166 protein-coding genes, 2 tRNA genes and 5 pseudogenes (1 of these 173 only partly in view) are annotated in these 175013 nt (G+C 62.5%); 99 read left to right on the forward strand and 74 right to left on the reverse strand.

Going from position 1 to position 175013, the window contains the following annotated elements; translation table 11 throughout:
• The 7 genes from CXP40_RS07630 to CXP40_RS07660 all read left to right on the forward strand — a co-directional run.
• Nucleotides 1-357: the end of an acyltransferase gene (locus CXP40_RS07630; protein ID WP_106733292.1), read on the forward strand. 537 nt of this gene lie to the left of the window's left edge; the window shows 357 of its 894 coding nt (coding positions 538-894); its start codon lies off the left edge, out of view; its stop codon occupies nt 355-357.
• Nucleotides 358-613: 256 nt separating this feature from the next.
• Nucleotides 614-1522 (forward strand): glutamate/aspartate ABC transporter substrate-binding protein, encoded by a 909-nt coding sequence (locus CXP40_RS07635; protein ID WP_106733293.1) that lies wholly within the window; start codon nt 614-616, stop codon nt 1520-1522.
• A gap of 349 nt (nt 1523-1871) precedes the next feature.
• On the forward strand, nt 1872-2618 hold the full coding sequence (locus CXP40_RS07640) for an amino acid ABC transporter permease (RefSeq protein WP_013717486.1): 747 nt from the start codon (nt 1872-1874) through the stop codon (nt 2616-2618).
• Nucleotides 2615-3283: an amino acid ABC transporter permease gene (locus CXP40_RS07645; RefSeq protein WP_166432422.1), complete on the forward strand. Its 669-nt coding sequence runs from the start codon at nt 2615-2617 to the stop codon at nt 3281-3283. The genes CXP40_RS07640 and CXP40_RS07645 overlap by 4 nt, the downstream gene beginning before the upstream one ends.
• Complete coding sequence (locus CXP40_RS07650) at nt 3280-4014, forward strand: amino acid ABC transporter ATP-binding protein (RefSeq protein WP_079782592.1); 735 nt, start codon at nt 3280-3282, stop codon at nt 4012-4014. The genes CXP40_RS07645 and CXP40_RS07650 overlap by 4 nt, the downstream gene beginning before the upstream one ends.
• A 126-nt stretch (nt 4015-4140) precedes the next feature.
• Nucleotides 4141-6024: an ATP-binding protein gene (locus tag CXP40_RS07655; RefSeq protein ID WP_106733294.1), complete on the forward strand. Its 1884-nt coding sequence runs from the start codon at nt 4141-4143 to the stop codon at nt 6022-6024.
• A complete protein-coding gene (locus tag CXP40_RS07660) occupies nt 6021-7343 on the forward strand; it encodes a sigma-54 dependent transcriptional regulator (RefSeq protein ID WP_106733295.1) in 1323 nt (440 codons plus the stop codon). Before CXP40_RS07655 ends, CXP40_RS07660 begins: the two co-directional genes overlap by 4 nt.
• A 161-nt stretch (nt 7344-7504) precedes the next feature.
• On the opposite strand, the gene fdhA is transcribed toward CXP40_RS07660, so the two are convergent.
• The 9 genes and pseudogenes from fdhA to CXP40_RS07705 all read right to left on the reverse strand — a co-directional run bounded on the left by fdhA (nt 7505) and on the right by CXP40_RS07705 (nt 17798).
• Nucleotides 7505-8704, reverse strand: a complete 1200-nt coding sequence (gene fdhA / locus CXP40_RS07665) for a formaldehyde dehydrogenase, glutathione-independent (RefSeq protein WP_021490386.1) — start codon at nt 8702-8704, stop codon at nt 7505-7507.
• A gap of 259 nt (nt 8705-8963) precedes the next feature.
• A complete protein-coding gene (purU, locus tag CXP40_RS07670; protein ID WP_106733296.1) occupies nt 8964-9827 on the reverse strand; it encodes a formyltetrahydrofolate deformylase in 864 nt (287 codons plus the stop codon).
• Nucleotides 9828-9961: 134 nt separating this feature from the next.
• Nucleotides 9962-10591 (reverse strand): sarcosine oxidase subunit gamma, encoded by a 630-nt coding sequence (locus CXP40_RS07675; RefSeq protein WP_106733297.1) that lies wholly within the window; start codon nt 10589-10591, stop codon nt 9962-9964.
• Nucleotides 10584-13607 (reverse strand): sarcosine oxidase subunit alpha, encoded by a 3024-nt coding sequence (locus CXP40_RS07680; RefSeq protein ID WP_106733298.1) that lies wholly within the window; start codon nt 13605-13607, stop codon nt 10584-10586. The genes CXP40_RS07675 and CXP40_RS07680 overlap by 8 nt, the downstream gene beginning before the upstream one ends.
• Nucleotides 13604-13930: a sarcosine oxidase subunit delta gene (locus tag CXP40_RS07685; RefSeq protein ID WP_099525917.1), complete on the reverse strand. Its 327-nt coding sequence runs from the start codon at nt 13928-13930 to the stop codon at nt 13604-13606. Before CXP40_RS07685 ends, CXP40_RS07680 begins: the two co-directional genes overlap by 4 nt.
• Before the next feature lie 11 nt (nt 13931-13941).
• Nucleotides 13942-15192 (reverse strand): sarcosine oxidase subunit beta, encoded by a 1251-nt coding sequence (locus tag CXP40_RS07690; RefSeq protein ID WP_099525918.1) that lies wholly within the window; start codon nt 15190-15192, stop codon nt 13942-13944.
• A 66-nt stretch (nt 15193-15258) separates the two neighbouring features.
• A pseudogene (glyA, locus tag CXP40_RS07695) lies at nt 15259-16419 on the reverse strand (serine hydroxymethyltransferase); the annotation flags it as partial.
• A 1-nt stretch (nt 16420) separates the two neighbouring features.
• Nucleotides 16421-16804 (reverse strand): annotated as a pseudogene (gene glyA / locus CXP40_RS07700) (serine hydroxymethyltransferase); the annotation flags it as partial.
• Nucleotides 16805-17498: 694 nt separating this feature from the next.
• Nucleotides 17499-17798, reverse strand: coding sequence for a hypothetical protein (locus CXP40_RS07705; RefSeq protein WP_099525919.1), 300 nt, complete (start codon nt 17796-17798; stop codon nt 17499-17501).
• Between the two features lie 239 nt (nt 17799-18037).
• Here CXP40_RS07705 and CXP40_RS07710 point away from each other — a divergent pair, with 239 nt between their 5' ends.
• On the forward strand, nt 18038-19078 hold the full coding sequence (locus CXP40_RS07710) for a low specificity L-threonine aldolase (RefSeq protein WP_106733299.1): 1041 nt from the start codon (nt 18038-18040) through the stop codon (nt 19076-19078).
• A 120-nt stretch (nt 19079-19198) separates the two neighbouring features.
• Here CXP40_RS07710 and gbcB read toward each other — a convergent pair whose 3' ends face one another.
• Complete coding sequence (gene gbcB / locus CXP40_RS07715) at nt 19199-20302, reverse strand: glycine-betaine demethylase subunit GbcB (protein ID WP_106733300.1); 1104 nt, start codon at nt 20300-20302, stop codon at nt 19199-19201.
• 313 nt (nt 20303-20615) lie between these two features.
• Between gbcB and gbcA the strand changes: the two genes are divergently transcribed.
• The gene (gene gbcA / locus CXP40_RS07725) at nt 20616-21908 is read left to right on the forward strand and encodes a glycine-betaine demethylase subunit GbcA (RefSeq protein ID WP_099525922.1); all 1293 of its coding nucleotides are present in this window, start codon (nt 20616-20618) and stop codon (nt 21906-21908) included.
• 167 nt (nt 21909-22075) lie between these two features.
• On the opposite strand, the gene typA is transcribed toward gbcA, so the two are convergent.
• A complete protein-coding gene (gene typA / locus CXP40_RS07730; RefSeq protein WP_106733301.1) occupies nt 22076-23899 on the reverse strand; it encodes a translational GTPase TypA in 1824 nt (607 codons plus the stop codon).
• Between the two features lie 272 nt (nt 23900-24171).
• Nucleotides 24172-25626, reverse strand: coding sequence for a tRNA uracil 4-sulfurtransferase ThiI (gene thiI / locus CXP40_RS07740; RefSeq protein WP_106733302.1), 1455 nt, complete (start codon nt 25624-25626; stop codon nt 24172-24174).
• Nucleotides 25627-25954: 328 nt separating this feature from the next.
• Here thiI and glnA point away from each other — a divergent pair, with 328 nt between their 5' ends.
• The 5 genes from glnA to ntrC all read left to right on the forward strand — a co-directional run bounded on the left by glnA (nt 25955) and on the right by ntrC (nt 31541).
• A complete protein-coding gene (gene glnA, locus CXP40_RS07745) occupies nt 25955-27361 on the forward strand; it encodes a glutamate--ammonia ligase (RefSeq protein ID WP_106733303.1) in 1407 nt (468 codons plus the stop codon).
• A gap of 273 nt (nt 27362-27634) precedes the next feature.
• Nucleotides 27635-28210: a DUF4124 domain-containing protein gene (locus tag CXP40_RS07750; RefSeq protein WP_106733304.1), complete on the forward strand. Its 576-nt coding sequence runs from the start codon at nt 27635-27637 to the stop codon at nt 28208-28210.
• 5 nt (nt 28211-28215) lie between these two features.
• A complete protein-coding gene (locus CXP40_RS07755) occupies nt 28216-28833 on the forward strand; it encodes a DUF4124 domain-containing protein (RefSeq protein WP_106733305.1) in 618 nt (205 codons plus the stop codon).
• A 189-nt stretch (nt 28834-29022) separates the two neighbouring features.
• Nucleotides 29023-30111: a nitrogen regulation protein NR(II) gene (gene glnL / locus CXP40_RS07760; protein WP_106733306.1), complete on the forward strand. Its 1089-nt coding sequence runs from the start codon at nt 29023-29025 to the stop codon at nt 30109-30111.
• The gene (ntrC, locus tag CXP40_RS07765) at nt 30108-31541 is read left to right on the forward strand and encodes a nitrogen regulation protein NR(I) (RefSeq protein ID WP_106733307.1); all 1434 of its coding nucleotides are present in this window, start codon (nt 30108-30110) and stop codon (nt 31539-31541) included. The genes glnL and ntrC overlap by 4 nt, the downstream gene beginning before the upstream one ends.
• A gap of 221 nt (nt 31542-31762) precedes the next feature.
• Here ntrC and CXP40_RS07770 read toward each other — a convergent pair whose 3' ends face one another.
• Nucleotides 31763-32161: a TM2 domain-containing protein gene (locus CXP40_RS07770; protein WP_106733308.1), complete on the reverse strand. Its 399-nt coding sequence runs from the start codon at nt 32159-32161 to the stop codon at nt 31763-31765.
• Nucleotides 32162-32308: 147 nt separating this feature from the next.
• On the opposite strand from CXP40_RS07770, the gene CXP40_RS07775 reads away from it, so the two are divergent.
• Together CXP40_RS07775 and CXP40_RS07780 are read left to right on the forward strand one after the other, a co-directional pair.
• The gene (locus tag CXP40_RS07775) at nt 32309-33520 is read left to right on the forward strand and encodes a putative DNA modification/repair radical SAM protein (protein WP_106733309.1); all 1212 of its coding nucleotides are present in this window, start codon (nt 32309-32311) and stop codon (nt 33518-33520) included.
• Nucleotides 33520-34407 (forward strand): TIGR03915 family putative DNA repair protein, encoded by an 888-nt coding sequence (locus CXP40_RS07780; RefSeq protein WP_106733400.1) that lies wholly within the window; start codon nt 33520-33522, stop codon nt 34405-34407. Before CXP40_RS07775 ends, CXP40_RS07780 begins: the two co-directional genes overlap by 1 nt.
• Here CXP40_RS07780 and CXP40_RS07785 read toward each other — a convergent pair.
• Together CXP40_RS07785 and pilT are read right to left on the reverse strand one after the other, a co-directional pair.
• Nucleotides 34373-35518, reverse strand: coding sequence for a PilT/PilU family type 4a pilus ATPase (locus tag CXP40_RS07785; protein WP_003463934.1), 1146 nt, complete (start codon nt 35516-35518; stop codon nt 34373-34375). The genes CXP40_RS07780 and CXP40_RS07785 overlap by 35 nt on opposite strands.
• 126 nt (nt 35519-35644) lie before the next feature.
• Nucleotides 35645-36679, reverse strand: coding sequence for a type IV pilus twitching motility protein PilT (gene pilT / locus CXP40_RS07790; RefSeq protein WP_003463935.1), 1035 nt, complete (start codon nt 36677-36679; stop codon nt 35645-35647).
• Nucleotides 36680-36754: 75 nt separating this feature from the next.
• Between pilT and CXP40_RS07795 the strand changes: the two genes are divergently transcribed.
• From CXP40_RS07795 to CXP40_RS07845, 11 genes are all read left to right on the forward strand, one after another.
• The gene (locus CXP40_RS07795) at nt 36755-37447 is read left to right on the forward strand and encodes a YggS family pyridoxal phosphate-dependent enzyme (protein ID WP_106733310.1); all 693 of its coding nucleotides are present in this window, start codon (nt 36755-36757) and stop codon (nt 37445-37447) included.
• Nucleotides 37448-37464: 17 nt separating this feature from the next.
• Nucleotides 37465-38283 carry a pyrroline-5-carboxylate reductase gene (proC, locus tag CXP40_RS07800; protein WP_106733311.1) on the forward strand — a complete coding sequence of 273 codons (819 nt, stop codon included), beginning with the start codon at nt 37465-37467 and terminating at the stop codon, nt 38281-38283.
• An 11-nt stretch (nt 38284-38294) separates the two neighbouring features.
• Nucleotides 38295-38888 (forward strand): YggT family protein, encoded by a 594-nt coding sequence (locus CXP40_RS07805; protein ID WP_003463941.1) that lies wholly within the window; start codon nt 38295-38297, stop codon nt 38886-38888.
• 2 nt (nt 38889-38890) lie between these two features.
• Nucleotides 38891-39196, forward strand: coding sequence for a DUF167 domain-containing protein (locus CXP40_RS07810; protein ID WP_106733312.1), 306 nt, complete (start codon nt 38891-38893; stop codon nt 39194-39196).
• 181 nt (nt 39197-39377) lie between these two features.
• Entirely contained in the window at nt 39378-41354 is a 1977-nt protein-coding gene (locus CXP40_RS07815) for a dynamin-like GTPase family protein (protein ID WP_106733313.1), read from the forward strand.
• Nucleotides 41355-41439: 85 nt separating this feature from the next.
• On the forward strand, nt 41440-42579 hold the full coding sequence (locus CXP40_RS07820) for a homoserine O-acetyltransferase (RefSeq protein ID WP_106733314.1): 1140 nt from the start codon (nt 41440-41442) through the stop codon (nt 42577-42579).
• Nucleotides 42580-42581: 2 nt separating this feature from the next.
• A complete protein-coding gene (metW, locus tag CXP40_RS07825; protein WP_106733315.1) occupies nt 42582-43202 on the forward strand; it encodes a methionine biosynthesis protein MetW in 621 nt (206 codons plus the stop codon).
• Between the two features lie 14 nt (nt 43203-43216).
• Nucleotides 43217-43633, forward strand: a complete 417-nt coding sequence (locus CXP40_RS07830) for a DUF4426 domain-containing protein (RefSeq protein ID WP_106733316.1) — start codon at nt 43217-43219, stop codon at nt 43631-43633.
• Nucleotides 43626-44234, forward strand: coding sequence for an RdgB/HAM1 family non-canonical purine NTP pyrophosphatase (gene rdgB, locus CXP40_RS07835; protein WP_371916940.1), 609 nt, complete (start codon nt 43626-43628; stop codon nt 44232-44234). The genes CXP40_RS07830 and rdgB overlap by 8 nt, the downstream gene beginning before the upstream one ends.
• Entirely contained in the window at nt 44231-45391 is a 1161-nt protein-coding gene (hemW, locus tag CXP40_RS07840; RefSeq protein WP_106733317.1) for a radical SAM family heme chaperone HemW, read from the forward strand. The genes rdgB and hemW overlap by 4 nt, the downstream gene beginning before the upstream one ends.
• A gap of 89 nt (nt 45392-45480) precedes the next feature.
• On the forward strand, nt 45481-45804 hold the full coding sequence (locus CXP40_RS07845; RefSeq protein ID WP_099525941.1) for a DUF3392 domain-containing protein: 324 nt from the start codon (nt 45481-45483) through the stop codon (nt 45802-45804).
• Nucleotides 45805-45829: 25 nt separating this feature from the next.
• Here CXP40_RS07845 and CXP40_RS07850 read toward each other — a convergent pair whose 3' ends face one another.
• The 6 genes from CXP40_RS07850 to CXP40_RS07875 all read right to left on the reverse strand — a co-directional run bounded on the left by CXP40_RS07850 (nt 45830) and on the right by CXP40_RS07875 (nt 50248).
• Nucleotides 45830-46378 carry a hypothetical protein gene (locus CXP40_RS07850; RefSeq protein ID WP_106733318.1) on the reverse strand — a complete coding sequence of 183 codons (549 nt, stop codon included), beginning with the start codon at nt 46376-46378 and terminating at the stop codon, nt 45830-45832.
• A gap of 73 nt (nt 46379-46451) precedes the next feature.
• On the reverse strand, nt 46452-47795 hold the full coding sequence (locus tag CXP40_RS07855; RefSeq protein ID WP_106733319.1) for a DUF1329 domain-containing protein: 1344 nt from the start codon (nt 47793-47795) through the stop codon (nt 46452-46454).
• A gap of 181 nt (nt 47796-47976) precedes the next feature.
• Entirely contained in the window at nt 47977-48693 is a 717-nt protein-coding gene (gene trmB / locus CXP40_RS07860; RefSeq protein WP_106733320.1) for a tRNA (guanosine(46)-N7)-methyltransferase TrmB, read from the reverse strand.
• Nucleotides 48694-48760: 67 nt separating this feature from the next.
• Nucleotides 48761-49555, reverse strand: coding sequence for a thiazole synthase (locus CXP40_RS07865; RefSeq protein WP_017363115.1), 795 nt, complete (start codon nt 49553-49555; stop codon nt 48761-48763).
• An 18-nt stretch (nt 49556-49573) separates the two neighbouring features.
• The gene (gene thiS / locus CXP40_RS07870; RefSeq protein ID WP_061240208.1) at nt 49574-49774 is read right to left on the reverse strand and encodes a sulfur carrier protein ThiS; all 201 of its coding nucleotides are present in this window, start codon (nt 49772-49774) and stop codon (nt 49574-49576) included.
• A 102-nt stretch (nt 49775-49876) separates the two neighbouring features.
• Complete coding sequence (locus tag CXP40_RS07875) at nt 49877-50248, reverse strand: DUF423 domain-containing protein (protein ID WP_106733321.1); 372 nt, start codon at nt 50246-50248, stop codon at nt 49877-49879.
• A gap of 234 nt (nt 50249-50482) precedes the next feature.
• Here CXP40_RS07875 and mtgA point away from each other — a divergent pair, with 234 nt between their 5' ends.
• Nucleotides 50483-51211 (forward strand): monofunctional biosynthetic peptidoglycan transglycosylase, encoded by a 729-nt coding sequence (mtgA, locus tag CXP40_RS07880; RefSeq protein ID WP_106733322.1) that lies wholly within the window; start codon nt 50483-50485, stop codon nt 51209-51211.
• A 10-nt stretch (nt 51212-51221) separates the two neighbouring features.
• On the opposite strand, the gene CXP40_RS07885 is transcribed toward mtgA, so the two are convergent.
• The 5 genes from CXP40_RS07885 to ftsY form a co-directional block, all read right to left on the reverse strand.
• A complete protein-coding gene (locus tag CXP40_RS07885) occupies nt 51222-51833 on the reverse strand; it encodes a hypothetical protein (protein ID WP_106733323.1) in 612 nt (203 codons plus the stop codon).
• 62 nt (nt 51834-51895) lie between these two features.
• On the reverse strand, nt 51896-52750 hold the full coding sequence (gene rpoH, locus CXP40_RS07890) for an RNA polymerase sigma factor RpoH (RefSeq protein WP_017675856.1): 855 nt from the start codon (nt 52748-52750) through the stop codon (nt 51896-51898).
• Between the two features lie 144 nt (nt 52751-52894).
• Nucleotides 52895-53911: a permease-like cell division protein FtsX gene (gene ftsX, locus CXP40_RS07895; RefSeq protein WP_106733324.1), complete on the reverse strand. Its 1017-nt coding sequence runs from the start codon at nt 53909-53911 to the stop codon at nt 52895-52897.
• Nucleotides 53911-54579 carry a cell division ATP-binding protein FtsE gene (gene ftsE, locus CXP40_RS07900; RefSeq protein WP_099525949.1) on the reverse strand — a complete coding sequence of 223 codons (669 nt, stop codon included), beginning with the start codon at nt 54577-54579 and terminating at the stop codon, nt 53911-53913. The genes ftsX and ftsE overlap by 1 nt, the downstream gene beginning before the upstream one ends.
• Nucleotides 54576-55907: a signal recognition particle-docking protein FtsY gene (gene ftsY / locus CXP40_RS07905; RefSeq protein WP_106733325.1), complete on the reverse strand. Its 1332-nt coding sequence runs from the start codon at nt 55905-55907 to the stop codon at nt 54576-54578. The genes ftsE and ftsY overlap by 4 nt, the downstream gene beginning before the upstream one ends.
• Nucleotides 55908-56049: 142 nt before the next feature.
• On the opposite strand from ftsY, the gene CXP40_RS07910 reads away from it, so the two are divergent.
• The 5 genes from CXP40_RS07910 (at nt 56050) to CXP40_RS07930 (ending at nt 60760) form a co-directional block, all read left to right on the forward strand.
• Nucleotides 56050-57423 carry a pitrilysin family protein gene (locus CXP40_RS07910; protein WP_106733326.1) on the forward strand — a complete coding sequence of 458 codons (1374 nt, stop codon included), beginning with the start codon at nt 56050-56052 and terminating at the stop codon, nt 57421-57423.
• Nucleotides 57413-58873, forward strand: a complete 1461-nt coding sequence (locus CXP40_RS07915) for a pitrilysin family protein (RefSeq protein WP_106733327.1) — start codon at nt 57413-57415, stop codon at nt 58871-58873. The genes CXP40_RS07910 and CXP40_RS07915 overlap by 11 nt, the downstream gene beginning before the upstream one ends.
• Nucleotides 58873-59475: a 16S rRNA (guanine(966)-N(2))-methyltransferase RsmD gene (gene rsmD, locus CXP40_RS07920; RefSeq protein WP_106733328.1), complete on the forward strand. Its 603-nt coding sequence runs from the start codon at nt 58873-58875 to the stop codon at nt 59473-59475. Before CXP40_RS07915 ends, rsmD begins: the two co-directional genes overlap by 1 nt.
• Nucleotides 59472-59690, forward strand: a complete 219-nt coding sequence (locus CXP40_RS07925; RefSeq protein ID WP_099525954.1) for a hypothetical protein — start codon at nt 59472-59474, stop codon at nt 59688-59690. Before rsmD ends, CXP40_RS07925 begins: the two co-directional genes overlap by 4 nt.
• An 86-nt stretch (nt 59691-59776) precedes the next feature.
• Nucleotides 59777-60760, forward strand: coding sequence for a hydrolase (locus CXP40_RS07930; RefSeq protein ID WP_106733329.1), 984 nt, complete (start codon nt 59777-59779; stop codon nt 60758-60760).
• Between the two features lie 186 nt (nt 60761-60946).
• Here the strand turns inward: CXP40_RS07930 and CXP40_RS07935 are convergent, their stop codons facing one another.
• Entirely contained in the window at nt 60947-61606 is a 660-nt protein-coding gene (locus CXP40_RS07935) for a TetR/AcrR family transcriptional regulator (protein WP_106733330.1), read from the reverse strand.
• 399 nt (nt 61607-62005) lie between these two features.
• On the opposite strand from CXP40_RS07935, the gene CXP40_RS07940 reads away from it, so the two are divergent.
• From CXP40_RS07940 to ggt, 7 genes are all read left to right on the forward strand, one after another.
• Complete coding sequence (locus CXP40_RS07940; RefSeq protein ID WP_106733331.1) at nt 62006-63436, forward strand: coniferyl aldehyde dehydrogenase; 1431 nt, start codon at nt 62006-62008, stop codon at nt 63434-63436.
• A gap of 42 nt (nt 63437-63478) precedes the next feature.
• Entirely contained in the window at nt 63479-64024 is a 546-nt protein-coding gene (locus CXP40_RS07945) for a twin-arginine translocation pathway signal protein (protein ID WP_106733332.1), read from the forward strand.
• Nucleotides 64025-64258: 234 nt separating this feature from the next.
• A complete protein-coding gene (locus CXP40_RS07950; protein WP_106733333.1) occupies nt 64259-65851 on the forward strand; it encodes a GMC family oxidoreductase in 1593 nt (530 codons plus the stop codon).
• A gap of 1 nt (nt 65852) precedes the next feature.
• A complete protein-coding gene (locus tag CXP40_RS07955) occupies nt 65853-66224 on the forward strand; it encodes a phosphopantetheine adenylyltransferase (protein ID WP_106733334.1) in 372 nt (123 codons plus the stop codon).
• 77 nt (nt 66225-66301) lie between these two features.
• Complete coding sequence (gene coaD / locus CXP40_RS07960; RefSeq protein ID WP_106733335.1) at nt 66302-66784, forward strand: pantetheine-phosphate adenylyltransferase; 483 nt, start codon at nt 66302-66304, stop codon at nt 66782-66784.
• Between the two features lie 246 nt (nt 66785-67030).
• A complete protein-coding gene (locus CXP40_RS07965; RefSeq protein WP_004373873.1) occupies nt 67031-67282 on the forward strand; it encodes a YfhL family 4Fe-4S dicluster ferredoxin in 252 nt (83 codons plus the stop codon).
• A gap of 107 nt (nt 67283-67389) precedes the next feature.
• Entirely contained in the window at nt 67390-69072 is a 1683-nt protein-coding gene (ggt, locus tag CXP40_RS07970; RefSeq protein ID WP_106733336.1) for a gamma-glutamyltransferase, read from the forward strand.
• Between the two features lie 5 nt (nt 69073-69077).
• Here the strand turns inward: ggt and CXP40_RS07975 are convergent, their stop codons facing one another.
• From CXP40_RS07975 to CXP40_RS07995, 5 genes are all read right to left on the reverse strand, one after another.
• Nucleotides 69078-70913: a Na/Pi cotransporter family protein gene (locus tag CXP40_RS07975; RefSeq protein WP_106733337.1), complete on the reverse strand. Its 1836-nt coding sequence runs from the start codon at nt 70911-70913 to the stop codon at nt 69078-69080.
• 99 nt (nt 70914-71012) lie between these two features.
• Nucleotides 71013-71360: a multidrug transporter gene (locus CXP40_RS07980; RefSeq protein ID WP_106733338.1), complete on the reverse strand. Its 348-nt coding sequence runs from the start codon at nt 71358-71360 to the stop codon at nt 71013-71015.
• 80 nt (nt 71361-71440) lie between these two features.
• Nucleotides 71441-72019, reverse strand: coding sequence for a lysophospholipid acyltransferase family protein (locus CXP40_RS07985; protein WP_106733339.1), 579 nt, complete (start codon nt 72017-72019; stop codon nt 71441-71443).
• Nucleotides 72020-72195: 176 nt separating this feature from the next.
• Nucleotides 72196-73008 (reverse strand): bifunctional DNA-formamidopyrimidine glycosylase/DNA-(apurinic or apyrimidinic site) lyase, encoded by an 813-nt coding sequence (gene mutM, locus CXP40_RS07990; RefSeq protein WP_106733340.1) that lies wholly within the window; start codon nt 73006-73008, stop codon nt 72196-72198.
• Between the two features lie 97 nt (nt 73009-73105).
• Complete coding sequence (locus CXP40_RS07995; protein ID WP_106733341.1) at nt 73106-73972, reverse strand: HDOD domain-containing protein; 867 nt, start codon at nt 73970-73972, stop codon at nt 73106-73108.
• 138 nt (nt 73973-74110) lie between these two features.
• Between CXP40_RS07995 and CXP40_RS08000 the strand changes: the two genes are divergently transcribed.
• The 8 genes from CXP40_RS08000 to gloA all read left to right on the forward strand — a co-directional run bounded on the left by CXP40_RS08000 (nt 74111) and on the right by gloA (nt 83429).
• The gene (locus tag CXP40_RS08000; RefSeq protein ID WP_106733342.1) at nt 74111-75310 is read left to right on the forward strand and encodes a class I SAM-dependent rRNA methyltransferase; all 1200 of its coding nucleotides are present in this window, start codon (nt 74111-74113) and stop codon (nt 75308-75310) included.
• 269 nt (nt 75311-75579) lie between these two features.
• Nucleotides 75580-76698, forward strand: coding sequence for an ABC transporter ATP-binding protein (locus CXP40_RS08005; RefSeq protein WP_099525967.1), 1119 nt, complete (start codon nt 75580-75582; stop codon nt 76696-76698).
• A gap of 22 nt (nt 76699-76720) precedes the next feature.
• Nucleotides 76721-77794, forward strand: coding sequence for an ABC transporter substrate-binding protein (locus CXP40_RS08010; RefSeq protein WP_106733343.1), 1074 nt, complete (start codon nt 76721-76723; stop codon nt 77792-77794).
• A gap of 118 nt (nt 77795-77912) precedes the next feature.
• Complete coding sequence (locus CXP40_RS08015) at nt 77913-79148, forward strand: ABC transporter permease (RefSeq protein ID WP_106733344.1); 1236 nt, start codon at nt 77913-77915, stop codon at nt 79146-79148.
• Nucleotides 79149-79155: 7 nt separating this feature from the next.
• Nucleotides 79156-80010 carry an ABC transporter permease gene (locus tag CXP40_RS08020; protein WP_106733345.1) on the forward strand — a complete coding sequence of 285 codons (855 nt, stop codon included), beginning with the start codon at nt 79156-79158 and terminating at the stop codon, nt 80008-80010.
• 218 nt (nt 80011-80228) lie between these two features.
• Nucleotides 80229-82067 (forward strand): dihydroxy-acid dehydratase, encoded by a 1839-nt coding sequence (gene ilvD, locus CXP40_RS08025; protein WP_106733346.1) that lies wholly within the window; start codon nt 80229-80231, stop codon nt 82065-82067.
• A gap of 123 nt (nt 82068-82190) precedes the next feature.
• Nucleotides 82191-82649: a metallophosphoesterase family protein gene (locus CXP40_RS08030; protein WP_106733347.1), complete on the forward strand. Its 459-nt coding sequence runs from the start codon at nt 82191-82193 to the stop codon at nt 82647-82649.
• A gap of 252 nt (nt 82650-82901) precedes the next feature.
• A complete protein-coding gene (gloA, locus tag CXP40_RS08035) occupies nt 82902-83429 on the forward strand; it encodes a lactoylglutathione lyase (RefSeq protein WP_099525985.1) in 528 nt (175 codons plus the stop codon).
• A gap of 66 nt (nt 83430-83495) precedes the next feature.
• On the opposite strand, the gene CXP40_RS08040 is transcribed toward gloA, so the two are convergent.
• Together CXP40_RS08040 and CXP40_RS08045 are read right to left on the reverse strand one after the other, a co-directional pair.
• Entirely contained in the window at nt 83496-84143 is a 648-nt protein-coding gene (locus CXP40_RS08040) for a YitT family protein (RefSeq protein ID WP_099525986.1), read from the reverse strand.
• A gap of 111 nt (nt 84144-84254) precedes the next feature.
• Entirely contained in the window at nt 84255-84785 is a 531-nt protein-coding gene (locus tag CXP40_RS08045) for a dihydrofolate reductase (protein WP_092378346.1), read from the reverse strand.
• A 115-nt stretch (nt 84786-84900) separates the two neighbouring features.
• Here CXP40_RS08045 and CXP40_RS08050 point away from each other — a divergent pair, with 115 nt between their 5' ends.
• From CXP40_RS08050 to CXP40_RS08060, 3 genes are read left to right on the forward strand one after another with little or no spacing between them, the layout of a single operon-like run.
• Nucleotides 84901-86043 (forward strand): glycerophosphodiester phosphodiesterase, encoded by a 1143-nt coding sequence (locus CXP40_RS08050; RefSeq protein ID WP_371916941.1) that lies wholly within the window; start codon nt 84901-84903, stop codon nt 86041-86043.
• 45 nt (nt 86044-86088) lie between these two features.
• Nucleotides 86089-87495: a DUF2868 domain-containing protein gene (locus CXP40_RS08055; protein ID WP_177429640.1), complete on the forward strand. Its 1407-nt coding sequence runs from the start codon at nt 86089-86091 to the stop codon at nt 87493-87495.
• A complete protein-coding gene (locus CXP40_RS08060; RefSeq protein ID WP_106733350.1) occupies nt 87488-88870 on the forward strand; it encodes a GTPase/DUF3482 domain-containing protein in 1383 nt (460 codons plus the stop codon). Before CXP40_RS08055 ends, CXP40_RS08060 begins: the two co-directional genes overlap by 8 nt.
• A 27-nt stretch (nt 88871-88897) precedes the next feature.
• Here the strand turns inward: CXP40_RS08060 and CXP40_RS08065 are convergent, their stop codons facing one another.
• The 3 genes from CXP40_RS08065 to CXP40_RS08075 are packed head-to-tail and all read right to left on the reverse strand — an operon-like array spanning nt 88898 to nt 91285.
• Nucleotides 88898-89692, reverse strand: a complete 795-nt coding sequence (locus tag CXP40_RS08065) for a thymidylate synthase (protein ID WP_106733351.1) — start codon at nt 89690-89692, stop codon at nt 88898-88900.
• Nucleotides 89692-90492 carry a prolipoprotein diacylglyceryl transferase gene (gene lgt / locus CXP40_RS08070; protein ID WP_099525990.1) on the reverse strand — a complete coding sequence of 267 codons (801 nt, stop codon included), beginning with the start codon at nt 90490-90492 and terminating at the stop codon, nt 89692-89694. Before lgt ends, CXP40_RS08065 begins: the two co-directional genes overlap by 1 nt.
• Before the next feature lie 10 nt (nt 90493-90502).
• Nucleotides 90503-91285, reverse strand: a complete 783-nt coding sequence (locus tag CXP40_RS08075; protein ID WP_106733352.1) for a sulfite exporter TauE/SafE family protein — start codon at nt 91283-91285, stop codon at nt 90503-90505.
• 128 nt (nt 91286-91413) lie between these two features.
• Between CXP40_RS08075 and CXP40_RS08080 the strand changes: the two genes are divergently transcribed.
• Entirely contained in the window at nt 91414-92157 is a 744-nt protein-coding gene (locus CXP40_RS08080; RefSeq protein ID WP_106733353.1) for an NRDE family protein, read from the forward strand.
• A gap of 18 nt (nt 92158-92175) precedes the next feature.
• Here CXP40_RS08080 and ptsP read toward each other — a convergent pair whose 3' ends face one another.
• Both ptsP and CXP40_RS08090 read right to left on the reverse strand, forming a co-directional pair.
• Nucleotides 92176-94455, reverse strand: a complete 2280-nt coding sequence (gene ptsP / locus CXP40_RS08085; protein WP_106733354.1) for a phosphoenolpyruvate--protein phosphotransferase — start codon at nt 94453-94455, stop codon at nt 92176-92178.
• Nucleotides 94456-94473: 18 nt separating this feature from the next.
• Nucleotides 94474-94953, reverse strand: a complete 480-nt coding sequence (locus CXP40_RS08090) for an RNA pyrophosphohydrolase (RefSeq protein ID WP_099525994.1) — start codon at nt 94951-94953, stop codon at nt 94474-94476.
• Between the two features lie 144 nt (nt 94954-95097).
• On the opposite strand from CXP40_RS08090, the gene CXP40_RS08095 reads away from it, so the two are divergent.
• Nucleotides 95098-95751 (forward strand): HAD family phosphatase, encoded by a 654-nt coding sequence (locus CXP40_RS08095; RefSeq protein WP_106733355.1) that lies wholly within the window; start codon nt 95098-95100, stop codon nt 95749-95751.
• A 153-nt stretch (nt 95752-95904) separates the two neighbouring features.
• On the opposite strand, the gene CXP40_RS08100 is transcribed toward CXP40_RS08095, so the two are convergent.
• Together CXP40_RS08100 and ilvA are read right to left on the reverse strand one after the other, a co-directional pair.
• The gene (locus tag CXP40_RS08100) at nt 95905-96345 is read right to left on the reverse strand and encodes a DUF2269 domain-containing protein (protein WP_106733356.1); all 441 of its coding nucleotides are present in this window, start codon (nt 96343-96345) and stop codon (nt 95905-95907) included.
• An 85-nt stretch (nt 96346-96430) separates the two neighbouring features.
• Entirely contained in the window at nt 96431-97945 is a 1515-nt protein-coding gene (gene ilvA / locus CXP40_RS08105; protein WP_106733357.1) for a threonine ammonia-lyase, biosynthetic, read from the reverse strand.
• 159 nt (nt 97946-98104) lie between these two features.
• On the opposite strand from ilvA, the gene rpiA reads away from it, so the two are divergent.
• Nucleotides 98105-98776 carry a ribose-5-phosphate isomerase RpiA gene (rpiA, locus tag CXP40_RS08110; RefSeq protein WP_059392378.1) on the forward strand — a complete coding sequence of 224 codons (672 nt, stop codon included), beginning with the start codon at nt 98105-98107 and terminating at the stop codon, nt 98774-98776.
• Between the two features lie 67 nt (nt 98777-98843).
• Here rpiA and CXP40_RS08115 read toward each other — a convergent pair whose 3' ends face one another.
• Both CXP40_RS08115 and CXP40_RS08120 read right to left on the reverse strand, forming a co-directional pair.
• Nucleotides 98844-99179, reverse strand: a complete 336-nt coding sequence (locus tag CXP40_RS08115; RefSeq protein ID WP_106733358.1) for a DUF3703 domain-containing protein — start codon at nt 99177-99179, stop codon at nt 98844-98846.
• An 11-nt stretch (nt 99180-99190) separates the two neighbouring features.
• Nucleotides 99191-101410, reverse strand: a complete 2220-nt coding sequence (locus CXP40_RS08120; protein WP_106733359.1) for a heavy metal translocating P-type ATPase — start codon at nt 101408-101410, stop codon at nt 99191-99193.
• 80 nt (nt 101411-101490) lie between these two features.
• Between CXP40_RS08120 and cadR the strand changes: the two genes are divergently transcribed.
• On the forward strand, nt 101491-101943 hold the full coding sequence (cadR, locus tag CXP40_RS08125; RefSeq protein WP_106733360.1) for a Cd(II)/Pb(II)-responsive transcriptional regulator: 453 nt from the start codon (nt 101491-101493) through the stop codon (nt 101941-101943).
• A 60-nt stretch (nt 101944-102003) separates the two neighbouring features.
• On the forward strand, nt 102004-102339 hold the full coding sequence (locus CXP40_RS08130) for a YegP family protein (protein ID WP_106733361.1): 336 nt from the start codon (nt 102004-102006) through the stop codon (nt 102337-102339).
• Here the strand turns inward: CXP40_RS08130 and CXP40_RS08135 are convergent.
• The 5 genes from CXP40_RS08135 to CXP40_RS08155 form a co-directional block, all read right to left on the reverse strand.
• A complete protein-coding gene (locus tag CXP40_RS08135) occupies nt 102336-103250 on the reverse strand; it encodes an SdiA-regulated domain-containing protein (RefSeq protein WP_106733362.1) in 915 nt (304 codons plus the stop codon). The two genes, CXP40_RS08130 and CXP40_RS08135, sit on opposite strands and share 4 nt — an antisense overlap.
• A gap of 70 nt (nt 103251-103320) precedes the next feature.
• Complete coding sequence (locus tag CXP40_RS08140; RefSeq protein ID WP_021490467.1) at nt 103321-103668, reverse strand: NirD/YgiW/YdeI family stress tolerance protein; 348 nt, start codon at nt 103666-103668, stop codon at nt 103321-103323.
• Between the two features lie 102 nt (nt 103669-103770).
• Complete coding sequence (locus CXP40_RS08145) at nt 103771-104688, reverse strand: SdiA-regulated domain-containing protein (protein WP_099526003.1); 918 nt, start codon at nt 104686-104688, stop codon at nt 103771-103773.
• Nucleotides 104689-104799: 111 nt separating this feature from the next.
• The gene (locus tag CXP40_RS08150; protein ID WP_106733363.1) at nt 104800-105465 is read right to left on the reverse strand and encodes a fumarylacetoacetate hydrolase family protein; all 666 of its coding nucleotides are present in this window, start codon (nt 105463-105465) and stop codon (nt 104800-104802) included.
• Between the two features lie 113 nt (nt 105466-105578).
• Nucleotides 105579-106970 carry an FAD-binding oxidoreductase gene (locus CXP40_RS08155; RefSeq protein ID WP_106733364.1) on the reverse strand — a complete coding sequence of 464 codons (1392 nt, stop codon included), beginning with the start codon at nt 106968-106970 and terminating at the stop codon, nt 105579-105581.
• A gap of 181 nt (nt 106971-107151) precedes the next feature.
• On the opposite strand from CXP40_RS08155, the gene serA reads away from it, so the two are divergent.
• Nucleotides 107152-108381, forward strand: a complete 1230-nt coding sequence (serA, locus tag CXP40_RS08160; RefSeq protein WP_106733365.1) for a phosphoglycerate dehydrogenase — start codon at nt 107152-107154, stop codon at nt 108379-108381.
• 322 nt (nt 108382-108703) lie between these two features.
• Here serA and CXP40_RS08165 read toward each other — a convergent pair whose 3' ends face one another.
• Together CXP40_RS08165 and CXP40_RS08170 are read right to left on the reverse strand one after the other, a co-directional pair.
• Nucleotides 108704-109210, reverse strand: coding sequence for a DUF523 domain-containing protein (locus tag CXP40_RS08165; protein WP_106733366.1), 507 nt, complete (start codon nt 109208-109210; stop codon nt 108704-108706).
• Nucleotides 109211-109228: 18 nt separating this feature from the next.
• Nucleotides 109229-109852 carry a 2OG-Fe(II) oxygenase gene (locus tag CXP40_RS08170; protein ID WP_106733402.1) on the reverse strand — a complete coding sequence of 208 codons (624 nt, stop codon included), beginning with the start codon at nt 109850-109852 and terminating at the stop codon, nt 109229-109231.
• A gap of 122 nt (nt 109853-109974) precedes the next feature.
• Between CXP40_RS08170 and CXP40_RS08175 the strand changes: the two genes are divergently transcribed.
• Entirely contained in the window at nt 109975-110742 is a 768-nt protein-coding gene (locus tag CXP40_RS08175; protein ID WP_106733367.1) for a hypothetical protein, read from the forward strand.
• Here the strand turns inward: CXP40_RS08175 and CXP40_RS08180 are convergent.
• Nucleotides 110739-111680: an alpha/beta hydrolase gene (locus CXP40_RS08180; RefSeq protein WP_106733368.1), complete on the reverse strand. Its 942-nt coding sequence runs from the start codon at nt 111678-111680 to the stop codon at nt 110739-110741. The two genes, CXP40_RS08175 and CXP40_RS08180, sit on opposite strands and share 4 nt — an antisense overlap.
• A 125-nt stretch (nt 111681-111805) precedes the next feature.
• Between CXP40_RS08180 and CXP40_RS08185 the strand changes: the two genes are divergently transcribed.
• Nucleotides 111806-112387 (forward strand): DUF6436 domain-containing protein, encoded by a 582-nt coding sequence (locus tag CXP40_RS08185; protein ID WP_106733369.1) that lies wholly within the window; start codon nt 111806-111808, stop codon nt 112385-112387.
• 172 nt (nt 112388-112559) lie between these two features.
• Here the strand turns inward: CXP40_RS08185 and CXP40_RS08190 are convergent, their stop codons facing one another.
• A complete protein-coding gene (locus CXP40_RS08190) occupies nt 112560-113588 on the reverse strand; it encodes an AraC family transcriptional regulator (protein ID WP_106733370.1) in 1029 nt (342 codons plus the stop codon).
• Nucleotides 113589-113707: 119 nt separating this feature from the next.
• Between CXP40_RS08190 and CXP40_RS08195 the strand changes: the two genes are divergently transcribed.
• Nucleotides 113708-116095 carry a penicillin acylase family protein gene (locus CXP40_RS08195; RefSeq protein ID WP_177429641.1) on the forward strand — a complete coding sequence of 796 codons (2388 nt, stop codon included), beginning with the start codon at nt 113708-113710 and terminating at the stop codon, nt 116093-116095.
• A 325-nt stretch (nt 116096-116420) separates the two neighbouring features.
• Here the strand turns inward: CXP40_RS08195 and CXP40_RS08200 are convergent, their stop codons facing one another.
• Nucleotides 116421-116864 carry a hypothetical protein gene (locus tag CXP40_RS08200; RefSeq protein ID WP_106733372.1) on the reverse strand — a complete coding sequence of 148 codons (444 nt, stop codon included), beginning with the start codon at nt 116862-116864 and terminating at the stop codon, nt 116421-116423.
• Here CXP40_RS08200 and trmL point away from each other — a divergent pair.
• Entirely contained in the window at nt 116863-117327 is a 465-nt protein-coding gene (trmL, locus tag CXP40_RS08205; protein WP_106733373.1) for a tRNA (uridine(34)/cytosine(34)/5-carboxymethylaminomethyluridine(34)-2'-O)-methyltransferase TrmL, read from the forward strand. The two genes, CXP40_RS08200 and trmL, sit on opposite strands and share 2 nt — an antisense overlap.
• Before the next feature lie 61 nt (nt 117328-117388).
• Here trmL and secB read toward each other — a convergent pair whose 3' ends face one another.
• From secB to CXP40_RS08220, 3 genes are read right to left on the reverse strand one after another with little or no spacing between them, the layout of a single operon-like run.
• The gene (secB, locus tag CXP40_RS08210) at nt 117389-117880 is read right to left on the reverse strand and encodes a protein-export chaperone SecB (RefSeq protein WP_106733374.1); all 492 of its coding nucleotides are present in this window, start codon (nt 117878-117880) and stop codon (nt 117389-117391) included.
• Nucleotides 117881-117908: 28 nt separating this feature from the next.
• The gene (grxC, locus tag CXP40_RS08215; RefSeq protein ID WP_037002286.1) at nt 117909-118169 is read right to left on the reverse strand and encodes a glutaredoxin 3; all 261 of its coding nucleotides are present in this window, start codon (nt 118167-118169) and stop codon (nt 117909-117911) included.
• Nucleotide 118170: 1 nt separating this feature from the next.
• Entirely contained in the window at nt 118171-118584 is a 414-nt protein-coding gene (locus CXP40_RS08220; protein ID WP_106733375.1) for a rhodanese-like domain-containing protein, read from the reverse strand.
• Between the two features lie 147 nt (nt 118585-118731).
• Here CXP40_RS08220 and gpmI point away from each other — a divergent pair, with 147 nt between their 5' ends.
• From gpmI to CXP40_RS08235, 3 genes are all read left to right on the forward strand, one after another.
• Nucleotides 118732-120264 carry a 2,3-bisphosphoglycerate-independent phosphoglycerate mutase gene (gene gpmI / locus CXP40_RS08225; protein ID WP_106733376.1) on the forward strand — a complete coding sequence of 511 codons (1533 nt, stop codon included), beginning with the start codon at nt 118732-118734 and terminating at the stop codon, nt 120262-120264.
• Between the two features lie 107 nt (nt 120265-120371).
• Nucleotides 120372-121622, forward strand: coding sequence for a murein hydrolase activator EnvC (locus tag CXP40_RS08230; protein WP_106733377.1), 1251 nt, complete (start codon nt 120372-120374; stop codon nt 121620-121622).
• A 46-nt stretch (nt 121623-121668) separates the two neighbouring features.
• Complete coding sequence (locus CXP40_RS08235) at nt 121669-122985, forward strand: S41 family peptidase (protein ID WP_106733378.1); 1317 nt, start codon at nt 121669-121671, stop codon at nt 122983-122985.
• A 142-nt stretch (nt 122986-123127) separates the two neighbouring features.
• Here CXP40_RS08235 and CXP40_RS08240 read toward each other — a convergent pair whose 3' ends face one another.
• The 9 genes from CXP40_RS08240 to CXP40_RS08280 form a co-directional block, all read right to left on the reverse strand.
• The gene (locus CXP40_RS08240) at nt 123128-123883 is read right to left on the reverse strand and encodes an ABC transporter substrate-binding protein (protein ID WP_106733379.1); all 756 of its coding nucleotides are present in this window, start codon (nt 123881-123883) and stop codon (nt 123128-123130) included.
• A gap of 133 nt (nt 123884-124016) precedes the next feature.
• The gene (locus tag CXP40_RS08245) at nt 124017-124772 is read right to left on the reverse strand and encodes an ABC transporter substrate-binding protein (RefSeq protein ID WP_106733380.1); all 756 of its coding nucleotides are present in this window, start codon (nt 124770-124772) and stop codon (nt 124017-124019) included.
• An 84-nt stretch (nt 124773-124856) separates the two neighbouring features.
• Entirely contained in the window at nt 124857-125591 is a 735-nt protein-coding gene (locus CXP40_RS08250) for an ABC transporter substrate-binding protein (protein ID WP_106733381.1), read from the reverse strand.
• 199 nt (nt 125592-125790) lie between these two features.
• On the reverse strand, nt 125791-126561 hold the full coding sequence (gene hisF, locus CXP40_RS08255; RefSeq protein WP_106733382.1) for an imidazole glycerol phosphate synthase subunit HisF: 771 nt from the start codon (nt 126559-126561) through the stop codon (nt 125791-125793).
• 72 nt (nt 126562-126633) lie between these two features.
• Nucleotides 126634-127371 carry a 1-(5-phosphoribosyl)-5-[(5-phosphoribosylamino)methylideneamino]imidazole-4-carboxamide isomerase gene (gene hisA, locus CXP40_RS08260; protein ID WP_099526025.1) on the reverse strand — a complete coding sequence of 246 codons (738 nt, stop codon included), beginning with the start codon at nt 127369-127371 and terminating at the stop codon, nt 126634-126636.
• A gap of 37 nt (nt 127372-127408) precedes the next feature.
• On the reverse strand, nt 127409-127663 hold the full coding sequence (locus tag CXP40_RS08265) for a DUF2164 domain-containing protein (protein ID WP_106733383.1): 255 nt from the start codon (nt 127661-127663) through the stop codon (nt 127409-127411).
• Entirely contained in the window at nt 127663-128301 is a 639-nt protein-coding gene (gene hisH / locus CXP40_RS08270; RefSeq protein ID WP_099526027.1) for an imidazole glycerol phosphate synthase subunit HisH, read from the reverse strand. The genes CXP40_RS08265 and hisH overlap by 1 nt, the downstream gene beginning before the upstream one ends.
• The gene (hisB, locus tag CXP40_RS08275; RefSeq protein ID WP_106733384.1) at nt 128302-128895 is read right to left on the reverse strand and encodes an imidazoleglycerol-phosphate dehydratase HisB; all 594 of its coding nucleotides are present in this window, start codon (nt 128893-128895) and stop codon (nt 128302-128304) included.
• 146 nt (nt 128896-129041) lie between these two features.
• Nucleotides 129042-130700 carry an OFA family MFS transporter gene (locus CXP40_RS08280; RefSeq protein WP_106733385.1) on the reverse strand — a complete coding sequence of 553 codons (1659 nt, stop codon included), beginning with the start codon at nt 130698-130700 and terminating at the stop codon, nt 129042-129044.
• A 377-nt stretch (nt 130701-131077) separates the two neighbouring features.
• On the opposite strand from CXP40_RS08280, the gene CXP40_RS08285 reads away from it, so the two are divergent.
• The 11 genes from CXP40_RS08285 to CXP40_RS08335 all read left to right on the forward strand — a co-directional run bounded on the left by CXP40_RS08285 (nt 131078) and on the right by CXP40_RS08335 (nt 140552).
• Nucleotides 131078-133303: an AsmA family protein gene (locus CXP40_RS08285; RefSeq protein WP_106733386.1), complete on the forward strand. Its 2226-nt coding sequence runs from the start codon at nt 131078-131080 to the stop codon at nt 133301-133303.
• Nucleotides 133300-134367 (forward strand): A/G-specific adenine glycosylase, encoded by a 1068-nt coding sequence (gene mutY, locus CXP40_RS08290; protein WP_106733387.1) that lies wholly within the window; start codon nt 133300-133302, stop codon nt 134365-134367. The genes CXP40_RS08285 and mutY overlap by 4 nt, the downstream gene beginning before the upstream one ends.
• The gene (locus CXP40_RS08295) at nt 134364-134636 is read left to right on the forward strand and encodes an oxidative damage protection protein (protein WP_021490485.1); all 273 of its coding nucleotides are present in this window, start codon (nt 134364-134366) and stop codon (nt 134634-134636) included. Before mutY ends, CXP40_RS08295 begins: the two co-directional genes overlap by 4 nt.
• A gap of 176 nt (nt 134637-134812) precedes the next feature.
• Nucleotides 134813-134888, forward strand: a tRNA-Phe gene (locus CXP40_RS08300).
• A gap of 247 nt (nt 134889-135135) precedes the next feature.
• Nucleotides 135136-135909, forward strand: a complete 774-nt coding sequence (locus tag CXP40_RS08305) for an ABC transporter ATP-binding protein (RefSeq protein ID WP_099526038.1) — start codon at nt 135136-135138, stop codon at nt 135907-135909.
• A gap of 15 nt (nt 135910-135924) precedes the next feature.
• Nucleotides 135925-136677, forward strand: coding sequence for an ABC transporter substrate-binding protein (locus tag CXP40_RS08310; protein WP_099526039.1), 753 nt, complete (start codon nt 135925-135927; stop codon nt 136675-136677).
• A gap of 54 nt (nt 136678-136731) precedes the next feature.
• Nucleotides 136732-137427 (forward strand): ABC transporter permease, encoded by a 696-nt coding sequence (locus tag CXP40_RS08315; RefSeq protein ID WP_099526040.1) that lies wholly within the window; start codon nt 136732-136734, stop codon nt 137425-137427.
• Nucleotides 137424-138113 carry an ABC transporter permease gene (locus CXP40_RS08320; RefSeq protein ID WP_106733388.1) on the forward strand — a complete coding sequence of 230 codons (690 nt, stop codon included), beginning with the start codon at nt 137424-137426 and terminating at the stop codon, nt 138111-138113. Before CXP40_RS08315 ends, CXP40_RS08320 begins: the two co-directional genes overlap by 4 nt.
• A 57-nt stretch (nt 138114-138170) precedes the next feature.
• Nucleotides 138171-139385: a methyltransferase gene (locus tag CXP40_RS08325; RefSeq protein WP_106733389.1), complete on the forward strand. Its 1215-nt coding sequence runs from the start codon at nt 138171-138173 to the stop codon at nt 139383-139385.
• A gap of 294 nt (nt 139386-139679) precedes the next feature.
• Nucleotides 139680-139755 (forward strand) — tRNA-Thr (locus tag CXP40_RS08330).
• Between the two features lie 491 nt (nt 139756-140246).
• Nucleotides 140247-140552, forward strand: coding sequence for a hypothetical protein (locus tag CXP40_RS08335; RefSeq protein WP_038664426.1), 306 nt, complete (start codon nt 140247-140249; stop codon nt 140550-140552).
• Here CXP40_RS08335 and CXP40_RS08340 read toward each other — a convergent pair.
• A complete protein-coding gene (locus CXP40_RS08340; protein WP_003464196.1) occupies nt 140549-140803 on the reverse strand; it encodes a helix-turn-helix domain-containing protein in 255 nt (84 codons plus the stop codon). The two genes, CXP40_RS08335 and CXP40_RS08340, sit on opposite strands and share 4 nt — an antisense overlap.
• Nucleotides 140804-140899: 96 nt before the next feature.
• Here CXP40_RS08340 and CXP40_RS08345 point away from each other — a divergent pair, with 96 nt between their 5' ends.
• The 6 genes from CXP40_RS08345 (at nt 140900) to CXP40_RS08365 (ending at nt 144567) form a co-directional block, all read left to right on the forward strand.
• Nucleotides 140900-141385: a hypothetical protein gene (locus CXP40_RS08345; protein WP_003464199.1), complete on the forward strand. Its 486-nt coding sequence runs from the start codon at nt 140900-140902 to the stop codon at nt 141383-141385.
• Between the two features lie 4 nt (nt 141386-141389).
• Complete coding sequence (locus tag CXP40_RS08350; protein WP_003464201.1) at nt 141390-142115, forward strand: phage antirepressor N-terminal domain-containing protein; 726 nt, start codon at nt 141390-141392, stop codon at nt 142113-142115.
• Between the two features lie 3 nt (nt 142116-142118).
• Complete coding sequence (locus CXP40_RS08355; RefSeq protein WP_003464209.1) at nt 142119-142514, forward strand: hypothetical protein; 396 nt, start codon at nt 142119-142121, stop codon at nt 142512-142514.
• Between the two features lie 54 nt (nt 142515-142568).
• Nucleotides 142569-142895 (forward strand): hypothetical protein, encoded by a 327-nt coding sequence (locus CXP40_RS08360; protein WP_045107818.1) that lies wholly within the window; start codon nt 142569-142571, stop codon nt 142893-142895.
• A gap of 227 nt (nt 142896-143122) precedes the next feature.
• A complete protein-coding gene (locus CXP40_RS23645; RefSeq protein WP_157831682.1) occupies nt 143123-143371 on the forward strand; it encodes a hypothetical protein in 249 nt (82 codons plus the stop codon).
• A 233-nt stretch (nt 143372-143604) separates the two neighbouring features.
• Nucleotides 143605-144567, forward strand: coding sequence for a site-specific integrase (locus CXP40_RS08365; protein ID WP_003464213.1), 963 nt, complete (start codon nt 143605-143607; stop codon nt 144565-144567).
• Between the two features lie 407 nt (nt 144568-144974).
• Here the strand turns inward: CXP40_RS08365 and CXP40_RS08370 are convergent.
• A pseudogene (locus tag CXP40_RS08370) lies at nt 144975-145130 on the reverse strand (IS21 family transposase); the annotation flags it as partial.
• A gap of 164 nt (nt 145131-145294) precedes the next feature.
• Entirely contained in the window at nt 145295-145453 is a 159-nt protein-coding gene (locus CXP40_RS23650) for a hypothetical protein (RefSeq protein ID WP_153529665.1), read from the reverse strand.
• Nucleotides 145454-145542: 89 nt separating this feature from the next.
• Between CXP40_RS23650 and CXP40_RS08375 the strand changes: the two genes are divergently transcribed.
• Nucleotides 145543-147624: a S9 family peptidase gene (locus tag CXP40_RS08375; protein WP_003464215.1), complete on the forward strand. Its 2082-nt coding sequence runs from the start codon at nt 145543-145545 to the stop codon at nt 147622-147624.
• A 338-nt stretch (nt 147625-147962) separates the two neighbouring features.
• Here CXP40_RS08375 and CXP40_RS23945 read toward each other — a convergent pair.
• The 4 genes and pseudogenes from CXP40_RS23945 to CXP40_RS08390 form a co-directional block, all read right to left on the reverse strand.
• Nucleotides 147963-148364: pseudogene (locus CXP40_RS23945) on the reverse strand (very short patch repair endonuclease); the annotation flags it as partial.
• Between the two features lie 319 nt (nt 148365-148683).
• Nucleotides 148684-148848 carry a hypothetical protein gene (locus CXP40_RS23820; protein WP_010563435.1) on the reverse strand — a complete coding sequence of 55 codons (165 nt, stop codon included), beginning with the start codon at nt 148846-148848 and terminating at the stop codon, nt 148684-148686.
• Entirely contained in the window at nt 148848-149882 is a 1035-nt protein-coding gene (locus tag CXP40_RS08385) for a DUF4105 domain-containing protein (RefSeq protein ID WP_003464218.1), read from the reverse strand. Before CXP40_RS08385 ends, CXP40_RS23820 begins: the two co-directional genes overlap by 1 nt.
• Nucleotides 149879-151801, reverse strand: coding sequence for a triacylglycerol lipase (locus CXP40_RS08390; RefSeq protein WP_231998077.1), 1923 nt, complete (start codon nt 151799-151801; stop codon nt 149879-149881). The genes CXP40_RS08385 and CXP40_RS08390 overlap by 4 nt, the downstream gene beginning before the upstream one ends.
• A gap of 300 nt (nt 151802-152101) precedes the next feature.
• On the opposite strand from CXP40_RS08390, the gene phaR reads away from it, so the two are divergent.
• On the forward strand, nt 152102-152626 hold the full coding sequence (gene phaR, locus CXP40_RS08395; RefSeq protein WP_010563433.1) for a polyhydroxyalkanoate synthesis repressor PhaR: 525 nt from the start codon (nt 152102-152104) through the stop codon (nt 152624-152626).
• Nucleotides 152627-152660: 34 nt separating this feature from the next.
• Here phaR and CXP40_RS08400 read toward each other — a convergent pair whose 3' ends face one another.
• On the reverse strand, nt 152661-153227 hold the full coding sequence (locus CXP40_RS08400) for a phasin family protein (RefSeq protein WP_003464225.1): 567 nt from the start codon (nt 153225-153227) through the stop codon (nt 152661-152663).
• 58 nt (nt 153228-153285) lie between these two features.
• Here CXP40_RS08400 and CXP40_RS23655 point away from each other — a divergent pair, with 58 nt between their 5' ends.
• Genes CXP40_RS23655 through gltS form a run of 6 tightly spaced genes read left to right on the forward strand, consistent with a single transcriptional unit; the run spans nt 153286 to nt 160170 of the window.
• Nucleotides 153286-153435 carry a hypothetical protein gene (locus tag CXP40_RS23655; protein WP_153336801.1) on the forward strand — a complete coding sequence of 50 codons (150 nt, stop codon included), beginning with the start codon at nt 153286-153288 and terminating at the stop codon, nt 153433-153435.
• A gap of 39 nt (nt 153436-153474) precedes the next feature.
• Nucleotides 153475-156024, forward strand: a complete 2550-nt coding sequence (locus CXP40_RS08405) for a DUF3141 domain-containing protein (protein WP_003464227.1) — start codon at nt 153475-153477, stop codon at nt 156022-156024.
• A complete protein-coding gene (locus tag CXP40_RS08410; protein ID WP_003464230.1) occupies nt 156021-156953 on the forward strand; it encodes a phosphate acetyltransferase in 933 nt (310 codons plus the stop codon). Before CXP40_RS08405 ends, CXP40_RS08410 begins: the two co-directional genes overlap by 4 nt.
• Nucleotides 156950-158158, forward strand: a complete 1209-nt coding sequence (locus tag CXP40_RS08415; RefSeq protein ID WP_003464233.1) for an acetate/propionate family kinase — start codon at nt 156950-156952, stop codon at nt 158156-158158. Before CXP40_RS08410 ends, CXP40_RS08415 begins: the two co-directional genes overlap by 4 nt.
• The gene (gene fabI, locus CXP40_RS08420) at nt 158155-158934 is read left to right on the forward strand and encodes an enoyl-ACP reductase FabI (RefSeq protein WP_010563431.1); all 780 of its coding nucleotides are present in this window, start codon (nt 158155-158157) and stop codon (nt 158932-158934) included. The genes CXP40_RS08415 and fabI overlap by 4 nt, the downstream gene beginning before the upstream one ends.
• 15 nt (nt 158935-158949) lie before the next feature.
• On the forward strand, nt 158950-160170 hold the full coding sequence (gltS, locus tag CXP40_RS08425) for a sodium/glutamate symporter (protein ID WP_010563430.1): 1221 nt from the start codon (nt 158950-158952) through the stop codon (nt 160168-160170).
• A 51-nt stretch (nt 160171-160221) separates the two neighbouring features.
• Here the strand turns inward: gltS and CXP40_RS08430 are convergent.
• Nucleotides 160222-161202 (reverse strand): annotated as a pseudogene (locus CXP40_RS08430) (AraC family transcriptional regulator); the annotation flags it as partial.
• A gap of 241 nt (nt 161203-161443) precedes the next feature.
• Between CXP40_RS08430 and phbB the strand changes: the two are divergent.
• The 10 genes from phbB to arcA all read left to right on the forward strand — a co-directional run bounded on the left by phbB (nt 161444) and on the right by arcA (nt 174804).
• A complete protein-coding gene (phbB, locus tag CXP40_RS08435; protein ID WP_011911905.1) occupies nt 161444-162199 on the forward strand; it encodes an acetoacetyl-CoA reductase in 756 nt (251 codons plus the stop codon).
• A 36-nt stretch (nt 162200-162235) separates the two neighbouring features.
• Nucleotides 162236-163414 carry an acetyl-CoA C-acetyltransferase gene (locus CXP40_RS08440; protein WP_003464250.1) on the forward strand — a complete coding sequence of 393 codons (1179 nt, stop codon included), beginning with the start codon at nt 162236-162238 and terminating at the stop codon, nt 163412-163414.
• Nucleotides 163415-163554: 140 nt separating this feature from the next.
• A complete protein-coding gene (phaC, locus tag CXP40_RS08445; RefSeq protein WP_011911904.1) occupies nt 163555-165255 on the forward strand; it encodes a class I poly(R)-hydroxyalkanoic acid synthase in 1701 nt (566 codons plus the stop codon).
• Nucleotides 165256-165281: 26 nt separating this feature from the next.
• Nucleotides 165282-166355 carry an HlyD family secretion protein gene (locus CXP40_RS08450; RefSeq protein WP_003464255.1) on the forward strand — a complete coding sequence of 358 codons (1074 nt, stop codon included), beginning with the start codon at nt 165282-165284 and terminating at the stop codon, nt 166353-166355.
• Nucleotides 166352-169090, forward strand: coding sequence for a ribosome-associated ATPase/putative transporter RbbA (rbbA, locus tag CXP40_RS08455; protein ID WP_106733390.1), 2739 nt, complete (start codon nt 166352-166354; stop codon nt 169088-169090). The genes CXP40_RS08450 and rbbA overlap by 4 nt, the downstream gene beginning before the upstream one ends.
• Before the next feature lies 1 nt (nt 169091).
• Nucleotides 169092-170207 (forward strand): ABC transporter permease, encoded by a 1116-nt coding sequence (locus CXP40_RS08460; RefSeq protein WP_038664457.1) that lies wholly within the window; start codon nt 169092-169094, stop codon nt 170205-170207.
• 65 nt (nt 170208-170272) lie between these two features.
• Complete coding sequence (locus CXP40_RS08465) at nt 170273-171724, forward strand: TolC family outer membrane protein (protein ID WP_038664460.1); 1452 nt, start codon at nt 170273-170275, stop codon at nt 171722-171724.
• Nucleotides 171721-171936, forward strand: coding sequence for a YgdI/YgdR family lipoprotein (locus CXP40_RS08470; protein ID WP_010563423.1), 216 nt, complete (start codon nt 171721-171723; stop codon nt 171934-171936). Before CXP40_RS08465 ends, CXP40_RS08470 begins: the two co-directional genes overlap by 4 nt.
• Nucleotides 171937-172077: 141 nt before the next feature.
• A complete protein-coding gene (arcD, locus tag CXP40_RS08475) occupies nt 172078-173505 on the forward strand; it encodes an arginine-ornithine antiporter (protein WP_011911900.1) in 1428 nt (475 codons plus the stop codon).
• Between the two features lie 51 nt (nt 173506-173556).
• Nucleotides 173557-174804 carry an arginine deiminase gene (gene arcA, locus CXP40_RS08480; protein WP_106733391.1) on the forward strand — a complete coding sequence of 416 codons (1248 nt, stop codon included), beginning with the start codon at nt 173557-173559 and terminating at the stop codon, nt 174802-174804.
• Nucleotides 174805-175013: the final 209 nt, after the last annotated feature.

The raw sequence follows: 175013 nt of genomic DNA on the forward strand, positions 1-175013 counted from the left end.
ACCCGCTTCACCCCGGCCAAGCAGGCGCAGCAGCAGTCGCCCTACCGCTACCTGCTCAAGCCCAAGGCCGGCGGCGTGGCGTTCGTACTCGCCACCCTGGGTGAACAGATCGACGCCGTGCTGGACGTCACGCTGGTATATCCCGGCAAGCAGGTGCCGGGCTTCTGGGCCTTGCTCAGCGGCCAGGTGCCGAAGGTGATCATGGATATCCAGACCCTCGAACTGGACCCGGCGCTGTACCAGGGCGACTACGAGAACGACCCGGGTTTCCGCCAGCAGGTGCAGGACTGGGTATCGGACCTGTGGCTAGCCAAGGACAAACGCATCGAACAGTTGCGCAGCGAGAACCACGGCTAGCAGGAGTACAGGGCCGGAGGCCGTTCGGATTTCCGAATACAGCCGCACAGGTTTAGTCGGAAGGGCGAACGGACAAGCGTCTACGAGCATTCAGAGACAAAAATAAAACCGTTAAAAATCAACTAGATAAATAAATATCGAAACCCTCGAAAGTGCTGGCACACAACCTGCTCAAGTCACTACAGGAATGCAGTAGACCTTCCATGAGCAAAGTGGCGTACCCGCCATCACAACAACAACATCGAGGACTCGATTCATGCGTACCTTCCACCGTGTACTGAGCGTGGCCATTGCCGCCGCCTTCCTTTCCACTCCGGTGATCGCCGAGGAACTGACCGGCACCCTGAAGAAGATCAAGGAAAGCGGCACCATCACCCTGGGCCACCGTGACTCGTCCATTCCCTTCTCCTACTTCGGCGACAACTCGCGCCAGCCGATCGGTTACTCCCATGACCTGCAGTTGAAGGTAGTCGAGGCGATCAAGCAGGAACTGGGCTTGCCGGACCTCAAGGTGCGCTACAACCTGGTGACCTCGCAAACCCGTATCCCGCTGGTGCAGAACGGCACCGTCGATCTGGAGTGCGGCTCCACCACCAACAACATCGAGCGTCAGCAGCAGGTCGATTTCTCGGTTGGCATCTTCGAAGTGGGCACCCGCCTGCTGGCCAAGAAGACCAGCGGCATCAACGATTTCGACGACCTCAAAGGCAAGAACGTGGTGACCACCGCTGGTACCACCTCCGAGCGCCTGATCAAGTCGATGAACGCCGAGAAGAAGATGGGCATGAACGTGATTTCCGCCAAGGATCACGGCGAGTCCTTCCTGATGCTCGAATCCAACCGCGCCGTCGCCTTCATGATGGACGACGCCCTCCTCGCGGGCGAAATGGCCAAGGCCAAGAAGCCCGATGACTGGGCCGTGGTCGGCACCCCGCAATCCTTCGAGATCTACGGCTGCATGGTGCGCAAGGGCGACGCTGGCTTCAAGCAAGTGGTCGACAAGGCCATCAGCGCCACCTTCGCCTCCGGCGAGATCAACGATATCTACAACAAGTGGTTCCAGCAGCCCGTCCCACCGAAGGGCCTGAACCTGAATTTCCCCATGAGCGACGAGCTGAAGAAGCTGATCGCCAATCCGACCGACAAATCTGCAGAACAGATCTGACGGTGATGCGCCGCCACGCTCACAAGGCCTAACGGCGCGGGGACCCCGGGGAAGCCAATGGCTTCCCCAACCTAATTTCTGACGAAGCCGAGACCATCCGCCCAGGCGGATACGGGCAGCTCTTGCCTTCGTCAAAGTAGAAACATATCCACGATCTCGCGAGCTAGAGCTATGCAAGGCGCAACGACCAACGGGAGTAACAGCCAAAGGCTGGCCCGAAGGGCGAGCGCCAGCGAGTAAAACAGATGAGGAAGCGGAGTGTGCTGTAGCACATGAGCATTCCGAATCTGCTTTTAACGCAGCAGAGCCGACGCGCAGCAGATCGTTTCCTCACAAGAGGGAAACTGCAATGAATTACAACTGGGACTGGGGCATCTACTTCAAGTCCACCGGCATCGGCAGCGAAACCTACCTGGACTGGTTCATCACCGGCCTGGGCTGGACCATCGCCATCGCCCTGGCCGGCTGGATCATCGCCCTGGCGCTGGGCTCGCTGCTCGGCGTGATGCGGACCCTGCCGAACCGCTGGCTGTCCGGTCTGGCCACCGCCTACGTGGAAATCTTCCGCAACGTGCCGCTGCTGGTGCAGCTGTTCCTCTGGTACTTCCTGGTGCCGGACCTGCTGCCCGAGCCGCTGGAGCTGTGGTTCAAGCAGGACCTCAACCCGGCTACCTCAGCCTACCTCTCGGTAGTGGTGTGCCTTGGCCTGTTCACCGCGGCGCGAGTCTGCGAACAGGTACGCACCGGCATCGAGGCGTTGCCCAAGGGCCAGACCGCCGCGGCCTACGCCATGGGTTTCCGCCTGCCGCAGATCTACACCAACGTGCTGTTGCCGCAGGCCTACCGCATCATCATTCCGCCGCTCACCAGCGAGTTCCTCAACATTTTCAAGAACTCCTCGGTGGCGTCGCTGATCGGCCTGATGGAACTGCTGGCGCAAACCAAGCAGACCGCCGAGTTCAGCGCCAACCTGTTCGAAGCCTTCACCCTGGCCACGCTGATCTACTTCACCTTGAACATGAGCCTGATGATGATCATGCGCATGATCGAGAAGAAGGTCGCCGTGCCCGGCCTGATTTCCGTAGGGGGTAAATGATGGACTTCAGTCAGATCATCCCTGCTCTGCCGGGCCTGTGGGACGGCATGCTGGTGACCCTGCAACTGATGGTGCTCGGCGTGCTCGGCGGCGTGGTGCTGGGCACCCTGCTGGCGCTGATGCGCCTGTCGCACAGCAAGCTGCTGTCGAACATCGCCGCGACCTACGTCAACTACTTCCGCTCGATCCCGTTGCTGCTGGTGATCACCTGGTTCTACTTCGCGGTGCCGTTCATCCTGCGCTGGATCACCGGCGAGGACACCCCGGTGGGCGCGTTCAGTTCGTGCCTGGTCGCCTTCGTGATGTTCGAGGCGGCGTACTTCTGCGAGATCGTCCGCGCCGGCATCCAGGCCATCCCCAAGGGCCAGATGGGCGCCGCCTCGGCCCTGGGCATGACCTACGGGCAAAGCATGCGCCTGATCATCCTGCCGCAGGCGTTCCGCAAGATGACGCCATTGCTGCTGCAGCAGAGCATCATCCTCTTTCAGGACACCTCGCTGGTGTACACCGTGGGCCTGATGGACTTCCTCAACGCCGCTCGTTCGCGTGGCGACATCATCGGCCAGCCCCATGAATTTCTGATCTTCGCCGGCCTGGTCTACTTCACCATCAGCTTCGCCGCCTCGCGCCTGGTCAAGCTCCTGCAAAAAAGGTTAGCCGTATGATTTCCATCCAGAACGTCAACAAGTGGTACGGGGACTTCCAGGTGCTGACCAATTGCAGCACCGATGTGAAGAAAGGCGAAGTGGTCGTGGTGTGCGGGCCGTCCGGTTCGGGCAAGTCGACCCTGATCAAGTGCGTCAACGCGCTCGAGCCCTTCCAGCAGGGCGACATCAACGTCGACGGTACCTCCATCGCCGACAAGAAGACCAACCTGCCCAAACTGCGCTCGCGCGTTGGCATGGTGTTCCAGCACTTCGAGCTGTTCCCGCACCTGACCATCACTGAGAACCTGACCATCGCCCAGATCAAAGTGCTCGGTCGCAGCAAGGCCGAGGCCGAGAAGAAGGGCCTGGCCCTGCTCGACCGCGTAGGCCTGGCCGCCCATGCGCACAAGCACCCGGGTCAGCTCTCCGGTGGTCAGCAACAGCGCGTCGCCATTGCCCGTGCCCTGGCCATGGACCCGGTGGTGATGCTGTTCGATGAACCGACCTCGGCGCTCGACCCGGAAATGGTCAACGAAGTGCTCGACGTCATGGTGCAGCTGGCCCACGAAGGCATGACCATGATGTGCGTGACCCATGAGATGGGCTTCGCCCGCAAGGTCGCCGACCGGGTGATCTTCATGGACGCCGGGCAGATCGTCGAGGACTGCCCCAAGGAGGAGTTCTTCGGCGACATCAACGCCCGCTCCGAGCGCGCCCAGCAGTTCCTGGCGAAGATCCTCCAGCACTGAACGACATATGGCCCCGGATTGCATCCGGGCTTGGTAGGGTGCGCTGTGCGCACCAATGCCTCCGCACCACAAGCCGGTGCGCGCGGCGCACCCTACCTCGGGTACCTGGCCAGTCTGGGGAGGACTATGATGCAATGCCTGCCCGTCCCTCCACGCGCCGACCTGACCGTGAAACCGCGCCTGCTCCGTCACCTGTCGCTGATTCTGCTGTTCCTGCTGCTGGTGCTCGGCTGCGGCTACGCCGGCTATCACATCAGCGATCGCGCCGGCATCCGTACGCTGGCCGAGAACGGTGAGCGCCAGCTGGAGCTCAACGCCCGCGCCGTAGAAAGCGAAATCACCAAATACACCTACCTGCCCAGCCTGCTGGAGCTGGAAGGCAACGTCTCGCGCTTGTTGCTGGCGCCCACGGCCTACCGCCGTCATCACGTCAACATGTACCTGCAGGGCCTCAACGAGCGCAGCGGCAGCCTGGCCATCTACGTGCTCGACCCGGACGGCCGGGTGATCGCCACCAGCAACTGGGACGAGGCCGACAGCTACCTGGGCGAAGATCTGTCGTTCCGCGCCTATTACCAGGACGCCATCGAGGGCCGCCCGGGCCGTTTCTACGGCATCGGCAGCACCACCGGCGAACCCGGTTACTACCTGGCCCATGGCCTGCGCGACGGCGATCGCATCATCGGCGTGGCGGTGGTCAAGGTACGGCTCGACGCGCTCGAGGAGCGCTGGCAGCGTGCCCTGCTGGAAGCCTACGTCAGTGACGAGAACGGCATCATCATCCTCGCCAGCGATCCGATGGTGCGCCTCAAATCCGTGCGCCCGCTCGACGAAGCCACCAAGGAGCGCCTGGCGCGCAGCCTGCAGTACCACTGGGCGGCGCTGGAAGAGCTGCAGCTGTTCAACCGCTCGCCAGTGGACGACGGCATCGAACAGGTCAGCTTCGCCACCGCCGGCGTACCCGCCAACTACCTGTTGCAGACCCGCCGCCTGGAAGACACGCCCTGGCACCTGACCCTGCTCAGCCCGCTGCAGGAACAGCGCAGCGCCGCCATGAGCCACGGCATGCTGGCGGCCGTGGCGGCAGCCCTGCTGGCCTTTCTGCTGATCGCCTGGAACGAGCGGCGCAAGGTCATCGCCACCCGCCTGGCGGCCCGCGAGGCGCTGCAGGCGGCCAACGACGAACTGGAACGCAAGATCACCGAGCGCACCGCCGATCTGCAGGCCAGCAATGAACGCCTGCAGGCCGAGGTGCGCGAGCGCCAGCAGGCCGAAACCACCTTGCGCCAGGCTCAGGACGAACTGGTGCAAGCCGGCAAGCTGGCGGTGATCGGGCAGATGTCCACCAGCATCGCCCACGAGCTGAATCAGCCACTGGCGGCACTGCGTACGCTGTCCGGCAACACCGTGCGCTTCCTCCAGCGCGGCGCCCTGGATATCGCCAGCAGCAACCTGCAGAACATCGGCGAACTGGTCGACCGCATGGGCAAGATCACCGGCAGTCTGCGCGCCTTCGCCCGTCGTGCCGGCGATAGCGGCGAGGCCTCGCTGAGCCAGGCGGTCGACGCCGCCGTCATGCTCCTGCATCCGCGCCTGCAACGCACCAGCATGACCATTCATCGCGACTATCTAGACCCAGAGCAGGCCGACGTACGCCTGGCCATCGAACAGATTCGCCTGGAGCAGATTCTGGTCAACCTGATCAGCAACGCCCTCGACGCCATGCGCAACCAGGTCGACCGCCAGCTGTGGCTGAGCGGCACGGCGGATGCCGACGGCTACCAGCTGGAAGTGCGCGACAATGGCCCTGGCATCGCCCCGGAAACCCGCGCGCATCTGTTCGAGCCGTTCTTCACCACCAAACCCGGTGAACAGGGCCTGGGCCTCGGCCTGACCCTGTCCGCCAGCCTGGCCGCAGCAGCAGGCGGCAGCCTCACCGTTCGCCACCCGGACGAGGGCGGCACCGCCTTCATCCTCAGCCTGCCCTACCCGCGGGAGCCCAAAGCATGAGCGACAGCCTCACCGTCCTGATCGTCGAAGACGATCCCCATGTGCTGCTCGGTTGCCAGCAGGCACTGGCCCTGGAAGACATCGACAGCATCGGTGTAGGCAGCGCCGAAGAGGCCCTGCAGCGCGTCGACGAGGACTTCGCCGGCATCGTCATCAGCGACATCCGTCTGCCCGGCATCGACGGCCTGGAATTGCTTACCCGCCTCAAGCGGCGCGACCCGAGCCTGCCGGTGGTGCTGATTACCGGCCACGGCGACATCGGCATGGCAGTCAGTGCGATGCGTGACGGTGCCTACGATTTCATGGAGAAACCCTTCTCCCCCGAGCGCCTGGTCGACGTCGTGCGCCGCGCTCTGGAACAGCGCAGCCTGGCCCGCGAGGTCAGCGCCCTGCGCCGCCAACTGGCCGGCCGCCAAGCACTGGAGCAGCGCATCATCGGCCGCTCGCCGGCCATGCAGCAGCTGCGCGAACTGATCGCCAACGTCGCCGACACCAACGCCAACGTGCTGATCGAGGGCGAGACCGGCACCGGCAAGGAACTGGTCGCACGCTGCCTGCACGACTTCAGCCGGCGGCAGAGCAAGCAGTTCGTCGCACTGAACTGCGGCGGCCTGCCGGAGAGCCTGTTCGAGAGCGAAATTTTCGGCCATGAAGCCCACGCCTTCACCGGCGCTGGCAAACGGCGCATCGGCAAGATCGAACACGCCGACGGCGGCAGCCTGTTCCTCGACGAGATCGAGAGCATGCCGCTGGGACTGCAGATCAAACTGCTGCGCGTGCTGCAGGAACACAGCCTGGAACGCCTCGGCTCGAACCAGTCGATCAACGTCGACTGCCGGGTGATCGCCGCCACCAAATCCGACCTCGATGAGCTGGGCAGGCGCGGTGAGTTTCGCAGCGACCTCTACTACCGGCTCAACGTGGTGACCCTGGAACTGCCGCCGCTACGCGAACGCCGCGAGGACATCGCTCTGCTATTCGAGCACTTCCTGCAACTCGCCGCGCTGCGTTTCGACCGTGGCACACCGGAGCTGGACCGGCACACCCTGGCGGCGCTGACCGCCCACGACTGGCCGGGCAACGTGCGCGAACTGCGTAACGTCGCCGAGCGCTTCGCCCTGGGCTTGCCGGTATTCAAGAAAAGCGGCCAGGCCGACAGCAACGCGCTGGGCTTCAACGAAGCAGTGGAGGCCTTCGAGCGCAACCTGCTGGGCGCGGCCCTGGAGCGCCACGCCGGCAACCTCAGCCAGGCGGCGCAGGCACTGGGCCTGGCCAAGACCACGCTGTTCGACAAGGTGAAGAAGTACGGGCTGCAATAACCGCGGCCCCTGGCAGGAGCGGCTTCAGCCGCGAAAAAGGCAAGGCCGCAACGGCCTCGTGACAAACAAAGAGGGAGCCCGAAGGCTCCCGAAAGAAGACGCCAACAACTGCGCCTTTGCCGTGAACGTTAGCGACCTGGGACTAAACCCAGGTCACGCCGTCACGCTGCACTGAAGGTCTTGTGCGGGTCGATGACGAATTTCTTCGGCACGCCGGCATCGAATTCGCCGTAGCCACGCGGCGCGTCATCCAGGCTGATGACCTGCACACCGACCACTTCGGCGATGTTGATGCGGTCCCACATGATCGCCTGCATCAGCGCGCGGTTGTATTTCATCACCGGCGTCTGGCCGGTGTGGAAGCTGTGCGACTTGGCCCAGCCGAGGCCGAAGCGAATGCTTAAGGAGCCGATCTTCGCCGCAGCGTCCACTGCGCCCGGATCTTCGGTCACGTACAGGCCAGGAATACCGATTTTGCCGGCTACGCGCACGACGCCCATCAGCGAGTTGAGCACCGTTGCCGGCGCCTCCTGCTGGGCACCGGCATGGCCGTGACCACGGGCTTCGAAGCCCACGGCGTCGACCGCGCAATCCACTTCCGGCTCACCCAGCAGATCAGCGATCTGCTCGTGCAGCGGGGTGTCCTTGGACAGGTCGGCGATTTCGAACCCTTGAGCCTTGGCATGAGCCAGGCGCGTTGGGTTGACGTCACCGACGATCACCACCGCAGCACCCAGCAGGCGCGCCGAGGCGGCAGCGGCCAGACCGACTGGGCCCGCGCCAGCGATATACACTGTACTGCCTGGCCCAACGCCGGCAGTGACCGCGCCGTGGTAGCCGGTGGGCAGGATGTCGGACAGGCAGGTCAGATCGCGAATTTTCTCCATGGCCTTGTCGCGATCCGGCAACTTGAGTAGGTTGAAGTCGGCGTAAGGCACCAGCACGTACTCGGCCTGGCCGCCGGTCCAGTCGCCCATGTCGACGTAGCCGTAGGCGCCGCCGGCACGCGCCGGGTTGACGGTCAGGCACACTCCGGTGTGCTGCTCCTTGCACGAACGGCAGCGACCGCAGGCGACGTTGAAGGGCACCGACACCAGATCACCGATCTGCAAACGTTCGACGTCGCGGCCCTTTTCGATCACCTCACCGGTGATCTCGTGGCCCAGCACCAGGCCGACCTGCGCAGTGGTACGGCCACGCACCATGTGCTGGTCGGAGCCGCAGATATTGGTGGAAACGACTTTCAGGATGACCCCGTGCTCGATCTTCTTGCCGCGCGGGTCCTGCATTTTCGGGTAGTCGATCTTCTGTACTTCGACCTTGCCCGTACCGAGATAAACCACACCACGATTACCAGACATGCGTAACTCTCCTTTCTTGTTGTGGACACAAGACGCGACCGACTGGCCGCGCGGCCTTGCACTGGAGCTTGTTGCGTCTGTTGCCGGAAACCGCCGGTGAAACCTGGCAGGGCGATTTCCGTAGGGTGTCGCGGGGCCGCCTAGGCCATGCGCACCGATGTTCTAGCTTTGGACCCGGTGCGCACGGCGCACCCTACGAGTGAGGTCGTTACCGTAGGGTGCGCCGTGCGCACCAACCAATATTCGGTTCAGCGCTGCGTCAGGCGTTGAGCACCACCGTACGGTTGGCATTGAGGAACACGCGGCGCTCGATGTGATAACCGACCGCGCGGGCCAGGGTCAGGCATTCGATGTCGCGACCCTTGGCGATCAGGTCTTCGGGGTAGTGGGCGTGATCCACCGCCTCCACGCCCTGGGCGATGATCGGCCCCTCGTCGAGGTCGTTGTTGATGTAGTGCGCCGTGGCGCCAACCAGCTTAACGCCCTTCTGGTAGGCCTGGTGATAGGGTTTGGCGCCCTTGAAGCCGGGCAGCAGCGAGTGATGAATATTGATCGCCCAGCCGTCCAGCTTGCGGCACAGCTCGGGCGACAGCACCTGCATGTAGCGGGCGAGCACCACCAGCTCCGCACCGGTGTCCTCGATCACCTGTAGCACCTTGCGCTCCTGCGCCGGCTTGTCAGCCGGATCGAGCGGGAAATGGTGGTAGGGAATGCCGTGCCAGCGCGCCAGCGGCTCGAGGTCGGGATGGTTGGACACCACCGCCACCACGTCCATGGCCAGTTGGCCGATACGCTGGCGATACAGCAGATCGTTCAGACAATGGTCAGCCTTGGACACCATCAGCACCACCTTGGCGCGGTAGCCCGGCGGGGTCAGCTCGACCTGCATGTCGAAGGGCGCCAGACGCTCGGCCACGCCGGCGCGGAAGGCGGCCTCGTCGAAGTCCTGCGGTTGGCGGAACTCGACGCGGATGAAAAAGCGCGAGGACAGCCGATCATCGAAACTGTGGTGCTCGGTGACGTAGCAGCGCTGCTCGAAGAGAAAGCGCGTCACCGCGTCCACGGTGCCGAGCACGCTCGGACAATGGGCGGTGAGAATCCAGGTGTCGGGGGTGCGGCTCATAACAAACTCCGATGATTTTCACCCCTCTCCCGCTTGCGGGAGAGGGGCCGGGGGAGAGGGCCGCCGGTACAACGCGATCCGCCCTTCCCCTCTCCCCAACCCTCTCCCCAGAGGGGGGAGGGAGCCGTTCGATATCAGGCCTCGACCGCCAACCCATACTCGGCACTGGCATCCTGCAGCCACAGCCAGAAGTAGTCGGAGAAGCTGCGGCGGATCACCAGTTCCCAGGTCTCCTCGCCGGTGTGGCGAATCACCAGCTGCGACTTGGCGAACACGGTGCCTACCGCCTTGCCGACCGGGAAGTTGCTCGGGTGCACGTCATAGCTGCTGGACTTCATCAGCAGCTCGCGCACCTTCGGCCCGGACAGCTCCAGCAGGGTTTGCCCGCCGCTGACGTTGACCACCGAGAAATGCTGACCATCCAGCGCCGTGCGCAGCTTGCGCTCGACCTCGAACTCGCTGCCGCCAGGCACGATCAGCAGCCACTCATCCGGGCCCAGCCACTGCAACGAGGTGTCGCCATCGGCCACCAGCGTCAGCGCCACCGGCAGCTCCAGGCCCAAGGCCTTGTACACACCGCCGGAGAAACCAGCGTCCTTGGCATCACCACGAATGACCAGATGCCCGCGCAGTTTCTTCTCGCGCAGGGTGATGCCGGCGTTCTTGCGCCCCTTGCCAACCAGCTCATGCAGGCCGGCGTGATGCAGCGGCGACTGCCCGGCGATGTCGGCGGGACGTTGTTGGTAGACGTTGACGTTAGACATTCTGGCGATCCCCTTTCGGGTCATAGAACACGGAGCTGCAGATTTCGGCTTCGATCAGGCTGCCATCGGCCAGCGGCGCGAACACACGCTCGCCCATGCGCTTGAGACCGCCCTTGACCACCGCCATGGCGAAGCTGTAACCCATCGCCGCGCTCATGTAGCTGGAGGTGACGTGGCCGACCATCTGCATCGGGATGGACTGTTTCGGGTCGAACACCAACTGCGCGCCTTCCGGCAGCACCTGGTTCGGGTTGACCGGTTTCAGCCCCACAAGCTGTTTGCGGTCTTCGCGCAGGCAGTCGTCGCGGTTCATGCCGCGCTTGCCGATCCAGGAGAACGGCTTGGTGCGGCCGACGCACCAGCCCATGTTCAGATCGTCCGGGGTCACCGAGGCGTCGGTGTCCTGACCGACGATGATGAAGCCCTTCTCCGCCCGCAGCACGTGCATGGTCTCGGTGCCGTAGGGGGTCAGGTCGAACTCCTTGCCGGCTTCGATGATCTGCTCCCACACGCCCAGGGCGTAGTCGGCCTGCACGTTCACTTCATAGCTCAGCTCACCGGTGAAGGAGATGCGGAACACCCGCGCCGGCACGCCGCCGACCAGGCCTTCCTTCCAGCTCATGAAGGGGAAGGCGTCCTTGTCCAGGTCGATGTCGGTGACCTTGGCCAGCAGCTTGCGGCTGTTGGGACCGGACAGGGTCATGGTCGCCCAGTGGTCGGTGACCGAGGTGAAGTACACCTTCAGCTCCGGCCATTCGGTCTGGTGGTAGATCTCCAGCCACTCCATCACGCGGGCAGCGCCGCCGGTGGTGGTGGTCATGACGAAATGGTTGTCGGCCAGACAGGCGGTGACGCCGTCGTCGAAGACCATGCCGTCTTCCTTGCACATCAGACCGTAGCGCGCCTTGCCTACGTCCAGCTTGGTCCAGGCGTTGGTGTAGACACGGTTGAGGAACTCACGCGCATCCGGGCCCTGGATGTCGATCTTGCCCAGGGTGGAAGCATCGAGAATACCCACGCTGTTGCGCACGGCCAGACATTCGCGGGCCACGGCAGCATGCAGGTCCTCGCCATTTTTCGGGAAGTACCAGGGGCGCTTCCACTGGCCGACGTCCTCGAACTCGGCGCCGTTCTTCAGGTGCCAGGCCTGCATCGCGGTGTAGCGCTTGGCATCGAACAGCTCACCACAGTGGCGACCGGCCACGGCGCCGAAAGTCACCGGCGTGTAATTCGGACGGAACATGGTGGTGCCCATTTGCATGATGCTGATGCCCATCGAACGCGCGGCGATGGCCAGGCCGTTGATGTTGCCCAGCTTGCCCTGGTCGGTGCCGAAGCCCAGTGCGGTGTAGCGTTTGACGTGCTCGACCGACTCGAAGCCCTCACGCGTCGCCAGCTCGATACCGGCGGCGGTGACGTCGTTCTGCAGGTCGACGAACTGCTTGGGCGCACGCGCCGTTGACTTGTCGTGCGGCACTTGGAACAGCGCCAGCATCGGCTCTTCCTGGCGCGCCTCGGCCTGCGGCAGGCTGCCGCTGACGGCCTTGTAACCAGCCTCGGCAGCTGCCTTGGCGCCGGCCTCGAAACCATTGGCGAGCACGTCGCCGAGGGCGAACACGCCATTCACCGCACCGGCGTCGATGCGCTGCTGGATACCGTTACCCGGCCCCGGCACGAAACCGAGGATGTCTTCACGCCACTCCGGGCGACCGCCCAGGTGCGAAGCCAGGTGCACCACCGGGCTATAGCCGCCGGAGCTGACGATCAGGTCGCAGTCCAGCACTTCACCGGGGCTGGTGACCTTGTGTGCCTTGGTGTCGATGGCGCAGATACGCGCGCCGGTGACGCGCTTGCTACCGCGCGCCTCGACCACCGCGCTGCCGGTGAGAATGCGCACGCCACGTGCACGTGCTTCCTCGACCCAGGCGCCACGCGGATTGCTGCGTGCATCGGCGACAGCCACCACCTTACGCCCGGCATCGAGCCAGTCGAGCACCACGCGGTAGGCATAATCGTTGTTGGTCGACAGCACCAGTTCCTGCCCCGGTGCCACGCCATAACGGCGGACGTAAGTCGACACGGCGCCAGCCAGCATGTTGCCGGGCACATCGTTGTTGGCGTACACCAGCGGCCGCTCATGGGCACCGCTGGCCAATACCACGCGCTTGGCGCGGACGCGGTGCATACGCTGGCGAGCCTGCCCCATCGGTGCGACTTCACCGAGGTGATCGGTCAGGCGCTGATGGATGGTGAGGAAGTTGTGGTCGTGGTAACCGTTGACTGTGGCGCGTGGCAGCAGGGTGACTTCCGGCAGCGCCTTCAGCTCGGCGATGGCCTGCGCTACCCATTCGGCGGCAGGCTTGCCATCCAGGGTGTCGCGGGTGTCGAGCAGGCTGCCACCGAACTCTTCCTGTTCATCGGCGAGGATTACCCGCGCACCGCTGCGGCCGGCCGCCAATGCGGCAGCGAGACCGGCAGGGCCGGCGCCGACGATCAGCACGTCGCAGTGCTGGTTCATCTGGTCATAGATATCCGGGTCGACCTCGGTGGGCGAACGGCCCAGGCCGGCGGCCTTGCGGATGTACTTCTCGTAGGTCATCCACAGGTTCTGCGGATACATGAAGGTCTTGTAGTAGAAACCGGGCGGCATCATGCCGCCGCCGACCTTGCCGAGGATGCCCATCAGGTCGGTATTGACGCTCGGCCAGCCGTTGGTGCTGCTGGCCACCAGGCCGCTGTACAGCGCCTGCTGGGTGGCGCGCACGTTGGGAATCTGCGCCGCCTCGGTGGAGCCGATCTGCAGCACGGCGTTGGGCTCTTCCGCGCCCGCAGCGACGATGCCGCGTGGACGCGAATACTTGAAGCTGCGACCGACGATGTCGACGCCGTTGGCCAGCAACGCGGCGGCCAGGCTGTCGCCGGCGAAGCCCTGATAGGTCTGGCCATTGAAGGTGAAACTCAGCGCCTGGCTGCGGTCGATGCGACCACCCTTGGCAAGACGATTGACCTGGCTCATGCCGTTACTCCTTCTGCCACGGCTTGCTTGTCGGTGGCCGCGGCCGCGGTGACCGAAGGCTTCTCACCGACCTTGTAGGTCTCGAGGATCTCGTAGGTCACGGTGTGGCGGGTGACGTTGAAATACTTGCGGCAACCGGCCGCGTGCACCCACAGCTCATGGTGAATGCCGCGCGGGTTGTCGCGGAAGAACATGTACTCGCCCCACTCCGCATCACTGCAGGCATCGGGATCGAGCGGGCGCGCGATGTGCGCCTGGCCCTTGGCGTGGAATTCCTCTTCGGAGCGCAGTTCGCCACAGTAGGGGCAGAAGATGTGCAGCATGGCGGGTCTCCTTAGTGAGCCACGGCAGCGGCGCCGTGCTCGTCGATCAGTGCGCCGGTGTGGAAACGGTCAATGGAGAACGGCTTGGCCAGCGGGTGCATCTCACCCTTGGCCAGGCTAGCCGCGAAGACGTGGCCCGAACCCGGCGTGGCCTTGAAGCCACCAGTGCCCCAACCGCAGTTGAAGAACAGGTTGTCCACCGGAGTCTTGGAGATGATCGGGCATGCGTCCGGGCTGGTATCGACGATGCCGCCCCACTGGCGGTTCATGCGCACCCGCGAGAGCACCGGGAACATCTCGACGATGGCCTGCAGGGTGTGCTCGATGGTGCCGTAGGAGCCACGCTGGCCGTAGCCGTTGTAGCCGTCGATGCCGGCACCGATGACCAGGTCGCCCTTGTCCGACTGGCTGATGTAGCCATGCACGGCGTTGGACATGATCACGCTGTCGATGATCGGTTTGATCGGCTCGGACACCAGTGCCTGCAACGGGTGCGATTCCAGCGGCAGACGGAAGCCGGCGAGCCCCGCCATGTGCCCGGAGTTACCGGCAGTGACCACGCCGACACGCTTGGCGCCGATGAATCCCTTGTTGGTCTCCACCCCGATCACCGCACCGTTCTGCTTGCGGAAACCGATCACCTCGGTGTTCTGGATCAGATCGACGCCCAGGGCATCAGCGGCACGTGCGTAGCCCCATGCCACGGCGTCGTGACGGGCGACGCCACCGCGACGCTGCACGGTGGAACCCATCACCGGGTAACGGGTGTTCTTGCTGCAATCGAGGTAGGGAATCTCCGCCTCGACCTGCTTGGCATCGAGCAGTTCGCCATCCACGCCGTTGAGGCGGTTGGCGCTGACGCGACGCTCGGCGTCGCGCATGTCCTGCAGGGTGTGGCAGAGGTTGTAGACGCCACGCTGGGAGAACATGACGTTGTAGTTGATGTCCTGCGACAGCCCTTCCCACAGTTTCATGGCGTGTTCGTAAAGCTGCGCGGACTCGTCCCACAGGTAGTTGGAACGCACGATGGTGGTATTGCGCGCGGTATTGCCGCCGCCCAGCCAGCCCTTCTCCACCACGGCGACGTTCTTCACGCCGAACTCCTTGGCTAGGTAATAGGCCGTGGCCAGGCCGTGGCCGCCACCGCCGACGATGATCACGTCGTACACCGGCTTGGGCGTCGGGTTACGCCACATGCGCTGCCAGTTCTCATGGTGGCTGAACGAGTGCTTGAACAGGCCGAAGCCGGAATAACGTTGCATGGGCATGCTCCAGGGTTCTACTCCCCTCTCAGCGTTACGCGAGAGGGGCCGAGAGAAAGGGTTGGCTTAGCGATACACCGGGTAGTCCGCGCACAGCCCGGCGACCAGCTTGGCCACCTGCGCCTCGACATCGGCATCGCCGAGGTGATCGAGGATGTCGCAGATCCAGCCGGCCAGCGCCTGGCACTGGGCGACCTTGAAACCACGGGTGGTGACGGCCGGCGTACCGATGCGGATGCCCGAGGTCACGAACGGCGACTGCGGGTCGTTCGGTACGGCGTTCTTGTTCACGGTGATGCCAGCGCGGCCGAGGGCGGCGTCAGCTTCCTTACCGGTCAGCCCTTGCTTGATCAGGCTGAGCAGGAACAGGTGGTTGTCGGTGCCACCGGAGACCACCTCGTAGCCGCGTTCGATGAACACCTTGGCCATGGCCTGGGCGTTGTCGATCACCTGCTGCTGGTAGGCCTTGAACTCCGGCTCCATGGCCTCCTTGAAGCACACCGCCTTGGCGGCAATGACGTGCATCAGCGGGCCGCCCTGGGCACCGGGGAATACGGCGGAGTTGAGCTTCTTCTCGATCTCTTCGTTGGCCTTGGCCAGGATCAGGCCGCCACGCGGGCCACGCAGAGTCTTGTGGGTGGTGGTAGTGACCACATCGGCGAAGGGAATCGGGTTCGGGTACAGGCCCGCCGCGACCAGGCCGGCGACGTGGGCCATGTCGACGAACAGCAGCGCACCGACCTTGTCGGCAATGGCGCGAAAGCGCGGGAAGTCGAGGGTCTTGGAGTAGGCAGAGAAACCGGCGACGATGATCTTCGGCTTGTGCTCGACGGCCAGGCGCTCGACCTCGTCGTAGTCGATCAGCCCGGTAGCGGTGTCCAGGCCGTACTGTACGGCGTTGTAGAGCTTGCCCGAGGACGACACCTTGGCGCCGTGGGTCAGGTGACCACCATGCGCCAGGCTCATGCCGAGAATGGTGTCGCCGGCATTGAGCAACGCCAGATAGACAGCGCTGTTGGCCGACGAGCCGGAGTGCGGCTGAACGTTGGCGTAATCGGCACCGAACAGCGCCTTGGCACGATCGATGGCCAGTTGCTCGACCTTGTCGACGTACTCGCAGCCGCCGTAGTAACGCTTGCCCGGATAGCCTTCGGCGTACTTGTTGGTCAGGCCGCTGCCCTGTGCTTCCATCACCCGCTGGCTGCAGTAGTTCTCCGAGGCGATCAGNGGTCAGGTGACCACCATGCGCCAGGCTCATGCCGAGAATGGTGTCGCCGGCATTGAGCAACGCCAGATAGACAGCGCTGTTGGCCGACGAGCCGGAGTGCGGCTGAACGTTGGCGTAATCGGCACCGAACAGCGCCTTGGCACGATCGATGGCCAGTTGCTCGACCTTGTCGACGTACTCGCAGCCGCCGTAGTAACGCTTGCCCGGATAGCCTTCGGCGTACTTGTTGGTCAGGCCGCTGCCCTGTGCTTCCATCACCCGCTGGCTGCAGTAGTTCTCCGAGGCGATCAGCTCGATATGCTCTTCCTGACGGCGTTCTTCCTGATCGATCGCCGCGAGCAACTCGTCGTCGTAACCCTGAATCTGATCCTGCTTGCTGAACATCTCGACTCTCCTGCAGCGCCTGTGGGCGGCGGTCTTGGACGGGCGGGCCGGCAAGGCCCTGTGCAGCGATGGTAGGGCCGCCCCTGCCCGCCCAAATGCCTGCCAACGCCGTGAGAGCATTCGTTTGCGACATGGTCTTGTCGCAATCAGGCGCGTCGAGATCAGTTCGCGGTTTTGCGCACAAATAACGGGGATCAAGCTGTGGATAAACCGTGCATACCGCGCGTCGCCCCAGCATCTGCAGGGGCTGCCGGGTCACGGTCATTTCCTGATCGATATCAAGCAGTTAACAATGCAGACCATACACAGAAGCGGTGGACTAGCCTGTGGAAAAGCTGTCAGCAGATGGCTGCCACCCCTGCCAGCGCTGCCGCTGAGGGTCGTGTTCGATATCCATACAGCCACGCCGACTCCCTGGCTTATCCACCAGCGACATGGGCGAGAGGCGAGGATCGGTTGGGGATATGCACAGAAGATGTGGATGAAACTGTGCATAGGCTGTTCGACGCAGGCGCGAAGCCAGAGCAGCCGGAGCTTGCCGAGATGCGGCTAAAAATCGAACAGGATCAAATAGATAGAGCAGGCTTGTGCACAAATACTGTGGGCGGCGCTGTGCATGGCCTGTGGAAACATGGCGCCGGGCCAGAGCCCATGGGGCTCCGGCGCCAGCGCCTGCTATTTGCTCAACGACGCCTTAAGGCTTGAGCTTGCCAGCACAGCTGCTGGAGGCATTCACCAGACGCTGCTGCATGGCAGGGTCAGGCGGGGATTGGCGGCTGATTTCCTGCAACTCGGCTTCGCTGAATTCCTTGCTGACGTTGGTCGCAGCGCAGTCGCAATAAGCACGCAGTTGTGGCTCCTCGTAGCCTGCCGGTGCGCCAGCAATGCACTGCTGAACGAATTCGGTCTTGGCATTATCCGACCACTCGGCGGCGGAAACGGGCAGCGCCACGGCCAGCGGCAGGGCAAGGGCGAGCAGGTGACGATAAGTCATGGGAAACTCCTTCTCTTGATTGCGGAGAGCGGATCGACTGCCGCCCTCTGGTAAGTGTGAACGCCAGAGCAAGCTTCAAGTTCCATCTGCTAGCCGAACGAGTGGCCACGAACCGACTTGGCAGTACGCTTCAGCGCAACAACTCGTCGCGGCGACGGACGCCTGACAGATAGCCGCAGGGTTAAAGTAGAGGCTTTCCCGGCAGACCCGCCGGCAGGTTTTTCAGAAGGAACGCGCCAATGCCCGACAATGCCCAGCAATTCGCCAGCGACAACTACTCCGGCATCTGTCCCGAAGCCTGGGCCGCCATGGCCGAGGCCAACCAGGGCCACCAGCGCGCCTACGGCGATGACGAGTGGACGGCGCGCGCTGCCGATCACTTCCGCCGCCTGTTCGAGACCGACTGCGAAGTGTTCTTCGCCTTCAACGGCACCGCCGCCAACTCCCTGGCCCTGGCCTCGCTGTGCCAGAGTTACCACAGCGTGATCTGCTCGGAGACCGCCCACGTCGAAACCGACGAGTGCGGCGCGCCGGAGTTCTTCTCCAACGGCTCCAAACTGCTGCTGGCCAAGACCGAGAACGGCAAGCTGACGCCGCAGGCGATCCGCGAAATCGCTCTCAAGCGTCAGGATATCCACTACCCGAAACCGCGCGTGGTCACCCTCACCCAGGCCACCGAAGTCGGCACTGTCTATCGCCCGGAAGAAGTCCGCGCCATCAGCCATGTCTGCGAGGAACTGGGCCTGCACCTGCACATGGACGGCGCACGCTTCTCCAACGCTTGCGCCTTCCTCGGCTGCAGCCCGGCCGATCTGACCTGGAAGGCCGGCGTCGATGTGCTGTGCTTCGGTGGCACCAAGAACGGCATGGCCGTCGGCGAAGCCATCATCTTCTTCAACAAGGCGCTGGCCGAAGACTTCGACTACCGCTGCAAGCAGGCCGGCCAGCTGGCCTCGAAGATGCGCTACCTGTCCGCACCCTGGGTCGGCATCCTGCAGGACGATGCCTGGCTGAAGTACGCCAACCACGCCAACCGCTGCGCGCAGCTGCTGGCCACCCTTGTCGAGGATGTACCCGGCGTAAGCCTGATGTTCCCGGTGGAAGCCAACGGCGTGTTCCTGCAACTGTCGGAGCCGGCCATCGCCGCCCTCACCGCACGCGGCTGGCGTTTCTACACCTTCATCGGCGCCGGCGGCGCGCGCTTCATGTGCTCGTGGGATACCGACGAAGCCCGTGTGCGTCAGTTGGCTGCGGATATCCGTGAAGTGATGAGCGCCTGAACGACGCCATGACGCACCTGTGGGAGGGGCTTTAGCCGCGACCGTAGCCCGGATGCAATCCGGGCTACGGACCCGTAGGGTGCACTGCGCGCACCAGCGCTCCCAGAACCAAGGTGGCGATCAATAGTCGATCGCCACATCCCCTTTCGGCACGCTGCAGCACGACAGGATGTAGCCCTCGGCCACATCCTCGTCGGTGATGCCGCCGTTGTGCTCCATCTCCACTTCCCCGGCGGTCTTCATCACCTTGCAGGTACCGCAAATGCCCATACCACAGGCCTTGGGGATATGCAGGCCAAGCTTGGCCGCAGCGGCGTGCACAGTTTCGCCAGGCACCACACGAATGCTCTTGCCGGTGCTGGTGAACTCCACCTGGTGTAGGTCAGCCAGCGGCACATCCGGCGCATCAGCGGCTTCGGCAGCCAGCTCCTTGACCTCGGCGCGAATCTCCGGCGGCGTCGGGCCGAAAGCTTCCTCGTGGTAGCGACTCATGTCGTAGCCAGCAGCCTCGAGCAGGCGCTTGATGGCGCTCATGTAAGGCGTCGGGCCGCAGCAGAAGATCTCACGCTCCAGGTAATCCGGGGCGATCAGCTCCAGCATCGGCTTGTTCAGGTAACCGCGATAACCGGCCCAGGATTCGCCCAGGCCGTGCTTCTCGCAGATCACGTGCAGGCTGAAGTTGTTGATGCGCGCCGCCATGTGCTCCAGCTCGCGCTGGTAGATGATGTCCTTCGGCGAACGGGCGCTGTGCACGAATACCATGTCGACATTGGCGTTGGTGTCGTAGAACCAGCGTGCCATCGACATCACCGGAGTGATGCCAACGCCGCCGGAGAGGAACAGCGCCTTGTCGGTGGGAAAGTCGATGGCATTGAACAGGCCCACCGGCCCATGCACAGGTACCTCGTCGCCTTCCTTGAGGTTGTCGTGCAGCCAGTTCGACACCTTGCCGCCCGGCACCCGCTTGATGGTGATGGAAAAGCTGTAAGGCACTGAAGGCGAGCTGGAGATGGTGTAAGAGCGCATGATCGGCTGGCCGTCGATCTCCAGCTCCAGGGTGACGAACTGCCCCGGCTTGAAGAAGAACAGCACCGGCTGATCAGCCATGAAGCAGAAGGTGCGTACGTCCCAGGTTTCCTGAATCACCTTGACGCAACGCACCAGGTGGCGGCCGTTGGTCCAGGTTTGCGTCGTAACCGGGTTGAGGAAGGCGTTGGTGCTCATGAACGGCTCTCCACGCGGCCGGATGTCGGCCCATATGCGACGAATTGTGCGAAAGGCCGCCGGCAGTCATTTATCTACCTGCGACATCCGCATGCTTATCGCGACCTGCCCGATAGCACGGGGCCTGGCGCGTCGGAAACAAATCTGGCCATGTCGCCCATGGATAAGGTTTTACCTTGTGCCGGCTCCACACTCCGCTCACCAAGCATGCACGCCCATTGCAGGCAGCAGCGAACGATCAAGACCTTGCGGCACATACCGTATCAGCCACTATTTCCGGCAGGCGCGAGGCGCCCGCCAATGAGGAGCCACCATGGACTGCACCCAAAATCTGAGCCTGGGCGACCCGCTGGAGCCCGCGCGCAAGGCTACTGCGCAGATGCTGCACGATCGCGACCGTACATTCTCCCTACCGCAGCCGTTCTACAGCGACGAGCGCCTGTTTCAGGTCGACATGCAGGAGATCTTCCACAAGGAATGGCTGATCGCCGGCATGACCTGCGAGATTCCAGCCAAAGGCAACTTCCTCACCCTGCAGATCGGCGACAACCCGATCCTGGTCATCCGCGGCGCTGAAGGCCAGATCCACGCCTTCCACAACGTCTGCCGCCATCGCGGCTCGCGCCTGTGCGTAAGCGACAAGGGCAAGGTGGCCAAGCTGGTCTGCCCCTACCACCAGTGGACCTACGAACTGGACGGCCGCCTGCTGTTCGCCGGCACTGAAATGGGCGCTGACTTCGACCTCAAGGACTACAGCCTGAAACCGGTGCAGTGCAAAACCGCCGGCGGCTACATCTTCATCTCCCTGGCGGAAAACCCGCCGGCCATCGACGAGTTCCTCGCCACCCTGGCGCACTACATGGAACCGTACGACATGGAGAACACCAAGGTGGCCGTGCAGACCACCCTGATGGAAAAGGCCAACTGGAAGCTGGTGATCGAGAACAACCGCGAGTGCTACCACTGCAACGGTTCGCACCCGGAACTGCTCAACACCCTGCTGGAATGGGATGACGTCACCGATCCGCGCGCCAGCCAGGCGTTCAAAGATCAGGTCGCCGAGTGCACCACTCGCTGGGACAAGGACAAGATCCCTTACGCTCACGCCAGCTTCGGCCTGCGCAACCGCATCGTGCGCATGCCGTTGCTCAAGGGCACCGTGTCCATGACCATGGACGGCAAGCAGGGCTGCAAGAAACTCATGGGCCGCATCACCGACCCGGACCTGGGCTCCATGCGCATCCTGCATCTGCCGCACTCCTGGAACCACTGCATGGGCGACCACCTGATCGTCTTCACCGTGTGGCCGATCAGCGCGCAGCAAACCATGGTCACTACCAAGTGGCTGGTGCACAAGGACGCCGTCGAAGGCGTCGACTACGACGTCGCCCGCCTGCGCCAGGTATGGGACGCCACCAACGACCAGGACCGCCGCCTGGCCGAGGAAAATCAGCGCGGCATCAACTCCACCGCCTACCAGCCAGGCCCGTACTCGAAGACCTACGAGTTCGGCGTGATCAACTTCCTCGACTGGTACAGCGAGCGCCTGCTCAACAACCTCGGCGACACCCCAGCACAATCGCTGCGCCAGGTAGCGGGCGAGTGATGACGCTCAGCCTGCTGGTAGTGATCGGGCTGGCAGCCTATGGCCTGCTGGCCTGTCGACCACAGCGCGACTGAAGCCGCTCAACACCTAACGGCGCCCCAACGAAAAGCCCCGCCAGATCGCTCTGGCGGGGCTTTTTATTTACAGCCGAGGCTAGTCGCTAAGCGTCAGGCCTTGTTGGCTTTCTTGGCAGCGCGGGTGCGCTCGCCTTCGTCAAGGATCTTCTTGCGCAGACGGATCGACTTCGGCGTCACTTCGCACAGCTCGTCATCCTGGATGAATTCCAGAGCCTGCTCCAGGGTGAAGCGAACCGGCGGCACCAGGGCGATGGTTTCGTCCTTGCCCGAAGCACGCATGTTGTCGAGCTTCTTGCCTTTGGTGGGGTTCACGCCCAGGTCGTTGTCGCGGCTGTTCAGGCCGACGATCTGACCGTTGTAGATTTCCTGGCCGTGCTCGACGAACAGCTTGCCGCGCGCCTGCAGGGTTTCCAGGGAGTAGGTCAGGGCCTTGCCGGTATCGATCGAGACCAGTACGCCGTTCTGACGGCCAGACATGCTGCCCGGCTTGACGGTGTCGTAACGGTCGAAGATCGAGGTCAGGATGCCGGCGCCGTTGGTCAGGGTCAGGAACTGGTTACGGAAACCGATCAGACCGCGAGCCGGGATGTTGTATTCCAGGCGCACGCGACCTTTGCCGTCCGGAGACATGTTGGTCAGGTCGCCCTTACGCAGGCCCATTTCTTCCATGACCTTGCCCTGGGATTCTTCAGGGATGTCGATGGTGACGTTCTCGAACGGCTCCTGCTTGACGCCGTTGACTTCACGGATGATTACTTCCGGACGGCCAACGCCCATTTCGAAGCCTTCGCGACGCATGGTTTCGATCAGTACCGAGAGGTGCAGCTCACCACGGCCGGATACCTTGAACTTGTCGGCGCTGTCGCCTTCTTCAACGCGCAGGGCCACGTTGTACAGCAGCTCCTTGTCCAGACGCTCTTTGATGTTACGGCTGGTGACGAACTTGCCTTCCTTGCCGCAGAACGGCGAGTCGTTAACCTGGAAGGTCATCGAGACGGTCGGCTCGTCAACGGTCAGCGGCTTCATCGCTTCGACGTGGTTGATGTCGCACAGGGTGTCGGAGATGAACAGCTGATCCATACCGCTGACGCAGACGATGTCACCAGCGGTGGCTTCTTCGACGTCTACGCGGTGCAGGCCGTGGTGACCCATCAGCTTGAGGACGCGGCCGTTACGCTTCTTGCCGTCAACGTCGATGGCAATGACCGGAGTGTTCGGCTTGACCTTGCCACGGGCAATACGGCCAACGCCGATGATGCCAAGGAAGCTGTTGTAGTCCAGTGCAGAGATCTGCATCTGGAACGGGCCGTCGAGGTCGACGTTCGGCGCCGGTACGTGGTCGACGATGGCCTGGTACAGCGGGGTCAGGTCTTCGGCCATGTCGGCGTGGTCGAGACCGGCGATGCCGTTCAGGGCGCTGGCGTAAACGACCTGGAAGTCGAGCTGCTCATCGGTGGCACCGAGGTTGTCGAACAGGTCGAAGATCTGATCCATGACCCAGTCAGGACGCGCGCCCGGACGGTCGATCTTGTTGATCACGACGATCGGCTTGAGGCCGGCTTCGAAGGCCTTCTTGGTCACGAAGCGGGTTTGCGGCATCGGGCCGTCCTGGGCGTCAACCACCAGCAGTACGGAGTCGACCATGGACATCACGCGCTCAACTTCGCCACCGAAGTCGGCGTGGCCGGGGGTGTCGACGATGTTGATGCGGTAGTCGTTCCACTTGATGGCGGTGTTCTTCGCCAGAATGGTGATGCCGCGCTCTTTTTCCTGGTCGTTGCTGTCCATCACGCGCTCGTCGTTGAGCTCGTTACGTTCCAGGGTGCCGGACTGACGCAGCAGGGCGTCGACGAGGGTGGTTTTGCCATGGTCGACGTGGGCGATGATGGCGATGTTGCGTAGATTTTCGATCACTGTGTGTATCTCGATCAGAGGATTCGGTGTGTCGCCCAGCCTGGACGACGAATATGAAGAAACTGGGATCAGCGAGCTGATCGGGGCACCTCTAAAAACGTAGGCGAGGCAGTCAGTGCAAGGCAGAAACAAGCGAAAAAGCGGAGTTTACAAGTTGTAAATGAGCATTTTGAGCTTGTTTTTAACGCAGCAATGACAACGCAGGTAGTTTTTAGAGGTGCCCCGGGTCGGGAGGGCGATGGCGGATACTTCCGCCATTGAGCCCCGGCGTTCTATGCCGGACGATAAACGCGCACATTGGCATGTCCCTCGCTCAGCAGATGGTGGGCGTGCAGGCGGCTCATGACGCCCTTGTCGCAATACAGGAGGTACTGGCGGTTCTCATCCAGTTCCTTGAATTTGTTGTTCAACGCATAGAAGGGCAGCGCCTGCACCTCGATGCCCGGCACGTCCAGCGGCTCGTCTTCGGCAGCGTCAGGGTGACGGATGTCGATGACGATCTGGCCAGCCAGCGCTTCACCTACTTCCTCGACCTGCACGTCCTTGCCCAACTCGTCGATCACGCGGTCGATGGGCAGTTGGGTGGCGCGCTCCAGGGCACGCTCGAGGATGGCCATGTCGAATTGGGCCTCTTCCCTCTCCACGCGATAGCCACGGGCCTTGGTGGTCGGGTTGACCGAGATCACGCCGCAGTACTCGGGCATGTTCTTGGCGAACTCGGCGGTACCGATCTGCGTGGCGGTGTCGATGATGTCCTGCTTGTGGCTGGCAATCAGCGGGCGCATCACCAGCATGTCGGTGGCCGAATCGATCACCGCCAGGTTGGTCAGGGTCTGGCTCGACACCTGGCTGATGGCCTCGCCGGTGACCAGCGCTTCGATCTGCAGTTTTTCGGCAACACGGGTGGCGGCGCGCAGCATCATGCGCTTGAGGATCACGCCCATCTGGCTGTTGTCGACCTTACCGAGAATCTCGCCGACCACTTCCTCGAACGGCACGCTGACGAACAGCACACGCTGCGAGCGGCCGAACTTCTGCCATATATAGTGCGCCACTTCCATCACGCCCAATTCATGGGCACGGCCACCGAGATTGAAGAAGCAGAAGTGGCTGACCAGGCCGCGGCGCATCATCTGATAGGCCGCGACGGTGGAGTCGAAGCCGCCGCTCATCAACACCAGGGTCTGTTCCAACGAGCCCAGCGGGTAACCGCCGAGGCCTTCGTGGCGGTTATGCACCACGAACAGGCGCTGGTCGCGAATCTCCATGCGCACTTCGACGTCCGGCTTCTTCAGGTCGATGCCGGCAGCGCCGCACTCCAGGCGCAGGCGCGAACCGACGTGACGCTCGACGTCGATGGAGGAGAACGCGTGCTTGCCACCGCGCTTGCAGCGCACAGCGAAGATCTTGCCCGGTAACTGGTCGGCGTAGTGACGCTTGCAGTGCTCGGTGATGTCGTCCAGATCGCCCAGCGGGTATTCATTGACCTCGAGGAACAGGCCGATGCCCGGCGTGTTACGCAGGCGTTCGGTCATCTCGGCGAGCAGCTTGGGATCGTCCAGATCGGTCTCGACCTCAAGGTTGTCCCAGACACCGGTCACCCGCAGTTCGGGGTCAAGATCGCGCAGCACGGAGCGAATGTTCTTCCCCAACTGGCGGATGAACTGCTTGCGCACCGGGCGGCTCTTGATGGTGATTTCAGGGAAAACTTTGACGATGAGCTTCATGAATAGAGCGCCCGCTTGGGGGACGAAAAAACAGGGGCGCGGATTATAGCGGAAATTGTTCAAGCTTTGACCAAAAATACTGCACCACCCACACAGCGCACCAAAATGGATCTTTTATGAAATTAAAGGCCCTTAAATGGTGCAAATATTTCCAGCGAATTGCCGTGCAGACGGCGCAGCACCTGAGTTTCGCGGCTTCTGCCCAATAAAGGGCACTGGCATGCAATTTGCTCCCTTGTGAGGCAGGTCGCCCTGGAGGACTATCCCGCCGGGCTTCACCGCATATTCAAGGCTTATCGATAAGAGCCTTTTCCACCTGGAGGACAACATGTCTAAGGCTGTTCAACTGATCAAAGAACACGACGTGAAGTGGGTAGACCTGCGCTTCACCGACACCAAGGGCAAGCAGCACCACGTGACCATGCCGGCCCGTGACGCCCTGGACGAAGATTTCTTCGAGCACGGCAAAATGTTCGACGGCTCGTCCATCCATGGCTGGAAAGGCATCGAAGCCTCCGACATGATCCTGATGCCGGTAGACGATACCGCCGTTCTGGACCCGTTCACCGAAGAGCCGACCCTGATCCTGGTCTGCGACATCATCGAACCGAGCACCATGCAAGGCTACGACCGCGACCCGCGCTCCATCGCCAAGCGCGCTGAAGAGTTCCTCAAAGGCACCGGCATCGGTGACACCGTATTCGTTGGCCCGGAGCCCGAGTTCTTCATCTTCGACGAAGTGAAGTTCAAGTCCGACATCTCCGGCTCGATGTTCAAGATCTACTCCGAGCAAGGCTCCTGGATGACCGACGGCGACGTCGACGGCGGCAACAAGGGCCACCGCCCGGCCGTCAAAGGCGGTTACTTCCCGGTTCCGCCGTGCGACCACGACCACGAAATCCGTACCGCCATGTGCAACGCCATGGAAGAAATGGGCCTGGTCGTCGAAGTACACCACCACGAAGTGGCCACTGCCGGTCAGAACGAAATCGGCGTGAAGTTCAACACCCTGGTGGCCAAGGCTGACGAAGTTCAGACCCTGAAGTACTGCGTGCATAACGTAGCTGATGCCTACGGCAAAACCGCTACCTTCATGCCGAAGCCGCTTTACGGCGACAACGGTTCGGGCATGCACGTGCACATGTCGATCTCCAAAGACGGCAAGAACACCTTCGCAGGTGAAGGCTATGCCGGTCTGTCCGAGACCGCTCTGTACTTCATCGGCGGCATCATCAAGCACGGTAAGGCCCTGAACGGCTTCACCAACCCGTCGACCAACTCCTACAAGCGTCTGGTTCCGGGCTTCGAAGCTCCGGTCATGCTGGCCTACTCGGCTCGCAACCGCTCCGCTTCGATCCGTATCCCGTACGTTGCCAGCCCGAAAGCTCGCCGTATCGAAGCACGCTTCCCGGACCCGGCTGCCAACCCCTACCTGGCCTTCGCAGCTCTGCTGATGGCCGGTATCGACGGCATCCAGAACAAGATCCACCCGGGCGATGCTGCCGACAAGAACCTGTACGACCTGCCGCCGGAAGAAGGCAAGCTGATCCCGCAAGTGTGCGGCAGCCTGAAAGAAGCCCTGGAAGAGCTGGACAAGGGCCGCGCGTTCCTGACCAAGGGCGGCGTGTTCTCCGACGACTTCATCGATGCCTACATCGAGCTGAAGTCCGAAGAAGAAATCAAGGTACGTACCTTCGTACACCCGCTGGAATACGACCTGTACTACAGCGTCTAAGCCAGTTTGCGCCGCCTCGTGCGGCGCACTCGAAAGCCCCGCCCGGCTCTGCCTGGCGGGGCTTTTTTATGGGCAGGCAGCAACACCATGCCCTGCAGGAGCGAGCTCTGCTCGCGAAACTCTTCAGGTAGCCAGGTTCGCGAGCAGAGCTCGCTCCTACGGCAGATCCGAGTCCACTTTTTGTAGCCAAACATCACAGCCATTGCGCCCTGCGCTTGCCAGGAACCGCCAGCAGTGCAAGGCTTAGCGCATCACCTGCGGAAGGATCGGCCCATGCGCCCGTTACTCGCCTGCCTGCTGCTCGCCCTGGCCCTGCCGGCCAGTGCGCAGATCTACAAATACACCGACGCCAACGGCAACACGGTCTTCACCAATCAGCCTCCAGATGGCACGGCCGCCGAAAGCGTCAACCTGCCGCCAACCAATACGGTGGAGATGCAGACGCCGAGCATGCCGGCGAGCGATGACAACACGCCAGCGCAGAGCGAAGCGCCCTACTCCGTACTGAGCCTCACCGGCATCCCTGACGACGAAGCGATGCGCGCAAACAACGGCACCTTCATCGTTGGCGTGAACATCCAGCCGCGCCTGCAGCCCGGCCACCAGCTACGGCTGATTCTCGATGGCGAGCCATACGGCCAGGCCAGCAATGTGCCGAGCCTGCAACTGACCAACCTTGACCGTGGCGCACACAGCCTCGCTGTGGCGGTCGTCGCGGGCGAACGCATCATCCAGCAGAGCGCCACCGAAACCTTCACCGTGCAGCGCATCAGCGTCAACAGCCCTGCCCGCCCACCGGTCACACCACCACGACCGACTCCGCGCCCAACCCCGAGACCGACGAACTGATCCCGATGCGTGCACTACTGTTTTGCCTGCTGCTCATCACCCAAGTCGTTTCGGCTCAGGTCTATACCTACATCGATGCTGAAGGTAACCGCGTTTTCACTGACAAACCGCGCAGCAGCAATGCTGAACGGGTGATGCTCGCGCCGTCCAACAGCGCGCAAATGAACCAGCCCCAATCCACAGTGCGCATGGCCCCGCCACCTGCCGTCACCAAGCCGACCGTGCACTATCAGGTACTGCGCATCCTCGTGCCGGAGCCGGACGCCTCGATCCACAACGGCTCCGGCGACATGATCGTCACCCTCAACAGCGAGCCGGGCCTGCTGCCTGGCCACAGCTACCGACTGCTGCTCGACGGCGCCCCCCAGGGCGAGATCAGCCGCAGCCCGGTCTTCTCCTTGCAGCACGTCGACCGCGGCACGCACCAACTGGTGGCAGAAATCATCGACTCCGCCGGCCTCATCGTCGAGCGCACGCCGGCACAGCCCTTCCACATGCACCGCATGAGCCTGGCGCAGAAGCGCAAGGTCAACCCGTGCAAGAAAGATGAATACGGCGTTCGCCCCGAGTGCCCGCTGAAAGACAAGCCCAAGGAAAAGGCCAGCATCCTTCCTTTCCTCTGAAAGCAGATTGCACCTTAATGGTGCAATCTGGCGCACCACCTCCTAAGCTCTCCCTGTTTTGGGTCGCTTTTCCCCGCCCGGCCTCGCCCCAGCACCACCAAAACCTGGCAGACCGCACAAATAATGCGTCTTTTCGGGGCCTTGGTTTGCTTCTTGCATTTTCCTGCTCATCGCCGGAACGCACTGCTTATGACCATCAACGACGCGCTGCACCGCCTGCTACTCGACAACCTGACCACCGCCACCCTGCTGCTCAACAGCCAGCTGTGCCTTGAGTACATGAACCCGGCGGCGGAAATGCTCCTGGCCGTCAGCGGCCAACGCAGCCACGGTCAGTTCATCAGCGACCTGTTCACCGAATCGCCCGAGGCGCTGTCATCCTTGCGCCAGGCGGTGGAACAGGCGCATCCATTCAACAAGCGCGAAGCCGTATTGACCTCGGTCACCGGCCAGACGCTGACCGTGGACTACGCGGTAACGCCGCTGTTCAGCATGGGCGAAACCCTGCTGCTGCTGGAGGTGCACCCGCGCGACCGCCTGCTGCGCATCACCAAGGAAGAGGCGCAGCTGTCCAAGCAGGAAACCACCAAACTGCTGGTGCGCGGCCTGGCCCACGAGATCAAGAATCCGCTCGGCGGCATTCGCGGTGCGGCGCAACTGCTGTCGCGTGAACTGCCCAACGAAGAGCTCAAGGACTACACCAACGTCATCATCGAAGAGGCCGACCGCTTGCGTAACCTGGTCGACCGCATGCTCGGCTCGAACAAGTTGCCGTCGCTGGCGATGACCAACGTGCACGAGGTGCTGGAGCGCGTCGCCAACCTGATCGAGGCGGAAAGCCAAGGCAGCATCACCTTGGTGCGCGACTACGACCCGAGCATTCCGGATCTGCTGATCGACCGTGAGCAGATGATCCAGGCCGTGCTCAATATCGTGCGCAACGCCATGCAGGCCATCGCCGGGCAGAAGCACGACATGGGCCTCGGGCGCATTAGCCTGCGTACCCGTACCCTGCGCCAGTTCACCATCGGCCACACGCGCCACCGCCTGGTGGTCAAGGTCGAGATCATCGACAACGGTCCCGGCATTCCGCCGGAACTGCAGGAAACCATCTTCTATCCCATGGTCAGCGGTCGTGCCGACGGCACCGGCCTGGGCCTGGCCATCACCCAGAACATCATCAGCCAGCACCAGGGGCTGATCGAGTGCGAGAGCTATCCCGGCCACACCGTATTCTCGATCTTCCTACCGCTGGAACAAGGAGCGCCCACGCCATGAGCCGCAGTGAAACCGTCTGGATTGTCGACGACGATCGTTCCATCCGCTGGGTACTGGAAAAGGCCCTGCAACAGGAAGGCATGACCACCCAGAGTTTCGACAGTGCCGACGGTGTACTCGCCCGCCTGACCCGCCAACAGCCGGACGTGATCATCTCCGACATCCGCATGCCCGGAGCCAGCGGCCTCGACCTGCTGGCACGCATCCGCGAGCTGTATCCACGCTTGCCGGTAATCATCATGACCGCGCATTCGGACCTGGACAGCGCAGTAGCCAGTTACCAGGGCGGCGCCTTCGAGTACCTGCCCAAACCGTTCGACGTCGACGAGGCCGTTTCACTGGTCAAGCGCGCCTTCCAACACGCCCAGGAACAACAGAGCCTGGCCGTCCCGGCTGCGCAGGCGCGTACCCCTGAAATCATCGGTGAAGCACCGGCGATGCAGGAGGTGTTCCGCGCTATCGGCCGCTTGAGCCACTCCAATATCACCGTGCTGATCAACGGCGAATCCGGTACGGGTAAAGAGCTGGTGGCGCACGCCCTGCACCGCCATAGCCCACGCGCAGCAGCGCCGTTCATTGCCCTGAACATGGCGGCAATTCCCAAGGACCTGATGGAGTCCGAGCTGTTCGGCCACGAGAAAGGCGCCTTCACCGGCGCGGCCAACCAGCGGCGCGGCCGTTTCGAACAGGCCGATGGCGGCACCCTGTTCCTCGACGAAATCGGCGACATGCCGGCTGACACTCAGACTCGTCTGCTGCGCGTATTGGCCGATGGCGAGTTCTACCGCGTTGGTGGTCACACCCCGGTGAAGGTGGACGTACGCATCATCGCCGCCACCCACCAGAACCTGGAAACCCTGGTGACAGCCGGCAAGTTCCGTGAAGACCTGTTCCACCGCCTCAACGTCATCCGCATTCACATCCCGCGCCTGGCCGATCGCCGCGAGGACATCCCGACCCTGGCCCACCACTTCCTCGCCCGCGCCGCGCAGGAACTGGCGGTGGAGCCGAAATTGCTCAAGAGCGAAACCGAGGACTACCTCAAGCACCTGCCCTGGCCGGGCAACGTGCGCCAGTTGGAGAACACCTGCCGCTGGATCACCGTCATGGCCTCGGGTCGCGAAGTGCACGTCGACGACCTGCCGCCCGAGCTGCTGACCCAGCCGCAGGACGCCGCACCAGTGACCAACTGGGAGCAGGCGCTGCGCCTCTGGGCCGACCAGGCCCTGGCACGCGGCCAGTCCAACCTGCTCGACAGCGCTGTGCCGGCGTTCGAGCGCATCATGATCGAGACCGCGCTCAAGCACACCGCCGGCCGCCGCCGCGACGCCGCCTTGCTGCTGGGCTGGGGTCGTAACACCCTGACCCGCAAGATCAAGGAACTGGGCATGAAGGTCGACGGCGGGGACGACGACGACAGCGACGACTGATCCCGCCAACGCTACGAAAAAGGGCATTCCGTGGGATGCCCTTTTCATTTTCCCCGGAGTGCATCCGGGCAACGGCGCTTGATTCCCCTCTCCCGCTTGCGGGAGAGGGTCTATCCGGCGACACCGAACCGCCTGAACCACCCTCTCCCCAGCCTTCTCCACTAGGCGTGCCCCCAATAAATGGAAGAGGGGGCAGACCGTGCAAATCACTTGTCCCTGACTCAACCGCGCTGTGCGTTCTTGATCGAGATCTGCGTATTGAGCGTCCAGAAGTCATAGAGCACGCCGACCAGGAACAAACCGCCGGTGAACAGGTAGATGATCCCGGTGATCCACTTGCCCTGATACATGCGGTGCACGCCGAACACGCCGAGGAAGGTCAGCAGGATCCACGCCACGTTGTAGTCAGTATCACCTGCGGTAAAACGCAGATCGGCCTCGCGATCCATCGCCGGAATCAGGAATAGGTCGATGATCCAGCCGATGAACAGCAGGCCGAGGGTGAAGAACCAGATGGTGCCGGTGACCGGCTTGCCATAGTAGAAGCGGTGGGAACCGAGAAAACCGAAGATCCACAGCAGGTAGCCGATCAGCTTGCTGTGCGTATCCTGACGTTGCATGACGAACTCCTTGTGCGAGATGCAGCTATGACGCTGCGCGCCGGGTGAAGGTTTCATTTGCAATGAGGCAGCGCAACACAACGAATGACTTGATAGCTGTACGACACCTATATACTGTATAAAAAAACAGTATAGATATGGCCTGCCATGCAACTGATTGAAAAGCTCACCATCCTCGCCGACGCCGCCAAGTATGACGCCTCCTGCGCCAGCAGCGGCGCACCAAAACGCAGCTCCAAGGGCAAGGACGGCATCGGTTCGACCAATGGCATGGGCATCTGCCACAGCTATACACCGGACGGGCGCTGCGTGGCGCTGCTGAAGATCCTGCTGACCAACTTCTGCCTGTACGACTGCCAATACTGCATCAACCGTCGCTCCAGTGACGTACCTCGCGCGCGCTTTACCCCCGAGGAAGTAGTGACGCTGACACTGGACTTCTACAAGCGCAACTGCATCAGCGGCCTGTTCCTCAGCTCCGGCATCATCCGCTCGGCCGACTACACCATGGAGCAGTTGATTCGCGTCGCCAAGCTGCTGCGTCAGGAGCACCAGTTCCGCGGCTACATTCACCTCAAGACCATTCCCGATGCCGCACCGGAGTTGATCGCCGAAGCCGGCCTGTACGCGGACCGCCTCAGCGTCAACATCGAGCTGCCCACCGAAACCAGCCTGGTACGCCTGGCACCGGAAAAGAACGTCGGCAGCATCCACCAGGCCATGCACAAGATTCATCTCGGCGAGCGTGAGGCCAAGGAAGAACGCCGCGCGCCGCGCTTTGCCCCAGCCGGGCAGAGCACGCAAATGATCGTCGGTGCCGACGCCACCGATGACAGCACCATCCTGCACAACGCCCAGAGCCTGTATCAGGACTATCGCCTGCGCCGCGTCTACTACTCGGCGTTCAGCCCGATTCCTCAAAGCCCGAAAACCGTGCCCTTCGAGGCGCCGCCACTGCTGCGCGAGCATCGCCTGTACCAGGCCGACTTCCTCATGCGCGGCTACGGTTTCAGCGCCACGGAGCTGCTCGCCGGTCCCGGCAACCTGGCGCTGGACATCGACCCCAAGCTGGCCTGGGCCCTGGCCAACCGCGAGCAGTTTCCCGTCGATCTCAACCGCGCCGACGAATCACTGATCGCCCGCGTGCCCGGCATCGGTGTGCTCAGCGCACGACGCCTGGGCGCGCTGCGGCGCGAACGGCGTATCCGCTACGAGGACTTGACCCGTCTGCGCTGCGTACTGGAAAAGGCCAAGCCGTTTATCGTCACTCAGGACTACCGGCCACCGCGCGCCGAACACGAATCCGTGGTGCTGCGTCAGCAACTGCGCGACACCCCGGCACAGATGGCCTTGTGGTGATGCATAGCCTGCGCTTCGACGGCAGCTTCGCCACCTGGCGCCAGGCCGCACGCCGCGCCTTGTTGCAAGGCCTGGCCCCGCACCAGTTGCAATGGCCGGACGAGGAGGCGCCGCCCAGCCTGTTCGACCAACCCGCCGAACGCGCGCCGGAGCCCAATGGTCGCTTGCGCGTCTCCCCCGAACTGCTCGATCTGCTGGAAAGCGCTGCCCAGTACCGCGGCGATGAACGTTGGAGCCTGCTCTACCGCGTGCTCTGGCGTTTCGTGCAGGGCGAACGCAGCGCTGTGCTGGCCGGCGATCCGGACGGCAGCGAGCTGCATCGCCGGCTCAAGGCGGTGCGCCGCGAGGCGCATCACCTGCATGCCTTCGTGCGTTTCCAGCCATGCAAAATCCCTGACGCGCCGGACTTCGTCGCCTGGTTCGAACCCGCGCATGACATTCTAGCCTCGGCCAGCGGGCACTTCGCCGAACGCCTGGGCAAACACAGCTGGCTGATCGCCACGCCGCGCGACGGCGTGTACTGGGATGGCCAGCGCCTGCAGCACGAACGCCGCTGCCCGGCGCAATGGCAAGCCTGGGCGCAACAGCCCGAGGATGATGGCCAGGCGCTGTGGCGTGCCTATTACGGCAGCACCTTCAACCCGGCACGCCTAAACCGAACGGTGATGCAGCAGCATCTGCCACTGAGGTTCTGGAAGCACCTGCCGGAAGGCCCACTGATTCCGCAACTGATGAGCGAAGCACGCGCCGGTGCGCAACGCGATGGCCAGGCGTTGGTGCTGGCCGGCAGAAAGGGCAAACGTATCGCCCAGATAAACGAAGGGGACGCAGCGCGTCCCCCGACTGGCAGCGTCAGCGGAAGCGACGCCCCGGATCTTCCTCGCTGACCTCCAGCGCCAGGCCCTGAGCCATGCTGGTCAGGTGATCGCCATCGGTTTCCGAACCGAGCTTGATCATCAGGCGCAGGTCGTTGGCCGAGTCGGCGTAGAGCAGCGCATCTTCGTAGGTGATCTCGCCCTGAGTGTAGAGGTTGTACAGCGCCTGGTCGAAGGTCTGCATGCCCTGCTCGGTGGAGCGCTTCATCAGGCCCTTGAGCTCGTGCACTTCACCCTTGCGGATCAGGTCAGCGGCCAGCGGGGTGTTGATCAGGACCTCGATCACCGCGCGGCGACCTTTACCATCTGGGGTTGGAATCAGCTGCTGAGCGACAATGGCCTTGAGGTTGAGCGACAGGTCCATCCACACCTGGTTCTGCCGGTCGGCCGGGAAGAAGTTGATGATGCGGTCCAGCGCCTGGTTGGCGTTGTTGGCGTGCAGAGTAGCCAGGCACAGGTGACCGGTTTCGGCGAAGGCCACGGCATGATCCATGGTCTCGCGGGTCCGCACCTCACCGATGAGGATCACGTCCGGCGCCTGACGCAGGGTGTTCTTCAGCGCCACTTCGAACGACTCGGTGTCGATGCCCACTTCACGCTGAGTGACGATGCAGCTCTGGTGCTGGTGGATGTACTCGATCGGGTCTTCGATGGAGATGATATGACCGCTGCTGTTCCTGTTGCGGTAGCCGATCATTGCCGCCAGCGAAGTGGACTTACCGGTACCGGTGGCACCGACGAACAGCACCAGGCCGCGCTTGGTCAGCGCCAGCTTCTTGAGAATTTCCGGCAGCTTGAGGTCGTCGATGGTGGGAATGTTGGTCTCGATGCGGCGCAGCACCATGCCCACCAGGTTGCGCTGGTAGAACGCGCTGACACGGAAGCGACCGATGCCGCGGGCGCTGATGGCGAAGTTGCATTCGTGCTTTTCGGCAAACTCGCGGCGCTGCGCCTCGTTCATCACGCCCAGCACGGTTTCGCGGGTCATCTCCGGCGACATGGCGTTCTTGGTCACGGGCATGATCTTGCCATTGACCTTCATCGACGGCGGCACGCCAGCGGTGATGAACAGGTCGGAACCGCCTTTTTCGACCATCAGGCGCAGTAGTTTTTCGAATTCCATCGTCGTTCTCGCCGCTTCGTGTGCAATGCCGTTCGGCAGCCATCTGCCGAATCATGGGAGCGAGCTGTGCCCGCGAACAGGGTGACGCGAAAGCTTCGCGAGCAACGCTCGCTCCCACACCAGTTCCTAGAAATTTTCCGGGCTTTTGGCCTTCTCGCGCGCACTGTCGCGGCTGACCAGTCCCTTGGACACCAACGTCTTCAGGCAGGCATCAAGGGTCTGCATACCCAGCGCGCCACCGGTCTGGATCGCTGAATACATCTGCGCGACCTTGTCCTCGCGGATCAGGTTACGGATGGCCGGGGTGCCGATCATGATTTCGTGGGCGGCAACACGACCGCCGCCGATCTTCTTCAGCAGAGTCTGCGAGATCACCGCCTGCAGCGACTCGGAGAGCATCGAACGCACCATCGACTTCTCTTCGGCCGGGAACACGTCGACCACGCGGTCGATGGTCTTGGCAGCGGAGGTGGTGTGCAGGGTGCCGAACACCAGGTGACCGGTTTCCGCGGCGGTCAGCGCCAGGCGGATGGTTTCCAGGTCGCGCATCTCACCCACCAGGATGATGTCCGGGTCTTCACGCAGGGCCGAACGCAGCGCTTCGGAGAAGCCGTGAGTGTCGCGGTGCACCTCACGCTGGTTGACCAGGCACTTCTTCGACTCGTGAACGAATTCGATTGGATCTTCGATGGTGAGGATATGGTGGTACTTGTTACTGTTGAGGTAGTCGAGCATCGCCGCGAGGGTGGTCGACTTGCCCGAACCTGTGGGGCCGGTGACCAGCACCAGGCCGCGCGGCACGTCGGTGATCTTGCGGAAGACCTCGCCCATGCCCAGGTCTTCCATGGTCAGCACCTTGGACGGAATGGTACGGAACACAGCACCGGCGCCACGGTTCTGGTTGAAGGCGTTGACCCGGAAACGCGCCACACCCGGCACTTCGAAGGAGAAGTCGGTCTCGAGGAACTCTTCGAAGTCCTTGCGCTGCTTGTCATTCATGATGTCGTAGATCAGCGCGTGTACCTGCTTGTGATCCAGCGGCGGCAGGTTGATACGGCGCACATCGCCGTCGACGCGGATCATCGGCGGCAGTCCCGCCGAGAGGTGCAAATCCGACGCGCCTTGCTTGGCGCTGAAGGCGAGCAGCTCAGTGATATCCATGGGACTCCCCAATTACAAGCAAGCAGGTAGAATGCCGCGAACGCTTAACGAGCGGGCTTTGATAGAGCGCAGGTAATGTCCACGATAGCAGAGAATATTGCAAAGGTCGGTGCGCGTATCCGTGAGGCGGCGCAAGCCTCGCAGCGTAATTTCGCGGATATCGGCCTGCTCGCGGTGAGCAAGACCAAACCGGCAGACGCCATTCGTGAAGCCCACGCAGTCGGCGTGCGCGATTTCGGCGAAAACTACCTGCAAGAGGCTCTGGAGAAACAGGTCGAACTGGGTGATTTGCCCTTGATCTGGCACTTCATCGGCCCCATTCAGTCAAACAAGACCCGGCCCATCGCCGAGCATTTCGACTGGGTGCACTCCGTGGATCGTCTGAAAATTGCCCAACGCCTGTCGGATCAGCGCCCCGCCCACCTGCCACCGCTGAATATCTGCCTGCAGGTCAACGTCAGCGGCGAGGACAGCAAGTCCGGCTGCCGCCCCGATGAGCTAACGGCGCTGGCCCAGGCCGTCGTTGCCCTGCCCAACCTCAGGCTGCGCGGGCTGATGGCGATTCCCGAACCGACCGACGATGTCGCCGCACAACACGCCGCCTTCGCCCGCCTGCGCCAACTGCGTGATGAGCTGGCGCTGAACCTCGATACCTTGTCCATGGGCATGAGCCATGACCTGGAAGCCGCCATCGCCGAAGGTGCCACCTGGGTGCGCATCGGCACCGCCCTGTTCGGTGCCCGCGACTACGGCCAGCCCACTCACTGAATGAAGGATTTTCTGCAATGAGCAACCCGACCATCGCCTTCGTCGGCGCCGGCAACATGGCCGCCAGCCTGATTGGTGGCCTGCGTGCGCAGGGCGTGGCAGCCAGCGCCATCCGCGCCAGCGAGCCTGGCAGCGAACAACGTACTCGTCTGCAGCAGGAACACGGCATCGCCACCTTCGCCGACAATGGCGAGGCCATCAAGGGTGCCGATCTGGTCGTACTGGCGGTCAAACCACAGATCATGAAAACGGTATGCCTGGATCTGGCGCCACACCTGGCTCCCAACCAGGTGATCATCTCCATCGCCGCCGGCATCAGTTGCGCCAGCCTGGAGAACTGGCTGGGCCAGCGCCCGGTAGTGCGCTGCATGCCCAATACCCCGGCGCTGCTGCGCCAGGGTGTTTCCGGTCTGTTCGCCAACCCGCGCGTCAACGCCGCGCAAAAAAAACAGGCCGAGCAGGTGCTGAGCGCCGTCGGCCTGGCCCTGTGGCTGGACGACGAAGCGCAGCTCGATGCAGTGACTGCCGTCTCTGGCAGCGGCCCAGCCTATTTTTTCCTGCTGATCGAGGCGATGACCGAAGCTGGCGAGAAACTCGGCCTGCCGCGTGAGACCGCCGCGCGTCTGAGCATCCAGACCGCACTGGGCGCCGCGCGCATGGCCAGTGAAAGCGATGTCGACGCGGCCGAATTGCGTCGCCGTGTTACCTCACCGAACGGAACCACCGAAGCGGCAATCAAAACCTTCCAGGCCGGCGGCTTCGAAGCGCTGGTACAACAGGCACTGAATGCCGCCGCCAATCGCTCGGCCGAACTGGCCGAACAACTGGGTCAATAAAGGAAGCACACATGTCCGGACTCATCGAAGCCCTGATCTACATCATTCAGACCCTCGGCAGCCTGTATCTGCTGATCGTCCTGCTGCGTTTCATCCTGCAACTGGTACGTGCGGACTTCTACAACCCGCTGAGCCAGTTCATCGTCAAGGCCACGCAACCGCTGGTGACTCCACTGCGACGGATCATTCCTGGCTTCGCCGGGCTGGACCTGGCTTCGCTGGTACTGGCTATCCTGGTGCAGCTGCTACTGATGATCGTCACCCTGACCCTGATGGGCTACAACGTCGGCGGTTTCATCCTGCAGCTGCTGGTGTGGTCGATGATTGGCGTGACCTCGCTGTTCCTCAAGGTGTTCTTCTTCGCCCTGATCATCAGCGTGATCCTCTCCTGGGTCGCTCCGGGCAGCTACAACCCGGGCGCACAGTTGGTGAACCAGATCTGCGAGCCGCTGCTGGCGCCATTCCGTAAGCTGCTGCCAAACCTCGGCGGCCTGGATATCTCGCCGATTTTCGCCTTCATCACCATCAACCTGATCGATCGTTTCGTGATTGGCGGTCTGGCGGCCTCCACTGGTCTGCCGCCGATGCTCAGCCCCTTTCTCTGAGGGTGAGCTTCTACCGCTGGGACGGCGAGGACCTGATCCTCGACTGCCACCTGCAGCCCAAGGCGAGCAAGGACGAGTTCGCCGGGCTGCAGGGTGAGCGGCTGAAAATCCGCCTCACCGCCCCGCCGGTAGACGGCAAGGCCAACGCCCACCTGCAGGCCTTCCTGGCCAAGGCCTTCCTGGCCAAGGCCTTCGGCGTCGCCAAGAGCCAAGTGAGCCTGGAAAGCGGTGAACTCAATCGGCATAAACGCCTGCGTATCCGCGCCCCGCGAAGCCTACCGCCGATTCCAGGGCTGCAGCGCACCTGACGACCGCTCAGCCGCCGCACCCGACCATAAGGCGGGACTGTAGAAGCGGCCAATTGACGACCGCCTCGTAGCTCGCATAATGCAAGCTATTCTCGCCAAAGCCGTGCTTCCTGGCGGCAACCCCAACTGAACAGTCACGCAGCCCCAGCAAGTGGATGAACTTGCCGAGAGGAGAGCCAGGATGAGCATGGAACGTCTCAGCCAGCAGGTTGACGCTTACGTCGCCTGGAAACGCGAGCTGATGCGCGAGATCACGCGTTATCGCAGCTGGCTGGAGCACAACCGGCTCAACTCCGAGGCGGTTCAGGCCAAGCTCGAACGTGCGTTGAAGATCCTGCGTACCGATCACATCACCCTGGCCTTCGTCGGCGAGTTCTCGCGTGGCAAGACCGAGCTGATCAACAGCCTGTTCTTTTCCGAATATGGCCAGCGCATGCTGCCCTCGCATGCCGGGCGCACCACCATGTGTCCCACCGAGCTGTTCTTCGATCCGCGTTCGGAGCGCCCCTACATTCGCCTGCTGCCCATCGAGACCCGCACGGCCTCGGCCAGCGTCGCGCAGTTCAAGCGTATTCCCCGGCACTGGGTGAACATCCCGCTGGACATCAGCGACCCAGCCAACATGGCCCTGGCCTTCAGCCAGGTGGCCAAGACCAAACCCATGCCGGTGGAACAGGCGATCCAGCTCGGCTTCCACCCGGACATGCTCGAAGGCACCGGTAAACGCGGCCAAGTGCTGGTACCCGCCTGGCGCCATGCGATGGTCAACTTCGATCATCCGCTGCTGCGCCAGGGCTTGCGTATTCTCGACACCCCCGGCCTAAACGCCCTGGGCAGTGAACCCGAGCTGACCCTGTCGATGCTGCCCAATGCCCAGGCGATCATCTTCCTGCTGTCCGCCGATACCGGCGTCACCGCCAGCGATATGCACATCTGGCAACAGCATATCCGTCAGCTCGACGAAGACACCCAGACCAGCCTGTTTGCCGTGCTGAACAAGATCGACGTGCTATGGGACGACCTGGCAGGCGAGACCTTCGTGCAGAACGCCATCGGCCAGATCCAGAGCGCTACCGCCAAACAGCTGGGCATCGCCAAGCAGGACGTGTTGCCGCTGTCGGCCAAGCAGGCGCTGCTGGCCAAGGTGCGCAAGGACGAGGCACTGCTGGCCCGCAGCCAGATGGCCAACCTGGAGACCCTGCTGTGCGAGCGTATCGTCGCGCAGAAGGAGCGCCTGATCGAAGATAGCGTGGTGCGCCAGGTACTGGCGCTGCTCAACAACAGTCAACACGTGCTCAGCCTGCGTCTGGAGAAAGTCAGCGAACAGCTGGCCCTGCTCGGCAACCATCAGCAGGACAACGGCCAACTGCTGTTCGAACTGACCGCCAAGACCAAGGAAGACCACAGCCTGCACCACAAGCGCCTGCTTGGCCTGAAGACCAACCAGCGTCTACTGCAACGCCAGGGACAGCTGCTGCGTCACGCCGCACGCGTCGAACGCCTGGAAGAACACCTGGCCGAAGTGCGGCGCACATTGACCGGCAGTTGGACCACCCTGGGCATCAACCAGGGCATCCTGCATTTCTTTCGCGCCGTCGAGCAGGATTTGCACAACCTGCAGCACGAAGCCGAGATGGCCAACAAGATGGTCGCCGCCATCTATCGCCGGCATAACGAAGACAACCCGCTGGGCGGCGTCGACGCACCACAGTTCAAGATCCAGCGCTACCTGCGTGAACTGAAAAAGCTGCAAGCCAAGGGCGACCAGTTCCGCCTGCACGTGAAGACCCTGCTCACCGAACAGCGCAGCCTGACCCGGCGCTTCTTCGCCACCCTGGCCCAGGAGGTGATTGGCCTGCACCAGCGCCTGCGTCAGGACGCCGAGCAATGGGCGGCCGATGCACTGATGCCGCTGATGCAACACACCCTGGAACACAAGCAGATGCTGGAAACTCACATGCTGCGGCTCAAGGCGCTGGCCCAGGAAACCCAGCAAACGCGCAAACGGAGCCTGCAACTAGCGCGCTATCAGGAAGAGCTGGAGCAGCAACTGGCCCAGGCCAGCGAGATGCTGCGCGTACTGCGCCGCCCGGCGCCGGTGCAGCGTCAAGGCAAGGTGGTCAGCCTGCCGATGGCAGCACGTCCCCAAAGCCTGTAGAGGGTAGCGGGCGCCCAGCTCGCTTGCCGCTCGGGTCGGTGCTCTTTAGACTGGCGCCCTCCTCCGATTCCTTAGCAGCGCCTCCATGCCTACTGCATTTCCCGAAGATTCCGTCGGCCTGGTCAGCCCCCAGGTATTTCGCTTCAGCGAGCCCCTGGCGTTGGCCTGCGGGCGCAGCCTGGCCGAGTACGAACTGGTCGTCGAAACCTATGGCGAACTGAACGCCGCGCGCAGCAATGCGGTACTGATCTGCCATGCCCTGTCCGGCCACCATCACGCCGCCGGCTATCACAGCCCGGATGATCGCAAACCCGGCTGGTGGGACAGCTGCATCGGCCCCGGCAAGCCGATCGACACCAACAAGTTCTTCGTCGTCAGCCTCAACAACCTAGGCGGCTGCAACGGCTCCACCGGCCCGAGTAGCACCAACCCGGCCACTGGCAAACCCTACGGCGCCGATTTCCCGGTGATGACGGTCGAAGACTGGGTGCATAGCCAGGCGCGCCTGGCCGATGTGCTAGGCATCGAGCAATGGGCGGCGGTGATCGGCGGCAGTCTCGGCGGCATGCAGGCCATGCAGTGGACCATCAGCTACCCCGAGCGCGTGCGTTACTGCCTGGCCATCGCCTCGGCGCCCAAACTGTCGGCGCAGAACATCGCCTTCAACGAAGTGGCGCGCCAGGCGATTCTCACCGACCCGGAATTCCACGGCGGACACTTCCAGGAACAGGGTGTGATCCCCAAACGCGGCCTGATGCTGGCGCGAATGGTCGGGCACATCACCTACCTGTCCGACGACGCCATGGGCGAAAAATTCGGCCGTGGCCTGAAGAGTGAAAAGCTCAACTACGACTTCCACAGCGTCGAGTTTCAGGTAGAAAGCTACCTGCGCTACCAGGGCGAGGAGTTCTCCGGCCGCTTCGATGCCAACACCTACCTGCTGATGACCAAGGCGCTGGACTACTTCGACCCGGCCGCCGTGCATGACGGCGATCTGGCCAAGACCCTGGCCGTGGCCAAGGCGGATTTCTGCGTGATGTCCTTCACCACCGACTGGCGCTTCTCACCCGTGCGCTCGCGGGAAATCGTCGACGCGCTGACGGCGGCGAAGAAGAACGTCTGCTACCTGGAGATCGACGCACCGCAGGGCCACGACGCCTTCCTCATGCCGATCCCGCGTTACCTGCAGGCATTCGGCAGCTACATGAAGCGAATCGAGGTATGAGCATGCGAGCGGATCTGGACATCATCCAGGAATGGATCGCCCCGGGCAGCCGTGTGCTCGACCTGGGCTGCGGCGACGGCGAACTCCTCGCCTGGCTGCGCGACAACAAGCAGGTGGCCGGCTACGGCCTGGAAATCGACCCGGACAAGATCGCCCTGTGCATCGAGAGCGGTGTCAACGTCATCGAGCAGAACCTCGACCTGGGCCTGGGCAACTTCGCCAGCAACAGCTTCGATGTAGTGGTCATGACCCAGTCGCTGCAGGCGTTGCACTACCCGGACAAGGTGCTGGCCGAGATGTTGCGCGTCGGCAAGACCTGCATCATCACCTTCCCCAATTTCGGCCACTGGCGCTGCCGCTGGTACCTGACGACAAAAGGTCGCATGCCGGTGTCGGACTTCCTGCCCTATACCTGGTACAACACGCCGAACATCCACTTCTGCACCTTCGAGGACTTCGAGCGTCTCTGCCACGCCCAAGGTGCCCGTGTGGAAGAACGCCTGGCGGTGGACCGTGACCATCGCCACGGCATCGCCAGCCGCATCTGGCCCAACCTGCTGGGCGAGATCGGCATCTACCGCATCAGCGGCGCGGATCTGTCCGCCCACCGCGTCGCGGTCTGAACGAGGAGAACAACATGCGCCGCATCATCCCCTTCCTGATCGCCCTGTGCCTGGCCCTGCCGGCCGCCGCCGAGCGCAAACAAAGCTTCGGCGATCTCGACGTGCACTACAGCGTGTTCAATTCCAGCTTCATCCAGCCGGATATCGCCAGCGCCGCCGGCCTGGTACGCAGCAAGACCCAAGGCGTGATCAACGTCGCCGTGCTCAAGGTCGGCAAGCCCAGCACCGCCGTGGTCGGGGGCGAGGTGAAGGACCTGCTGGGTAAGAGCACCGCACTAACGTTCCGCCAGGTCACCGAAGGCGAGGCCATCTATTACCTGGCGCAGTTCCCATTCAAGACCCGCGAAATGCTCAGCTTCACCCTGAACGTGCGCCAGGGTGATGACGCACACCGCATCACCTTCAACCAGGAAATGTTCCCGGATGACTAAGCCAGTGAGTGGTTTCAAGGAGCTGGTCCTGGCCAGCCATAACGCCGGCAAGCTCAAGGAGCTGCAGGCCATGCTCGGCGACGCCGTGCGCGTACGTTCGATCGGCGAATTCAGCCAGGTCGAGCCGGAAGAGACCGGCCTGTCGTTCGTCGAGAATGCCATCCTCAAGGCACGCAACGCCGCGCGCATCTCCGGCTTGCCGGCACTGGCCGACGACTCCGGCCTGGCGGTGGACTTCCTCGGCGGCGCTCCCGGCATCTACTCGGCACGCTATGCCGATGGCCAGGGCGATGCGGCGAACAACGCCAAGCTGCTCGATGCTCTGAAAGACGTTCCGGACGCCCAGCGCGGCGCGCAGTTCGTCTGCGCCCTGGCGCTGGTACGCCACGCCGACGACCCGCTGCCGATCCTCTGCGAAGGCCTGTGGCACGGCAGCATTCTGCACGAAGCCCGCGGCGAACACGGCTTCGGCTACGACCCGCTGTTCTGGGTACCGGATAGCGAATGTTCCAGCGCCGAGATGCCGTCCGAGCAGAAGAACCGCCTCAGCCACCGCGCCCGCGCCATGGCCCTGCTCAAGCAGCGCCTGGGGCTGGCATGAGCGATTCCGCTGGCGGGAGTTTCCTGCTCCCGCCCCTGGCGCTCTACATCCACATCCCATGGTGCGTGCGCAAATGCCCCTACTGCGACTTCAACTCCCACGCCGCCGGGCCGACGCTGCCTGAAGAAGAGTACGTCGACGCGCTGCTGGCTGACCTCGATATCGACCTGCAGCACGTCCATGGCCGACCTCTGACCTCGATCTTCTTCGGCGGCGGCACGCCCAGCCTGTTCTCCGACCGCGCCCTGGGCCGTTTGCTGGAAGGCGTAGAGCAACGTGTCGGCTTTGCGCCGGATATCGAAATCACCCTGGAGGCCAACCCTGGCACCTTCGAGCAAGCCAAGTTCAAGGGCTACCGGGCGCTGGGTATCAATCGCCTGTCTATCGGCGTGCAGAGCTTTCAGGAAGCCAAGCTCAAGGCACTGGGGCGCATCCACGATGGCGGCGAAGCCATCCGCGCTGCCGATATGGCGCGCGCCGCCGGCTTCGACAACTTCAACCTCGACCTGATGCACGGCCTGCCCGAGCAGAGCATCGAGGACGCCCTGTTCGACCTGCGCACGGCCATCAGCCAGGGCCCGACGCACCTTTCCTGGTACCAGCTGACCATGGAGCCGAACACGGTGTTCTGGAGCCAGCCGCCGGTGCTGCCGGAAGACGATCTGCTGTGGGACATCCAGGAAGCCGGCCAGGCCCTGCTCGCAGCCGAAGGCTACGCGCAGTACGAAGTGTCCGCCTACGCCAGGCCTGGCAAGCAGGCGCGACACAACCTCAATTACTGGACCTTCGGTGATTTCCTCGGCATCGGCGCCGGCGCCCACGCCAAATTGAGCACGCCCGCAGGACACATTCAGCGCACCTGGAAAACCCGCCTGCCCAAGGACTACCTGGACCGCAGCAAAACCTTCCAGGCCGGCGCACGCATACTCGAGGCAGGCGAACTGCCGTTCGAGTACCTGATGAACGTGTTGCGTTTGACCGAAGGCGCACCGGCCGAACTATTCAGTCAACGCACCGGCCTGCCATTGCAGCAGCTCGAACAGGCACGTCGAGAAGCCGAACGCCAGGGGCTGCTGCAGGCCGATCCAGCCCGCCTGGTAGCCACCACCAAGGGGCAACTGTTCCTCAACGATCTGCTGCAGCAGTTCCTGGCGTAGTTCACCCACAGAGCGGCATGAATCCGGTAGGCTAGCGCGCCTGATTCGCGCGGCCATTGCTCACGTCGCGCTGCACTGAAGGAGCACGCATGGATCTGCTACTGGACCTGATCGTCACCCTCTCGCGCTGGAGCCGCAGCCACCTCAGCGATATTTCCCTGGCCATCATGGCCACCTTACTGGTGCTGTTCGGCCCAGCCATCAACGCCTGGGTTCAACGCACCATCGGCAATCTCAATTTCGTCCTGCGCACCCTGCTGTTCGTGGTGTTCTGCGCGGTCGGCTACGGCCTGGCGATCGTCTTCCTCACGCCCTGGCTGGCCAAGGGCCTGGCGCACTTCAACAACTACACGCTGGCGCCAGTGCTGATTCTGATCTTCGCGGTCATCGGCATACTCGCCGACCGCAATTAGCGGGCGCAGTGCACAGGCTGCCCCATCAACCTTGCAGCCACACCATCACCTGCTCGACCAATTGCGCAGGGGTGGCATGCGTCGAATCCAGGCGCAGCAACGGACACGTCAGGTGCTGCTCGATCCAGGTCTCGTGCATGAGTCGGCTGCGCGTGTGCCGGTCGCCCTGCTCGTAGCCGGCCGCCCAGTCGAGAAAGGCCAGACTCTGCACATGCATATCGCCGCCCGGTTCAACTCGTTCGCCGTAGCGCTGCGCCTCGCGCTGACGTAGCCGGTGCATGCGCGCGTCATCGTCCAGATGCAGGAACAGTGCATGACTGAATGACGGGACCAATGCCTCACCCCAGCTGCATAGCGAGCCACTCAACACCCAGTCCGACGCCTGCGCGGCGCACTCACGGATCAACTCCACCCGTTGTGGTGGTGGACGCTTGTGCAGGTAAGGCGGCTCGCTGGGTAACCAGTAGAAGTCGTCGGTATCTAGGTGCAGCCAGCCGCAGCTATTGGACAGGGCATTGCCCAGCGTGGTGGTACCGGAGCCGGATGCGCCGAATATGTGCAATCTGATGCTCATGCATCCTCCCTGATCAGATGCGCAAAAATACAGAAGCCGCCCAAAGGCGGCTTCGTGAACGACCGCAGCCCCGTCAGTTGCCTTCGCGGCGCAGCGCCTGCGGGGTGAAGTCACGCGGGCTCAGCCTGGCGTTGAAGTCGTACATCTTCTCGTTGTTATCCAGGCCGTCGGCGAAGTAGCGGCCGCCCTTGAGGTCGTAGATGGTCTCCAGGGTCGAGCCGAACATCGGCACGTCGTAGTAGCTGATCGGGTGGGCTTCCTGCAGGCCGATCAGGTTGCCATTACGGTCATACAGATCGACCGCGAGGATCTGCCAGCTGTCCTCGTCAAGATAGAAACGACGCTTGCCATAGGGATGGCTGAAGCCGGTGCGCAGGTCCGCCTCCACCACCCAGACGCGGTGCAACTCGTAACGCAGCAATTCCGGATTGATGTGCTTGGCCTGCAGGATGTCGGCGTAGGCAATGCCCTTCTGGTGCACCGCATAGCTGTTGTAGGGCACCAGCATCTCGCGCTTGCCCAGCAGTTGCCATTCGTAGCGATCCGGTGCGCCATTGTAGGAGTCAACCTGGTCGGCAGTGGCCATGCCATTGGTGTCGGGTTGCAGGGTGTCGTAGGCAAGCATCGGCAGGCGGCGCACACGACGCTCGCCACGGTTGAAACGCCAGGCCTTGCGAATCGCCAGCACCTGATCGAGGGTTTCCTGCACCACCAGCGCCGAGCCGGCCAGCTTGGCCGGCGCTACGACCTTGTACTTGTAATAGAACAGGGTGTTGTCCAGATCCTGCGGGGCAACGCCTTCGCGGCCATAGAGGAAGTAGATGTCGCGCTCGAGCTTGAGCAGGTTGTAGCTACCGTTGGCGAGCACCGCCGCCTGGTTGGTGGCCATGCTGATCTGGTCGCCGCGGTAACGCATGACGTGGTTCCAGATCGCCTCCTGGCCATTCTGCGGCAGCGGGAATGGCACGCCAGCGGCCGCCCCCTGCACACCGTTGCCGCCAGAAATCAGCTCGGCATTCAGCGCATTGAAGCGGGAGGCATCGTAGATGCGTTGTGGCGCTGCCGCACTGCGGCGGGTCGGGAATACGCGCAGATAGAAGTTGGGGTTCTGCTGCAGCAGGGTCTTGAGGCCGATCGGCAACTGCTGTTCGTACTGCGCCAGGTTCTGGCTGTCGACTCGGAACAGCAGTTTGTCGTCAGCATAGGGGTCCGGGTGATGCATGTCCGGCTGGTAGTTGGCCGGCGGCGTAGCCAGACCGCCCGTCCAGGCAGGGATGGTGCCACTGGCATTACCGGCGCGCTCGCCACCCAGTGGTGTCAGGTCCTGACCCAGGCGTGCGGCCTGGCTGGCATCGACCTTGGCCTGGGCCTGAAACGCCAGGGCAGTCAGCAGAAGAAGGGAAACCGATCTCAACACAATGCTCTCCTCGCGGCGCCATGGAAGCGGCACCGCTAATGTCTGCGCGCCTTGCAGGCGCACTTATCGTTGTTGTGTCTTGCGGTGAGGTGCCGTCCTGGCCGTCGGGTTATCCCGATCTAGTTGTGCATCCTGCCGGTTCTATATACGGGCGATCCCTACGGACGTGATCGCTCGGCAATCACTCCTGACGCTGAAACTTCAGATCCCATACACCGTGGCCAAGGCGCTCGCCACGACGTTCGAACTTGGTCACCGGGCGCTCTTCTGGGCGCGGCACGTAGGTGCCATCAGCCGCCAGGTTGCGGTAGCCCGGCGCCGCGTTCATCACTTCGAGCATGTGTTCAGCATAGTTCTCCCAGTCGGTGGCCATGTGCAACACGCCGCCGACCTTCAGTTTGCTACGAACCAGCTCGGCGAAAGCCGGCTGGACGATACGGCGCTTGTGATGGCGCGACTTGTGCCAGGGGTCGGGGAAGAACAGCAGCACGCGATCGAGGCTGGCGTCGGCCACGCAGTCACGCAGCACCTCCAGCGCATCGCAGCTGTAGACCCGCAGGTTGCTGAGGTTCTGCGTCATCGCACCGTTGAGCAGCGCACCCACGCCAGGCTTGTGTACCTCGACACCGATGAAATCCTGCTCAGGCGCAGCAGCAGCCATCTCCAGGGTGGAGTGGCCCATGCCGAAGCCGATCTCGAAGGTACGCGGCGCACTGCGACCGAACACCTGGTCGAAGTCGCGCAGGCCGCCTTCCAGCTCAAGGCCGAACAGCGGCCAGCCCTTGTCGATGCCACGCTGCTGACCTTCGGTCATGCGCCCGGCACGCATCACGAAGCTCTTGATGGTACGGCGCTGGCGACCGTCTTCGGTCAGTTCGGGCTGTTGGGTATCGGTCATGCTGGACTCTTGTAGATTGCGTTACGACTGGCGCGCCGGCGGACCGGCACGCAGCCAATCGTCATCCTTAGTTGATCAGGCCAGTCAGCGGCGACGACGCACTGGCATAGAGTTTCTTCGGCATACGGCCGGCCAGGTAGGCCAGGCGACCGGCCTCGACGGCATGCTGCATGGCACGCGCCATCAGCACCGGATTCTGCGCTTCGGCGATGGCGCTGTTCATCAGCACCGCCTCGCAGCCCAGCTCCATGGCGATGGTAGCGTCGGAGGCAGTGCCCACGCCGGCGTCGACCAGCACCGGCACCTTCGATTCCTCGAGGATGATGCGCAGGTTGTACGGGTTGCAGATGCCCAGGCCGGAGCCGATCAAGCCGGCCAGCGGCATCACCGCGATGCAGCCGATCTCGGCCAATTGACGAGCGATGATCGGATCGTCGCTGGTGTACACCATTACGTCGAAGCCATCCTTGACCAGCACTTCGGCGGCCTTGATGGTCTCGATGACATTGGGGAACAGGGTTTTCTGGTCGGCCAGCACTTCCAGCTTGACCAGGTTGTGACCATCGAGCAGTTCGCGGGCCAGGCGACAGGTGCGCACGGCCTCGACCGCGTCATAGCAGCCGGCGGTATTGGGCAGGATGGTGTACTTGTCCGGGCTGATCACGTCGAGCAGGTTCGGCTCACCGGGATTCTGGCCGATGTTGGTGCGGCGCACCGCCACGGTGACGATCTCGGCGCCGGAAGCGGCGATGGCGTCGCGGGTCTCGTCCATATCCTTGTACTTGCCGGTACCGACCAGCAGGCGCGACTGGAACGTACGACCGGCCAGAGTAAAGGGCTTGTCGCTGCGAACTTGGCTCATGGAATACTCCTCGAGGGGTCAACCGCCGCCGATGGCGTGCACCACTTCCACCTGGTCGCCTTCGGCGAGCTGGGTGCTGTCGTGCTGGCTGCGTGGAACGATGTCCTGATTGAGCTCGACCGCCACACGGCGCCCGGTCAGATCGAGGCGAACCAACAGGTCGGCGACGCTCTGGTTATCCGGCAGTTCGAAGGGTTCACCATTCAACTGGATACGCATGACGACTCGGTCACAACTGGAAAGAGGGCCGGCATTCTAGCCCGTTAACTGGCCACGACCAAGGCTAAAAGGCGCCATTCGTCCTCATTTCTGACGCCAGGGTCAGGTCAGCTTCCAGGCGCTCAGGCCCAGGCACAGCCAGCCAACGAGGAAGGCGAGGCCACCGAAAGGCGTGATGATACCGAGCTTGCCGATGCCGCTGATGGTCAGCAGATAGAGACTGCCGGAGAACAGCAGGATACCCAGCGCGAAGGCGCCGCCAGCCAGGTTCACCAACCGTCCGGGCGCACGCATCGCCAGCAGGCCGACGCCGAACAGGGCCAGCGCGTGAATCAGCTGGTAATGCGTGCCGGTCTGGAACACCGCCAGATACTCGGGAGTCAGCCTGTGCTTCAGACCATGGGCCGCGAACGCGCCCAGAGCGACACCGGTGAAACCGGTGAATGCGGACAACAGTAGCCAGAGACGGGCCATGGAAACTCCTGAATAAATCGACCTGTGCGCAGTTTAGCCATTGGGCCTGAAGACGAAATGGTCGTTATTGTCACACCTGCGCCCAACTCTGTGGTTCCGCAGCAACTGACTCGGCACTTTTTGTTGCCCGCCATCCCTGGCGTCAACCCTTCGGGCCGTCGCAAAGCGACGTCAAAAATCGCTCCCGGCGATTTTTTGTTTTAATAGCGCCACATCCGATCATTGCGAGACCCCATGCTCCGAGCCCTGACCCGCCGCCTGCTGAAACTGCTGCTCTGGCTGATCCTGGCCAGCGTACTGCTGGTGCTTGCTCTGCGCTGGGTGCCGCCGCCCGGTACGGCGCTGATGATCGAGCGCAAGATCGAATCCTGGGGTAGCGAACAGCCCATCGAGCTGAAGCGCCAGTGGCGCCCCTGGAAAGAACTCCCGGATCACCTGAAGATGGCGGTGATCGCCGCTGAAGATCAGAAATTCGCCGAACACTGGGGGTTCGATGTCGGCGCGATTCAGGCGGCGCTGGCACATAACCAGAGCGGCGGCTCACTAAGAGGCGCCAGCACCCTCAGCCAGCAGGTGGCGAAGAACCTGTTTCTCTGGTCCGGGCGCAGTTGGCTGCGCAAAGGGCTGGAAGCCTGGTTCACCGCACTGATCGAAGTGCTCTGGTCGAAAGAGCGCATCCTCGAGGTGTACCTCAATAGCGTCGAGTGGGGCGATGGCATCTTTGGCGCCGAAGCCGCGGCACAACACCATTTCGGCGTCGGCGCGCCTTATCTCAATCGCCAGCAGGCCAGCCAGCTGGCAGCGGTGCTACCCAACCCGCTGCGCTGGAGCGCAGGCCGCCCGGACGCCTACGTCAATCGCCGCGCCGCCTGGATTCGTCAGCAGATGACGCAGCTGGGTGGTAGCCACTACCTCAATCAGCTCAAGGCAGCGCGCCCCGACTGGTGGCCACGCTGGCTGTAGGCGAGGCTAGCTAGCGAGTCGCGCGAAAAGCCTGGCGCGGCACCGCATGCAGCAGCGCGACCTCATCGCCGCGCAGGTGCACGGTCAAACCCCATTGCGGATAGACCCAAGCCTGACCGTCGACCAATTCCAAGGTCAGACGCGGCTGCCCGAGACTGGCAGCCAGGCGCTCGCTGGCCAGGGCTTGCGGGGCATTCAGATTGAGGCTGGCGATCGAAAAACCGGCCATCTGATCGACCAGTGATTGATCAAGGACCTGCTCGCTATCACCGGCCTTGAGGCCTTGCGCCGTCATCAGACTGTCGCGCTGCTCCCGGCTCAATCTCAGCTCGGCCTCGAGCGACCACTCGCCCTCCTCCCCTTCGAGTGGCGCACGATAGACAAGCCGTGCGCCGTCGAGGCGCGGCTCCAGCCATAGCTCGCCCGGCGCTGACGCCTGCACATCACGCAGCGTCAATTCGTCTTCGGCCAGCGGCTGCAACAGTACATCGCGCCACTGCTGCAGATTGGCCACAGGCTCAATTTCGGTACCGCGCATCAGCCAGGCGCCCCAGGCGAAGAACAGCACGGCGACGAGCGCGAATATCAGCCAGTGCTGCGCTTTCAGCGGGGCTTTGTTCAAGGCAGTTGCTCCAGACAGAAAAAAGCCGCACCAGGGTGCGGCTTTTCGGGGTAACGGTAGACTCAGGCGGCGATACAGCCTTTGAGCTTGTTCATCGCGTTCTTTTCGAGCTGACGAATACGCTCGGCCGACACGTTGTACTTGGCGGCCAGGTCGTGCAGCGTCGCCTTTTCCTCGGCCAGCCAGCGCTGGTAGAGGATGTCGCGGCTGCGCTCGTCGAGGCTTTCCAGCGCTTCGTGTAGGTTGCTGCTGGAACTGTCGCTCCAATCGGCATCCTCGAGCTGGCGAGCCGGGTCATAGCGATGGTCTTCCAGATAATGCGCGGGCGACTGGAAGGCGCTGTCGTCGTCGGCATCAGCTGCCGGGTCGAAGGCCATGTCCTGGCCGGTCAGGCGACTTTCCATCTCACGCACTTCGTGCGGCTCGACGCCCAGGCTGGCGGCCACGGCAGTCACTTCATCGTTGTTCAGCCAGGCCAGACGCTTCTTCTGGCTGCGCAGGTTGAAGAACAGTTTGCGCTGGGCCTTGGTGGTGGCCACTTTGACGATGCGCCAGTTCTTCAGAATGAACTCGTGGATTTCCGCGCGAATCCAGTGCACAGCGAAAGACACTAGGCGCACGCCCATTTCCGGGTTGAAGCGCTTGACCGCCTTCATCAGGCCGACGTTGCCTTCCTGGATCAGGTCGGCCTGAGCCAGACCGTAACCGGAGTAGCTGCGTGCGATATGCACCACGAAACGCAGGTGGGCCAACACCATCTGGCGGGCGGCCTCGAGATCCTGCTGGTAAAAGAGATTTTCGGCCAGTTCACGCTCCTGCTCGGGTGTCAGCAGCGGGATGCTGTTGACGGCATGCACGTATGCTTCCAGGTTGGCGCCTGGAACCAGAGCATGAACAGGTTGCAAGGAAGTGGACATTCGAATCCTCCGATTCACGAAACTCGTGCAGTGTAGCACTGCGCTATCTGATGCAGAGCCTGTGGATAAGTTCCTGCCAAGATAGTCAATATCAACCAAAACAATAAGTTGTCAGCTTGCGTTCAGCCTTGCCGAAAGGGCACCTCAACGGGGCGCCAATTCGTTCAGATGGCGCGCCACTGCCAGCCAGGCGCCAATATAGCCCAACAGCACGGCGCCGAGCAGCAGCGAAAAACCGTCGGAAGAAGGTACGCCACCCAGCGCGAAATCGCTACCGTAAAGGCCAGCCAAACGTACTACAGCATCGTTCAGCCAATCCAGCCCGAAGGCCAGCAGCAGCCAGGCGAAGATACCTGCGCCGAAACCGTACAACGCGCCCATATAAAGGAAGGGACGTCGCACGTAGCCATCGGTTCCACCTACCAGCTTGATCACCTCGATCTCGGCGCGGCGGTTCTCGATGTGCAGGCGGATGGTATTGCCGATCACCAGCAACAGCGCCAGGATCAGCAGCAGGCTGAGGCCGAAGACGAAGCGATCACCCAGTTTGAGGATGGCGGTCAGGCGCTCGACCCAGACCAGATCGAGCTGCGCCTGCTCCACCTTGGGCAGCTCGGCCAGGCGTTGGCGCAGAGCTTCGAGCTTGGCCTTGTCGACTTCCTTGGGCGTGACCAGGACTACGCCTGGCAGCGGGTTCTCCGGCAGTTCCTTGAGCGCCTGGCCCAGGCCGGAGAGCTGCTGGAACTCCTCCAGCGCCTGCTCACGGCTGATCCACTCGGCATCGGAGACATCATCCATCGCTGCGATCTGCTCGCGCAGCGCCTGGCCGTCACGCTCGCCGGCGGACATGTCGAGGAACAGGGAAATCTGCGCCGCACGCTGCCAAGAGCCGCCGAGCTTCTCGACGTTGTCCAGCAGCAGCGACAGGCCCATGGGCAGGCTCAGCGCCACGGCCATCACCCAGCAGGTGAAGAAGCTGCCAATCGGCTGGCGCGCCAGGCGGCGCAGACTGTCCACCAGGCTGGCGCGGTGACTTTCCAGCCAGGCATGGAATAGCGTGCGGAAATCCGGCTCGTCGGCCGGGCCGTCCACCACCTTGTTGCGCGGCGCCGCGCCGACACGCTCGGCCGGTTGCGGGGTGGGCATCTTCGATGCGCTCATCAGGCAGCCTCCCCGTCACCGATCAGGCGACCGCGTTGCAGGGTGAGCATGCGCTGGCGCATGCGCGCGATCAGCGCCAGGTCGTGGCTGGCGATCAGCACCGTGGTGCCGAGCTGGTTGATGTCTTCGAACACGCCCATGATCTCAGCCGCCAGGCGCGGGTCGAGGTTTCCGGTGGGCTCGTCCGCCAGCAGCAGGGCCGGACGGTGGACGATGGCACGGGCGATGCCGACGCGCTGCTGCTGACCGGTGGACAGGTCTCCCGGCGCCTGCGCGGCCTTGTCGCTGAGGCTGACACGTTCCAGCGCAGCGCCGACGCGCTTGGCGATCTCCGGCTTGGACAGACCGAGAATCTGCAACGGCAGGGCGACGTTGTCGTAGACCGTGCGATCGAACAGCAGTTGGTGATTCTGGAACACCACGCCGATCTGCCGGCGCAGGAAGGGAATCTGCGCGTTGGTGATGGTGGAAAGATCCTGCCCGGCCAGCAGCAGCTTGCCGCTGGTGGGCCGTTCCATCGCCAGCAGCAGGCGCAGCAGCGTGCTCTTGCCGGCACCGGAGTGCCCGGTGACGAAGAGAAATTCGCCGGGGCGAACGCGGAAACTCAGCTCGTGCAGCCCGACATGGCCATTGGGGTAACGCTTGGCGACCTGCTCGAATCGGATCATGCCCGCTCGCGCTCCTCGAAGAGTGCCTGAACGAAAGCCTGCGCCTCGAACGGGCGCAGATCATCGATGCCTTCACCCACGCCGATGTAGCGAATCGGCAGGCCGAACTGCTTGGCCAGGGCGAAGATGACGCCGCCCTTGGCGGTGCCGTCGAGTTTGGTCAGCGCCAGGCCGGTGAGGTTCACCGTCTGGTTGAACTGCTTGGCCTGGCTGATGGCGTTCTGCCCGGTGCCGGCATCGAGTACCAGCAGCACTTCATGCGGCGCGGTTTCGTCCAGCTTGCCGATCACCCGACGGACCTTCTTCAGCTCTTCCATCAGGTTGTCTTTGGTGTGCAGGCGCCCAGCGGTATCGGCGATCAGCACGTCGATGCCGCGCGACTTGGCGGCCTGTACCGCATCGAAGATCACCGAGGCCGAGTCGGCGCCGGTGTGCTGGGCAATGACCGCGATGTTGTTGCGCTCACCCCAGACCTGCAGCTGTTCCACGGCAGCGGCGCGGAAGGTGTCGCCGGCGGCGAGCATGACCTTCTTGCCGTCCTGCTGCAGCTTCTTGGCCAGCTTGCCGATGGTGGTGGTCTTGCCCACGCCGTTCACGCCGACGACCAGAATCACGTAGGGCTGCTTGGCGCTGTCGATGACCAGCGGCTGCTCGACCGGCTTGAGCAGGGTCACCAGCTCTTCCTGCAGGGCCTTGTACAGTGCACCGCTGTCGGCCAGCTCCTTGCGCGCGACGCGCTTGGTCAGGTTGCCGATGATGGTGGTGGTCGCCTCGACGCCGACGTCCGCGGTAAGCAGGCGGGTTTCCAGATCGTCGAGCAGGTCATCGTCGATGGCCTTCTTGCCAAGGAACAGGCTGGCCATGCCTTCGCCGAGGCTGGCGCTGGTCTTGGACAGGCCTTGTTTGAGGCGAGCGAAGAAACTCGGCTTTTCCTGAGTGGCTGGCACAGCGACGGGAGCTGGCGCAACAACCTCGGACAACGCTTCGGCAACAGGCTGAGGCACGGGCGGCGGCTCAACGACAACAGGCGGGGCGACCGAGGGTTCGGCAACCAGCGGTTCAGCCTGTGGCGCTGGAGCAGGCGCGGCCTCAGCCACTTCGGGCTCGAGTGCCGGCAAGGTTTCGGGCGCGCTCTCAGGTGTCGACGGCTCGGCAGGTGGTTGAGCAGACTCAGATTGCTCGACGGGCGCGGGCTGAGTCGGCTCGGCTGCGTTCTCTGCGGGCTTCTTGCGCCACCAACTGAACAGGGATTTCTTTTCTTCGGTCACAGGCGGGATCTGCGCGCCAGCCTCGGCCGGCGACTTCTTGTCGTCATTGGAACCAAACATGGGTCGCTTGCATCTCAGGGGAGCGGACGCTAACAGGCTGCAAAGCCTTGCCGCGCCGCCCCGGAAAAGGATGGGGTATCCTAGCACCTCTTCGCCCGTCGGCGGTACGACCGCCCAGGCTATCCGACAGGTCTGACTTTCGATGAATGCCATTGCCCGCCGTTCCCTCGGCCTGCTGTTTGGCGCACTCTGCGTGCCACTCGCGGCCTTCGCTTCTCCCGCTCAACCCACCCACGAATTCAAACTGGACAATGGCCTCAAGGTCATCGTCCGCGAGGATCACCGCGCTCCCGTGGTGGTTTCGCAGATCTGGTACAAGGTCGGCTCCAGCTACGAAACGCCCGGCTCCACCGGACTGTCCCACGCACTGGAACACATGATGTTCAAGGGCAGCGGCAAGTTCGGTCCCGGCGAAGCCTCGCGCATCCTGCGTGAACTGGGCGCCGAGGAGAATGCCTTCACCAGCGATGACTACACCGCCTACTACCAGGTGCTGGCCAGTGACCGCCTGGGCGTGGCCCTGGAGCTGGAAGCCGATCGCCTGGCCAGCCTGACGCTGCCGGCCGACGAGTTCAGCAAGGAAATCGAGGTAATCAAGGAGGAGCGTCGCCTGCGCACTGACGACCGCCCGTCCTCGCTGGCCTACGAACGCTTCAAGGCCATGGCTTATCCGGCCAGTGGCTACAGCATCCCGACCATCGGCTGGATGGCCGACCTCGATCGCATGCACATCGACGAACTGCGCGCCTGGCACCAGAAGTGGTACGCGCCGAACAACGCCACCCTGGTGGTGGTCGGTGACGTCAGCGTGGATGAGGTGAAAACCCAGGTTCAGCGCTACTTCGGCGGCATTGCGCGCGGTGAAGTGCCGACCGCCAAGCTGCCGCTGGAGCTGGCCGCGCCGGGCGAACGCCGTACCACGCTGTATCTCAAGACCCAACTGCCGAACCTGATCATGGGCTTCAACGTGCCAGGTCTGGCCACCACCGAAACGCCACGCCAGGTCTACGCCTTGCGCCTGGCCGCTGCCTTGCTCGACGGCGGCTACAGCGCGCGTCTGTCGACTCGCCTGGAGCGTGGCGAGGAGCTCGTTTCCGGCGCCAGCGCCTGGTACAACGCCTTCACCCGCGGCGACAGCCTGTTCATCCTCTCGGCAACGCCCAACGTGCAGAAGGGCAAGACCCTGGAGCAGGCCGAAGCTGGCCTGTGGCGCGAACTGGAAGAGCTTAAGAAAGCCCCGCCGTCCGCTGCCGAACTGGCCCGCGTACGCGCCCAGGTCATCGCTGGCCTGGTCTATGAGCGCGACTCGATCACCAGCCAGGCCACCAGCATCGGTCAACTGGAAACCGTTGGTCTGTCCTGGCAACTGATCGACCAGGAACTGAACGAACTGCAGGCCGTCACCCCAGCCGATATCCAGCAGGCTGCCCGCACCTTCTTCGTCCGCGACCGCCTGAGCGTCGCCCACGTTCTGCCTGAAGCATCCCGTCATGAGGAGTCCCACCATGAAGACTGAGCACCGCCGCCTGGGCCTGCTCGGCCTGGTACTGTCCAGCGCACTGCTACTGGGCGCCTGCGCCAACCTCTCTGACAAGGCCCCGACGGGCGATGCCGCCAAGCTGCAGTCGCTGGCCGCGCTCGACGGCAAGGCACCGACCCGCCGCACCCTGGATATCCAGACCTGGAACACCGCGCAGGGTGCCAAGGTGTTGTTCGTCGAAGCCCATGAGCTGCCGATGTTCGACCTGCGCCTGACCTTCGCTGCCGGCAGCAGCCAGGACGGCGGCGTGCCAGGCCTTGCCACCTTGACCAACGCCATGCTCAACGAAGGCGTGCCGGGCAAGGACGTTGGCGCCATCGCCGCCGGTTTCGAAGGCCTCGGCGCCGAGTTCGGCAACGGCGCCTATCGCGACATGGCGGTGGCCAGCCTGCGCAGCCTGAGCGCCCAGGAGCAGCGCGAGCCGGCTCTGGCGTTGTTCGCCGAGGTGCTGGGCAAGCCCACCTTCCCGGCCGACTCGCTGGCACGGATCAAGAACCAACTGCTCGCCGGTTTCGAGTTCCAGAAGCAGAACCCGGGCAAGCTGGCCAGCCTCGAGCTGTTCGAGCGCCTTTACGGCCAGCACCCGTACGCTCACCCGAGCGACGGCACCGCGCAATCGATTCCGGCGATCAGCCGTCAGCAACTGCTGGCTTTCCATGCTCGTGCCTACAGCGCCGGCAATGCGGTGATCGCGCTGGTCGGCGACCTGTCGCGCGCCGAGGCCGAGGTCATCGCCAACCGCGTTTCCGCAGCCCTGCCGAAAGGCCCGGCACTGGCGAAGATTGCCCAGCCGCAAACGCCCAAGGCGAGCGCCAGCCATATCGAGTATCCGTCCAACCAGACCCATCTGCTGATCGCCCAGCTCGGCATCGACCGCCGTGATCCGGACTACGCGGCGCTGTACCTGGGCAACCAGATCTTCGGCGGCGGCGGGTTCGGCACGCGGTTGATGAGTGAAGTGCGCGAGAAGCGCGGCCTGACCTACGGCGTCTACTCCGGCTTCAGTGCCATGCAGGCGCGCGGCCCATTCATGATCAACCTGCAGACCCGCGCCGAACTCAGCGAAGGCACCCTGGCGCTGGTCAAGCAACTGCTAGGCGACTATCTGCGTGATGGTCCGACCCAGCAAGAGCTGGATGATGCCAAGCGCGAACTGGCCGGCAGCTTCCCACTGTCCACCGCGAGCAATGCCGCCATCGTCGGCCAACTGGCCTCGATGGGTTTCTACGACCTGCCGCTGAGCTACCTGGACGACTTCATGCGCGACGTGCAAAGCCTGAGCACCGAGCAGGTGAAAGCGGCGATGGCCAAACACCTCGATCCCGAAGCACTGGTGGTGGTCACCGCCGGCCCGACGGTAGCGCAGAAGGAGCTGCCGCCGCCCACCGACCGGCCGACCGAGCAGCCCAGTGCGGTGCCGCACTGATGCGTGGTCGCGCGCCGCAGAAACCCGCCGCGGGCAAAGCCCACGGCGGGCAGGGCCAACTGCGTATCATCGGCGGCGAGTGGCGTTCGCGGCGCTTCGCCTTCCCCGACGGCCCCGGCCTGCGCCCAACTCCGGACCGGGTACGCGAGACGCTGTTCAACTGGCTCGCGCCTTATGTCGAAGGCGCCCACGTGCTCGACCCCTTCGCCGGTAGCGGCGCGCTGCTACTCGAAGCCCTGTCGCGCGGGGCGGCCAGTGGGCTGGCCTGCGACCTCAACCCGGCTTCGGTGAGCGCATTGCGTGGGCACCTGGCGACACTGCAATGCAGCGCTGGCGAGATTCAGCTGGGCGACGCCCTGCAACTGCTGGCTCGCCCGGCGCCGCGGCGCTTCGATATCGTTCTGCTCGACCCGCCGTTCCACAAGGATCTGCTGCAGGACGCCTGCGAACTGCTGGAAGCTCAGAACTGGCTGGCCGACGACGCCTGGATCTACACCGAAAGCGAAACCGCGCCCTCGACGCTGGGCCTGCCCGGCAACTGGCGCCTGCATCGCGAGAAGCACACCGGCCAGGTGCATTACGCGCTGTGGCAGCGTGGATGAAGGACTTCATCTACACCCACCTACCCTACCTGCTGCTTATCATGCTGGCATTGCCGGTGTTGCTCAGCCAGCAGGAAATTGCGCTCAACCTGCAACGCGCGATACCACACAATCCCAATGCCGGTATCACCATCGGGCTTACCAGTCAGCGCATCGTCGCACTGCTGGTATTGATCTGGTGTGCCTGGCGGATGATGCGCAAACGGCGCCGCTAAGATGCCGGCATTGCGGCGAGCCTGTGGCGGCGAGCACAATCCCAATGAGTTGGCCTGACCAACGTTTCCTGACACGCAGATAGTCTATGCCCGCAACGTTCCAACCCGCCTGGTGGCTCCCCGACCCGCATCTGCAGACGCTGTGGAACCCCTTCTGTCGCAAACCGCCGCAACTGGAACGGCAGCGCGAACGGCTGTGGCTGGACGATGGCGACTTCCTCGACCTCGACTGGCATGGCCCGCATGACGCCCATGCGCCGCTGGTGCTGGTACTGCATGGTCTGACCGGCAGTTCCAATTCGCTCTACGTGCTCGGCCTGCAGCAGGCGCTGGGCGCGCGTGGCTGGGCCAGTGCCGCGCTGAACTGGCGTGGCTGCTCAGGTGAACCCAATCTGCTGCCGCGTGGCTACCACTCCGGCGCCAGCGAAGATCTGGCCTCGGCCGTGGCGCATCTGCGCACGCAACGACCAATGGCCCCCTTGTACGCCGTCGGCTATTCGCTCGGCGGCAACGTGCTGCTCAAGTACCTGGGTGAGAGCGGCGAGCAGAGCCAGCTGCAAGGCGCAGTGGCGGTCTCGGTGCCGTTTCGTCTGGACCAATGCGCCGACCGCATCGGTTTGGGCTTCTCGCGGGTGTACCAGGCGCACTTCATGCGCGAGATGGTCGCCTACGTGAACAACAAGCAACGCCTGTTCGTTGAGAGCGGCCAGGGCGAACGCCTGTCGGTGCTGGAGCGCCTTGGCCCGCTGGATGGCATGCGCACCTTCTGGGACTTCGACGGCCGCATCACCGCGCCGCTGCACGGGTTCGCCGATGCCCACGACTACTATCGCCGCGCCTCCAGCCGTTTCTACCTGGGTGAAATCCGTACGCGCACGCTGATTATTCAGGCCGAGGACGACCCCTTCATCTTCCGTCACAGCCTGCCCGAAGCCAGCGAACTGGCCCCAGGCACCGAGTTCGAGCTGCATGCCAAGGGCGGGCATGTCGGCTTCGTCGAGGGCAGCCCGCGCAAGCCGGTGTATTACCTGGAGCGGCGTATTCCACAGTGGTTGGCTGACCTCGGTTAATCGCGGCTGAAGCCGCTCCTACGCGGGCGGCAAGAGCCGTAGCCCGGATGAAATCCGGGAAGATGCGATAAAGGCCCTTCTGGATTGCAAGCGAGCACGGCAGTCGCTGCAGATTGTGGGAGGCGCTTCAGCGGCGAAAAGATCGCGGCTAAAGCCCCTCCCACAGAGGCAGTACTGCATGATCACTCACCCCAGCACCTGCTCCAGCGGCACATGCAGCCGGCCATACAGCGCCTCGACCGCTTCGCGCGCCGCAGGTGCCAGGTAGCCCCCTTCCAACGCCAGCACCTGATAGATACCGCGGCGCAGCATGTCCTGGCTGAGGTTGTCCGGGTTGGCGCCTGTGGTGCAGAGAAAGCGCACCCAGGAGGTCATGATGATCCAGCTGTTGAGCGTTAATGCCTCGATCTGCGCCGGGCTCATAAGCAGAACGCCCGCCTCGACGAACCCCTGATAAATCGATTGCGCGCCCACCAGGCAGCGTCGGGCGAAGGCACGGTAGCGCTCGGCCAGCTCAGCATCGGACTCCAGCAGATGCTCCAGGTCACGATGCAGAAAGCGGTAGTGCCACATCGCAGCCAGCAGTGCTTCCAGATAGAAGGTCTTGTCCTCCACCGTCAGCGCGCGGCCTTCGGGCAGGCGCAGGAAGCTGTCCACCTGCGCTTCGTACTGGGCAAACAGCTCGGCGATGATCACCTGCTTGTTACGGAAGTGGTAATACAGGTTGCCCGGCGACATGCCCAAGTGCGCGGCAATGTGATTGGTGGTGACGTTACGCTCGCCCTGGCTGTTGAACAGGGCCAGGCTCTCGGCAACGATGCGGTCGCGGGTCTTGGGTGGCGCCATGACGCAGCTCGATCTCGACTTCAAAAGTGGCAAAGGTACAGGCGAATCCGCCGAAGTGTTACCCCCCAGATGCACCGCATACGCTGCAGCAGGCCTTTGGTTAGGGTGCAGCAAGGGCGGCGGCGCGGCATCTTATTTGACACATTAGAGTAATTGCTCTAAAAATCTAGCGCAGCCTAATCGCGGCTTATAGCCGCCTCCAGCAGGCTGTTTAAAAACGTCGGCGAGGCAGTCAGCGCAAGGCAAAAACAGGCGAAAAAAGGCCGGGGTCGCGACCGACTTTACAAGTTGTAAATGAGCATTTTGATCGGACTCGCGCACGAGCCTGTTTTTAACGCAGCGATGACAACGCAGATAGTTTTTCAACAGCCTGCCCGCTGGAACGTCGAGGAGAAACCCATGGTCGCCGACATCGCCTACCTGCAGCACAGTCAACAGCAGATCAACCAGCTGGACGCCACATTCGCCCAGCAACGCTCTGCCTTTGCCGCCAATCCGATGCCATCGGCCGAGCAACGTATCCAGTGGCTGAAATCCCTGAGTGAGCTGTTGACCGAACAGCAGGACGCACTGATAGGCGCGATCTCCGAGGACTTCAGCAACCGCTCGGCCGACGAGACCCTGCTCGCCGAACTGATGCCCAGCCTGCACGGCATCCATTACGCGACCAAGCGCATCAAGAAGTGGATGAAACCCTCACGACGTAACGTCGGCATGCAGTTCATGCCGGCCTCGGCCAAGGTCATCTACCAACCGCTGGGCGTGGTCGGCATCATCGTGCCGTGGAACTACCCGCTGTTTCTCGCCATCGGCCCGCTGACCGGTGCCCTGGCCGCCGGCAACCGGGTAATGATCAAGATGAGCGAGTCCACGCCGGTCACCTCGCAACTGGTTAAGGATCTGCTGGCGCGCATCTTCCCCGAGGATCTGGTCAGCGTCGCCCTGGGTGAAGCGGAAGTCGGCATGGCCTTCTCCAAGCTGCCGTTCGACCACCTGCTGTTCACTGGCGCCACCAGCATCGGCAAACACGTGATGCGCGCCGCCGCGGAGAACCTGACCCCGGTGACCCTGGAGCTGGGCGGCAAATCGCCGGCCATCGTCTCCGCCGGCGTACCGCTGGCCGACGCCGCCGAGCGCATCGCCTTCGGCAAGACGCTCAATGCCGGGCAGACCTGCGTGGCGCCGGACTACGTACTGGTGCCGCGTGATCGTGTCGACGGCTTCGTCAGTGCCTACCGTGAGGTGGTGCAGCGCTTCTACCCGCAGCTCAAGGACAACCCGGACTACACCGCGATCATCAACGAGCGCCAGCTGGCCCGCCTCAACGGCTACGTGCAGGATGCCGAGGCCAAGGGCGCGCGCGTCGTCCCGCTATACCCCGAAGCCCAAGGCCGGCGCCTACCGCAGAGCCTTGTGCTGGACGTCACCGACGACATGAAACTGATGCAGGACGAGATCTTCGGCCCGCTGCTGCCGGTGGTGCCCTATGACCGCATCGAAGACGCCTTCGCCTACGTCAACGCCCGGCCGCGCCCACTGGCGCTTTACTACTTCGGCTACGACAAGCGCGAGCAGCAGCGCGTGCTGCACGAAACCCACTCCGGTGGTGTATGCCTGAACGACACCCTGCTGCACGTAGCGCAGGACGACATGCCATTCGGCGGCGTAGGCCCGTCGGGTATGGGCCACTACCACGGTCACGAAGGTTTCCTGACTTTCAGCAAGGCCAAGGGCGTATTTATCAAGCAGCGCTTCAACGCCGCGCGGCTGATCTACCCGCCGTATGGCAAGGCGATCCAGAAGCTGGTCTACAAGCTGTTCGTACGCTGATCAACGCGGGCAGCGCCCGTTTTACGCCTGGTGATAACAACAATGAACGACACCACCCTGAACGCGCCGCAGCTGTCGCGGCGCAGCCTGCTCAAGGTCGGCCTGCTGGGCACGACACTGCTCGGTACTGCCGGGCTTACCGCTACGCTCAGCGGCTGCTCGGCCAGCACGCCGGCCAATGGCTATCTGATCCTGCGCAGCAGCGACCTGCCGTTTCTACGCGCGCTGATTCCGGTGATGCTCCATGGCGCCGTCAGTACCGAGCAGATGCCGCAGGCCATCGACGGCACACTGGAGAGCCTCGATAACAGCCTGGCGCACCTGTCGCCAGAGATGCTGAAACTCACCGTGCAGCTGTTCGACGTGCTGGCCCTGCCGATCACCCGCGGCCCGCTGACCGGGGTATGGGGCAGTTGGGAAAAAGCCAGCGGCGATGACGTGCGCAACTTCCTCAAGCGCTGGCAAAACAGCAGCCTGAGCCTGCTGCGCATGGGCCATGCCTCGCTGCTGCAACTGGTGATGATGGCCTGGTACAGCCGCCAGGAAGCCTGGGCGCATTGCGGCTATCCAGGGCCACCCACCGTATAACGGCTGATTCGTAGGGTGGGCCGACCGGCGATCCGCTTAAGCCCACCCTACCAACTGGAACTTAGCCAACCGCGATTATCAGAATGAGGCCTCTGAAACCGTAGCGAGCGGTTCGAGTGCAAGGAAGGCTCGCAGCACGTGGCGAGGCTGTACTGAAGTACGCCGAGCCACGGGCGAGAACCTGACGCCGCAATCGGATCGCGCAGTAGGTTTCAGTGACTCCGAGGAAAAACAATGCCTGTACCCGATTTGTTCAAACAAGGCCTGGCCAAAGGTTGGAAGACATACGACGGCTCGCGCCTGGAAAGCGACCTGACGCTGGAGGCCGACGTCGCCATCGTCGGCAGCGGTGCCGGCGGCGGCACCACGGCAGAGATTCTCAGCGCTGCCGGCTACAAGGTACTGCTGATCGAGGAAGGCCCGCTGAAGACCAGCGACGACTTCAAGATGCAGGAGGCCGAGGCCTATCCGAACCTCTATCAGGAAGGTATCGGCCGCATGAGCAAGGACGGCGCCATCACCATCCTGCAGGGTCGAGCCGTGGGCGGCACGACGCTGATCAACTGGACCAGCAGCTTCCGCACCCCGCCACAAACCCTGGCGCACTGGGCCGAGGCCCATGGTGTGAAAGGCCATGACGCCGAGTCAATGGCGCCCTGGTTCGAGAAAATGGAGCAGCGTCTGGGCGTCGCGCCTTGGGTGGTGCCGCCAAATGCAAACAACGAGGTGATCCGCACTGGCTGCGACAACCTCGGCTATCACTGGGCAGTGATCCCGCGCAACGTGCGCGGCTGCTGGAATCTCGGTTACTGCGGCATGGGCTGCCCGACCAACGCCAAGCAGTCGATGCTGGTCACCACCATCCCCGCGACCCTGGATGCTGGCGGCGAGCTGCTGTACCTGGCGCGCGCCGACAAGCTGGTGATCGAAGGTGACAAGGTCGTCGGCATCGACTGCCTGGGCATGGACGAGCGCTGCGTAGCATCCAACGGCAAGCGCATCCGGGTCAAGGCGCGGCATTACGTGCTGGCCGGCGGCGGCATCAACACCCCCGGCATCCTGCTGCGCTCCGAAGCGCCCGATCCGCACAAGCGCGTTGGCCGGCGCACCTACCTGCACCTGGTGAACTTCTCCGCGGCGCAGTTCGAGCAGGTGATCAATCCCTTCTACGGCGCGCCGCAGTCGCTCTACTCCGATCATTTCCAATGGGACGACGGCACCAGCGGGCGGCTCTCCTACAAACTGGAAGTACCACCGCTGCAACCGGCGCTGACCGCCACCCTACTCGGCGAGTTCGGCCGCGAGAACGCTCTGCGCATGGAGCAGTTGCCGCACACCAATGTGATGCTCGCCCTGCTGCGCGACGGCTTCCATCCGGATAGCGCCGAAGGCCGTGTGGAGCTGCGTGGTGACGGCAGCCCGGTGCTCGACTACCAGATGACCGACTACACCTGGGACGGCGTACGCCGCGCCTTCCTGACCATGGCCGAAATCCAGTTCGCGGCCGGGGCCAAGGCGGTGATGCCGATGCATGCCGATGCCGGCTACGTGAGAACGTGGAAGGAGGCCAAAGAGCTGATCGAACAGCTCGATCTCGCGCTGTACCGCACTCGCCTCGGCAGCGCCCACGTCATGGGCGGTTGCGCAATGGGCGAAGACCCGCAGCAGGCAGTGGTCGACAGCCTGGGTCGTCACCATCAGCTCGATAACCTGTCGATCCACGACGGTTCGCTGTTCCCCACCAGCATCGGCGCCAACCCGCAGTTGTCGATCTACGGGCTGACCTCGAAACTGGCCACCTTGCTGGCCGAACGGCTGAGGGCCTGAGATGAGCAAGCTGATTGCCTTTTTCCTGCTGGTAGCCGGGGTCATCCACCTGCTACCAGTGGTCGGCGTGCTTGGCGGTGAATGCCTCAATGCGCTGTATGGCATCGCCCTCGACGAGCCCAACCTGCAGATCCTGATGCGCCACCGTGCAGTGCTGTTCGGCCTGCTCGGCGCCCTGCTGGTGGCAGCGGCGTTCGTTCCGGCGCTACGCAGCGCGGCCCTGACCGGCGGACTGATCAGCGTGCTCGCATTCCTCCTGCTGGCGTGGAGCGCGCCCGTCTACAACGAGGCTTTGCGCCGCGTGGTGATCGCCGACTGGATCGCCCTCGCCTGCCTGATACCGGCACTGCTGCTGCACCTACGCAGCCACTGAGCTTTCGTCACGCTTGGCCGCAAGGGAAACGCTGCGCTACCATCCGCGACTCTTGCCGCCTCGAACAGGACGAAGCGATGAATCGAGTGTTGTACCCGGGTACCTTCGACCCCATCACCAAAGGCCATGGCGATCTGGTCGAGCGCGCCTCGCGACTGTTCGATCACGTCATCATCGCTGTCGCCGCCAGCCCCAAGAAGAACCCGCTGTTCCCGCTGGAACAACGTGTCGAGCTGGCCCGTGAGGTGACCAAGCATCTGCCGAACGTCGAAGTGGTGGGTTTTTCCTCGCTGCTGGCGCACTTCGTCAAGGAACAGAACGCCAATGTCTTCTTGCGCGGCCTGCGTGCGGTGTCGGACTTCGAGTACGAATTTCAGCTGGCCAACATGAACCGCCAACTGGCGCCGGACGTCGAGAGCCTGTTCCTCACACCGTCGGAGAAGTACTCCTTCATCTCCTCGACCCTGGTGCGCGAGATCGCCGCCCTGGGTGGTGACATCACCAAGTTCGTTCACCCCGCCGTGGCCGACGCGCTGTACGAGCGCTTCCGCAAGCATTAAAAGCCGGCCACTCGTGGCCGCCTGATGACCCTCTCCCATTCATGGGAGAGGGTGCCCGCAGGGCGGGAGAGGGTAAAAGCGGCGCCACGATTCATTACCCCTCCCCCGCCCCTCTCCCGTAAACGGGAGAGGGGAGCAAAGCGCTGAACTGACCAGGCTAATGGCACAAGGCTCGCCAATCCGGCACAATTCGCAGCATCGTTGCCCGTAAAGTGTCGAAGCCAGCGCCTCGACAGGAGTTGCCCCATGTCCCTGATCATCACCGACGATTGCATCAACTGCGACGTCTGCGAACCCGAGTGCCCCAACGGTGCCATTTCCCAAGGTGAGGAGATCTACGTGATCGACCCCAACCTGTGCACCGAATGCGTCGGCCACTATGACGAGCCGCAATGCCAGCAGGTGTGCCCGGTGGACTGCATCCCGCTCGACGAGAACAACGTCGAGAGCAAGGATGAACTGATGCAGAAGTATCGCATCATCACCGGCAAGGCCTGATCCACCCCGGGAGGCTCCAGGCCTCCCGCTTCCTCCGCGCCGTTCTGCCCTCCTCTGAGCAAGGCTGTTAAGCTTTCAGCCTCCCTCAGCCGTCTCTGGTAGATCGCATGTTGCGCAAACTCCTGCTATCGACCCTGCTGCTCGGCGCCAGCCTTCTCACCCAGGCCGCTCCGCAGCAACCCGCCATTGCCACCGCTCACCCAGCGGCGACCGCTGCAGCGCAGCAGATGCTCGATGCCGGCGGCAACGCCTTCGATGCCGCCGTGGCAGCCAGCGCCGCACTCGCCGTGGTCGAACCCTATGGCTCAGGGCTTGGTGGCGGCGGTTTCTTCCTGCTACGTACTGCCGGCGACACGCCTGGCTACGACTTCCTCGATGCCCGCGAACGCGCGCCCCTGGAGGCCAAACCGGACCTCTATGTCCGCGATGGCAAGGTACAGCGTGAACTGTCGCTCAACGGTGCGCTGGCCGCTGCCATTCCGGGGCTACCGGCGGCGTTGGTCGAACTGGCCGAAAAGCATGGCCGCCTGCCGCTGAAAACCAGTCTGGCTCCGGCAATCCGTCTAGCCAATGAAGGCTTCGCGGTCGACCGTGTCTACCGCGAACGCGCAACCTGGCGCCTGGCCGCGCTGCGTGACGATGCCGAAAGTGCCAAGCTATTTCTCGACCAGGGCGAAATTCCCGCCGAGGGCCATCTGCTGCGTCAGGCGGATCTGGCTGCCACTCTGCAAGCGCTGGCCGAACATGGCCGGGAGGGCTTCTATACCGGCCCGATAGCCGAGCGCCTGGTCAGAGGCGTGCGCCATGCCGGCGGCATCTGGTCCGAGGATGACCTGCGTGAGTACCGTATTGCCCGCCGAGCGCCACTGCGCTTCCCCCTGGAAGATGGCCGCGAGCTGATCAGCGCACCGCCACCCTCGGCTGGCGGCATAGCCCTGGCGCAAAGCCTGGCGATACTCGAACAACTGCCCTGGCGCGACGCCGGGCCCGTACAGCGCGTGCATTACGTGGTCGAGGCGCTGCGCCGCGCTTATCGTGACCGTGGCCTGCTGGGCGACCCCGACTTCATCAAGAATCCCGTAGAGCAGCTGCTGTCGCCAGGGCATCTGGCCGTGCTCGCCGGCAGCATCGCCCCCGATCAGGCGACACCCAGCTCGAGTCTGCCGCCTGCCGGCACCTGGCACGAAGGCGATCACACCACTCACTTTGCCGTACTCGATGCCGAGGGCAATGCTGTCGCTGCAACGCTGTCGATCAACCTGCCGTTCGGCGCCGCCTTCACCGTGCCCGGCACCGGCGTGCTGCTCAACGACGAGATGGACGATTTCGCCGCAGACGTCCAGGGCGACAACGCCTATGGCCTGGCCGGCAGCCAGGCCAATACCATCGCAGGCGGCAAACGCCCGCTGTCATCCATGAGCCCGAGCTTCATCGAAAGCAGCGACGAATTCACCGCCTTCGGCACCCCCGGCGGTAGCCGTATTCCAAGCATGGTGCTGCTGTCGATGCTCGAATACCTGGACGACAAGCCCATCGAGCACTGGCCCGCGGTGGCGCGCTACCACCACCAGTTCATGCCCGACGTGATCGAGCACGAGCCGGATACCTTCAGCGATGAACAAGTCGCCGAGCTGCAACGGCGCGGCTACGAACTCAAACGCCTGGATCGGCAGTACGGCAACCAGCAGGTGCTGTTCTGGGACAAGGTCAGCGGCGAGGTACAGGCGGCGAGCGATCCACGCGGGATAGGCACAGCACTTCCACAAGCTGTGAACGAAGGCTCGGAGTGACCGAATCAGGAGAGCCTGATCAGGCTCTCCTGTTCGTCACCGAACTTGCGCAGCTCCCGGAACAAGGCCTGCTCGCTGCCCAGCATCAGCACGTTGCGCAGGCTTTGGAAGATGCGACTGACGTAGCCCAGGTCGTTCATCAGCGAGCTGGTCTGCAGGCCATCCAACCGCCCGCTGCGCACGTCCGCGAACAGGTGCTGGCGGAACTGCGCATCAAAGCTCGCTGCCTGCTCGTCGAGCCAGCGTAGGCGTGACTGCCACATTTCGTCGGGCATATCCGAGCGTGCCAGCTCGCGCACCTCGTGCAGAGTCGTCAACAGATGACGACGCAACTCCACATAGGCATCGCGCGCCGCCGACGGTGGCGCATCGAGGTAATGACCAAGGTTCTTCTGCAGGTGCTTGGCATCCTTGACCGCATCTACCAGTTGCAGCGCCGCCAGCTGGCAGCTGATCCAGAACTGCTGGTGCGCTTCATCCATGGGCAAGTCCATGCGCCCCATGAAGCTCAACAGATCGCCATACACACCCTTGATGTGAAACTGATACAGGTGCTCGGCATCGAGGCCACCCGCTGCGGGCTTGGCCTGCAACACCCGCTCATCCCCTTTGGCCTGCGCCAGTTGATCGACCGGCAGATACAGGGCATGGCAGATCACCTCCAGGCTCAAGCGGCCCAGGTGTCCCAGCTCCTGCACCACCGCTCCGGATGCTGCATCCACCGAATCCAGAGCGCGCTCGCTCAGATAGCGGGCGCGGGTACGCTCGGGCTCGGTCACCTGCTCGGACGCCAGTTCGGTAATCAATACCTGCGGCTCGACTCTGTCCGGCAGCCAACGAATCAGGTACTGAGCCAGGCGCCTCTGAAGTGGCCAGAACAGCGCCACACCCATGGCATTGAACAGGGTGTGGAACATCGCCAGCTGAATCAGGCTGTTCTCGCCAAGGCCCAACGGCTGGGCCAAGACATGCACCAGCCAGGTCAGCGGACCGAGCAGACAGAAGGCGATAACGCCTGTGGTGATGTTGAACAGCACATGGGCAAGCGCCAGGCGCTGGCCGTTGCGGTTACCGCCGAGCGAGCCGACGAAAGCGGTGGTCACGCTGCTGCCGATATTCGAGCCAATGGCGATGGCCAGGCTCTGACCGAGCTCCAGCTGACCACTGGCCAATGCCGCCAGAGTCAGCATCAGCGTGGCGTGGCTCGATTGCAGCACCACGGTAATCGCCATGCCGATGGCGGTGAACAGCAGCGCCCCACGCAGCCCGCCTTCCTGCAGACCGGTCATGTCCAGACCATCGCCAAAACTGGCGAAACCCTCCTTGATCTGGTCGATGCCGAGAAAGATGAAAGCGATACCCAGCAGGATGCGCCCGGCAGCCTTGCTCTTGGGCCCGAAGAAACCGGCCAGCACACCGAACACCAGCAGCGGCAGGGCCAGCGGACTCAGGCTGAGATTCTGCCCGGCGAGTGCCAACAACCAGATGCCGCTGGTGGCGCCGAGATTGGCACCGAACAGAATGGCGATACCGCCGGCCAGCTGGATCAGGCCGGTACTGATAAAGGCGATGGTCAGCAGCGATACCAGGGTGCTGGACTGCAGCAACAGGGTGCCGCCGACGCCGAACAACAGGCTCTTGAAGGGCGTGGACGTACTGCGCCCGAGTATCTGCTCCAGCTTGCTGCCTGCCAGCTGACGCAGGCCGTCTTCCAGGCACTGCATGCCAAACAGGAAGATCGCCAGCCCGGCGCAGAGTTGCAACCAGCCCTGGCTGAACCAGAACGAGGCGATCAGCCCCGACACCACCAGCAACAGCATCACCCAGCGCAGGGACTTCATTACCACCGCTTCTTCCTTTTCTCGGCGTTCAAACGTAAACGGCCCCGGCTCATCACTGAGCCAGGGCCTAAAAACTATCTGTAAAGCGAAGGTAATCGCTTACTGACGATTGTTGTAGCCCGTTTGGGTACAACCCAGGCAGCGTACGAACGCAGCTTTGCCTGGATCGACTACAAGCGCTTTACCAGTAGCGCCAATGCCCCCACCTGTAGCGGTGAACGGCAGCGAAACCACGAACAGCCCGGCACCAATGACTGTGGCGCCGATAAGCAAAGGACGGGCGATAAGCAGATCACCGATCATCGCGTAGGCTGGCGGCGCTTCGACCGTGTAGAGAGGATCGCCACTAACATTCTGAGGAGCATCTGGGTGTTGTGCATGAACCGGCAGCGCGCAAATGCCAGTGGTCAACGCCAGGACAGCAGCGGTCGTGCGAAAGGGTTTCATGGGGCGGTCCTTCAGCTTGTTTCTGGATTAGAGTGCCATTAACTATAACAGCGCATTGATAATTGTCAGCGTGACGGACGTCAATCGCCGTGAAAGGCGTATTCCGGCTTTTTCGGTACATAAGGACGAAAGAACGCCAGCATCGTGGCCAGATCGGCCTTCTCGTCACCTGTTGGCTGAAAAGTCGGGCCGATCACCACGCGACGGTTCTGGTAGTCCAGCGCCCCGAGCACGATGGGCACGCCTGCGCCCAGAGCTATATGGTAGAAGCCCATCTTCCAGCGCTCGACCTTCTTGCGTGTGCCCTCGGGCGAGAGCACCAGAATGAACTCGTCATGCTCACGAAAGGCCTGAATGGCCTGTTCGACGGTATTCAACTGACGATCCCGACGAATCGCGATACCGCCCCAACTGCGCATCAAGCCACCGAAGGGCCAGCGGAAGATACTGTGCTTGCCGAACCAGCGAGCGTTGAGGCGCAGCAAGAATTTCAGCGCGATGAAGATCACGAAGTCCCAGTTGGACGTGTGATGAGCGCCGATGGCGACGAACTTGTCGAGCTTCGGCAACTGCCCCTCGATACGCCAGCCCATGAGTTTCAGAACGCTGCACCCCAGCCATTCGGCAGCTGGATTGCGCGGCAGGTAGTTACCGGACATCGATCAACCTCGGTATTTCTTGTTCTTTTCTTGCCAGAACGTGTTTTACGAGCTCGCGAGCTAGAGCCATACAAGGCAAAAACAGGCGAGGAAGCGGAGTGTACTTTTGTACATGAGCATTCCGAGCCTGTTTTTAACGCAGTAGGGCCGACGCGCAGCAGATCGTAAACAGGTTCTCAGCGTTGGCACTTGGGACAGTAGACACTCGCCCGCTGGCCCAGTTTGACCTCGCGCAGCGTGCTGCCACAGACCTTGCAGAATTCGCAGCCACGCCCGTAGGCGAACAGTTCCTGCTGGAAGTATCCGGGCTGACCATCGCCACCGACGAAGTCGCGCAGCGTGGTGCCGCCACGCTCGATGGCATGGGCGAGGATGCGTTTGATCTCCTCGGCCAGGCGCAGGTAACGCGCACGCGAGACTGAGCCTGCCTCGCGGCGTGGATCGATGCCGGCAGCGAACAACGCTTCGGTGGCGTAGATGTTGCCCACGCCCACCACCACGGCGTTATCCATGATGAACGGTTTGACCGCCATGCTGCGCCCACGCGACATCTGGAACAGACGCTCACCGTCGAACAACCCGCCCAATGGCTCCGGCCCGAGTTTGCTGAGCAATACGTGAGTCAGCGGGTCCTCACTCCACAGCAGTGCACCGAAACGTCGCGGATCGGTGTAACGTAGGGCAAGGCCGGACTCCAGCTCGATATCCACATGCTCATGCTTGGCCGCAGCCAGGCCACATTCGACCAGGCGCAGACTGCCGGACATGCCCAAGTGACTGATCAGACTGCCGACTTCGGCCTTGATCAGCAGGTACTTGGCACGCCGCTCCACGCACTCGATTCGCTGGCCGGACAGGCGCACGTCCAGGTCTTCGGGGATCGGCCAACGCAGGCGGCGCTCACGCACGATCACGCGGCTGACGCGTTGGCCCTCCAGATAGGGGGCGATACCGCGGCGGGTAGTTTCGACTTCAGGCAATTCGGGCATGGCAATACGGCAGAGAAACGGCGGTGCGCCACCTTAGCAGGAGCGACCCGCAAAGCGGTAGAGCGCCGCCGCGCGAACGCTGGCCCAGCGCGAAGACTCAGAGCACGGCTAGATCGCGGATGCTCTCTCGCAGGTTTTCGAAGTCGTACTCCGAGAGCCCCACATACTCCAGGATCGGCTGCGAAATGTACTGCCACTCCATGTCGACGGCCTGCCCCCCCAGCACACGATGGCTTTCGCAGATATGCTCGGCCATCTTCAGGATGCCCAGCAGCGTCTTGAGCTGCGCTTCGCGTCCGGAGTCATCGCTGAAGATCGACAGGGCGTTGTGGTGGTTGGCGATGACCTCGCAGAGATGTTCCGGCAGGCGCCAGGAACGCGCGGTGAAATACCCCACCACCGCGTGGTTAGTGGTCAGCAGACGGTTCTCGGTATCGACCACACGCCGCTCCTCGCTGGCGCTGGCGTAGGCTTTCTCCAGCACCTGCATGTAATTGGGGAAGCGCTTGAGCATCAGCGGAATGCCGCAATCGTGGAACAGCCCCAGGCTGTAGGCCTCGTCAGGCGAGTGGTAACCGAGGCGCTTGGCTAGGGTCAGGCAGGTCATTGCCACATCCTGGGCGCTGTCCCAGAAACGGTTGAGTACCAGGATCGCTTCGTCGGTCAGCTCACCTTTGATCGACTGCGCGTTGATCAGGTTGATCACCGTGTTGCAACCCAGCAGGTTGACCGCCTGCTGGATCGACGCGATGCGATTGGCCAGGCCGAAATGCGGGGAGTTGACGATTTTCAGCAGCGAGCCGGACAGCCCCGGGTCCTGGCTGATCAGCTTGGCGATGCTGCGCAGATCGGGATTAGGCATGATCTGCTCCATCTGCAGGTCGACCATGATCTGCGGTTGTGGCGGTACGCTGATCCCCTGCAGGACTTGCTGGATCTGTTCGGCGGTGAGTTCGTAGGTCATGGAAAGGGGATCGTGCAGGATGAGAAGTAGGACACAGTCTAGCCAAAGCACCGACCTGCTCGCAGCCGACTTTTGTAAACGCCGGCCCGGCGCGCAAACCGCTATAATCCCGCTCCTTTCCCCGCGGAGCCCGAACTCATGTCTTCCCTGCCCAGTCTGCGCCTGAAAGCCAACGCCGACCGACGCCTGCGCGCCGGCCACCTGTGGGTATACAGCAACGAGATCGATGTCGCTGCCACCCCGCTGCATGGTTTCGCTGCTGGCGACCAGGCGATCCTGGAAGCGGCCGGCGGCAAGCCGCTGGGCATCGTCGCCATGAGTCCGAACAACCTGATCTGCGCCCGCCTGCTGTCGCGCGACGTCAAGCACGTGCTGGACAAGTCCCTGCTGGTGCATCGCCTCAATGTGGCCCTGAGCCTGCGCGAGCGCCTGTTCGATCAGCCCTGCTACCGCCTGGTGTATGGCGACTCCGATCTGCTGCCGGGACTGGTAGTCGACCGTTTCTTCGACATCCTCGTGGTCCAGCTGGCTTCCGCCACCATGGAGGCGCACAAGGATGACGTGCTCGCCGCGCTGATCCAGGTATGCAAACCCAGCGGCATCCTGTTCAAGAACGACTCCGCCGCGCGCGACGCCGAAGGCCTCGAGCGCTACGTCGACACCGCGTTCGGCGTGGTGCCGGAGTGGGTAGCGCTGGAAGAGAACGGCGTTAAGTTCGAAGCCCCGGTGATCGAAGGACAGAAGACCGGCTGGTTCTACGATCACCGCATGAACCGCGCGCGCCTGGCGCCCTATGTCAAAGGCAAGCGCGTACTCGACCTGTTCAGCTACATCGGCGGCTGGGGCGTGCAGGCCGCGGCGTTCGGCGCCAGCGAAGTGTTCTGCGTAGATGCCTCGGCCTTCGCCCTCGACGGCGTTGAGCGTAATGCCACGCTCAACGGTTTCGCCGAGAAGGTCACCTGCGTCGAAGGTGATGTGTTCGCCGCGCTACGCGAACTGAAATCCGCAGAAGAGCGCTTCGACGTGGTGATCGCCGATCCACCCGCCTTCATCAAGCGCAAGAAAGACATCAAGAACGGCGAAGCGGCCTATCGTCGTCTCAACGAAACCGCCATGCGCCTACTGAGCAAGGACGGCATCCTGGTCAGCGCCAGCTGCTCCATGCACCTGGAGGAAGACAACCTGCAGAACATCCTGCTGACCAGCGCTCGCCACCTGGACCGCAACATCCAGTTGCTCGAGCGCGGCGCCCAGGGCCCGGATCACCCAGTACACCCGGCCATCAATGAGACCCGCTACATCAAGAGCCTGACCGTACGCCTGCTGCCCAACAGCTGAGCAAGCTGCACCTGCCGAGTGCGTGTCGGCAGGTGCCCCTCCTCCCTTGCGCTGTTACCTCCTCCTACACCCCGCCTCGCATCTCGCCCAGCATGGACTAGGCTTGAGCCTGCATAGCAGAGCGCTATCAGGCAGTCAGCCGTAATCTGGCTTGCTTATTGCTTTTGCCTATCGCCATAACGATCGCCTCCCACGAAGGGGGTGAATCGACTCAGAAGCTGGAGCCTTGGCCACGAGCTGACTCCACATTGCGGATAGCGGGGAGGACTATGACTGCGCAGGCTGGGAACGACGCGTTCCTGCGATTCACCAACGTCAAGAAGACCTACGATCACAAGACCCTGGTGGTCAAAGACTTCAACCTCAATGTGGCCAAGGGCGAGTTCATCACCCTGCTCGGCCCCTCCGGTTCCGGCAAGACCACCTGCCTGATGATGCTAGCCGGCTTCGAGGACGTGACCAGCGGCGAGATCCTGATCAACGGCCGCAACGTCACCAGCATCGCCCCCTACGATCGCAACATCGGCATGGTCTTCCAGCAGTACGCGCTGTTCCCGCACATGACCATCCGCGAGAACCTGGCCTACCCGCTGAAGATCCGCAAACTACCCAAGGACGAGATTCGCGCCAAGGTCGAGGAGTACCTCGCCCTGGTCGAACTGCAGGCCTTTGGCGGTCGCTACCCCGGCCAGCTCTCCGGTGGCCAGCGCCAGCGTGTGGCCCTGGCCCGCGCGCTGATCTTCGCCCCGGACATCGTGCTGATGGACGAGCCGCTCGGTGCGCTGGACAAGAAGCTGCGCGAGCAGATGCAGTTCGAGATCAAGCGCCTGCACGAGCAGCTCGGTTTCACTGTGATCTACGTGACCCACGACCAGACCGAAGCGCTGACCATGAGTGACCGCATCGCCGTGTTCAACAACGGCGTGGTGCAGCAATGCGCGCCGCCCCACGTACTTTACGAGCGCCCGGCCAACATGTTCGTCGCCGACTTCATCGGTGAAAGCAACAAGCTGCCCGGCGTGATCGAGAGCGTCAGCGAAGAGCGCGTCGAAGTGCGCCTGCAGGATGGTGGCCTGGTCAGCACCCTGAAGGCCAACTGCACGGAAATCGGCCAAGCCACCACCGTCTCGGTGCGCCCGGAAAAGCTCAACTTCACCGACCGCCTTGGCGCCGCCGGCAATCAGGTCAAGGCCCGCTTCGTCACCCGCCACTACGTCGGTGAATACATCCGCTACCACTTCGAAACCGCCAGCGGCAGCGAGCTGGTGGTGAAGAACCTGAACGACAGTTCAGCCCCGCAACTCAGCACTCAGGAAGAGGTCGCCCTGGCCTGGCTGCCGGAAGACAGCCAGGCCCTGGATCGATCGGAAGTCCCCACCCACAACTAGTAGAAGCAAATGGAGCACAGCAATGGCTAGATCACTGACTACCAGCGTTTCCACCTTCGCCCTGGTGGCGGCACTGGGACTGGCAACGGGCAGCGCCACCGCCCAGGACAGCCTTACCGTGGTTTCCTGGGGCGGGTCCTACGGCGCCGCGCAGAAGAAACACGTCATCGACCCGTACCAGGCGGAATCCGGCGTCAAGGTCCTGTTCGAGGACTACTCGGGTGGCGTTGCCGAGATCAAGGCTCAGGTCGAATCCGGCAACATCCAGTGGGACGTGGTTGACTTCGAAGTGATCGACCTCGAGCGCGCCTGCTCCGAAGGCTTGCTGGAAACCCTCGACCACAGCGTGCTGCCGGCCGGCATCGACGGCACCGCTGCAGCACAGGACTTCATTCCCGAAGCACTGGCCAGTGAGTGCGCAGTGGGCAACATCGTCTGGTCGGTGGTGTTCGCCTTCAACGACAACACCATCGGCGGCACCAAGGCCACCAGCATTGGCGACTTCTTCGACACCACCAAGATCCCTGGCAAGCGCGCCATGCGCAAACGCCCACAGGTGAACATGGAGTGGGCGCTGATGGCCGACGGCGTGGCGCCTGAGGAAGTCTACGAAGTGCTGGCCACGCCGGAAGGCCAACAACGCGCCTTCGACAAACTGGCCAGCATCAAGAAGGACATCGTCTGGTTCGACTCCTGGTCGCAGGCTCCGCAGTTGCTCAACGACGGCGGCGCAGTACTGGTGCAATCGGCCAACGGCCGCTTCTACGACGCCATCGTGCAGGAGAAGAAGCCGTTCGAAATCGTCTGGGACGGCCACGTCTACGACCTCGACGCCTGGGCCATCGTCAAAGGCTCGAAGAAGAAAGAGCTGGCCATGGAGTTCATCAAGTACGCCACCGGCTCCAAGCCGCTGGCAGGCATGCCGGACGTCGCCTACGGCCCGACCCGCAAGTCGTCCATGCCGCTGGCAGACCAGACTGCGACGCCGCACCTGCCGACCGCTCACCTGGACAAAGGCATCCAGGCTGGCTCCGAGTTCTGGGCTGACTACGGCGAGTCGTTGGGTGAGAAATTCAACGAGTGGCTGTTGAAGTAAAGCACCAGCATCCTGTCTCCCCGACCTGTAGGAGGGGCTTTAGCCGCGACCGTCGCCGCTGAAGCGCCTCCTACGGGAATCGGGGGAACAGTTGGGCTGAATCCACCGGAGTAACACTTTGTCATCCCTGACCACCAGCGAAGCTGGCCAAGCCGCCAGCGCCCGTCGCAAGAAACGCCTCGCCGCCTTTCTCTTCGTGGTGCCGCTGCTGCTGTTCATCATCGTCACCTTCGTCGCCCCCATCGGCACCATGCTGTGGCGCAGCGTGTATCACCCGACCGTGGCCGAACTGATTCCGCAGACCCTGGCCGAGCTCGAACGCTGGGAAGATCACAAGCAACTGCCGGACGAGAAGACCCTGCAGGTATTCGTCAGCGAACTGCACGCGCTCAACGAGCAGCGCCTGTCAGGCAAGCTGTCCGAGGAGTTCAACCGCGCCTATACGGGCATGTCCAGCGTGGTCAAATCCACCGCGCGGCGCATCGGCCGGATGGATGCCGAAGCGCTGTCCTCCGAGGGCCTCGAAGCCCTGCTCGCCAGCCATCGCAACTGGAGCAAACCCGAGCTGTGGTACGCCATCGAGCGTTCCGGTAAGGTCTACACCTACGACTACTACCTGACGGCTATGGATCTGGAACTGCACCCCGATGATGGCATCCAGGTGCGCCAGGACACGCAGATCTACCTGCAGCTGTATACCAAGACCCTGAACATGGCGCTGGTCATCACCCTGCTCTGCGCCCTGCTCGGCTACCCGCTGGCCTACTACCTCGCCGGCCTGCCGTCGAACCGCGCCAACCTGCTGCTGGTGCTGGTGCTGCTGCCGTTCTGGACCTCGCTGCTGGTGCGTACCACCTCGTGGATCGCGCTGTTGCAGACCAACGGCGTGATCAACTCCTTCCTCATGGGCATCGGCCTGATCAGTCAGCCCTTCGAGATGCTCTACACCTCGTTCGCCACCGTGGTGGCGATGACCCATATCCTGCTGCCGTTCATGATCCTGCCGCTGTACAGCGTGATGCGCGGCATCGACCCCAGCTACATGCGCGCCGCACTCAGCCTGGGCGAAAAACCAATCCCTGCATTCGCCCGCATCTACTTCCCGATGACCTTGCCCGGGCTCAGCGCCGGAGCTTTGCTGGTGTTCATCATCTCGGTCGGCTACTACATCACCCCGGCACTGGTCGGTGGCACCGACGGGCAGATGATCAGCAACATCATCGCGTTCCATATGCAGCGTTCGAACAACTGGGAGCTGGCCGCCGCACTGGGCTCGTTGCTGCTCGGGCTGATCCTGCTGCTGTACTGGGTGTACGACCGCTTCGTCGGCGCCAGCAACATCAAGTTGGGATGATGAGACGATGAAGATCCCCGCCTACTACGGTTTCTGGCACCACCTCGGACACTGGCTGCTCAACGCCAGCTCCTGGCTGGTGTTGCTGTTTCTGATCCTGCCGATCCTGGTGATCGTGCCGCTGTCGTTCAACGCCGAGCCGTTCTTCAGCTTCACCGAAGGCATGCTCACCCTCGACCCCGAGGCCTATTCGCTGCGCTGGTACCGGGAGATATTCAACGATCCGAAATGGATACTGGCGATCAAGAACAGCTTCTTCATCGGCATCCTCTCGACCATCCTCGCCACCATTCTGGGCACCTGCGCCGCTATAGGCCTGGCCCGCGATGAGATGCCGTTTCGCCGCTTCATCACCGCCCTGCTGCTGTCGCCGATGATCGTGCCGCTAATCATCACCGCCGCCGGGATGTTCTTCTTCTACTCCAACCTGGGTCTGGCCGGTGGCTACCTCGGAGTAATCCTGGCCCACGCCGCGCTCGGTACGCCCTTCGTCATCATCACCGTCACCGCCACGCTGACCGGCTTCGACTACAGCCTGGCACGCGCAGCGCTGAACCTCGGCGCCACACCGATTCGCGTGTTCTTCGACGTGATCATGCCGCTGATTCGCCCCGGCGTGATTTCCGGCGCACTGTTCGCCTTCATCACCTCGTTCGATGAAGTGGTGGTGATCCTGTTCATGGCCGGGCCACAGCAACGCACCATTCCGCGGCAGATGTTTTCGGGCCTGCGCGAGCAGATCAACCCGAGCATCCTGGCCATCGCCACCCTGCTGATCCTGGTCTCCATCGCTCTGCTGGTCACCCTGGAACTGCTACGCCGACGTGCCGAGCGGATGCGCGGGATCGAAATACCGCATTGAGCCGTCACGGACCTACGCACGACCGGCAACCTTCCCCCGCCAGCCCTGGCGGGCGTAGAATCGCCCCATTCCCCGCCCGGCATCCTCCGGCGGGCCTGTGAGCCCCGGCCGTACGAACGGTGATCCCGTTTCGTCATGCAGCCTCCTGACACCGCGGCGATCTGCCGCTCGACGACGCTCACCGCACACACAACCGAATTAGTCGCAGGAATACCGTCATGCCCGATTACCGCTCGAAGACCTCCACCCACGGCCGCAACATGGCCGGCGCCCGCGCCCTGTGGCGCGCCACCGGGATGAAGGACGAAGACTTCAAGAAACCGATCATCGCCATCGCCAACTCCTTCACCCAGTTCGTGCCCGGCCACGTGCACCTGAAGGACCTGGGTCAGCTGGTCGCCCGCGAGATCGAGAAAGCCGGCGGCGTGGCCAAGGAATTCAACACCATCGCCGTCGATGACGGCATCGCCATGGGCCACGACGGCATGCTCTATTCGCTGCCGAGCCGCGAGATCATCGCCGACTCCGTGGAGTACATGGTCAACGCCCACTGCGCCGACGCCATCGTCTGCATCTCCAACTGCGACAAGATCACCCCCGGCATGCTGATGGCTGCCCTGCGCCTGAATATTCCGGTGGTGTTCGTCTCCGGCGGCCCGATGGAAGCCGGCAAGACCAAGCTGGCCAGCCACGGCTTGGATCTGGTCGACGCCATGGTGATCGCCGCCGACTCCAGCGCCTCCGACGAAAAGGTCGCCGAGTACGAGCGCAGCGCCTGCCCGACTTGCGGCAGCTGCTCCGGCATGTTCACCGCCAACTCGATGAACTGCCTGGTCGAAGCCTTGGGCCTGGCGCTGCCTGGCAACGGTTCGACCCTGGCCACCCACAGCGACCGTGAACAACTGTTCCTGCGCGCCGGTCGCCTGGCCGTCGAACTCTGCCAACGCTACTACGGCGAAGGCGACGAGTCGGTGCTGCCACGCAACGTTGCCAACTTCAAGGCATTCGAAAACGCCATGACCCTGGACATCGCCATGGGCGGTTCGACCAACACCATCCTGCACCTGCTGGCCGCTGCCCAGGAAGCCGAGATCGCCTTCGACCTGCGCGACATCGACCGCCTGTCGCGCAAGGTGCCGCAGCTGTGCAAGGTCGCGCCGAACATCCAGAAGTACCACATGGAAGACGTACACCGCGCTGGCGGCATCTTCTCCATCCTCGGCGAGCTGGCCCGTGGCGGCCTGCTGCACACCGACGCACACACCGTGCACACGCCGAACATGGCCGAAGCCATCGCCCAATGGGATATCACCCAGACCAACGACGAAGCGGTGCATCACTTCTTCAAGGCAGGCCCTGCCGGCATCCCGACCCAGACCGCGTTCAGCCAGTCGACCCGTTGGGAAACCCTCGACGACGACCGCGAGAACGGCTGCATCCGCAGCGTCGAGCACGCCTACTCCAAAGAAGGCGGCCTGGCCGTGCTCTACGGCAACATCGCCCTCGACGGCTGCGTGGTGAAGACCGCCGGTGTCGATGAGTCCATCCACGTCTTCGAAGGCAACGCCAAGGTCTTCGAGAGCCAGGACAGCGCGGTCAAGGGCATCCTCGCCGACGAAGTGAAGGAAGGTGACATCGTCATCATCCGCTACGAAGGCCCGAAAGGCGGCCCGGGCATGCAGGAGATGCTCTATCCGACCAGCTACCTGAAATCCAAAGGCCTGGGCAAGGCCTGTGCCCTGCTCACCGACGGTCGTTTCTCCGGCGGCACCAGCGGCCTGTCCATCGGCCACGCCTCGCCGGAAGCTGCAGCAGGCGGCGCCATCGGCCTGGTGCAGGACGGTGACAAGGTACTGATCGACATCCCCAACCGCAGCATCAACCTGCTGGTCAGCGATGAAGAGCTGGCCGCCCGCCGCGCCGATCAGGACAAAAAAGGCTGGAAGCCGGCCGCACCGCGCACCCGCAAGGTGACCACCGCGCTCAAGGCCTATGCCCTGCTCGCTACCAGCGCCGACAAGGGTGCGGTGCGCAACAAGGCGATGCTGGACGACTGATTCGCCAGCGTAGCTACAGCAAAAAGCCCGGCCTGGTTTGCCGGGCTTTTTGTTGTCGGAGGGTTTGCACCTGACGCTGATCGCCAGCAAGCTGGCGCCTACTTCAATGTTCAGGAACCCATCATGCGCATCGGTCTGATCGCCGACACCCACAACCTGCTGCGCCCCGAAGCGCTGGCAACGCTGCAAGACGTCGATCACCTGATCCATGCCGGCGATATCGGCGGGCCGCACATCCTGACCGAACTGGAACGCATCGCGCCGCTGTCGGTGGTGCGCGGCAATAACGACCAGGAGGCTTGGGCCGATGCCATCCCCGAGCGGCTGACGCTGACGTTTGGCGGCGTCACGCTGCATGTGCTGCATGACCTCAAGCAGCTGGATATTGACCCGGCGGCTCAAGACATAGACGTGGTGATTGCCGGTCATTCGCACAAGCCGCTGCATGAGCTGCGCGACGGCGTGCTCTACCTCAACCCTGGCAGCGCCGGGCCGCGACGCTTCAAGCTGCCCATTGGCGTGGGCATCCTGCATATCGAGGATGAGCGGGTACAGGCCGAGCTGATCACGCTGCAGGTCTGATGACCATCGTAGGGTGGTCGACGCTTCACCCGTCCACCGCCCCGCCAACCTTCGCATTGACACGGACCGGAGGAGCGCCTGGGCGGCATTCCGTTTCAGCCGCGATGCTTCGCGCCCTCAAGCCAATCGAGGCTGAAGCCGCGCCTACAAACGCCCCGGCATCGCTGCTTGATCAAGGTCACGCCCTTGAAAAACGTGGCCACCGCGTCCATCTAGGTAGATACAGCCTTTTCCCGCCTGATGGAGAACCCCATGACCCTCGACGAGCTCAACGCCATTGCTGGCGTGACCGCCAAGCCTGACGTCGCCACCGCCGACTTCGTCTACAACCACACCATGATCCGCGTGAAGGATCTGCAAAAATCCCTGGATTTCTACACCCGCGTGCTGGGCTTCACCCTGCTGGAGAAGAAGGACTTCCCCGACGCCGAGTTCAGCCTGTACTTCCTCGCGCTGATCAATGACAAGTCGCAGATCCCAGCCGACCCGGCTGCCCGCCATCAGTGGCGCAAATCCATCCCCGGCGTGCTGGAGCTGACCTACAACTACGGCACCGAGAAGGATCCGGAATTTTCCTACCACAGCGGCAACAGCGACCCACGCGGCTTCGGTCACCTGTGCGTGTCGGTGCCGGACATCAAGGCGGCCTGCCAGCGCTTCGAAGACCTCGGCGTGGACTTCCAGAAACGCCTGACCGACGGCCGCATGCGCGATATCGCCTTCATCAAGGACCCCGACGGTTACTGGGTCGAGATCATCCAGTTCACCGAAGTGAGCTGATTTCGCCTCCGCGAAAACCGACAAGGGGCTGCCTCCAGCGAAGCAGCCCCTCGTTCGCTGCGGAGTTCAACTGACGCCGACGTAGCGGTCCGCCCGGTGATTGATCGCCAGCACCAGATTGAGCACCACCGCCCCCAGCACCGAGAGCAGCACCTTGTCTGGCGACACCACGAAAATCGCCGCCAGGACGATGCTCGCGTCGATGGCCATTTGCACGGTGCCAGCGCGGAAACCGAAGCGCTCCTGCATATACAGCGCGAGAATATTCACCCCGCCCAGGCTGGCGCGGTGGCGGAACAGCATGAGCAAGCCCAGCCCCATCGCAGCGCCACCGAACAGCGCGGCATACACGGCGCTTAGATGAGCGAAGGCGACCCAGTGCGGCGTCAGCTCGGCCAGTAGCGAAACCAGCATCACCGCGCAGCCCGTGCGCAAGGTGAAAGCCCAGCCCATACGCCAGATACCGAGCAGGTAGAACGGCAGATTGACCAGGCAGAACACCAGACCGAACGACCAGCCGGCCTGGTAATTGGCCAGAAAGGCGATGCCGACAGTGCCACCGGTGAGCAGGCCGGCATGCGTGTAGAAGGCGATGCCCAGCGCTACCAGCGCGGTACCGAACAGCAGGGCCAGCGCATCTTCCCAGAGTGGATGGCGTACGAAGAGTGCAGCGACAGCGCTCGGGCGCTCGTCGACGGGCGATTGCTCAGTCATGACAGAACCTGCATCAGGATGCACGAAACACGTTACGGCAGCGGCAAGGCAATGACCGTCCCGCCGCGCAGGGGAATCTGGCGGCAGAAATGGCCGGAACGCCAGGCTGGATTATGCGCCGCGGCGCTCCCACACTTCGAAGGCGTAAGACGGTGTCTCGGCCGAAGCCGGGTGCTCGACGCTGGAGGTCATACGCCAGGTGGCCTCGTCGACCTCGGGGAAGAAGGCATCACCCTCGGGATCCAGGCCGACACGCGTCAGGTAAAGACGATCAGCCTGGGCCAGGCCCAGCTCATAGAGCTGCGCGCCGCCGATCAGCATCAGTTCCTCGGCATTCTCTTCACGCGCCCAGGCGTCAGCTCGTTCGATAGCCTCTTCCAGCGTCGCGAATACCTCGGCACCTTCCAGGGTCAGGCCGGCCTGACGGCTGACCACGATATTGAGCCGGCCCGGCAACGGGCGCCCGAGCGAATCCCAGGTCTTGCGCCCCATGATGATCGGCTTGCCGAGCGTCATCGCCTTGAAGTGCTTGAGATCCGCCGGCAGGTGCCAGGGCAGTTGGTTGTCGCGGCCAATCACGCGGTTGTGCGCGAGCGCGGCGATCAGGGAAAGAGGTAGAGTCGTTTTCATGGCCGCGAGCATAACAGAGCCCCCAGCGGCCTCGCAGCCCATCAGTGGCTGCAGCAGCGCTGTCGTCGTATCGTCACATTCGCCGTAGCAGGCTAAGGGCTGATTCTACGAGCAAGGAGCCAGCATCATGTCGAAATCACTCTCTGCCTGGGTATTGGGCGTCACTCTGCTGCCACTGGCGGTCTTCGCCAGCCCCGCCCCGGATAAAGTACAGGCCGCCATCGATTGGGCCCAGCAGCAACCCAGCGCCAGGCAAACCCAGAACCGGGACAGCAAGGCTCCCCTGGTGATCGCCCACCGGGGCGCCAGCGGTTACGCGCCCGAGCACACACTGGCGGCCTACGCGCTGGCAGCCTTTCAAGGCGCCGACTACATCGAGCCCGACTTGGTGATGACTCGCGATGGCCAGTTGGTCGCCCGCCACGACAACGAATTGGGGCTGACCACCGACGTGGCGCAGCGCCCCGAATTCGCTGACCGCAAACGCACCCAGAGCGTCGACGGGCGCAGCCTGGAAGGCTGGTTCAGTGAGGACTTCACCCTGGCCGAGCTGAAAACCCTGCGCGCCATCGAACGTATCCCGCAGCAGCGACCGGGCAATACCCGCTTCGATGGCCAGTTCGAGATTCCCACGCTGCAAGAGATCATCGATCTGGTGAAACGTCTGGAAGCCCTTCAGCGACGAACCCTGGGTTTGTACCCGGAAACCAAGCACCCCACCCACTTCCAGCAACTCGACCTGGCCATGGAGAAACCGCTGCTGGCGGTGCTCGAACGCAACGGCTACGACAGCGCCGACGCGCCCGTTTTCATCCAGTCCTTCGAAGTGGCAAACCTCAAGGCGCTGAGCACGCTGACACCGATCCGCCTGGTGCAACTGCTGTGGGTAGAAGGCCAACCCTACGATCAGCAGGTGCTTGGCAGCGGCCTTGGCTACCAGCAAATGATCACGCCAGAAGGCCTGCAAACCATCGCGAGCTACGCCGACGGCATCGGCCCGGAGAAAGGCATGGTCATCCCACGCGATGGCGCCGACAAACTGGGCGCACCGACCAGCCTGGTACGTGACGCCCATGCTGCCGGGCTCAAGGTGCATCCCTATACCTTCCGCGCCGAGAACGCCTTCCTGCCCACCAGCCTACGCAGTGGCGCCATACCGAGTGAGCGCGGCGACATCGAGGCCGAGCTGCGTGCCTTCCTCGCCACCGGCATCGACGGCCTGTTCATCGACCAACCGGACATCGCGGTGCGTTTGCGCCAACAGCGCTGATTCGCACCGAAGCGGATCAGGGGTTATTCTCAACCCCTGATCCGAATGACGAGACGCCGCGTGACAGACGCCTCCTCCCCTACCCCCTTCCAACGCCTCTGGCTCAGCGAAACCATTCGCCTGCGCGAGGACCATGCCGGCCCGCTCGAAGACAGCGAGGCCAATCGCCTGGCCCGTGCCGAGCAGGTTGACCTGGCCGAACGCATCCAGCATCGCGCCCTGCACCTGGCCCACCGTGATGGTCAGTGGCAGGCGTTGCTGCACTGGCTGCAAGGTGCACGCCTGGCCGGTGGGCTGCTAGCGCTGCTGGCCCTGCTCAGCGGCTTCGGCCTGGCCTTCGCAGCGCTGGGTGACGGGCGCCAACCGGTCAATGTGTTCTGGGCACTGGGCAGCCTGCTTGGGCTCAACCTGCTGATGCTGATCGGCTGGCTGCTGGGCCTGCTGCTGACCCGTGATCACCCTGGCGCGCTCGGTCGCCTGTGGCTGTGGCTCAGTGAAAAACTGGCGCGCGACGCCAGCGCCGCGCAGTTGGCCCCGGCCCTGCTGCTGATGCTGCAACGCCAGCGCCTGACCCGCTGGGGCCTCGGTCTGATGGTCAACGGCTTGTGGACGCTGGCCATGCTCGCAGCATTGACCACCCTGCTGTTGCTGCTCGCCACGCGCCGCTACGGCTTCGTCTGGGAAACCACCATTCTTGGTGGCGACACCTTCATCGCCCTGACCCAGGCCATCGGCGCCCTGCCCGCGCTGCTCGGCTTCAGCCTGCCGGACATCGACGTCATTCGCGCCAGTGGCGATGCCGCCATCGCCAGCGAAGAAGCCCGGCAGAGCTGGGCCGGCTGGCTGGTCGGCGTGGTGTTGGTCTACGGTCTGCTGCCACGCCTGCTACTGACACTGCTATGCCTATGGCGCTGGCAGTCCGGCAAAGGCGCGCTGCGCCTGGATCTCGACCTGCCCGGCTATGGCCTGCTGCGCCAACGCCTGCAACCGGACAGCGAACGCCTGGGCATCTGTGACCTGGCGCCCGCCGCCCTGCACCAACCGCAAGGCGGCGCCGGCGCGCAACCTGGCAGCGGCGCGCTGCTGCTCGGCATCGAACTGGACGAGCGCCGCCCCTGGCCGCCTGCGTCGCTGCCCAAGGGCGTGGCCGATGCCGGCGTGATCGACAGCCGCGAACAACGCCGTCAGTTGCTCGAACAGCTGACTCGCTTCCCGCCCGAACGCCTGGCCATTGCCTGCGACCCGCGCCGCTCACCGGATCGTGGCACCTTGGCGCTGATCGGCGAACTGGCGCGCTCGGCCTCGGCCACGCGCATCTGGCTGCTGCCGCCGACACCCGGTGAGAGCCTGGACAGCGCCCGCCTGACGGACTGGCATCAGGCGATCGCCAGCCTGGAGCTGCAGCATGGCGATACGGCGCCGCTGAACTGGCTGGAGAGCGGACATGACTGAGCCACTGAAACTGGCCCTGGTCGGCCACACCAACGTCGGCAAGACCTCGCTGTTGCGCACCCTGACCCGCGACATTGACTTCGGCGAAGTCTCGCCCCGCGCCAGCACCACCCGCCATGTCGAAGGTGCGCGCCTGTCGGTAGATGGCCAGGCGCTGCTGGAGCTGTACGACACCCCCGGCCTGGAAGACGCCATCGCCCTGCTCGACTACCTGGAGCGCCTTGACCGCCCCGGTGAGCGGCTGGACGGCCCGGCACGTCTGGCGCGTTTTCTCGAAGGCAGCGAAGCACGCCAGCGCTACGAACAGGAAGCCAAGGTACTGCGCCAGTTGCAGGCCTCCGATGCTGGCCTCTACGTCATCGACGTGCGCGAGCCAGTGCTGGCCAAGTATCGCGACGAGCTGGCAGTACTGACCATGTGCGGCCGACCGCTGCTGCCGGTACTCAACTTCGTCGCCAGCGCCAGCCACCGCGAAGCGGAGTGGCGCGAAGCCCTGGCCCGCCTCGGCCTGCATGCCCTGGTGGCGTTCGACAGCGTGGCACCACCTGCAGACGGCGAACGACGTCTGTACGAAAGCCTGGCCCTGCTACTGGAGCGTTCGCGCCCGCAGCTGCAACGACTGATCGAGGATCACGAAGCCCAGCGCCAGGCCCGGCGCCAGGCCGGCAACCGTCTGATCGCCGAGCTGCTGATCGACTGCGCCGCCTGCCGCCGCAGCGTCGCCGCCCAACCCGTGCTGGAACAGGGCGCCATCAGCGAGCTGCGCACGGCCATTCGCCAGCGCGAGCAGCGTTGCGTCGAGGCCCTGCTACGCCTGTACGCCTTCCGCAGCAGTGACGCCAAAGCGGCTGACCTGCCGCTGCTCGACGGCCGCTGGGGCGACGACCTGTTCAACCCGGAAACACTGAAGCAGCTCGGCATCAAGGTCGGTGGCGGCATGGCAGCCGGCGCCGCCACGGGCGTCGGCGTAGATCTGCTGGTCGGCGGTCTCACCATGGGCGCAGCTGCCGCATTGGGCGCAGTGATCGGCGGCAGCGCGCAGACCCTGCGTAACTACGGGGAGCGCTTGAAGGGAAAACTCAGGGGCCAGCGCGAACTGACCGTCGACGACGCCGTGCTGCGCCTGCTCGCCCTGCGTCAGCAGCAACTGCTGGCCGCACTGGACGTGCGCGGACACGCCGCGATGGATGCCATCAGCCTCAACGCCCCGCAGGAAACCCTGTGGCGCCAGGGCAAGCTGCCCGCACCACTGAACGTGGCACGCGCTCACCCGCAATGGTCGTCACTGAATCCAGGCGCACGCCTGGAAGAGGCCGAACGCGCCGAACAGGTAGAGCGCCTGCGCAGCGACCTTTCCATGCAACCGGTGGGCTGAAGCGGAAAACGCCCAGCCCCCGCTTCCCTATACCGCCACCGGCGCCTTGATATGCGGGTGCGCTTCGTAACCCACCAGTTCGAAGTCCTCGAATTTGAAGGCCAGCAGGTCCTTCACCTCGGGGTTGAGCTTCATGGTCGGCAGCGGCAGCGGCTCACGAGTGAGCTGCAGATCGGTTTGTTCGATGTGGTTGGCGTACAGATGGCAGTCGCCGCCAGTCCAAATGAACTCGCCCGGCTGCAGGCCGCAGACCTGCGCCACCATCAGCGTCAGCAGCGCGTAGCTGGCGATGTTGAAGGGCACGCCGAGGAAGATGTCGGCCGAGCGCTGATAGAGCTGACAGCTGAGCTTGCCGTCGGCGACGTAGAACTGGAACAGCGCGTGGCACGGTGGCAGCGCCATCTGCTCGACCAGCGCGGGGTTCCAGGCCGAGACGATCAGGCGACGCGAGTCCGGGTTCTTCTTGATCATCTCGATCAGCTTGGCGATCTGATCGATGGACTCGCCGTTGGGCGCCGGCCAGCTGCGCCACTGGTAACCGTAGACGGGGCCAAGGTTGCCATTCTCGTCGGCCCACTCGTCCCAGATGCTGACGCCGTTGTCTTTGAGGTACTTGATGTTGGTGTCACCCTGCAGGAACCACAGCAGCTCGTGGATGATCGAGCGCAGGTGGCACTTCTTGGTGGTAACGATGGGGAAGCCGTCGGCCAGGTCGAAGCGCATCTGGTAGCCGAACACGCTATAGGTGCCGGTGCCGGTGCGGTCTTCCTTGAAGGTGCCGTGCTCACGCACATGGCGCATCAGGTCGAGGTACTGTTTCATCAGACGGCTCCTTGAACGGGCTGGCGCTTGTAGGCATAGGCGATCAGGCCGATACCGCCAAGGATCATCGGCAGGCAGAGAATCTGCCCCATGGTCAGCCAGCCCCAGGCCAGGTAGCCCAGCTGGGCATCGGGCACGCGGACGAACTCGACGATGAAGCGGAACACGCCGTAGCAGGCAGCGAACATGCCGGAAACGGCCATGGTCGGCCGCGGTTTGCGCGAATAGAACCAGAGGATGGTGAACAGCGCCACGCCTTCCAGGGCGAATTGATACAGCTGCGACGGATGACGCGCCAACTGCTGCGGGTCGGTAGGGAAGATCATCGCCCAAGGCACGTCGCTGGCCTTGCCCCACAACTCGGCGTTGATGAAGTTACCGATGCGCCCGGCACCCAGACCGATCGGCACCAGCGGTGCGATGAAGTCCATAAGCTCGAAGAAGCTCTTGCCGTTGCGCTTGCCGAACCACCAGGTCGCCAGCATCACCCCGATCAGGCCGCCATGGAAGGACATACCACCTTCCCAGACTCGGAGGATTTTCGCCGGTTCGGCGATATAGGCGGCAAAATCATAGAAAAATACGTAGCCCAGACGCCCACCGAGAATCACCCCCATGGCCACCCAGAACACCAGGTCGGACAGCTTGTCCTTGGTCCAGGTCGCATCGAAACGCTCCAGCCGGCGCGATGCCAGTAGCCAGGCACCACCGATGCCGACCAGATACATCAGGCCGTACCAATGGATTTTCAGGGGACCGAGGGCGATGGCCACCGGGTCGATCTGCGGATAAGGCAGCATCCAGGACTCCTTAGATGAAAAAACTCAGGCCCACACTGAACAGCAGCAGGGCGAACAGACGCTTGAGCAACAGTGGCGACAGGCGATGGGCCAGGCGCGCACCAAAACGGGCGAAGAACATGCTGGTCACGGCAATACCCAGCAACGCCGGGAGGTAGACGAAACCGACGCTCCATGGCGGCAGATGCGCATTCCCCCAGCCGGTGAACATGAAACTCAGCGCTCCGGCAATAGCGATCGGCAATCCACAGGCGGCCGAGGTCGCCACCGCCTGCTGGATCGGCACGCTGCGCCAGACCAGATAGGGCACTGTCAGCGAACCACCACCGATTCCGAAAATTGCCGAGGCCCAGCCAATCACTCCGCCGGCCACCGTCAGCGCCGGCTTGCCTGGGACATCGCGGCTGGCCTTGGGTTTCAGGTCCAGCGCCATCTGCGCCGCCACGATGATCGCGAAGGTCCCGATGATCTTCTGCAGCATCGGCCCCTGGATCAGCGCTGCGGTCAGCGCACCCAGCGCCGCCCCAAGTAGAATGCCCAGGCTCAGCCAGCGAAACAGCGGCCAGCGCACCGCCCCCTTGCGATGATGTTCGAGCAACGAGTTGATCGAGGTGAAGACGATGGTCGCCAGGGACGTGCCCACTGCCAGATGGGTGAGGATATCCGTTGCCATCCCTTGGGAGGTAAAGCTCAACACCAGCACCGGCACGATAATCAGGCCGCCACCCACGCCGAACAGGCCAGCCAGCACACCGGCGGCCGAACCCAGCACCAGGTAGAGCAGCAATTCCATCGACACCCCCAAAAACAAAGCGGCATGGTAGCGGAAATGCCCGCTCAACGGCATACGGGTCGACGGAACGGTTGCCGCCCCAGGCTGAGCTCGCTAGCCTGCCAGACTCCGCCACCGGAGGAATCCGCATGTGTCTGATCGTCTTTGCCTGGCAGCCCGAAAACTCGACGGTGCTGCGCCTGGCGGCCAATCGCGACGAGTTCTACGCACGCCCCAGCGCCGCACTGGGTGAATGGCAGGACGCCCCTGGCGTATTCGCTGGCCGCGACCTGCAGGCCGGCGGCACCTGGCTCGGCGTTACCGCGCAAGGTCGCTTCGCGGCGCTGACCAACATCCGCGACCCCAGGCAGAAAGCCGGGCCGCGCTCACGCGGCGCGCTGACGGCTGACTACCTGCTGGGCCAGGAGTCGGCACCGGCCTATCTCGACAGAATCATGCGCGACACGGCAGCCCATGCCGGTTTCAACCTGCTGATTGGCGACCGCCACCAGCTCTGGCACTTCAACTCTGCGGAAGGCCGGCCCCGGCAACTGCAGAGCGGCATTTATGGCCTGTCCAACGCCACCCTCGACACGCCCTGGCCGAAGCTGCTGCGTGCCAAGAATGCCTTGAGCGATCAAGTCGAGAGCGAGGATGAAGCACTACTGGGGCTGCTGAGCGACAGTAACCAGCCGGATGATCAGCTGCTGCCGGATACGGGCGTGGGGTTGGCGACGGAGCGCCTGCTGTCGAGCGTCTTCATCGCCAGCGCGGCCTATGGCACTCGCGCCAGCACGGTGCTGAGCCTTGAGCGCAATGGCGGCTGGAGCATCATCGAGCGCAGCTTCGGCCCACATGGCGCCGTGCTCGGCGAGGTCGCCTTAAGCGGGTAAGCAGCGCGGCGGGAGCGATCAGGCCTGGATATTCGACGCAGGATTGATCACCCGACCCAGGCCCAGATTGCGCAACGCCAAGTGCAGGGTGCTGTAGATCAGGTGCGGGTTGTCCATGGTCATCACCTGGCCGAGCAGCTCCTTGGCCTTGCTCTGGGTCACCTGGCGCAGCAGCCATTTCACCTTGGGCAGGTTGGTGGCGTTCATCGACAGCGAATCAAAGCCCATCGCCAGCAGCAACACGGCCGCCGCCGGATCACCCGCCATCTCGCCGCAGATGCTCACCGGCTTGCCTTCGAGGTGCGCGTCGTTGACCACCTTCTGCAACGCCTGCAGCACCGCCGGATGGAGGAAGTCGTAGAGATCGGCTACACGCGGGTTGTTGCGGTCTACGGCCAGCAAATATTGGGTCAGGTCGTTGGAGCCGACCGAGAGGAAATCCACCTGGCGCGCCAGTTCGCGGGTCTGATAAACGGCTGCCGGGATCTCGATCATCACGCCGATAGGCGGCAGCGGCACGTCGGTGCCCTCGTCACGTACCTCGCCCCAGGCACGGTGAATCAGGTGCAGCGCCTCTTCCAGCTCCTGCGTACCGGAAATCATCGGCAGCAGGATGCGCAGGTTGTTCAGCCCCTCACTGGCCTTGAGCATGGCGCGGGTCTGCACCAGGAAGATTTCCGGATGATCGAGGGTCACGCGGATGCCGCGCCAACCAAGGAAGGGGTTCTCTTCCTTGATCGGGAAGTAGGACAGCGACTTGTCGCCACCGATATCCAGGGTGCGCATGGTCACCGGCAGCGGATGGAAGGCCTGCAACTGCTCGCGATAGGTGGCGAGTTGTTCCTTCTCGCTGGGGAAGCGCTCATTGATCATGAACGGCACTTCGGTGCGGTACAGGCCGACGCCCTCGGCGCCGCGCTGCTGAGCGCGAGCCACATCGGCGAGCAGACCGGTGTTGACCCACAGCGGCATGCGATGGCCGTCGAGCGTCTCACACGGCAACGCACGCAGGGCATCGAGCCCTTCGGTGAGCTGGCGCTCCTCCTCGACAACCTCAGCGTACTGCTTGCTCAGCAGCTCGCTGGGGTTGGTGAAGACTTCACCATGGTAGCCATCGACGATCAGCTTGATGCCGTCGATCTTCGAGTACGGCAGATCGACCACGCCCATCACCGTGGGAATACCCATGGCGCGGGCGAAAATCGCCACGTGGGAGTTGCCCGAACCGGTCACCGAGATCAGACCGACCAGCTTGCCTTCCGGCACTTCGCCGAGCATCGCCGGCGACAGCTCCTCGCTGACCAGGATGGTGTTATCCGGGTAGACCAGCGTGGTTTTGCGTTCTTCCTGCAGATAAGCAAGCAGGCGCCGACCGAGGTCGCGTACATCGCTGGCGCGCTCACGCAGGTAGGCATCGTCCATCAGTTCGAAGCGATTGACGTGGTCGAGCACCACCTGGCGCAAGGCGCCCTGCGCCCACTGGCCGGTACGGATGACCTTGCGCACCTCGTTACCCAGCGCAGCATCCTCGAGCATCATCAGGTAGACGTCGAACAGCGCGCGCTCTTCCTTACGTAGCTGAGTGGCGAGTTTCTCGGACAGCTCCTGCATGTCCTCGCGTACCCAGCCGAGCGCCTTGTCGAACAGCTCCAGCTCCGCCGTGATGTCATCCACGCTGCGGTCTGGAACTACATTGAGATCGGCCGGGGGCAGCACCACGACAGCGGTACCCACCGCTGCCCCCGGCGCGCCCGGCACGCCGACGAACTTGGCCTCCTGCACGCCCTTGCCCTGGCGACCCAAGCCGCGGATCGAGCCAGTCGCCTCGGCATGGGCGATAACGCCAGCGAGCTGCGCACTCATGGTGACCAGGAAGGCTTCCTCGCCCTCGTCGAACTGGCGGCGCTCCTTCTGCTGCACGACCAGAACGCCCATCACCCGGCGATGGTGGATGATGGGCGCGCCGAGGAAGGAGGCGTAGCGCTCCTCGCCAGTCTCGGCAAAATAACGGTAACGGGGATGGCTGGCAGCGTCTTCGAGGTTCAGCGGCTCTTCGCGGCTACCGACCAGGCCGACCAGACCCTCGCTGGGGGCCATGCTGACCTTGCCGATGGAGCGCTTGTTGAGGCCGTTGGTGGCCATCAATACGAAACGGTTGGTTTCCGCATCGAGCAGGTAGACCGAGCAGACCTGGCTGCCCATCGCTTCCTTGACCCGCTGCACAATGATCGACAGCGCCGCCTTGAGATCCTTGGCGGCGTTTACTTCCTGGACGATCTTGCGCAGCGTATTGAGCATGCTCGGTTGGGGTCCGTATCAGTCGCGCACTATCAGGCGCGGGGCGAGTTCCTTGAGCGCGCGGCGGTAGACCTCGCGTTTGAATGTGACCACCTGACCCAGCGGGTACCAGTAACTGACCCAGCGCCACCCATCGAATTCGGGCTTGCCGGTCAGGTCCATGCGTACGCGGTCTTCAGCTCCAGTCAGACGCAGCAGAAACCACTTCTGCTTCTGTCCGATGCACAGCGGCTGGCTGTGCGTGCGCACCAGACGCTGCGGCAAACGATAACGCAACCAGCCTCGGGTGCAGGCGAGGATATTCACATCCTGCTCTTCGAGCCCGACCTCTTCATTCAGTTCACGGTAAAGCGCCTCTTCCGGCGATTCACGATCATTAATGCCGCCCTGGGGAAACTGCCACGCATCCTGGTTGATACGCCTGGCCCAGAGCACCTGGCCGAAATCATTGGTCAGGATGATGCCGACATTCGGGCGGAAACCATCAGAATCGATCACGGCAAGCAACCTCGTACACGCAAGTTCCGGCATTGTTCCACAAAGCCGGCGACAGCAGCAACGCGGGTTTAGGTGCAGTTTGAAACCCCCGGCAAAGCGGCTATTCTGGCGCGCCTCCCCTTTCCATAGAACAGGTAACGAACCGTGCGCTTGGCCCTTTTCGATCTCGACAACACCCTGCTGGCTGGCGACAGCGACCACAGCTGGGGCGAATTCGTCTGCCAGCGCGGCCTGGTCGATGCAGCCGAGTACCTCGCGCGCAACGATGCCTTCTATGCCGATTACTGTGCCGGCAAACTGGACGTGGTGGCCTACCAGAACTTCAGCCAGGCCATTCTCGGCCGCAGCGACATGGCGCAACTGGCGCAGTGGCACCGCGAGTTCATGGCCGAGGTGATCGAGCCGATCATCCTGGCCAAGGGCGAAGCGCTGCTGGCCGAGCACCGCGCCGCCGGCGACAAACTGGTGATCATCACCGCTACCAACCGCTTCATCACCGCGCCGATCGCCACACGCCTCGGCGTGGAAACACTGCTCGCCACCGAATGCGGCATGCAGGACGGCCGCTACACCGGCCAGATTACCGGCACGCCGTGCTACCAGGGCGGAAAGGTAACTCGCCTGAATGAGTGGCTGGCCGAGACAGGCCACAGTCTCGAAGGCGCCTACTTCTACAGCGATTCGCGCAATGACCTGCCGCTGCTGGAAGCCGTAGCCAACCCGGCGGCGGTCGACCCGGACGACGTACTGCGTGCCACGGCCATCGAACGCGGCTGGCCGGTGATTTCGCTGCGCTGAGCGTGCGATGTCATCAGGGTGGCGTAGGAGCGGCTTCAGCCGCGAAGCCTGCTACAGCGGCAAACGTGGCTGAAGCGGAATGCCGCCCAGCCGCTCCCACATCAAGCAGCAAGCCGGCGCAGCCTGTAAATCAGGGAAGCATCTCGATCAGGATCAGACCGGCTTGGCGCCCATCAACGCCATGATGGCGATCAGCAAGACCAGAATCAGCCCGGCATAGATCAGGCACAGACGCTTCAGCGCTGTCGGCGCCGGCGTATCGCCCAGCGCACGCCAGACGGCCAGACGACCGGCCAGCAGCAGGCCGAGCAACATCATCACGCCATACAGAATGCTACCCAGCAGCAGCCAGATTTGCCCCAGCGGCCAGCCGGCGGTATTGACCAGCCAGTAGCCGGTAATCGGCAGGCTCAGCGCCAGCACGGCGAACGCCGGAAAGCTGAACAGCAGGGTCACCCGCAGTTTGCGCGCCAGCACAGCCGCATCACCACCACGCTGGGCCTTGAACAGCATGACGCCATGGGCGATCAGGCCGAGCAGCAGCAACACGCCCGGGGCGCTGTGGAGGATGCGAACCAGCAGGTAGTGTTCCATCGTGGTTTCCTTTCATTCGGCGATTAAATAGGGCGGGTGCAACCCGCGAGAACGCGGCGGCGGGTTAAACCCGCCCTACCCGTGCTCAGCCGAGAAACAGCTTGTAGGCCGGATTCTCGCTTTCATCCCAGTAGGGATAACCGATGGCGTCCAGCGCCGCCGGCACCAGATGGCGTTCGTCCGCCGGCACCTGCAGGGCGGCCAGCACGCGGCCATCGGCAGCGCCGTGGTTGCGGTAGTGGAACATCGAGATGTTCCAGCGCCCGCCCAGCTTCTGCAGGAAGTTGAACAACGCGCCCGGACGCTCGGGGAATTCGAAGCGCAGCACCATCTCGTCACCGACGCCAGCAGCATGACCACCGACCATATGGCGGATATGCAGCTTGGCCAGTTCGTTATCGGTCAGGTCCAGCACCGGGAAGCCCTGCGCACGCAGGCCTTCGACCAGCGCCTGGCGCGGGTCATTCTCCGGATGGGTCTGCACACCGACGAAGATGTGCGCTTCGCGATCAGTGTGATAGCGATAGTTGAACTCGGTGATCTGGCGTTTGCCAACCGCCTCGCAGAAGGCCTTGAAACTGCCCGGCTGCTCGGGGATGGTCACGGCGATGATCGCCTCACGCTTCTCACCCAGCTCGGCGCGCTCGGCCACATGGCGCAGGCGATCGAAGTTGACGTTGGCGCCAGAATCGATGCCCACCAGTACTTCGCCCTTGGCGCCCTGGCGCTCGACGTACTTCTTGATCCCGGCCACCGCCAGCGCACCAGCCGGCTCGGTGATCGAGCGGGTATCGTCGTAGATGTCCTTGATCGCCGCACAGATCTCGTCGGTGCTGACGGTGATCACCTCATCGACGTGATGTTTGCAGATATCGAAGGTGTGCTGGCCGATCTGCGCCACTGCCACGCCATCGGCGAACAACCCGACCGTCGGCAGCACCACACGCTCGCCCGCCGCCATCGCCTGCTGCAGGCAGTTGGAGTCGTCCGGCTCGACGCCGATCACCTTGATCTCCGGGCGCAGGTATTTCACGTACGCAGCGATGCCGGCGATCAGGCCGCCGCCGCCGACAGGCACGAAGATGGCGTCAATATGGCCCTGATGCTGGCGCAGCACTTCCATGGCCACCGTGCCCTGCCCGGCGATCACCAGCGGATCGTCGTACGGGTGGATATAGGTGTAGCCCTTCTCTTCCACCAGTTTCAGCGAATGCGCCAGCGCCTCGGGGAAGGCATCGCCGTGCAGCACCACCTTGCCACCACGCGAGCGCACGCCCTGCACCTTCAGCTCCGGCGTGGTGCGCGGCATGACGATGGTCGCCTTCACCCCCAGGTGCTTGGCCGCCAGGGCCAGGCCCTGCGCATGGTTGCCAGCCGAGGCAGTGACCACGCCGCGCGCCAGCTCTTCGGCGGACAGTTGCGCCAGCTTGTTGTAGGCGCCGCGAATCTTGAACGAGTACACCGGCTGCAGATCTTCGCGCTTGAGCAAAATCTGGCTACCCAGCCGCTCACTGAGCTGACGGGCGGGTTGCAGCGGGGTTTCCACCGCGACGTCATAAACGCGCGAGGTGAGGATCTTCTTCACGTACTGTTCGAGCATGGCGATTTCGCAGGCGTTCGGGCTTTGAGAGGACTGCCGAGTCTACCCCAGCGCCGCGCCGGACGACCATACGAAAGGCGCGGGTTCTGCCCCGTCAGCACACCACTTGCGGCTATAATTCGCGGCTTAACTCTCTACCTTCCCAGGCATTCCCCCGCGATGAACCAGGATCAGTTGAAACAGGCCGTGGCCCAGGCCGCCGTCGACCACATTCTCCCGCGCCTCGACAGCAAGAGCATCGTCGGCGTAGGTACCGGCTCCACCGCCAACTTCTTCATCGACGCGCTGGCCAAGCACAAGATGGACTTCGATGGCGCCGTCGCCAGCTCCGAAGCCACCGCCGCGCGCCTGAAGGGTCATGGCATCCCGGTCTACGACCTCAACAGCACCGCCGAACTGGAGTTCTACGTCGACGGCGCCGACGAGAGCGACGAGCGTCTGCACCTGATCAAGGGCGGCGGCGCGGCACTGACCCGCGAGAAGATCGTCGCCGCCGTGGCCAAGACCTTCATCTGCATCGCCGACGCCAGCAAGCTGGTGCCGGTGCTAGGCAACTTCCCGCTGCCGGTCGAAGTGATCCCCATGGCGCGCAGCCATGTGGCGCGCGAGCTGGTGAAGCTGGGCGGCGACCCGGTATACCGCGAAGGCGTGCTGACCGATAACGGCAACGTCATCCTCGATGTGCACAACCTGTCGATTACCGACCCGGTCAAGCTGGAAGCGGATATCAACGCCATCGTCGGCGTGGTCACCAATGGCCTGTTCGCCGCCCGCCCGGCCGATCTGCTGCTGCTCGGCACCGCCGAAGGCGTGAAGACGCTCAAGCGCTGAGACGCCAGCAGTCGCGTCAATCGTAGCCCGGATCGCATTCGGGCTAAGGAGCCTGCCAATGCGCCGCCTACTCCAACAGGCGGCGCAGCTCCTCGCTCATCGGCATGGGCTGAAAAGCACTGACCCGCGCCCGCCCGGTGTTGCCGATGGGCACCCAGATGCGCGAGAACAACAGCGCCGCCAGGATGCGCGGCATTTGCCCCAGCACCTCACGCATATCCCCTTGTTGCCAGCCTGCCTGCAGCATCAGCCAGTGCGAACGCGCATGCAGCCACGGGCGCCGCTGAGTGAGGATGTGTGCACGTTCCAGCCAGACCAGTGCCGCGGTACTGTGGCGAGCCCGAAGCTCGTGCTGCGCCTGAGTGAAGGCCTCGTCGATGGCGGCTTGCAGTTCCATGTTCATATCGCCTTCCTTCATTTGCGCAACAAGCGCAGGCCGTTGAATACCACCATCAGGCTCACGCCCATGTCGGCGAACACGGCCATCCACATGGTCGCCTCACCCGTCAGCGTCATGGCCAGGAAAACGGCCTTGATCCCCAGCGCCAGGACGATGTTCTGCACCAAGATGGCGTGGGTCTGCCGCGACAGGCGCACGAAGGCCGGAATCTTGCGCAGGTCGTCATCCATCAGCGCGACATCTGCGGTTTCGATGGCCGTGTCGGTGCCGGCGGCGCCCATGGCGAAACCGATCTCGGCCTTGGCCAGCGCCGGGGCATCGTTGATGCCATCGCCAACCATGCCCACCACCTTGCCTTGCGCCTGGCGCGCCTCGACCCAGGCCAGTTTGTCCGCAGGCAGCAGGTCGCCGAGCGCCTCGTCGACGCCGACCTGCTCGGCGATGGCTGCCGCGGTGTGGGCGTTGTCACCAGTGAGCATGCAGGTGCGTACGCCCAGTTCGTGCAGTTCGGCGACCGCCTCGCGGCTGGTCTGACGCACCGTGTCAGCGACGGCGAAAAGCATCAGCGCGCGCTGTTCGTCGCACAACACCACCACGCTCTTGCCCTGACGCTCCAGCGCCTCCAGACGCTCTTCCAACTGCACAGAGCAGAGCCCGAGGTCTTCGACCAGACGATGGTTGCCTACATAAAGCAGCGTGCCATCGACCTTGCCCTTGGTGCCGCGTCCTGGCAGCGCCTCGAAGTCCTCGACCTCATGCAGCGCCTGCCCTTGCTCTGCGGCGTGCTGGGCCAATGCCCGGGAAACCGGATGGTCGGAGCGCGCGGCCAGGCTCGCTGCCCAGGCGGCGTGCAGCGGTTCATCCACGTCCAGCAGGTGGAGACTGTCGGTTTGCACCGGCTTGCCGTGAGTCAAAGTGCCGGTCTTATCCAGCGCCAGCAGCGCCAGATGTCGGCCGTTCTCCAGGTACACGCCGCCCTTGATCAGGATGCCCTTGCGCGCAGCAGCAGCCAGGCCACTGACGATGGTCACCGGCGTGGAGATCACCAGCGCACAGGGGCACGCCACCACCAACAGCACCAGGGCGCGATAGACCCAGTCGAGCCAGGCACCGCCCATCAGCAATGGTGGCAGCACGGCAACCGCCAGGGCGAAGGCGAACACCGCCGGGGTATAGATGCGCGAGAACTGATCGACGAAGCGCTGGGTCGGTGCGCGCGAACCCTGTGCCTCTTCGACCGCATGGATGATGCGCGCCAGGGTGGTGTCGCGTGCCACCGCCGTTACGTGGAACTCCAGCGAGCCGGCCTCGTTGATGGTGCCCGCGAACACCGGATCGCCCACGCCCTTCTCTACCGGCAGGCTTTCCCCGGTGATCGGCGCCTGGTTGACCGTCGACGAGCCGCTGACCACCTCACCATCGAGGCTGATGCGTTCACCGGGTCGCACACGCACCACCGCACCCAGGCCGATGGACTGCACGTCCACTTCCTGCCAGGCACCATCGGCCTGCTTCACCGTCGCGCGAGGTGGCGCCAGATCCATCAGCCCGCGAATCGCATTGCGCGCCCGGTCCAGCGAACGCGCCTCGATCAGTTCGGCCAGGGTGAACAGCACCATCACCATCGCCGCTTCCGGCCACTGGCCGATCAGCACAGCGCCGGTCACGGCGATGCTCATCAGGGCATTGATGTTGAGGTTGCGATTCTTCAGGGCGATCCAGCCCTTCTTGTAGGTGTTCAGCCCGCACATCAGGATGGCAGCCACCGCCAGCAGTGCCACCAGCCAGTCCGGACCGAGCTCGGCGAAATGCACGACCTCGGAAGCGGTCGCCACCACGCCGGCCAACGCCAGCGGCCACCAGGGCTTTTGCACGAGTGGCGCCGCTGGCTGATCAGCGGTGTTTTCATCCCCCACCTGCGCAGTGAAGCCCAGCGCACGAATCGCCTGCACCACCTGCGCCAGCGCCCCTTGGTCATGACTGACGGTAAGCACGCGCTGCAGCAGGTTGAATTGCAGGCCCGCCACGCCCGGTAGCCGACCCAGTGCATCACGGATCAGGCGCTCTTCCGTGGGACAGTCCATCTGCTCGATACGAATGCGGGTGTTCAGCGGGCCACTCAGCAGCTCGTCCGCGGACGGCTGATGAGCATCGTGATCATGCCCGGCGTGGTCGTGGGCATGTTCGTGGTGGGCAGGCGGCTGTTCGTGCGAGTGGTCGCAGCAACGGCTCATGGCAAGTCTCCGTCAGGTATCTGTTGCCGAGTACACACCCTGTAGTCACTATAGGGTCAAGCACTCACGGAGGCTAACCCATGAAAATCGGAGAATTGGCGAAAAAGGCCGGCTGCCAGGTGGAAACCGTGCGCTACTACGAGCGCGAAGGGTTACTCCCGGCGCCCGCACGCAGCGAAGGTAACTACCGCCTGTATGGCGCTCCGCACCTGGAGCGCCTGGTATTCATCCGTAACTGCCGGACGCTGGACATGACCCTGGAAGAAATCCAGCGGCTGCTGGCTCTGCGTGACCTGCCGCATGAGAGCTGCGCCGGCATCAACAGCCTGGTGGACGAACATATCGAGCACGTCGAGGCACGCATAAACAGCCTGCAGGCGCTGCGCGGCCAACTCACCGAGTTGCGCGACCGCTGCAACGGCCCCAAGGAGTCAGAGGACTGCGGAATCCTGCGCCAGCTCAACGTCAGCGGCGGCGTGCAACCGCTGCCGGACGACGGCCATACCCATGTCGGCAAGAGCCACTCGCATTGATGAACTACGCTTGCTGAGCACCGCTCCGGTATCTCACCGGACGCTCAGGGAGAAACGAAAATGCCTGGAAAATTCGAATTGAAGAAGGCCAAAGACGGCCAGTTCCACTTCAACCTGCTGGCGAGCAATGGCCAGGTCATCCTCAGCAGTGAGATGTACAAGGCCAAGGATTCAGCGCTCAACGGCATCGAGTCGGTGAAGAAGAACTCACAACGCGACGGCGCCTTCGAGAGCAAAACCTCGAGCAACGACAAACACTACTTCCTGCTCATGGCCACCAACGGCCAGGTGGTCGGGCAAAGTCAGATGTATGCCAGTGCCGCCAGTTGCAAGAATGGCATCGAGTCGGTGCAAAACAATGCACCGGGCGCGCCGACCGACGACCAGACGAGTTAGTCGCTCTGCTTCCTGAATACGTAGAACAGATTCGGCTCGCTGATCAGATACAGGTTGCCATCGTCGTCCGTTGCCACGCCCTCGGCCTGCGGCACACTGCGCTGCAGGCCATGTTGCCCACGCAGCAGCGACAGGGTGCTGACCGGCTTGCCATCGGCGTTCAGCTCGATCACCAAACGTGATTCGTCCGACAGCGCCAGCATGTGGCCCGTCGCCGCATCGAAATCAAGGCTGGAAAGATCGCGCACGAACAAGCGGGCATCACGCTTCGGGTCGGTATTGACCTGCAGCGCCAACGGCTTGCTCTCATCGACATGGGGGAAACCAAGCACCTCGAAGATACGTACCGGATCGCGCTCCTTGGCCACCAGCAGACGCTGATTCTTCGCATCGTAGGCCAGCCCCTCGAAGCCCTTGTTGCCATTGAGACCGATACCCAGGGATAGCTGCTGGAAGTCGGCGGCATTCAGCACACGACTGTTATCGTCGATACGCACCTTGACCAGGCGCTGCTCGCGCTCGTCGGCAATCACGTAGACACCGGGGGCGATGTATTCGATGGCTTCGGGGTCGCCGAAGCCTTCCAGATCGATGGTGCGTTTGAGCTCACCCTGCAGACTCAGCTCGACCACCTTGGCCGGCTTGTTGGTGACGCTGAACAGGCTGCGTCGATCCGGATCGTAAGTCAGTGCCGAGACGTCACGGATGCCTTCGATCGGCTTGGCGTCGATCACCACGCGATAGTCGCCCAGCCACAGTGAGTGCTCGCGCCACTGCGCACTGTGCTGCCATTCCTCGACGACAAACCAGGCTCGCTCGAACAGGCGATACTGTTGAGCCAGAGCGGCGCCGACCAAAAGCAGGAATAACGACAGATAAAGCCAGGGGTTGAAGGTCAGCAGGCGGTGCATGATGGTTTCTCTGACTACCACGTAAAAAACCGCCGCACGGAGAGTGCGGCGGGCGTGCAGGTCATTTCGATCAGTTGATCAGCTCAACGCGATCAACATCGATCTCGCGGCTGTTGAAGTCCTTGTCGACTTCACCGGTCAGGCGCACCTTGGCGGTTTCCGAGACTTTCTGGCCCGGCCAGTCTTCGTCGTCGATTTCAACCTGGATGGTGCCGGTGGCGTCCTTGAACTCGTAGAGTTCATCTTGCAGACGCTTGACGATCTGCCCTTCCAGAACAACATGGGTGTCGTCAGCAGCTTCCAGCGCAGCAGCCACGGTGGTGACCTGCGGGGTGGCGCCAGGGCCGGTGTAACCGGTGGCGAAAGCAGCGGTGCTGAGCAGCGGCAGAACCATCAGAGCGAGAGCGGTACGTTTCATGGTGTGAACCTCGTTGTTCGTAAGTGACGGGCTCAGATTAGTGTCGCTAGCTGAAGCCAGACTGAATCGACGCTTAAGCGAAACTGAATCCGTCACGGGCGCTCATCCGGCATCCGGCGCCGGCTTACTGAAGACATAGAACAGGTTGGGCTCGGCGACGATATAGATGTTGCCCTCTTCATCCATAGCCACCCCCTCGGCCTGCTTGATGCCTTGCTCCAGACCATTGAAGCCCGCATTGAGACTGAGGAAGCTGACCGGCTGCCCAGCGCGGTCGATCTCCAGCAGCATGCGCGACTCATCGGAGAGCACCAATACGTGGCCCGTGCGCTCATCGACGCTCAACGAGGAAATGTCGCGTAGGCCGAGGTTAGCGGATGCCAACGGGTGCAAGACCCCAACGTCATCGTCAGCTCCAGGGAACGGCATGCTGAACAACCCCAGCGGACTGCGCTCCTTGCCAAGCAGCAGGCTATGGCTACGTGAGTCCCAGCCCAGCCCTTCGAAACCCTTGTTGCCTGACTCGGCGAAACCCAGGTCGAAGCCGGGGAAATCGGCCGCATTCAATTCGAGATCGTCGTCACCCAGGGTGAACGTGGTGAGCTGGCGACGCCGCTCATCAACGATGGCCATCAGACCGTTGTCCATCATCTCCACGCCCTCAGGGTCAGCGAAACCCTTGAGCTCGATGCGCCGTAGGACTTCACCCTCACGCGACAGCTCCACCAGCAGAGGATTCTTGCCGGTTACGGTGAACAAGGTGCCGGTCTGCGGGTTATAGGTCAGCCCCGAGGTCTCGTCCTTTTCCAGGCCGGCCAGCGCCTTGGCCTGGATCACCGCGCGGTAACCCGGCAACCAGACACTGGCCAGGCGATCAACCAATGGCGTCGAGCGTTCCTGCAGCCATAACTGGGCGCGGTCATCCCAGTGCTGGGTCTGCGCCAGTGCACCCAAGGCGACGACTGCCAGGCCTGAAAGCCAGTAGCGGGGGCGGCGAATTTTACGAAGGAGAGCGGACATCGGCTACGGCTCGGCTGCATGATGGCAATCCGACATCCGCTGTCGAGAGGAGTTCCGCCGTCCAGAGAGGAGGACGGCGGCTGACTTCAGCGCTCAGGCGCTGAGCGCGTCTTATAGCACGCGGCTGGTGAAGCGACTGTGACCGACCAGCTCCAAAACCAGCTCGTCGCTCTTGTTCAGCGCACCCACGCCGACCGGCGTACCGGTGAGGATGACGTCGCCCGGCTGCAGGGCAAAGTGCCCGGCCATATGCTGGATCATCGACACGATGGGGTTGAGCATGTCGCGGCTATTGCCATCCTGGCGGGTTTCACCGTTGATCACCAGGCGAATGCCGATATCGGCCAGGTCTTCGATGGCATCGCCCGGCACGAAGGGCGCCAGCACACAGGCGCCATCGAAGCTCTTGGCGATTTCCCAGGGGTAGCCCTTCTCCTTGAGCTTGGCCTGCAGGTCGCGCAGGGTCAGATCCAGCGCGGGTGCGAAGCCGCTGATGGCGTCACGCACTTCCTCAGCATCCGGTTTCTTCGACAGCGGTTTGCCGATCAGCACGGCGATCTCCGCCTCGTAATGCACCGAGCCGCGGTCTTCGGGAATGGCGAAACCGCCATCGAGCGGCACCACACAGGAGCCCGGTTTGATGAACAGCAAGGGTTCGCTGGGCACCGGGTTATTCAGTTCCTTGGCGTGCTCGGCGTAGTTGCGGCCGATGCAAACGACCTTGCCAAGGGGGAAGTGGACGGTGGTTCCGTCGACGTACTGGTGCTGATAGCTCATCACCGACTCCTGTGTTGTTTATATTGTGGGCATGGCGGCTTGTGGCCGGTGCCGTACCTTAACCGACGCGGGGCCGGATACGAAAACGCCCGCTGTCAGGCGGGCGTCTGCGATCAGGCGAAGATCTTGCCGGGGTTCATGATCCCGTTGGGATCGAACACCGCCTTGATCGCCTTCATATACGCAATTTCGGCCGCCGAGCGGCTGTATTGCAGGTAATCGCGCTTGGTCATGCCAACACCGTGTTCGGCGCTGATCGAGCCGTTGTATTTCTCGACGATCTCGAACACCCACTTGTTGACCACCGCGCACTTGGCGAAGAAGTCTTCCTTGGCCAGCGCTTCGGGCTTGAGGATGTTCAGGTGCAGGTTGCCGTCACCGATATGGCCGTACCAGAGCACGTCGAAATCCGGGTAGTTGGCCGAAACGATATCGTCGATGTCCTTGAGGAAGGCCGGTACCTGGCCGACGGTGACGGAGATGTCGTTCTTGTAGGGAACCCAGTGGCTGATGGTCTCGGAGATGTACTCGCGCAGCTTCCACAGGTTCTGCAGTTGCTGCTCGCTCTGGCTCATCACGCCGTCGAGCACCCAGCCCTGCTCGACGCAGTGCTCGAAGGTCGCCAGCGCTTCGTTGGCCACATCCTCGTTCAGCGCCTCGAACTCCAGCAAGGCATAGAACGGCGTGCGGCTCTCGAACGGCGCCGGTACGTCACCACGGCCAAGGATTTTCTCCAGGCAGCGGTCGGAGAAGAACTCAAAGGCGGTCAGGTCGAGCTTGCCCTGGAAGGCGTGCAGCACCGGCATGATCGAATCGAAATCCGGCGTGCCGAGCACCATCGCGGTGAGGTTCTTCGGCGCACGCTCCAGGCGCATGGTGGCCTCGACGACAAAGCCCAGCGTGCCTTCAGCGCCGATGAACAGCTGACGCAGGTCGTAGCCGGTGGCGTTCTTGATCAGGTCGCGGTTCAGCTCAAGCAGTTCGCCAGTGCCGGTGACCACTTTCAGGCCGGCGACCCAGTTACGGGTCATGCCATAGCGAATCACCTTGATCCCACCGGCATTAGTGCCGATGTTGCCACCAATCTGGCTGGAACCGCTTGAGGCGAAATCCACCGGGTAATAAAGGCCCTTCTCTTCAGCGAACAGTTGCAGCTGCTTGGTCACCACGCCCGGCTGGCAAACGACGGTGCGGTCGTACTCGTTGAACTCGACGATGCGGTTCATGTAGTCGAACGACACCACCACCTCGCCATTGGCAGCCACCGCAGCGGCGGACAGCCCCGTGCGGCCGCCCGACGGCACCAGGGCGATCTTGTGCTGATTGGCCCAGCGCACGATGGCCTGCACCTGCTCGGTGGTCTTGGGGAAGACGATGGCCGAAGGTGCCGGAGCGAACTGCTTGGTCCAATCCTTGCCGTAGGTTTCCAGGGAATCGGCGTCGGTCAGTACCTTGCCGGGTTCAACCAGGGTCTTCAGCTCTTCGATCTGGGCAGGGGTGGTCATCTACTGAACTCTCAAAGGATTCATGGTCGCCCTGAGAACCATTCAGGTCGCAACCGAGCATTGAAAAAGGCGAACATGCTAGCATACGCACCCCGTGAATCGAGCTATGCGGTGATCTACGGGCGCTGGCTGAGCTTCTCAGCCCTTCCCTGAAAACATCCCTGGGACAACAGGTACTCCGATGAGCAAGACCTCTCTCGACAAGAGCAAGATCAAGTTCCTTCTTCTCGAAGGCGTCCACCAGAATGCCGTGGACACTCTGAAGGCCGCCGGCTACAGCAACATCGAGTACCTCAAGGGCGCGCTGTCAGGCGAAGAGCTGAAAGAAAAGATCGCCGATGCGCACTTCATCGGTATTCGCTCGCGCACCCAGCTGACCGCCGAGGTCTTCGACTGTGCGAAGAAGCTGGTCGCCGTCGGTTGCTTCTGCATCGGTACCAACCAGGTCGACCTGGACGCTGCCCGCGAGCGCGGTATCGCCGTATTCAACGCGCCCTACTCCAACACCCGATCGGTGGCCGAGCTGGTACTGGCCCAGGCCATCCTGCTGCTGCGCGGCATTCCCGAGAAGAACGCCTCCTGCCACCGTGGTGGTTGGATCAAGTCGGCGGCCAACTCCTTCGAGATCCGCGGCAAGAAGCTGGGCATCGTCGGCTACGGCTCGATCGGCACCCAGCTCTCGGTACTGGCCGAGGCTCTCGGCATGCAGGTGTTCTTCTACGACACCGTGACCAAGCTGCCGCTGGGCAACGCTACACAGATCGGCGATCTGTATGAGCTGCTGGGTCTGTGCGACATCGTCTCCCTGCACGTACCTGAGCTGCCATCCACCCAGTGGATGATCGGCGAGAAGGAAATCCGTGCAATGAAGAAGGGCGGCATCCTGATTAACGCCGCACGCGGCACCGTGGTCGAGCTGGACCACCTGGCCAATGCGATCAAGGACGAACACCTGATCGGCGCGGCCATCGACGTGTTCCCGGTCGAGCCCAAATCCAACGACGAAGAGTTCGAAAGCCCGCTGCGTGGCCTGGATCGCGTGATCCTGACCCCGCACATCGGTGGTTCCACCGCCGAAGCTCAGGCCAACATCGGCCTGGAAGTAGCCGAGAAGCTGGTCAAGTACAGCGACAACGGCACCTCGGTGTCCTCGGTCAACTTCCCGGAAGTGGCCCTGCCGGCGCACCCGGGCAAGCACCGCCTGCTGCACATCCACAAAAACGTTCCGGGCGTGATGAGCGAGATCAACAAGGTGTTCGCCGACAACGGCATCAACATCTCCGGCCAGTTCCTGCAGACCAACGACAAGGTCGGCTACGTGGTGATCGACGTCGACGCCGAGTACTCCGACCTGGCTCTGGAGAAGCTGCAGCACGTCAACGGCACGATCCGCAGCCGCGTTCTGTTCTAAACCGGAGCTGCTGCGCGTCGGCGGTATGCAGAAATGAACAAAGGGAGGCTTTGGCCCAAGGCGTTGGCTTAATCTGTTGATGCAGATCGCTAACATCATGATCTGAAAGCCAAAAAGCAAAAGTCCCAAGCAGAAAATATCTCGGCTGGGGATTTTTGCTTATAGGGCCCGTAACCGCAGGCCATCGGGGAATCTTTCAACAGATTTCCCCAACGGCTAGCCTTCGGCCTCCCTTTTCTTTATCTGCAACACGTCAGCGGGCAGACCTGTAGGAGCGAGCTCTGCTCGCGAAGTGGACCATGTTCGCGAGCAGAGCTCGCTCCTACGACTCTAAAGCGCCGCCTTGTTCCAAACGCGTCAACTCGGCGGCCGCTTCGTGCAACTGCATTTCGTTGTACACCTTCACCCCAGCTCGTTTCAGCAGGGCTGCTGTCACACCTTCGCCCGGCGCCCGCACACCACTGAAGCTACCGTCGTAGTTTTCAAGATTGCCGCACGAAGGGCTGCGCGCCTTGAGCAGGGCAAGCTGGATGCCGTGTTCACGCACCAGCGCCAGCGCCTGTTCGGCGCCGTCGACGAACGCAGCCGTGACATCCTCGCCCTCGATCGTCAGTACTGGCAGCCGACCATCCAACACCGCACTGCCCTGACCACCGCTTACCTCCGCAGGTGCACGTGGCGTCGGCAGGCCGCCCGCCACCTCCGGGCACAGCGCCACCACCCGCCCCTCGTCCAGCCACTGCTGAAGCTGATCGAAGGGACCATGTGCACCACCGTCGTAACGCACCCGATGCCCAAGCAGGCAGCGGCTGACCAGTATCTTCTGCATCGACGTCCTCCCGCGCGCTCAGAGCACGTCGGTGCCGCGGCGCCTGAACCAGCCAGTCAGCGAGCGGCGCTCGCGGGTGGCCGGCAGCACTTCATGAGGCATATCGCCGGAAAGGAACAGCGCCAACGTGCCGGCCTGCGGCAATACGTCATGCTCACGCCCATCACTCAGATACAGGCGCAAGGCGCCCCCCTGGTCGGCCTGCCAGCTTTCATTCAGATAAAGCACGGCCGAGACCGTGCGCCGATCGTCGTCGCGGAAACGGTCGAGATGGCGCAGGTAGAAGGCGCCCGGCTCGTAGGAGGCGAAATGGCACTCGAAATCCTCGAGCCCCAGAAACAGCTCGCGATTGAGGGCCAGGCGCAAATCATCCATCAGTTGCAGATAGCGGTCACAGGCCTCGCTCTGGCCCGCCTCCAGCCATTGGATGCGGTCACCACGAATGCCCTCCTGCACCTGCTGCGCGCTGCCACGACCAACGCTGGCAGCACTCAGCTCGCCGCTGCGCTCACGCTTACGGCACTCGACGGCCAGTTCGCGGGTCAGAACCTCTGGGGCGAATAGCTCCAGAAACGACCAACGCTGGCTGGCAAGGTCGTCGATAAGGTTGGCAAAGCTGTGTTGCAGGTCAGTGTCGTTCATGGCGCGATTGTACAGCGGCGGAAGGCCCACTAGACATAGCTCGACAAGCCCCTTTCAGCCACCGAAAATAGCGGGCCGCAGCACCCTGCGGCCGGCCAGGAAAGTTTGCCAAGGAGTTCTCGATGCGCGTTCTGTTTGCCCTGTTGCTGATTGGCCTGACCTTGCCGGCCCTGGCAGACGATCACCTGCGCCTGTATCAGGCTGCCGGTTGGCCGCAACAGCGCGAACATTTCAACCAGGCACTCGACGCCGCCCAGCAGCGCTACCGCAGCACCCTGCCACCGGCGGTGTTCCAGGCCCTGGTAGATAACAGCAATCGCCGCTTCGCCGCTGCCGCCATCGACCAACGCGCGCAGCACAGTCTGGGCGTGGAACTGGCCAACCCGCAGCCGGCGCTGGCCTTCTTCGAATCCGAACTGGGGCGCAAGATCGTCGCCGCCGAAACGCTGGCCACGCGTCGCGACCAGTTGGCCAAGTACGAGAATGGCCTGCCGCGCACCGACGCGGATGCCACCCGGCGCCTGCTGATTCGCCATCTGGCGCAGGCACTGCCAGCCAAGGAAGCCGGCGCCGAAGTCAGCCTGGCGCTGGCCGGTGTGGCGGCCGACAGCCTCAGCCAGATGCTTCCCGGCCTGCTCGGTGGCGGCCAGGCCCAGGGGCTGCTCAATGGCCAGCGCGAACGCCTGATGACGCAGATCGAACAAGACCTCGACAACACCCTGCTGCATGTCTATCGCGAATTGAGCGACCCCGAGCTGGAGCAGTTCGTCGAATTCGCCCAGTCGGATGCGGGCAAAGCCTATTACCAGGCCGCCCTGCAGGCGCTGCGGGCCGGCCTTGCCGTGGGCATGAGCACCAACGAACTTGAGCCGGCGCCACAGGGCATCTAAGCCAGGCGCTCGCGCAGGAAATCGAAGTACCGCTGGCGCAGCCCCTCGTTCTCATTGGCCAGATGGTGACGTGCCTCTGTCAGGCGCAGGATCTGCGGCTGATCGAACTTGCTCTGCAGCACCTCGAGGTTGTAGCGCCAGTCCACCGTCATGTCCGCCTCCCCCTGAATGATCAGCGGGCTGTGCGCGCTGCGCCCGGCCGCCTCGATATGCGGCACCCACTTGGCCAACGCCCCCACCCAGGCCGTGGGCAAACTGCGTGGCTGCAGGGGGTCGAGGTTGTGCACGAAGTCGATGAAGGTGGCGTCGCTGGAGTTATCGCTGAAGCGCCGTGGAATTTCCCGGACGAACCGGCTGAGCACCCGATAGCTGAGTTTCGACCAGCCCCAGGCACGCGGTCGCACCAGCGGCGCCAGGAGAATGCTCTGCCCCAGCTCCGGCCGCTTGCCGTCCGCGAGCAGATAATCCAGCAGGATCGCCCCGCCGGTGCTCTGCCCGCACAGGTGCCAGGGCTGCGGCAGCCGCAGCTCGCTGGCCTGCTCGAACAAGCCGCCCAGCACCTGCTGATATTCGGCAAAGTCACCGATGCTGGCGCGCGCGCCGCTGGACAGTCCGTGCCCCGGCAGGTCGCAGGCGAGCACGGCGAAGTTCATGCTCAGCGCCCAGTCGACCACATGCCGGTACAAGCCCATATGGTCGTAATAGCCGTGCAACAGCAGCAGCGTGCCGCGCGGTTCGGCCGGCGCCCACAGCTGCACGGCGATCTGGTAGCCGGCGGCATTGAAGCTGCCGAGGCGGTTGTCCAACCCGGCAAAACGTGCAGCCAGGTCAAAACCGTAGAAGCTGCGGTACGCCTGCAGCGCCGGCAAGTCCAGACGCGCTGCGGCCAAGGGTCGCAGCAGGGGGCGCAATTGATCGGGCTGAAACGGCTCTGACATAGGGCTTTCCATAAGTTGCGCGAGGCGCGCGGTCGATACCGGCGCAATCGTCTCGAATGCTGCGATATTCAGCTGCCCGACGCATCGTGGCAAGCTACACGCCCTTTTTACCCCCGGCCCGCGCCATGCCCCGCCTGTCACGCAAGAACCTGCTCATCACCCTGCTCGCCCTGACCTGGCTGGCTGGCATGGTGCTGGCCTACCGCTGGTTCGAAACGCGTTACCTGCGCACCTTCGACGAACGCGCGGCGGTGTTCTCCGGCGCCGAACTGCAATTGCCCGACGAGCTGAGCGGCCCCGGTGCGATCCGCCTGGTGCATTTCTGGGACCCGGTCTGCCCATGCAATGTCGGCAACCAGCAGCACCTGGCCGAGCTGATCGAACACTACACGCCACAAGGCGTGCAATTTCACGTCGTCCAGAAGCCCGGCAGCCAGGGCCGCCTGCCCGCCGAACTGGCCGCGCTACAGGTCATTGACGAGCTGCCCGGCAGCGCCAACCTGCCAGCCAGCCCCGCCGTGGCGATCTGGGACAAACAGGGCCAGCTGGCCTACTTCGGCCCCTATAGCGAAGGCCTGGTCTGCAACTCGAGCAACAGCTTCATCGAACCCATACTCGAAGCGCTGGCGGCTGGGCGCAAGGTGAATGCCAGCAATACCCTGGCAGTGGGCTGCTTCTGCGAATGGGCCAAGCCGAGCAACGACTGACCTCGGGGGGGGGTTAGCCACGCTTCAGGTGAATCGAGAAACATCGCGCAGGTGGGGCGTCGCGTAACCCACCAGACGGTAGATCACCTTGCGCCGGCGGTGGGTTACGCCGCAGCTAATATGGCGAGTCGACTGATAAACGCAACAGGCGGCTAACCCACCCGGAAGCGCCTCAACCGCCAGTCGAGCCGTGGCGCGATACCAGACCACGTGGCGTGCCGCCCTGCCAGCGGCGAAACGCCCGATAGAACGGCGACAGTTCGGCAAAGCCGCAGGCCCGTGCCACTTCGCGCACACCAAGCCCCTGATCCAGCAGGCGCAGCGCACGCAGACGGCGCACTTCATCGTGCAATGCACGGAAGCTACTGCCCTGCTCGCTCAATGAGCGCTGCAAGGCGCTGCGATTGCTGCCTATGGCCAGCGCACAGGCCTCCAGACTGCAGGTAGCAGTGCCCAGGTTGACCTCCAGCCAATAGCGCACCCGCACCAGCAACTGGTTTTCCACCAAACCGGCCAACTGCTTCTCGGCTTCCTCACTGAGCACCTCGAACAGGCGCGGGCTGGCACTGCGCGAGGGCCGCGAGAGCAGCGCCCGCGGCAGGATCAGCACGTCGTGAGGCCGGGAGAAAAGCGGCTCGACACCGAGCAGGCGACGATGCTCAGCAAGCTTGCGCGGCGCACGATGGCGAAACTCCACTCCCAACAGCGGCAGCTCGCCGCCCGCGGACGCCAGCATTTTGCTCAGCAGCACGGCCAGACATTCCATCTGCTGACGCAACGAGCCCACCTCGCGGTAGTTGAGGTCGATCACCAGCCGCGCTGCATCGCCCTGCTCCTCCAGCCGCGCGGCAAAACCGCCGGAGAGGATGTGCTGGAAGCGCACGAAAGCCTGCAGGCCCTGGCGCAGATCACGCGCCGCCAACAGCAGGTAGCTGACCACGTCCATCGGCCGTGGCTGCATCACCTCACCCAGGTGCAGGCCGATGTCGACATCTCCGCTGATACCCTCCAGCGCCTGCCAGAAGCGCGGCGCGTTGTCGTGCTCCTCTCGCGCCTCCAGCAGCGGTGCCGCCAGCGCCACGCCGGCGTAGGCGCGGCGGTAGGTGTCGGTCGGGTCGAACCCCAGCGCGGCCAACGCCTCGTAGAGCAGGCGGCGCAAGGTCGAAGAATGCGTGAGGGCGACGAAGGCGTTATCGGGCATGAGGATTCCAGCAGGCTTTGACCATAGACTTTCAGCATCGAGGCATATGGTCAATGCCGACGCCAGGGCGCCCGCGCAAAATGCTCGCACGCTTGCCCCACAACAATAAGGATCGCTGGATGAAACGCTCCCTGACCGCCCTTGCCCTGCTGGTTGCCGCCGCAGCAGGCGGCCTGACCTGGTACCTGCACGACAAGCAACCGCAGCGCGATGGCGAGTTGGTACTCGCCGCCCTGCAGGCGCCGGTCACGGTCGACTACGACGAACGCGGCGTGCCGCACATCCGCGCCGAGAGCGAGGCAGACATGTACCGCGCTCTGGGTTTCGTGCACGCCCAGGATCGTCTGTTCCAGATGGAGCTGCTGCGGCGCCTGGCGCGCGGTGAACTGGCCGAAGTCCTCGGCGAAAAGCTGGTGCCCACTGACCGTCTGTTCCGTACCCTGGAAATCGGCCGCCATGCCGATGCCTATGCCGCTCGGCTGGATCCCAACAGCCCGTCCACCCAGGCGCTGCAGCACTATCTGGAAGGGGTCAACCAGTACCAGGCCAGCCGCCCACGGCCACTGGAGTTCGACCTGCTGGGCATCGAGCCGCGCCCGTTCACCGCAGCCGATACACTCAGCGTCGCCGGTTACATGGCCTACAGCTTCGCCGCAGCCCTGCGCACCGAACCGCTGATGACCCATATTCGTGACGAGCTGGGCGCGGACTATCTCAAGCTGTTCGACCTCGACTGGCATCCGCAGGGCGTGCTTGGCACCTCCCTGGCCGCCGGCGACTGGCAGGATCTTTCCGCCCTCGCCCAACTCAGCAACAGCGCTCTGGAGGGCACTGGCATGCCGCAATTCGAAGGCAGCAATGCCTGGGTGGTATCCGGCAGCCGCACCGCCAGTGGCAAACCGCTGCTGGCGGGCGACCCGCACATTCGCTTTTCGCTGCCGGCCGTCTGGTACGAAGCGCACCTGCAGGCGCCTGGTTACGAGCTGTATGGCTACCACCACGCACTGATTCCCAGCGCCATGCTTGGCCACAATCGTGACTTCGCCTGGAGCCTGACCATGTTCCAGAACGACGACCTCGACCTGATCGCCGAGCGCACCAATCCAGACAACCCCAATCAGGTCTGGTACCAGGGCAACTGGGTCGACCTCGAACAACGTACGGAGAGCATCAAGGTCAAGGGCGCCGAGCCGGTGCAGATCACCCTGCGCCGCTCGCCGCACGGGCCGATCATCAACGATGCCCTGGGCCAGACCAGCGGCAGCACGCCGATCGCCATGTGGTGGGCCTTCCTCGAAACCGATAACCCGATGCTCGACGCCTTCTACCAGTTGGGCCGCGCCGACAGCCTGGACAAGGCCCGCGCCGCCGTCGAGAAGATCGAGGCCCCCGGCCTCAACGTGCTCTGGGCCGGCGCCAGCGGAGACATCGCCTGGTGGGCCGCGGCCAAGCTGCCGCTGCGCCCGGATGGCGTCAACCCGACCTTCATCCTCGATGGCGCCAGCGCTGAAGCGGACAAACTCGGCTATCACCCTTTCAGCGACAACCCGCAGGAAGAGAACCCAGAGCGCGGCTATATCCTCTCGGCCAACTATCAGCCGGTACCGGCCAGCGGCATCGAGATTCCCGGCTACTACAACCTGCCCGATCGCGGTCAGCGCCTCAACCAGCGCCTGAGCGATGCCTCGGTGAAATGGAACACGCAAAACAGCCAGGCGCTGCAGCTGGACACCGGTACCGGCTATGGTCCGCGCTTGCTGGCGCCGATCCTCGACGAGCTGCGCGCAGCGGCGGCGAACGATGAGGAGCGCGCGCTGGTGGAGCAACTGGCCAAGTGGAATGGCGACCACGAGCTCGACTCCGTGGCCGCCACCTTGTTCAACCAGCTGACCTATCAGCTTGCCCACGAAGCCATGGCCGACGAGCTGGGCGAGGTGTTCTTCGACAGCCTGCTGCAGACCCGCGTGCTCGACACGGCCCTGCCGCGCCTGACCGCCAATGCCGATTCACCCTGGTGGAATCGTCAGGGTAGCGAGCAACGCGAGAGCCGCGCGCAGATCGTCGCAGAGGCCTGGCGTGCCAGCCTGGACCACCTGCGCAGCGTACTCGGTAATGATCCCGCCGCCTGGACCTGGGGCCGTGGTCATACCCTCACCCATAGTCACCCGCTTGGCCAACAGCAGCCGCTGGCCTGGCTGCTGAACGTTGGCCCGATGGCCGCTCCGGGCGGCCATGAGACGCCGAACAACCTGTCGCACAAGGTAGGGCCAGCGCCCTGGCCGGTGGTTTACGGCCCCTCGACCCGGCGTCTGGTCGACCTGGGTGACGCCGACAAGGCCCTGGGTGGTATTCCTGTTGGCCAGAGCGGCGTGCCGTTCGATGCCCACTATGGCGATCAGGCGACCGCCCACGTGGCGGGCGAATATCAGCGGCAGCACCTGAGCGACGCCGACGTCAAAGCCAACAGCCAGGGCACCCTGCAGCTACTGCAGCTACTGCCGCGCTAACAGCGGGAACACAGCGTGGTGCGCCAACGGTGCATCACGCTGCACGCTGGTGCACAGCGGCGCTGAAAATGGCGCCGCAGGCCCTCGCCCGATGGCCTCAACCCCGAAAAACCGCGACTTGCGGCGCTGGTAATAAAACTGGCACACGCCCTGCATAGGCTAAGGCAATCCCAGTTTCGGGGACCTTGGTACAGGCAGGCCGGGGAATCCCCTTCTTTATTCGACGCCACCGCGCGTCCTGTGTAACGCGCCATTGCTCGGCCAACGAGCACGGCGCCACCCGTTTCGGGGACCTTGGTACAGGCAGGCCGGGGAATCCCCTTCTTTATTTGGGACGCAGTGCCAGTCGTGCACGCCAACGTCCATCCTCTTGCGCACCGCGCCACTCCCCGTCCAGCGGACGGGGCGATACCAGCACCAGCAGCAGATCCCGCCCGTCGCGCTCCACCCGCCAGTTCACCAGGCCCAGCGGCAGTTTCAACTGCCCCTCGCGCACTTTCCCGTAGGCATCTTCGTAGCGATACACCAGAGTGCCGTCGACATGCTCGGCCTGGGCTTGCGGCTCACGGTTGAACCAGAGCTGCAACCCCTGCTCCCAAGCCTCGACATCCTCGATACGCAGGCGCGGCGGATCGAATACCCGGCCGATCATCATGCCGACGAGAAAGGCGATCAGCATCACCGATGCCATGAAACGCCAGCGCAAACGCGGCCGTGGATCTTCAGGCGGCGTAGAATGGCGCTCGTCCCAGCGCTCGGAGTGTTGCATGTTCCACGTCATCCTCTTTCAACCGGAAATTCCGCCCAATACCGGCAACATTATCAGGCTGTGCGCCAACAGCGGCTGCCAGCTGCATTTGATCGAGCCACTGGGCTTCGAGCTGGATGACAAACGGCTACGCCGCGCCGGCCTGGATTATCACGAATACGCCACGCTCAAGCGTCACCCGGACCTGCAGAGCTGCCTCGAAAGCCTCGACCACCCGCGCCTGTTCGCCTTCACCACCAAGGGTTCGCAACCGTTCCACGAGATCGCCTACCAGCCCGGCGACGCCTTCCTGTTCGGCCCGGAAAGCCGTGGCCTGCCAGAAGAGGTGCGCAACGCTCTGCCACCCGAGCAGCGCGTACGCCTGCCCATGCGCGCCGGTTGCCGCAGTCTGAATCTATCCAATACCGTGGCCGTCACCGTTTACGAGGCCTGGCGGCAGAACGGCTTCGCTGGCGCCGACTAAGGCCGCGAGCGGACACAAAAAAGCGCCCCGAGGGGCGCTTTTTCATACAACCGAGCCGCACTCAGTGAGCGGTGGTTTCGCCGGCTTGCTGCATGCGCTGCAGCTCTTGGGCGTACAGCGCGTCGAAGTTCACCGGCGACAGCATCAGGGCCGGGAACGAGCCACGGGTCACCAGGCTGTCCAGCGCTTCGCGAGCGTAAGGGAACAGGATGTTCGGGCAGAAGGCACCGAGGGTGTGGCTCATCGAGGCAGCGTCGAGGCCTTTGATCAGAAAGATGCCAGCCTGCTGCACTTCAGCGATGAAGGCGACTTCTTCGCCATTCTTCACGGTCACCGACAGGGTCAGCACCACTTCGTGGAAGTCGCCTTCCAGAGCTTTCTGGCGGGTGTTCAGGTCCAGGCCAACGCTCGGCGTCCACTCCTGGCGGAAGATTTCCGGGCTCTTCGGCGCTTCGAAGGACAGGTCCTTGACGTAGATGCGCTGCAGGGAGAATTGCGGATTCTGCGATTCGTCAGCGGCTGCGGCTGCGCCGCTGTTGGCTTGCTCGGTCATGGCGTTTGCCTTCCTTAACGTTGAGGTTTCAAGCGGGGCTCTGCAGCAGCGCATCGAGCTTGCCGGCGCGCTCCAGGGCATAGAGGTCGTCACAGCCACCCACATGGGTGCTGCCGATCCAGATTTGCGGCACCGAGGTGCGCCCGGCCTTGCGGGTCATCTCCGCGCGGATGGCCGGCTGGCCGTCGACGCGGATTTCCTCGAAGTCCACCCCTTTGCTGGCCAGCAGTTGCTTGGCACGCATGCAGTAGGGGCACCAATCGCTGGAGTAGACGACCACGCTGGCCATATCACTTCACCAGCGGCAGGTTGTCGCCACGCCAGGTGGCAATACCACCGGACAGCTTGGCAGCGGTGAAACCGGCCTTTTTCAGTTCGCGGGCGATGCTGCCGGCGTGCTGGCCCATGGCGTCGACCACGACAATGGTCTTGGCCTTGTGCTTCTCCAGCTCGGCGATGCGTGCCACCACCTTGTCGTAGGGGATGTGCAGGGAATCGACGATATGGCCGGCGGAGAAATCCTTCTGCGCACGCACGTCGAGCACCACGCCCTTGTCGCTGTTGACCAGCGCAGTAAGCTCGCGGCTCGACAGGCTCTGCCCGCCCTTGCGCATTTCGGTGACGATCAGCAACACCAGCAGAACGGCGAACATTCCACTCAGTACGTAGTGGTTGATGATGAATTCAATCAGGTTGGCGAACATCTATATGGCCCAGGACGGTAAAATGCCGGCCAGTATACACAGGCCCACAGGTCGGCCAAACCCCGTCTGGCAGTGACGCGCCAGGCGCTTGGCCCTAAAATGCCGGGCTGTTCCATTGCCCCCTCAGACGCAGAGCGAGCCAGTTTAATGAGTGCCACGCCAAAACCCTTGGTTCTGATCATCCTCGACGGCTTCGGTCACAGCGACAAACCCGAGTACAACGCCATCTACGCTGCCAACACGCCGGTGTACGACCGCCTGCGCGCCAACTACCCGCACGGCCTGATCTCCGGCAGCGGCATGGACGTCGGCCTGCCGGACGGGCAGATGGGCAACTCCGAAGTCGGCCACATGAACCTCGGCGCTGGCCGCGTGGTGTACCAGGACTTCACTCGCGTGACCAAGGCGATTCGTGACGGCGAGTTCTTCGACAACGCCACGATCAACCAGGCCGTGGACAAGGCCGTGGCCGCCGGCAAGGCCGTGCACATCCTCGGCCTGCTCTCCGATGGCGGCGTGCACAGCCATCAGGATCATATCGTCGCCATGGCCGAACTGGCCGCCAAGCGCGGTGCCGAGAAGATCTACCTGCACGCCTTCCTGGACGGCCGCGACACCCCACCGAAAAGCGCGCAGCCATCCATCGAATTGCTCGACGCAGCCTTCGCCCGTCTCAGCAAAGGCCGCATCGCCAGCCTCACCGGCCGCTACTTCGCCATGGACCGTGACAACCGCTGGGATCGCGTGCAGCAAGCCTACGAGCTGATCGTCGACGGCGCTGGCCAGTTCAACACCGCCACTGCCGTTGAAGGCCTGCAGGCCGCCTATGAGCGCGGCGAGAGCGACGAGTTCGTCAAGGCCACCACCGTCGGCACACCGGTACAGGTCGAGGACGGCGACGCCGTGGTGTTCATGAACTTCCGCGCCGACCGCGCCCGCGAGCTGACTCGCGCCTTCGTCGAGCCCGGCTTCAAGGAGTTCGAGCGCAAGCGCGCGCCGCAGGTCGGTTTCGTCATGCTCACCCAGTACGCGGCGAGCATAAAAGCGCCCAGCGCCTTCGCTCCGGAAGCGCTGACCAACGTACTCGGCGAATACCTGGCGAAGAACGGCAAGACCCAACTGCGCATCGCCGAGACAGAGAAATACGCCCACGTCACCTTCTTCTTCTCCGGCGGCCGCGAAGAGCCGTTCGAGGGTGAAGAGCGCATTCTGATTCCGTCGCCTAACGTCGCCACCTACGACCTGCAGCCAGAAATGAGCGCGCCGGCAGTCACCGACAAGATCGTCGATGCCATCGAAAATCAGCGCTATGACGTGATCATCGTCAACTACGCCAACGGCGACATGGTCGGCCATACCGGTGTGTTCGACGCCGCGGTCAAGGCTGTGGAAACCCTCGACAGCTGTGTCGGCCGCATCACCGAGGCGCTGGCGAAGGTCGGCGGCGAAGCGCTGATCACCGCCGATCACGGCAACGTCGAGCAGATGGAAGACGAGTGCACCGGCCAGGCGCACACCGCGCATACCTGCGAGCCGGTGCCATTCATCTACGTCGGCGAGCGTCCGGCACGCATCCGCGAAGGCGGTGTACTGGCCGACGTGGCGCCAACCCTGCTCAAGCTGATGGGCATGGAAAAACCAGCCGAAATGACCGGCAAGACCATCGTCGAGCTGCAGTAATCGACAGAAAACAAGAAACGCCCCGCGCCATCAGGCCTGGGGCGTTTTTTTTGCCCGGCAGCGCGGGCATACTAGGCCTCAATTCGCCCTCCGGTGTCGCCTCGCCCATGCTTCGCATCCTTGTCCTGATTCTGCTCAGCAGCCTGATCGCTCCGGCCATCGCCGACGAGCGTGCCGATACCCAGCGCCAGCTGGAAGCAGCACGCCAGGACGTGGCCGAGTTGCAGAAGCTGCTGAAAAAGCTGCAGGAGGAAAAATCCGGCGTGCAGCAGCAGTTGAAGAAGACCGAGACCGAGATGGGCGACCTGGAAGGCCAGGTCAAGGAACTGCAGCGCGAACTCAAGGGCAGCGAGCAGGAAATCCAGCGCCTGGATCAGGAGAAAAAAAAACTCCAGGGCGCGCGCACTGAACAGCAACGGCTAATCGCCATCCAGGCCCGCGCCGCCTATCAGAGCGGCCGCCAGGAGTACGTCAAGCTGCTGCTCAACCAGCAGAACCCGGAAAAATTCTCGCGCACCCTGACCTATTACGACTACCTCAGTCAGGCACGCCTCGAGCAGCTCGCTGCATTCAACGAGACTCTGCGCCAGCTGGCCAACGTCGAGCAGGAAATCACCAGCCACCAGGCCCAGTTGCAGGCGCAGAAGGCCGGCCTGGACGAACGTCACGCCAAGCTTGCCGAGGCGCGCAAGGAGCGCCAGCAGGCCCTGGCCAAACTCAACAGCGACTTCGCCACCCGTGACCAGCGACTCAAGGCGCGCCAGCAAGAGCAGGCCGAACTGGGCCGTGTGCTGAAGACTATCGAGGAAACCCTGGCCCGCCAGGCGCGTGAAGCAGAGGAAGCGCGCAAGCGCGCCCTGGCAGCACAACAGGCAGAACAGGCGCGGCCTGGCAGACAGCAGAGTAGCCAACCAAGCGGTCCGCTGGTGACGTCCGGCGCCATCTACGGCGGACCTTTCGCCAGCGCACGCGGCAAGCTGCCGTGGCCCGTCGATGGTCGATTGGTAGCACGCTACGGAACCCCACGTGGCGGCGACGCTCGTACTAAATGGGACGGCGTACTGATCGGCGCACCCGCCGGCAGCCAGGTACGCGCCGTGCATGGTGGTCGAGTGGTATTCGCCGACTGGTTGCGTGGCGCCGGTCTGTTGGTCATTCTCGACCATGGCAATGGTTATCTGAGCCTGTATGGCCACAACCAGAACCTGCTCAAGAGTGCCGGAGATGTGGTCAAAGCCGGCGAGCCCATCGCCACCGTTGGTAGCAGCGGTGGTCAGGATACATCGGCACTGTACTTCGCCATTCGCCAGAACGGTCGTCCGAGTGATCCGGCACAGTGGTGCCGCGCGCAGGGATAATCAGGTTGCAGCCTGGTGGCGCCTCATTTACCTAGGAGTTGTCTTCATGTCCCATCGCTTCCGCCCCACCTGCCTGGCCCTGGCCCTCGGGCTGCTGCTCGGCGCTCCAGCCCTGCACGCCGCCGAGCCAGCCCCCGCGCCAGCACCGGCGGCGAGCGGCAAGGCCCCTCTGCCGCTGGATGATCTGCGTACCTTCGCCGAGGTGATGGACCGCATCAAGGCCGCTTACGTCGAGCCAGTCAGCGACAAGACCCTGCTGGAAAATGCCATCAAGGGCATGCTCAGCAACCTCGACCCGCATTCGGCCTACCTCGAGCCGGAAGCCTTCGCCGAGCTGCAGGAAAGCACCAGCGGTGAATTCGGCGGCCTGGGCATCGAGGTCGGCATGGAGGACGGCTTCGTCAAGGTGGTTTCGCCCATCGACGACACGCCAGCCTCGAAAGCCGGCATCCAGCCTGGCGACCTGATCGTCAAGATCGACGGCCAGCCGACCAAGGGCCTGTCGATGATGGAAGCCGTGGACAAGATGCGCGGCAAGGCCGGCAGCAAGATCGAGCTGACTCTGGTGCGTGACGGCGGTCGCCCGTTCGAGCTGACCCTGACCCGTGCGGTGATCAAGGTGCGCAGCGTGAAGAGCCAGATGCTCGAAGACGGCTACGGCTATCTGCGCATCTCGCAATTCCAGGTCAACACCGGCGAGGAAGTGGGCAAGGCGCTGACCAAACTGCGCCAGGAAAACGGCAACAAGAAGCTGCGCGGCCTAGTCATGGACCTGCGCAACAACCCGGGCGGTGTGCTGCAGGCCGCTGTAGAAGTGACCGACCACTTCCTCAAGAGCGGCCTGATCGTCTACACCGAAGGCCGCCTGGCCAACTCCGAACTGCGTTTCAACGCCGACCCGGCCGATGCCAGCGAAGGTGTACCACTGGTGGTGCTGATCAACGGCGGCAGTGCCTCGGCTTCGGAAATCGTCGCTGGCGCCCTGCAGGACCACAAGCGCGCGGTACTGATGGGCACCGACAGCTTCGGCAAGGGCTCGGTGCAGACCGTGCTGCCGCTGAACAACGACCGCGCGCTGAAGCTGACCACGGCGCTGTACTTCACCCCCAACGGCCGCTCGATCCAGGCTCAGGGCATCATCCCTGACATCGAAGTAGCGCGCGCCAAGCTCACCCGCGAGCAGGACAGCGAGGGCATCAAGGAAGCGGATCTGCAGGGCCACCTGGGCAATGGCAACGGCGGCGCCGACCGTCCGAGCAAGGCCGCACAGGGAGCTCGCGCCGAGCGCCCGCAGGACGACGACTACCAGCTGAGCCAGGCGCTGAACCTGCTCAAGGGGCTGAGCGTCACACGCGGCAACTGAGGCGATACGGCAATACGAAAAAGCCCGGACAACTGTCCGGGCTTTTTCATGTCAACGCGCTTTGCGGCGACTTACACACCCCGTAGGGTGCGCCATGCGCACCGAGTCCGATGCCAGGGTCGGAGCTCTAGAGCCACAGAGGTTACAGATAGTTCTCGGTAATATCGTCGATGAAGCCTTCGCTGCGCAGCTCGTCCAAGGCCTTCTGCAGACGCTCGACCACCTCGTCCGGGGTGTCTTTGTTCAGCGCCAGATACAGCTCGGCCTCCCTGAAACGCAGCACGGTATTGAGGCCGGTGACGTCTTCCTGCTTGGCCAGATAACGGCCAACCGGGTCGGTAGTGGCCCACAGGTCGATTTGCCCACGCACCAGCTTCTTCACGTTCTCCTGATCACGCAGGGCGTTGATCGGCGCCAGGCCCTGGCTCTCCAGGTTCTGGCTGACGGCATCGTTCTTGTAGGCACCGATACGATACTTGGCCGCGTCCTGCAGACTCGACACCTTGATGTCGTTGCCCGGCGCAGCGAGCAATACCCAGCCGGTCTTGGCCAGCGGGCCAACCCACTTGAACAGCGGCTTGCGCTCCTCGGTGTAGGTGGTGGAGAACAGACCGTAGTTGGGTTTGTCCAGCGTCAGGCGATACAGGCGGTCCCAGGGGAAACGCAGGGTCAGGGTGTAGCCAATGCCGGCACGCTTGAACATCTCACGCACGATGTCGGCGCTGATGCCGTCGATGCCGTCGTCACGGGCGAAGTTCTTGTCGTCCACCGCCATGTTGAAGGGCGGGAAATTCTCGGTCAGCAGCACCACCTTGTAATCCTGCGGCAACTCCGCATGCGCGGAACCACAGAGCATGAACAAGGCGACAAACAGGCTTTTCTTCAGAGTATTCAGCATAAGACGTACCGCTCGCATGATTTTGGTTATGGCTAGCGACATCCTTGCATGGGCCCGAGCCCGATCATTGGCACTCAGTGGCTCTGCCATCCATGGCAAGCGACCGGCTCGTGGCCGGTCGCGTGTTCGGTGCTTACAGGTAGTTGTTCAGCGTCGCGTCGACGAAGCCTTCGCTGCGCATCTGATCCAGCGCCGCCTGCAGCTTGGCGACGATCTCGTCAGGCATTTCCTTGTTCAGCGCCAGGTACAGCTCGGCGCTGTCGAAGCGCAACACCGTGCGCAGGCCGGAGACACCTTCTTGCTTGGCCAGGTAGCGGCCAGCAGGGTCGCCCGTGGCCCAGAGGTCGATTTGCCCGGCCACCAGCTTGCGTGCATTTTCCTGGTCACGCAACGAGGTGCTGTGCTCCACGCCCTTGTCGGTCAGGTATTCGGAGATGGCATCGCCTTTATAGGCACCGATGCGATACTGCTTGGCCTCATCCAGGCTGGCCAGATTGATCGTACTGTCAGTCTTGGCCAGCAGTACCCAGTCGTCAGGTCCGATAGGGCCAACCCACTTGAACAGTTGCTCGCGCTCGGGCAGGCGCGCGGTAACGAACACGCCATAACCCGGTTTTTCCAGCGCCAACTTGTAGATGCGATCCCAGGGGAAACGCAGGGTCAGGTTGTACTTGACCCCGGCACGCTTGAACATCTCTCTGACCACATCCGCGGCAATGCCGTCGATATTGTCTTCCTGAGCGAAGTTCTTACCGTTGATCGCCATGTTGTAGGGCGGGAAGTTCTCGGTAAGCAGCACCACGGTGTAGTTCGGGTCCACTTCGGCGCGCACCGCACCAGCGAGCACCATAAGGGTGCCAGCGAACGCGGTCAGCAGACGTTTGAACATGGTATTTCTCTTTCTGTGAAAAGGCAGACCGCGTCAGGATAACCGCCGTGCCCTCCCCGGCACAGCGATTACTGGCAGTTTGCCTCAGTAGCGCGCCTCGATACTCTTCAGCGCACCCTCGGCTCGCAGCGAATCCAGTGCACTTTGCAACTTCTGCACCAGCTCGTCAGAGGTCTGCAGGTTGAGCGCCAGGTAGAGATCGGCAGTATGCAGCTTCTGCACCATCTTGAGGTTCTCCACGCCCTCCTGGCGCGCGACGAAACGCCCCGCCTGATCAGAAGTGACCCACAGATCGATCTGCTCGCGCTCCAGCTTGCGCACGTTCTCGGTATCACGCAGCGCCGTTTGCACCTCTATGCCCTTGTCGAGCAAAAACCGAGTCTTGGCATCGCCCTTGTAGCCACCAATGCGGTAGCGCTGGGCATCCTCCAGCGAGCCCAGCTGGATGGCGCTGTCACTCTTGGCGAACAGCACCCAATCGTTGCTCGCGATCGGCCCGACCCACTTGAACAGCTTTTCACGCTCGGCCGTGCGCGCCGTCGAGAACAAGCCATAGCCGGCATCATCCAGAGTCTGCTGGTAAACGCGTTGCCAGGGGAAGCGCAGGATCAGTTTGCAATCGACTTCGGCTCGCTCGCAGACGGCGCGCAGGATATCGGCACTGATACCGGTAACGTTGTCGTCACGTGCGAAGTTGTTGCCACCGGCCGACATGTTGAACGGCGGCAGGTTCTCTGTAAGCAATACCAGCGACTCTGCACGCGCAAGGCTCAGACCGCAGGTGAGGGCCAGGATGGTCACGAATCGAAGAAGGAACATGCAGACTCCGTGTCGAAAATGTTCAGCAAAAGATGACCCTCCGCAATCGCGGGAGCCAAGGATTCAGGGATGTGAAGTCAATGGTAGTTAGATCGCTGGCACTTTGCCGTCGACTCGCCCGCAGCTTTGCCCGAAAGCAGCGTCATTCGGGCGATACGTGGCGCTCAGAGCCCCTTGCGGCCCGAGCGCCACATACCGATCAGCGCACCACGATACCGCGACTGGCCAGGTAGGCCTTGGCCTCGGGCACGGTGTACTCGCCGAAGTGGAAGATGCTCGCGGCCAGCACGGCATCGGCCTTGCCTTCGAGGATGCCGTCGGCCAGATGCTGCAGGTTGCCGACGCCACCGGAGGCGATCACCGGTACGCGCACGGCCTCACTGATGGCGCGGGTCACGCCCAGGTCGTAGCCGCTCTTGACGCCGTCCTGATCCATGCTGGTGAGCAGGATCTCACCGGCGCCCAGCTCTTCCATCTTGCGCGCCCACATCACGGCATCCAGGCCGGTCGGTTTGCGCCCGCCATGGGTGAAGATTTCCCAGCGGCCCGGCTCGCCCGGCGCAGACACGCGCTTGGCGTCGATGGCGACGACGATGCACTGCGAGCCGAAACGTGCAGCGGCTTCACCGACGAACTCAGGGTTGAATACGGCGGCAGTGTTGATCGACACCTTGTCGGCGCCGGCATTGAGCAGGTTGCGAATGTCCTGCACGGTGCGCACGCCGCCACCGACGGTCAGCGGGATGAACACCTGGCTGGCCATGCGCTCGACGGTGTGCAGGGTGGTGTCGCGGCCATCGACGCTGGCGGTGATGTCGAGGAAGGTAATCTCATCGGCGCCCTGCTCATCGTAGCGACGAGCGATTTCCACCGGGTCACCGGCATCGCGGATGTTCTCGAACTTGACGCCCTTGACCACGCGGCCGTTGTCCACGTCGAGGCAAGGAATGATGCGTTTGGCCAGTGCCATTTCGACTTCTCTCGTAGGGTGCGCCGCGCGCACCAATGAACCGTCAGCGGTGCGCACTGCGCACCCTACCCATTAACCCTTGAAGTTGTCGCAGAAGGCCTGCGCCTCGGCCACATCCAGGGTGCCTTCGTAGATGGCACGGCCAGTGATAGCGCCGATGATGCCGGGCGAACGCGCCAGCAGCAGCTTCTCGATATCGCCGAGGTTGTGGATACCACCGGAAGCGATCACAGGGATGCGGCTGGCGGCAGCCAGTGCAGCAGTGGCTTCGACGTTGCAGCCCTGCATCATGCCGTCTTTGGCGATGTCGGTATAAACGATGGCGGACACACCGTCAGCTTCGAAGCGCTTGGCCAGGTCGGTCGCCTGCACGCTGGACACTTCCGCCCAGCCGTCAGTGGCGACGAAACCGTCCTTGGCATCCAGACCCACGATCACCTTGCCAGGGAAGGCCTTGCACGCTTCGGCGACGAACTCGGGCTCTTTGACGGCCTTGGTGCCAATGATCACGTAGCTGACGCCGGCGCGCACGTAGTGCTCGATGGTCTCCAGGGTACGGATGCCGCCGCCGATCTGGATCGGCAGGGTCGGATAGCGCTTGGCGATGGCGGTGACCACTTCACCGTTGACCGGCTGGCCTTCGAAAGCGCCGTTGAGATCGACCAGGTGCAGACGGCGGCAACCGCCCTCGACCCACTTGGCGGCCATGCTCACCGGGTCATCGGAGAACACCGTGGAGTCTTCCATACGGCCCTGACGCAAACGCACGCAAGCGCCGTCCTTCAGATCGATAGCGGGGATAATCAGCATCGGTTGAACCTGCTCAAGTTTGAATTTGGTAAGGCGCTCAGCTCTTCTCGAGCGCCCAGAGGTCGCTCTCGATGCTTTCGAACCTGTCTTTCAGGTGCGCCTGCACATCGAGAATCGCCTTGTTGTAATAGTGCGGCGCCAGCTCGCGAGTGATCTGGTCGAGGACCTCCTGCACTTCGAAGGTGCCCAGCTGCAACTCGAAACGCTCATCGAGAAAGCGCTGCAGCATCAGCAACGCGGCCTGCTCATGGGCGGGCTCGAGCGCAAGACTGGGGACCTTGGCGCGAGCCATTACCAGCGACCATCCCAGGCGGCGAAGTTCTGCAGCAACTGCAGGCCGTGGGTATGGCTCTTCTCCGGGTGGAACTGCACGGCGAAGCGCGAGCCTTCGGCCAGCGCCGCGGCGAAGTCCTTGCCATAGTGACCGCGACCGACCACCTGCTGCGGCTTGCCGGCTTCGATGTAATAGCTGTGCACGAAGTAGAAGCGCGCGTGGTCGGGAATGTCGTGCCACAGCGGGTGTTTCACCGCCTGCGCCACTTCGTTCCAGCCCATGTGCGGCACCTTCAGGCGCTCGCCTTCCTCGGCCAGGTCCTTGCCGAAGAAGCGTACCTGGCCGGGAAACAGACCGATGCAATCGACGCCGTCGTTCTCCTCGCTGCGCTCGAGCAGCGCCTGCATACCGACGCAGATACCGAGGAACGGACGATCTGCGCTGACTTCACGCACCAACTCGTCGAAACCCAGGCGCTTGATCTCGGCCATGCAGTCGCGGATCGCGCCGACACCGGGGAACACCACACGGTCGGCCTCGCGAATCACCTTGGCGTCCGAGGTCACCAGCACGCGGCCGGCGCCGACGTGCTCTAGCGCCTTGGCCACCGAGTGCAGGTTGCCCATGCCATAGTCGATTACGGCTACCGTCTGCATTTACAGGCAGCCCTTGGTCGACGGCATCTGCCCGGCCATGCGCGGGTCCAGCTCGACAGCCATGCGCAGCGCGCGGCCGAAGGCCTTGAACACGGTCTCGATCTGGTGGTGGGTGTTGTGCCCACGCAGGTTGTCGATGTGCAGGCTGACCAGCGCGTGGTTGACGAAGCCCTGGAAGAACTCCTGGAACAGATCGACATCGAAGTTGCCAACCACCGCGCGGGTGAACGGCACGTGCATCTGCAGGCCCGGGCGACCAGAGAAGTCGATCACCACGCGCGACAGCGCTTCGTCCAGCGGCACATAGGAATGGCCGTAACGAGTCATGCCCTTCTTGTCGCCAATGGCCTTGTTGAAGGCCTGGCCGAGGGTAATGCCGACGTCCTCGACGGTGTGGTGGTCGTCGATATGCAGATCGCCCTTGCACTCGATATCGAGGTCGATCAGACCATGACGGGCGATCTGGTCGAGCATGTGCTCGAGAAAGGGCACACCAATATCGAAACGCGCCTTACCGGTGCCATCCAGGTTGATCGAGACCTTGACCTGGGTCTCCAGGGTGTTGCGCTCGACGAATGCCGTACGTTCGGCCATCACCAGCTCCACGAATTACTAACGGAAAAAGGCCAGCATTATAGGCGTGCCGGGGCGGCAACGGCTACCGGCGATGGTCGGACGGGCAGAAACGAAAAAGCCCGCGCAGGCGCGAGGCCTGAGCGGGCTTTTCCACAAGCACGGCGTTACTGGAACAGCACGAGCGTCTTCTGCAGGGTGATCCACACACCCCAGGCCAACGGAACCCCCACCACCAGCCAGGCGAAGGCTGCCACCGGCTTGCTCGACGGATCAGCCGACCACTCCAGCTCGCTCGCTGCCGGCGCCGACTTCTCGCCATGGGCGCGCTCGGCGGCCAGCTCGGCCTCGGTCATGAAGTACTTCGGCGCCACCGGACGTACCAGGGCGTTGCAGATGAAGCCCAGCACCAGCAGACCGGCAAGGATGTACAGGGTGATGTCGTAGGCCGCAGCCTTCTCCACACCGATGCTCAGCTGGTACTCGCGCAGGTAGTTGACCAGCACCGGGCCGAGCACACCAGCCACCGCCCAGGCAGTCAGCAGGCGACCATGGATCGCGCCGACCATCTGCGTACCGAACAAATCGGCCAGGTAGGCCGGCACGGTAGCGAAGCCGCCGCCGTACATCGACAGGATGATGCAGAACGCCAGCACGAACAGCGCCAGGCTACCCAGTTGACCGAGCATCGGCACCGAAGCGTAGAGCGCGAAGCCCAGACCGAAGAACACGAAGTAGGTGCCCTTGCGCCCGATGAAGTCCGAGCAGGAAGCCCAGAAGAAGCGGCCGCCGATATTGAACAGGCTGAGCAGACCGGTGAAGCCCGCTGCGATGGCGGCGATCTCGACCAGCTGCGCGGAGCTGAGTTCGTTGAATGCCAGGTCGACACCGATCAGCTTGCCGGCGAAGACTTCCTGCAGCAGCGGCGAGGCCATGCCGATGATGCCGATACCGGCCGACACGTTCAGGCACAGTACGGCCCAGACCAGCCAGAACTGCGGGGTTTTCCACGCGGTATTAACGTGCACGTGACCCTTGGTGATCATCGCGTTGTTGGCCTTGGCTGCCGGCGCGGTCCAGCCCGCCGGTTTCCAGCCGGTCGGCGGCACACGGTAGGACAGCGCGCCGCCCATCATGAAGATGAAGTAGATCACCGCCATGACCACGAAGCTCTGCCACACACCGACACCTTCAGGCGAAGCGAAGTGGTTCATCAGCATCGCTGCCAGCGGCGCACCGACCATCGCACCGCCACCGAAACCCATGATCGCCATACCGGTGGCCATGCCGCGCTTGTCCGGGAACCACTTGATAAGGGTCGAAACCGGCGAGATGTAGCCCAGGCCGAGACCGATACCGCCGATTACCCCCGAGCCCAGCCACAGCAGCCAGATCTGGTGGCTATAGATACCCAACGCGGAAATCAGCAGACCGCCGCACCAGCACAGCGCGGAAACCACACCAGCCTTGCGCGGGCCAGCGTGCTCCAGCCAGCCACCCCAGATGGCAGCCGAGCAGCCGAGGAAAACGAAGAACAGGGTATAGATCCAGCCGAGCATGGAGATCTGCCAGTCGCAGTTGCTGGCGAAGATCTGCTCGAAGAAGCCCATTTCCGGGGCACAAGCCGTGGCAGCGGTGATACCGACCGCCTTGGAGAGCGGCAGCCAGAATACCGAGAAGCCGTAGGCCATACCGATACACAGGTGAATGGCGAGAGCGGCTGGCGGAACCAGCCAACGGTTGAAACCGGGGCGCGCGATGATGCGTTCCTTGGACAGGAATGCCGGCTTCGCAGCAGCACCATCCAATGCAAAGGCGTCAGTCATAGGTAAGTCTCTTCTTATTGATTACGAGCAAGCAAGGGCAATAGCGCCAGCTCGACGAGGCAAAAGCTTGCGCAGAGTAGCACCAGGGCGCGACAAATCGCCGCGCAAGAAGTCAATTTTTATCAATTTATGCAGATTTTTTGCTTTTTACGCAAAAACTCAAAAGATCTCATCTATTGCGTGATAGATGGCGTCGATACAACTGCCAATCCGCGACACGGCGCAGCTGCGGGGAACCGCTCGAACCTATTCCGATCCAAGCTCGAGCCGATCCCTGTTCAGCGCCTCAAGCAGGCGCCTGGGCATAGCGGCATGACGCTATAATCGGCAGTCTTCTGCACACCGCCATTCCAGCTCTCGAAACCAAGGACCCGTCCATGAAAGCGTTAGGCAAGATTCTGGGCCTTTTCTTTCTCGGCTTGCTGCTGATCATAGTGGCGCTGCTGTTCGCTCTGACTCATCTGTTCGACCCTAACGACTACAAGGACGAGATCCGCCAGATCGCCCGCGACAAGGCCAACCTCGAGCTGCAGCTCAGGGGCGACATCGGCTGGAGCCTGTTCCCCTGGCTGGGCCTGGAGCTGACCGACGCCACCCTGGCCAGCGCCGACACCCCGGACAAACCGTTCGCCGACCTGCGCATGATCGGCCTTTCCGTCCGCGTGATGCCGCTGCTGCGCAAGGAAGTGCAGATGAGCGACATCCGCGTCGACGGCCTCAACCTCAACCTGCAGCGTGACGACAAAGGCCATGGCAACTGGGAAGGCGTTGGCCGCCCGGCCCAGTCCAGTGCGCCACAGCAAACGCCCAGCGAGCCGGCGCCGAGCGAAGAAACGCCGCCAAGCCAGCCGAGTGACAAACCAGCCGGCCAGCCGGTCAAGCTGGATATCGACAGCCTGACCCTGAGCAACTCGCGCATCGACTACAGCGACGCGCAGAAAGGCCAGCAATTCACCGTCGAGAATATCGAGCTGAAAACCGGCGCCATCCGCGAAGGCGCCAGCATCCCGGTCAAACTCAGCGCCTTCTTCGGCACCAACCAGCCAGTACTGCGCGCACGCAGCGAGGTTGAAGGCCAACTGCGCTTCGATCGCGCGCTCAAGCGCTACCAGTTCGAAGACCTCAAACTGGCTGGCGAAGCCTCGGGGGAACCGCTCAAAGGCAAAACCCTCAACTTCTCCGCCCAGGGCCAGTTGCTGCTCGACCAAGCGGCCAACATCGCCGAATGGAACGGGCTGAAGCTATCGGCCAACCAGTTGCGCGCCCTCGGAGAAATCAAGGCACGCGAGCTGGACAAGGACACCAAGATTTCCGGCGGCCTGTCCATCGCTTCGCTCAACCTGCGCGAGTTCCTCGAAGGTGTCGGCGTCGAATTGCCGGCCATGCAGGCTGGCGATGCTCTCAACCAGTTCGAGCTGGTCAGCCGCCTGAACGGTTCGAGCAAGGGCATGATGTTCGAAGAGCTCAACCTCAAGCTCGACGGCAGCACCTTCACCGGCAAGCTCGGCGTGAGCGACTTCGCCAAGCAGGCTCTGCGCGCCGACCTCAAGGGCGACAAGCTCGACCTGAACCGCTACCTGCCGCCGAAAACCCAGGACAGCGCCGCTGCCGCACGCAAGGCCGAGGTCAAGGACAGCATCGCCGGCGCCGGCAAGGATGGCTCTACCCCACTACCCAACAAACCCACCCAGCAGGCCTGGAGCGACGAAAAAGTGCTGCCGGTGGATCAACTGCGCAAGCTCGACCTGCAACTGGCGCTCAGCCTCGCCCAGCTCACCTACGACAAGCATCAGCTCAGCGACGTCAATCTCAAGGCAAACGGTCGTGGCGGCCTGATCACGGTGGAAGAGGCGCGCGGCAAACTGCAGGGTGGCAGCTTCGTCGGCAACGGCCGTATCGACGTGCGCCAGGCCGAGCCAATGCTCAGCCTGGAACAACGCCTCAGTCGCATGCCGCTGGAGCCATTGCTGAAGAAGGATGACCAACCCTCGCCGATCAAGGGCCAGCTTGATCTGGACGCCAAGTTCAACACCCGCGGCAACAGCCAGAAGGCCTGGATCGAAGCGCTCAATGGCAACGCCAGCTTCGTCCTCAATGATGGCGTGCTGGTCGATGCCAACCTCGAGCAGCAGCTGTGCCGCGGCATCGCCACCCTCAATCGCAAGAGCCTGAGCAACCCACCAACCGGCAAGGACACGCCCTTCCGCGAACTCAAGGGCAGCCTCAGCGTACGCGATGGCGTCGCCCATAACCCGGACCTCAAGGCCCAGGTGCCGGGCCTGGCAGTCAGCGGCAACGGCGACCTCGACCTGCGCGTGCTCGGCCTCGACTACAAGGTCGGTATCACCCTGGAAGGCGACCAGCGCGAAATGCCGGACCCGGCCTGCCAGGTCAACGAGCGCTACGTCGGCATCGAATGGCCGCTGCGCTGCCGTGGCCCGCTGGAGCTCGGCGCCAAGGCCTGCCGCCTGGATCAGGACGGCCTCGGCAAGATCGCCGCACGCCTGGCCGGCAACAAGCTGACCGAGAAGCTGGAAGAGAAACTCGGCGACAAGGTCAGCCCGGATCTGAAAGACGCACTCAAGGGCCTGTTCAACCGATGAGCCCCGAGCAGTTCAACGGCGCCGTGCTGGCCTGGTACGACCAGCACGGGCGCAAGGATCTGCCCTGGCAGCAGAACATCACGCCGTATCGCGTCTGGGTCTCGGAAATCATGCTGCAGCAGACCCAGGTCAGCACCGTGCTGGGCTACTTCGACCGTTTCATGGCAGCTTTGCCGGCCGTGAAAGACCTGGCCGAAGCGCCGGAAGACGAAGTGCTGCACCTGTGGACGGGCCTGGGTTACTACACCCGCGCGCGCAACCTGCAGAAGACCGCACAGATCGTCATGCGTGAGCATGGTGGCGAGTTCCCGCGCAGCGTCGAGGCGCTCAGCGAACTGCCCGGCATCGGCCGCTCCACCGCCGGCGCCATCGCCAGCCTGAGCATGGGCGTACGCGCGCCCATCCTCGACGGCAACGTCAAGCGCGTACTGGCGCGCTACGTCGCGCAAGAGGGCTATCCCGGCGAACCGAAAGTGGCCAAGCAATTGTGGAACGTCGCCGAGCGCCTCACCCCGCACGAACGGGTCAACCACTACACCCAGGCGATGATGGACCTCGGCGCCACCCTCTGCACGCGAAGCAAACCCACCTGCCTGCTGTGCCCGGTGCGCAGCGGCTGTCAGGCCCATCTGCTCGGCCTGGAAATCCGCTACCCGGTGTCCAAGCCGCGCAAGGCACTGCCGCAGAAACGCACCCTGATGCCGCTGCTGGTCAACGCTGCGGGTGACATCCTGCTCTATCGCCGCCCTTCGACCGGGCTGTGGGGCGGGCTGTGGAGCCTACCGGAGCTGGACGACCTCGAGCAGCTCGAAAGCCTCGGCCAGCAGCAACAGTTCACACTCGGCGAACGCCGCGAACTGGAAGGCCTGACCCACACTTTCAGCCACTTCCAGCTCGCCATCGAACCCTGGCTAGTCGAGGCAACCGAACAGCCGGGCCGCGTGGCCGAGGCCGACTGGCTCTGGTATAACCTCGCCACCCCGCCGCGCCTGGGCCTCGCCGCCCCGGTGAAGAAGCTGCTGAAACGCGCGGCGCAAGCCATTACCGCTGGAGAACCGACATGACCCGCACCGTACAGTGCCGCAAATACAAACAGGAACTGCCCGGCCTGGATCGCGCGCCCTACCCTGGCCCCAAAGGCGAAGACATCTTCACCAACGTTTCCAAGCAAGCTTGGGACGAGTGGCAGAAGCACCAGACCATGCTGATCAACGAGCGTCGCCTGAACATGATGAACGCCGAGGACCGCAAGTTCCTCCAGGCCGAGATGGACAAGTTCCTCTCAGGCGAGGAATACGCCCAGGCCGAAGGCTATGTACCGCCGAGCGAGTGACGACACCTGCGGGAGGGGCTTTAGCCGCGACAACCACTGCATTACTGCACATGCAGCACCTGGCTCGCCCACCTCGCTTTTCCCGCTTACGAACCTAAGCGCCCGAAATAATTAAATATTTTTTCAAACCTGCGCTTGACACTGATCCTTCAAATCCGTCTAATAGCGCCCCGTTGGCCCAGGTAGCTCAGTTGGTAGAGCAGGGGATTGAAAATCCCCGTGTCGGCGGTTCGATTCCGTCCCTGGGCACCATTGATATATGACAAAGAGCCTCAGCCATGCGCTGGGGCTTTTTGCTTTCTGTCTCCGGCAATTTTCTCGTGCCATTATTTCGCCTGCGCGACAAGCAACTGTAACCAGGCGACACCTGCGACCCAGCGAGCCTCTATCGCCCGGCAAACGGCTTGGCGGTCACGGAAACGCTATGCTAGCTTGGCCGCCAGCCAGGACGGCCCGCCGTACGCCGGAGCGCATTCGAAGAAGAAGAGGACCCCACCCCATGGCCGAGGCGACGCCCGCGCTGGAAATCCGCAACCTGCACAAACGCTACGGCGATCTCGAAGTGCTCAAGGGTATTTCCCTGACGGCCAAAGACGGCGACGTCATCTCGATTCTCGGCTCCTCCGGTTCCGGCAAGTCCACTTTCCTGCGCTGCATCAATCTGCTGGAAAACCCGCATCAGGGTCAGATTTTCGTCGCCGGCGAGGAGCTCAAGCTCAAGGCCGCGAAGAATGGCGATCTGGTTGCTGCCGACAACAAGCAGATCAACCGCCTGCGCAGCGAGATCGGCTTCGTCTTCCAGAATTTCAATCTGTGGCCGCACATGAGCGTCCTCGACAACATCATCGAGGCGCCGCGCCGCGTGCTCGGCCAAAGCAAGGCCGAAGCCATCGAGATCGCTGAGGCGCTGCTGGCCAAGGTCGGCATCGCCGACAAACGCCATGTTTATCCCAACCAGCTTTCCGGCGGCCAGCAGCAGCGCGCGGCCATCGCTCGCACCCTGGCCATGCAGCCGAAGGTAATCCTGTTCGACGAGCCAACTTCTGCCCTCGACCCGGAGATGGTACAAGAAGTGCTTAATGTGATTCGCGCGCTTGCCGATGAGGGTCGCACCATGCTGCTGGTGACCCATGAGATGAGTTTCGCTCGCCAGGTTTCCAGTGAGGTGGTGTTCCTCCACCAGGGCCTGGTCGAGGAACAGGGGCCACCCGCCCAGGTGTTCGACAACCCGAACTCGGCACGCTGTAAACAATTCATGTCCAGCAATCGCTAACACGGAGCAACATGCATGCAGAACTATAAGAAGATCCTGCTGGCCGCAGCCGCTACTCTGGCTTTCGGCACCAGCGCTGTCGCAGCTGACAAACTGAAACTCGGCACCGAAGGCGCCTACCCGCCCTTCAACCTGATCGACGCTAGCGGCAAGGTCACTGGTTTCGATATCGAAATCGGCCAGGCACTGTGCGCCAAGATGCAGGCAGAGTGCGAAGTGGTCACCTCTGACTGGGATGGCATCATCCCGGCTCTGAACGCCAAGAAGTTCGATTTCCTGATCGCCTCGATGTCGATCACCGAAGAGCGCCAGGCCGCGGTCGACTTCACCGAACCCTACTACACCAACAAACTGCAGTTCATCGCACCGAAGTCGGCTGACTTCAAGACCGATGCCGCCAGCCTCAAAGGCAAGGTAATCGGCGCCCAGCGCGCTACCATCGCCGGCACCTGGCTGGAAGACAACATGGGCAAGGTGGTCGACATCAAGCTGTATGACACTCAGGAAAACGCCTACCTCGACCTGGCCTCGGGCCGTCTCGATGGCGTTCTGGCCGACACCTTCGTCAACTGGGAATGGCTCAAGAGCGATGCCGGCAAAGAGTTCGAATTCAAGGGCGACCCTGTATTCGACAACGACAAGATCGGTATCGCCGTACGCAAGGGCGACCCACTGCGCGAGAAGCTGAACGCCGCTCTGCAAGCCATCGTCGAAGACGGCACCTACAAGCAGATCAACGACAAGTACTTCCCTTTCAGCATCTACTGATGACCTGAAGGCACCGCGCCGCCCATTGGGCGGCGCAGTTGCCCGAGCCCTCCGATGATTTTTGACCTCCACGGATTCGGCCCCGCCCTGGCCGCCGGCACCCTGATGACCATCAAACTGGCGCTATCCGCGCTGGCTGTAGGTCTGGTGCTCGGCCTGCTCGGTGCGCTGGCCAAGACTTCGCCGTACAAGCCGTTGCAGTGGCTCGGCGGCAGCTATTCCACCCTGGTGCGGGGCATCCCCGAACTGCTCTGGGTACTGCTGATCTATTTCGGCACGGTCGGCCTGATGCGCAGCCTGGCCGATCTGCTTGGTGTCGAGAGCCTGGAGCTCTCCGCCTTCGCTGCGGGTACCATCGCCCTCGGCCTGTGCTTCGGCGCCTACGCCACCGAAGTGTTCCGCGGCGCCATCCTGGCTATCCCCAAGGGCCACCGCGAAGCCGGCCAGGCGCTCGGTATGTCCAAGGGTCGCATTCTCTGGAAGCTGATCCTGCCGCAGATGTGGCGCATCGCCCTACCCGGCCTGGGTAACCTGTTCATGATTCTGATGAAGGACACCGCGCTGGTGTCGGTAATTGGCCTGGAAGAGATCATGCGCCGGTCGCAGATCGCCGTGACCGCCAGCAAAGAGCCTTTCACCTTCTACATGGTCGCCGCCTTCATCTATCTGGGCCTGACCGTTCTCGCCATGATCGGCATGCACTTCCTTGAAAAGCGCGCCAGCCGCGGCTTCGTCCGGAGCGCCTCATGAATTGGGAAGTTATTATCAAATGGCTGCCACGCCTGTCCGAAGGCGCGCTGCTGACCCTCGAACTGGTGGCCATCGCTGTCGTCGCCGGGCTCATCCTCGCGCTGCCGATGGGCATCGCCCGCGCATCCAAGCACTGGTATGTGCGCGCCCTGCCCTATGGCTACATTTTCTTCTTCCGCGGCACGCCGCTGCTGGTGCAGCTGTTCCTGATCTATTACGGCCTGGCCCAGTTCGATGCCGTGCGCCAGGGCCCACTCTGGCCCTATCTGCGCGACCCGTACTGGTGCGCGGTATTGACCATGACGCTGCATACCGCCGCCTATATTGCCGAGATCCTGCGCGGCGCCATTCAGGCCGTACCACCCGGCGAGATCGAAGCGGCACGGGCTCTGGGTATGTCGCGACCGCAGGCGATGCTTTACATCATCCTGCCACGCGCTGCTCGCATCGGCTTGCCGGCGTACAGCAACGAAGTGATCCTGATGCTCAAGGCCAGCGCCCTGGCCAGTACGGTGACGCTGCTGGAACTGACCGGTATGGCCCGGACCATCATCGCTCGCACCTATTTGCCAGTGGAGATCTTCTTCGCCGCTGCGATGTTCTACCTGGCGATAACCTTCGTGCTGGTACAGGCCTTCCGCCTGCTCGAACGCTGGCTACGCGTCGACGCCTGCCAGGGTCGCTAAGCCACCGGGTAGCCCTCTTGATGCGGGCCGCCCGGCTCAACCAGACGCATACGCACCATGTCCGAGCCCATTCTTACCTCAGGCGATCTGCTCGCTCGCTTCCAGGCCTTGGACAGTTTTCTTCTGCAGCATCAGGCGCTCTGGCGTCCTCGGCCGTTTCATTACCTGCAACTGCCATGGGAAAGCGAGCTGCCAGAGCTAGCCGCCTGGTTGCGCAGCCGCTCCCTGGAACAGGCCGAGGCCAGCGACAACAGCCCCTTCGCCCTCTCTGCACCAGCGCCCTTTCCTGAGCTGGCCCACCAAGCGCAAGCGCTTAGCCAGCTGGGCGAGATTCCAAGCCAGGACAGTCCTCCGCGTGCGCACACCTTCAGCGTCGATGTACCCGGCAGAAAGCTGGATCAGATCCAAGCCTTCGCGAACCATCTGCAGTTTCGCCAGCGCCCCACGCACTGGCTCGACTGGTGCTCCGGCAAAGGCCACCTCGGTCGCTGGCTGACTCAGGGTGACCAGCATCTGACCTGCCTGGAATACGATCCGGCACTGATCGAGTCCGGTAGCGCACTGAGCAAGCGCCTGGGATTGGCTGCCGCACATCTCCAGCAAGATGTACTGGCCGATGATTGCAGCGAGCGCCTGCACAAAGAGCACACGCCCGTGGCCCTGCACGCCTGCGGCGACCTGCACGTGCGCCTGCTGCAACTGGCCAGTCGCAAAGGCTGCACCCAATTGGCGGTCGCGCCCTGCTGCTACAACCGTATCGCCGGCATGCAGTACCAGCCGCTGTCAGCAGCGGCGCAGGGCTCAAGCCTGCAGCTATCACGTGACGATCTCGGCCTACCACTGAGCGAAACCGTCACCGCCGGTGCTCGCGTGCGCAGACAACGCAATCAATCGATGGCCTGGCGCCTGGCTTTCGACCTGCTGCAACGCCAGCTACGTGGCATCGATGAATATCTGCCAACACCATCGCTGTCTAGCGACTGGTTCAGCAAACCTTTCGCCAACTTCTGTCATGACCTCGCCAAGCTGCGCGACGTGCCGTTGCCCGGTGAGCAGGACTGGCCGGCATTGGAAGCTCGCGGCTGGCAACGCCTGGCCGAAGTGCGCAATCTGGAGTTGCTGCGCAATCTGTTCCGCCGGCCACTGGAACTCTGGCTACTGCTCGACCGCGCCCTGTATCTGCAGGAGCAGGGCTACCACGTGAAGCTAAGCATCTTCTGCGATTACCAACTGAGCCCGCGCAACCTGCTGCTACTGGCCGAGCGCGCCTGAGTTGCACACAGAAGCTGTGGATAACTCTGTTGATCCTTTCTGGGGAAATGCTGCAAAGCCACTTGGTAATTGCTTCGTAGACATCTGATCATTTTTCGAACAGCCTTCGAAGCCCTAGCAAAAACAATAACTTGCGAAAAATAGTGATCGAACGCACAGAGCCGGTGCGCCACCGTCGCGCGCGCCTTCTCTTTGTGCATAAGCCAAAAGCTGCTGATAGCCGAGCCCGGAAAAACCTGGCACGAAGGTGGCTTTACTCAGGCCGACGAATGGATATAATGGCGCCCCCACCTAGCCGGTATAGCTCAGCTGGTAGAGCAACTGACTTGTAATCAGTAGGTCCCGGGTTCGACTCCTGGTGCCGGCACCATACAAATCAAAGGGTTACGTGAAAGCGTAGCCCTTTTTTGTGCCTGAAATTCGGCTTGGGGTAGGATTGGGGTAGGGATTTGCCACCACACCACCACTCGGTTAGAAAAAATCTGCGCCAGTCTTACGACCGCTCATCGGGCTATTTCATCCGCCATCACCGATGACGCCCTCCGCATCACATCCCCCGCCATCAAAATCTAGGCATTACCAGCATCTTGAAGGCTACTCATGGTCAGAGCCTTTTTCGCCGATATCCCGTAAAGTGCCACCTTGCAGGGCCTCTGCGGGCAGCATAGGGTGATTGGGCGGGTCGACAGACCTGGCTTCAGGAACACAGCGCCAGAGGATTCTTGTGTCATGGTGGCTGCATGCGGGGCGCTTCGGCGCGCCGAGTTCCTAGAGTCTCGGTCTTCCACACCCGCATGCAGCCGCCACCCTTCGTGTGGAAGCGAAAGGTGGTGGCCTCTCTAAAACTCTAGAGGTCACCCTATGCCGCAGACCAACATCCCTTCGGGCACCACCGACTCAGTGCCCCAAGCCCTCGACGCGTTTAATGGCCTGTTCACTGTTCGCACTGACGTCACCTCCGGCCAACTGCATGATGAAGCCCAGCTTCGCCAAAACGCCGCAGTCGGCATGCTCCACGCACTCTCCAGTGCAAGTGACTTGAACACCTTGGAAAACCATTTGCTTCTGGACTGCATCATGGCACTACGGCTGCTGTGCTCCGATGCGGCTGCGCTGTACGCGGCAGCATGCGAACGCAGCAAAGCAGAAAATCTGCTCCAGCCTTAAGCGTCCTTACGCGCTAACTCGGTCTCGAAGCGCTGCACGAATTCGACGAGGCCGATGTTCAGCGCGTGGCAGATATCCCGCAGTTGGACGAGATCAATCCGGCGCAAGCCGCGCTCGATATCGCTAGCAAACGACTGTGGGCGCTCCAGCGCTTGGGCGAATTGCGCCTGGGTCAAACCAGCTTCCACTCGACACTGCTTTAGCAGTCTGAGCAGCACCAGGTTCTCATCCCGATACACCGACTTTTCCAACGGGTACACCTCACGCTTGACAATCCGGCAAGGGTATATCTAATCTACAGATATCTGATTTACAGATTATCTGGATAAAGGTTCACGGAGCCATTCATGGATACCCTCACCAAGACACCATCGAGCAATTCGGAAATCCTGTTTTTGATCGACAAGAAAACACAGCAAACCAAGATCGAACTTGGCTCACTGCTCTGCGCGTTCAGCGCACCCACCACCCTGGCTAAAGCTGCAGCTTCGATCTGGGAAAACGAGCTCTTAATTAAAGAGGATCCCGACTCAGGATCACCGCTGTACTACTTACCAATGCAGCTATCTGCTGACTTCATCGATCTGATTCTTGACCAGTTGGATTCAGATAGCAGAACAGATGCCGTGCAATTCCGAGATGCTTGCCGAACCATTGAAGCTAGCGCCAACAAGATTTCCAGGCTGCAACAGACCAAACCCCACGTCTACGAGACATGGCTGAAGTGGATGGACTCTGATGAAGCCACGCAAACAATGCACAAGATCCTCAGCAGACAGCATCAACACCCACCGGCCACTTCCCCCAACCATGCAGCTCCGGGAGGACAGTAATCCGATGCGCGCCACCAAAATCAAAATCCAGGGACTGTCGATTCCAAGTCTGATCAGCAGCGACAATGAGCGTTACTGGCCGATACGCCCCATTTGCGAAGCTATGGGTCTTAACTGGCATGCTCAAGCCGCCAAACTGCAGCCCCCTCGCTACAGCCCGACCGAGCATGACGTTGCCCTGCCTGGGGAACCACTGCTGAAACGAATGCTGTGCCTGCCGCAGTCGGAATTCGAGTTCTGGCTGAAAAGCCTTAGCTCGCGCAAGGTTTCCCCCGGCGCCCGCATGCGACTCGATCAGTTGCGCGCACATTTCTTTGGTGAGCCCACACCGCTGGCAGGGCCGACACCGCCAACTGCAACGGCAGCACCTGCGGTGCTGAAGCGGATTCTGAACTGGCGAGCGCAACAGGCTGAGCCAGGAAACCGCAAAGCCGTGCTCAAAGAGCTCTCCGACCAATTCAGTGCGAAAAACGGTTTTGAAATTGCTGAAGCGCAGGAGCACCAGTTGCGTGGAGCCGTCGCTTCGCTCAGCACGATCATTTATCAGCATGACCGCTCGAAATCGCCAAGCCAGATGCCTGTTTCACAACGGGTCGACGCGATCATCAAATCCATCGTGGATGCCCGCCCTCAGCGCATTCATCTGCTCGACTCGGACTTTGCGGCCCTGTTGTGCAGCATTGAGCTTGAGGAGCACCACCATAGCAGCGCTCAGCACGAACAGCCTTAGACCATGGCCACACTTAGGGAAATGGCGGACTTGCTGTATTCAGCAGGCGAGCCGATGAGCGGCAGTGGCATGAACGACACTGAGGCCATGGCCTATGCACGGCAGCATTTTGTTTATGGCGGCTATTGCTTGGTGCGGAACTGGCGGTGGCTTGATCTGGATGTCACTGAAAGCCAGCGCCTACAACTGGCAAAGACCCGACGACAACCTGCTCTGGTCTATGCACACACGGTTATCTTCGACAGTGAAAGACGGTGGGATGTCGGAGACTTCGTCCGAACGTCGCTTCTGCACCATCACGAGGAGTTCCATTTCAGAACGCTCAATACAGCCTACTTGCTTCTAGGACCAGGCACGCGCATCCAGGTCAGCGCAGACGCCGTTGCGAGCATTTTCTGATCGAGCCAACACATTTACTGATCTGTCGACATAGCCATGTATACACACCCAGTCTTGCAGAAGCTGCTGGAGCAGGTCGAAGACCTTCCTTTCAGCAGACCCGTCACCGGATACCTGACTGATGCCTATATTCGCGGATCAAGCGGCTACGGGATCACTTACCGGCATGTGAGAGCTGATCGTTTCAGTGACGGTGCCTACATTCATACATCAGCCATCGTTCAGGCTGAGCGAGAGGGGCCGTTTTGGGTGCTGCACACGCTAAGTGGCAGCTTCTACGTAATCCTCAGCTTCAACATTTTAAAAGGTGCGCAATCGCTGGATGACTATCTGCATCGAATGCTAACTATGGAGTATCCAGAGCCATGGCAGCTGCACTAGCAGTGCGATGGGATAGCCGATGCGACATGACCTGCGTATCGCAGGAGGCACTGCGACACTCAGTGAGTGTCGCGGAACCCCTATGCGACACACGTGGACTGTCGCACAGATACGCTGCGACACGCTGGCCATGTCGCAACGATACACCGTGTATGTCGCACCATGACTTTGCGACACTCGGGGTCGTGCCGCTAGCGGCAGTTTGAGTGCCCAATACGGCGCTGAAAGTGGCCCAAACCGACACCGAGCTGGCCAGTTATGGCGCTCAGCGTGCCAAAACTGGCACTCCTTTTTTTGGTTATATTATCGCTACAACCCTTGAAAACACTGACTTCGGCGACTTTTTTCATAACCAAATCGCCACTGCGTGGCTAGCATTTTTGAATACCCCATTTCGACACGCCAGCCACGCACCGCTTCGCGCTACCCCGGCTCGTCCTTTCAGCGCCATGGCGCTGGCTGCTCTTCGATTTTGATGACAAAACGCTTGCGCGCGCTTTTGCTCACGGCGCACGCTGAATTTAGATGAAGCGGGTCGCGTGAGTGAGAGCGCGCAACCCTTACTCGCGCCGCGAGTAAGGGGGCGTTGAGGCAGTTCGGACGTAACGAGAAAAACGGAGCGGCTGCGGAGTGTTTCAGTGGAGTTCGAGCTGACACAACGCCGTTCGCGAAGCGGCTTAGCTTTGTCATCAAAACAACAAGAAGAGAGATGACAGCGATGCAACCTACGACCTTGCAGCGGTACCAAACCCGGGCACAAAACTTTTATCGGTCTCACTGCGGTGAGGACGATCCATCTTCGGCGCAGATCTGCGCAGCTTTGCTTGCCTGTGCACCGGACTATCGACCGAATGCGTTCAGCACCCTCAAGAACACCCTAATGAATGACCAGCTTGCCCGGCGAAACATCGAGGCAGCAAACACCATCAGAGCGCTGGTCAACCCGGTCACGGCACCAGGCAGTCAGATAGTGAAAAAGCCCAAGCCGGGGCAGATTCGGAAAGTCCCCTTCGAAGACTTTAAATTGCTGCACCAGCACCTGCGCGCAGGCGGCAATCTCGACGAAGCCGCATCACTGGTGCTCGCTTATTGCCTCGGTGTACGCCCATGCGAGATGCGCACGATCACTATCTCCGGCAACCACGTGCACATCATTGGAGGCAAGAAATCGGCTGAACTGCACCGTGGCGCTGACCGCACCTTGGTAATCGACAAACCAAGAACGCTGAAGTTGGTGGAATGGGCCGCGCAGTGGATGGCCGGGTGCCCACGCACTAATACCGCCATCAGAGACTGCCTGCGCAAGGAGTGCCGACGCCTCTGGCCCAAGAGGAAAAAGCAGCCAACGCTGAAAAGCTTCCGGCACCAGATGGGATCAATTCTGAAAGCATCCGGAGAAAGCCCAGAAAGCATGGCTTACATCATGGGGCACCAGTCCATCTCGTCGATCAGCGTGTACGGTGATGGCCGACTGGGCGCAGGCATGAAATCACATGTACGCCCCGCAGAGAGCGCCGTCTTGGCGAGCATTCGCCAGCCGCAGAAGCCACCTCGATATGGTCAGGGGCGCATTCTGGGAGCAATCGAATTTCCCGCCGCAACCCGGGGCCATTGGTATACGGAGATGAAGCAACGGCAAGCAGGCAAGATCCTACCTGCTCCGCAGTCGTAGCCACGTGACTGCTGTGAGTGGCCCCTAGTCGCAGGGATCTATAGCTCGCATGAAAAATCTCCAGACATGCTCGGGGCTATTGAATGAGCTATTGCGGCCAAGCACTCTGGGGCCGGGGAAGTATGGCTGTGGCACCTTGTGACCACCACCGTGGATGGGCACCAGCTCCACACTTGCCGTCCTAGCCTCCTGCCACTGGAATAGCTCAGGCTAGGGCTCGCTCGCATCACCTGGAAGCCGGAATACGCTGGACTAGTGCAGGCTGTGTATATCCAGCAAGTCGAGCAAAGTAGCTCTCGCTCACCTGCGCTGAAATCACCTAGCCTCGCTCGCTCATCCCCCAGAAGCCAACGTCTCCGCCCTCTACGGAATTGATAGGATCATCTGTGCCGTTGACCAGTATCACCAGCAATGCCTTGCTGACCGCGCCAGGCGCGGATGAACGCAGTGAGTAGGCTGCTCCCCACGTACCCTTCAGGCTTGATCTGCGCTAACAGCACTTTGGCGGCACGCCGTTGCGATTTGGGGTGCAGCGCATCAGCTTTTAATGCCTGGCGACATGTCAATTTACGGTGTGGGCGCTTGAGGTTCTGACACGTTATTCCGGGGGTTCTGACCCACTCGCGCTGATGGTTCTGTCCCTCCATTCCAGTGATTGTGAGCCACTTTGCTGGTGATTCTGACCCATCCCTCAAGCACTAAACTGTCTGCTCTCACGTCCTGTAGGTCACCGCAATTGATTGAGGAAGGCAGCAAAAATGTCTATGCCGATCTCGGTTGCACCGATGCTGACGTAATGCAGCGCAAGGCCAGTAAACGTTCGGCCAAGCCACCTTCCGAACTCCTGCATTAAGTCCTCGTTTTTTAAGCGGACGGCATCGCTCATCGATAGCGGTGATCACCCAGGTTGCAGGTGATGGTAGGCTTTACGCCAGCGGCTCTTTCACCAGCGAGCCATGAAGCCAGGAGTGCTCAATGGCCCACGTCTGGATAACATCCAAGCTTGCCAGCTTGGCCATATGCATAGCAGGGTTGATGTCGACTTCTCACCTAGTGGCTTCAACACAAGCCACAGAAAAACGGATATTCAAAACCGAAGATATCGCCAGGGTAAAAGAACTCGGCGAGCTGGCCATTTCTCCCGACGGGACAACACTAATTTTCCAAGTAACCGAACTGAACGGTGATGGCGATCAGCGGGAGGGCGCGCTCTGGAAGATGAGTCTGAAGGAACGACGCGCTTCGAAACTTTTCCCTGATCAGCATGATGACAGCATGCCTGCCTGGTCGCCTGATGGTTCGAAGCTGGCGTTCCTTCGAGCCGATGAGGGAGCGACGCAGCTTCATGTCCTGGATTTGACACGAGGCCTGGTCTGTTCACTGACCGATCTGGAGAACGGCGTTAACGACTATCGATGGTCACCTGATGGTCAAAACATTGCCTTCACCTCGGCTGTAGCCATCGCTCAGGCGCCCGTGCCGCCGCCTGGGGTCAGGATAATCACACGGGCCGATTTCCGATCTGAAGAAGTAGGGGGCGGTACTGCCTCTTTGCCCCAAATTTGGGTGGTGGCGGTCGACTCTCACTGTGGCACGCAGACCCCAAGACAGCTGACGCAGGCGTCTGTAGCAGCCACGTTGGCATTCTGGTCTGTCGATAGCCGCTCTATCCTGTTCACCACGAACGATACGATGGAAGCCTATTACGGCGCAGGCACGTCTACTTTGCGCAGTGTTGCCCTAATTGATGGCCAGCAGAGCGTGGTTAGGCCTTTCAAGGTGCCGGGAACCAGCACAGACATGGAAGCGGCTCCGCAGCTTTACCTCAGCCCCAACGGTTCGAAGGTCGCCTTTTCAATGGGCAATCCAGAAGCCCCGTCGGACTTCGCCCAAGATGATGTTTTCGTGATGGATATGGTTACTGGCGAAACTACCAACATAACCGTGGGCTATGACCGTGAGGTGGGCGGTGATGGATTGATGTGGCGGGATGATCGCCGACTGATCAGTATCAAAAGCGACGCGGGCAACGCCAATCTGATCGAGTTGGACATCCTGACCCAGAAGGTTCGGCCACTATGGATTGGCCGCCACGTGGTACAGAGTTTTCATCTAGCTCAGGAAAGCAATCGGCTGATTGCTGTCGCCTCTAGCTTCGTAAGCCCGCCTGAGCTTTATGAGGTTGCTGATGGTACCGGCATGCAGATATCCGAGATCAATCGGCATATTCGAGATGAATTGCTGCTCACTGCCCCTGAAGAAATCACATACGAAGGCCCAGGCGGCGAAACAATTCATGGCTACTTGCATCAGCCACCGATGCTCACTGCCTCGCAGAGGTATCCCCTGATCGTATGGGCGCACGGCGGGCCATATAGCTGGTGGAGCAGCGCTTTTGACGGAGATATCCAGGCCATGGCTGCTGCTGGCTATTTCGTCTTGTATGTGAACCCGCGAGGCAGCATGTCATACGGCCAAGTTTTTGCCGGCAGCCTCGCCGGAGAATGGCCAGGGCCTGAGTATGATGACACGATGGCGGGCGTGGATTACGTGCTTGCCCACCATGAGATCGATGCAGAAAAAATCGGCATCGCAGGTGGTTCAGCAGGCGCGATCCTGACGGACTGGGCCATAACCCACACGAACCGATTCGGCGCTGCCGTTTCGATCAGTAGCGTTGCGGATAATTCGCTCTATTGGTTCTTGGGCGATCAGCCTGACATGGCAGACCCCGATAAATATCCCTGGCTGGATGAAAAGGATAAGGCTCGGTCGCCGATAACTCATGGGCTCGACGTCTCGACGCCTACGCTTTTCATGAGTGGAACCAGAGACTATCGAACGCCTTCATCCGTAGGCAGCGAGTTGATGTTCAAGTTGCTTAAGCACCTGAGAGTGCCCACTGCACTGATTCAATTCGAGGGTGCGGGGCACGTTATTAGAGGAAGTAATGACGCGCGCCACCGTGGTCTCAGCATTCACTACCTGCTGCGCTGGATGGATCTGCACCTGAAAGGAAGAGCCGCCCCGGAGTTTCAGGTACGCCCCGCAGGCTAGCGCGCCATCTGGTGCGTTGAGAGTTCGATTGGCTCAGTGCGAGGGCGCAATCGCTGGAGCTGGGTGTCAGCATCACTGGAATACACACATAAGCCTGGGCTTACGATTCTTTAGGCGGTGTGGTCTTTCTCGATGGTGTGCCCGCTGGGCTCTGGCTCCCATATCGGGACGTGGATCAAGTCGCGCTGCACCCCAAAAACGGAAATCGGTTGATCTAGCTTGACCTGGTGAATGTGGGCCGGGCTCTGGCTATGCGGTGTGGATGACGTCACCACGCCGCGATATGGAGCAAGTTCCGTCGAGAGGTCAGGCCAAGAGACCGTTTTTTGATTAGAATTACGGATTGCATCCAAGACCCAGATTATCTCGGCATCAGGTGCACGTATCCCACATTCCCACAGCTGTATCACCCGCCACCCCGATGCCAGTAACACAGCCTTGTTCCTGGTATCTCGGGCGACGTTCTGGTCAAATTTTCTCTGCCAGAAGTCCAACCGGGTCTTGGGGCTAGTAGCGTAGCGACATCCGGGGTGTCTGTGCCAAAAGCAACCGTGAACAAAAATGCAGACACGATAGCGAGAAAGCACCAAATCAGGCTTTCCAGGAAGATCCTTCTGGTGCAGGCGATACCTGAAACCATGCCGATGCAGCAGGCGTCGGACCTTCATTTCTGGTGACGTGTTGCTGCCCCGAATGCCCGCCATCATGCGAGACCTGACTTCCTTACTGACTATGTCCATGACTCAAGGCCAAAAGAATCTTTTCGATAGTACGCCCACAGACCCTACAGGTGAGCTCGACCACGCCATTCAGGTGGTGGACCTCTTCGCGGGGCCGGGTGGCCTGGGTGAGGGATTCACTTCATTCGGGGACGGTAGACGGTTCGACATAGTTGTGGCAACCCAAGCGACATCACCCATTGGTAAAGTCATCAGGCTACTTTATCGAAATTCAAAACTAGCTCACCAATACCCCATCGAGAGCCTCCGCCCCGACTTAAGCTCACGGAACGGGCGCTCTGCTGCAAAAACTAACAAACAACGAGTGCAGGATGGTTCATTACCTCAGCTCAATGTAGATTTTGTAACCAATGGTAGCCAACATCACCACTATCCCTGTGGCCATCACCAGCACACCACTGTCCCGTTCCCGCCGGCTGTAGCCGACCATCAGGAGCAGGAATCCCAGGCCGATCAGGCCAATCATCACTTCAAGTTCTCGCATCAGTCTCTGCCTTCATCATTGTGGCTGGTATCGGTGGGAGACACCCAGCCGGGCACTCCGCGCCGGATCTGCCTGGAAAAATCGCTCGCATCGTTGGCCATCCGTGCCCGTTCGGTAAAGCGCCCGTGCTGACGCAACGTATCGAGGCTGTAGCCACCCTGCAGGCCACCGACCGACATGACATAGGCCGGCAGGTAGCCTGTCAGCAGCAAACGGTAATCGACCGGCAGTCCGCCAATGATCGTCTGCAGCATGTCGAAAACGATGGTGGTGCAGTTGGCCGTAATGGTGTTGTAGAAACGCGGCTGATCGACCAGGGCGTTGGCCTGCTGCACATAGGAGAGCAGCAACGCACGCATCGCCTCGTCGGGCATAGCAATACGATAGAGATAGCTGTCTTCGCCGCGCACGTTGGTGCGCACGCGCAAGGCATCACGCTCGTCAGTGGCGACGATGCTCAACTCGAACTGCTTGAAGAAACCACCAATCTCCGAATAGGCCTCGCCTTGCTCCTTGCGCACCTCAACGGTGAACGTCAGAAAACGCCCATCCGTGAAGCCGAAAGAAACCAGAACATGGGCGATGGCCGGCATGCCCCAATAGGAGGTGATCAGGTCGACCGAGGCGAGCTGGTCGAGATCGTAGCGACGTGTTTCCCAGGCAACGTCATAGTCATCATCGCTGCGCCAGTTGAAGTTGCGCACATTGTGCAGGATGAGCTGATTGCCCACGAGCTCGCCCTGGGTCATCTGCGCGACATCACCAGCCCAGATACGCTGGTTTGACGGTTCCAGGCTTGTCCACCAGACCAGCAACGCGGCGAAGACAAGCACCTGACCGACAAGCGCCAGTATGGGACGCCCGCGCCACAGCAGAACCTGCAGAATGCAGCCAAGCAGGCACCAGCCCGCAATCAGCACCCAGGTTGCCAGCCCTCCAGTCTGGTAGAACAGCGCCAGCACGCCCCAGGCCATGATCAGAAAAAACGACAGCGCGAGGACACTGCGCAGGAGAAGACCCAACAGCCCGTTCATGGCGCTCGTACCGTAGCCACCTTGGGGCTGGCCAGGCCGGTGAGGTGTTCATGCAGCACGCGGCGAATTTCGATGATCGCCTGCGGTGTTTCCTGCACGCTGTGCCACGATGGCACGACCAGCTCCGAGTCGGCGCCAGCCAGGTGCGAGCTGGCGTACGGCACCACGCCGTCACTGGACAGCAGGACCTCGAGGTCTGGCGTGTAGTTGCCGATGATCGAGTGATAGTGCACTCGTGGCGAAATGGGCAGGTCGGCTGCGGCCTTGACGAAGGGGTCCTGGTTGCTCAGGTTGTCGATGCTGTTGAGGGGGCGCACCAACGCGACCGGTGCCGCCGCATTGGGGTCAACCAGCACTTGGGCAACCTCCTTGAAACGGTTCAACATCGACACCGGCATCTTCACCAGCCCTGCGGCCCAGCGCGACACGCGATTTTCGGCAAACGGGGTACCCCGGTGTGGCGCCGCAGCGAATACGGCCCGGCTCACCTGAGGCAATGGCTCGAAATACAGGTAGGGCCCGAGCTTCGCCCGGGCTTTTTCCAGGCGCGCGCCTTGCATCCCGTAACTTCCCAGCATGGCATCCCACAACTGGTCACCCGATGAGGACAGCATCAGCCGTGACAACACGCCCCCCATGCTGTGCCCGACCAGCACCATATCGTGGCTGGCCTTGGCCGTGCCTTGCGGATCGAAATTCGCCAAGGTCTGCTCGATGGCCTCGCGGATGGCCTGATTGTTGACGGCCAGCGGCAGGTTGGTCGGGTAGTAGACCTGCCAGATCTGGTAATTGCGGCGCAGTTCCTCGTCGCCCAGCACTTCATTGGCCACGTTGATCCAGGCCTCCGGGCTGCTGGCCAGGCCATGCAGCATGACCACGATGCGCCGGTCGGGATCGAACGGCTGCAGCAGGTAGACATGGGGGCGTTCCAACACTTCGCCGCGTCCGACCAGAGTCAGCAGGGACTGCCGGGCAAACCCGGAACGCGCCAGCCACAGGCCATAGCCCGACGTGAAGTTGGCCGCCAGGGGCGCCTGCACACCTGCCATGTCCACCGAATCCTGCCGGTAGGGGTCATAACCGATCACTTCCACCTGATAGGTGGACAACACCTGCTCCAGGGTCTCCCCGGGAAAGCGCGCCACGGCAGTAATCGCCGGGAAGGGGGTTTCGCTCCAGGGTATTTCATCGCTCCCCTTGCTCACCACGCGCTTGGCCGTCACCGCTACCAACTCGGCACCCAGTCCATCCCGACGGTACTGGTTGCGCAACCCGCCAAAGGACAGGGACGCAGCCGGAATCAGCTCCTTCGGCAACAGGCGGTCATCGGCCAGCCTCACATCGGTCATGCGCCCGCCGATCGTCCAGCGCCCGGTCTTGAGGCGGAAATTACCCTGAGTGTCCTCGGGTGATGGTGGCCGTCCACGGTAGCGATCGAAGACCTCGACGAGCGCCTGCTGCACCGAAAAGTTGTAGTAGTCGCGCACCTGCGTCTGCCGGTCTTCCAGGGCGCGCTGGCTCGGTGTGCGGGTGGTCAGGAAGAGGTAGGCGTAGGCATACCGGGCACTCTCCAGGTAGGCATCGGTGCGGGCCTCCGCCGCCATCACCTTGCCGCCGTCCTGGGCTTCCTTCAGCCACAGCTCGGCCAGCGTGGAAAGCCGCTGTTCGTCACGCAACCCCGTTGTGCTGTCCAGCGCCTCGCGGCAGGCCGGCAGGTCAGCAAGGCAGCGCTTCTCATCACTGCCCACGACCTGCAGGGCAGCAACCGCCGAAGCACTGAGGTTGCCGGTGGTCAACACATCACCGCGGCGCTGGGCCAGGTAATCATTGTTGCTGACCGCCGTGACCTTGACCCCTGCACACCCGGCCAGCACTAGAACCAGCAGGACTGACGGAAAGCAACGCAGTGAACGACTCACAGTGAACGAAGTGGTGGTATAAGTTGAAGAGCTCACAATCGGTAGATACCCATTACGTCGGAAATGGCGCGGATCATCACGATCCGCATATGGTTCAGACGCCATCTCGACTGATACAGCGCGAAGTGATTCTGCTGGCGGTAGATGCCAGCCCCAAGTAAGTATCTGCGAATATCTTACGGCCTTATATCCGAAAAACTAAAACAACCAATTATCCCCGCATTAACAATATATCTACACCGGGAGAGGCCTGAGATAATACCTGCCACAGACACTCCGACTCATAATGAGACGCTACACATGTCCGATGACGGCCACAGAGCCCCACGCCTGATCAAGAAATACGCCAACCGCCGTTTGTACGACACCCATACCAGCACCCACGTCACCCTCCCCGACATCCGCCAGTTGGTCATCGACGAAGTACCGTTCCAGGTGGTCGACGCCAAGACTGGCGAGGATCTGACTCGCAGCATCCTGCTGCAGATCATTCAGGAAGCGGAAAGCGACGGCGAGCCGCTCTTCTCCAGCGATATGCTCAAGGGCATCATCCGTTTCTATGGCCCATTCCAGGGCATGCTCGGCAACTATCTGGAAAAGAGCATCCAGACTGTGATCGAAATCCAGACCCAGACCGGGGTGCAATCCTCACAGGCCTGGAGCGACTTTATGCACAAGCAGGTGCCCGTCATGCAGGAGATGATGAGCCAGTACGTAGAACAGTCGAAGAAGCTCTACTTGGGCACCCAGAACCTATTCGGTATGTTCGGCGGCATCCCACCCGGCAATTTCAGGCAGACGAAAAAAGACGGTGATGAGCAATGAAACTCATCACCGTCCGTGACACGGCCGCCCTGCCTTACTTGCGCCCGCCCGCAGCCTTGCCGGCTTCACGAGTGGCCTGACCGGCCGCGGAAGCGGCGGCAGCGATGCCGTTCTCAGCGATCTCGGCTGCCTGCTTGGCGGCTTTCTGCGCGCTTTCATAGACACTGCCGGCGCTTTCCAGTGCCGACTTGAGCACGGCTACCGCCGGTTCCGCACCCGCCGGGGCGTTTTTGGCGATAACGTCCACCAGTTCCCGCACCTGCTTGGTGCCCGCCTCGACCTGGCGCTCGGCAAGCTTGGCGATATCCGCCTGCGTGCTGGAGACCAGATCGTACACCTCGCGATTGAACTCCAGCAGGCGCTCCGCCTGGGCTGCCGGCTGAGCGAAGGACGCCTGCAACTCGGCGAAGGCCTGCGGGTCACGCACTGACAGCAGCTTGCGCAAGCTGTCGAACTGCTCGCCACTGGAAGCGCGTAGCGCCTTGAATTGCAACTGACTGAGCTGCTCGACGCTCTCGAATACCTTGCCACTGATCTGCTGCAGCAGGTCAAGGTTGGCTTTCTGTGCGCTTTGCAGTTTTTCCGAATCGAAAAAAGACATGGTCGGATCTCCTGGCAATGGGGAAGGCCACCTACGGCCTGACACGCGAAAGCCATCCATGATGGAGCTGCCGCGCCAGCATAATATTGCACCGCACAAAAAAGATCGCAAGAGCTTTTTTGCACTGCAAAAAAATTTTGCCCAAGCCGCAGCGATTCGCTATAAACCTAGCCTTAACGCCATGCAGCCTCTCCAAGGGGAGGATTGAGCGCAGGCCTTTAGCACGCCACCGAGATAGGAAATGCTCATGAGCCAGGAAAGTTTTTTTGCGAAGCGAGAAGACAGCTTTTCCTCATTCCATAATCTGTTCGAACACCTCAGCCGTCTGCAGCAGTTGCACGGCAAGCTTATGCTCGATGCCTTCGGCCAACGCCATGCGGCCCTGCTCGCGCCCCTCAACGAAGGTCGCCTGCGTGCCCCCAGCCCGGGAGACTGCTGGGAATACCTGGTCGACTGCGGGCAACGCGGCCTGCTGTTCTGGGATGCACTGCGCCAGCGTGGCGACAATACCCTGGCCCACGAGCGCGCCGGCTATCCCCTGCTGCTCAAGTTTCCCTACGAGGTGCTGATCGACGGCCACGACCTGCCTCATCCGGTCAACTATTCCCTGCTGCGCATCCTTCCAACGGCTGACCAGCCAAGCGATGCCACGCGTCAGCCGGTCATCGTCATCGATCCGCGCGGCGGTCATGGCGCCGGCATCGGCGGCTTCAAGCAAGACTCCGAAATTGGCGAAAGCCTGCGCGCCGGGCATCCGACCTATTTCATCGCCTTCAGCCATGCCCCCGCGCCCGGCCAGACCCTGCTCGACATCGCCGAGGCCGAAGCCCGCTATATCGAAACGGTCAGCGCGCGCCATCCCGAGGCCGGCAAGCCGGTGGTGATCGGCAACTGCCAGGCCGGCTGGGCGCTGATGGGCCTGGCGGCGGCACGTCCGGAACTGCCGGGCCTGGTGATCGTCAACGGTGCGCCGCTGTCCTACTGGGCCGGCGTCAACGGGCGCAACCCGATGCGCTATGCCGGCGGCCTGCTCGGCGGCGCCTGGATGACCCGCCTGGGCAGCGACCTGGGCAACGGCCGCTTCGACGGCACCTGGCTGGTCAGCAACTTCGAGAGCCTGAACCCGGCCAACACCTACTGGAGCAAGTACTACAACCTGTTCCGCGACGTCGACGCCGAAACCCCGCGCTTTCTCGATTTCGAACGCTGGTGGGGCAGCCCGACCCTGCTCAACAGCGAGGAGATCGAGGTGATCGTCGACGACCTGTTCATCGGCAACCGCCTGGCCGGCGGTTCCGGTCGCACGAGCGGCATCGATCTGAAACGCATCGAGGCGCCCGTGGTGGTGTTCTGCTCGTACGGCGACAACATCACTCCGCCGCAGCAGGCACTGAACTGGATAGCCGACGTCTACCCCAGCGACCTGGCACTGCGCAGCGCCGGACGCACCATCGTCTACCTGCAGCATGCCAGCATCGGCCACCTGGGCATCTTCGTCTCCGGCAAGGTCGCCCGGCGCGAACACCGGCAGCTGCTCGGCGCCATCGATGCCATCGCCCTGCTGTCGCCTGGCCTGTACGAGTTGATGATCGACGATCTACCGGCATCCCCCAGTGGTGACCAGGCGTATCAGGTACATTTCGAGTCCCGGCGTATCGCCGATATTCTCGCCCACGATGAAGATGGCCGAAGCGACGAGCGTGAATTCGCCCTGGTCGACCGCGTCTCCGGACTCAACAGCACGCTTTACGACTGGTTCGTGCGGCCCTGGATGCGCAGGGCGATCAACGAACCACTCGCCGAATCCCTGCGCAAGAGCCACCCATTTCACCAGCAGCAGATCGTCTGGAGCAGCCTCAATCCAGCCCTCTGGTGGCTGGCGGGAAGCGCGGCCCTGACCCGCACCAATCGCCGCCCGGCATCCCCCAACAACCCCCTGCTTGCCTGGCAAGAGGTATTCTCCAGCGTCATCGAGGCCCAGCTCGATGGTTATCGCGACATCCGCGATGCATCCCAGGAGTTGCTCTTCCACAGCTTCTACGGCGGGCTGAGCACCCTGACCGGAGGGCAAGCACCGCGCTCGCAACAGAGCCACATAGAACAACGGGACAAGGCTCTGATCGAGCATCTGCACGACTCGCTTCTCCAGGGTGGGGAGCGGGAAGCGCTCATTCGCATTTTCTGCCTGCTCGCACGTGCCAGCGGCAGGTTCGGCAAAGAACGCATCGAAGAGCTCGCCCAGCGCGCTCGCACGCTCTCGCAACAGCTCGGCATCGACCCTCTCGCCGTACGTGACAGCGTCCGCCTGCAGGATCTACTGGTCTTCGCCCACCCCGAGGAAAGCCTGAACACCTTGCCCCTTTTGCTAGCCAAGGCCAGCCAGCGTGAAGTCGTCCTGACAGCCGCCACGCACCTCGTGCCTGAGTTGCTGTACGCCGAGGGTGCCGTGGGTGATCTTTGGCGTCGGTTGCATGATCTGCTCGAACACCCATTGCCGGATTTCGCCCAACCATCCGTGCCACTCATCACGGTGGACAGCCCGCCAGAGCAAATCCAGGCAAGCCTGCGCCTCCCCGAGGCGGACGCCCCTACGTCCAAGGCCGCCACGCGACCAAGGAAGAAAAATGCCGCCCGGCCTGCCAAGGCGCAGGCACAGACTGATGCCAGCCCGCCCCCGGCAGCGACCCGGAGCAGGAGCCCAGTGGCCGCGCCGGAAAAACCAGCACGCATCAAGGCAACCCGCTCCGCGCCCGCACCTGGCCTCGCGAGCCCGGACAAGGGAGGCAACGCCGAATGAGCTTGGATCACTACCAGGCGCTGCTGAACCGCTGCGCCGAGATTGGCCCGCTGCCCACCATCGTCGTGCATCCTTGCGAGGCGAACGCGCTACGCGGGGCGCTGGAGGCCACCCAGGCCGGGCTGATCACACCGATTCTGGTTGGCCCGCGCCAGAAGATTGCGGCAACCGCCAGCGAAGCCGGTCTGGATATCGACGGGCTGACCGTGGAGGACGTGCCACACAGCCACGCCGCCGCCGAGCGTGGTGTCGCCCTGATCCGCCAAGGCCGTGGCGAGTTGCTGATGAAAGGCAGCCTGCACAGCGATGAACTGCTGCATGCCGTGGCCGACCGCGAAAACGGTCTGCGCACGGAACGGCGCCTCAGCCATGTGTTCGCCATGAGCGTGCCCAGCTACCACAAGCCGCTGTTCGTCACCGACGCGGCGGTCAACATCTTCCCCGGCCTGGAAGACAAGGCCGACATCTGCCGCAATGTGATCCAGATGCTGCACGCTCTCGGCATCGAACAGCCCAAGGTGGCGCTGCTGTCGGCGGTGGAAACCGTCACCGCCAAGCTGCCTTCAACCCTGGAGGCCGCCGCACTGGTGGTCATGTCCCGGCGCGGACAGATCGACGGCGCGCTGCTCGACGGGCCACTGGCCTTCGACAATGCGATCAACGCCGAAGCCGCGCGGGTCAAGGGTATCCACTCAGAAGTCGCCGGCGACCCGGACATCCTGCTGGTACCGGACATGGAAGCGGGCAACATCCTCGCCAAGCAGCTGATCTATCTAGCCGGAGCCGAAGCTGCTGGCATCGTCCTTGGCGCCCGAGTACCTATTGTTTTCACCAGCCGCGCTGACAGTCCAAGAGCGCGCATCGCCAGTTGTGGGCTGGCCGTGCTACTTGCCGAAGCACGGCGCGCTCGCCTGGGGATACCTGTATGAGCCCTGTTCAGGACGAACTCATCGTCACCGTCAACGCAGGCTCTTCGAGCATTAAGACCGGCCTATTCTCCGGTCGCCGGGGCGAAGATCAACCTCGCTTGCTGGCGCGCGGAAAGCTGGACGGGATTGGCGTGGCGCCACGTCTACAGGTCGTCATGGCCGACGGAACGATAATGCAGGACACGAGTTTCGAGCCGGAACAGATTGCCAATATGCAGGCGGCCTTCCAGCAGATCTATCGTGTCCTTGAAGAAGGCCTACAGGATCGCCCACCGGTGCTGATCGGCCATCGTGTGGTGCACGGGGGCATGGATTTCAGCGCACCGGTGCGCGTGGATCACACTACACTGGCACGTCTGAAGACGCTGGAGCCTCTGGCACCACTGCATCAACCGCACAACCTCGCGGCAATCCATGCCGCGCTCGAGCACGACCCTCAACTGCCCCAGATCGCCTGCTTCGACACGGCTTTCCATGCTGGACGCAATGAAATCAGTCAACTCTTCGGCTTGCCCTACGCGCTATACGAACAGGGCGTACGCCGTTACGGCTTTCATGGCCTGTCCTTCGAATACGTCAGCCAGCGCCTAATCGACAAAACACCGGAGCTCGCTACTGGCAAGCTGGTCATCGCTCACCTAGGCAATGGTTCCAGCCTTTGCGCTATCGAAGCTGGCCGCAGCATCGAAATGACAACAGGTTTTAGTGCTCTCGACGGCTTACCCATGGGAAGCCGCTGCGGCGCCGTGGATCCAGGCGTATTGCTGTACCTGCTGGGGCAAGGCATATCTGTTGATGAGCTGGAAAAACTGCTGTACAGACAATCCGGCCTGCTCGGCATATCCGGGGTCAGCAGCGACATGCGCAAGCTACGCGCCAGCAACGAGCCGCGCGCGGCCCTGGCCATCGACTACTACGCCTACCGTATCGCCCAGGAAGTCGGTCGGCTTGCCACATGCCTGGGCGGACTGGACGCACTGGTATTCACGGCCGGTATCGGCGAGAAGGATGCTGAGCTGCGTGCCCAGGTACTACAGCATCTCGCGCCGCTCTTCGGGCTGCAGCTAGACGACACGGCGAACCGACGCAACGCCGAGCTTATATCCGGTACATCCAGCACCCGATCAGTATGGGTCATCCCCACCGACGAAGAGAGCATCATCGCGCGCCATAGCTGGCACCTGTATCAGGAGCAACACCCATGAGCATCAAAGAAAGTCTGTCCCTGGCTGGCAAGCGCGGCCTGGTGGTAGGCATCGCAAACACCCATTCGATCGCCTGGGGCTGTGCCCAAGCGCTACATGAAATGGGCGCGGAACTGGCCATCACCTGGCTGAATGAGAAAGCCAGGGCGCATGTCGAGCCCCTGGCGCAACAGGTGCAAGCCAGCGTGCGGATGCCGCTGGACGTCACCCGGCCCGGCGAGCTAGAGGCTCTATTCGAGCACATTACAGAGCAATGGGGATCACTGGACTTCGTCGTACACTGCCTGGCCAGCGCACCCAAAGAGGAAATCCGCGGCCGCCTGCTGGACAGTTCCAGCAGCGGCTTTCAGCAGGCCATGGACATTTCCTGCCACTCCTTCATCCGCATGGCGCACCTGGCCGAGCCGTTGATGCCCCAGGGCGGCAGTCTGGTAACCATGAGTTACTTGGGAGCCCAGGAAACGATCGAAGGATACGCACTGATGGGCCCAGTCAAAGCCGCCCTGGAATCAAGTGTGCGCTACCTGGCCACCGAGCTGGGGCCACACAACATCCGCGTGCATGCCATTTCCCCCGGCCCCATGCCGACTCGAGCAGCATCCGGGCTGAAAGACTTTGATCACCTGCTGCAAACCTCTACCCATCGCGCGCCCCTGCGCCGCCTAGTCAGCTTGGAAGAAGTCGGCGGTCTGTGCGCATGGCTGGTCAGTAATGCCAGTCAGGGCCAAACTGGCGGCGTCCACTTCGTCGATGGCGGCCTGAACATCCTCGGCTAACCGCAAGGACTCTTCATGCAGGACAATACCTTTCTCGTTGAGGGGCTGGTCAGTTTTACTCTGGCGATCATGCTGCTGTTCGCGGGCAAGAGGCTCGCACAGCGTTACGAACCACTAGGCCGCTACAGCATTCCAGAACCAGTGCTCGGTGGCTTCCTTTGTGCCGCTGTTACCGCCGTTCTGTTCTACATACTGGATATCGAAGTGGTCTTCGACCTGGAGGTACGCGATGTACTGCTGCTCTACTTCTTCGCAGGCATCGGGTTGAAGTCGGATATCCGCAACCTGGTCAAGGGTGGCCGCCCGCTGCTAATTCTGCTGGTACTCGCCAGCGTGTTCATCGTCTTGCAGAACCTGCTGAGTATGGGCGTGGCCAGCGGTTTCGGCCTGGATCCCAGAGCCGGCCTGATGCTCGGCTCGATCTCGCTCACCGGCGGCGTCGGTACCACCCTGGCCTGGGCACCGCTGTTCACCGAGCAATTGGGCATCGAAAATGCCATGGAGCTAGGTATTGCCAGTAACACAGTGGGGTTGATCGCAGCGTGCTGTATCGGCGGGCCGATCGCTAACTACCTGATACGCCGCCACGCCTTAACCCCCTCTCGCGATTCAGACCTGGAAGTTGGAGTACCAGCAACCTCGGCAGACATCTCCGCCCCCATCAGCCATTACGACATCCTGTGGGCCTGGATGTGGTTGAACATGACGCTGATGTTGGGCCACGGCTTCAACTTGCTGCTGCTCAACAGCGGAATCACCCTCCCCTCGTTTGTCAGTTGCCTGTTGGCCGGGATCGTCATTCGTAACCTGTTGCAAGCAGCCATCGGCGGTCAACGCATCAAGCACTGGAGCGGAGCCGGCCAAGGGTTGGCGCTGATATCCGATATCTGCCTGGGTATGTTTCTAGTCATGGCGCTGATGGGACTGCAGTTGTGGCAGTTAGGCGGTGTTCTGGTCTTCGTCGTCACAGCCCTGACATTGCAGATAACATTGACGATCCTCTATACCGTATTGCTGGTTTTCCGTTGTATGGGCCGCAACTACGAAGCCAGCGTGATAGCCGCCGGCTTCGGCGGCATCGCCCTGGGTTCAACTGCAACGGCCATCGTCAACATGACGGCAGTTACTCAGCGCTACGGAGCCGCGCACCAGGCGTTCATTATCGTTCCGCTGGTCTGCGGCTTCTTCATCGATATCGTCAATGCACTGATCATCAGCCTGATGAGCGGCATCTGAGACATCCTCATGGGGCGTACTCTGCTCGCCTTCGTCCAGCCGGTATCGACCCGGAGACCTCCCGAACCAGCGCAGGCAGGCCTTGTGGAAACTGCTCTGATCGTGGAACCCCAGGTACTCGGCCACCTGGGTCAGACTGTATGAGCTGCGGCACAGGTAATAATCGGCCGACTGCCGGCGAACATCACCGAGAATGTCCTTGAACTTCAGCCCTTCCTTTTCCAGGCCTCGCTGCAGGGTACGCTTGCTCATGCAAAGAGCCAGTCCGATCGACTCCATGTCGCATCCTTCCTGACCCAGGCGCTCGATTATCAGGCCACGCACGCGCCCCCCCAAGGAGACACCACCCAACTGCCCCAGACGAAACTCGGCGAAGCGCTTATGTAACAACGCAAGCGCCTCATTGGCCGTGCTCAACGGGCGCAACAATTCTTGCTGGTCGAACAGGACACTAGTGTGCTGGGCACCGAAACGTAACGAACACCCGAATAACTGCTGATATTCAGGGAGATTACCCGGCTCGTCATGGACAAAATCGAATTGCAGCGGTTGCGGCAGCCCTCCCCCCATCAGCCAACGGCAAAAACCCAACAGGGCTGCGGCACCGGCATCCTCAAACGCTCGATTTCTGGGACAGCCCTCTTCAGGATGCTCCAAACATGTCAAACGCAGACGCCCGCCTTGCTCAGGAGACAGTGCGAGAGTGACACCATTGCCAAGTAGCAAGTGAAAACGCACAAAATGCTCCAGAGCCTGTTTCAGGTTGGCACTGGACATCATCACGTAGCCCACCAACTGGAAACTGCCAGGTTTGAAATGCACGGCAGCCTTGAGGCCGAGATTCGGATTGTCCGAATCCAACTCGGCCAGCGCCATCAGTCGATAGGCGCTAGCGCGCGTGAAGAACGCATCCTCCTGTGCCAGCAAACACATATCGATTCCTGCCTCACGACACAAACGCACCGCATCCAGTCCCTCCGCCTGCAGCATAGCCACCAGCATCCCGACGTAACTGGAACTGATCCTGTACATAGCATCCCTCTGCGCCCGTTCCCAGCCGAAAGGCAAACGATTGATCGCCGTGAAATACGCATATTAGAGGCCCGCAAGGCATTCTTCCTGATCCAGATCAAGACCAGGCCGAACCACTGTCAAAACGCGACAGAATTGGCGCGCAAGGACAACCCAGCGTCACCCAGAAACATTGTTCCTGCCCGTGAAGCACCGGAAGCTTGACCAAAATATCAAGGCTTCGATTAAGGAGGCATGGTCAGTGGCTACTTCGAGTAATTCGACACGTATAGCACTGGTCACCGGCGGCATGGGCGGCATCGGCACAGCGATCAGCCAGCGCCTGCACCAGGATGGTTTCACCGTAGTGGTGAGTTGCGGCCCCTACTCAAGCCGCAAAGCCTCTTGGATGGCGAAGCAATTAGAGGCTGGCTTCCACTTCCACTGCATCGACTGCGACATCACCGACTGGGACAGCACCCGCCAGGCTTTTGAGATGGTGCGCGAAAATGTCGGCCCGATTGATGTACTGGTCAACAATGCGGGGATCACCCGAGACGGTACGCTACGCAAGATGCCTCCCGAAAACTGGAAAGCAGTGATCGATACCAACCTCACCGGCCTGTTCAACACAACCCGTCAGGTCATCGAGAGCATGCTGACCAAGGGCTGGGGGCGTGTCATCAACATATCCTCGATCAATGGACAGCGGGGTCAGTTCGGCCAGACCAACTACTCTGCAGCCAAAGCCGGTATCCATGGTTTCAGCATGGCTTTGGCCCGAGAAGTGAGTGGCAAGGGCGTGACCGTCAATACGGTTTCCCCTGGCTATATCAAGACAGATATGACTGCGGCAATTCGCCCAGACATCCTTGAAGGCATGATTGCCGGAATCCCCGTCGGTCGCCTCGGCCAGCCTGAGGAAATTGCCTCGATCGTAGCCTGGCTAGCCTCTGATCAATCCGCCTATGCCACCGGCGCCGACTTCTCGGTGAACGGCGGCATGAATATGCAGTGATGCGCAATCGACTAGTCATAACATGAGGCATTCCAGATGATCGACGTCGTTATCGTCGCTGCAACCCGCACCGCCATCGGTAGCTTCCAAGGCAGCCTGGCCGAGATTCCGGCACCGGAACTCGGCGCCATCGTCATCCGGCGCCTGCTCGAGCAGACCGGCCTCGATGCTGCCCAGGTCGATGAAGTGATCCTCGGCCAGGTGCTCACTGCCGCGTCCGGACAGAACCCCGCACGCCAGGCTGTGATTCGCGCCGGCCTGCCCCACGTCGTTCCTGCGATGACCCTGAACAAGGTCTGCGGCTCGGGCCTCAAGGCCCTGCACCTGGCTGCCCAGGCTATCCGTTGCGGCGATGCCGAGGTGATCATTGCCGGCGGCATGGAGAACATGAGCCTGTCGCCCTACGTGCTGCCCAAAGCCCGCACCGGCCTGCGCATGGGCCATGCGCAGATGCTCGACAGCATGATCGTCGATGGCCTGTGGGATGCCTTCAACGATTACCACATGGGCATCACCGCCGAGAACCTGGTGGACAAGTACGGCATCAGCCGTGAAGCCCAGGACGCCTTTGCCGCCGCCTCGCAGCAGAAGGCCGTGGCCGCCATCGAAGCTGGTCGTTTCGACGCCGAGATAACCCCGGTGCTGATCCCGCAGCGCAAGGGCGATCCAATCGCCTTCGCCCGTGACGAGCAGCCGCGTGCCGGCACCACCGCCGAGTCGCTGGCCAAACTCAAGCCGGCGTTCAAGAAGGACGGCAGCGTTACCGCCGGCAATGCCTCCAGCCTCAACGATGGCGCCGCCGCCGTGCTGCTGATGAGCGCAGCCAAGGCCAAAGCGCTGGGCCTGTCGGTGCTGGCGAAAATCAGCGCCTATGCCAACGCAGGCGTCGATCCGGCGATCATGGGTATCGCCCCGGTCTCGGCCAGCCGCCACTGCCTGGACAAAGCCGGCTGGAGCCTGAACGAGCTAGACCTGATCGAAGCCAACGAAGCCTTCGCCGTCCAGGCACTGGCCGTTGGTCAGGAGCTGGGCTGGGATGCCGCCAAGGTCAACGTCAACGGCGGCGCCATCGCCCTTGGCCACCCGATCGGCGCCTCCGGCTGCCGCGTGCTGGTCAGCCTGCTGCACGAGATGATCCGCCGCGATGCCAAGAAAGGCCTGGCGACGCTGTGCATCGGCGGCGGCCAGGGCGTGGCGCTGGCCATTGAACGCTGACTAACGATTTCGCGGATCTATCGGGCGAGCTCCCCTGCACCCTCACCGCCTGGATGGCGGTGAGGGTATTCCCCGAAATGATCGCACCGTGCCCTTTGCCGGGCGCGGCCTTTTTTCATTTTCTTGGACAAACCATGAACATGAACAATTCACATTCTTTCGCTCACTACTGGTCAGGACAGGCGCCTTTCATCACCAGCTTCGCCCTACAGCAACTGCGCCTGTACGTAGCGCAAAACTCTTGGTTCAACGGGCATGACCAAAGCCAGTGGTTCAATGTCTCCCCCGAAGCGTTGGAACAATTGCAGGTTGACTACCAGCAACAATGGACAGCGCTTGGCCAGCAACTGCTGGCCCGTCAACCGTTCGACTTCGACGACCGGCGTTTCGCTAGTGGCAACTGGAGTGAACCGTTGTTCGGTTCCATGGCCGCCTTCTACCTGCTGAATTCCGGATTTCTGCTGAAATTGCTGGAGCTGCTCACCATCAAAGAAGAGAAGCCACGTCAGCGTCTGCGCTACCTGATCGAGCAGGCAATCGCCGCAAGCGCCCCGAGCAACTTCCTGCTGAGCAATCCCGATGCCCTGAAATGCCTGGTGGAAACCCAGGGGGCCAGCCTGCTCAGTGGTCTATTGCATCTGGCCGGAGACCTACAAGAAGGCAAGTTGCGTCAATGCGACCGAGGCGACTTCGAAGTTGGCGTGAATCTCGCCGTCACTCCCGGTGAGGTGGTGCTGGAAACTCCGCTGTTCCAGTTGATCCAATACCTGCCGCTCACCGATACACAGTACCAGAGGCCAATATTTATCGTCCCGCCGGCCATCAACAAGTACTACATCCTCGACCTCAGCCCGGAAAATTCTCTGGTTCGCCATCTGCTGGAACAGGGTCACCCGGTATTCCTGATGTCCTGGCGCAACTTCACCCAGAAACAGGCTGACATCACCTGGGAGCAGATCATCCAGGACGGAGTGATCAGCGCCCTACGCACTACCCGGGTCATCAGTGGCGAGCGTCATCTGAACTGCCTGGGCTTCTGCATCGGCGGCACCCTGCTGAGCTGCGCGTTGGCAGTGCTGGCTGCGAGGGGCGACCACGACATTGCCAGTCTGAGCCTGTTCGCCACCTTCCTCGACTACCTTGATACCGGGCCGATCAGTGTCTTTGTCGATGAGCAACTGGTGGCCTACCGCGAGCGCACCATCGGTGGCCATGGTGGTAAATGTGGCCTGTTCCGCGGAGAGGATATGGGCAACACCTTCTCCCTGCTGCGGCCCAACGAGCTGTGGTGGAACTACAACGTCGACAAGTACCTCAAGGGACAGAAACCACGCGCCCTAGATCTGCTGTTCTGGAACAACGACAGTACCAACCTACCTGGCCCCATGTACTGCTGGTATCTGCGCCACACCTACCTGCAGAACGACCTCAAGTCGGGCGAGCTGGAGCTGTGCGGGGTCAAGCTGGATCTGCGCTCCATAGAGGCGCCAGCCTACCTCCTCGGAACCCACGATGACCACATAGTCCCATGGCGCAGTGCCTATGCCAGCACGGCTCTTCTTGGGGGATCGAAACGCTTCGTCCTCGGATCTTCTGGCCACATCGCCGGAGTGATTAACCCACCAGCAAGCAACAAACGCCATTACTGGGTAAACGAGCACATCACGCCGATTGCTGACGACTGGCTACAAAGCGCTCAACAACACGCAGGTAGTTGGTGGGTCGATTGGTTCGCCTGGCTGGCCGGGCATGCCGGCGAGCTCCGGCCCGCCATCACGCGGATGGGCAATGCCGAATACCCTCCCCTAGAACAAGCGCCTGGGCGCTACGTGAAGCAATGACCGCCCGAAGTTTAGGAAAACCCTCGATGAAGCCACAACAGAAGAAAACCCTGATCCACACGGCCTCCGCCGTCGCCCTGGCCGCCGTGGCCGCACTGGTCTGGCTGGAACTGCGCCCGAGCGGCCTGGGTTCCGGTTTCGCCAGCGCCAATGGCCGGATCGAGGCAACCGAAGTGGACGTCGCCACGAAACTAGCTGGCCGTCTGCTGCAGATCGACGTCGACGAAGGCGATTTCGTCGCCGCCGGACAAGTACTCGCGCAAATGGACATCCAGGTGCTCACCGCCCAGTTGAGCCAGGCCCAGGCCCAGGTTCGCCAGGCGCAGAACGCCACCCGCACGGCCCATTCCCAAGTTTCCCTGCGCATCAGCGAGAAAGCCACCGCCGAAGCCGTTGTGCACCAGCGTCAGGCCGAGCTGACTGCGGCGCAGAAGCGCTACGCCCGTACCGAGACCCTGGTCAGACGCAATGCCTTGCCCCAGCAGAAACTCGACGATGACCTGGCCGCCCTGCAAAGCAGCCAGGCCGCACTCAGCGCCGCCCGTTCCCAGGTTCTGTCGAGCCAGGCCGCCATAGATGCTGCGCAATCGCAGGTGATCGAGGCCGAATCCAGCGTGGAGGCAGCCCAGGCCAGCGTCGAGCGGCTGCAAGCGGATATCGAGGACAGCCGGCTAAAGGCGCCCCGAAGTGGCCGTGTGCAGTATCGCGTCAGCCAGCCAGGTGAAGTCTTGGGTGCCGGCGGCAAGGTACTCAATCTGGTCGACCTCAACGACGTGTACATGAACGTCTTCCTGCCGGCGCAACAGGCTGGTCGAGTCGCCCTGGGCGCGGACGTGCGACTGATCCTGGATGCCGCACCGCAATATGTAATTCCAGCCAAGGTGACCTTCGTCGCCAGCGTCGCACAGTTCACCCCCAAGACAGTGGAAACCGCCAACGAACGGGAAAAACTGATGTTCCGGGTCAAGGCCCGAATCGATCCAGAACTGCTGCAAAAACACCTCGAACAGGTCAAGACCGGGGTTCCCGGCATGGCCTACCTGAAACTTGACGCCGCCGCCGAGTGGCCCGAAAGCCTGCACGTGCGAATCACACCATGACAGCGAACGACCCCAGCGTGGTGCAACTGATCGAGGTCAGCCTGCGCTACAACAAAACCTGCGCGGTGGACGCGGTCACCCTCGACATCCCCGCCAACCGCATGGTCGGCCTGATCGGCCCAGATGGCGTGGGCAAGTCCAGCCTGCTGGCCCTGATCGCCGGGGCGCGTAGGATGCAGGACGGCACGATACGGGTGCTCGACGGCGACATGGCCGATGCCGGCCACCGCCGCGACGTCTGCCCGCGCATCGCCTACATGCCCCAGGGCCTGGGCAAGAATCTCTACCCGACCCTGACCGTGTTCGAGAACCTCGACTTCTTCGGCCGCCTGTTCGGCCAGGATGAGCAGGAGCGCAGGGCGCGGATTGCCGACCTGACGCAAAGCACCGGCCTGGCGCCGTTTGTCGAACGCCCGGCGGGCAAGCTGTCCGGCGGCATGAAACAGAAGCTCGGCTTGTGCTGTGCGCTGATCCACGATCCGGATCTGTTGATCCTCGACGAACCCACCACCGGCGTCGACCCGCTGGCGCGCAACCAGTTCTGGGAATTGATCGAGCGCATTCGCAAGCGCCGCCCCGGCATGAGCGTGCTGGTCGCCACCGCCTACATGGACGAAGCCCAGCGTTTCGACTGGCTGGTGGCCATGGACGACGGCAAGGTGCTGGATATCGGAACCCCTGGCGAACTGCTCGAACGCACCGGCACCGACAATCTGGAAGAAGCCTTCATCGCCCTGTTGCCCGAAGCCAAGCGCAGCGGCCACCATACCCTAGTGATTCCACCGCGCCCGGCGGCCAGCGGCGAGAATGCGGTGGCCATCGAGGCGCACGGCCTGACCTGCCGCTTTGGTGATTTCGTCGCCGTCGATCATGTAGATTTCCGCATCGAGCGCGGGGAAATCTTCGGCTTCCTCGGCTCCAACGGCTGCGGCAAGTCGACCACCATGAAGATGCTCACCGGGCTGCAGCCGGCCAGCGAAGGCGAAGCCTTCCTGTTCGGCAAACCGGTCGACCCAAGGAACATCGACACCCGCCGCCGGGTCGGCTACATGTCCCAGGCGTTCTCGCTGTACAGCGAGTTGAGTGTGCTGCAGAACCTCGACCTGCATGCCCGGCTGTTCGAAATCCCGCCGCAACGGCGTCCCGCGCGCATTCAGGAAATGCTCGACAGGTTCGATCTTCAGGGAGTCGCCGAGCAGTTGCCGGAGGATCTGCCCCTGGGGGTGCGCCAGCGCCTGTCGCTGGCGGTGGCGGTGATTCACCAGCCGGAGATCCTGATCCTCGACGAGCCGACTTCCGGCGTCGACCCGGTAGCCCGCGACGGCTTCTGGGAGCTGTTGATCGACCTGTCGCGCAAGGATGGCGTGACCATCTTCATTTCCACCCATTTCATGAACGAGGCGCTGCGCTGCGACCGCATGTCGATGATGCACGCCGGCCGCGTGTTGGACAGTGACACGCCGCAGGCGCTGATGGCCAAGCGCGGCCTGTCCACCTTGGAAGAAACCTTCATCGCCTACCTGCGCGATGCCGCTGACGACACACCGGCGGACGCCCCGCAGCAGGCACCAGAGGAGGCGGAATTCGTCCATGCCAGCGCGGCAAAATCATGTTTCAGCCCTCGGCGCCTGTACAGCTACGCCCAGCGCGAAGCCATGGAACTGCGCCGCGATCCTGTTCGCGCCACCCTGGCCTTGATCGGTACGGTTCTGCTGATGTTCATCATGGGCTACGGCATCAACCTGGATGTCGAGGATCTGAGCTACGCGGTACTCGATCGCGACCAGACCACCACCAGCGCCGCCTATGCCGAGACCCTTACCGGCTCGCGCTATTTCCAGGAAAAACCGCCACTGCGCGACTACGACGAACTCGAACGGCGCATGCGCCAGGGCGATATCAGCCTGGCCGTGGAGATTCCGCCAGGCTTCGGTCGCGAGCTCAAGCGCGGTGACGTACCACAGCTGGGATTCTGGGTCGACGGCGCCATGCCGACCCGCGCCAATACGGTCAAGGGCTACGTACAGGGCATCCACCAGGGCTACCTGCAGCAGCTTGCCGCGACGGCTCCCGGGAATGCGGCCCGCAGCCAGTTCGACATCGCCCTGCGCTACCGCTACAACCCCGATGTGCAAAGCCTGCAAGCCATGGTGCCGGCGGTGATCCCGATCCTGTTGATGATGATTCCGGCGATGCTCACCGCCCTGGGCGTGGTGCGGGAAAAGGAGCTGGGCTCGATCACCAACTTCTACGTCACGCCGGTGACCCGCCTGGAGTTCCTGATCGGCAAGCAGTTGCCCTATATCGCCCTGGGCATGGCCAACTTCTTCATGCTGGTGGCCTTCTCGGTCTGCTTCTTCGATGTGCCGGTCAAGGGCAGCATGCTGACCCTGACACTCGGCGCACTGCTCTACGTGACCTGCGCCACCAGCCTCGGCCTGCTGATCTCCTCGGTGCTCAATAGCCAGATCGCCGCGATCTTCGGCACCGCCATCGCCACCGTGGTGCCGGCTACGCAATTCTCCGGTCTGATCCACCCGGTATCGGCCTTGGAAGGCGCCAGCGCCTTGATCGGCAACCTCTACCCGACCAGCCATTTCCTGATCATCAGCCGTGGCGTGTTCTCCAAGGCGCTGGGCCTGGCCGAACTCTACCCCTACTTCATTCCCTTGCTGATCACCATCCCCACACTGACCCTGCTCAGCGTCGCCGGCCTGAAGAAGCAGGAGAAATAAGATGCGCAAACTGAACAACATCCTGCAGTTGGGCATCAAGGAACTGCGCAGCCTGTATCGCGACCCGGCCCTGTTGCTGCTGATCCTCTACGCCTTCACCCTGAGCATTTACTCCCAAGCCAACAGTGTGCCGGAGTCGCCGCACCGGGCCAGCATTGGCGTGCTCGACGAGGATCGCTCGCAACTGTCGACGCGCATCGTCGGCGGCTTCCAGTTGCCCTACTTCATCAAGCCCGCGGCCATCGACCTGGAAACCATGGACAGCGGCATGGACGCCGGGCGCTATACCTTCACCCTGAACATCCCGCCGCAGTTCCAGCAAGATCTGCTAGCCGGACGCCAGCCAACCATCCAGCTCAATGTCGATGCCACACAAGTCAGCCAAGCGTTCACGGGGGCTGGACATATCCAGCAGATCATTAATGACGAGGTCGGCGAGTTCCTCAGGCGCTTTCGTGGCGCCAACGCGGTACCCGTCGAAGCGGTGGTACGCATGCAGTACAACCCCAACCTGGTGCAATCCTGGTTCGGCTCCGTCAACGCAATCGTCAGCCAGATCACCATGCTGTCGATCATCCTCACCGGCGCCGCACTGATCCGCGAACGCGAACACGGCACCATCGAGCACCTGCTGGTGATGCCCGTCACGCCGTTCGAGATCATGTCGGCCAAGGTCTGGTCGATGGGCCTAGTGGTGCTGGCCGCCACCGCCCTGTCCATGCGCATCATCATCGAGGGCTGGCTGGCCGTCCCCATTCCCGGCTCCGTGCTGTTGTTCCTCGGCGGTGTCGCCCTGCACCTGTTCGCCACCACCTCGATGGGCATCTTCTTCGGCACCCTGGCCCGCTCGATGCCACAGCTGGGCCTGCTGATCATTCTCGTGCTGATGCCTCTGCAGATTCTCTCCGGCGGCATGACCCCGCGCGAAAGCATGCCGGAAGTCGTACAGAACGTCATGCTGGCGGCACCCACCACGCACTTCGTCGAGCTAGCCCAAGCCATTCTCTTCCGTGGCGCCGGCCCGGCTGTCGTCTGGCCGCAAATGCTTGCCCTAGGCGCCATCGGTAGCGTGTTTTTCATCGGTGCCTTGTCGCGGCTGCGCAAATCCCTGCATTGAGAAGGCCATCCACACGGTGCCATTCGAATAGACATGCAAGACAGACCAAATAAGGAAACTAATACGTGGAGATAACCACAACCGCTAGGTTGGCCCTGGTGACAGCCATCTGCCTGGGCATCCCAGCACAGGGCTGGGCAACCTCCCTACCCACCCCGGCCAAAACCGACCTGGTCACCGTGTACAAACAAGCAGCGAAGAACAACGCCGATATCGCTGCCGCTCGCGCCGACTACCAGGCGCGTCGCGAAGTGGTGCCGCAGGCGCGTGCCGGGCTGCTGCCCAACCTGTCGGCGGGGGCCAATTATGGCGATACCCGCACCGAGCTCGATTCGCCGAGTAACACCCTGTCGCGCAGCGGTCTGGTGTATCAGGCCAACCTGAGCCAGCCACTGTTCCGTGCCGATCGATGGTTCCAGCTGCAGGCGGCCGAGGCGACCAGTGAGCAGGCGGCGCTGGAGCTGTCAGCGACCGAGCAGAGCTTGATTCTGCAGAGCGCCGAGACCTACTTTGCCGTGTTGCGCGCCCAGGACACCCTGGCCTCGACCCGTGCCGAAGAGGCGGCGTTCAAGCGCCAGCTGGATCAGGCCAACGAGCGCTTCGATGTTGGCCTTTCCGACAAGACCGACGTGCTCGAAGCGCAGGCCGGTTTCGACACTGCCCGAGCCAACCGCATTCTCGCCGAGCGCGCCGTGGATGATGCCTTCGAGGCCCTGGTGGCGCTGACCAATCGCAGCTACACGGCAGTCGAAGGTATCGTGCATACCTTGCCGGTATTGGCGCCGACACCGAACGACGCCAAAACCTGGGTCGATACCGCCGCTGCGCAGAACCTCAATCTGCAGGCCAGCTTCTTCGCGGTCGATGCTGCCGAGGAAAACCTGCGCCAGCGCAAGGCCGGCCATGCGCCGACCCTGGATGCCGTGGCCAGCTATCAGAAGGGCGACAATGACAGCCTGGGCTTTACCAACTCTGCTGCGTCACCCACTACATACGGTGGCGATGTTTCGCAGCGCTCCATCGGCCTGCAACTGAATATCCCGCTGTACAGCGGCGGCCTGACCAGCTCGCAGGTGCGTGAGGCCTATCAGCGCCTGGGGCAGACCGAGCAGTTGCGCGAAAGCTTGCGCCGCCAGGTGGTGCAGAACACCCGTAACCTGTTCCGTGCGGTGAATACCGACGTGGAGACCGTGCAGGCGCGCCGCCAGTCGATCATCTCCAACCAGAGCGCCCTGGAAGCCACCGAGATCGGCTACCAGGTCGGCACCCGCAACATCGTCGATGTGCTCGATGCCCAGCGTCAGCTGTACAGCGCGGTGCGCAACTACAACGACGCGCGCTATGACTACATCCTCAACAACCTGCGCCTGAAGCAGGCCGCCGGCACCCTCAGTCCGGCTGACCTGGAAGCGCTGGACAGCTTCCTCAAGCCTGACTACAACCCGGACAAAGACTTCCTACCGGAAGAAACATTAGAAGCCAACTTTACTGACGACAACTTAGGAGCATCATCATGAAAAAAATCTGCCTTGTACTTTCCGCTCTGACTCTCAGCCTGCTTGCTGGCTGTTCTACCCCCTCGCTGATCGTGCTCAACAGCGGTCAGGAAATCCAGACACTAGACGAACCCAAATACGATGCAAAAAGTGGTTTCTACGAATTTAAGCAACCTGACGGGAAACCCCAACGTATAAATAAAGATCAGGTGAATACCATCAGGACGCTCTGATTCAGCAATGACAGCGGTTTCGTGATACCACCTTCAAACTTTCTAACCCCATTTATCACGACTGCATTGAACTTGTTAAACATTAGGAAAACTCCGAAAGAGTCTGCCCGGTAGTTATTACTAGACCAAGGAGGTCTCGCTATGTCTGACTCGACTCAAAAACTGCGCCTCGGCGCGTTGATCGCTCTGGTTGTTGGTTCAATGGTTGGCGGCGGGATCTTCTCCCTGCCGCAGAATATCGCCGCCAGTGCCAGTGCCGGCGCCACCCTTATTGGCTGGCTGATCACCGGTGTCGGCATGCTCACCCTGGCTTTCGTCTTCCAGACCCTGGCCAACCGCAAACCCGACCTCAATGGCGGGGTGTATGCCTACGCTAAGGCCGGCTTCGGCGACTACATGGGTTTCTCCTCGGCTTGGGGTTACTGGATCAGCGCCTGGATCGGCAACGTCAGCTACATGGTGTTGCTGTTCTCCACCCTCGGCTACTTCTTTCCGGTATTCGGCGAGGGCAACACCCTGCCGGCGATCATCTGCGCCTCTATCGTGCTCTGGCTGCTGCACTTTCTGGTGCTGCGCGGGATCAGGGAAGCGGCCTTCATTAATACCATCACCACCATCGCCAAGATGCTGCCGCTGGCGCTGTTCATCGTCATCGCCGCCGTCGCCTTCAAGATGGACGTGTTCACCTCGGACTTCTGGGGCAGCGGCAACACCGAGCTCGGCAGCGTGATGGATCAGGTGCGCAACATGATGCTGGTCACCGTCTGGGTGTTCATCGGTATCGAGGGTGCGAGCATCTTCTCCGCCCGCGCCGAGAAACGCAGCGATGTCGGCAAGGCCACCGTCATCGGCTTCATCGGCGTGCTCCTGCTATTAGTGCTGGTCAACATCCTCAGTCAGGGCATCCTCGCCCAGGCCGAACTGGCCGGACTGAAAAACCCGTCGATGGCTGCCGTGCTGGAACAGGTAGTCGGCCCCTGGGGGGCGCAACTGATCTCCATCGGCCTGATCATCTCGCTGGCCGGGGCGCTGCTGTCGTGGACACTACTGTGCGCCGAGATTCTCTTCGCCAGCGCCAGTGACCACACCATGCCGGAGTTCCTGCGCAAGGAGAACGCCAACCAGGTCCCGGCTAACGCGCTGTGGCTGTCCAACGGGCTGATCCAGCTGTTTCTGATCATCACCCTGTTCAGCGAGTCCACCTACCTCAGCCTGCTGTATCTGGCCACCTCGATGATTCTGGTGCCGTACTTCTGGTCGAGTGCCTACGCCGTGCTGCTGGCCTTGCGCGGCGAGACCTACGAAAACGCCGCCGGCGAACGCAACAAGGATCTGCTGATCGCGCTGATCTCCACGCTGTATGCGGTGTGGCTGGTGTACGCCGCCGGCGTGCAGTACCTGCTGCTCTCCGCGCTGCTCTATGCCCCTGGCGCAATCCTGTTCGCCAAGGCCAAGCGCGAGCTGGGCCAACCGGTGTTCACGGGCGTCGAGAAGCTGATCTTCATCGCCGTACTGATCGGCGCCGGCATTGCCGCATTCGGCCTGTATGACGGTTTCCTGAGTTTGTAAAAGTGCCGCCCCGGACCTTCCGGGGCCACGTTCCACGAGAAGGAGTTTGACATGTCCAAGAAAGCCCTAGGCGTTCATTCCGAAGCCGGCAAGCTGCACAAGGTGATGGTCTGCTCGCCCGGCCTTGCGCACCTGCGCCTGACCCCCGCCAACTGCGACGAACTGCTGTTCGACGACGTGATCTGGGTATCGCAGGCCAAGCGCGACCATTTCGATTTCATGACCAAGATGCGTGAACGCGGTATAGAGGTCGTGGAGATGCACAACCTGCTCGAAGAGACCGTGCGCAACCCGCAAGCGCTGCAGTGGATTCTCGAGCGCAAGATCACCCCCAACAGCGTCGGCCTCGGTCTGCAGAACGAAGTTCGTTCGTTTATCGAAAGCCTGGAGCCACGGCGCATCGCCGAATTCCTGATCGGCGGCGTGTCCGGCGCAGACCTGCAGAAATACAAAGATTCGGAAGCAGCGAAGATGTTCAACGCCTATCTGGGCGAGTCCAGCTTCATCTTCCCGCCGCTGCCCAACACCCAGTTCACCCGCGACACCACCTGCTGGATCTACGGCGGCGTAACCCTCAACCCGATGTACTGGCCGGCGCGCCGCCAGGAAACCCTGCTCGCCAGTGCCATCTACAAATTCCACCCGGACTTCATCAATGAAGAGTTCGAGGTCTGGTATGGCGACCCGGATCAGGATCACGGCTCGGCCACCCTCGAAGGCGGCGACGTGATGCCAATCGGCAACGGTACCGTGCTGATCGGCATGGGTGAGCGCAGCTCGCACCAGGCCATCGGCCAGGTGGCGCGTACCCTGTTCGCCAAAGGCGCCGCCGACAAGGTGATAGTCGCCGGCCTGGGCAAATCGCGCTCGGCCATGCACCTGGACACCGTGTTCAGCTTCTGCGACCGCGACCTAGTGACCATCTTCCCGGAAGTGGCCAACTCCATCGTGCCCTTCGTGCTGCGCCCGGATGAAAGCAAGCCTGGCGGTATCGACCTGCGCCGCGACGAGCGCAGCTTCCTCGACGTGGTCGCCGAGTCGCTCAACCTGAAGAAACTGCGCGTGGTGGAAACCGGCGGCGACGCCTACGAGGCCGAACGCGAGCAGTGGGACGACGGCAACAACGTGGTCTGCCTGGAACCCGGCGTGGTCATCGGCTACGACCGCAACACCTACACCAACACCCTGCTGCGCAAGGCCGGCGTCGAGGTCACCACCATCAGCGCCAGCGAACTGGGACGCGGCCGTGGCGGCGGCCACTGCATGACCTGTCCGATCATCCGCGACCCANCTGCATGACCTGTCCGATCATCCGCGACCCAATCGATTACTGACGGACACATATTCGTAGGGTGGACATGGCGCAGCCTTGTCCACCTTTGCCAGCAAGAAGGCGGACAAGCCTGCAGCATGTCCGCCCTACAGTTGCCCTTGCCAACGGAGCGAAATCTCATGGCTTTCAACATGCACAACCGCAACCTGCTCAGCCTGATGCACCACAGCACCCG

Source organism: Pseudomonas sp. YY-1 (genome assembly GCF_002843095.1).
Taxonomy (GTDB): domain Bacteria; phylum Pseudomonadota; class Gammaproteobacteria; order Pseudomonadales; family Pseudomonadaceae; genus Aquipseudomonas; species Aquipseudomonas sediminis_A.

Coding starts and splice junctions, on each gene's coding strand:
- CXP40_RS07875 (WP_106733321.1), bottom strand. CDS start 50,248: ATGGCCCGTCTCTGGCTACTGTTGTCCGCATTCACCGGTTTCACCGGT.
- gpmI (WP_106733376.1), top strand. CDS start 118,732: ATGAGTGCCACGCCAAAACCCTTGGTTCTGATCATCCTCGACGGCTTC.
- CXP40_RS07950 (WP_106733333.1), top strand. CDS start 64,259: ATGCCTGTACCCGATTTGTTCAAACAAGGCCTGGCCAAAGGTTGGAAG.
- CXP40_RS08170 (WP_106733402.1), bottom strand. CDS start 109,852: ATGAACGACACTGACCTGCAACACAGCTTTGCCAACCTTATCGACGAC.
- arcD (WP_011911900.1), top strand. CDS start 172,078: ATGTCTGACTCGACTCAAAAACTGCGCCTCGGCGCGTTGATCGCTCTG.
- CXP40_RS07755 (WP_106733305.1), top strand. CDS start 28,216: ATGCGTGCACTACTGTTTTGCCTGCTGCTCATCACCCAAGTCGTTTCG.
- CXP40_RS08200 (WP_106733372.1), bottom strand. CDS start 116,864: ATGCAACACTCCGAGCGCTGGGACGAGCGCCATTCTACGCCGCCTGAA.
- coaD (WP_106733335.1), top strand. CDS start 66,302: ATGAATCGAGTGTTGTACCCGGGTACCTTCGACCCCATCACCAAAGGC.
- phaR (WP_010563433.1), top strand. CDS start 152,102: ATGTCCGATGACGGCCACAGAGCCCCACGCCTGATCAAGAAATACGCC.
- CXP40_RS08000 (WP_106733342.1), top strand. CDS start 74,111: ATGTCTTCCCTGCCCAGTCTGCGCCTGAAAGCCAACGCCGACCGACGC.
- CXP40_RS08385 (WP_003464218.1), bottom strand. CDS start 149,882: ATGAACGGGCTGTTGGGTCTTCTCCTGCGCAGTGTCCTCGCGCTGTCG.
- thiI (WP_106733302.1), bottom strand. CDS start 25,626: ATGAAGCTCATCGTCAAAGTTTTCCCTGAAATCACCATCAAGAGCCGC.
- rpoH (WP_017675856.1), bottom strand. CDS start 52,750: ATGTCCACTTCCTTGCAACCTGTTCATGCTCTGGTTCCAGGCGCCAAC.
- lgt (WP_099525990.1), bottom strand. CDS start 90,492: ATGCTGCCTTATCCGCAGATCGACCCGGTGGCCATCGCCCTCGGTCCC.
- CXP40_RS07770 (WP_106733308.1), bottom strand. CDS start 32,161: ATGCAACGTCAGGATACGCACAGCAAGCTGATCGGCTACCTGCTGTGG.
- CXP40_RS07640 (WP_013717486.1), top strand. CDS start 1,872: ATGAATTACAACTGGGACTGGGGCATCTACTTCAAGTCCACCGGCATC.
- CXP40_RS08220 (WP_106733375.1), bottom strand. CDS start 118,584: ATGTTCGCCAACCTGATTGAATTCATCATCAACCACTACGTACTGAGT.
- CXP40_RS07655 (WP_106733294.1), top strand. CDS start 4,141: ATGATGCAATGCCTGCCCGTCCCTCCACGCGCCGACCTGACCGTGAAA.
- ggt (WP_106733336.1), top strand. CDS start 67,390: ATGTTGCGCAAACTCCTGCTATCGACCCTGCTGCTCGGCGCCAGCCTT.
- CXP40_RS23650 (WP_153529665.1), bottom strand. CDS start 145,453: ATGAGCGATGCCGTCCGCTTAAAAAACGAGGACTTAATGCAGGAGTTC.
- proC (WP_106733311.1), top strand. CDS start 37,465: ATGAGCAACCCGACCATCGCCTTCGTCGGCGCCGGCAACATGGCCGCC.
- CXP40_RS07785 (WP_003463934.1), bottom strand. CDS start 35,518: ATGGAATTCGAAAAACTACTGCGCCTGATGGTCGAAAAAGGCGGTTCC.
- CXP40_RS08175 (WP_106733367.1), top strand. CDS start 109,975: ATGCGCGTTCTGTTTGCCCTGTTGCTGATTGGCCTGACCTTGCCGGCC.
- CXP40_RS07995 (WP_106733341.1), bottom strand. CDS start 73,972: ATGACCTACGAACTCACCGCCGAACAGATCCAGCAAGTCCTGCAGGGG.
- CXP40_RS07940 (WP_106733331.1), top strand. CDS start 62,006: ATGGTCGCCGACATCGCCTACCTGCAGCACAGTCAACAGCAGATCAAC.
- CXP40_RS08295 (WP_021490485.1), top strand. CDS start 134,364: ATGACCCGCACCGTACAGTGCCGCAAATACAAACAGGAACTGCCCGGC.
- mtgA (WP_106733322.1), top strand. CDS start 50,483: ATGCTCCGAGCCCTGACCCGCCGCCTGCTGAAACTGCTGCTCTGGCTG.
- CXP40_RS07930 (WP_106733329.1), top strand. CDS start 59,777: ATGCCCGCAACGTTCCAACCCGCCTGGTGGCTCCCCGACCCGCATCTG.
- glnA (WP_106733303.1), top strand. CDS start 25,955: ATGTCTAAGGCTGTTCAACTGATCAAAGAACACGACGTGAAGTGGGTA.
- rpiA (WP_059392378.1), top strand. CDS start 98,105: ATGAACCAGGATCAGTTGAAACAGGCCGTGGCCCAGGCCGCCGTCGAC.
- CXP40_RS08415 (WP_003464233.1), top strand. CDS start 156,950: ATGAGCCCTGTTCAGGACGAACTCATCGTCACCGTCAACGCAGGCTCT.
- CXP40_RS07795 (WP_106733310.1), top strand. CDS start 36,755: ATGTCCACGATAGCAGAGAATATTGCAAAGGTCGGTGCGCGTATCCGT.
- CXP40_RS08345 (WP_003464199.1), top strand. CDS start 140,900: ATGGATACCCTCACCAAGACACCATCGAGCAATTCGGAAATCCTGTTT.
- ilvD (WP_106733346.1), top strand. CDS start 80,229: ATGCCCGATTACCGCTCGAAGACCTCCACCCACGGCCGCAACATGGCC.
- fabI (WP_010563431.1), top strand. CDS start 158,155: ATGAGCATCAAAGAAAGTCTGTCCCTGGCTGGCAAGCGCGGCCTGGTG.
- CXP40_RS08195 (WP_177429641.1), top strand. CDS start 113,708: ATGAAACGCTCCCTGACCGCCCTTGCCCTGCTGGTTGCCGCCGCAGCA.
- CXP40_RS08375 (WP_003464215.1), top strand. CDS start 145,543: ATGGCCCACGTCTGGATAACATCCAAGCTTGCCAGCTTGGCCATATGC.
- CXP40_RS08030 (WP_106733347.1), top strand. CDS start 82,191: ATGCGCATCGGTCTGATCGCCGACACCCACAACCTGCTGCGCCCCGAA.
- cadR (WP_106733360.1), top strand. CDS start 101,491: ATGAAAATCGGAGAATTGGCGAAAAAGGCCGGCTGCCAGGTGGAAACC.
- CXP40_RS08150 (WP_106733363.1), bottom strand. CDS start 105,465: ATGAGCTATCAGCACCAGTACGTCGACGGAACCACCGTCCACTTCCCC.
- CXP40_RS07865 (WP_017363115.1), bottom strand. CDS start 49,555: ATGAGCCAAGTTCGCAGCGACAAGCCCTTTACTCTGGCCGGTCGTACG.
- glnL (WP_106733306.1), top strand. CDS start 29,023: ATGACCATCAACGACGCGCTGCACCGCCTGCTACTCGACAACCTGACC.
- CXP40_RS07915 (WP_106733327.1), top strand. CDS start 57,413: ATGAAGACTGAGCACCGCCGCCTGGGCCTGCTCGGCCTGGTACTGTCC.
- CXP40_RS07980 (WP_106733338.1), bottom strand. CDS start 71,360: ATGAAACCCTTTCGCACGACCGCTGCTGTCCTGGCGTTGACCACTGGC.
- CXP40_RS07955 (WP_106733334.1), top strand. CDS start 65,853: ATGAGCAAGCTGATTGCCTTTTTCCTGCTGGTAGCCGGGGTCATCCAC.
- CXP40_RS08020 (WP_106733345.1), top strand. CDS start 79,156: ATGAAGATCCCCGCCTACTACGGTTTCTGGCACCACCTCGGACACTGG.
- CXP40_RS07750 (WP_106733304.1), top strand. CDS start 27,635: ATGCGCCCGTTACTCGCCTGCCTGCTGCTCGCCCTGGCCCTGCCGGCC.
- CXP40_RS08365 (WP_003464213.1), top strand. CDS start 143,605: ATGACAGCGATGCAACCTACGACCTTGCAGCGGTACCAAACCCGGGCA.
- CXP40_RS08115 (WP_106733358.1), bottom strand. CDS start 99,179: ATGAACATGGAACTGCAAGCCGCCATCGACGAGGCCTTCACTCAGGCG.
- CXP40_RS08245 (WP_106733380.1), bottom strand. CDS start 124,772: ATGTTCAAACGTCTGCTGACCGCGTTCGCTGGCACCCTTATGGTGCTC.
- CXP40_RS08050 (WP_371916941.1), top strand. CDS start 84,901: ATGTCGAAATCACTCTCTGCCTGGGTATTGGGCGTCACTCTGCTGCCA.
- gbcB (WP_106733300.1), bottom strand. CDS start 20,302: ATGAGCACCAACGCCTTCCTCAACCCGGTTACGACGCAAACCTGGACC.
- metW (WP_106733315.1), top strand. CDS start 42,582: ATGCGAGCGGATCTGGACATCATCCAGGAATGGATCGCCCCGGGCAGC.
- rsmD (WP_106733328.1), top strand. CDS start 58,873: ATGCGTGGTCGCGCGCCGCAGAAACCCGCCGCGGGCAAAGCCCACGGC.
- CXP40_RS07780 (WP_106733400.1), top strand. CDS start 33,520: ATGCATAGCCTGCGCTTCGACGGCAGCTTCGCCACCTGGCGCCAGGCC.
- gbcA (WP_099525922.1), top strand. CDS start 20,616: ATGGACTGCACCCAAAATCTGAGCCTGGGCGACCCGCTGGAGCCCGCG.
- CXP40_RS07850 (WP_106733318.1), bottom strand. CDS start 46,378: ATGAGCATCAGATTGCACATATTCGGCGCATCCGGCTCCGGTACCACC.
- CXP40_RS07685 (WP_099525917.1), bottom strand. CDS start 13,930: ATGCTGCACATCTTCTGCCCCTACTGTGGCGAACTGCGCTCCGAAGAG.
- CXP40_RS08265 (WP_106733383.1), bottom strand. CDS start 127,663: ATGGCTCGCGCCAAGGTCCCCAGTCTTGCGCTCGAGCCCGCCCATGAG.
- CXP40_RS08400 (WP_003464225.1), bottom strand. CDS start 153,227: ATGTCTTTTTTCGATTCGGAAAAACTGCAAAGCGCACAGAAAGCCAAC.
- phaC (WP_011911904.1), top strand. CDS start 163,555: ATGAACAATTCACATTCTTTCGCTCACTACTGGTCAGGACAGGCGCCT.
- CXP40_RS08100 (WP_106733356.1), bottom strand. CDS start 96,345: ATGGAACACTACCTGCTGGTTCGCATCCTCCACAGCGCCCCGGGCGTG.
- ilvA (WP_106733357.1), bottom strand. CDS start 97,945: ATGCTCGAACAGTACGTGAAGAAGATCCTCACCTCGCGCGTTTATGAC.
- CXP40_RS08280 (WP_106733385.1), bottom strand. CDS start 130,700: ATGACTGACGCCTTTGCATTGGATGGTGCTGCTGCGAAGCCGGCATTC.
- CXP40_RS07650 (WP_079782592.1), top strand. CDS start 3,280: ATGATTTCCATCCAGAACGTCAACAAGTGGTACGGGGACTTCCAGGTG.
- CXP40_RS07925 (WP_099525954.1), top strand. CDS start 59,472: ATGAAGGACTTCATCTACACCCACCTACCCTACCTGCTGCTTATCATG.
- CXP40_RS07660 (WP_106733295.1), top strand. CDS start 6,021: ATGAGCGACAGCCTCACCGTCCTGATCGTCGAAGACGATCCCCATGTG.
- ftsE (WP_099525949.1), bottom strand. CDS start 54,579: ATGATCCGATTCGAGCAGGTCGCCAAGCGTTACCCCAATGGCCATGTC.
- grxC (WP_037002286.1), bottom strand. CDS start 118,169: ATGGCCAGCGTGGTCGTCTACTCCAGCGATTGGTGCCCCTACTGCATG.
- secB (WP_106733374.1), bottom strand. CDS start 117,880: ATGACCGAGCAAGCCAACAGCGGCGCAGCCGCAGCCGCTGACGAATCG.
- CXP40_RS08185 (WP_106733369.1), top strand. CDS start 111,806: ATGCCCCGCCTGTCACGCAAGAACCTGCTCATCACCCTGCTCGCCCTG.
- CXP40_RS08040 (WP_099525986.1), bottom strand. CDS start 84,143: ATGACTGAGCAATCGCCCGTCGACGAGCGCCCGAGCGCTGTCGCTGCA.
- CXP40_RS08155 (WP_106733364.1), bottom strand. CDS start 106,970: ATGACCACCCCTGCCCAGATCGAAGAGCTGAAGACCCTGGTTGAACCC.
- CXP40_RS23655 (WP_153336801.1), top strand. CDS start 153,286: ATGATGGAGCTGCCGCGCCAGCATAATATTGCACCGCACAAAAAAGAT.
- trmL (WP_106733373.1), top strand. CDS start 116,863: ATGTTCCACGTCATCCTCTTTCAACCGGAAATTCCGCCCAATACCGGC.
- CXP40_RS08450 (WP_003464255.1), top strand. CDS start 165,282: ATGAAGCCACAACAGAAGAAAACCCTGATCCACACGGCCTCCGCCGTC.
- CXP40_RS07830 (WP_106733316.1), top strand. CDS start 43,217: ATGCGCCGCATCATCCCCTTCCTGATCGCCCTGTGCCTGGCCCTGCCG.
- CXP40_RS08470 (WP_010563423.1), top strand. CDS start 171,721: ATGAAAAAAATCTGCCTTGTACTTTCCGCTCTGACTCTCAGCCTGCTT.
- CXP40_RS08250 (WP_106733381.1), bottom strand. CDS start 125,591: ATGTTCCTTCTTCGATTCGTGACCATCCTGGCCCTCACCTGCGGTCTG.
- fdhA (WP_021490386.1), bottom strand. CDS start 8,704: ATGTCTGGTAATCGTGGTGTGGTTTATCTCGGTACGGGCAAGGTCGAA.
- CXP40_RS08140 (WP_021490467.1), bottom strand. CDS start 103,668: ATGAAACGTACCGCTCTCGCTCTGATGGTTCTGCCGCTGCTCAGCACC.
- CXP40_RS07645 (WP_166432422.1), top strand. CDS start 2,615: ATGATGGACTTCAGTCAGATCATCCCTGCTCTGCCGGGCCTGTGGGAC.
- CXP40_RS08180 (WP_106733368.1), bottom strand. CDS start 111,680: ATGTCAGAGCCGTTTCAGCCCGATCAATTGCGCCCCCTGCTGCGACCC.
- CXP40_RS07675 (WP_106733297.1), bottom strand. CDS start 10,591: ATGTCTAACGTCAACGTCTACCAACAACGTCCCGCCGACATCGCCGGG.
- hisH (WP_099526027.1), bottom strand. CDS start 128,301: ATGCAGACGGTAGCCGTAATCGACTATGGCATGGGCAACCTGCACTCG.
- CXP40_RS08460 (WP_038664457.1), top strand. CDS start 169,092: ATGCGCAAACTGAACAACATCCTGCAGTTGGGCATCAAGGAACTGCGC.
- hisA (WP_099526025.1), bottom strand. CDS start 127,371: ATGCTGATTATCCCCGCTATCGATCTGAAGGACGGCGCTTGCGTGCGT.
- CXP40_RS07815 (WP_106733313.1), top strand. CDS start 39,378: ATGAGCATGGAACGTCTCAGCCAGCAGGTTGACGCTTACGTCGCCTGG.
- CXP40_RS08355 (WP_003464209.1), top strand. CDS start 142,119: ATGGCCACACTTAGGGAAATGGCGGACTTGCTGTATTCAGCAGGCGAG.
- hemW (WP_106733317.1), top strand. CDS start 44,231: ATGAGCGATTCCGCTGGCGGGAGTTTCCTGCTCCCGCCCCTGGCGCTC.
- CXP40_RS08440 (WP_003464250.1), top strand. CDS start 162,236: ATGATCGACGTCGTTATCGTCGCTGCAACCCGCACCGCCATCGGTAGC.
- CXP40_RS08145 (WP_099526003.1), bottom strand. CDS start 104,688: ATGTCCGCTCTCCTTCGTAAAATTCGCCGCCCCCGCTACTGGCTTTCA.
- CXP40_RS07935 (WP_106733330.1), bottom strand. CDS start 61,606: ATGGCGCCACCCAAGACCCGCGACCGCATCGTTGCCGAGAGCCTGGCC.
- CXP40_RS07845 (WP_099525941.1), top strand. CDS start 45,481: ATGGATCTGCTACTGGACCTGATCGTCACCCTCTCGCGCTGGAGCCGC.
- CXP40_RS07910 (WP_106733326.1), top strand. CDS start 56,050: ATGAATGCCATTGCCCGCCGTTCCCTCGGCCTGCTGTTTGGCGCACTC.
- CXP40_RS08055 (WP_177429640.1), top strand. CDS start 86,089: ATGACGAGACGCCGCGTGACAGACGCCTCCTCCCCTACCCCCTTCCAA.
- CXP40_RS08305 (WP_099526038.1), top strand. CDS start 135,136: ATGGCCGAGGCGACGCCCGCGCTGGAAATCCGCAACCTGCACAAACGC.
- CXP40_RS23820 (WP_010563435.1), bottom strand. CDS start 148,848: ATGCGAGAACTTGAAGTGATGATTGGCCTGATCGGCCTGGGATTCCTG.
- CXP40_RS08080 (WP_106733353.1), top strand. CDS start 91,414: ATGTGTCTGATCGTCTTTGCCTGGCAGCCCGAAAACTCGACGGTGCTG.
- CXP40_RS08310 (WP_099526039.1), top strand. CDS start 135,925: ATGCAGAACTATAAGAAGATCCTGCTGGCCGCAGCCGCTACTCTGGCT.
- CXP40_RS08325 (WP_106733389.1), top strand. CDS start 138,171: ATGTCCGAGCCCATTCTTACCTCAGGCGATCTGCTCGCTCGCTTCCAG.
- CXP40_RS07805 (WP_003463941.1), top strand. CDS start 38,295: ATGTCCGGACTCATCGAAGCCCTGATCTACATCATTCAGACCCTCGGC.
- ptsP (WP_106733354.1), bottom strand. CDS start 94,455: ATGCTCAATACGCTGCGCAAGATCGTCCAGGAAGTAAACGCCGCCAAG.
- serA (WP_106733365.1), top strand. CDS start 107,152: ATGAGCAAGACCTCTCTCGACAAGAGCAAGATCAAGTTCCTTCTTCTC.
- CXP40_RS07710 (WP_106733299.1), top strand. CDS start 18,038: ATGCCCGACAATGCCCAGCAATTCGCCAGCGACAACTACTCCGGCATC.
- rdgB (WP_371916940.1), top strand. CDS start 43,626: ATGACTAAGCCAGTGAGTGGTTTCAAGGAGCTGGTCCTGGCCAGCCAT.
- hisB (WP_106733384.1), bottom strand. CDS start 128,895: ATGGCCGAACGTACGGCATTCGTCGAGCGCAACACCCTGGAGACCCAG.
- CXP40_RS07635 (WP_106733293.1), top strand. CDS start 614: ATGCGTACCTTCCACCGTGTACTGAGCGTGGCCATTGCCGCCGCCTTC.
- CXP40_RS08120 (WP_106733359.1), bottom strand. CDS start 101,410: ATGAGCCGTTGCTGCGACCACTCGCACGAACAGCCGCCTGCCCACCAC.
- CXP40_RS07680 (WP_106733298.1), bottom strand. CDS start 13,607: ATGAGCCAGGTCAATCGTCTTGCCAAGGGTGGTCGCATCGACCGCAGC.
- CXP40_RS08230 (WP_106733377.1), top strand. CDS start 120,372: ATGCTTCGCATCCTTGTCCTGATTCTGCTCAGCAGCCTGATCGCTCCG.
- CXP40_RS08075 (WP_106733352.1), bottom strand. CDS start 91,285: ATGGAATTGCTGCTCTACCTGGTGCTGGGTTCGGCCGCCGGTGTGCTG.
- ftsX (WP_106733324.1), bottom strand. CDS start 53,911: ATGAGCGCATCGAAGATGCCCACCCCGCAACCGGCCGAGCGTGTCGGC.
- CXP40_RS08010 (WP_106733343.1), top strand. CDS start 76,721: ATGGCTAGATCACTGACTACCAGCGTTTCCACCTTCGCCCTGGTGGCG.
- mutY (WP_106733387.1), top strand. CDS start 133,300: ATGAGCCCCGAGCAGTTCAACGGCGCCGTGCTGGCCTGGTACGACCAG.
- pilT (WP_003463935.1), bottom strand. CDS start 36,679: ATGGATATCACTGAGCTGCTCGCCTTCAGCGCCAAGCAAGGCGCGTCG.
- rbbA (WP_106733390.1), top strand. CDS start 166,352: ATGACAGCGAACGACCCCAGCGTGGTGCAACTGATCGAGGTCAGCCTG.
- CXP40_RS08190 (WP_106733370.1), bottom strand. CDS start 113,588: ATGCCCGATAACGCCTTCGTCGCCCTCACGCATTCTTCGACCTTGCGC.
- CXP40_RS07945 (WP_106733332.1), top strand. CDS start 63,479: ATGAACGACACCACCCTGAACGCGCCGCAGCTGTCGCGGCGCAGCCTG.
- gltS (WP_010563430.1), top strand. CDS start 158,950: ATGCAGGACAATACCTTTCTCGTTGAGGGGCTGGTCAGTTTTACTCTG.
- CXP40_RS08130 (WP_106733361.1), top strand. CDS start 102,004: ATGCCTGGAAAATTCGAATTGAAGAAGGCCAAAGACGGCCAGTTCCAC.
- CXP40_RS08240 (WP_106733379.1), bottom strand. CDS start 123,883: ATGCTGAATACTCTGAAGAAAAGCCTGTTTGTCGCCTTGTTCATGCTC.
- hisF (WP_106733382.1), bottom strand. CDS start 126,561: ATGGCACTGGCCAAACGCATCATTCCTTGCCTCGACGTGGACAACGGC.
- CXP40_RS08065 (WP_106733351.1), bottom strand. CDS start 89,692: ATGAAACAGTACCTCGACCTGATGCGCCATGTGCGTGAGCACGGCACC.
- ftsY (WP_106733325.1), bottom strand. CDS start 55,907: ATGTTTGGTTCCAATGACGACAAGAAGTCGCCGGCCGAGGCTGGCGCG.
- CXP40_RS08285 (WP_106733386.1), top strand. CDS start 131,078: ATGAAAGCGTTAGGCAAGATTCTGGGCCTTTTCTTTCTCGGCTTGCTG.
- CXP40_RS08005 (WP_099525967.1), top strand. CDS start 75,580: ATGACTGCGCAGGCTGGGAACGACGCGTTCCTGCGATTCACCAACGTC.
- CXP40_RS07775 (WP_106733309.1), top strand. CDS start 32,309: ATGCAACTGATTGAAAAGCTCACCATCCTCGCCGACGCCGCCAAGTAT.
- CXP40_RS08410 (WP_003464230.1), top strand. CDS start 156,021: ATGAGCTTGGATCACTACCAGGCGCTGCTGAACCGCTGCGCCGAGATT.
- CXP40_RS08045 (WP_092378346.1), bottom strand. CDS start 84,785: ATGCTCGCGGCCATGAAAACGACTCTACCTCTTTCCCTGATCGCCGCG.
- CXP40_RS07690 (WP_099525918.1), bottom strand. CDS start 15,192: ATGCAACGTTATTCCGGCTTCGGCCTGTTCAAGCACTCGTTCAGCCAC.
- CXP40_RS08165 (WP_106733366.1), bottom strand. CDS start 109,210: ATGCAGAAGATACTGGTCAGCCGCTGCCTGCTTGGGCATCGGGTGCGT.
- CXP40_RS08405 (WP_003464227.1), top strand. CDS start 153,475: ATGAGCCAGGAAAGTTTTTTTGCGAAGCGAGAAGACAGCTTTTCCTCA.
- purU (WP_106733296.1), bottom strand. CDS start 9,827: ATGAGCCGCACCCCCGACACCTGGATTCTCACCGCCCATTGTCCGAGC.
- trmB (WP_106733320.1), bottom strand. CDS start 48,693: ATGACCGATACCCAACAGCCCGAACTGACCGAAGACGGTCGCCAGCGC.
- CXP40_RS08335 (WP_038664426.1), top strand. CDS start 140,247: ATGCCGCAGACCAACATCCCTTCGGGCACCACCGACTCAGTGCCCCAA.
- CXP40_RS07705 (WP_099525919.1), bottom strand. CDS start 17,798: ATGACTTATCGTCACCTGCTCGCCCTTGCCCTGCCGCTGGCCGTGGCG.
- CXP40_RS08060 (WP_106733350.1), top strand. CDS start 87,488: ATGACTGAGCCACTGAAACTGGCCCTGGTCGGCCACACCAACGTCGGC.
- mutM (WP_106733340.1), bottom strand. CDS start 73,008: ATGCCCGAATTGCCTGAAGTCGAAACTACCCGCCGCGGTATCGCCCCC.
- gloA (WP_099525985.1), top strand. CDS start 82,902: ATGACCCTCGACGAGCTCAACGCCATTGCTGGCGTGACCGCCAAGCCT.
- CXP40_RS07965 (WP_004373873.1), top strand. CDS start 67,031: ATGTCCCTGATCATCACCGACGATTGCATCAACTGCGACGTCTGCGAA.
- thiS (WP_061240208.1), bottom strand. CDS start 49,774: ATGCGTATCCAGTTGAATGGTGAACCCTTCGAACTGCCGGATAACCAG.
- CXP40_RS07820 (WP_106733314.1), top strand. CDS start 41,440: ATGCCTACTGCATTTCCCGAAGATTCCGTCGGCCTGGTCAGCCCCCAG.
- ntrC (WP_106733307.1), top strand. CDS start 30,108: ATGAGCCGCAGTGAAACCGTCTGGATTGTCGACGACGATCGTTCCATC.
- CXP40_RS08235 (WP_106733378.1), top strand. CDS start 121,669: ATGTCCCATCGCTTCCGCCCCACCTGCCTGGCCCTGGCCCTCGGGCTG.
- CXP40_RS08320 (WP_106733388.1), top strand. CDS start 137,424: ATGAATTGGGAAGTTATTATCAAATGGCTGCCACGCCTGTCCGAAGGC.
- CXP40_RS08350 (WP_003464201.1), top strand. CDS start 141,390: ATGCGCGCCACCAAAATCAAAATCCAGGGACTGTCGATTCCAAGTCTG.
- CXP40_RS08135 (WP_106733362.1), bottom strand. CDS start 103,250: ATGCACCGCCTGCTGACCTTCAACCCCTGGCTTTATCTGTCGTTATTC.
- CXP40_RS07975 (WP_106733337.1), bottom strand. CDS start 70,913: ATGAAGTCCCTGCGCTGGGTGATGCTGTTGCTGGTGGTGTCGGGGCTG.
- CXP40_RS08315 (WP_099526040.1), top strand. CDS start 136,732: ATGATTTTTGACCTCCACGGATTCGGCCCCGCCCTGGCCGCCGGCACC.
- CXP40_RS07985 (WP_106733339.1), bottom strand. CDS start 72,019: ATGTCCGGTAACTACCTGCCGCGCAATCCAGCTGCCGAATGGCTGGGG.